This is a genomic window from Ralstonia sp. GX3-BWBA, assembly GCF_003290055.1.
Lineage (GTDB): Bacteria > Pseudomonadota > Gammaproteobacteria > Burkholderiales > Burkholderiaceae > Ralstonia > Ralstonia holmesii.
On the sequence record NZ_QMKS01000024.1, the window covers coordinates 110,607 to 341,292 of the forward strand.

198 protein-coding genes, 2 pseudogenes and 1 riboswitch (2 of these 201 only partly in view) are annotated in these 230,686 nt (G+C 64.6%); of the genes and pseudogenes, 93 read left to right on the forward strand and 107 right to left on the reverse strand.

The genetic code is table 11. From position 1 onward, the window contains the following. Positions 1–124: the end of a HEAT repeat domain-containing protein gene (locus DOD19_RS23135; RefSeq protein ID WP_112188381.1), read on the forward strand. Its footprint begins 836 nt before the window's first position; only the last 124 of its 960 coding nucleotides appear in the window; its start codon lies off the left edge, out of view; its stop codon occupies positions 122–124. After that, positions 111–404, forward strand: a complete 294-nt coding sequence (locus DOD19_RS23140) for a DUF971 domain-containing protein (protein WP_024978454.1) — start codon at positions 111–113, stop codon at positions 402–404. The genes DOD19_RS23135 and DOD19_RS23140 overlap by 14 nt, the downstream gene beginning before the upstream one ends. A 20-nt stretch (positions 405–424) precedes the next feature. On the opposite strand, the gene DOD19_RS23145 is transcribed toward DOD19_RS23140, so the two are convergent. Further along, positions 425–988 (reverse strand): YbhB/YbcL family Raf kinase inhibitor-like protein, encoded by a 564-nt coding sequence (locus DOD19_RS23145; protein ID WP_112188382.1) that lies wholly within the window; start codon positions 986–988, stop codon positions 425–427. 176 nt (positions 989–1,164) lie between these two features. On the opposite strand from DOD19_RS23145, the gene DOD19_RS23150 reads away from it, so the two are divergent. Both DOD19_RS23150 and DOD19_RS23155 read left to right on the forward strand, forming a co-directional pair. Continuing rightward, positions 1,165–1,725: a YggT family protein gene (locus DOD19_RS23150; RefSeq protein WP_024978452.1), complete on the forward strand. Its 561-nt coding sequence runs from the start codon at positions 1,165–1,167 to the stop codon at positions 1,723–1,725. A gap of 72 nt (positions 1,726–1,797) precedes the next feature. Further along, on the forward strand, positions 1,798–1,980 hold the full coding sequence (locus tag DOD19_RS23155) for a glycine zipper 2TM domain-containing protein (protein ID WP_112188384.1): 183 nt from the start codon (positions 1,798–1,800) through the stop codon (positions 1,978–1,980). A 47-nt stretch (positions 1,981–2,027) separates the two neighbouring features. Here DOD19_RS23155 and DOD19_RS23160 read toward each other — a convergent pair whose 3' ends face one another. Continuing rightward, a complete protein-coding gene (locus DOD19_RS23160) occupies positions 2,028–3,014 on the reverse strand; it encodes a helix-turn-helix domain-containing protein (RefSeq protein ID WP_112188386.1) in 987 nt (328 codons plus the stop codon). Positions 3,015–3,149: 135 nt separating this feature from the next. Between DOD19_RS23160 and DOD19_RS23165 the strand changes: the two genes are divergently transcribed. Beyond that, complete coding sequence (locus DOD19_RS23165; RefSeq protein ID WP_024978449.1) at positions 3,150–3,809, forward strand: cysteine hydrolase family protein; 660 nt, start codon at positions 3,150–3,152, stop codon at positions 3,807–3,809. Positions 3,810–3,813: 4 nt separating this feature from the next. Here DOD19_RS23165 and DOD19_RS23170 read toward each other — a convergent pair whose 3' ends face one another. Continuing rightward, positions 3,814–4,362 carry a hypothetical protein gene (locus DOD19_RS23170; RefSeq protein ID WP_024978448.1) on the reverse strand — a complete coding sequence of 183 codons (549 nt, stop codon included), beginning with the start codon at positions 4,360–4,362 and terminating at the stop codon, positions 3,814–3,816. A gap of 353 nt (positions 4,363–4,715) precedes the next feature. On the opposite strand from DOD19_RS23170, the gene DOD19_RS23175 reads away from it, so the two are divergent. Continuing rightward, entirely contained in the window at positions 4,716–6,500 is a 1,785-nt protein-coding gene (locus DOD19_RS23175) for an IlvD/Edd family dehydratase (protein WP_112188388.1), read from the forward strand. 30 nt (positions 6,501–6,530) lie between these two features. Here the strand turns inward: DOD19_RS23175 and DOD19_RS23180 are convergent, their stop codons facing one another. Both DOD19_RS23180 and DOD19_RS23185 read right to left on the reverse strand, forming a co-directional pair. Next, the gene (locus tag DOD19_RS23180) at positions 6,531–7,547 is read right to left on the reverse strand and encodes a LacI family DNA-binding transcriptional regulator (protein ID WP_024978446.1); all 1,017 of its coding nucleotides are present in this window, start codon (positions 7,545–7,547) and stop codon (positions 6,531–6,533) included. 78 nt (positions 7,548–7,625) lie between these two features. Then, positions 7,626–8,381, reverse strand: coding sequence for an IclR family transcriptional regulator (locus DOD19_RS23185; protein WP_112188390.1), 756 nt, complete (start codon positions 8,379–8,381; stop codon positions 7,626–7,628). Between the two features lie 139 nt (positions 8,382–8,520). Between DOD19_RS23185 and DOD19_RS23190 the strand changes: the two genes are divergently transcribed. Next, positions 8,521–9,705, forward strand: a complete 1,185-nt coding sequence (locus DOD19_RS23190) for a fumarylacetoacetate hydrolase family protein (RefSeq protein ID WP_112188392.1) — start codon at positions 8,521–8,523, stop codon at positions 9,703–9,705. On the opposite strand, the gene DOD19_RS23195 is transcribed toward DOD19_RS23190, so the two are convergent. From DOD19_RS23195 to xylF, 5 genes are all read right to left on the reverse strand, one after another. After that, positions 9,696–10,613, reverse strand: a complete 918-nt coding sequence (locus DOD19_RS23195) for an SMP-30/gluconolactonase/LRE family protein (RefSeq protein WP_024978443.1) — start codon at positions 10,611–10,613, stop codon at positions 9,696–9,698. The two genes, DOD19_RS23190 and DOD19_RS23195, sit on opposite strands and share 10 nt — an antisense overlap. Then, positions 10,610–11,377, reverse strand: a complete 768-nt coding sequence (locus tag DOD19_RS23200) for an SDR family oxidoreductase (protein ID WP_112188394.1) — start codon at positions 11,375–11,377, stop codon at positions 10,610–10,612. The genes DOD19_RS23195 and DOD19_RS23200 overlap by 4 nt, the downstream gene beginning before the upstream one ends. Positions 11,378–11,423: 46 nt before the next feature. Next, positions 11,424–12,626, reverse strand: a complete 1,203-nt coding sequence (locus DOD19_RS23205) for a sugar ABC transporter permease (protein ID WP_112188396.1) — start codon at positions 12,624–12,626, stop codon at positions 11,424–11,426. Next, positions 12,623–14,182, reverse strand: a complete 1,560-nt coding sequence (xylG, locus tag DOD19_RS23210; RefSeq protein WP_112188398.1) for a D-xylose ABC transporter ATP-binding protein — start codon at positions 14,180–14,182, stop codon at positions 12,623–12,625. Before xylG ends, DOD19_RS23205 begins: the two co-directional genes overlap by 4 nt. An 81-nt stretch (positions 14,183–14,263) precedes the next feature. Continuing rightward, positions 14,264–15,292, reverse strand: coding sequence for a D-xylose ABC transporter substrate-binding protein (xylF, locus tag DOD19_RS23215; protein WP_024978439.1), 1,029 nt, complete (start codon positions 15,290–15,292; stop codon positions 14,264–14,266). A 279-nt stretch (positions 15,293–15,571) separates the two neighbouring features. On the opposite strand from xylF, the gene DOD19_RS23220 reads away from it, so the two are divergent. Further along, positions 15,572–16,795 (forward strand): DNA-binding transcriptional regulator, encoded by a 1,224-nt coding sequence (locus DOD19_RS23220; protein WP_112188401.1) that lies wholly within the window; start codon positions 15,572–15,574, stop codon positions 16,793–16,795. Continuing rightward, the gene (locus DOD19_RS23225; protein ID WP_112188403.1) at positions 16,792–17,874 is read left to right on the forward strand and encodes an aldose epimerase family protein; all 1,083 of its coding nucleotides are present in this window, start codon (positions 16,792–16,794) and stop codon (positions 17,872–17,874) included. The genes DOD19_RS23220 and DOD19_RS23225 overlap by 4 nt, the downstream gene beginning before the upstream one ends. A 42-nt stretch (positions 17,875–17,916) precedes the next feature. Here the strand turns inward: DOD19_RS23225 and DOD19_RS23230 are convergent, their stop codons facing one another. The 7 genes from DOD19_RS23230 to DOD19_RS23260 all read right to left on the reverse strand — a co-directional run bounded on the left by DOD19_RS23230 (position 17,917) and on the right by DOD19_RS23260 (position 27,839). Next, complete coding sequence (locus tag DOD19_RS23230) at positions 17,917–19,344, reverse strand: nucleobase:cation symporter-2 family protein (protein ID WP_112188405.1); 1,428 nt, start codon at positions 19,342–19,344, stop codon at positions 17,917–17,919. Between the two features lie 376 nt (positions 19,345–19,720). Beyond that, positions 19,721–20,482 carry an RNA polymerase sigma factor FliA gene (locus DOD19_RS23235; RefSeq protein WP_037032131.1) on the reverse strand — a complete coding sequence of 254 codons (762 nt, stop codon included), beginning with the start codon at positions 20,480–20,482 and terminating at the stop codon, positions 19,721–19,723. An 8-nt stretch (positions 20,483–20,490) separates the two neighbouring features. Continuing rightward, positions 20,491–21,270, reverse strand: coding sequence for a MinD/ParA family protein (locus DOD19_RS23240; RefSeq protein WP_112188407.1), 780 nt, complete (start codon positions 21,268–21,270; stop codon positions 20,491–20,493). 13 nt (positions 21,271–21,283) lie between these two features. Next, positions 21,284–23,182, reverse strand: coding sequence for a flagellar biosynthesis protein FlhF (flhF, locus tag DOD19_RS23245; protein WP_112188409.1), 1,899 nt, complete (start codon positions 23,180–23,182; stop codon positions 21,284–21,286). After that, positions 23,179–25,296 carry a flagellar biosynthesis protein FlhA gene (flhA, locus tag DOD19_RS23250; protein ID WP_112188411.1) on the reverse strand — a complete coding sequence of 706 codons (2,118 nt, stop codon included), beginning with the start codon at positions 25,294–25,296 and terminating at the stop codon, positions 23,179–23,181. Before flhA ends, flhF begins: the two co-directional genes overlap by 4 nt. A gap of 291 nt (positions 25,297–25,587) precedes the next feature. Then, a complete protein-coding gene (gene flhB, locus DOD19_RS23255) occupies positions 25,588–26,751 on the reverse strand; it encodes a flagellar biosynthesis protein FlhB (RefSeq protein WP_024978431.1) in 1,164 nt (387 codons plus the stop codon). A 257-nt stretch (positions 26,752–27,008) separates the two neighbouring features. Beyond that, a complete protein-coding gene (locus DOD19_RS23260) occupies positions 27,009–27,839 on the reverse strand; it encodes a nitrous oxide reductase accessory protein NosL (RefSeq protein WP_239498088.1) in 831 nt (276 codons plus the stop codon). Between the two features lie 257 nt (positions 27,840–28,096). Here DOD19_RS23260 and DOD19_RS23265 point away from each other — a divergent pair, with 257 nt between their 5' ends. From DOD19_RS23265 to DOD19_RS23305, 9 genes are all read left to right on the forward strand, one after another. Continuing rightward, a complete protein-coding gene (locus tag DOD19_RS23265; protein ID WP_162634451.1) occupies positions 28,097–29,182 on the forward strand; it encodes an FAD:protein FMN transferase in 1,086 nt (361 codons plus the stop codon). A gap of 220 nt (positions 29,183–29,402) precedes the next feature. Continuing rightward, complete coding sequence (gene nosZ / locus DOD19_RS23270; RefSeq protein WP_024978428.1) at positions 29,403–31,358, forward strand: TAT-dependent nitrous-oxide reductase; 1,956 nt, start codon at positions 29,403–29,405, stop codon at positions 31,356–31,358. 64 nt (positions 31,359–31,422) lie between these two features. After that, positions 31,423–33,993, forward strand: a complete 2,571-nt coding sequence (locus DOD19_RS23275; protein WP_343226210.1) for a 4Fe-4S binding protein — start codon at positions 31,423–31,425, stop codon at positions 33,991–33,993. Continuing rightward, a complete protein-coding gene (locus tag DOD19_RS23280; RefSeq protein WP_112188419.1) occupies positions 33,981–35,243 on the forward strand; it encodes a nitrous oxide reductase family maturation protein NosD in 1,263 nt (420 codons plus the stop codon). The genes DOD19_RS23275 and DOD19_RS23280 overlap by 13 nt, the downstream gene beginning before the upstream one ends. Continuing rightward, complete coding sequence (locus DOD19_RS23285; protein WP_045201930.1) at positions 35,236–36,144, forward strand: ABC transporter ATP-binding protein; 909 nt, start codon at positions 35,236–35,238, stop codon at positions 36,142–36,144. The genes DOD19_RS23280 and DOD19_RS23285 overlap by 8 nt, the downstream gene beginning before the upstream one ends. An 8-nt stretch (positions 36,145–36,152) precedes the next feature. Next, positions 36,153–36,980, forward strand: a complete 828-nt coding sequence (locus DOD19_RS23290) for an ABC transporter permease subunit (protein WP_024978424.1) — start codon at positions 36,153–36,155, stop codon at positions 36,978–36,980. Continuing rightward, complete coding sequence (locus DOD19_RS23295; RefSeq protein ID WP_112188421.1) at positions 36,977–37,516, forward strand: nitrous oxide reductase accessory protein NosL; 540 nt, start codon at positions 36,977–36,979, stop codon at positions 37,514–37,516. The genes DOD19_RS23290 and DOD19_RS23295 overlap by 4 nt, the downstream gene beginning before the upstream one ends. A gap of 19 nt (positions 37,517–37,535) precedes the next feature. Continuing rightward, positions 37,536–37,805: a hypothetical protein gene (locus tag DOD19_RS23300; RefSeq protein ID WP_024978422.1), complete on the forward strand. Its 270-nt coding sequence runs from the start codon at positions 37,536–37,538 to the stop codon at positions 37,803–37,805. Positions 37,806–37,807: 2 nt separating this feature from the next. After that, positions 37,808–38,158, forward strand: coding sequence for a DUF6516 family protein (locus tag DOD19_RS23305; protein ID WP_112188423.1), 351 nt, complete (start codon positions 37,808–37,810; stop codon positions 38,156–38,158). Positions 38,159–38,208: 50 nt separating this feature from the next. Here the strand turns inward: DOD19_RS23305 and DOD19_RS23310 are convergent, their stop codons facing one another. Then, a complete protein-coding gene (locus tag DOD19_RS23310) occupies positions 38,209–38,628 on the reverse strand; it encodes a c-type cytochrome (RefSeq protein WP_024978420.1) in 420 nt (139 codons plus the stop codon). Between the two features lie 423 nt (positions 38,629–39,051). Between DOD19_RS23310 and DOD19_RS28205 the strand changes: the two genes are divergently transcribed. Beyond that, positions 39,052–39,177, forward strand: a complete 126-nt coding sequence (locus DOD19_RS28205) for a hypothetical protein (protein ID WP_275426895.1) — start codon at positions 39,052–39,054, stop codon at positions 39,175–39,177. A gap of 91 nt (positions 39,178–39,268) precedes the next feature. Here the strand turns inward: DOD19_RS28205 and cheZ are convergent, their stop codons facing one another. From cheZ to DOD19_RS23415, 21 genes are all read right to left on the reverse strand, one after another. After that, a complete protein-coding gene (gene cheZ, locus DOD19_RS23315; protein ID WP_024978419.1) occupies positions 39,269–39,937 on the reverse strand; it encodes a protein phosphatase CheZ in 669 nt (222 codons plus the stop codon). Beyond that, on the reverse strand, positions 39,937–40,338 hold the full coding sequence (gene cheY, locus DOD19_RS23320) for a chemotaxis response regulator CheY (protein WP_024978418.1): 402 nt from the start codon (positions 40,336–40,338) through the stop codon (positions 39,937–39,939). The genes cheZ and cheY overlap by 1 nt, the downstream gene beginning before the upstream one ends. Before the next feature lie 149 nt (positions 40,339–40,487). After that, entirely contained in the window at positions 40,488–41,624 is a 1,137-nt protein-coding gene (locus DOD19_RS23325) for a chemotaxis response regulator protein-glutamate methylesterase (RefSeq protein WP_112188425.1), read from the reverse strand. 140 nt (positions 41,625–41,764) lie between these two features. Then, entirely contained in the window at positions 41,765–42,382 is a 618-nt protein-coding gene (cheD, locus tag DOD19_RS23330; protein ID WP_037032225.1) for a chemoreceptor glutamine deamidase CheD, read from the reverse strand. Positions 42,383–42,471: 89 nt separating this feature from the next. Then, a complete protein-coding gene (locus DOD19_RS23335) occupies positions 42,472–43,353 on the reverse strand; it encodes a CheR family methyltransferase (protein WP_024978415.1) in 882 nt (293 codons plus the stop codon). A 103-nt stretch (positions 43,354–43,456) separates the two neighbouring features. Beyond that, a complete protein-coding gene (locus tag DOD19_RS23340) occupies positions 43,457–45,355 on the reverse strand; it encodes a methyl-accepting chemotaxis protein (protein WP_112188944.1) in 1,899 nt (632 codons plus the stop codon). 225 nt (positions 45,356–45,580) lie between these two features. Beyond that, complete coding sequence (locus DOD19_RS23345; protein WP_112188427.1) at positions 45,581–47,425, reverse strand: methyl-accepting chemotaxis protein; 1,845 nt, start codon at positions 47,423–47,425, stop codon at positions 45,581–45,583. 123 nt (positions 47,426–47,548) lie between these two features. After that, on the reverse strand, positions 47,549–48,040 hold the full coding sequence (locus DOD19_RS23350) for a chemotaxis protein CheW (RefSeq protein ID WP_024978412.1): 492 nt from the start codon (positions 48,038–48,040) through the stop codon (positions 47,549–47,551). A gap of 79 nt (positions 48,041–48,119) precedes the next feature. Beyond that, positions 48,120–50,297, reverse strand: coding sequence for a chemotaxis protein CheA (gene cheA / locus DOD19_RS23355; RefSeq protein ID WP_112188429.1), 2,178 nt, complete (start codon positions 50,295–50,297; stop codon positions 48,120–48,122). Positions 50,298–50,315: 18 nt separating this feature from the next. Beyond that, on the reverse strand, positions 50,316–50,729 hold the full coding sequence (locus DOD19_RS23360) for a response regulator (RefSeq protein WP_024978410.1): 414 nt from the start codon (positions 50,727–50,729) through the stop codon (positions 50,316–50,318). Between the two features lie 25 nt (positions 50,730–50,754). Continuing rightward, positions 50,755–51,702 carry a flagellar motor protein MotB gene (gene motB, locus DOD19_RS23365; protein WP_024978409.1) on the reverse strand — a complete coding sequence of 316 codons (948 nt, stop codon included), beginning with the start codon at positions 51,700–51,702 and terminating at the stop codon, positions 50,755–50,757. 79 nt (positions 51,703–51,781) lie between these two features. Continuing rightward, positions 51,782–52,642 (reverse strand): flagellar motor stator protein MotA, encoded by an 861-nt coding sequence (gene motA / locus DOD19_RS23370; RefSeq protein ID WP_012430145.1) that lies wholly within the window; start codon positions 52,640–52,642, stop codon positions 51,782–51,784. Between the two features lie 520 nt (positions 52,643–53,162). Next, positions 53,163–53,723 carry a flagellar transcriptional regulator FlhC gene (gene flhC, locus DOD19_RS23375; protein ID WP_092972206.1) on the reverse strand — a complete coding sequence of 187 codons (561 nt, stop codon included), beginning with the start codon at positions 53,721–53,723 and terminating at the stop codon, positions 53,163–53,165. A gap of 76 nt (positions 53,724–53,799) precedes the next feature. Then, positions 53,800–54,117, reverse strand: coding sequence for a flagellar transcriptional regulator FlhD (gene flhD, locus DOD19_RS23380; RefSeq protein WP_004627783.1), 318 nt, complete (start codon positions 54,115–54,117; stop codon positions 53,800–53,802). An 860-nt stretch (positions 54,118–54,977) separates the two neighbouring features. Next, the gene (locus DOD19_RS23385) at positions 54,978–55,874 is read right to left on the reverse strand and encodes an SMP-30/gluconolactonase/LRE family protein (protein ID WP_112188431.1); all 897 of its coding nucleotides are present in this window, start codon (positions 55,872–55,874) and stop codon (positions 54,978–54,980) included. Continuing rightward, entirely contained in the window at positions 55,871–56,737 is an 867-nt protein-coding gene (locus DOD19_RS23390) for a citryl-CoA lyase (RefSeq protein ID WP_112188433.1), read from the reverse strand. The genes DOD19_RS23385 and DOD19_RS23390 overlap by 4 nt, the downstream gene beginning before the upstream one ends. Positions 56,738–56,739: 2 nt before the next feature. Continuing rightward, on the reverse strand, positions 56,740–57,927 hold the full coding sequence (locus DOD19_RS23395; RefSeq protein ID WP_112188435.1) for a CoA transferase: 1,188 nt from the start codon (positions 57,925–57,927) through the stop codon (positions 56,740–56,742). Positions 57,928–57,998: 71 nt separating this feature from the next. Further along, the gene (locus tag DOD19_RS23400; protein ID WP_024978404.1) at positions 57,999–58,790 is read right to left on the reverse strand and encodes an IclR family transcriptional regulator; all 792 of its coding nucleotides are present in this window, start codon (positions 58,788–58,790) and stop codon (positions 57,999–58,001) included. 20 nt (positions 58,791–58,810) lie between these two features. Further along, complete coding sequence (locus DOD19_RS23405; RefSeq protein ID WP_112188437.1) at positions 58,811–59,815, reverse strand: ABC transporter substrate-binding protein; 1,005 nt, start codon at positions 59,813–59,815, stop codon at positions 58,811–58,813. A 35-nt stretch (positions 59,816–59,850) separates the two neighbouring features. Then, the gene (locus DOD19_RS23410) at positions 59,851–60,681 is read right to left on the reverse strand and encodes an ABC transporter permease (RefSeq protein ID WP_112188439.1); all 831 of its coding nucleotides are present in this window, start codon (positions 60,679–60,681) and stop codon (positions 59,851–59,853) included. Further along, a complete protein-coding gene (locus tag DOD19_RS23415) occupies positions 60,665–61,486 on the reverse strand; it encodes an ABC transporter ATP-binding protein (RefSeq protein ID WP_024978401.1) in 822 nt (273 codons plus the stop codon). The genes DOD19_RS23410 and DOD19_RS23415 overlap by 17 nt, the downstream gene beginning before the upstream one ends. Positions 61,487–61,745: 259 nt before the next feature. On the opposite strand from DOD19_RS23415, the gene DOD19_RS23420 reads away from it, so the two are divergent. Next, entirely contained in the window at positions 61,746–62,258 is a 513-nt protein-coding gene (locus DOD19_RS23420) for a FlxA-like family protein (protein WP_024978400.1), read from the forward strand. A gap of 153 nt (positions 62,259–62,411) precedes the next feature. Further along, positions 62,412–64,025 (forward strand): hypothetical protein, encoded by a 1,614-nt coding sequence (locus tag DOD19_RS23425; RefSeq protein WP_112188441.1) that lies wholly within the window; start codon positions 62,412–62,414, stop codon positions 64,023–64,025. Between the two features lie 9 nt (positions 64,026–64,034). On the opposite strand, the gene DOD19_RS23430 is transcribed toward DOD19_RS23425, so the two are convergent. Next, on the reverse strand, positions 64,035–64,742 hold the full coding sequence (locus DOD19_RS23430; protein WP_112188946.1) for a GNAT family protein: 708 nt from the start codon (positions 64,740–64,742) through the stop codon (positions 64,035–64,037). 288 nt (positions 64,743–65,030) lie between these two features. Between DOD19_RS23430 and DOD19_RS23435 the strand changes: the two genes are divergently transcribed. Further along, positions 65,031–65,714 (forward strand): hypothetical protein, encoded by a 684-nt coding sequence (locus DOD19_RS23435; RefSeq protein WP_024978397.1) that lies wholly within the window; start codon positions 65,031–65,033, stop codon positions 65,712–65,714. Between the two features lie 412 nt (positions 65,715–66,126). Here DOD19_RS23435 and DOD19_RS23440 read toward each other — a convergent pair whose 3' ends face one another. Next, complete coding sequence (locus DOD19_RS23440; RefSeq protein ID WP_024978396.1) at positions 66,127–66,681, reverse strand: NADPH-dependent FMN reductase; 555 nt, start codon at positions 66,679–66,681, stop codon at positions 66,127–66,129. Between the two features lie 43 nt (positions 66,682–66,724). Beyond that, positions 66,725–67,942 carry a cation:proton antiporter gene (locus DOD19_RS23445; RefSeq protein WP_112188443.1) on the reverse strand — a complete coding sequence of 406 codons (1,218 nt, stop codon included), beginning with the start codon at positions 67,940–67,942 and terminating at the stop codon, positions 66,725–66,727. A gap of 242 nt (positions 67,943–68,184) precedes the next feature. Between DOD19_RS23445 and DOD19_RS23450 the strand changes: the two genes are divergently transcribed. The 11 genes from DOD19_RS23450 (at position 68,185) to DOD19_RS23500 (ending at position 78,084) form a co-directional block, all read left to right on the forward strand. Further along, entirely contained in the window at positions 68,185–68,949 is a 765-nt protein-coding gene (locus DOD19_RS23450; protein ID WP_112188445.1) for a CoA-transferase, read from the forward strand. A gap of 29 nt (positions 68,950–68,978) precedes the next feature. Continuing rightward, a complete protein-coding gene (locus tag DOD19_RS23455; RefSeq protein WP_024978393.1) occupies positions 68,979–69,653 on the forward strand; it encodes a 3-oxoacid CoA-transferase subunit B in 675 nt (224 codons plus the stop codon). Positions 69,654–69,669: 16 nt separating this feature from the next. Next, on the forward strand, positions 69,670–70,305 hold the full coding sequence (locus DOD19_RS23460) for a 2-hydroxychromene-2-carboxylate isomerase (RefSeq protein ID WP_112188447.1): 636 nt from the start codon (positions 69,670–69,672) through the stop codon (positions 70,303–70,305). Next, positions 70,298–71,002, forward strand: a complete 705-nt coding sequence (locus DOD19_RS23465) for a Crp/Fnr family transcriptional regulator (protein WP_112188449.1) — start codon at positions 70,298–70,300, stop codon at positions 71,000–71,002. The genes DOD19_RS23460 and DOD19_RS23465 overlap by 8 nt, the downstream gene beginning before the upstream one ends. A gap of 147 nt (positions 71,003–71,149) precedes the next feature. After that, a complete protein-coding gene (locus tag DOD19_RS23470; protein ID WP_343226205.1) occupies positions 71,150–72,148 on the forward strand; it encodes a 3-oxoacyl-[acyl-carrier-protein] synthase III C-terminal domain-containing protein in 999 nt (332 codons plus the stop codon). Continuing rightward, the gene (locus DOD19_RS23475; protein WP_112188453.1) at positions 72,145–73,161 is read left to right on the forward strand and encodes an NAD(P)-dependent oxidoreductase; all 1,017 of its coding nucleotides are present in this window, start codon (positions 72,145–72,147) and stop codon (positions 73,159–73,161) included. Before DOD19_RS23470 ends, DOD19_RS23475 begins: the two co-directional genes overlap by 4 nt. Beyond that, the gene (locus DOD19_RS23480; protein ID WP_112188455.1) at positions 73,149–73,955 is read left to right on the forward strand and encodes an MBL fold metallo-hydrolase; all 807 of its coding nucleotides are present in this window, start codon (positions 73,149–73,151) and stop codon (positions 73,953–73,955) included. Before DOD19_RS23475 ends, DOD19_RS23480 begins: the two co-directional genes overlap by 13 nt. Further along, positions 73,952–75,262 (forward strand): F390 synthetase-related protein, encoded by a 1,311-nt coding sequence (locus tag DOD19_RS23485; protein WP_112188457.1) that lies wholly within the window; start codon positions 73,952–73,954, stop codon positions 75,260–75,262. The genes DOD19_RS23480 and DOD19_RS23485 overlap by 4 nt, the downstream gene beginning before the upstream one ends. Further along, positions 75,259–75,882, forward strand: a complete 624-nt coding sequence (locus tag DOD19_RS23490) for a phosphatase PAP2 family protein (protein ID WP_239498089.1) — start codon at positions 75,259–75,261, stop codon at positions 75,880–75,882. Before DOD19_RS23485 ends, DOD19_RS23490 begins: the two co-directional genes overlap by 4 nt. Next, complete coding sequence (locus DOD19_RS23495) at positions 75,879–77,009, forward strand: sterol desaturase family protein (RefSeq protein WP_112188459.1); 1,131 nt, start codon at positions 75,879–75,881, stop codon at positions 77,007–77,009. The genes DOD19_RS23490 and DOD19_RS23495 overlap by 4 nt, the downstream gene beginning before the upstream one ends. Further along, the gene (locus DOD19_RS23500) at positions 76,993–78,084 is read left to right on the forward strand and encodes an acyl-CoA desaturase (RefSeq protein WP_112188461.1); all 1,092 of its coding nucleotides are present in this window, start codon (positions 76,993–76,995) and stop codon (positions 78,082–78,084) included. The genes DOD19_RS23495 and DOD19_RS23500 overlap by 17 nt, the downstream gene beginning before the upstream one ends. 22 nt (positions 78,085–78,106) lie before the next feature. On the opposite strand, the gene DOD19_RS23505 is transcribed toward DOD19_RS23500, so the two are convergent. Continuing rightward, positions 78,107–78,889: an alpha/beta hydrolase gene (locus tag DOD19_RS23505; RefSeq protein ID WP_112188463.1), complete on the reverse strand. Its 783-nt coding sequence runs from the start codon at positions 78,887–78,889 to the stop codon at positions 78,107–78,109. A 60-nt stretch (positions 78,890–78,949) separates the two neighbouring features. Next, positions 78,950–79,201 (reverse strand): hypothetical protein, encoded by a 252-nt coding sequence (locus DOD19_RS23510; protein ID WP_024978382.1) that lies wholly within the window; start codon positions 79,199–79,201, stop codon positions 78,950–78,952. A 328-nt stretch (positions 79,202–79,529) separates the two neighbouring features. Here DOD19_RS23510 and DOD19_RS23515 point away from each other — a divergent pair, with 328 nt between their 5' ends. Together DOD19_RS23515 and DOD19_RS23520 are read left to right on the forward strand one after the other, a co-directional pair. Next, complete coding sequence (locus tag DOD19_RS23515; protein WP_112188465.1) at positions 79,530–79,928, forward strand: cupin domain-containing protein; 399 nt, start codon at positions 79,530–79,532, stop codon at positions 79,926–79,928. Positions 79,929–79,963: 35 nt separating this feature from the next. Further along, positions 79,964–81,010: an alpha/beta hydrolase gene (locus DOD19_RS23520; protein WP_112188467.1), complete on the forward strand. Its 1,047-nt coding sequence runs from the start codon at positions 79,964–79,966 to the stop codon at positions 81,008–81,010. A gap of 27 nt (positions 81,011–81,037) precedes the next feature. On the opposite strand, the gene DOD19_RS23525 is transcribed toward DOD19_RS23520, so the two are convergent. The 6 genes from DOD19_RS23525 to DOD19_RS23550 form a co-directional block, all read right to left on the reverse strand. Next, positions 81,038–81,991 carry an AEC family transporter gene (locus tag DOD19_RS23525; protein WP_024978379.1) on the reverse strand — a complete coding sequence of 318 codons (954 nt, stop codon included), beginning with the start codon at positions 81,989–81,991 and terminating at the stop codon, positions 81,038–81,040. Positions 81,992–82,137: 146 nt separating this feature from the next. Beyond that, positions 82,138–83,022, reverse strand: coding sequence for a LysR family transcriptional regulator (locus tag DOD19_RS23530; RefSeq protein ID WP_024978378.1), 885 nt, complete (start codon positions 83,020–83,022; stop codon positions 82,138–82,140). A gap of 108 nt (positions 83,023–83,130) precedes the next feature. Continuing rightward, positions 83,131–83,868 (reverse strand): aspartate/glutamate racemase family protein, encoded by a 738-nt coding sequence (locus tag DOD19_RS23535; protein WP_112188469.1) that lies wholly within the window; start codon positions 83,866–83,868, stop codon positions 83,131–83,133. 30 nt (positions 83,869–83,898) lie between these two features. Continuing rightward, positions 83,899–85,314, reverse strand: coding sequence for a dihydropyrimidinase (gene hydA / locus DOD19_RS23540; RefSeq protein ID WP_112188471.1), 1,416 nt, complete (start codon positions 85,312–85,314; stop codon positions 83,899–83,901). 21 nt (positions 85,315–85,335) lie between these two features. Further along, complete coding sequence (locus tag DOD19_RS23545; RefSeq protein WP_024978375.1) at positions 85,336–86,064, reverse strand: aspartate/glutamate racemase family protein; 729 nt, start codon at positions 86,062–86,064, stop codon at positions 85,336–85,338. Positions 86,065–86,230: 166 nt separating this feature from the next. Then, positions 86,231–87,538: an MFS transporter gene (locus DOD19_RS23550; protein ID WP_024978374.1), complete on the reverse strand. Its 1,308-nt coding sequence runs from the start codon at positions 87,536–87,538 to the stop codon at positions 86,231–86,233. Positions 87,539–87,753: 215 nt separating this feature from the next. Here DOD19_RS23550 and DOD19_RS23555 point away from each other — a divergent pair, with 215 nt between their 5' ends. Continuing rightward, entirely contained in the window at positions 87,754–88,536 is a 783-nt protein-coding gene (locus DOD19_RS23555) for a GntR family transcriptional regulator (RefSeq protein ID WP_037032125.1), read from the forward strand. Beyond that, on the forward strand, positions 88,533–89,381 hold the full coding sequence (locus DOD19_RS23560) for a fumarylacetoacetate hydrolase family protein (protein WP_112188473.1): 849 nt from the start codon (positions 88,533–88,535) through the stop codon (positions 89,379–89,381). Before DOD19_RS23555 ends, DOD19_RS23560 begins: the two co-directional genes overlap by 4 nt. Positions 89,382–89,399: 18 nt before the next feature. On the opposite strand, the gene DOD19_RS23565 is transcribed toward DOD19_RS23560, so the two are convergent. The 3 genes from DOD19_RS23565 to nirK are packed head-to-tail and all read right to left on the reverse strand — an operon-like array spanning position 89,400 to position 92,288. Then, positions 89,400–89,984: an SCO family protein gene (locus tag DOD19_RS23565; RefSeq protein ID WP_024978371.1), complete on the reverse strand. Its 585-nt coding sequence runs from the start codon at positions 89,982–89,984 to the stop codon at positions 89,400–89,402. Then, entirely contained in the window at positions 89,981–90,772 is a 792-nt protein-coding gene (locus DOD19_RS23570) for a formylglycine-generating enzyme family protein (protein ID WP_024978370.1), read from the reverse strand. Before DOD19_RS23570 ends, DOD19_RS23565 begins: the two co-directional genes overlap by 4 nt. Before the next feature lie 16 nt (positions 90,773–90,788). Beyond that, positions 90,789–92,288, reverse strand: a complete 1,500-nt coding sequence (gene nirK, locus DOD19_RS23575) for a copper-containing nitrite reductase (RefSeq protein ID WP_024978369.1) — start codon at positions 92,286–92,288, stop codon at positions 90,789–90,791. 272 nt (positions 92,289–92,560) lie between these two features. Here nirK and DOD19_RS23580 point away from each other — a divergent pair, with 272 nt between their 5' ends. The 9 genes from DOD19_RS23580 to DOD19_RS23625 all read left to right on the forward strand — a co-directional run bounded on the left by DOD19_RS23580 (position 92,561) and on the right by DOD19_RS23625 (position 100,468). Beyond that, positions 92,561–92,851 (forward strand): DUF2249 domain-containing protein, encoded by a 291-nt coding sequence (locus DOD19_RS23580; RefSeq protein WP_024978368.1) that lies wholly within the window; start codon positions 92,561–92,563, stop codon positions 92,849–92,851. Positions 92,852–92,883: 32 nt separating this feature from the next. Beyond that, entirely contained in the window at positions 92,884–95,160 is a 2,277-nt protein-coding gene (locus tag DOD19_RS23585; RefSeq protein WP_112188475.1) for a nitric-oxide reductase large subunit, read from the forward strand. 156 nt (positions 95,161–95,316) lie between these two features. Then, entirely contained in the window at positions 95,317–96,039 is a 723-nt protein-coding gene (locus DOD19_RS23590; protein ID WP_024978366.1) for a GntR family transcriptional regulator, read from the forward strand. A gap of 54 nt (positions 96,040–96,093) precedes the next feature. Next, positions 96,094–96,888 carry an ABC transporter ATP-binding protein gene (locus DOD19_RS23595; protein WP_024978365.1) on the forward strand — a complete coding sequence of 265 codons (795 nt, stop codon included), beginning with the start codon at positions 96,094–96,096 and terminating at the stop codon, positions 96,886–96,888. Beyond that, positions 96,878–97,774, forward strand: coding sequence for an ABC transporter permease (locus DOD19_RS23600; RefSeq protein WP_112188477.1), 897 nt, complete (start codon positions 96,878–96,880; stop codon positions 97,772–97,774). Before DOD19_RS23595 ends, DOD19_RS23600 begins: the two co-directional genes overlap by 11 nt. Positions 97,775–98,070: 296 nt before the next feature. After that, positions 98,071–99,099 carry an ABC transporter substrate-binding protein gene (locus DOD19_RS23610; RefSeq protein WP_112188479.1) on the forward strand — a complete coding sequence of 343 codons (1,029 nt, stop codon included), beginning with the start codon at positions 98,071–98,073 and terminating at the stop codon, positions 99,097–99,099. A 54-nt stretch (positions 99,100–99,153) separates the two neighbouring features. Continuing rightward, positions 99,154–99,552, forward strand: coding sequence for a DUF488 family protein (locus tag DOD19_RS23615; RefSeq protein WP_024978362.1), 399 nt, complete (start codon positions 99,154–99,156; stop codon positions 99,550–99,552). Between the two features lie 113 nt (positions 99,553–99,665). Next, positions 99,666–100,112 carry a DUF3455 domain-containing protein gene (locus tag DOD19_RS23620; protein ID WP_239498090.1) on the forward strand — a complete coding sequence of 149 codons (447 nt, stop codon included), beginning with the start codon at positions 99,666–99,668 and terminating at the stop codon, positions 100,110–100,112. Positions 100,113–100,249: 137 nt separating this feature from the next. Further along, on the forward strand, positions 100,250–100,468 hold the full coding sequence (locus DOD19_RS23625) for a DUF1059 domain-containing protein (RefSeq protein WP_024978360.1): 219 nt from the start codon (positions 100,250–100,252) through the stop codon (positions 100,466–100,468). A gap of 17 nt (positions 100,469–100,485) precedes the next feature. Here the strand turns inward: DOD19_RS23625 and DOD19_RS23630 are convergent, their stop codons facing one another. Both DOD19_RS23630 and DOD19_RS23635 read right to left on the reverse strand, forming a co-directional pair. Further along, positions 100,486–101,127 carry a helix-turn-helix transcriptional regulator gene (locus DOD19_RS23630; RefSeq protein ID WP_112188483.1) on the reverse strand — a complete coding sequence of 214 codons (642 nt, stop codon included), beginning with the start codon at positions 101,125–101,127 and terminating at the stop codon, positions 100,486–100,488. A 114-nt stretch (positions 101,128–101,241) separates the two neighbouring features. Continuing rightward, the gene (locus tag DOD19_RS23635) at positions 101,242–101,679 is read right to left on the reverse strand and encodes a multidrug/biocide efflux PACE transporter (protein ID WP_024978358.1); all 438 of its coding nucleotides are present in this window, start codon (positions 101,677–101,679) and stop codon (positions 101,242–101,244) included. Between the two features lie 113 nt (positions 101,680–101,792). Here DOD19_RS23635 and DOD19_RS23640 point away from each other — a divergent pair, with 113 nt between their 5' ends. Further along, positions 101,793–102,677 carry a LysR family transcriptional regulator gene (locus DOD19_RS23640; protein WP_112188485.1) on the forward strand — a complete coding sequence of 295 codons (885 nt, stop codon included), beginning with the start codon at positions 101,793–101,795 and terminating at the stop codon, positions 102,675–102,677. A gap of 4 nt (positions 102,678–102,681) precedes the next feature. Here DOD19_RS23640 and DOD19_RS23645 read toward each other — a convergent pair whose 3' ends face one another. The 7 genes and pseudogenes from DOD19_RS23645 to DOD19_RS23675 form a co-directional block, all read right to left on the reverse strand. Further along, positions 102,682–103,563, reverse strand: a complete 882-nt coding sequence (locus DOD19_RS23645) for a flagellar brake protein (RefSeq protein ID WP_024978356.1) — start codon at positions 103,561–103,563, stop codon at positions 102,682–102,684. 150 nt (positions 103,564–103,713) lie between these two features. Next, on the reverse strand, positions 103,714–104,127 hold the full coding sequence (locus DOD19_RS23650; RefSeq protein ID WP_024978355.1) for a RidA family protein: 414 nt from the start codon (positions 104,125–104,127) through the stop codon (positions 103,714–103,716). After that, a complete protein-coding gene (locus tag DOD19_RS23655; RefSeq protein ID WP_112188487.1) occupies positions 104,124–105,092 on the reverse strand; it encodes a threo-3-hydroxy-L-aspartate ammonia-lyase in 969 nt (322 codons plus the stop codon). The genes DOD19_RS23650 and DOD19_RS23655 overlap by 4 nt, the downstream gene beginning before the upstream one ends. Further along, positions 105,089–105,730 carry a PAS domain-containing protein gene (locus DOD19_RS23660; RefSeq protein WP_024978353.1) on the reverse strand — a complete coding sequence of 214 codons (642 nt, stop codon included), beginning with the start codon at positions 105,728–105,730 and terminating at the stop codon, positions 105,089–105,091. The genes DOD19_RS23655 and DOD19_RS23660 overlap by 4 nt, the downstream gene beginning before the upstream one ends. Before the next feature lie 332 nt (positions 105,731–106,062). After that, positions 106,063–108,312: pseudogene (locus tag DOD19_RS23665) on the reverse strand (efflux RND transporter permease subunit); the annotation flags it as partial. Continuing rightward, the gene (locus tag DOD19_RS23670) at positions 108,309–109,424 is read right to left on the reverse strand and encodes an efflux RND transporter periplasmic adaptor subunit (protein WP_112188489.1); all 1,116 of its coding nucleotides are present in this window, start codon (positions 109,422–109,424) and stop codon (positions 108,309–108,311) included. The pseudogene DOD19_RS23665 and the gene DOD19_RS23670, both read right to left, overlap by 4 nt. 87 nt (positions 109,425–109,511) lie before the next feature. Continuing rightward, positions 109,512–110,126, reverse strand: a complete 615-nt coding sequence (locus tag DOD19_RS23675) for a TetR/AcrR family transcriptional regulator (protein WP_024978350.1) — start codon at positions 110,124–110,126, stop codon at positions 109,512–109,514. 86 nt (positions 110,127–110,212) lie between these two features. Between DOD19_RS23675 and DOD19_RS23680 the strand changes: the two genes are divergently transcribed. The 3 genes from DOD19_RS23680 to DOD19_RS23690 all read left to right on the forward strand — a co-directional run bounded on the left by DOD19_RS23680 (position 110,213) and on the right by DOD19_RS23690 (position 115,313). Next, positions 110,213–111,673 carry a TolC family protein gene (locus tag DOD19_RS23680; protein ID WP_112188950.1) on the forward strand — a complete coding sequence of 487 codons (1,461 nt, stop codon included), beginning with the start codon at positions 110,213–110,215 and terminating at the stop codon, positions 111,671–111,673. 60 nt (positions 111,674–111,733) lie between these two features. Further along, positions 111,734–112,540 carry an oxidoreductase gene (locus tag DOD19_RS23685; protein ID WP_112188491.1) on the forward strand — a complete coding sequence of 269 codons (807 nt, stop codon included), beginning with the start codon at positions 111,734–111,736 and terminating at the stop codon, positions 112,538–112,540. A gap of 448 nt (positions 112,541–112,988) precedes the next feature. Beyond that, the gene (locus DOD19_RS23690) at positions 112,989–115,313 is read left to right on the forward strand and encodes a TonB-dependent receptor (RefSeq protein ID WP_112188952.1); all 2,325 of its coding nucleotides are present in this window, start codon (positions 112,989–112,991) and stop codon (positions 115,311–115,313) included. A gap of 89 nt (positions 115,314–115,402) precedes the next feature. Here DOD19_RS23690 and DOD19_RS23695 read toward each other — a convergent pair whose 3' ends face one another. Then, a complete protein-coding gene (locus DOD19_RS23695; protein WP_112188493.1) occupies positions 115,403–116,152 on the reverse strand; it encodes an SDR family oxidoreductase in 750 nt (249 codons plus the stop codon). A 112-nt stretch (positions 116,153–116,264) separates the two neighbouring features. Here DOD19_RS23695 and DOD19_RS23700 point away from each other — a divergent pair, with 112 nt between their 5' ends. The 3 genes from DOD19_RS23700 to DOD19_RS23710 all read left to right on the forward strand — a co-directional run bounded on the left by DOD19_RS23700 (position 116,265) and on the right by DOD19_RS23710 (position 119,756). After that, the gene (locus tag DOD19_RS23700; protein WP_112188495.1) at positions 116,265–117,191 is read left to right on the forward strand and encodes a LysR family transcriptional regulator; all 927 of its coding nucleotides are present in this window, start codon (positions 116,265–116,267) and stop codon (positions 117,189–117,191) included. Between the two features lie 209 nt (positions 117,192–117,400). Next, complete coding sequence (locus tag DOD19_RS23705; protein WP_024978344.1) at positions 117,401–117,955, forward strand: hypothetical protein; 555 nt, start codon at positions 117,401–117,403, stop codon at positions 117,953–117,955. A gap of 79 nt (positions 117,956–118,034) precedes the next feature. Beyond that, the gene (locus tag DOD19_RS23710; protein WP_112188497.1) at positions 118,035–119,756 is read left to right on the forward strand and encodes a SulP family inorganic anion transporter; all 1,722 of its coding nucleotides are present in this window, start codon (positions 118,035–118,037) and stop codon (positions 119,754–119,756) included. A gap of 49 nt (positions 119,757–119,805) precedes the next feature. Here the strand turns inward: DOD19_RS23710 and DOD19_RS23715 are convergent, their stop codons facing one another. The 3 genes from DOD19_RS23715 to DOD19_RS23725 form a co-directional block, all read right to left on the reverse strand. Then, positions 119,806–121,566: an AcvB/VirJ family lysyl-phosphatidylglycerol hydrolase gene (locus tag DOD19_RS23715; RefSeq protein WP_112188499.1), complete on the reverse strand. Its 1,761-nt coding sequence runs from the start codon at positions 121,564–121,566 to the stop codon at positions 119,806–119,808. Then, on the reverse strand, positions 121,563–124,196 hold the full coding sequence (gene mprF / locus DOD19_RS23720) for a bifunctional lysylphosphatidylglycerol flippase/synthetase MprF (RefSeq protein WP_112188501.1): 2,634 nt from the start codon (positions 124,194–124,196) through the stop codon (positions 121,563–121,565). Before mprF ends, DOD19_RS23715 begins: the two co-directional genes overlap by 4 nt. A 283-nt stretch (positions 124,197–124,479) precedes the next feature. Further along, positions 124,480–124,674: a hypothetical protein gene (locus tag DOD19_RS23725; RefSeq protein ID WP_024978340.1), complete on the reverse strand. Its 195-nt coding sequence runs from the start codon at positions 124,672–124,674 to the stop codon at positions 124,480–124,482. Between the two features lie 292 nt (positions 124,675–124,966). On the opposite strand from DOD19_RS23725, the gene DOD19_RS23730 reads away from it, so the two are divergent. The 4 genes from DOD19_RS23730 (at position 124,967) to DOD19_RS23745 (ending at position 130,330) form a co-directional block, all read left to right on the forward strand. Then, positions 124,967–126,484 (forward strand): sensor domain-containing diguanylate cyclase, encoded by a 1,518-nt coding sequence (locus DOD19_RS23730; RefSeq protein WP_112188503.1) that lies wholly within the window; start codon positions 124,967–124,969, stop codon positions 126,482–126,484. 87 nt (positions 126,485–126,571) lie between these two features. Next, positions 126,572–127,588: a helix-turn-helix domain-containing protein gene (locus tag DOD19_RS23735; protein WP_024978338.1), complete on the forward strand. Its 1,017-nt coding sequence runs from the start codon at positions 126,572–126,574 to the stop codon at positions 127,586–127,588. 293 nt (positions 127,589–127,881) lie between these two features. Continuing rightward, positions 127,882–129,822: a S8 family serine peptidase gene (locus DOD19_RS23740; protein ID WP_112188505.1), complete on the forward strand. Its 1,941-nt coding sequence runs from the start codon at positions 127,882–127,884 to the stop codon at positions 129,820–129,822. A gap of 22 nt (positions 129,823–129,844) precedes the next feature. Beyond that, the gene (locus tag DOD19_RS23745) at positions 129,845–130,330 is read left to right on the forward strand and encodes a hypothetical protein (RefSeq protein ID WP_112188507.1); all 486 of its coding nucleotides are present in this window, start codon (positions 129,845–129,847) and stop codon (positions 130,328–130,330) included. 98 nt (positions 130,331–130,428) lie between these two features. Here the strand turns inward: DOD19_RS23745 and DOD19_RS23750 are convergent, their stop codons facing one another. Together DOD19_RS23750 and DOD19_RS23755 are read right to left on the reverse strand one after the other, a co-directional pair. Next, complete coding sequence (locus DOD19_RS23750; RefSeq protein WP_112188509.1) at positions 130,429–131,628, reverse strand: M20 aminoacylase family protein; 1,200 nt, start codon at positions 131,626–131,628, stop codon at positions 130,429–130,431. 53 nt (positions 131,629–131,681) lie between these two features. After that, entirely contained in the window at positions 131,682–132,977 is a 1,296-nt protein-coding gene (locus DOD19_RS23755; protein WP_024978334.1) for an MFS transporter, read from the reverse strand. Positions 132,978–133,232: 255 nt separating this feature from the next. Between DOD19_RS23755 and DOD19_RS23760 the strand changes: the two genes are divergently transcribed. Beyond that, entirely contained in the window at positions 133,233–134,150 is a 918-nt protein-coding gene (locus DOD19_RS23760) for a LysR family transcriptional regulator (RefSeq protein ID WP_024978333.1), read from the forward strand. Positions 134,151–134,172: 22 nt separating this feature from the next. On the opposite strand, the gene DOD19_RS23765 is transcribed toward DOD19_RS23760, so the two are convergent. Further along, a complete protein-coding gene (locus DOD19_RS23765; RefSeq protein WP_024978332.1) occupies positions 134,173–135,477 on the reverse strand; it encodes an aminotransferase class I/II-fold pyridoxal phosphate-dependent enzyme in 1,305 nt (434 codons plus the stop codon). Between the two features lie 212 nt (positions 135,478–135,689). Between DOD19_RS23765 and DOD19_RS23770 the strand changes: the two genes are divergently transcribed. The 4 genes from DOD19_RS23770 (at position 135,690) to aspA (ending at position 140,995) form a co-directional block, all read left to right on the forward strand. Beyond that, positions 135,690–136,589: a LysR substrate-binding domain-containing protein gene (locus DOD19_RS23770; protein WP_024978331.1), complete on the forward strand. Its 900-nt coding sequence runs from the start codon at positions 135,690–135,692 to the stop codon at positions 136,587–136,589. Positions 136,590–136,797: 208 nt separating this feature from the next. Further along, a complete protein-coding gene (locus DOD19_RS23775) occupies positions 136,798–138,105 on the forward strand; it encodes a dicarboxylate/amino acid:cation symporter (RefSeq protein WP_024978330.1) in 1,308 nt (435 codons plus the stop codon). Beyond that, positions 138,102–139,583 (forward strand): amino acid racemase, encoded by a 1,482-nt coding sequence (locus DOD19_RS23780; protein ID WP_112188511.1) that lies wholly within the window; start codon positions 138,102–138,104, stop codon positions 139,581–139,583. The genes DOD19_RS23775 and DOD19_RS23780 overlap by 4 nt, the downstream gene beginning before the upstream one ends. After that, on the forward strand, positions 139,580–140,995 hold the full coding sequence (aspA, locus tag DOD19_RS23785; protein WP_112188513.1) for an aspartate ammonia-lyase: 1,416 nt from the start codon (positions 139,580–139,582) through the stop codon (positions 140,993–140,995). The genes DOD19_RS23780 and aspA overlap by 4 nt, the downstream gene beginning before the upstream one ends. Positions 140,996–141,029: 34 nt before the next feature. On the opposite strand, the gene DOD19_RS23790 is transcribed toward aspA, so the two are convergent. From DOD19_RS23790 to DOD19_RS23815, 6 genes are all read right to left on the reverse strand, one after another. Further along, the gene (locus DOD19_RS23790; protein WP_112188516.1) at positions 141,030–141,965 is read right to left on the reverse strand and encodes an amidohydrolase family protein; all 936 of its coding nucleotides are present in this window, start codon (positions 141,963–141,965) and stop codon (positions 141,030–141,032) included. A 2-nt stretch (positions 141,966–141,967) separates the two neighbouring features. Beyond that, positions 141,968–143,293 carry an MFS transporter gene (locus DOD19_RS23795; RefSeq protein WP_112188518.1) on the reverse strand — a complete coding sequence of 442 codons (1,326 nt, stop codon included), beginning with the start codon at positions 143,291–143,293 and terminating at the stop codon, positions 141,968–141,970. Positions 143,294–143,369: 76 nt separating this feature from the next. After that, entirely contained in the window at positions 143,370–144,734 is a 1,365-nt protein-coding gene (locus DOD19_RS23800; protein ID WP_112188520.1) for an MFS transporter, read from the reverse strand. A gap of 56 nt (positions 144,735–144,790) precedes the next feature. After that, the gene (locus DOD19_RS23805; RefSeq protein WP_112188954.1) at positions 144,791–145,735 is read right to left on the reverse strand and encodes an SMP-30/gluconolactonase/LRE family protein; all 945 of its coding nucleotides are present in this window, start codon (positions 145,733–145,735) and stop codon (positions 144,791–144,793) included. A 5-nt stretch (positions 145,736–145,740) separates the two neighbouring features. Continuing rightward, a complete protein-coding gene (locus DOD19_RS23810) occupies positions 145,741–146,688 on the reverse strand; it encodes a hydroxyacid dehydrogenase (RefSeq protein WP_112188521.1) in 948 nt (315 codons plus the stop codon). Further along, entirely contained in the window at positions 146,688–147,386 is a 699-nt protein-coding gene (locus tag DOD19_RS23815; protein ID WP_024978322.1) for a diguanylate cyclase, read from the reverse strand. Before DOD19_RS23815 ends, DOD19_RS23810 begins: the two co-directional genes overlap by 1 nt. 170 nt (positions 147,387–147,556) lie before the next feature. Here DOD19_RS23815 and DOD19_RS23820 point away from each other — a divergent pair, with 170 nt between their 5' ends. Further along, positions 147,557–148,267 carry a helix-turn-helix domain-containing protein gene (locus DOD19_RS23820; RefSeq protein WP_112188523.1) on the forward strand — a complete coding sequence of 237 codons (711 nt, stop codon included), beginning with the start codon at positions 147,557–147,559 and terminating at the stop codon, positions 148,265–148,267. Between the two features lie 39 nt (positions 148,268–148,306). Here DOD19_RS23820 and DOD19_RS23825 read toward each other — a convergent pair whose 3' ends face one another. The 3 genes from DOD19_RS23825 to DOD19_RS23835 all read right to left on the reverse strand — a co-directional run bounded on the left by DOD19_RS23825 (position 148,307) and on the right by DOD19_RS23835 (position 151,761). Next, positions 148,307–149,587, reverse strand: a complete 1,281-nt coding sequence (locus DOD19_RS23825) for a voltage-gated chloride channel family protein (protein ID WP_112188525.1) — start codon at positions 149,585–149,587, stop codon at positions 148,307–148,309. Positions 149,588–149,664: 77 nt separating this feature from the next. Further along, a riboswitch (Fluoride riboswitch) is annotated at positions 149,665–149,742 on the reverse strand. A 70-nt stretch (positions 149,743–149,812) separates the two neighbouring features. Further along, the gene (locus DOD19_RS23830) at positions 149,813–150,547 is read right to left on the reverse strand and encodes a DsbA family protein (protein ID WP_112188528.1); all 735 of its coding nucleotides are present in this window, start codon (positions 150,545–150,547) and stop codon (positions 149,813–149,815) included. A gap of 38 nt (positions 150,548–150,585) precedes the next feature. Beyond that, the gene (locus DOD19_RS23835; protein WP_162634453.1) at positions 150,586–151,761 is read right to left on the reverse strand and encodes a hypothetical protein; all 1,176 of its coding nucleotides are present in this window, start codon (positions 151,759–151,761) and stop codon (positions 150,586–150,588) included. Positions 151,762–152,609: 848 nt separating this feature from the next. On the opposite strand from DOD19_RS23835, the gene DOD19_RS23840 reads away from it, so the two are divergent. Beyond that, positions 152,610–154,103 carry an acyl-CoA synthetase gene (locus DOD19_RS23840; RefSeq protein WP_112188532.1) on the forward strand — a complete coding sequence of 498 codons (1,494 nt, stop codon included), beginning with the start codon at positions 152,610–152,612 and terminating at the stop codon, positions 154,101–154,103. A 27-nt stretch (positions 154,104–154,130) separates the two neighbouring features. On the opposite strand, the gene DOD19_RS23845 is transcribed toward DOD19_RS23840, so the two are convergent. The 7 genes from DOD19_RS23845 to DOD19_RS23875 all read right to left on the reverse strand — a co-directional run bounded on the left by DOD19_RS23845 (position 154,131) and on the right by DOD19_RS23875 (position 163,464). Beyond that, a complete protein-coding gene (locus tag DOD19_RS23845; protein WP_112188534.1) occupies positions 154,131–155,900 on the reverse strand; it encodes a phospholipase D-like domain-containing protein in 1,770 nt (589 codons plus the stop codon). 196 nt (positions 155,901–156,096) lie between these two features. Then, positions 156,097–157,260, reverse strand: coding sequence for an enoyl-CoA hydratase/isomerase family protein (locus DOD19_RS23850; RefSeq protein WP_112188536.1), 1,164 nt, complete (start codon positions 157,258–157,260; stop codon positions 156,097–156,099). Further along, a complete protein-coding gene (locus DOD19_RS23855; protein ID WP_045202126.1) occupies positions 157,257–158,054 on the reverse strand; it encodes an enoyl-CoA hydratase in 798 nt (265 codons plus the stop codon). Before DOD19_RS23855 ends, DOD19_RS23850 begins: the two co-directional genes overlap by 4 nt. Beyond that, positions 158,054–158,947, reverse strand: a complete 894-nt coding sequence (mmsB, locus tag DOD19_RS23860; protein ID WP_024978313.1) for a 3-hydroxyisobutyrate dehydrogenase — start codon at positions 158,945–158,947, stop codon at positions 158,054–158,056. Before mmsB ends, DOD19_RS23855 begins: the two co-directional genes overlap by 1 nt. Positions 158,948–158,966: 19 nt before the next feature. Beyond that, entirely contained in the window at positions 158,967–160,514 is a 1,548-nt protein-coding gene (locus tag DOD19_RS23865) for a CoA-acylating methylmalonate-semialdehyde dehydrogenase (RefSeq protein ID WP_112188538.1), read from the reverse strand. A gap of 60 nt (positions 160,515–160,574) precedes the next feature. Next, positions 160,575–162,269 carry an AMP-binding protein gene (locus DOD19_RS23870; protein ID WP_112188540.1) on the reverse strand — a complete coding sequence of 565 codons (1,695 nt, stop codon included), beginning with the start codon at positions 162,267–162,269 and terminating at the stop codon, positions 160,575–160,577. A gap of 61 nt (positions 162,270–162,330) precedes the next feature. Beyond that, the gene (locus tag DOD19_RS23875; RefSeq protein ID WP_024978310.1) at positions 162,331–163,464 is read right to left on the reverse strand and encodes an acyl-CoA dehydrogenase; all 1,134 of its coding nucleotides are present in this window, start codon (positions 163,462–163,464) and stop codon (positions 162,331–162,333) included. A gap of 171 nt (positions 163,465–163,635) precedes the next feature. Here DOD19_RS23875 and DOD19_RS23880 point away from each other — a divergent pair, with 171 nt between their 5' ends. Beyond that, entirely contained in the window at positions 163,636–164,652 is a 1,017-nt protein-coding gene (locus tag DOD19_RS23880) for an AraC family transcriptional regulator (protein ID WP_204360098.1), read from the forward strand. Here DOD19_RS23880 and DOD19_RS27585 read toward each other — a convergent pair. The 5 genes from DOD19_RS27585 to cphA (DOD19_RS23905) all read right to left on the reverse strand — a co-directional run bounded on the left by DOD19_RS27585 (position 164,628) and on the right by cphA (DOD19_RS23905) (position 171,838). Then, complete coding sequence (locus DOD19_RS27585; protein ID WP_162634447.1) at positions 164,628–164,870, reverse strand: hypothetical protein; 243 nt, start codon at positions 164,868–164,870, stop codon at positions 164,628–164,630. The two genes, DOD19_RS23880 and DOD19_RS27585, sit on opposite strands and share 25 nt — an antisense overlap. Beyond that, positions 164,815–165,327: a GNAT family protein gene (locus DOD19_RS23885; RefSeq protein WP_112188542.1), complete on the reverse strand. Its 513-nt coding sequence runs from the start codon at positions 165,325–165,327 to the stop codon at positions 164,815–164,817. Before DOD19_RS23885 ends, DOD19_RS27585 begins: the two co-directional genes overlap by 56 nt. Further along, complete coding sequence (locus DOD19_RS23890; RefSeq protein ID WP_024978307.1) at positions 165,324–165,938, reverse strand: flavin reductase family protein; 615 nt, start codon at positions 165,936–165,938, stop codon at positions 165,324–165,326. Before DOD19_RS23890 ends, DOD19_RS23885 begins: the two co-directional genes overlap by 4 nt. Before the next feature lie 606 nt (positions 165,939–166,544). Beyond that, on the reverse strand, positions 166,545–169,112 hold the full coding sequence (cphA, locus tag DOD19_RS23900) for a cyanophycin synthetase (protein WP_112188544.1): 2,568 nt from the start codon (positions 169,110–169,112) through the stop codon (positions 166,545–166,547). 53 nt (positions 169,113–169,165) lie between these two features. Then, a complete protein-coding gene (cphA, locus tag DOD19_RS23905; RefSeq protein ID WP_112188546.1) occupies positions 169,166–171,838 on the reverse strand; it encodes a cyanophycin synthetase in 2,673 nt (890 codons plus the stop codon). Between the two features lie 291 nt (positions 171,839–172,129). On the opposite strand from cphA (DOD19_RS23905), the gene DOD19_RS23910 reads away from it, so the two are divergent. Then, positions 172,130–174,436 (forward strand): ABC transporter ATP-binding protein, encoded by a 2,307-nt coding sequence (locus DOD19_RS23910; protein WP_239498091.1) that lies wholly within the window; start codon positions 172,130–172,132, stop codon positions 174,434–174,436. Between the two features lie 22 nt (positions 174,437–174,458). Beyond that, a complete protein-coding gene (locus DOD19_RS23915) occupies positions 174,459–174,929 on the forward strand; it encodes a DUF1854 domain-containing protein (RefSeq protein ID WP_204360105.1) in 471 nt (156 codons plus the stop codon). A gap of 32 nt (positions 174,930–174,961) precedes the next feature. Here the strand turns inward: DOD19_RS23915 and DOD19_RS23920 are convergent, their stop codons facing one another. Then, complete coding sequence (locus tag DOD19_RS23920; RefSeq protein WP_112188552.1) at positions 174,962–176,104, reverse strand: serine hydrolase; 1,143 nt, start codon at positions 176,102–176,104, stop codon at positions 174,962–174,964. A 195-nt stretch (positions 176,105–176,299) separates the two neighbouring features. Here DOD19_RS23920 and DOD19_RS23925 point away from each other — a divergent pair, with 195 nt between their 5' ends. Beyond that, entirely contained in the window at positions 176,300–177,913 is a 1,614-nt protein-coding gene (locus tag DOD19_RS23925; RefSeq protein WP_112188554.1) for a glucan biosynthesis protein D, read from the forward strand. 52 nt (positions 177,914–177,965) lie between these two features. Here DOD19_RS23925 and DOD19_RS23930 read toward each other — a convergent pair whose 3' ends face one another. Together DOD19_RS23930 and blaOXA are read right to left on the reverse strand one after the other, a co-directional pair. Further along, entirely contained in the window at positions 177,966–178,409 is a 444-nt protein-coding gene (locus tag DOD19_RS23930) for a hypothetical protein (RefSeq protein WP_112188556.1), read from the reverse strand. 149 nt (positions 178,410–178,558) lie between these two features. Further along, the gene (blaOXA, locus tag DOD19_RS23935) at positions 178,559–179,374 is read right to left on the reverse strand and encodes an OXA-60 family carbapenem-hydrolyzing class D beta-lactamase (protein ID WP_112188558.1); all 816 of its coding nucleotides are present in this window, start codon (positions 179,372–179,374) and stop codon (positions 178,559–178,561) included. 196 nt (positions 179,375–179,570) lie between these two features. Between blaOXA and DOD19_RS23940 the strand changes: the two genes are divergently transcribed. The 3 genes from DOD19_RS23940 (at position 179,571) to pcp (ending at position 182,389) form a co-directional block, all read left to right on the forward strand. Continuing rightward, on the forward strand, positions 179,571–181,169 hold the full coding sequence (locus tag DOD19_RS23940) for a hypothetical protein (protein WP_112188957.1): 1,599 nt from the start codon (positions 179,571–179,573) through the stop codon (positions 181,167–181,169). 73 nt (positions 181,170–181,242) lie between these two features. Next, positions 181,243–181,662 carry a MarR family winged helix-turn-helix transcriptional regulator gene (locus DOD19_RS23945; protein WP_112188560.1) on the forward strand — a complete coding sequence of 140 codons (420 nt, stop codon included), beginning with the start codon at positions 181,243–181,245 and terminating at the stop codon, positions 181,660–181,662. 79 nt (positions 181,663–181,741) lie between these two features. Continuing rightward, positions 181,742–182,389, forward strand: coding sequence for a pyroglutamyl-peptidase I (gene pcp, locus DOD19_RS23950; protein ID WP_112188562.1), 648 nt, complete (start codon positions 181,742–181,744; stop codon positions 182,387–182,389). A gap of 70 nt (positions 182,390–182,459) precedes the next feature. Here the strand turns inward: pcp and DOD19_RS28025 are convergent, their stop codons facing one another. The 4 genes and pseudogenes from DOD19_RS28025 to DOD19_RS23965 form a co-directional block, all read right to left on the reverse strand. Then, positions 182,460–182,603, reverse strand: coding sequence for a hypothetical protein (locus DOD19_RS28025; RefSeq protein WP_239498108.1), 144 nt, complete (start codon positions 182,601–182,603; stop codon positions 182,460–182,462). 58 nt (positions 182,604–182,661) lie between these two features. Next, positions 182,662–183,078 (reverse strand): annotated as a pseudogene (locus DOD19_RS23955) (NAD(P)H-dependent oxidoreductase); the annotation flags it as partial. Next, positions 183,075–183,524 carry a GNAT family N-acetyltransferase gene (locus DOD19_RS23960; RefSeq protein ID WP_112188565.1) on the reverse strand — a complete coding sequence of 150 codons (450 nt, stop codon included), beginning with the start codon at positions 183,522–183,524 and terminating at the stop codon, positions 183,075–183,077. The gene DOD19_RS23960 and the pseudogene DOD19_RS23955, both read right to left, overlap by 4 nt. Further along, positions 183,521–184,018, reverse strand: coding sequence for a carboxymuconolactone decarboxylase family protein (locus DOD19_RS23965; RefSeq protein WP_024978295.1), 498 nt, complete (start codon positions 184,016–184,018; stop codon positions 183,521–183,523). Before DOD19_RS23965 ends, DOD19_RS23960 begins: the two co-directional genes overlap by 4 nt. 78 nt (positions 184,019–184,096) lie before the next feature. Here DOD19_RS23965 and DOD19_RS23970 point away from each other — a divergent pair, with 78 nt between their 5' ends. From DOD19_RS23970 to DOD19_RS23980, 3 genes are all read left to right on the forward strand, one after another. Next, on the forward strand, positions 184,097–184,615 hold the full coding sequence (locus DOD19_RS23970) for a MarR family transcriptional regulator (RefSeq protein WP_112188567.1): 519 nt from the start codon (positions 184,097–184,099) through the stop codon (positions 184,613–184,615). A 103-nt stretch (positions 184,616–184,718) separates the two neighbouring features. After that, the gene (locus tag DOD19_RS23975; RefSeq protein WP_112188569.1) at positions 184,719–185,387 is read left to right on the forward strand and encodes a PadR family transcriptional regulator; all 669 of its coding nucleotides are present in this window, start codon (positions 184,719–184,721) and stop codon (positions 185,385–185,387) included. Positions 185,388–185,487: 100 nt separating this feature from the next. After that, positions 185,488–186,309 carry a siderophore-interacting protein gene (locus tag DOD19_RS23980; protein WP_112188570.1) on the forward strand — a complete coding sequence of 274 codons (822 nt, stop codon included), beginning with the start codon at positions 185,488–185,490 and terminating at the stop codon, positions 186,307–186,309. A gap of 13 nt (positions 186,310–186,322) precedes the next feature. On the opposite strand, the gene DOD19_RS23985 is transcribed toward DOD19_RS23980, so the two are convergent. After that, on the reverse strand, positions 186,323–186,574 hold the full coding sequence (locus tag DOD19_RS23985) for a hypothetical protein (RefSeq protein ID WP_024978291.1): 252 nt from the start codon (positions 186,572–186,574) through the stop codon (positions 186,323–186,325). Positions 186,575–186,787: 213 nt separating this feature from the next. Between DOD19_RS23985 and DOD19_RS23990 the strand changes: the two genes are divergently transcribed. Beyond that, positions 186,788–188,377 carry a PAS domain-containing methyl-accepting chemotaxis protein gene (locus DOD19_RS23990; protein WP_112188572.1) on the forward strand — a complete coding sequence of 530 codons (1,590 nt, stop codon included), beginning with the start codon at positions 186,788–186,790 and terminating at the stop codon, positions 188,375–188,377. 21 nt (positions 188,378–188,398) lie between these two features. Here DOD19_RS23990 and DOD19_RS23995 read toward each other — a convergent pair whose 3' ends face one another. Further along, positions 188,399–191,950, reverse strand: a complete 3,552-nt coding sequence (locus DOD19_RS23995; protein WP_112188574.1) for an EAL domain-containing protein — start codon at positions 191,948–191,950, stop codon at positions 188,399–188,401. A gap of 689 nt (positions 191,951–192,639) precedes the next feature. Here DOD19_RS23995 and DOD19_RS24000 point away from each other — a divergent pair. The 4 genes from DOD19_RS24000 (at position 192,640) to DOD19_RS24015 (ending at position 195,589) form a co-directional block, all read left to right on the forward strand. Next, positions 192,640–192,948 carry a ferrous iron transport protein A gene (locus DOD19_RS24000; RefSeq protein ID WP_024978288.1) on the forward strand — a complete coding sequence of 103 codons (309 nt, stop codon included), beginning with the start codon at positions 192,640–192,642 and terminating at the stop codon, positions 192,946–192,948. Positions 192,949–192,994: 46 nt separating this feature from the next. Next, positions 192,995–194,860 (forward strand): ferrous iron transport protein B, encoded by a 1,866-nt coding sequence (gene feoB, locus DOD19_RS24005; protein ID WP_024978287.1) that lies wholly within the window; start codon positions 192,995–192,997, stop codon positions 194,858–194,860. After that, on the forward strand, positions 194,857–195,177 hold the full coding sequence (locus DOD19_RS24010) for a DUF6587 family protein (RefSeq protein ID WP_024978286.1): 321 nt from the start codon (positions 194,857–194,859) through the stop codon (positions 195,175–195,177). The genes feoB and DOD19_RS24010 overlap by 4 nt, the downstream gene beginning before the upstream one ends. A 106-nt stretch (positions 195,178–195,283) precedes the next feature. Next, positions 195,284–195,589: a hypothetical protein gene (locus tag DOD19_RS24015; RefSeq protein ID WP_024978285.1), complete on the forward strand. Its 306-nt coding sequence runs from the start codon at positions 195,284–195,286 to the stop codon at positions 195,587–195,589. A 10-nt stretch (positions 195,590–195,599) separates the two neighbouring features. Here the strand turns inward: DOD19_RS24015 and DOD19_RS24020 are convergent, their stop codons facing one another. The 3 genes from DOD19_RS24020 to DOD19_RS24030 all read right to left on the reverse strand — a co-directional run bounded on the left by DOD19_RS24020 (position 195,600) and on the right by DOD19_RS24030 (position 198,018). Next, complete coding sequence (locus DOD19_RS24020; RefSeq protein WP_024978284.1) at positions 195,600–195,851, reverse strand: hypothetical protein; 252 nt, start codon at positions 195,849–195,851, stop codon at positions 195,600–195,602. Positions 195,852–195,947: 96 nt separating this feature from the next. After that, on the reverse strand, positions 195,948–196,403 hold the full coding sequence (gene fur, locus DOD19_RS24025; RefSeq protein WP_112188576.1) for a ferric iron uptake transcriptional regulator: 456 nt from the start codon (positions 196,401–196,403) through the stop codon (positions 195,948–195,950). Positions 196,404–197,154: 751 nt separating this feature from the next. After that, positions 197,155–198,018, reverse strand: a complete 864-nt coding sequence (locus DOD19_RS24030; protein WP_112188578.1) for an alpha/beta hydrolase — start codon at positions 198,016–198,018, stop codon at positions 197,155–197,157. 123 nt (positions 198,019–198,141) lie between these two features. Between DOD19_RS24030 and DOD19_RS24035 the strand changes: the two genes are divergently transcribed. Beyond that, on the forward strand, positions 198,142–198,993 hold the full coding sequence (locus DOD19_RS24035) for a LysR substrate-binding domain-containing protein (RefSeq protein ID WP_024978281.1): 852 nt from the start codon (positions 198,142–198,144) through the stop codon (positions 198,991–198,993). A 77-nt stretch (positions 198,994–199,070) separates the two neighbouring features. On the opposite strand, the gene DOD19_RS24040 is transcribed toward DOD19_RS24035, so the two are convergent. After that, the gene (locus DOD19_RS24040) at positions 199,071–199,544 is read right to left on the reverse strand and encodes a nucleoside deaminase (protein WP_112188580.1); all 474 of its coding nucleotides are present in this window, start codon (positions 199,542–199,544) and stop codon (positions 199,071–199,073) included. A gap of 94 nt (positions 199,545–199,638) precedes the next feature. Between DOD19_RS24040 and DOD19_RS24045 the strand changes: the two genes are divergently transcribed. After that, positions 199,639–200,526 (forward strand): LysR substrate-binding domain-containing protein, encoded by an 888-nt coding sequence (locus tag DOD19_RS24045; protein WP_112188582.1) that lies wholly within the window; start codon positions 199,639–199,641, stop codon positions 200,524–200,526. Positions 200,527–200,609: 83 nt separating this feature from the next. On the opposite strand, the gene ahpF is transcribed toward DOD19_RS24045, so the two are convergent. Together ahpF and ahpC are read right to left on the reverse strand one after the other, a co-directional pair. Beyond that, on the reverse strand, positions 200,610–202,184 hold the full coding sequence (ahpF, locus tag DOD19_RS24050) for an alkyl hydroperoxide reductase subunit F (RefSeq protein WP_112188584.1): 1,575 nt from the start codon (positions 202,182–202,184) through the stop codon (positions 200,610–200,612). 136 nt (positions 202,185–202,320) lie between these two features. Next, entirely contained in the window at positions 202,321–202,884 is a 564-nt protein-coding gene (gene ahpC, locus DOD19_RS24055; protein ID WP_024978277.1) for an alkyl hydroperoxide reductase subunit C, read from the reverse strand. Between the two features lie 402 nt (positions 202,885–203,286). Here ahpC and glgA point away from each other — a divergent pair, with 402 nt between their 5' ends. The 12 genes from glgA (at position 203,287) to DOD19_RS24125 (ending at position 229,006) form a co-directional block, all read left to right on the forward strand. Next, entirely contained in the window at positions 203,287–204,918 is a 1,632-nt protein-coding gene (gene glgA, locus DOD19_RS24060; RefSeq protein WP_112188586.1) for a glycogen synthase GlgA, read from the forward strand. Positions 204,919–204,949: 31 nt separating this feature from the next. Next, on the forward strand, positions 204,950–208,549 hold the full coding sequence (locus DOD19_RS24065) for a maltotransferase domain-containing protein (protein ID WP_112188588.1): 3,600 nt from the start codon (positions 204,950–204,952) through the stop codon (positions 208,547–208,549). Next, positions 208,546–212,040 carry a maltose alpha-D-glucosyltransferase gene (gene treS, locus DOD19_RS24070; RefSeq protein ID WP_112188590.1) on the forward strand — a complete coding sequence of 1,165 codons (3,495 nt, stop codon included), beginning with the start codon at positions 208,546–208,548 and terminating at the stop codon, positions 212,038–212,040. Before DOD19_RS24065 ends, treS begins: the two co-directional genes overlap by 4 nt. After that, positions 212,037–214,343, forward strand: a complete 2,307-nt coding sequence (gene glgB / locus DOD19_RS24075; RefSeq protein WP_112188592.1) for a 1,4-alpha-glucan branching protein GlgB — start codon at positions 212,037–212,039, stop codon at positions 214,341–214,343. The genes treS and glgB overlap by 4 nt, the downstream gene beginning before the upstream one ends. 575 nt (positions 214,344–214,918) lie before the next feature. Beyond that, the gene (gene glgX / locus DOD19_RS24090) at positions 214,919–217,207 is read left to right on the forward strand and encodes a glycogen debranching protein GlgX (protein WP_112188594.1); all 2,289 of its coding nucleotides are present in this window, start codon (positions 214,919–214,921) and stop codon (positions 217,205–217,207) included. Continuing rightward, complete coding sequence (gene treZ, locus DOD19_RS24095) at positions 217,204–219,045, forward strand: malto-oligosyltrehalose trehalohydrolase (protein ID WP_112188596.1); 1,842 nt, start codon at positions 217,204–217,206, stop codon at positions 219,043–219,045. Before glgX ends, treZ begins: the two co-directional genes overlap by 4 nt. 22 nt (positions 219,046–219,067) lie before the next feature. Beyond that, positions 219,068–221,350 (forward strand): 4-alpha-glucanotransferase, encoded by a 2,283-nt coding sequence (gene malQ / locus DOD19_RS24100; protein ID WP_112188599.1) that lies wholly within the window; start codon positions 219,068–219,070, stop codon positions 221,348–221,350. Continuing rightward, positions 221,347–224,166 (forward strand): malto-oligosyltrehalose synthase, encoded by a 2,820-nt coding sequence (treY, locus tag DOD19_RS24105; protein WP_112188601.1) that lies wholly within the window; start codon positions 221,347–221,349, stop codon positions 224,164–224,166. The genes malQ and treY overlap by 4 nt, the downstream gene beginning before the upstream one ends. 98 nt (positions 224,167–224,264) lie before the next feature. Beyond that, positions 224,265–225,548, forward strand: coding sequence for an MFS transporter (locus DOD19_RS24110; RefSeq protein ID WP_112188603.1), 1,284 nt, complete (start codon positions 224,265–224,267; stop codon positions 225,546–225,548). A gap of 55 nt (positions 225,549–225,603) precedes the next feature. After that, positions 225,604–226,524 carry an amidohydrolase family protein gene (locus tag DOD19_RS24115; protein ID WP_112188605.1) on the forward strand — a complete coding sequence of 307 codons (921 nt, stop codon included), beginning with the start codon at positions 225,604–225,606 and terminating at the stop codon, positions 226,522–226,524. Positions 226,525–226,643: 119 nt separating this feature from the next. After that, complete coding sequence (locus DOD19_RS24120; protein WP_024978267.1) at positions 226,644–227,396, forward strand: class I SAM-dependent methyltransferase; 753 nt, start codon at positions 226,644–226,646, stop codon at positions 227,394–227,396. Positions 227,397–227,620: 224 nt separating this feature from the next. Next, entirely contained in the window at positions 227,621–229,006 is a 1,386-nt protein-coding gene (locus DOD19_RS24125; protein ID WP_024978266.1) for a sensor histidine kinase, read from the forward strand. A 19-nt stretch (positions 229,007–229,025) separates the two neighbouring features. On the opposite strand, the gene DOD19_RS24130 is transcribed toward DOD19_RS24125, so the two are convergent. Further along, entirely contained in the window at positions 229,026–229,532 is a 507-nt protein-coding gene (locus tag DOD19_RS24130; RefSeq protein WP_024978265.1) for an acyl-CoA thioesterase, read from the reverse strand. Positions 229,533–229,664: 132 nt separating this feature from the next. Next, positions 229,665–230,686: the 3' portion of a diguanylate cyclase gene (locus DOD19_RS24135; protein ID WP_024978264.1), read on the reverse strand. The gene runs 628 nt beyond the window's last position; the window shows 1,022 of its 1,650 coding nt (coding positions 629–1,650); the start codon falls outside the window, past its right edge; the stop codon is at positions 229,665–229,667.

The following is a 230,686-nucleotide window of genomic DNA, read 5'->3' on the forward strand; positions in this document are numbered from 1 at the left end:
CGAGACCGGCGATGCCTCTGCCCTGCCCGCGTTGCGCACAGCAGAAGGCGATAGCGACCCGGAAGTCGTCAAGGCCGTGCGGATCGCATTGGCACAGATCGAGGGCGCCCGTGCAGCCGCCTGAGCACATCGACAACGACATCGCACAAGGCCGGTTGCGCCTGCACTGGGCGGACGCCATTGTGGCGCTAAGCCACGTGATGTTGCGCAAGGCATGCCGCTGTGCGGAGTGCCAGTTCAAGCGCCATCACGGCACGCCCATCAACGTGCCGGCCAACGTGCGCGTCACCACCGTCGAGCCCGCTGGTTACGGTATGCAACTGGTGTTCAGCGATGGGCATGCGCGCGGCATTTATCCGTGGGCGTATCTGGCCGAGTTAGCCGCAACTGCCGCGGCCGGCTGAACGTGGCGGGCTCGCATCCATCAGAAGTTGCCGAACCGGCCAACCCAGGCGGCGGCGCCTTTGCTATGGCCCTTGATTGCGGCGTCCAGTTCAGCGCGCGTGAGCCCATTGGGCAGCGCGTCCGGCGCCAGATCCGTGGCGATTAGCACAAAGACGTAGTGGTGCATGCCGGTGCCCTTGGGCGGACACGGCCCGAGGTAGGCCGGCTTGCCGATGGCGTTCTGGCCCATGCGCAAAGCACCGCCGGTGCCAGCGCCTTCGGGCAGGCTCGTCTGCGCAGCCGGGATGCCGTAGGCCATCCAGTGGTTCACGCCCAGGCCGCCCGCGCCCTGCGGGTCGGTGGCGATCAGCACGAGGCTGTTGGTACCGGCGGGCACGTTGGACCAGTGCACCGGCGGCGAGACGTTGTCTCCCGTGCAGTTGGCGTTGGCGGGGTTCTTGCCGGCGTATTTGCGGTCCATGACGCCGTTGTCGGCAAACGCGGGGGACTCGACGGTGAACGTGCCATCGGCCTGCGCATGCACATGCGGCACAGCAGACAGGCACGCCAGCGACAACAACGCGCGAAACAGGGTTGGCTTCAAGGCAGGTCTCCTGGCAGGAAAAGCGGCAAACGGGCACAACAATACGCGAATGCGCAGCCCGTGCGCAGAGGCATCAACGCACAGATGGACGTCAGATTGCCGTGCGACAATACCGCGCCCCAGCGCAGCGTTTGCCGCGCGCTCTTGCCTGACCTGACCATAGGAGAACCGGACGCATGTTCGGCGATATCACGCGTTTTCTGCTCGACACGATCTTCTCGCTCTTTGGCGCGGCACTGCTGCTGCGCGCCTGGACGCAAGCGGTGCGGCTGTCACCGCGCAATCCGCTGTCGCAGGCCATCTTCCAGTTGACCGGCTGGCTGGTGCATCCGCTGCGCCGCGTGATTCCGGCCACGGGCTATATCGATTGGTCGTCGCTGGTGGCGGCCTATGCCACGGCGCTTGTGTATCTGTTCCTGCTGCTGGCATCGGTGGGCGTGAGCCCGATGGCGCTCGTGCCGATGGGCTTTGTGGCGGCGCTCTTTACGGTGCTCAAGTGGGCGTTCAACGTTCTGGTGTGGGTGACCATTGCGTCGGCCGTGCTGTCATGGATGGGGCCGGCATCGCCCATGGGCGCGGTATTGAACACGCTGGTCGATCCGCTGTTGCGCCCGATCCGCCGCGTGGTGCCGCCGCTGGGCGGCCGGCTCGATCTGTCTCCGCTGATCCTGCTGGTGATTGCGCAGGTGATCGTGATCGCGCTGTCGCATCTGTCGCTCTCGCCGTTGTTCATGTGAGGGCGGCACGCGCCTTGCTCGACTGAGGGATATGCCGGCCGCTGCATCTGGCCGGCACCTCAGGAGGACATCATGAACGCATGGAAAACAGCGCTGGTCTGCGCGATTGTCGTGCTGGCTCCCACGCTCACGGCGTGTACGGCAGGCGGCGCAGTGGCAGGCGGTGTGGCCGGCCACGAGATCACGCATAGCACAGCCGGGACGATCGGGGGTGCCGCAGCCGGCGCCGTCATCGGGCACGAGCTGAGCAAGTAACCAAGTAATCAAGTAATCAATACAGCGGCCGACCAGCCGCTTTTTTTTCAGGCTTGCGCAAACAACGCCCGGTAGGCGCTGGGTGACGTGTGATACGTCCGGCTGAAATGCTGCCGCAGCGATACCGCGCTGCCGAACCCCGCCAGTTGCGCAATCGCTTCGACCGGCTGGCGTGTGGTCTCCAGCATGCGCTGCGCATAGGCCAGACGCTGCCCGAGCAACCATTGGCCGACGGTGGTTCCCGTCAACTCACGAAAGCGCCGCGTGAAATTGCGGCGGCTCATGGCCGCGCGCTCGGCCAGCGAGTCGAGCGAATGTGGCTCCGCCAGGTTGGCCACCGTCCAGTTCAACAGGTCCGACAGGCGATCGCCGCCTGGCGCATCGTGCAGCGGTTGCTCGATGTATTGCGCCTGGCCGCCCTGCCGGTGAGGCGCCACCACCAGCCGCCGTGCAATCCGGTTGGCCACCTCCGCGCCATGCCAGCGGCGCACCAGGTGCAGGCAGCAATCCAGCCCGGCGGCCGTGCCTGCGGATGTCACCAGCCGGCCGTCGGCGGCGTCCAGATACAGCACATCCGGTACAAGCTTCACACGCGGGTAGCGCTGCGAGAACGCATCGGCGGCGCTCCAGTGCGTGGTTGCCTCATGGCCGTCGAGCACACCTGCCTCCGCCAGCACAAAGGCGCCCAGGCACAGGCCGACCACCGTAGCGCCGCGCGCGTAGGCGTCGCGTACCACGTTCACCATGGCCGCCGGCGGCCGCTCCTTCGTATCGCGCCATGACGGCACGATCAGCACGTCGGCGCGGGCAGCGTCTTCAAGTGTGAAGTCGGTCTGCACGGCAAACCCGGCAGTGGTGCGCAGGCCGCCCTTCCTGGCCGGCTCCCCCGCACAGATGCGCAGGTTGTAGGACGGCAGCCCCGCCCAGATGCGGTCTTCAAACACGAGACACGGCACGGACAGGTGAAACGGGCTGATGTCGTTGAATGCCAGAACGGCGATTTCCTGAGGATGCTGAGTTTGCTGAGGTGGCATACGGGGCTCCGCGCTTTGGCCCGATTCTTTCGATAAACGTCTTCCGGGCCACTGTCGGGAAGGATAGACATTCGCGAAGATGCTGTCCACGGGCTCACGCAACTGCCCGCTCCAACCGACCTTGAGGAGTCAGCCATGACCACGAACAACACCCCGAAGCGCGCCCTGATCGTCATTGATGTGCAGAACGAATACTTCACGGGCGGCTTGCCGATCGAGTATCCGGACCCGCAACAGACTGTGGCCAACGTTGGTGCTGCCATGGATGCGGCGCGCGAAGCCGGCATTCCGGTGATCGTCGTGCAGCAGACCTCGCCGGCCAGCTCGCCGCTGTTTGCCATCGACACCGATGGCTGGCAACTGCACCCGGTGGTGGCATCGCGCCCGCATGACCACTATCTGCGCAAGCTGCTGCCCAGCGCCTATCCGGAGACGGACCTGGCGCAATGGCTGGAAGCACGCGGCATCGATACGCTCGCCGTGGTCGGCTACATGACGCACAACTGCGACGCATCGACCATCAACCACGCCCTGCACAACGGCACGGCGGTGGAGTTCCTGCACGATGCATCAGGCGCGGTGCCGTATCAGAACCAAGCCGGCTTTGCGAGTGCGGAAGAGATCCACCGCGTGTTCAGCGTGGTGCTGCAATCGCGCTTCGCGGCGGTGATGTCGACCCAGGAATGGGTGCACAGCGTGAAGACCGGCGCGGTGCCGGTGCGCGACAACATCTACAAGTCGAATCAGCGGGCGCGCGGGCTGCTCAAGGATGAAGTGGCGCAACAGGCAGCCTGACCGTTCAGCCGGCCGCCCCTTCTTCGGCCGGCAGAAACCCGCGGAACGACACCTCCACCTGCTCCACCATCGACGCCGATGTGGCTTCGCGCAGGGCCGCCAGCAACGCATCGAACGCGCTTTCCACGGAGGCGCGGTCGGTGGCCTCGACCAGGCGCTGGCGGATCGGATGCTCGGCCGAGCTGAATGTGCGTGCCGCAATGTCCATGAGGTACATGCGCGCCGCCGCCAGCGAACGCTTGCGCGCCGGTGCTGCGGAGGCACCCGCCTTGGGTGCTTCGGGTGCCTCGGGCTGCGGCTCGGCCACCTGAACGAAGACGGCGTCGCCGGCAACATCGGTTGCGCTCTGAATGAACCCGGCCTGCATCAGCTCGAACACGGCCTGCGCCTCCAGGCCGAGCTGACCGGCACGCACGGCAAGGTCCTCGCCCGTGACGTGGCCATCCACCATGATCAGCAGTGCTCGGCTTGTGCGGCTGAGCGCGCCGTTGCGCGTGGCAATTTCACGGCGCCCCGCGTCGGTTTTTTCGAATCGTGCAGATAACCCCTGCATGGCAGCCTCCTATCCTCCCCCGAAGATCGGCACAACATAGGGTGGCTTGTTTGCAGAATCGTGAAACCAGGACGCCTCCCTCTCAGGCGGCACCGGGCAAACGCTTGCACTCAGGTGGATGTCGGCAAATCCAGACACCCTCCCCCGGAGGGGGGCTGACAACGCGCACGTATCGTTGATGCGGCCGCCGCCGGCATGGCCTGACGCCGCATCGCCGGCCCGCTATTGCCTGCGCGTTCTTCCAGCTCTACTATTTGTTGTTACCGGTACCAAAATCGCATCACAAGCCTCCGGAAACCTCCACGCCGATTCCCCGCAGAGGGAACCCAGTTCCACATCACGACCGAGACACCATGCCCACCCAACCCCCACGCAGACTACGCAGCCAGCTTTGGTTCGACGATCCGAGCCACGCAGACATGACTGCCCTCTATGTCGAACGCTTCATGAACTACGGCCTGACGCGCGAAGAGCTGCAGTCGGGCCGGCCGATCATCGGCATTGCACAAACGGGTAACGATTTGGCGCCGTGCAATCGGCACCACCTGGAACTGGCGCAGCGTGTGAAGGCCGGCATACGGGACGCGGGCGGCATTCCGATGGAGTTTCCGGTTCACCCGCTTGCCGAACAAAGCCGCCGCCCGACCGCTGCGCTCGACCGCAATCTCGCCTATCTCGGCCTGGTGGAGATCTTGCACGGGTTCCCGCTTGACGGTGTTGTGCTGACGACCGGTTGCGACAAGACCACGCCCGCCTGCCTGATGGCCGCCGCCACGGTCGACCTGCCGGCAATCGTGCTGTCTGGCGGGCCGATGCTGGACGGCTGGCACGATGGCAGACGGGTCGGCTCCGGCACCGTCATCTGGCATGCGCGCAACCGGCTGGCTGCCGGCGACATCGACTACGAAGGCTTCATGGAGTTGACCACCGCGTCGTCACCGTCGATCGGCCACTGCAACACGATGGGCACCGCGCTTTCGATGAACAGCCTGGCCGAAGCGCTGGGCATGTCGCTGCCTGGGTGTGCCAGCATTCCGGCGGCGTATCGGGAGCGCGGACAAATGGCCTATGCCACCGGCAAGCGCATCGTCGACCTGGTGCACGAAGACATTCGCCCCTCGAAAATCATGACGCGCGCGGCGTTCGAGAACGCCATCATGGTGGCCTCGGCGCTGGGCGCGTCGACCAACTGCCCTCCTCACCTCATCGCCATCGCGCGCCACATGGGCGTGGAACTGAGCCTCGAAGACTGGCAGCGCCACGGAGAATCGGTTCCGCTTCTGGTGAACTGCATGCCGGCAGGCGAATACCTGGGTGAGAGCTTCCACCGCTCGGGCGGCGTGCCGGCCGTATTGCGCCAGCTCGACGCGGGCGGCTTGCTGCGGCGCGATTGCCCCACCGTGTCGGGCCGCATGATCGGCGCGATTGCCGATGCCGCCCCTGCCGCCGACAGCGACGTGATTTTTCCTGTGGATGCACCGCTGAAGCACCGCGCGGGGTTCATCGTGCTGTCGGGCAACTTCTTCGACAGCGCCATCATGAAGATGTCGGTGGTGGGCGAGGCGTTCCGGCAAACCTACCTGAGCGAACCCGGCGCGGAAAACGTCTTCGAGACGCGAGCGATCGTCTTCGATGGCCCCGAGGACTATCACGCCCGCATCAACGATCCGGCCCTCGCCATTGACGAGCGCTGCATCCTGGTCATCCGTGGCTGCGGAACGGTCGGCTATCCGGGCAGTGCCGAGGTCGTCAACATGGCACCGCCGGCGGCGCTCGTTAAGCAAGGGATCGAATCGCTGCCGTGCATGGGCGATGGCCGGCAGAGCGGCACCTCCGCAAGCCCGTCCATCTTGAACATGTCTCCGGAGGCGGCAGCGGGTGGCGGCCTCGCGCTATTGCGCACGGGCGACCGCATCCGCGTGGACCTCAATGCGCGCAAGGTTGATGTATTGATCGACGCGGACGAGCTTGAACGCCGCCGTGAAAGCGCAACGTTCAGCGTGCCGCAGTCACAAACGCCTTGGCAGGAAATCTATCGAAAGTTCGTCGGGCAGCTTTCAACAGGCGGATGCCTGGAGCCGGCAACGCTGTATCTGAATGTCATCGAGACGCGCGGCAATCCACGGCACTCGCATTGACGCAGGAAGCAGCCGGCGGCGCGCTGCCGGCTACGCACTCTCGCGCTCGACAACGCTGAATTCGATGTGCGAGAGCTTGCGCGCGCCCGTGGCCTCGCTAACGCCCAGCGCATCGAGCAATACCTCGCCCGTGCGCAGCCCGATGCCATAGGCATCGACGGAGATCGTCGTGATGGTCGGGTGGCAACACCACGCGACTTCAAAATTGCCGAACCCTGCAACAGCGATGTCGCCGGGCACGGACAGGCCGCGCCGATGGCATTCCATGATGGCGCCGAATGCGGACATGTCGCTCACGCACATCACGGCATCGGTATCGGGCCACGCTTCCAGCAAGGCGGCCATGGCAGGCCCGCCGTGGCTCATGGTGATGGGCGAGTCGCCCAGGCGGATCACGCGCGGCTCGCCAAGGCCAAGCGCCTTGATTCCGCTTACGTATCCGCGCAGGCGGTCCGTACCGCGCCGGTCCAGCTCGCTTGCGCCGCACAGGAAACCGATGCGCCGGTAGCCCCGCGCGTACAGGTGACGCAGCATCGCGAGCGACGCCTTGGCGTTCGAGAACCCGACCGCCTTATCGATCGGGCGCTCAGGCAGATCCCACATCTCGACGATCGGGATGCCGGCGCGCTCCAGTAGCGCGCGCGTGCCTGCACTGTGGTGGCGCCCTGTCAATGCGATGCCACGCGGCTGATGGCGCAGAAGCGACTTCACCAGCGCCTCTTCCTGGTCGAGGTGGTAATCGGTGTCACCCAGCAGCAATTGCAGGCCATGCGGCGCAAGCGCATCCGTCAGCCCGCGCACGGTATCGGCAAAGTTGGAACTGGCCAGCGACGGCACCAAGGCAGCGACGAATTCCGACCGGCCGCTGGACAGCATCCCGGCAGCGGCCGTTGCAACGTAACCGAGCGCATCGATGGCCTGTTGCACACGGGCACGGGTTGCGGGCGACACGCTGCCGCCTGCCAGCACCCGCGATACCGTCATCTTCGACACGCCGGCAATGCGCGCCACATCGGACATGCGAGGAGGTGTGGGGCCGGTGGTCATTGAGAAACGTCTATGCGCAAGGGGAAAGAGGAAAGGGAGTGGCGATCATAGCGGAACCGGCGATGATGCAGCCGGGCGCTAGGCCTGCGCCAGCGCGCGGCCGATGCGGTCCGCCATGCCGGCAACACCAACAACGAGGCGCTTCTCCCTGCGGGCATCCAGTCGGCCGATGGGCACGCTGGAACTCACGGCAACGTGCTTTCCCAGCGGCGTGACACCGACGAACGCAGCAAAGCAGGCCAGCCCCGCTACCACCTCCTCACGCTCCGTCGCCAGCCCCCGCACGCGAATGCTTTCAAGCTCGTGGAGGAGATCGGCCCGGCGCGTGGTGGTGCGCTCCGTCATGGCGGCAAGACGGGCAGGCAGCAGCGCGCACACCGCTTCGTCATCAAAGCTGGCGAGAAGCGCCTTGCCCAGCGCGCAGCAATGCGCCGGCAGGCGCAGGCCGACATCCGACACAAGGCGGACCGGCCGCGGCGCATCCTCTCGCGCGATGTACACGACTTCCGTGCCGTCGAGCACGGCAAGCTGGACGACCTCGTTGTGTGTGGCCACGAAGGCGGCGGACTCACGCCGGAACGCGGCCAACAAGCTGTCGTGGCGGAAATAGGCGTTGCCCAGCTCAAACAGGGTCAGGCCGATCAGATAGCCGTCGGCCCGCTTTTCGATCCAGCGGCGCTTTTCCAGAGACTCCAGCAGCAGGTACAGCGTGCTTCGGGACATGCCCGTCGCCTGCGCCAATGCGGCCGGACGGACGGGAGACGTTGCCGCGCAAAGTATTTCCAGCACGTCATGAATACGCTTGAGTGCTGGCACCTCGTAGTCTGTCTTCACAGAAAACCTGCTCCGCTCATGATTGGCTCGATTGTCCAACAGGTTGGAAATTGCGTCACCGTGTTGGACACCCCGCATCGCCGTCTCTACGATCACGCGGGTTCCCTGCCAACACGGGTGTCCAATTTATGGAGCGCACATGACCGCCATCGCCAACTATTTGCCGCACGATCTGGAGCAATCAACGCTCGTTGGTCGGGTCTGGCGTACGACTGCCAACGGCGAGGGGCCTTCTGTCGTGGTGGTGCGCAATGGTGTCGTGTTCGACATCACGGAAGCCGTGCCAACGGTGGCAGATCTGTTCGAGCATCCTGACGCACTGGCCGTGGCCCGGCAGGCATCGGGCGAAAACCTGGGCCGCGTCGAACCGCTTGTCGAACGCTCCCTGGCCGTCGATCGCACGGGCAGCGCGCCAACCCTGCTTGCGCCGAACGACCTCCAGGCGATCAAGGCGTGCGGGGTGACGTTCGCGGTCAGCCTGATCGAGCGGGTGATCGAAGAACAGGCCGGCGGCGACCCGGCCAAGGCCCGCGACGTGCGCGAGTCGATTGTCGGCGTGGTGGGCTCGGACCTCTCCAAGATCGAGCCCGGCTCCGATGCTGCCATGCGGCTCAAGGAGGAACTGCAGCGCCGGGGCGCATGGTCGCAGTACATGGAAGTCGGTATCGGCCCAGATGCGGAAGTGTTCTCCAAATCGCAGCCGATGTCGGCGGTCGGGTTCGGCGCCGACGTGGGCCTGCATCCGGCCTCGCGCTGGAACAACCCGGAGCCGGAGATCGTGCTGGCGGTCAGCAGCGCCGGCCATGTCCTCGGGGCAGCGCTCGGCAACGACGTGAACTTGCGCGACATCGAAGGGCGTTCGGCATTGCTGCTGGGCAAATGCAAGGACAACAACGGCTCCTGCGCGATCGGCCCGTTTGTGCGCCTGTTTGACGAGCACTTCACGATCGACACGATTCGCGCGACGCAGGTGTCGCTGCGTGTTGAAGGCACGGACGACGACTTCACGCTCGACGGCGTAAGCCACATGAGCGAGATCAGCCGCGACCCGCTCGACCTCGTCGCCCAGACCTGCGGGCCGCATCACCAGTACCCAGACGGCTTCATGCTGTTTCTCGGCACGATGTTCTCGCCGATCAAGGACCGTGACGCACCGGGTGCCGGCTTCACACACCACCTCGGCGACCGCGTAACGATCAGCGCCCCTGCGCTCGGCGCGCTCGTCAACACGGTACGCCTGTCGACAGAGATCGCGCCGTGGACGTTCGGTGTCCGCGCCCTGTATCGCAACCTGGCGGCACGCGGGCTCGTCCGTCAGGGCTGACCTATCGTCGCTACCGAAACCGCCTCAGAAAACGCCACCGCACAGTCCGTGGAAGGCAGCCCCTTGACCGGCGCGCGGAACGTGAACAATCCGCCGGCAAGCGGCTGCTCCCGCAACGCCTCGTCCGTCAGGCCCTTTCGGGCGGTGGTTGCATAGACCGTCTGCAAGTCATCGCCGCCAAATGCGAGCTTGGTGATGTTGGAACACGGGAAGTCGACGCGCCCGATGCACCGGCCGTCGGGCGAGAACCGCTCGATCCGTCCTCCGCCAAACAGCGCGACCCACACGCACCCTTCTTCGTCGACCGCCATCCCGTCCGGGTAGCCGGTACCCTCGATCGCAGTGAAGACGCGCTTGCGTTGCAGGCTGCCGTCGTCGGCGAGGTCAAAGGCATAGACCACACGCTGCAAGGTATCTGTGTGATACAGCGTGCGGCCGTCGGGGCTCGCGGTCGGGCCATTCGTAATCACGTAGCCTGAATCGCGCACGCTCAGCCCGCCATCCAGACCGACGCGGTAGAGCTGCCCGCTCGGCTCGCGCTCCCCATCGTCCATCGAGCCAAACCACAGTGCCCCGGTGCGATCGACAAAGCCGTCGTTCAGACGGTTTCCCGGCCGATCGGTCTCGACCGGCAACACGCGACTGAAGCTGCCCGTTGCAAACGCGAACCGGTAAAGGCCGCCCTGCACGCCGCAGATCCAGTTGCCATCAACGCAAGGCAGCGCAAAGCCGATCTGGCCGGGCGCGACCCAGCTACGGCACACAGCGGTATCGGAGTCATATCGGTAGAGCCGTCTGCCTTTGATATCGACAAAGACCACGCAGCGCGATGCGGCGTGCCACACCGCGCCTTCGCCCAGCGTTGCCGCTACGCGCCAGACGCATTCCGGAATGATTTGCGCCTTCATCCGCCGTACCACCCAGCATCGACAAAGTACTCACGCGCCGTGCAACGCGCGGCATCGTCTGACGCAAGAAACAAGGCCATCCGCGCCACGTGTTCCGGCTCGACACGCTCATGCAGGCATTGCTCGGCCAGCAGCTTGGCTTCGCTCTCTGGCGATTGCCAAAGTGCCATCTGCCGCGGCGTGCGGACAGCGCCGGGCACGATGCAATTGACGCGGATACCGAATCCGCCAAGGTCGCGCGCAAGCCCACGCGTCAGGCCTTCAATGCCGGCCTTGGCCGTCATGTAGATGGCGAGGTCCGGCTGGGCAAGATGCCACGAGATGGACCCGAGGTTCAGGACCACGCCGCGCCCCAGCTTCTTCATGCCGGGCAGCACGGCTTGCGCGCAGAAGAACTGATGGCGCAGGTTCACCTCGATGCGGTTGTCCCAATAGGCCTGCGACACCGTTCCAATTTGATGGCGGTCATCATTCGCGGCGTTGTTGATCAGCACTTCGATGGGGCCCGTTTCGGCTTCAATGTCCGAGAACGTGGTGTTCAGCGCGTCGATATCGCGCAGGTCGCAGTAGCGGAAGACCGGCGGATGCACGCACTCGCCCAGCGACGCCGCCAGCGCCTCTGAGTCCGCACCCGCAATATCCAGAAACGTAACGCGCGCGCCCTGTTTGGCAAAGCCTTCGACGATGGCAGCACCAATGCCGCTACCGCCGCCGGTAATCAAAACGTTCTTGCTAACAAGGCTCGGATAAATTGCATAAGACATAGGAGATTCCAGTTACAGCAAAAGGGATAAAGCCCGAAGCGCAAATTCAGCGGCGGCCGGAGCGCGAGATGACATCCACCCAGACGGCCAGTACGAGGATGCCGCCCTTGACGATCATCTGCCAGTACGCATCCACGTCGAGCATGGACATGCCGTTGTCGAGACTGGCCATGACGAGCGCGCCGACCAGCGCGCCGTAGACCGTGCCCGCGCCGCCGCGCATTGACGTGCCCCCGATAAAGCAGGCCGCGATGGCATCCAGCTCGCCCATGGTTCCGGCGGACGGTGAGCCCGCAGCGAGACGCGCCGTATTGACGATGCCGGCGAACGCACACATCAGGCCCATGAGCCCGAAGATGGCCAGCTTCACGCGATCGGTGTTGATGCCCGACAGGCGCGTGGCCTCCAGGTTCGAACCCACGGAGTAGATACGGCGCCCGAACACGGTCTGGCTGGCAATCCACGAAAAAATGCCCAGTAGCGCCAGAACGAGCAAAACGGGCACCGGGATACCGCCATAACTGTTGAGCGTGGCGACAAATGCAACGATGACCGCGCCCGCAACAATCAACTTGGCGACGTCTTGCCATAGCGGGGCGACGTCAAGTTCATAGCGGCGGTGCTCACGCCGCTGCCTGATCACCACGAACACCAACAGGCAGAAGATCAGCACCGCCATCAGGTCACCCACCCGGCGGGGCAGATAGCCCTGGCCGATCAGCACGAAGCTGTCCGACACCGGCGCAATCGTCGAGCCATGTGTGAGGCCGAGCAGGATGCCGCGATACGCGAGCATGCCGCCCAGGCCAACGATGAAGGACGGAACGCCCCGGTAGGTTGACCACCATCCGTTGAACAGACCCATGGCCACCCCAAGCAGAAGCACCACAGGCACCGTCGCGACAATTGGCCAACCCAGTCCTTGATCGAGGATGGCAGCCACGCCGCCAAGCAAGCCCAACAGCGAACCGACGGAGAGATCGATCTCGCCCGCGATGATGACGAACACCATCCCGCAGGCCAGCATCCCCGTAATGGACATCTGCCGCAGCAGATTGGAGAGATTGCGAGGCGACGTAAATGCACCGTCGGTCAGCATCGAAAAGAACAGCCAGATCGCGGCCACGGCAATCAGCAACGCCAGGATCTTGTAGCGTGCGAAGAGTTGCCTCAGGCGCTGGGTTGCCTTGAGCGTGCTACGCGAAGGGTCCACCCCGCCGGCGGCTTGTGGGCTCGTCTGAGAAGTCATGCGTGGCCTACCTGATGAAAAGTGGATGCGTGCCGCACCGGTTGAATGGCTGCGGTCAGAATGTGTTCCTGCGTCAGCCCGTCGTTCACGAAGTCGCCACGCAGCTCACCCTCGCCGATCACCAGCACGCGATCCGAAATGCCGAGCACTTCCGGCAGCTCCGATGAAATGACGATGATGGCCATGCCGCGTTTGACCAAGTCGCCGATCAGCTTGTAGATCTCGTACTTGGCGCCGACATCCACACCGCGGGTCGGCTCATCCAGAATCAGGACGCGCGGCTCGGTAAGCAGCATGCGAGTGAGGACGGCCTTTTGCTGATTGCCGCCCGACAGGCTGGCAATCGGCAGCATCGGATGCGCGGCACGCACGGCAAGCCGCCGCATCTCCTTGCGAATCGTGTCGAGTTCGGCCGCGCCGTCAATGCGCCCGAGACGCGAAAAACGCTGGAGGACTGCGAGCGTGATGTTGTGGCCGACACTCATCAGCGAGACGATGCCGTGACGTTTGCGGTCTTCCGGCACCATCGCAATGCCCGCACGAATGGCGTCAAGCGGCGCCCGGACTTTCAACGGTTTTCCGTCCAGTTCGAGCTCCACCTCACTGGCGCCTTCATACGCGCCAAAAACCGCCTGCATCAGCTCGGTGCGCCCTGCGCCGACCAGCCCCGCCACGCCAAGAATTTCACCCCGCCGCACCGAGAAAGACACATCGTTGACCCGCTTGCGAGCCGGGTTGTTCGCGTCGTAGCACGTCACATTGCGCGCCTCGAAAACAACCTCCCCGATGGGATGGGGTTCGCGCGGGAACAGTTGCGTAATCTCCCGCCCGACCATCTGCGCGATGATGCGGTCGGTGGTCAGGTCCGGCATCGGCGCGGTGGACACATGGCGGCCGTCGCGGATGACGGTGACCGTGTCGCACACTGCTTCCACCTCGTCGAGCTTGTGCGAGATGTAGACACACGCAATGCCGCGCGCCTTCAGGTCGCGGACGATATCGAGCAGGATGCGCGTTTCAGCCGCCGTAAGCGACGACGATGGCTCGTCCAGAATCAGCAGCTTGGCGCGCTTGTTGAGCGCCTTGGCGATTTCAATCAGTTGCTGATGGCCGCCACCGTAGTGCATCACAGGCAACGCGACGTTGATGCCCTGAATGTTCAGGTCACGCAGCAACTTGTCCGCACCCTGGTACATGGCCGAGTAGTTCATCCGGCCGCCGGGCAGCGTAATCTCGTTGCCGAGATAGATGTTCTCCGCCACCGACAATTCCGGCACCAGCATCAGTTCCTGATGGATGATGACGATGCCCGCACGCTCCGTGTCTCGAATGCCGCCGGCTTGGAGCGGTCGGCCTTCCCAGAGAATTTCGCCATCCCAGGTGCCGCTCGGGTACACACCGGAAAGCACCTTCATGAGCGTTGATTTTCCGGCGCCGTTCTCGCCGCACAGGCCAACACACTCGCCCGGCCTCACGGCCAGGTTGATACCGTCGAGCGCCTTCACACCGTCAAACGTCTTGACGATGCCGCGCATCTGCAACAGAGGTTCAGACATGCCTCGTCCTTGGGGTACGAACGCGGCCGGCGACAAAGCGTTGGCTCGCCGCCGGCACAAAGTGGGCCTGACTGCGCGACCTCACTGGCCGCCGATCTGAGCCTGCGTGTAGAAGCCGTCTTTCACCACCAGGTTGACGTTGTCCTTCGTGAGTTGGGTGGGCTGCAGCAACACCGTGTCGACCTTCTTCTTGCCGTTGTCGTACTGCGCGTTGTATTTGGGCTTGTCACCCTTGGCGAGTGCCACCGAAAGCTGCGCGGCTTCCGTCGCAATCAGCTTGAGCGGCTTGTAAACCGTCATTGTCTGCGTGCCGGCAATCACGCGCTTGACGGCAGCAAGGTCCGCATCCTGCCCCGACACCGGCACTTTCCCGGCGAGCTTCTGCGCAGCCAGTGCCTGGATCGCGCCACCGGCCGTGCCGTCGTTGGATGCAACCACGGCATCGATCTTGTTGTTGTTCGCCGTCAGCGCGTTTTCGACAATACCCAGCGCCGCAGACGCGCTCCACTCGGGCACCCATTGCGAGCCGACGACCTTGATGTCACCGCGGTCGATGGCCGGCTGCAGCACCTTCAACTGGCCCTGCCGCAGCATCTTCGCGTTGTTGTCGGTGGGGGCGCCACCCAGCAGGAAGTAGTTACCCTTGGGCCGGACGTTGTAGACGCCCTGCGCTTGCAGCTCGCCCACCTTCTCGTTGTCGAAGGAGATATAGGCATCGACGTCGGCATCGAGAATCAGGCGGTCATACGACACCACCTTGATGCCTGCCTTCTTGGCTTCCGCCACCACATTGGTCAGCGCCTTGGAGTTGAACGGCACGATGACGATCACGTCGACACCGCGCGAGATCAGGTTCTCGATCTGGGAGATCTGACGTTGCTCGCTGGCATCCGCCGATTGCACCGACACTTTCGCGCCCAGCTTTTCTGCGGCAGCGACAAAGTAATCGCGGTCGCGCGACCAGCGCTCCACGCGCAGGTCATCAATACAGAAGCCGATTTCCGGATGCGCCTTGCTGGCATGCGCCAGGGGCGCTGCAATCGACAGGCTGGCGAGCATTGCACCGCAAAAGGCGGCCCTCAGAACACTACGGCGTTGGTTCGATTTCATGTCTCACTCCATCTTCTATTGTTGGTGGATACCCCTAGGCCGACGGTGCGCGTGGTGCGCCGCAATAGTGATCTCGCCCGGCTCGACGGCCATCGCATGGTGATGCGACCGCTCAGCACGGGCAATTACGAAATTGCCCAACCGCCCTAACATTTCTTGCCACCCCGCTGCGATCGTCTGACAGCGCCCCACGTAGCCAATAGAATGTGCAAGCGCGCAGCACGCCCCAGCGCTGCAGCCGTTTGGCAACCCCTGCCACCGCGAGCGGCCCGAGCCACCATGCACCGTCAACCGTCCGATCCATCGCAGCACGCGCGCATTCATCGCATTGCGCTGCTGTTCAATGCCAACAAGGTGTACGACCGCGAGATCATTGCGGGCATTGGCGACTACATGCGCTCCACGCGCGTGACGTGGGACCTGTTTCTCGAAGAGGATTTCCGCTGCCGGCTGCCTGGCATCGAGCGCTTTGATGGCGACGGCATCATTGCGGATTTCGACGACCCGGCAGTCGCTGAGGCGCTGCGCGGTTGCCCGCTGCCGGTGGTGGCCGTCGGCTCGTCATATGAAGATGCAGCGCAATACCCGTCCAAGGAGCCCTATGTCGCAACGGACAACGGCAAGCTCGTCTCGCTTGCATACCGGCACCTGATCGAAGCCGGCCTGCAGCACTTTGCGTTGTACAGCCTGCCCCAGGCACCGGAGAACCGCTGGGCACAGCAGCGCGAACTGGCCTTTACCCGCTTGCGCCGGCAGGACAATCCCACCGCCCCGATTGACCAGGAGATTTACCGGGGCCTCTCGACCAGCGCGCCGACCTGGCATCAGGCGATCGGTCAGTTGATTGAATGGCTGCGGGGCTTGCCCAAACCCATCGGCATCATTGCGGTCACCGACGCGCGGGCCCGGCACCTGCTGCAGGCTTGCATGACGGCAGGGTTGGCTGTGCCAGAGGAAGTCGCCATCATCGGCATCGACAACGATCCGCTCACACGCACCTTGAGCCGCATCCCGTTGTCATCGGTCATTCAGGGCACGGTGGAGATGGGGCGCACCGCTGCGCATCTGCTACATCAGATGCTGGGCGGTGCCCGCCTGGCAGGCCGGCAGATTCTCGTGCCGCCGGTTGGCATCAATGTGCTGGCGTCGTCCAGGCACCAGCCGCTTTCCAGCCCATATGTCATGCGCGCGCGCCACTTCATCCGGCAGTACGCCTGCCAGGGAATCAAGACCGAGCAGGTCGCGGACTACGTCGGTATCTCGCGGTCATCGCTCGAAGAACACTTTCGTCGTGAATTGAATTGCACCGTGCACCAGGAAATCCTTCGCCATAAGCTCGACGCCGCCAAGCACATGCTGGCCAGCCGTGATGTCGCAACCGCCGAGGTGGCGGTGCGCTGCGGCTTTACCTCACCCCAATACATGCACGCCGTATTCCGCCGTGAGCTGGATTGCACGCCACGCGAATACCAGGAACGCGCCATCACGGAGGGCCAATCATGAGCATCGCGCCAGCGCTGTCCGCACACGCGCCGCTCGACGGCGCCCTCTCGTCAGCAACATGGGGGCAATTGCCGGACGGTGAACCCGTTCGGTTGTTCACGCTGCGCAATGCCTCGGGCATGCGCGTTTCGATCAGCGATCTGGGGGCGACGCTCGTCTCCTGGCAAGCACCGGACCGCAGCGGGCGCCTGGGGGAGATTCTTCTGAACCACGCGACGCCTGCCGCCTACCTTGAATCGCCGGGCTATCTGGGGGGCTTGATCGGACGCTGGGCCAACCGGATTGCGGGCGCGCGCTTCACGCTCGACGGCATCGACTACGCGCTCGACCGCAATGAGGGGGGCAACCTGCTCCATGGCGGGGCGAGCGGGTTTCATCGGGCGCTATGGGAGGCCGAGGATCAGGACAGCGCATTGGTCCTGCGGCTCACCTCCCCGGAAGGCGATGCGGGATTCCCGGGCAATGTCGCTGTTCAGGTTCGCTATGCGCTTGACGACGATGGCACGCTGTCGATCGACTATGAAGCGCGGACCGATGCGCCCACGCCGATCAACCTGACAAGCCACGGGTATTTCAACCTGAGCGGCAAGCCCGGCACCGACATCAAAGGCCACATCCTGTCGATCGATGCCGACGCCTTTCTGGAAGTCGATGCAAAGCTGATTCCGACGCGAACAGCCAGTGTCGCTGGCACGGCATTCGATTTTCGTCAGGGGGCGCCCATCGGGGTACGGTTGGACTGGCCTAACGCGCAACTCGCGCAGGCCGGCGGGTTCGACCACTGCTTCGTGCTGCGCAATACGGCGCCGGAGGGTCGCCCGCATGTGCGCCCAGTCGCCCGGCTGTATGACCCGGGCAGCGGGCGCGAATTGACAGTACTCACCGATCAGCGCGGGCTTCAGTTCTACTCGGGGCACAAGCTGGGGGGCACGCACGCGCTACGCAGCGGCTTATGCCTGGAAGCGAGCGCGTTCCCGAACCAGGTCAACATGCCCGATGCGGAAGCGGTCATGTTCCGCCCGGGCCAGGTCTACCGGCAGCGCACCGCATACCGCGTGTCGGTTGCTGAAGAGACCTGAGCCGCGAGACCTGATCTGCATTCAGGCACGCGGCTTGGATGTTCAATGCGCCGCTGCGGCCGCGCCGTGCATGACTTCGTGCGCGCCGCGGATGCCGTTGAACCATGCGTTGAGCACCACGGCCACCAGCGTGCCCATCACGATGCCGCTGTGGGTGATGGGGTGCGTCCAGTCCGGAAAGTGGTGGAAGAACGCCGGCGCCAGCGTCGGCATCATGCCAAAGCCGACCGACACCGCGATGATCAGCAGGTTGTGGCGCTGCTGCTGGAAATCGACCATGCCCAGCATGCGGATGCCGGCAGCGGCCACCATGCCGAACATCACGATGCCCGCACCGCCCAGCACGTATTGCGGCACAGACGCCACCACGTAAGACAGCTTCGGAAACAGACCCAGCACGATCAGCAGCACCCCGCCGGCGGCCGCCACATAGCGCGAACGCACGCCCGTGATCGACACCAGCCCGATGTTCTGCGAGAACGACGTATGCGGGAACGTGTTGAACACACCCGCCACGACCGTCGCCAGGCCATCGGCACGCAGGCCGTTGGTCAACTCGTTGCGCGAGATCGGCTTGCCCACCACGTGCGACAGCGCGAGGAACATGCCGGTCGATTCCACCAGCGTGATCACGATCACGATGCACATCGAGATGATGGCCGACAGCTCGAACTTCGGCATACCGAAGTGGAACGGCGTCACCAGCGTCATCAGCGGCGCGGCGCTCGCATCAGCCAGCGACACTTTGCCAAATGCCGCCGCCACCAGCGTGCCCGTCACGATGCCAAGCAGCACCGCGATATTGCACAGCAGTGCGTTACCGAATTTGGTCAGCAGCAGAATCGTCACCAGCACCAGCGCTGCAATGGCCAGACCGAACGGATCGCCAAACGCCGGGTTCGGCACCATGTGGCGCGCGCCGTCGACCACCTGCGGAATCATCTGCTGACCGCCCGCGGCCCAGTTGATCCCCACGCTCAACAGCGAAAAACCGATCAGCATGATGACCGTGCCCGTTACCACGCGCGGGAACAGGCCCAGCAGCCGGCCCATGAGCGGCGCAATGGCAATGCCGAACACACCAGAAACGATGGACGCCCCGAAAATGCCGGGCAGCCCCATGCCGGGCTCCACGCCAATGGCAATCATGGGTGCAACCGCGGCAAACGTGACGCCCATCATCACCGGCAGGCGGATCCCGAAGATCAGGAAACCGAGCGATTGGATGAGCGTGCCGATCCCAGCCGCAAACAGATCGCAGTTGACCAGATACGACAGATCGCTCTTCGACAGGCCGAGCGCATTGCCGACAATCAGCGGCACGGCAATCGCACCGGCGTACATCACCAACAGGTGTTGCAAGCCCAGTGCGAACAGGCGGGGCAGCGGCAGACGCTCGTTGACGGGATCGGCAACGGCGTGAGCGATTGTCGACGAAGAAGGCGAGGGTTCGCCGGGGGATTGGCGCATTGTCTGTCTCCTGGGGCCGCCCCCGTGTCAATGCCGGGAGCGTGCTTTAGGCGGGTGCGGCGGATTCCATCCGCCTGCATTCATGCGGCGTGATGCCGCGTATTTGCCGGCATCTTGGAGGGGCGCCATTTTTCTGTCAACAATTACAACCGTTTTTTGTGTACATATTTTGCGTTCTGAAACGCGTGTGCGCCGTGATCAACCTGCCTCAAGCCTCCAAGCGCGCCTCGTGACCGGGGCCAAAGAAAAAGCGCGGCCGCGACATGAGTCGCTGGCCGCGCAGTAGAAATACCTGGCAGGTAAAGCTGGAACCAAGAGCCGCCATCAAACCCCGTGAAGCACAGGGTTGTGTCAGTGGCTCTCAGCCGACCTCAGATCAGGTCGGCGTCGGCAGCCATGCGCGATCGCGCAGGCGCGAGCGGATGCGGGCGATGGCCTGGCTGTGGATCTGGCACACGCGCGATTCCGACACGCCCATCACGGCGCCGATCTCGCGCAGGTTCAGATCCTGCTCGTAGTAGAGGCTCATCATGAGCTTTTCGCGCTCGGGCAGAGCCTCGATGGCAGCGACAACCGATTCGCGCAGGTCGTGGTCCAGCAGTTGGTCCAGCGGTGTGGCGTCGTTCTCGGGCGCGCGGTTCTCGATGAAGGCGTCGGCGTCTTCGCGGTCGAAATCTTCGTAATACAGCAGCTGGCTGCCCTGCAGGTCGACCAGTTGCTTCTGGTATTCGGCCAGCGACATGCCCAGCGCTACGGCAATCTCGGTTTCGGTGGGCGCGCGGCCCTTCTGCTGCTGCAGCTTCTGGATCGCCTGCTCGATCGTGCGCGCGTTGCGGCGCAGCCCGCGCGGCAGCCAGTCCGAGCCGCGCAGTTCGTCCAGGATCGCGCCGCGAATACGCTGGGCCGCGTAGAACTCGAACTGCACGCCCTGCGTTTCCTCATAGCGCGACAGCGCATCGAGCAAGCCCATCATGCCGGCCTGGATCAGGTCATCCAGCTCAACGCTGGCCGGCAGCTTGACCATCATCTGGTTGGCAATGCGACGTACCAGTGGTGCATACGTGGCCATCTCGTCGGACTTGGTCTTGCGACCGGTTGCGGTGTACATATCCATGCCTGCCTTTGACGCTTCGTTCATGCTGCGCCTCAATAAACCAATTCGGCCGCGCGTGCGGTGGCGCGGATCGTCGCAGTCGATGTGGACATTGACGTTGCTTGCGCCGATTCATCTGCCGGCTGTGCCGGAGCCCGCGCCGACATGACCACCCGCGACGGCGCACTGCCATCACCGGCTTGGGCCTCGGCGCTGGCCCAGCTCAACATTTCTTCGGCAAGCTGGCGGAAGGCCATGGCCGAAGGCGATGCGGGAAACGCGCTCGCCACGGGCTTGCCGAGCGAGAGCGCAAGTTCTACGTGCCGGTCCTCAGGGAGGTAGCCAGCGAAATCGATACGGGTGTTCAGGTACTGGCCCACGGTGTTGGCCAGGTTGCCGAACACGCGCACGGCGGAATCCACCGAATGCGCGCCGCACACCACGGTGCGGATGCCAGCGCTGCCTTGCAGCACGGCGGTTTTCTTGAGCAGCGTGTACGCGCTCTTGATGCCTTCCGGACCATCGGAGAAGGTCAGCAGCACGTCGTCGCAGGCTTCAGCAACGGTGCACAGCGCCCGGGTGCCGAAATGCGCGGCCACCAGCGTCACATCCGCCGTCTCGTCGTGCTGCTCGAGCACGCCGGCCATGGCCAGCATGGTCTGGGCGTTCACCACGGCCGTGTCGCGGCCCATGGCGGACAGCGCGATGCGCAGGTTGTCGACAAAATCATCGACCTGCTCTTCCGCACCGATCACCAGCACACGGCGGGAAGCGGCATGACCGAGCATGCGCCGCAGCCCTGCGGCTTGATCCTTGGCGAATGGCGTCGTCATGGTCGCCCCCTTGTCAGGCGAAATCGAAAGCGGCCAGGCCAGGTTCGCGGTTGCGCGCAGCGCCTTGCGCCACGAGCAACGATTCGTCCGAATCCAGCGTGAACGACGACTGCTCCGCACCGGCCCGGAACGAGCGGTGGATCAGCAGCTTCTTGTTCGGCACCGCAATGTCTTCCGGCACACGCTGGCCGTACGACACGTAGTGCAGCGGCAGGCGGCGGCGGATCATCACGTCCATCGCGTGGCCAACAGACGCAGCCTCGTCGATCTTGGTCAGGATGCAGCCGGCCAGGTTGGCGTCGCGGTAGGCACCCACCACTTCATCGAGCGTCTTGCCGTTGCTTGCGGCGTTCAGCAGCAGCAGGCGCTTGATCGACGGGCCCACGGCATGCAGCATCGCCATCTGTTCGGACACGGCGCGGTCGCGCTGGCTCATGCCGATGGTGTCGATCAGCACCACGTGCTTCTCGCGCAGATCGTTCAGGGCGAGGCTCAGGTCTTGCGCGTCTTTCACGGCATGCACCGAAACGCCCAGGATCTTGCCGTAGATGCGCAGTTGTTCATGGCCGCCGATCCGGTAGCTGTCGGTCGAGAGCAGTGCCACGCGCGATGCGCCATGGCGCAGCACGAAGCGCGCGGCCAGCTTGGCGGTCGTGGTGGTCTTGCCCACGCCGGTCGGGCCCATCAGGGCAAACACGCCGCCCTGGTCGAGCAGGCTGTTTTCATCCGACACGGTGGTCAGGTTCTTTTCAATCGCGCGCTGCACGAAATCCAGCGCGCCTTCATACGAGTCGTGCTGCGGCATGTTCTCGAGCACGTAGCGCGTGAGCTGTGCCGAGAACCCCGCGTTGAGCATGGTCTGGAACAGGCGCGTACGCACCGGGTCGCCCAGCTTCACACCCAGCGAGGCCAGGCTCGACATGGCGTCGGTCAGCGTGCTCTTGAGCGTTTCGATCTCGCCGACCATGCGGCGGGTCATCATGTCGGTCTCGGCGCGGATGCTTTCCTTCACGTCGGCCTGGATGGCCGAACGCTGCAGGCTCACGTCGTCACGCGGGGCTTCGGGCTTGGCCATCGTGTCCTCCACGCGGACGAAAATGTCGGACGCCTTGCCTGCGTCGGCTTGCGCGTCGCCGCGCGGCTTCACAGGCGCGTCGGCCTTCTGTTGTTCGGCGCGAAGGGTACGGGCCTGGGCTTCCACGCGCTCGGCAAAGCTGCGCAGCGAAACCGGGCGGTCATCCTGCTCGCGTGCCTGTTCACGCGCTTGTTCGCGACGTGCGGCAAAGCGGGCAGTCGATTCCATCTCCGGCTCGTCGTCTTCCACCGTGGTGCGGCGGGCGATGAACTGTGCGGTGCTGGCCAGGGCCTGCGCCGCAGACTGGGCAACCTCTGCATTGGCACGGTCCAGCGACAGGCCAGCCAGCATGCGGGTGGATGCTGCCAGCGCATCTTCTTCGCCGAAGGCCACGTCGTCATCCACGCGCGTTTGCAGCGTGCGGCCGGCCGGCTTGGCCACCGGAGCAACCGGGGCTGCCGGTGCCTCTTCCTGTGCTGGGGCGCGGCGCGAGGCAATGAAGCGGTTACGCAGACGGGCCAGCGCGTTGGGCGCCGGGGCCTCGGCCTGCGGGGCTTCTTCAGCAGGTGCCTGGGCGGCAACCACGGCTGCGGTTGCAGCGGCAATCGGGGCGGGCTCGGGGATCGGCGCCGGTGCCATCGGACGGCGCTGTGCCGTCTTGGGCGCCGACGACTGCGTGTCGACCAGCGCATCCACGTGCGAGTCGGATGCCGCGATGATCTCGATGCCGCCAGGAATGGCGCGGTTCGACAGGATCAGAGCGCCATCGCCCAGTTGGTCGCGGACCTTGCGCAAGACGTCACGCGACGTCAGTCCGGTGAATCGATGCATTTTCATGCGCGGCCTCCAAGCATGGCGACAACCTTAATCGTTCGGTGATCTGGAATTTCTGCGTGCGACAGCACGCGCAGGCTCGGTGCGGCACGCTTGAACAGGCGGGCAAGCATCGGGCGCAGTACGGGCGGTACGAGCAGGACGCCCGTCTGACCCATCTGTTCGTGCTGCCGCGACGAGTCCGCAGCCGCTTGCATGAGCGAGTCGGCCAGTTGCGGTTCGATCGGGCCGGCGTTAGAGCCAACGACGCTTTGCAGCAAGATGTTCTCCAGATTCGGGTCAAGCGTGACGACCTGCATTTCGGTCTTGTTCGGGAAGAGCTGCTGGGCAATCGCCCGGCCCAGCGCCACACGCACGGCAGCGGTGAGTTCGGCGGGGTCTTGCGTCCTGCCTCCGTGTTCCGCCAGCGTCTCGACGATGGTGCGGATGTCGCGGATATGCAGGCCTTCGTCCAGCAGGTTCTGCAGCACCTTCTGCACCGTCGCGACGGGCAACAGCTTCGGTACAACGTCTTCGACCAGCTTCGGTGCTTCCTTGCCCAAATGATCGAGCAATTGCTGGACTTCCAAACGGCCGAGAAGCTCGGTGCTATGGGTGTAAATCAACTGATTGACGTGGGTGGCGATGACCGTGCTGCAATCGACCACGGTATAGCCCTCGGCCTGCGCGCGATCGCGCACATCAGCGTTGATCCACATGGCCGGCAGGCCAAAGGTCGGGTCTACGGTGGGCGTGCCGGGCAGCTGCGTGCCCAGGCGACCACCCAGGCCGCCATGACCGCCCAGGCCATCCTGGCCACCCGGATTGATGGCGAGGAACTTGCCCTGCTGCACTTCGCCCTGGCCGATTTCCACGCCCTTGAGCGTGATGCGGTACGACGACGGGCCCAGCTCCAGGTTGTCGCGGATATGCACAACCGGCGCCAGGAAACCCATGTCCTGCGTGAACTTCTTGCGGATGCCCTTGATCCGGCGCAGCAGCTCGCCGTCCTGGCTCTTGTCCACCAGCGGAATCAGGCGATAGCCGATTTCCAGGCCCAGCACGTCGACCCACGACACATCGTCCCAGCTCGCCTCGGGCGTATCCACCGGGGCAATGGCCTGCAGCACGGGTTCGACCTCAGGCACCTCGCGCTTCTTCTTGAGGTACCAGCCCAGATAGCCCAGACCGCCGCCAAACAGGATGAACGGGAAGTGCGGCATGCCCGGCACCATGCCCAGCACGCCCAGCACACCGGCGGTGGTCATCAGCACCGTCGGCATGGCAAACAGCTCGCTCGACAGTTGCTGACCGACGTCCTTGTCGGTGGAGACACGGCTGACCATGATGCCCGCCGCGGTGGAGATCACCAGCGCGGGAATCTGCGCGACCAGGCCGTCGCCGATGGTCAGCAGCGTGTAGTTGGTGGCTGCGTGGCCGACGTCCATGCCGTGCTGGAGCACGCCCACGGCCAGGCCGCCGATGATGTTGATCAGCAGAATGGCGATACCCGCCACCGAATCCCCGCGCACGAACTTGCTGGCACCGTCCATGGAGCCGAAGAATTCAGCTTCCTGGGCGATCTCCGTGCGGCGCCTGCGGGCTTCGTCTTCACGGATGAGGCCGGCGTTCAGGTCGGCGTCGATCGCCATCTGCTTGCCGGGCATCGCGTCCAGGGTGAAGCGCGCGCTGACCTCGGCAATGCGGCCCGCACCCTTGCTGATCACCATGAAGTTGATGATCACCAGGATGACGAACAGCACGATGCCGACCGTGTAGTTGCCGCCCACCAGGAAGTGGCCGAAGGCTTCGATCACCTTGCCGGCGGCGTCCGGGCCGGTGTGGCCTTCCATCAGCACCACGCGCGTGGAGGCCACGTTCAGCGACAGCCGCATCAGCGTGGTGATCAGCAGGATGCTCGGGAACGACGAGAAATCCAGCGGCTTGAGCGTGTGCATGCTGATCAGCAGCACGATGATCGACAGCGCGATGTTGAACGTGAACAGCAGATCGAGGATGAACGGCGGCAATGGCAGCACCATCATCGCCAGGATCAGGATGATGAGCACCGGGCCCGCGGCGGAGCGGTAGTCGCCCTTGCGCAGGATGTCGGTGACTCGGAGCAGTGCGGCGTTCATTGGCGGGCGTGCAGCGGGGGGCTTTTCGATGGATGCCATCTTGCCGGGGGAACCGCCAAATCGAAGACGTGAGAAAGCCGCCCAAAAGGCGGCTTTTCTTTGAAATACCCTCCCACCGGGGGGTGCGGAAGCGGGCGGTGGCGCCGTTTGGCCGTCGTTGCACGCCAAGCGCCCCATGCGCGGACATCAAACCGCTACTCGCCGGGCAAAAAGCGTCGTGCTCGGCGCTTTTTGTCTGGCGATTCGAGTTCGGAACTCGGCGCGTGGGGTGTTTGCTCGATGGGCGACGTTTTAGGCGTCTTCGGGCTCGTCGTCCGGGCCGGGTTGCGGCCCCGGGTCCATATCGGCAGGCACCGGCAGGTCGGTCGGGCGCACCGGCACACGGCCGCCCACCTGATGCAGGCGGCGTAGCTGGTAGACATAGGCAAGCACTTCGGCCACGGCGGCGTAGAGCGCCTCCGGAATCTGGTGGCCGATCTCGGTATGGCGGTACAGCGCACGGGCCAGCGGGGGCGCTTCCAGGATGGGAATCTTGTGCTCCGTCCCCAGCTCGCGGATCTTGGCGGCCACCATGTCGGCGCCCTTGGCCAGCACACGCGGCGCGCCGCCTTCCTTTTCGGAATAGCGCAGCGCCACGGCATAGTGCGTCGGGTTAGTGACGATCACGTCGGCCTTGGGCACATCGGCCATCATGCGGCGCTGGGCCGCCTGGCGCTGCAAGTTGCGGATGCGGCCCTTGACGTGCGGATCGCCTTCGGACTCGCGGTGCTCCTTGCGCACTTCTTCCTTGGTCATGCGGTGTTTGCGCGCGTATTGCCACAACGACAGCGGCACATCCACGGCCGCCACCAGCATCATCACCGCCGCCATGCAGAGGAAGGCCACGCCAGCCACGTGCAGGGTGTCGCGCATGGCCACGCCCAGGTCCTGCTGCGGGAGTTCGATCAGGTCACCCCGGTAGTACCGGACCAGCAACCAGCCCACACCGGCAATCAGAAACAGCTTGATCAACAAGCGTGGCAGCTCGATCAGCCCCTCCAGCGAGAACATGCGCGTCAGCCCCTGCAGCTTGAACAGGCGCGAGATATCAGGTGCCAGCGGCTTGAACGAGATGGCCCCACGCGTGAGCGCCAGCGGCGACAGCGCGGCAATCACCAGCATCAGCATCAGCCCGCCCAGCGCCATGGCCAGCGGCATGAACTGGCCCGTCACGTAGTTCCACTGGTCCTGCCCGCTGGTGTAGTTGTAGCGGTGGAACTCCAGGCAGCGCGCCAGGAAAGACGACGCAGCCCGCACAATCGAGTCGCCCATCACCCACAAACCGCCCGCGGACACCGCCGTGAGGGCGAACGAAGCCAGTTCCCGTGATCTGGGAACGTCGCCTTCCTCGCGCGCCTGCTCGAGGCGCCTCGGAGAGGCGGCTTCAGTTTTCTCAAGATCGCTTTCTTCGGACATGCCGGGCGTGCGAGGGGTGAATGGACGCTCGCATTATCCCGCCCCGGTCTGGCCATCGAAGCGCAAAGAAGACGCCTTGAAAGCACGCTTATCGGCAAAAAGCCGTCCCGCAATGCCCCCCTGACGCATGTGCACGTCGTCCGACATTGCCTGCGAGCCGCGCGGTGGCGATGACCCCTCCCGAACCCGATCCGCTCGCATGAGCGAGCCGCCCGGTTTGCGGTCGTGCCCCCTGGCTGCGCAAATACACCGCCCCCTTATATGGGGTCTGCCGCGCGAGGCATGCGGTGCGGCTCGACATCCTGCAACCGGTCCGCCGTGATATCCGCCGGATGCACCACCACGCCACCATTTCGCGCGATGAACCGTTGCGCATCCGCCAGATTCCGGAATGCGGGAAGGTTGCCGCGCCGCATCGGTCCCAAAGCGGTCGACCCCGACACATAAACGGCCTGCAGTGCCGGAAGCCATCCACCGTCTCCCGTGGCATGCACGTAGCTGGCGGCAACTTCCGCGGCCTGTCGCCCGGGTGCGTAGCGCTGCAGGTTTCGCAGGTAGATGAACAGGGTCAGCGGTGAATCAAAGAAGTACGCATCGCCGTTGGCAAAAATGAGCTGCGCCGCCCACTCGGGAACGCGAGATGGAAACGCCCCACAGACGGGGCAACGCGCATTGGCCGGAACCGGACGAGGGGCATGTGGCTGCAATCCGGATCGCGGATCGTACGGCACGGCCGGCGCGACAAAGCAGATCTCGTCGGGCACCTTCGGCTCGGCCCGAAGGGATGCACGTCCAACAAACCACCAAAGAGACCAGAGTGTCGCAAGCAATGCAGCCAGTGCGGACAGCCGACGGCGTGTCGTCATGACCCGCTCCATCCACCGGCGCTGATGCCACAGATAAAGACAGTTCTGGGCAGAAGATGACAGTGGCAAATCACAAGTGAAAGCTCCACGGGAGACAAGCAAGCGTTGCCTCCCCGGCCACAAGAAATGGAACGACGACACCACGGGCGTGACATGAACGAATCCATCGGCAATCGCATCGCCAGCCAAGACCAACATGGCGAGCATATCGGTGCGGCTCATCCTCTGAATTGATCAATGGCAGGAATTGATGCTGGATATTTTAATTAGACCTTTCTGCTGGCAATTGCATTGCCTATTCCTGCTTAGCAAAAACATTCGAAAAAAAATACCCGACATTGCGTTGTGGATAAAAAAAGCATCTGAAATGCTTGATTTGCATCAATTCTAGCCACGGCATTTCTGTCAATTGATACGCATCAATCTGTGCCGCAGGCGTACCGCTACCATCGGCCGCTTCTGACACATGCGGTGAAATCTTGAACCGTTGCACTCTGCCCAACCGTGGAATCCTGCCGAGTATCGGGCTCGCCGGACTGGCGCACACGCTGCGCTGGACGGCCAGTCCGGCCGCGAGCACGCCGCCGGCCCGGTACCGATATGCCTTCGAGGGCGACACGATGGGCACGACATATCACGTCCGGCTCGCGCTTCCCTCGATGGATGACACGGCGTTGCTCGATGCGGCACGCGCAGCCGTAGATGCGGCTGTACAGGCAGTCGATCAACGCATGTCGACGTATCGGGCGGACTCCGAACTGTCGCAACTGAACCGGCATGCGGGCGGGCACCCCTTCACGTTGTCCGCAGACACGATCAGCGTATTGCAGATCGCGCGATCTGTGAGCCTCGCAACGGATGGCGCGTTCGATGTCACAGCCGGGAGCTTCGTCAACCTGTGGGGCTTCGGGCCGGAAAAGGCGCAGCGGGTGGTAACGCCGCGCGAGCTGGCGATGCTCAAGAGCGCAGTCGGCACCGGCGCACTGGAAATCGATCCGCGCACGCGTACCGCCACGAAGGCCGACCCTCGCGTGTATACCGATCTATCGGCCATCGCAAAGGGTTTTGGTGTCGACCAGGCGGCCATCGCGCTCGACGCGCTGGGCATCGCCGATTACATGGTCGAAGTGGGTGGAGAGGTGCGCGCCAAGGGCCGGCGCCATGACGGGCGTGCGTGGCAAATCGGTATTGAAGAGCCTCAGCGGAAGCTACCGCGCCGTGCACGATTCGTCGTGCCATTGCGCGATATGGCAATGGCAACGTCGGGCGATTACCGCATCTGCTTTGAGCATGACGGGCAGCATTACTCACACGAGATCGATCCACGCACAGGCCGCCCGATTGCAAATGGCCTGACTTCCGTCACCGTGGCCGCGTCGCAGTGTGCGATTGCCGACGCATACGCTACGGCGCTGATTGTGTTGGGCCCCGAGCGCGGCGTCGAGGTTGCCGAGCAACTCGGGCTGGCCGCCTATTTCGTCCTGCGCGATGCCGAAGGCCGCCATCAAGACCGGATGACAACCGCGTTTGCTGCGCTGGGCGGTCGCCCTGCCACATCCACCTGATCCGCACCGCAACCCGCACAAAGCGCAACGGCATCGTCACATTCATTCAATTCCGAATAGCCTTATAAAGAATAGGTTATTCAAATTTCCAATGGTCAATCAAATAAGGCTCATTGCAATTCAATTCGAATTGATGGGTTTTCTCTGACCTTTGATGGCTGTCAATAGCAAATTCTTGCGGTTTGTTAATGTGGTTTCCAATTCTGAGGGAGCGTAAGAGATGAGCCAATCCAACAATGATTTTGAGAATCCGATTCCTGTGAGCCCGACACGACGCAGCTTTCTGAACCGGACGGCAGCGGGGCTGGTCGGCGTGGGCCTGTCCGCCGGCCTGGCAGCCTGCAACAAAGGCACAGACAAGGATGCACCCGCGGCGGCGGCTCCGGCCGATGGCAAAGCGGGCGCAGCCGGCGGCGTCGACTACAGCAAGTACGAAGTTCCGCCCGGCCAGCTGGATACCTACTACGCGTTCTCCAGCGGCGGCCACTCGGGTGAAGTTCGCATCTACGGTCTGCCTTCGGGACGCTGCTTCAAGCGCATCCCCGTCTTCAACATCGATTGTCTGGTGGGCTGGGGCATCACCAACGAATCGAAGAAGATCATGGGCACCAATCCGGACGGCACGCTCAAGTACTGGACCGGCGATACCCACCACGTGCATCCCTCCTATACCGACGGCACGTACGACGGGAAATACATCTTCGTCAACGACAAGATCCACAGCCGGCTCGCCCGTGTGCGCATGGACACGATGGAATGCGACAAGATCGTCGAATTGCCGAACGTGCAGGGCTTCCACGGCGTCTTCCCGGACAAGCGGGACCCGGTGGATGACAAGATCAACCACACCACCCGCGTGTTCTGCGGCAACGAGTTCCATATTCCGCAGCCCAATGACGGCCGCGACCTGAACGACCCGAAGAAGTATTTCTGCCTGTTCACGTGCGTGGACGCGGAGACGCTCGAGCCCCGCTGGCAGGTCAAGGTCGACGGCAACATGGACTTGGTGGCAACGTCGTATGACGGCAAGCTCGCCGCTTCCAACCAGTACAACACCGAAGGCGGCGTGCATTACGAAGAGATGATGTCCGCCGAGCGCGACGCGTGCGTCTTCTTCAACATTGCCCGGATCGAAGCCGCCGTCAAAGCCGGCAAGTCCTTCACCATCGGCACCTCGAAAGTCCCTGTCGTCGACGGCACCAAAGCCGCCAACACCGACCCGAAGACCGCGCTCACATGCTATGTGCCCGTGCCAAAGAACCCGCACGGCGTGAATGCCAGCCCAGACGGCAAGTACTACGCCTGTTCCGGCAAGCTGTCACCGACGGCGACGCTGATCGAGCACGACCTGGTCTTGAAGTGGTTCAACGGCGAGGTCAAGGAACCGCGCGACTGCGTCGTCGCCGAACCCGAGATCGGCCTCGGCCCGCTGCACACCGGTTTTGACAACCGCGGCAATGCCTATACCACGCTGTTCCTCGACAGCCAGATCGTCAAATGGAACCTCGAAGCAGCGATCAAGGCGTTCAAGGGCGACAAGACCGCCGTGCCGGTGGTCGACCGCATCGACGTCAATTACCAGCCGGGCCACGGTTTCACCTCGATGGGCGAAACCAAGGAGCCGGATGGCAAGTTCTTCATCTCGGACAACAAGTTCTCGAAAGACCGGTTCCTGCCGGTGGGCCCGCTCCACCCGGAAACGGCTCAGCTCATCGACATCTCGGGCGACAAGATGAAGCTCGTGGCAGACCATGCGGTCTATTCCGAGCCGCATGACTCGATCGTCATCCGGCGCGACATCATCAAGACGCGTCAGGTCTACAACATCGATGAGTTCCCGAACGCGGTGAAAGACCCGAAGGAGTGCCGCGTCGAGCGCAAGGGCAAGCAGGTGACGGTCTACCTGACCTCGCAGGCACCTGCCTTTGGCTTGCGCGAGTTCACCGTGAAGAAGGGCGACGAAGTGACGATCATCCTCACCAACCTGGACAAGGTGGAGGATTTGACCCACGGCTTTGCCATCCCGAAGTACAACATCAACTTCATCGTGAACCCGCAGGAAACCAAGTCGGTCACCTTCAAGGCCGACAAGCCCGGTGTCTACTGGTGCTACTGCACCAACTTCTGCCACGCGCTGCACCTGGAAATGCGCTCGCGCATGCTTGTTGAGGCATAAGGGAGAAGGCGGACGTATGAAACAACTGTTCTCACGATTGGCGGTGATTGCCGCCACTTGTGCGATGGACACGTCCGCACTGGCGGGCATCAGCGGCATGGCTTATGAGGCGCCGCTGCCCGCCGGTTTATCGACCGACCCGAACCTCTGCGCAATGGTGCCCTGCACGGACGTGCTGCCTGGCGCCAGCAGCTTCTCCCCGCGCAAGGGGCACCCTCCCTATGTGGAGGGCTATCTCGACGTTGCCGGCAAGCGCCAGCTGGTCGGCTACGCGTTCCTGTCTACCGACATCGTGGACATGCCCGGCTATTCAGGCAAACCCATCATTACCCTGATGGGCATGGATGCGCACGGCGTGATCACGGGCGTCAAGGTCCTGCGACATTCCGAGCCGATCCTTCTGCTGGGCATTCCAGAAACCCAACTGACGCACTTCACCTCGCAATACGTCGGCAAGTTCGTCGGGGGGAGCATCGAGATCGGCAAATCCCACGCGGTGAGCGAGGGCGCCGTCGAACTCGACGCGATCAGCGGTGCGACCGTGACGGTGATGTCCGAGAATCAGGTCATCCTGCGCAGTGGCAAGGCCGTGGCCGAGCAGGCCGGAATCATCACGCCCAAGCGCCGCGCCCAGGCGAAATTCACGCCGGTCAATCAGCCGCTGAGCTGGAAGGCACTGCTCGACCAAGGCGCCGTGCAGCGGCTGACCGTGCACCCTGAAGACGTTGGACTCCAAGCCAGCGGCCAGCCTTACGTGGATATGGTGTTCGGCGACGTCAGTGCGCCGGCCGTAGGACGCAGCATTCTGGGCGATGCGAATTACGCATCGCTCATGTCGAGCCTGAAACCCGGCGAACACGCGATCTTCATCGCGTCGAACGGCACCGAGAGTTTCAAAGGCTCGGGCTTCGTGCGCGGAGGCATCTTCGACCGCATCCAGGTCGCCCAGGATACCGACACCTTCACCTTCCGGGACCTCGATTACCAGAACCTCTACGGCATCCGCGCAACCAGTGCGCCGGATTATCGCGAATCCGGCATCTTCATCATCCGCAGCCCGGGATTTTCGTCGGCGTATCCGTGGAAGCTGGTGTTCCTGGCCAACAAGTTGGATGCAGAAACCGGCGCAAAGACGTTCACGAGCTTCGAACAGGAATACTGGCTTCCGGCGGATGAGCTTGTGGGCGGGCGGCCGCAGTACGACCGCCCCGCACCGCCCTGGCTGCAGATCTGGAAGGCGCGTGCCGTCGAGATCGGTCTGTTCGTCCTCCTGTTGATCAGCGCAGGCGTGGTGTATGCGTCGCGAGACACGCTGGTCCGCCGCTCCAAGCGCAAGGACAAGCGCTGGGTCTCCTGGCCCAAGTACGCACTGTGGACCACGAGCATCGGCTTCGCTGGATTCCATCTCATGGCGCAGCCGTCCATCACGCAGGTGCTGACATGGTTCCACGCCATTCTCTTCAAGTGGCGGTGGGATCTGTTCCTGTCGGATCCCTTCATCTTCCTGTTCTGGTGGTTCATCATCATCAGCGTGTTCTTCTGGGGCCGCGGCATGTTCTGCGGTTGGCTGTGTCCCTACGGCTCGATGAGTGAGATCCTCTACAAGGTGGGGGGCAAACTTGGCCTTGCGCGCTTCCAGTTCCAGTTGCCCAAGGCGCTGCACGACAAGCTCAAGTGGATCAAGTACGGTGTGTTTGCCGGTCTGCTCGGGATGTCGTTCTACTCGATGGGCACCGCCGAGAAGCTGGCGGAGATCGAGCCTTTCAAGACCACGTTCCTGGTCGGCGTCTGGAACCGGACGTGGCCCTTCGTCACGTTCTGGAGCGTGCTGGCTGTCGCCGCCCTGTTCATCGAGCGGCCATTCTGCAAATACCTGTGCCCGCTGGGTGCCTCGCTCGCAATCCCGTCCACGTTCCGGTGGTGGGGTCTGAAACGCAAGCAGGAATGCGGCCCATGCCGCGCCTGCGAGGCGGGCTGCGGATCGCAGGCGATCGGACGCGATGGCAAGATCGATCAGCGCGAATGCCTGTTGTGCCTGGATTGCATGGTCATGTATTACGACGATCATGCGTGCCCTCCGCTGGTCAAGGAGCGCAAGCACCGCACGAGCGCCGGCTTGAAACTGACACCGATCGGCGCCGACGGCTACTACATCCCGATCCAGCCAGTGCCAAGCGCGCCGCACAAACCCGCTGCACCGGCGCCCGCTTCGCTGCCGCTGCCACCGGTGGGCATCGTCGCCCGGTTGCGTCGCGAGCTGACTGACCACCTCTTCCCCTGGAACCAGCAGTTCCTTCACCATCCGTTGTTCTTCCGTGCCGCCGGCATTGGCCTGGCCGTGCTGGTCACCTGGGCGTGGCTGCTCGGTGCGGGCGGCAGGCTTGGCGCCGGCATCGTGCTCGGCTGGTGGCTGGCGTGGTCCGCCTACGAATGGGTCATGCGCATGGCGTGCAAGCCCTATGTGAAGGAAGGCGCCTGGTGGGGTTACAAGCTGCGTACAGCCTCCTGGGCCGACATGGCTGCCTATGTCGGCATGAAGAACCTGCTGATTGGCGCAGGACTCTTCCTTGCCATGAAGGGCGTGGGCGTGCTTCCGGCGCTGCAATCCTTGCCCCAACTGAAATGGCTGTACTGAACCGGCTCCTCTGCGCGATCTCGGCACTGCTGGTCTGCACTGCGGCCTGCGGTGCAGAGATTCGCGTGCATGCCGGCAGTTCGATTTCGCAGGCGGTCACGCTCGCGCATGCAGGGGACACCCTCATCATCGAGCGCGGTCGGTATCAAGGCCCGGTCCGGATCGACAAACCCCTGACCCTTGTGGGCATCGACCGCCCCACCATCAGCGGCGGCCTTGTCGGAGATGTGATCCGCGTCACGTCGCCGGACGTCACGATAGATGGCCTGATTGTCAGCGACAGCGGCGACGACCTCGGTGCACAGAACGCCGGCATCTACATCCAGCCCGGCGCGGATCGCGTCACGGTCAGACACTGCGAGCTCACTTACAACCTGTTCGGCCTGTGGATTGAAGGCGTGAAGGATGTACGCATCGTGGGCAACGTGATTGCCGGCAAGCGCGATTACCCTTCCGCCCAGCGCGGCAACGGCATCCAGCTCTACAACACGACGGGTGCGCAGCTCGAAGGCAATGAGATCAGCTTTTCGCGTGACGGCATCTATGTCGATGTGTCGCACCACGCGCTGTTTCGTGCCAATCGCATCCACAACGTGCGCTATGGCACGCACTACATGAACTCCAACGACAACGTGTGGGAGGGCAACGAGTCCTACCACAACCGCGGCGGACTGGCACTCATGATGACGCGCCGCCAGATCGTGCGTGGCAACCGCGCCTGGGGCAACTCGGACCACGGCATCATGCTGCGCACCATCCAGGATTCGGTCATTGAAGACAACGTCGTGTCCGGAAACCTGCGCGGTTTCTTCGTCTACGACGCCGAATACAACGTGCTGAGCAACAACCTCGTCATCGGCAACACGGTCGGCATGCACGTATGGGCCGGGTCCATTCACAACAAAGTGGACGGTAACGATTTCATCGATAACCAGGAACAGGTGCGCTACGTTGCCGCACACGACGAGCCCTGGGGCGGGCGTAACGGCAACTATTGGAGCAACTATGCCGGGTGGGACCGCAACGGCGACGGCCGTGGCGACGTGCCCTATCGCGCGAGCGATCTGATGGACCGGCTGTTGTGGCGCTTTCCAAGCGCCAAGCTGCTGCTCAATAGCCCTGCGGTACAGACGTTGAGGCTGATCTCGGAGCAATTCCCGCTGCTGCGCTCACCCAGTGTGGTCGATGCCAGCCCCCGCATGCGTCCACGGGGCAATGATTGGCGCGCGTGGGTGAACAAGCATGATTGAAGCGCGGCAACTGGTGAAGCGCTACGGCGAGATCGAAGCCGTGGCGGACGTGAGCCTGACGGTGCATCCCGGCGAGCTATTCGGCCTGATCGGCCACAACGGCGCGGGCAAGAGCACGCTGTTCAAGATGCTCCTTGGCCTGGAGGCGCCCACCGCAGGTGAAGTGCGCATTGGAGGCCAGCCCATGAGCAGTGGGGCCTTCCGGTCGGTGCGGCGCAACCTTGGCTATCTGCCGGAAAACGTGGTGTTCTATGACAACCTGACTGGCCAGGAAACACTGGAATTCTTCGCTGCGCTCAAGCGCGCGCCGCGAACGGATTGCGCGCGCGTGCTGGAACGGGTGGGGTTGTCCCATGCCGCAGACCGCCGCGTGCGCGGATACTCCAAGGGCATGCGCCAGCGCCTCGGTTTTGCCCAGGCCCTGCTCGGCCAGCCCACACTCCTGTTTCTCGACGAGCCCACAAACGGCCTGGACCCGCAGGGGATTCGCGACTTTTATCGCACCCTGGGCGAACTGCAGGCGCAGGGCGTGACCATTGTGCTGACCTCGCACATCCTCTCGGAAATCCAGGAGCGCGTGGGTCGCCTGGCGATCATGAAGAACGGACGCGTGCATGCACAGGGGACGGTGCAATCGTTACGCGAATCGATGGCCTTGCCGCTTTGGTTCGACCTACGGCTGACGGGCGGCCCAGAGCATGCCGAGCCCGCACTGCGGCGCGCGCTCGCGGCCGCGCCAGGATGCGAACTGCACATGGATGGATCGCGCGCCACCGTGCTGTGCCCGCGGCCGGCGAAGATGCCATTGCTGCAATCGCTATCCACGCTCGGTGCAACACTTGCCGACCTGCAACTGCGCGAACCTTCGCTCGAAGACGTGCTCCTTGGCCAACCTGCTTGAGGCCAGACATGCAATTGACACTCGAACCCCGGCAGATCGGCATCGTCATCGCCAAGGAATTCCACGACCGCATCCGCAACCGGTGGGTGCTGGCGGTGACCACTGTATTGACAGCGTTTGCGCTGGTGATCGCCTACTTCGGCGCGGCACAGCAGGGCGAAGTCGGGCTGCGCGGCATGGAGGTCACGATTGCCAGCCTGGTGAGCCTCGTGATCTATCTCGTACCGCTGATTGCGTTGATTCTCGGCTTTGATGCGATCGTGGGCGAGCGTGAACGCGGCTCGCTGGACCTGCTGCTTTCCATGCCGATCACCCGAGTCGAGCTGCTGCTCGGCAAATACCTCGGCTTAGCGGCCGCGCTTGCGTGCTCCACGGTCGTCGGCTTCGGGGTGGTCGGGATACTGTTGGCCGTCAAGCTGCCGCTCGCGGCCATGTATCACTACGCCGGCTTCATGCTCAGTTCGGTGCTGCTTGGCATGGCCTTCCTGAGCCTGGCCCTGTTGGTGTCCGTCATCGCCGCCGACCGCACGCGCGCAAGCGGTGTCGCCATCGCGCTGTGGTTCTTCTTCGTGCTGGTATTCGATCTGCTGCTTCTGGGCGCACTGATCGCCACGGGTGGAAAGCTGGGATCGGACGCCCTGCCCTACCTGATGCTGCTCAACCCGGCAGACATCTTCCGCATCCTCAATATCTTCAGCTTTGACGAAGTCCGCACGCTCTACGGTCTGGCGACCGTATTCCCCGAGCACATGGCCGACCCGCTCGTGCTCGGCGCTCTGATGGCCGCCTGGATCGTCGCTCCGCTCGCTGTGGCCGCATGGAAATTCCGCAAATGAAACGCACACTGCAACCTCCGCTATCCGCCCTGCGCCGCAGCGCGCGCACGGCCCTGTTCGCTACCGCAATCGTCCTGGCCGGCTGCCAAGGCGCCGCGTCCACGCCCGGTCCGATCGAACTGACCCGCGACACGCCTTGCAGCCTCGATGGCATGACGGTGACTGACTTCCCCGGCCCGAAAGCGCAGATTCTGTATGACAAAGGCACCCCCGACGTCTTCTGCGACACCATCGAGCTATTCTCGATCGTGCTGCGCCCCGAACAACAGCGGCACATGCTCGCCATGTACGTGCAAGACATGGCCAAGACAGACTGGAACACCCCGCGGGGCCACTGGATCGACGCCCGCACCGCGTTCTACGTCGTGGGATCGAAGGCGCGCGGATCGATGGGCGCCACGTTTGCGTCCTTCGCCACGCAGGCCGATGCCAACGCCTTCGCCACACATCAAGGCGGCAAGGTTTACAAGTTCAACGAAATTACGCCCCAAATGGCACAGCTCGACGGTGGCGTATTGAAAGATCCCCAGATGTAACCGCCCCAGAGAAGACGAAATGATCGATTACTTTGCCAATCTACCGCCCGATGATGCCGTTCAGATGGAGCAGCTCAGTCGCTTGTCCTACGAGCTGCGGGAAAGCCGGCGCAAGCTGCTCGAACCCTATGGGGTGAACGACGAGGGGGATCTGCTGGCGCGCATCGCGGCGGCGGACTTGCCGGAGCATCCAGCCTATGAGCACTACCTCGGGTCACTCGCGCTTGCAACCGCCAAGCAAGACGTCACCGCTGAACTGAAGGCGCTACTGGCGCGCATGGGAGGCTGATCATGCAGCACCTCGATCTCAAAGAGGCACTGGAGGCGCACTACGGTGCGGTGTTGGCGGAACCTCCTACGCTGTGCCAGGACGCCTTGATGGTCTCGCTCGACAACGGCGTTCTGCTCGAACTGCGTTACCCCGCTCGGTCGGAATATGCGATCGCGTGGCGGTGGGGCGATGCGCAATTACGCATCGACACCGCACCGCTGCATCGCACGCTCACCACCTTCCCTAACCATCTGCACGATGCTTCGGAGGTGCTGCGCGAAGATCCCTTGACCAACCCGAACGCGGAACCCTGGGCCAACGTACGCGCCGTGATTGATGCCGTGCTGGTCGACCCGCTGCTACAGGCATAAACAAACGGCGCTCACCAGGAGCGCCGCCATGCCTGCCCGATCGCAAGTCCTTACGTTGCCTTCGACGTCATGTAATCCACCCCAGCCTTCACGTCTTCATCGCCGAGCGATGCGTTGCCGCCTTTTGCGGGCATCGTACCCTTGCTGCCCGAGAAGCCGTGCAGCGCATGGTCGTAGAGGGTGTCCTTGCCCTGCGCGATACGAGGGGCCCAATCGTCCTTCGATTTGAACATCGGTGCGCCGCCGGCACCGGTGCTGTGACACATGGCGCAAGTGGACTTGTAGACCTTCTCCCCTTTCTCGACATCGCCTGCGCTGGCCTGGGTTGCCTGCGGCGCAGCGGGCGCTGCAGCCACAGTTGCGGGAGCCGCAGTGGCGGAGGCAGCGGAAGCAGCCTCCTCATTCTTGCTGCATGCCGTCAGCAAGGTGAACCCCACCAGGGCAGCAATGGTTATAGGTCGAATGAGCACGTCGATACCTCGAATCAAAAGGAGTGAGAACAGTGGCCCAAATAGGCCATGACCATGATAAGAATGAATACCGACTCAGGCCTTGACGCCAATCAGCGCAAGGCTTTGTGGGGCGTTGTAACGTGTCAACTCCCCTACGGCGGTCATGGAAATACCGGCGGGATATTGCTGCACCTGGCACCTTCCTGACGCGCACGGGATCCGGTCTGGGCATGCCATCGCCACAGACGGTCACGGCGCCGCGCACGTCGTCATCATTGGCGTATCGCGAGCCGTGGGGCAAGGCAGCGTGTTTGGCGCAGAGGCTTCGATGCATCGTGTTCTCTGATGCAGGCCAAGGCTTCGTTCCTACGTCTGCACGACACGCTCGGGCCGGGCCGGTGATGGTGCACGTGCGGGACTGCCGATCCCGGCAGGCTCTGCGTGGGCGACTACACCGCCGATGCGGCATTCCGCAGCGAATTTCATCGCTGGCCTGCACAGCTTTGGGAAGAGAAGGACGCGCAGATCGACGCCATGCTGGCGCGCGTGCCGCAGAAGATCCAATGAGGCGATTTGCTCCGTCGCAGTTGTCAACCTGTGGCTGACCGCACGGAGAGACGCCGCCCCCCGCATCCTGCGAGGGGCTGGCAATGCAGGGTCAGAACCCGAGGCTTTCCAGCAGGTCGTCGACCTGTTCCTGGTTCGCGACCACGTCCGGATGGTCCGGATTGATCTGCGGGCCGTTGAGCAGCGTCGTCGCAACTTGCGCGGCTTCCACGCGCAGGTGTTCCGGCGCGTTGTCGAGCAGGATGCCCACGAGCTGGCTTTCGATGAGCTGAACGACGTCCAGCACCTTCTTGATCACCTGGCCGGTCAAGTCCTGGAAGTCCTGCGCCATCAGGATCTCCATGAGCTGCTGGTTCGTGTCGCGCGTCTTTTCCGGAACGCTGCGCAGGAAGCCGTTGGTCTGCCCGACCAGCTCGCGGATCTCGTCGTCGCCCAGTTGGCGATCCATCCACGACTGCCAGCGGTTGACCAGCGCCTCGGCGTCGGACTCCAGCGCATCTTGCACGGGGCGCGCCGCGTCAATGGCGTTGAGCACGCGGGTGGCCGCCTGCTCGGTCATGTTGGCGATGTAGTTCAGGCGGTCGCGCGCGTCGGGAATAGCCGAAGCGGCCTTCTCCACGCCCTTGTCCAGACCCAGCTCACGCATGCTCTCACGCAGCATGCGCGTGAGGTGGCCGATGCGTTGGAGCATTTCCGGCATATCACCGTGGTCCACGCCTTCTACGGCAGGCGCCTGGGCGCCATCATGCATCTCGCTCATCACGCCCCCTTTTCGAGCTTCTCGAAAATCTTGCCCAGCTTTTCGTCCAGCGTGGCAGCCGTAAAGGGCTTGACCACGTAGCCGTTGGCACCTGCCTGGGCAGCGGCGATGATGTTTTCCTTCTTGGCTTCGGCCGTCACCATCAGCACCGGCATCTTGCTGATGACAGGGTTGGCGTCGCCACGGATGCTCTGCAGCATCTGCAGACCATCCATGTTGGGCATGTTCCAGTCCGAGATCACGAAATCGAACCGGCCTTCCTTGACCTTGGCCAGGCCGGCGGCGCCGTCTTCGGCCTCGTCGACGTTGGCATAACCGAGTTCCTTGAGCAGGTTACGCACGATCCGGCGCATCGTCGGGAAATCGTCGACGACGAGGAATCGGTACTGGCTCTTGTCCATGGACACAATCTCCGCAAACTTACTGAATTGGGGGGTTTCGGGCTTCCTTGGCAATCTTATCGGCGCCTGGGGCCGATTCTTGAGCGCTGGAATAGTTTGGGGCGCCTGACTGCTGCGCCCCGCAACCAATGTACCCACAAAGTGCAGCGTTACACCCGCGTCACACGGCCATGGGCCGACAGCTTGGCCAGCACGTGCGGGCCGATCTGCGACAGCGGCAGGACTTCGTGCACACCGCCGTGGGCCACGGCCTCTTTGGGCATGCCGTAGACCACACAGGACGCCTCGTCCTGGGCAACGTTATAGGCACCCGCGTTGCGCATTTCCAGCATGCCGACCGCCCCGTCCTTGCCCATGCCGGTGAGGATGACGCCCAGGGCGTTGGCCCCTGCGTTGCGCGCGGCGGAGCGGAACAGCACATCCACCGCCGGGCGATGGCGGTTGACCGGCGGCCCCTGATCCAGCTCGGTGACGTAATTGGCGCCGCTGCGGCCGAGCGACAGGTGCATGTCGCCCGGGGCAATGTAGGCGTGGCCGGGCAGCACACGCTCGCCGTGCATGGCTTCTTTCACGCGGATGCGGCACAGGCCGTCCAGCCGCTTGGCGAACGACGTGGTGAAACCCGCCGGCATGTGCTGCACGATCAGGATGCCGGGGCAATCGGGCGGCATTTCCAGCAGGAAATCCTTGATGGCCTCGGTGCCGCCGGTGGAAGCGCCCACGATGATGAGCTTTTCCGTCGACGAGAAATGGGTACGCGCAGGTGCAGAGGTTGCCGGTGCGTGCTCCGCGCGAACGGGTGCGCCGGGCGCCGATGCGGTTGCTGACCCGGGGGTCGCGGCCACCGCAACCGGTGCAGCAGCGCGCGGACGCAGCTTTGCCCGGGCCGCAGTGCGGATCTTGTCGGCAATCTGGTCGGCGTATTCGTTCATGCCGTCGCGCATGCCCAGCTTGGGCTTGGCGACAAAATCCACCGCGCCCAGCTCCAGCGCGCGCAGCGTGGCTTCAGAGCCGCGCTCCGTCAGCGAAGAGATCATGACCACCGGCGTCGGGCGCAGGCGCATGAGTTTTTCCAGGAAGTCGAGGCCGTCCATCTTCGGCATTTCGACGTCCAGCGTGAGCACGTCCGGATTGGTCTGCTTGATGAGGTCGCGCGCGATGATCGGATCGGGCGCCACACCCACCACTTCCATGTCCGGCTGGCTGTTGATGATCTCCTTCAGGATGCTGCGGATCAGTGCGGAATCGTCGATGCACAGCACCTGAATCTTGCGTTTGTCGTTCATGTTCGGGAAGCAAGTCTTCTGAATGTTGAGACCGTTGTAAAACGAAGCGAAGCGGTTCTGATGGGTCAGCGCCGACGCAGACAGTACAAGTCGTACGGCAAGGCGGTGCTGGGTCGTCAGAATCGTTTTTCAGCGGTCTCCTAGGTAAACAGTTGCAGGCGCGAGGCTGGCTTCGTCGTGATGGACTTCGACAGCTTGCTGGCGTATTGCGCCTCGCTGTCCAGCTCGGCCACCGAGTTTTGCGAGCGCAGCTTGCGCACCATGATCTGACCGGTGGACGGTACGAAATACACCTTGCGCGGGTGCACGTCAAAGAGATCTTTGGCGGCCACCGTCAGGCCTTCGTTGCGCAGGAATTCGAGCACGAACTTGCCGTTGCGCTCACCCACATCAAGCGTGCTCATGCCAGCCAGCACGGCGGCGCCGCCAAATACCTTGATCTCCAGGCGCTCACGCTTGGCGCCCGCCTTGTAGAGCTGGTTGAGCAGGACTTCCATGGCGTGCGTGCCATAGCGCATGGAGGGCGACAGGATCGATTCCCCCTCGTTGCGCGAGGGCAGCATGAAGTGGTTCATGCCGCCAATGCCGAGGGTCTTGTCGCGCACGCAGGCGGACACGCACGAGCCGAGCACCGTGACCAGCATCAGGTCTTCGGTGGTGACGGAATACTCGCCGGGCAGCACTTTCATGGCGCGACGGCCAAAGGTGGTGTCGTAATAAGCGTGGGTGCTGGCCGCCGATTGCGCGAGCGTGGCCATGGCGCCAGCGCTCATGCCGCTGTTCATGCCGCTATCGCTGCGCACGGCGTCCGTGGCCGACTGCGGCGTCGCGCGTTTGCCGAATTCGATCATCGTGCCCCCATCTTGGCCCGCAGTTCGGGCGCGATTTCGTACACGGTCTTGCCGCGCAGCGACCACGCCTTGGTGACCTGCAGGAAGCTCTCCGAATGGCCGGCAAACAGCAGGCCATCGGGTTTCATCACGTCGATGAAATGCTCAAGAATCTTGGCCTGCGTGGGCTTGTCGAAATAGATCATCACGTTGCGGCAGAAGATCACGTCGAACTTCTGCTGCAGCGGCCAATCGCGGTCGAGCAGGTTGATCTGGCGGAAATCGATCATGGCCTGCAGCTCGGGCCGCACGCGGGCATAGCCCTCCTGCTTGCCGGTGCCGCGCAGGAAATACTTCTTCAGGCGCTCGGGCGACAGGGCCGCGACACGCTCCATCGGATAGATGCCGGCACGGGCACGCGCCAGCGCGTTGGTGTCCACATCCGAGGCAACTACGCTCACCTGGCTGGGCGACATCGAGCCGAAGGCTTCAGCCAGCGTGATGGCGATCGAGTACGGCTCTTCGCCCGTCGACGACGCCGAGCACCACACGGTGAACGGCGTGCGCTTGGCCTTGGCGTGCTCGTGCAGGATCGGGAAGTGATGCTGCTCGCGGAAGAACGCGGTCAGGTTGGTGGTCAGTGCGTTGGTAAAGGCTTCCCACTCGTCAGGCAGGTGGCCTTTTTCCAGCGCATCCAGATAATCGCGGAACGAGCCGAGGTTGACCACGCGCAGGCGGCGGGCCAGGCGGCTGTAGACCATTTCACTCTTGCGATCGGACAGCGAAATACCGACGCGGCGGTAGATCAAGTCGCGGATGCGGCCGAAATCTTCGGCGGTGAATGAAAACTCGCGCGACGCGAGCGTCGGCGAAACGGGCGCCAAATTTTGTGCTGCCATGGATAACTAACCCCGTGTTTGGCGAGTCTTGATGCCCGCTTTCAGTCGTTGGCGGGCACCGTTACCGCGGGCCGCGCCAAATTTGCTGTTGGCGAGGCTGGCGTCAGAAGGTGCTCCAGTCATCTTCATCGGCAGAACCCGAGGCCAGCTTGAGGGTCGGGGCGACGACGGCCTCAGAAACGGCGGCCGAAACCGCAGCCGCAGCCACCGGTGCAACCGGCGCATGTGCTCCCTGGGGCGCTTTTTCTGCTTGCGCGGCGGCGGGAACCTGTTCCGGTGCAGCCTCCGGCATCGCTACCGGCTTGGTCGCCTTGCGCGAAGCCAAGGCGCGCGCTACGGAAGGCACCACTTCGGTCTTTTCGGGGCGGACCTCGCTGCGGACGGCCGGCGCCGGAACGGCAGCCTGCGCCACTACGGCCAGTTCGGCCGAGGCATCGGTGCGGAACGTCGCCACGGCATTGCGCAGCAGTTGCGCCTGTTCTTCCAGCGACAAAGCGGCAGCGGCGGCTTGCTCCACCAGCGCGGCGTTCTGCTGCGTGACCTCGTCCATCTGGTTCACGGCCTGGTTGACCTGTTCGATACCGGAGCTTTGCTCGTCCGACGCGGCGGAAATCTCGCCCATGATGTCGGTCACGCGGCGCACGGCCACCACCACTTCTTCGATCACCGTGCCGGCTTCGGCCACCAGGGCCGACCCGTTGCGCACACGGCCCACCGAATCGCCGATCAGCTCCTTGATCTCCTTGGCCGCCGTGGCCGAGCGTTGCGCAAGGCTGCGCACCTCGCCCGCCACCACGGCAAAGCCGCGGCCCTGCTCGCCCGCGCGCGCGGCTTCCACCGCTGCATTCAGGGCGAGGATATTGGTCTGGAAGGCAATGCCCTCGATTACGCCGATGATGTCGGCGATCTTCTTGCTGCTGGCGTTGATGCCAGCCATGGTTTCGACCACGCGGCCAACCACTTCACCGCCCTTGACGGCGATGTCCGACGCGCTGCCCGCCAGTTGGCTGGCCTGGCGCGCGTTGTCGGCGTTCTGCTTCACGATGCTGGTGAGTTCTTCCATGCTGGAGGCAGTTTCCTCCAGCGACGAAGCCTGCTCTTCCGTGCGCTGAGACAGGTCGGCATTGCCGGCGGCGATCTGCTTGGTAGCGCTGGCGATAGAGTCAGCCGAACTCTTGATATTCGTGATCGTGCCGGTCAGTTGCTGCTGCATCTGCGCCATGGCGAAGAGCATGCTGTCACGGTCGCCGGGGCGGGTCTGCACGTGCACGGCCAGGTCGCCGGCGGCAATGCGGCGAGCAATATCGGCCGCGTACGATGGCTCGCCGCCCAACTGGCGCGACAGCCGGCGTGCAATGACCAGACCGAGCACGATGCCGAGCAGCGCACCCGCGCAGGCCATCACGATCATCACCAGGCGCGAGCGGTGTGCGTCGTCGCGGGCCTTGACGGTCGATGAGGCAGAGACCTCCTCCACACGCTTGACCATCTTGTCGAGCGTCTTTTCAAACGCAGCGGTATCGTCCAGCAGGCCGACGTTTTCGGCCGTGACGCGGCTGTCGAACTGGGTCGGGTCCAAACCCTGTTTGTCCATCAGCGCCACGAAGTCGGTCATGCGCTTGCCCCAGACGGGGTAGATCGCATCGACTTCGCGGATCATCTTCTTGCCTTCGTCCGACGTGAACAGCGGGCGCACGTTCTCCACACCGTCTTTCAGGTGCTGCATGCTGTCGGCAATCTGCGTGCTGAGTGTCTTGCGCTCAGTGAGCGTGGTGGCAATCAGCAGCGCCGTCTGCGCACGGCTGGCATGCGCCAGGCTGTTGGCCGCGCTGCCCATCTGCGTGATGGCGCGCATCTGCTTTTGCGCCAGCTCTTCGCTCGCTTTGGTCAGCTGCGTAATCGTATAGATGCCCAGACCGCCGATGGCAGCACCCATGGCCGCCACAATCAGGAATCCGCCCGTCAGCACCGTGGACACCGGCAAGCGCTTGATCCAACCCATCATCTGTCTACCCCTCATTTTTTATATGCCCCTCTAACCGCTATCGGTTGCAAGGGGACGGCTCTTTAGAACCGCCGTGGGGTCATGCCACTTCAGTGGGGGGTCACCCCGGCTTCAGCAGGCACTAGCCCAGGCAAAAAAAAACCTGCCCCGGAGGGCAGGCTGCACACCACAAACACACACGAGAGAGCTTTCGCGAGCAGCGAAGATCCCGTGCATACATGGTCAAAAGGTCTCCCAGTCGCTATCGTCGCCGCCTGCGGCAACGAGCTTGGGTACGGGCAACTTGGGCGCTGACGCAGCCGCTTTGCTCACGGCAGCGGCGGCGGTGCGCTCGCGTTGTTGTTCTTTGGCGGAGGCCGGGGCTGCAGTTGCAGCGGCGGTCTTCGCGGTGGGTTCAGCGGTGGTGCGTGCTGCAGCCGTCGGCTGGGCTGCACGGCGCGGCACGGCCTTGGCTTTGTGCGCCGGCTTGGCAGCCGCGCTCGCGGCCACCGGCACCGTCGACATTGCGTTTGCCTGTGTGCCAGCCAGCGTCCGGAACGCCGCCACAGCTTGGCGCAGCCCGCTCGCCTGTTCCTGCAGGGACATGGCAGCGGCAGCGGCTTGCTCCACCAGCGCAGCGTTCTGCTGCGTGCCTTCGTCCATCTGCGTGACGGCCTGGTTGATCTGCTCGATGCCCGCGCTTTGTTCGTCCGATGCGGAGCTGATCTCGCCCATGATGTCGGTCACGCGTTTCACGGCCACCACCACTTCATCGATAACGCTGCCCGCTTCGGCCACCAGCGTGGTGCCGTTTTCAACGCGGCCAACCGAATCGCTGATCAGCTCTTTGATTTCCTTGGCTGCCGTGGCCGAGCGCTGCGCCAGGCTGCGCACCTCGCCCGCCACCACTGCAAAACCGCGGCCCTGCTCGCCTGCGCGCGCGGCTTCCACCGCAGCATTCAGCGCCAGGATGTTCGTCTGGAAGGCAATGCCTTCGATCACGCCGATGATGTCGGCGATCTTCTTGCTGCTGTCGTTGATGCCGGCCATGGTGTCCACCACCCGGCCAACCACTTCGCCACCCTTGACGGCAATGTCCGAGGCGTTGCCCGCCAGCGTGCTCGCCTGGCGCGCGTTGTCGGCGTTCTGGCGCACGATGCTCGTCAGCTCTTCCATGCTCGACGCGGTTTCTTCCAGCGCCGAAGCCTGCTGCTCGGTGCGCTGCGACAGATCGGCATTGCCGGCAGCAATCTGCTGCGTGGCACTGGCAATCGAGTCGGAACCCGAGCGCACCTGCCCCACCATCTTCTGCAGGCTTTCCTGCATGCGTTGCAGTGCGTGCAGCAGGCGCCCGGTTTCATCGGCGCGGTCCACCTGAATGGTGTGCGTGAGGTCGCCCTGCGTGATGTGCTCGGCCTGTTCAATGGCGCGCATCAGCGGCAGCGTGATCGAACGGCGCAGCGCCCACGTCAGCAGCCCGCCCACCAGAATGCCGCCCAGCAGCAGGCCGGTGGTGAGGGCGCTCAGATTGCGATGTTCGGCCTGGCTGGCTTCGTAGCCGGCTTTAGCCGCGTCCATCTGCAGGCGGTTGAGCGCAGTGACCTTGTCGCCAAGGGGGCGGTACAGCGCAGGCATGACGTCCATGACCGTCTTGTTGATGCGCGCTTCATCGTGCGCCTGCACGGCTTGCATCAGCACCTGTGCGCCGTCACGCAGGAAAACGTCGCGCAGGCCCTGAGCCTCGTCGGCCAGCTTGCGTTCGTCTGCCGTGGTGGGCAGCGCGCGGTAGCGCTTCCAGGCGGCGTCGGACTTGTCGAGGAACATCTTGGCGCGCTCGACCGTCTTTTCCGTGCCGGGCGCGTTGGGCGCCATGGCGGCACGGTCGAGCACGATGCGGAAGCTCAGCAGGTTGGAATCGGATTCAGCCAATGCCACGGTGCCCGCAAGCTGCACGGCATAGCCGTCCTGCACGCGGGTGTTGGCGTGTCGCATGCCGATCAGGCCCGTCACGCCCACGATGACGGCGAGCACACCAATGCCCGCCATCATCAGCCCCAAACGGAGCCGGATGGTCATTTTGCTGAACATGCTTCCCTCCCCTAACGGCGCCGCACCTGTTGTTACGGTGTCTTGTCGCCCGGCGGGCCCCTTCGGCCCCGCCTCAATCGCTATGGGCACGTACGCCGCGCCCCAGCCGGATTCATGTCGTGATCAGGCTGCTTCGGCTTCGTCGCACAGTGCCATGTCGGCCGACATCAGCAGGCGCTCGATGTCCACCAGGATCAGCATGCGCTCGTCGATCGAGCCCAGGCCACGGATGTATTCCGTGTCCAGCGCGCCCGAGAACTCCGGCGCCGGCTTGATCTGCTGGCTCTGCAGCGTCAGCACGTCCGACACACCATCCACGACGATGCCGACCACGCGGTCCATCAGGTTCAGGATGATGACGACGGTGTACTGGTTGTACTCGACGCGATCGAGCTGGAACTTGATGCGCAGATCAACGATCGGCACGATGATGCCGCGCAGGTTGATCACACCCTTGATGAAATCGGGTGCATTGGCAATGCGCGTGACGGTCTCGTAGCCGCGGATCTCCTGCACCTTCAGGATGTCGATGCCGTACTCTTCTTGACCCAGCGTGAAGGCCAGGTACTCCTCCCCGCCGGTGTCTTCGCCGATCGCGTGTTTCTTGACTTCCATTGCGGCTCCCCTCGGCCCCGTCGGGCCACTAGATTGAATTCGTTGTGGTGGTTGATAGCACCCTGTCAGGCGTGAACGCTTATGCCGCAGCCATCGCCTCGGTCGAAAAACGACCGCCCTGTGCTTCGCCCATCTCGTGCTTTTCGGCAGTAACGGCACGCGCCGCGTTTTCTGAATGGCCCGAGCGCGTCTCGCGCATCAGGGCCGACACGTCGACGATCAGCGCCACGCTGCCATCGCCCAGGATGGTCGCGCCCGAAATGCCGGGCACGCGGCGGTAGTTGGTCTCCAGGTTCTTGACCACCACCTGCTGCTGACCGACCAGCTCGTCGATCTGCAGCGCAATCTTCTTGCCTTCCGAATCCAGGATCACGACGATGCCTTCCGACGGATCGGGCAGCGACGGCGTGATGCGGAAGCGTTCGTACATCGGCACCAGCGTCAGGTATTCGTTGCGCACCTTGAGCAGGCGACCGCCGCCCGGCACGGCCTTGATGTCTTCCGGACGCGGTTGCAGCGATTCGGCCACGCACGACAGCGGGAGAATGAACACCTCTTCCCCGGTCTTGACCGACATGCCGTCCAGAATCGCCAGCGTGAGCGGCAACACGATACGGATCGTCGTGCCCTTGCCCTTCTGCGACTGGATCTCGACGTAGCCGCCCATCGACTGGATGTTCTGCTTGACCACGTCCATGCCCACGCCGCGGCCCGACACGTCCGTCACCTGGTCGGCCGTAGAGAAGCCCGGCGCGAAGATGAGCTGGTTGATCTCGTCGTCGGTCATGTTGTCCGACACGGGCAGGCCGCGCTCGCGCGCCTTCTTGAGGATCTTGTCGCGGTTCAGGCCCTGGCCGTCGTCGCTCACTTCGATAACGATGTTGCCGCCCTGGTGGGCAGCGGAAAGCAGCAGTTGGCCGGTGGCGTCCTTGCCGGCGGCCACGCGGGCTTCGGGCAGTTCGATGCCGTGGTCCAGGCTGTTGCGCACCAGGTGCGTGAGCGGATCGATGATGCGCTCGATCAGGCCCTTGTCCAGTTCGGTCGACTTGCCGAACGTCGACAGCTCGACCTGCTTGCCCAGCTTGTGCGCCAGGTCGCGCACCAGGCGCGGGAAGCGGTTGAACACGTAATCCATCGGCATCATGCGGATGGACATGGCGGCCTCTTGCAGGTCGCGCGCATTGCGCGTGAGCTGCGACAGGCCGGCAAACAGGCGCTCGTTGAGGACCGGGTCGAAGGCCTGCGCAGTTTGCGCCAGCATGGCCTGCGTGATGACGAGTTCGCCCACCAGATTGATAAGCTGGTCGACCTTTTCCACGCCAACGCGGATCGACGTTTCAGCAGCCACGACCGGCTTGTGGTCGGCAGCGGCCGGGCGTGCCGGCGCCGGGGCGGCCGCAGCGGCAGCCGCCTGAGCCGGCGCAGCTTCGTTGGCAGCCGGGGCGTGCACTTCCGTCTGTGCGGCAGCGGGCGTCGGTGCGGCGACAACCGTCGCGCTGGCTTCGGCCACGGCCGGTGCCGCGCCACCCACGTGCGGCGTGATGACGATCTGGTCGGCATCGATGATGAAGCAGCTCACCGCGATGATGTCGTCGGCGGTGCAGGTGGTCTGCAGCACGATGTCGCTGTTGCGGCCGGTGCGCGCGTGGCGCAGCACGGTGCCCAGATGCTTGAGTTCGGTGACGATCAGCTCGCAGTCTTCATTCGAGACGTTGATCAGCTTGATGTCCAGGCCGCCGTCGATGTCGCCCACCGCTTCGGCCGCAGGCGCTTGGACCACCACCGGCTCGGGTTCGGGCGCGACCACCGGTTCGGGCGTCGCCACCACGGGCGCCGCAGCCACCGGCGCGGCGGCAACAGGGGCGCCTTCCTCGGCGGTCAGGCTGTTGAGCTTGGCCACCATGTATTCGAGCGTGGCCGTATCGATTGGGTGCTCTTGCCGGTAGGCATCAAGTTGGCTTTTCAACACGTCTTTCGTTTCCAGGAAGGCATCCACCATGTTTTCGCGCAGCTGCAGGGTACCGGTGCGAGCGCGGTCCAGAATCGACTCCGCCACATGCGTGAGTTCCGTCATGTGAGTGAAACCGAAGGTCGCAGCACCACCCTTGATGGAGTGCGCGCAGCGGAAGATGGCGTTCAGATCATCAGAAGAAGGGTTGGCGACATCGAGGTTGAGCAGCAGCCGCTCCATGTCGACGAGCAGCTCTTCCGCCTCTTCGAAGAAGGCGCCGAAAAACTGGCTAAGGTCGAGGTTCATATCTGTCTTCTCGGTCGTTTAATGCGTCGATGCAGACCCATGGGTCTGCGCATGCCATTCGAGCAACTGCATCACCGAATCCGTCAGCCCATCCGGGTCGAACGGCTTGGGCAGAAAGCCCGTCGCGCCGGCAGCGCGTGCCTGGTCGCGGATGGTGCTGTCAGCCTCGGTGGTCAGCATGAGGATCGGGGTGTCGGCGTAGGCCGGCAGTGTGCGCAGCGCGCGAATGAGGGTCAGGCCGTCCATCGACGGCATCACCTGATCGGTAATCACAAGGTGGTGGCTGCCCTGGGCGAGCGTGCGTGCGGCTTCCAGCGCAGCGGTGCCGTCGCCGGCTTCCGTCACGACAAAGCCGCACTCGCGCAGGCACGTGGCAATCATGCGGCGGATCGACGTGGAATCGTCCACCACCAGGATGTGTTTCTCGCTCATCGACTGTTTCTCCCCTCGGCGCTCTTTATGGCTTGGCCGCGCTCACCGCATCCGCCACACCCGTGGCACGTGCGGCGGCGTCGGTCAACGTGTCTTTGCCGTCATTGCGCAGGTCGGCCACCGGCTCGACCCCACCCGAGCGCACGGCTTCAGCGGCGCGTGCGTTGAGCACAACGATGCTGATGCGGCGGTTGATCGGGTTGTAGATATTCGTCTTGTCCAGCGGCACCGATGCCTCCAGGCCCACCACGCGGCTGACCTTCTCGGGCTTCATGCCGCCCGCCACCAGCTCGCGTCGCGATGCGTTTGCGCGGTCGGCCGACAGTTCCCAGTTGCTGTAGCCGTGCTGTGTGGCGTACTGCGTGGCGTCGGTGTGGCCCGACAGGCTGATCGGGTTGGGCACGTCGTTCAGCGCCGAGCCCAGCTCGCGCAGAATGGTGCGCATGTACGGCTGCACCTCGGCACTGGCGTTGGCGAACATCGGGCGATTCTGCTGATCGACGATCTGGATGCGCAGGCCTTCGGTGGTCATGTCGATCAGCAACTGGTGCTTGAACTGGCTCATCACCGGGTTCGTCTCGACCATCTCGGCAATCTTCTGCTTGAGCTTGTTCAGCGCCGCATCGTCCGACTCATCGCGGATGTTGCGCTGGCGCTGCACGGTCGGGCTCGGGCTCGGATTCGGCTGCGGCACGTTCTGCTTGAGGGAAGGGCTACCCTGCAGGATGCTCGACTGGTCGCCCGAACCGGCGCCGCCAAACAGCGCCACCTTCAGCGGCGTGCGGAAATACGTTTCGACCGACGACAGTTCTGCCTTGGTCACCGAGCTGAGCAGCCACATCAGCAGGAAGAACGCCATCATGGCGGTCACGAAATCGGCGTAGGCGATCTTCCACGCGCCACCGTGGTGGCCGTGTCCGCTTTTCTTGTTGCGCCGAATGACAATGAAGGTCGGCGTGCTGGACTTGCTCATGGTCCGTTCCCGTCGGTTTGTGCTGCGTTGTTAGTGGCTTGGCTCGTTGGCCACGCTCTGTGTCATATGGGGTTCAGCGCTACGCTGTCTTGGCGCCACGGACGTGGTCTTCCAGCTCGGCAAAAGACGGGCGCTCGGTTGAGAACAGCACCTTGCGGCCGAATTCCACGGCAATGGCCGGGGCGTAGCCGTTCATGCTGGCCAGCAGCGTCACCTTGATGCACTGGAACAACTTGGTCGATTCTTCGGCGCGCTGCTCCAGCAGCGACCCCAGCGGCCCGATGAAACCGTACGCCAGCAAGATGCCGAGGAACGTACCGACCAGCGCCGAGGCGATCAGCTTGCCCAGCTCTGCCGGCGGCAGGCCGACCGAGCCCATGGTGTGCACCACGCCCATCACGGCGGCCACGATGCCGAAGGCCGGCATGGCGTCGCCCACTTTGGTGATGATGCGGGCCGGTTGTTCGGCTTCGTGGTGGTGGGTGTCGATTTCCTGATCCATCAGCGCTTCGATCTGGAACGGATTCAGGTTGCCGCCCACCATCAGGCGCAGGTAATCGCAGATGAAATCCAGCGCGTGGTGATCTGCCTGGATAGCGGGGTAATTGGCGAACAGCGTGCTTTCGTGCGGGTTCTCGATGTCGGCTTCGATCGACATCATCCCTTCGCGGCGGATCTTGGACAGCACCACATACAGCAGCGCCATCACTTCCATATAGAGGGCCTTGGTGTATTTCGAGCCCTTGAACAGGCCAGGCAGGGCCTTGACGGTGGCGTTGATGGCCTTTTTGTCGTTGCCGACCACGAAGGCGCCAATGCCGGCGCCGAAGATGATCAGCAGTTCGGTCGGCTGGAACAAGGGCCCAAGGTGTCCTCCGGCCAGCATGTAGCCGCCGAACACCGAGGCGAGAATCACGATGTAACCGATGGCAACTAACACGGGGCGAACTCCTGAATGGGCGATCCTTCGATCAATACAAGGAGGAATATCGGCATCCCCCCGGTTAACTGAAGGCTTGAGCGCCGAGTTTTGCTGCTGCGCGGTGCTTGGAAAACCCTGCCGCCGCGCCCTTCTTCACAAAGAACGGCAACAAAACGGGCGGCTTGAGCACCACCCGGCCCAAAGTAGGCTTCCCCCTAGGCCGATCCAAAGAAAAAGGGACGGAAATCGCTTTCCGTCCCCACTTTTCGCCTGTCTTTCTGCGCGCGGCGGCAAAAAAAATGCCGGTCCGCAGTTGCCTGCGACCGGCCTACCCCCTTCCCCTTTTGTCCTGCCTGAGCCCCTGTGCTTTTCCTGCTCTGTGTTCCTTGCTCTTTTGTTCTTTGTATTGTTATTTGCCGATCTGGCCGGCTATTCCCGTATTTCCCGTACTGCTACCCGTATTTCCCGTCCGCCCTTTTTTGCCCATCCCCCGGCGGTTCTGCAAGTCCCGTATTCCCGTTTTCCTGCAATGCCGTTATCAGGCGTCGACCGTCTTTTCTGCGATCGCATCAACCGGAGCAGCGACGCGCTTTTTCTTTCCTGCGCGTGACGGCGGCTGGCATACACCGCACACGAAATCATGGTGCAGGTCGTCTGCGTGGGCCACGAAATGGCCGGTGCAGCGCTTGCACTTCACGGTGTGCAGCATTTTCCCCTCGAAGAACTTCAGCATCATCCACGCACGGGTGATCGAGAGCACCTCTTCCTGTTCGTGAACGTGAATATGTTCCTGGTACAGCTTGTAGGCCGAGATCAGGCGGCGCACACCAGTGCTGCGGCTGTTCTCACCCAGAAAACGGTAGATGTTCAGGAAGATCGACGAATGGATGTTCGGCGACCACGTCAGGAACCAGTCTGCCGAGAAGGGCAGCATGCCCTTGGGCGGCGATTCCCCACGGATTTCCTTGTACAGCTTGACCAGACGCTCACGGCTGAGCGTGGTTTCCTGTTCCAGCAGTTGCAGGCGCGCACCGAGCGAAATCAATTCCGCTGCGAGGTGGATCTGCTGAACTTCGTTCATGACGCTGGTGTGACGCATGGCACTGCTCCCGCTACGCTTGCTACTCATCCAAAGTGCAATCTCTGAACCCGGCGAAAAGGCCGCCGCAAATGGCTCAGCTGATCTGCTCAACCGCCTGACGTGCCAGCAGGATCGACATTTGCGATTGCTGCAGACCCTTGTCACGGTGCGGCTGGGTCACCAGACCCAGGATGGCGTGATCGTCGAAGCGGAAGCGGCACAGCATCATGTTCGTGCTGGCCAGCTTGACGATCTGCGCGGGCGACATCGTCAGCAGGATGTCAGCCAGTTCTTCAGAGATGCCGAGGCGAAACAGTGCGGCATCCCGATCCTTGGCCAGCATCTGCTGGGCAAGCATCAAGTAGGTGAGATTCAGTTCGCTGATCTCGGAAACAATGTCTTGCGTGTCCATGTATGTCCCGTCGTGTGCAGTAAAAGTACAACTTGCATCCGATCTCGCATGGTGATGTCCGGTGGCGTTATTTTCTTGCGCCTACCCTCGCCGGGCTGTTCACCAATCCCCACGGATCGGATGTTCCTGCAGTCGGCGCCGTTGCCGGCACCTCCTGCTCCTTCTTACTCACGTCGCTAAAGACATGGCGAAGTTGTTTTCTGTTGAACACATTGTGGGTTTACGTCCGGGGTAAGTAAAGAAGGGGGGACCCCTACGTCGGAGGGGTGAGGTAGTCCGTTTTCTTGTAGGCGAATTTCCTACAAATCTGTTAATAAACGTTGCAAATGAAGCCTTTGCCGACGCAACGGCCCTGGGTGGACGATGCGCTAAAGCGGGTGTTTGACACGTATTTACCCCAATGAACGGCGAAAGATAGCAATTAAATTGCCTAAAGTTGTCAGAAATCGACAAAGAAGGCGTCGCACTTCTGCGACTGTGAGCATCGGATGCCGGGTTAACCGCTTGTAGGACACTTCTGACCCGCTCCTACACGCCGTGTAGGACAGTTCCGACCGACTTTCGGCCGACTTTGTAGGATCGCTCCTACAGTCGAAAGGCGATTTTGTAGGACAGCTCCTACTTGTTTGTTTATCTAAAACAGACGCGTATCTCTAATCGATACAAAATTCGGCCAGGAAACATACTTGCCAGGGTGGGAAAGGACGGACCACGCACTTCCTTTTTTGCAGCGCGGCGGGAAGTGGCGCATGGTCGTCTGCGGAAGGAAAAAACGCGTGAATTTTGATGGTCTGCCAGCCGCCCCTCGTGTAGGACAGCTGTAGGACAACGTGAGCTGCGCCAACAGCCCACGTGCGTCGTCAGTCGTGGTGCGGCGCGGACCAGGGGGCACGCAATACAGTGCCAGTGGCGGATTCGGTGATGACGAGCGATCGCCCGTCTGGCGTGAGTGCAACGTTGGTGGTGGTGCGCCCCTTGCACGACGTGATGCGCGCCAGCGGTTCACCATGCGGCGAAACGACAAACACCGCGCCCAGCGAGGCATGCGCGACGAACAGGTGGCCGGCCGCGTCCATCGCCATGCCGTCGGGCCCGCTGGTGCCGTAGAACTGCGCGAAGCGGCCCACCTTGCTCGTGCTGCCGTCAGCAAGCAGCGGCAAGCGCCAAACGGCGTTGTCGCGCGTCATGGCAACGAAGAGCGCGGATTCGTCTGGCGTCAGCACCAAACCGTTCGGGCTCGGGCCATTCGCCAGCAGGCAATCGAGCCGGCCATCCGCGCGCAGCCGATACACACGGCCGGTCGGGTCATGCAGGCCCGTCTGGCCTTGGTCGGTGAAATACACATCGCCGTTGCGGGCGACGATCAGATCATTGGGGCCTTTGAAGCGCTCGCTGTTGCGGCGAGTCAGGAACGGCGTGACTGCGCCCGTCGCAGGGTCCAGCGACAGCAACCCGTTCTTGTAGTCCGCAATCAGCAGCGTGCCGTCGTGGCGCAGCGCCAGGCCGTTCGGTTCGCCGTCGTATTCCGCCACCACATCCCAGTCGCCCTGCGCAGAAACACGCAGGATGCGGCCATGCGGAATATCCACCAGCCACAGATTGCCGTGCGCATCCCAGCACGGCCCTTCCAGAAAGCAGTCGACCGGCGCCCCGCCTTTGTTGGCGCGGGACCATTCGGTCGGCACCGGGCGACGCAGCCTGGCCGGCATCTCCGCAAAGATGGTGGTTTCGATGATGGGCCAGTTGAAATACGTCATGGCGCGGTGCCCGGTTCGGCTTGCGCCAGATGCCGCGTGACGTTGCCGGTATAGCGATACGGCAGTTGGCGCGGCATCGGACCTTTGTTGCGCTCGCCGCGACCGCTTTGCTCCCAGGCGTGCGCCAAGATGCCGACGGCCCGCGAGAGACAGAACACGCCGCGCGCCAGTGGCGCCGCAAAACCCAGTTCCGCATAGATAACAGCCGTGGCGCCGTCGATGTTCATCGGGATCGGCTTGCCCTTGCGGCCGGAAAGCAACGCTTCGATGGCGCGGCCGATGGCGGCATAGCGCCCGCCGACCACGCCGTCCTGCGCAGCCTCGTCCACCAGCGCGAGCAGGCGCCCCGCGCGGGGGTCGACCGGGTGGAAGCGATGCCCGAAGCCCGGCAGGTATTTGCCATGCGCGGCGATGAACGCATCCACACCCGCCGCCGTAGCCGCCTCCAGCAAGGCGCCGTCACACATGCGCGCCTCGATATCGTGAAACAGCTCGACCGCCTGCTGCCCTGCCCCGCCGTGTACGTCGTCCAGCGCGTTCAACGCAGACGCCATCGCACCGTTGAGCGGCAGGCCACAGCTCGTCGCCATCTTGGCAATCGCAATGGATGGCGCATGCGGGCCATGATCGACGGACGCCACCAGCGCCGCTTCCAGCAGAGCAGCCTGACGCTTGGCAGGCAGCTCACCGCGCAGCATCAGCCAGATCATTTCGGCAAAACCAATCTGGCCGATCAGCTCCTGGATGGGGTAGCCGCGCACATGGATGCGGCCCGGTTCGATATCGATGATGTCGGTGCGCCAGTAATCGGCAGCGAGGCCGGCGGCAGAATCGATTGCGTTGGGGACAGATGCGGTCGTCATGATCAGATGGCGCCTTCAGCGCGCAAGGCTTCGATTTGGTCGTGGCGGTAGCCCAGCTTGGCAAGCCAGTCGTCGGTATGGGCGGAGAGCGACGGTGCGGGAGTCTTCGGGCAAGGGTCTTCACCAGACAGGCGAAAACCCGCGCGCGTCACGTGCTGCCCCGCCTCCGGGAAGGAGGTGACGAAGCTGCGGCCCGTCACCTGTTCATGCGCGAGCACGCCAGGCACGTCGAGCACCAGCCCGGCCGGCACGCCGGCTTCGATCAGCAGCGGTTCCCATTCGGCAGCCGAGCGCGCGGCCAGCGCAGCTTCCAGTGCATCGTTGAGCTGCTGGCGATGTTCCTTGCGTGCATGGCGTTCGGCAAAGCGCGCATCGGTTGCAAGGCCCGGATGACCGACCACGCAACACAGCGCGGCAAACTGCTTGTCTTCGTTGGCCGCGATATTGATCAGCCCATCGCCCGTGCGGAACGTGCCCGACGGCGCCGCCGTGAAGTTCTGGTTGCCCATCGGGTGCGGCGTCACGCCGGCATTCAGGTAATTGGAGACGACCCAACCCATGGTGGCGAGCGTCGATTCCAGCATCGACACATCCACCATGCAGCCCTGCCCCGTGCGTTGCGCGCCGAGCAGGCAGGCGGTCACGGCCAGCGCCGCCGTGATGCCGCCCACCGTATCGCTGATCGGGTAACCCACGCGCAGCGGCGCGGATTCGTCATCGCCCGTGACGCTCATCACGCCGGAAATGCCCTGGATGATCTGGTCGTATGCGGGTCGGCCGCTAAGCGGGCCATCCTTGCCGAAGCCGGAGATGGCGCAGTAGACCAGGCGCGGGTTGACCTCGCGCAGCACGTCGTAGCCGAGCTCCAGGCGATCCATGACGCCGGGGCGGTAGTTTTCGATCAGGGCATCGGCCTGCGCTACCAGCTTGAGCAGGATCGCCCGCCCTTCCGGATGCTTCAGATTGACGGTGACGGACTGCTTGCCTGCATTGACGGCGACAAACGAGGCGCCCATCTTGCGGCGCGCCTGCTCCGGATCAGCGCCTAGACGGCGCGCGAGATCGCCATTGCCGGGCACCTCCACCTTGATGACTTCAGCGCCGAGCAAACCCAGCTGATAGCCGCAGAACGGCCCGGCCAGCACGTTCGACAAGTCGAGCACGCGCAAACCCGCGAGAGGCAAAGCCATGAAAACAACTCCTGCTACACAATCGGCTCCGCCCCTCGCCCCGTTCAGGAAGTTGGGCGTCTTGGCGGAGCCTAGGTTTTCTGGATGAGCTGAGCGGCGAGACGCAGCGGCGCCGGGTCGCCACCCAGCGTGGAAGTGATTTGCGCGGCGTGCTCCAGCACCGGCACGCGCCACGATTGCAGCAGCGCTCCGTCGATGCGCGAAGCCGGGCCGGCAAGGCACAGCGCACCCCGCAGCGCCTGCTGCGCACCAAACACCGGCACCGACAGGCCCACCGTTTCCCGATCGCGTTCGCCAATCGACACGTAATAGTGATCGCGCCGGATGGCGTCGTACGTGGCGCCTTGCATGCCCGAGAACGCACACAGCACGCGCCCGCCCGAACCGCGCTCCAGCGGCAGCACATCGCCTTCGCGCACGTGATCGCGGATCGAATGGTTCGAATCCACGCGGTGCAGGCACACACGTACATCGCGCTCGCGGATGTAGAGCGACACCGCCTCGCCCGTCGCCTCAGCCAGCGCCCGCATGTGCGGCAGCACCACGTCGCCCAGGCGCATGCTGCGCTGATAGAGCGCGCCGAGCATCAAGGGCGCGGCCCCGATCTGGTAGCGGCCGTCTTCCAAGCGAAACAGCATGCGATGCTGGATGAGCGAGCCTGCCAGCCGCAGGATCGTGCTCTTGTAGAGCCCGGTGCGCGCGGCCAGCTCGGCCAGCGTCAGCGCGTAGTCGCCGGGGCGAAACGCAAACAGGATCGAGAACGCGCGGTCCAGCGCGGCCACCCCCGACTGCCCCGGCGTGGCGGCATCGCCCTCATTGGCGGCGGTGGTCTCGTTCTGGGTGGTTTGGCGCTCTGCGGTCATGGCGGGTTGGGCGAGACGGTTCACTTGACCATCTTCAAGGCTTGGTCGACGAAGCGGTTAGTGTACGTTTTACTCAGGTCGATCTTGGCGTTGCGGATCTTTTCGTCGTAGCTGGAGAGCACCGTCAGGGCCACCTTGGCATCGGCATCGGTCATCAGGCCGTCCTTCGAGAAGATCGGCTTGGAGTGACGCAGCGCATCGACAAACACGTCGCGCCCGCCCACCTGCTGCTCCTTGGGCATCTTGTCGGCAATGGCCTCGGGCGTGCTGGCGTCGATCCACTTGAGCGTGCGGATGAAGGCGTTCACCAGGCGCTGCACCGTCTCCGGGTTCTTCGTCATGAAGTCGCGCGTGACGTACAGCGTGGCCGTCGGGTAGCGGCCGCCGAACACAGCGTTTGAGCCGGCATCGGTGCGCGTATCCACCAGGAACTTGGCGGCGCGGCGCTTCTCCAGCAGGCTCGCCACGGGGTCGAAATTGACGAGCGCGTCGATCTCCTTGCGATCGAGCGCCACCATGCCCGGCGCGCCCGATCCCACGGCGATGTACGACACGTCGTTGACCTGCAGACCGTTCTTGATGGCGTAGTAACGCGCAAACAGGTCAGTGGACGAACCGGGTGCGGTAATGCCGATCTTCTTGCCCTTCAGATCCTTGCCGCTCTTGATATCGAGGTCGGGCCGCACCGCCAGCACAATGCCGGGCGTGGTGTTGAGCAGCGCCACCGACACGATGTCCTTGCCCTGCGCCTGGATGTGGATGGTGTGGTCATAGAAGCCCACCACCGCATCGGTCGAACCGGCAATCAGGGCCTGCAGCGCCTTGCTGCCGCCGGCCTGGAAGTTCTCTACCTTGACGTTAAGCCCTTCCTTCTGGAAGTTGCCCAGCGACTGCGTGAGCGGCACCGGCATGTAGTTCAGGATCATCGAGCCGACCGACAGGCTCACGTCCTTCTTTTCCGGCTCGGCGGCATTGGCTACCGTACAGACGGCCGCACACAACAGGGCCGAAATCCATCGTTTCATGGTTGTCTCCGTGATGTTCTTTGCGGAAATGCGGATCAGGCGCCCGTTTCCGGATCGGCCTTCGGACGCCACACCAGCAACTTGCCTTCGAGCGCATCGACGCTGCGGTCCAGCGCAATCACAAACGCCGACAGCACAACGATCCCCGAAAACACACCGGTGGCATCGAACACGCCCTCGGCCTGTGCAATCAGGTGGCCCAGGCCAGCGGACGAACCGAGGTACTCGGCCACGATCGCGCCCATGACCGCCATGCCGACGGAGGCGCGCAGGCTGGAGAGAATCCAACTCGTGGCGGACGGCACATACACGTGGCGCAGCAGGCTGATGCGGCTGGCCTTGAGCAGGCGAGCGTTGGCCAGGATGACGGGGTTGACCTCGCGCACGCCCTGGTACGTATTGAAGAAGGTGATGAACAGCACCATCGTTGCGCCCAGCGCCACCTTGGAGGTCAGCCCCAGCCCGAACCACATCACGAAAATAGGTGCGAGCAGGATGCGTGGAATCGCGTTGAAGACCTTGATGAACGGGTCGAGCACCTCGGCCGCGAGCCTGGACAAGCCGAGCCACAACCCCAGGCTGATGCCAAGCAGCGTGCCGATGCCGAACGAGAGGATCGTCTCGGCCAGAGTAATGGCCAGGTGCGTGTAGATATCGCCGCCCGTGAACCACTCCCAGATGCGCGCGACGATGGACGACGGCATCGAGAAATAGAACGGGTCCACCACGCCCGCGCGGCCCAGGCCTTCCCATGCGCCGAACATCAACACCACCACGGCCAACTGAAACAGGCGGATCTTGGTCTTGTGCGCGAGACCGGCGCGTGGCGCGCCCACGGCAGGCATCGTATTAGTGCTGGACGGCATGGCTCTTCTCCACTTCGGTGCCGAGGATCGACCAGATCTCGCGATACAGGCGGATGAACGCGTCGGACATGTTGATTTCAGATACGTTGCGCGGGCGCGGCAGCGTGATTTCCACATCCCCAACCGGGCGGCTGGCCGGCCCGGCGGACATGACGACCACGCGGTCGGCCAGAGCAATGGCTTCTTCCAGGTCGTGCGTGATGAACAGCAGCGATTTGCGGTCTTCCTGCCAGAGGCGCAGCAACTCGCTCTGCATGAGGTGGCGCGTGTGCACGTCCAGCGCCGAGAACGGCTCGTCCATCAGCACGATCCTGGGCGAGAGGATCAGCGTCTGCGCCATGCTGATGCGCTTCTTCTGCCCGCCCGAGAGCTGATGCGGATAGCGCGCCTCGAAGCCGGCCAGCCCGACCTTCTTCATCCACGGACGGGCGCGCTCGCGGGCCTCATCCACCGGCATGCCCTGGAACACAAGGCCCAGCGCGACGTTGTCCAGCGCCGTCTTCCAGGGCAGCAGCGAGTCCTGCTGCATCATGAAACCGGCATTGCCATTGAGCCCGGTCAGCGGCTCACCAAACACAGTGACGCTGCCGCCGGCCGGCTTGAGCAGCCCGGTCACGGCATTGAGCAACGTGCTCTTGCCGCAGCCAGTCGGCCCCACCACCGCCACGAATTCGCCTTCACCAATCGACAGGTCAACGCCCTGCACCGCCGTGAAGCTGCCGAACCGCACCGAAACCTGATTGAGCTGAACCGCCGGCAACCCGGCGCGGAGTCGGCCGCTGGCGGCCTGGGGGGAAGAAAGCATGGGCGTCTCCGTGAACGCGCCTGATTCGATGCGTTCTGTTTGATGGAATATAGTTCTATTTTATATGTCATATCTAGCGAGGTTAACGCGCGTAAACCCGAAAACAGCACAGGCATCAGCGGTTTTCGCAACTTCTTCCTAGGGCAACACCATAGTTTGTTCTTTCTGAAGAAACTTAATTCTTACAGACAGAACACTGCGTGCTGTAAATTTGCGAGAATTGTTCGCGTGAACGCTAAAGTTTTCCGCCCACCTTCCGATGAAGGGCGTACTGATCAGCGAGATGGCCATGCAACTTTCTTCCCCTTCCGTATCTACTGCGACCGCCGGCGCATCGGGCAGCGGGAGCAGTTCGGCCGGCGACATTGAGCGCCTGCAGCGCCAGCTCAAGAACCTGCAGAAGTCGATGCAGGATCTGCCCGCGCAGAATCTGCCGCCGGATCAGGCCCGCGAGCAGGCACAGTTGCTCAGTCAGCAGATTCAGATCGTGCAAGCGCAGATCGCCCGCCTTCAGGCGCAGAACGGTCTGGAGCAAGCGCAAACCCGGTTGGAAAACCGACACAACGCATCTAAAAGCGCTTCCGGCACAGGCAATACCGACGCAGCGGCCAAGGCCCGCACGACGGACAAGGTGACCGGCTCGTCCACGGCGAGCGATACCCGCCTGCACACCCGCGAAGCAACGCAGGCACAGTCCGCGCAGTCAGCCCACCCCGCCAGCGCAGAGGCCATCACGCCGGCCAAGCCGCCGCTGGTTTCCGTCAGGGCCTGACGGCGGCAACGCGGCGGCCTGTCCTTGATGGCGCCCGTTGCCGATGCCTGACCACCTCCTTTCCTACCCCCTCCCATCGGGGGGACGCCAGCCCGCGGTGCCGACAGCGACAATCGCCGCGCCGCCATCCTGTGTGCGGCATCGAGAACACGCATGACCTCCGCCGCCAGCGACGCCCTGCCCCCGACCGCCCCCGCCGATCCGCATCCGGAACGCACGCCCTCGCGCAATTTCTTTGCACGCCACTGGCGCGGTGATTACAGCCTCGCCCGCTCGTATTGGTTGCATACCGCGCTGATGCAATTTGGCGTGGTGGCGCTCAGCGCGGGTGTTACGCATGCGCTGGCGCATAACGCACCGGCGCGCGCAGCCTCGTCGGCGCTGCTCGTGATTTACGTGATGGGTTTGGCCCTGTGGATCTGGGCGGTGGTGGGCACCTGGCGCTCCGCCGATCGCGAGCAAGCGCGCAACCGGCTTGCCGGCATGTCAAACCTGTGGCCGCTGATCGCCAAGGTGATGATCGTGCTGGGCGCTGTGGGCACCAGCTCGCGCCTCATCAACGATGGGCCGCGTCTGGGCGCGCATCTGCGCACCGCGCTGGGTGAGCAAGCGGCGTCGCCGTTTACGGTGATGCCGCAACGCGATGGGCGCGCCATCCTCTTCAATGGCGGCATCAACGATGGCGCCGCCGATGCACTGGAGGCCGCGCTGCGCAAGGCGCCAAACACCGTGGCCGTCGTGCTGCGCTCCGAAGGCGGCTGGCTGCGCGAAGGGACGCTGGTGGCAGATGTCATCCGCCGCCACCATCTGCGCACGTATGTTGAACGCACCTGCGCCTCGGCGTGCACGATCGCCTTCCTGGCAGGCGTTGACCGCGCCGCCGCACCGGGCGCACGCATCGGCTTCCACCGCCCGCGTGCGGTTGGCGCCGATCACGACCAGACCCCAGGCGCCACCGACAGCGAACTCTGGCGTGCATATGCAGACGCGGGCCTGCCCGATGCTTTCGTGCGCCGCGTGCAGGACACACCGTTCGACCAGATGTGGTTTCCCACCGCGCAGGAGCTGCTGGCCGACCACGTCGTCACGCGCGCATCGCCCGGTGGCGAATATGCAACCATGGCCACGCAGCTGAATACCCGCGAAGCCCTGGCGGCAGAACTGCGCAGCGCCCCGCTGTATGCAACCCTGGAGCGCAAGTACCCCGCGCACTTCAGCCGCTTGATCGACAAGCTGTGGCCAGAACTGCAGCGCAACGTTACCGATGCGCGGGCGGTAACACTGCTGCGCGAGCAGACGGGCAAGCTGTACCGCGCGCTGATCCCGACTGCACCCAACGCGCTGCTCTTTGCCAACGCGCAACTCACACTTGAACAGGCCCAGGCCCTGCAGCGCGTGAGCCCGGAAGCCTGCGTGGCTTATCTGGACGGCACGTCCGGGGCAAGCGCCGCTGCCGCACGATTGCCGCGCGCGCTGGTCACCCGCGAGCAGGCCTTGTTCTCCGACCTGATGCAGGCCGCCGACCCCGACCACGCGCCGGTAGTCACGCGCGCACAAACCCTGCCGGTGCTGCAACTGGCCGTGGCCGCGCTTCCCCTCAATGAACAACGCGTGCTGACCGTGCCCGCGCTGCGCCACTCCGCACCACCGGCCGAACGCTGCGAGGCGCTGATCGGTTTTTCGCGCTCCATCCTGGCCCTGCCGGAAACCGAACGTGCGCTGGCGCTGCGCGGCATGTTTGCCGATACGTCAGCGCCTGATTCGTAGCAAGACCCTTCAGGCCGAACGCAACGCGGCCAGCGACGCCCGCTGGCGCCCCTCTTCGTCAAAGTTGTCCGGTGACAGCCATTGCTCGAATGCGGCTCGCACCTGCGGCCAGTCCGCATCGATGATGGAGAACCACGCAGTATCACGGCTGCGGCCCTTGTAGACCACCGCCTGGCGGAAGATGCCTTCGAACTGGAAGCCCAGCCGTTGCGCAGTCTGCCGCGATGGTGCGTTCAGGCTGTCGCACTTCCATTCGTAGCGCCGATAGCCGAGATCTTCAAAGACGTGCTTCATCAGCAGGAACTGCGCTTCGGTCGATGCCGGCGTGCGTTGCAGCAACGGCGAGAACGTCACCGCCCCCACTTCCACCACGCCGTGATCAGGCGTGATGCGCATCAGCGCCAACGTGCCGACCGGGCGATCGGTGCGCGCGTCGATCACCGCGTATTGCAGCGGATCGCGCTTCGCCGCAATGCGCTCGATATAGGCGCGGTGTGCCGCCATATCGGCGAACGGGCCTTCCACCATGTACGTCCAGACGCGTTCGTCCTGCGCCTGGCTGAACGCATCGAACAGCGCGTCGGCGTGGCGGGCAGCATCCAGCGGCTCCAGCCGGCAGTAGCGCCCGGCGAGCGGCGCGTGCGGCGGCAGCGGCCGGGCCGTCCAGCCGGACAGCGGCGCACCAATGGGTTGCTGATAAGCGTTGAGCGTGGGCATGCGGGAAACCTGGATCGAGAACAACAAGGAGCCTTCACCCTACCGAACGTCCTGGCTCCATGAAAAGAGCCATGGAAGCACACGTGGATAGAGCCACATCAACACCCTACGCCCGGATTAAACCGTTCGATGCCCCGCCACACGCCGATAGCGCAGGTGCGTGCAAATCGATATGTTGGCAGCGGGGGGAGACGGCGCCACGAATAGGCGCGGGCATAGGCATTGCTGTGCAGGGGTATGCACGCGCCCTCGGAATCGTCCGCCATCTTTTCTGCCAGGAGCCCGCGAGTGGCGCCGTTCATTACAGAGTGGTATTGCCGCTGGGGCCGCTGCGTCCAATACGCATGCGCGGCCGCATGGATCGCCTTTGTCGGCATGGCGCCCTGGAGCCCTGCCCGGGCGGCGCCCAGGTTTGCCTATCCCATCACGCAGCGCATTGACGCCGGCGCGAGCCTTGCCCTTCCGCGCACGTGGGGCCCATTGCGGCTGAACACAGAAACGCCCATTCCTTCCGTTGCGGCGACCATCAACTCGCCCTTTGGCCCATCGCGGCTGGTGTTTGCGCAGCAGACCGTAGCGCCGGAGAGCTTCGCGCTGGTAACGGTGCGTAAATCCGATTTCGACAAAGGCACACCCGATTACCTGGAAACCCTGCGCTCGCGCGATCTGGCGATTCTGCTCAGCCACATGGAATCGCGCGTGCATGGCGATCGCCCGGCCTGGGCTGCCCGCCTCGTCCGTGGCAAGGCCCCGACGCAGCAGGTGCTTGCGGGGCACCGGTTGATCTACTGGGAGGGCGAATGGAGCACCTCCACGGCACGGACGGTCGTGGTGCGCGGGTATGCGTTCTTCGGCAACGGCGCGGTCTACTTGCTCCGCGTATTCGGCACCGCCGGGCACGGCAACCCCGCCGAGTTTGCCGAAGAGGCACGTTTTGCCGATTTGGTGGCCGCGACCTTCCGCACGAAGTAGCCGTCCGACTGCCGCTTTGTTGCGGCGCAACAACAAGCGTAGCCCGCGCGGTGGCCCCGCCCCTCAAGCGCTGGCCGGGCCACGCAAGCGCTGAAATCTGTTGTTACTCTTGGAACAGTCTGTTCACCCGCCGCTGTATTGTTCTTCCGCATCGCAACACCTACACTTCGTGACAGTTGTTCAGACATCGATTGCCTGAACAAGCAATGCAAGTGTTGTAAGGAGAACAATGATGAAATGGTTGGATATTGGCGCCGTCATGGCCGCCTGGATTGCGAGCTGCGTTGCAGCAGGCTGGCTCATCAGCGCCGCCGCCTTCCTGGCTTAACGCCCTCAAATGCCCTAAAAGGCAAAACGGCCGAGCGGGAACCCCTTCCCCGCCCGGCCCTGAACACCCCCGTTGATCGATTCGTCAGGCTGGCTTTTGGCCTGCCCACTGAACGAATCGGTCGACAAACCCCTGCAAGAACTGGCGCGTACGCGCATCTGTCACCCCGCCCTGGGCATCAAAGGGCTCCCCCGCAAAGTGGAAGAACACCTCCGGCAAGGGTAAGACCTTCACCCCGACCGCCGCGAGCACGTTGCGCAATTGCGCCTGCGACAGCGCCGTCCCGACGGCGCCCGGCGAAGCGCCCGCAATGCCTGCCGGTTTGCTGCCCCACACGCTCTGGCCGTATGGCCGCGAACCCCAGTCGATCGCATTCTTCAGCACGCCCGGTATGCCGCGGTTGTATTCCGGTGTGACGAACAGAATGGCATCAACGCCCGCCACTGCTGCCTTGAAGCGCTGCACTGGCTCGGGCAAATCGGCATCCAGATCCTGGTTGTAGAGCGGAAGCTCGCCAATCTCAATGAACTGCGCCGTCGCGCCAGACGGCAGTAAGCCCACCAGCGCCTGCGCCAACTGGCGGTTGAACGACGCCTTGCGCAGGCTGCCGACGATCACTCCGATAGTCAGATTGCTCATGAACGCTCCTTGCGTGCAAAACAGTTCAAAACGGCCTTGATACTTAATCGGCCGTTGCCGGCTCTGGGGCCACCTCGCGCTTGAGGCGGTTGATGAGGGCAAACATCAGCGGGTTCAGCAGAATCGACAGGATTGCTGCCGACAACAGCAGCCCACGCGCGCGGTCGGGCAGGATTTCCAGGCTGATCCCCAGCCCGATCAGGATGAACGAAAACTCGCCGATCTGTGCGAGGCTGGCAGAAATCGTGAGCGCCGTGCGGTTGCCGTGACCAAACGCGCGCACCACCGCAAACGCTGCCAATGACTTGCCTACCACCACGATCAGCACCGTGCCGAGCACCGCCCAGGGGTCTTCAATCAGCACGCTTGGGTCGAACAACATGCCCACCGACACAAAGAACAGCACCGCAAATGCGTCGCGCAAGGGCAGCGATTCTTCCGCCGCGCGCTGGCTGAATTCGGACTCGGCCAGCACCATGCCCGCAAAGAACGCGCCGAGCGCGAACGACACGCCAAACAGCACCGTCGCGCCATAAGCAACGCCCAGCGCCGTCGCCAGTACGCCCAGGCGGAACAGCTCGCGGCTGCCCGTCATGACAATGCGTTCCAGCATCCACGGGATCACGCGGCGGCCCACCACCAGCATCAGCGCGGCAAACGCCACCACCTTCGAGAGCGTGACGGCCAGCACCTTGACGATGTCCCACGTACTGACCGCCGTGCTGCCCGCGCCGCCCAGCGCTCCGGCCAAGGCTGGCAGCAGCACGAGCGTTACCACCATCACGAGGTCTTCCACGATCAGCCAGCCGACGGCGATATGGCCCTCGTGCGAGTTGTCGATGCCGCGATCCTCCAGCGCCTTGAGCAGCACCACCGTGCTCGCCACCGACAGCGCCAGTCCGAACACCAGCCCCGGGCCCCAATCCAACCCGAGCAGCCAGGCCAGGCCCATGCCCATGAGCGTGGCCAGCGCAATCTGCCCGATGGCACCCGGAATGGCGATGGCCTTGACCGCCAGCAACTCCTTCATCGAGAAGTGCAGCCCCACGCCAAACATCAGGAGGATCACGCCCAGCTCGGCCAGTTGCGGTGCGAGGCTTTGATCAGCCACGAAACCGGGCGTGAACGGCCCGGCCACCACGCCCGCCACCAGATAGCCGACCAGCGGCGGCAGCCGCAGGCGCTGCGCAATGGTGCCGAAGATGAAGGCCAGCACAATGCCGCCGATGATGGTGGAGATGAGCGGGGTGTCTACGTGCATGCGGTCCTGGATTGGAATGGGGCGGGTTCAAAGACGAGAGGGGCGGAAACGCCGGGAAAGGGCCGGCCGGCCCTTGTGCGACAACCACGGCGCGGATTTGTTCAGCCTGCGTCACAACTATAAGGATTGCCCTTTGCGAAACCTTACGAAGCAAATGTCATGCAGAAGACATCGTGCCGAAAACACCGCTCCTACACTGCGCCGCAGACCGCTCGCTCAGGGCGGCCCCAAGGAGACGACACATGCGCTACGCCAACAAAGTCCTTTCCGTGGACGAAGCCATCGCCCACGTCCGCAGCGGCTGCCGCCTGATGCTGGGCGAATTCGTGGGCGCCGGTGAGCCGGCCTGCTGCATCGAGGCGCTGCTCGCCAGCGGCATCGGGCAACTCACGCTCATCACCAACACGCCGGGGCTGCGCGGTGGTTTTCTTAAAGCGAGGCTGTTCACCTCGGGCCAGTTGACCGAGTTCATCGGCACGCACGTGGGCACGACGGATGAATCGACGCAGGCTTACCTGACCGACTCTGTGCGCGTAGCCGAGTTCTTTCCGATGGGCACCTGGGCCGAGAAAGTGCGCGCGGGTGCGCTGGGCCTGGGCGGCGCACTCGTGCCGGTGGGCGTGGGCATCCTCGACCAGCCCGGGATGTTTCCCAAGCGCGGTGGGCCCAAGCCGACGCTCACCGTCGACGGCATGACCTGCTTCGTCGAGCCGCCCCTGCGCGCCGACGTGTCGATCATCAAAGGCTGGCGCGCCGATACGTTCGGCAACGTGGAGTTTCGCGGCACGGCGCTGCAGAACCAGCGCGATATCGCCATGGCGGGCGACTACACCATCGTCGAGGTGAATGAAATCGTGGAGGTGGGCACGATCCCGCCCGAGCGCGTCGGCTGCCCGGGCGTGTTCATCAACGCGGTGGTGCAAGGGCTGTCATTGGACGAGCAGCACGCGCTCTACAAACACCACTGGACCAAGCTCGGCCGCCTGCCCGCTGCCGCCGAAGCCTGATCGTCGATCGACACAACCAGGAGACCGCCATGCAATCTCTGCCCGAAACGCCCAAGCAACGCATCGCCGCCCGCTGCGCGCAAGAACTACGCGCGGGCGAAGTCGTCAACCTTGGCCTGGGTATCCCCACGCTCACGGCCAACTACCTGGAGGCCGATGCGGGCGTCATCTTCCATACCGAAAACGGGGCCTTCGGGTTTGGCGGACGCCCCGCGCTGGACGCCATCGACAGCGACTTCACCAACGCCGGGTGCGAGCCCATCACCCTGCTGCCCGGCGCGGCGCTCATGGACCTCGCCACGTCGCTGGGCGCAATGCGCAACGGCTACATCGACGTGACCATCCTCGGCGCGTTGCAGGTGGACGCGCAGGGCAACCTCGCCAACTGGGCGTGCGATCGCAACGGCAAATGGTGGCCTGGCATTGGCGGGGCAATGGACCTCTGCTATGGCACACGCAAGGTGATTGCCGCGCTGGCGCACACCGACAAGCACGGCAACTCCAAGATCCTGCCGCGCTGCACGCTGCCGCTCACGGGCCAAGGTTGCGTGAAGGTCATCGTCACCGAACACGCCGTGTTTGACGTGACCGATGCGGGGCTTGTGCTGCGTGAAATCCTCTCGCATGCGACACTCGACGACATTCGCGCCATGACGGCAGCGCCCTTTACGCTGGCCCCGCTGCTGCAGATGCGTGCCGCTTGAACACCAAGGAACGCTCATGCCCACCGCTGTCGATTGGTTCTTCGATGTCATCTCGCCGTTTGCCTACCTGCAGCTTGAGCAGTTCGATGCGCTGCAGGAAGCCAACGACATCGTCATCCGCCCCCGTCCGCTCGTGCTGGGCGCGATCCTGCACCACTGGGGGCAGAAGGGCCCGGCCGAGATCAGCACCAAGCGCGTGTTCACGTACCGGCATGCGCTGTTTCGTGCGCAGCAGCTCGGCATTCCGTTTCGCATGCCGCCCGCCCACCCGTTCAACCCGATCAAGGCGCTGCGGCTGACGATCGCGATGGGCGGCTCGCTCGATGCCGTGCGTGCGGTGTTCCGGCATATCTGGCGCGACGGCAACGATGTGGCCTCGCCGGAAGGTTTTGCCGCGCTGTGCGAAGCGGTGGGCTTTGCGCAAGGCGCAACCGCTGTCGAACAATCCGCCGTGAAAGACGCGCTGCGCACCCACACCGATGCGGCCATCGCGCTCGGCGTGTTTGGGGTGCCGACGCTCGTGCAAAACGGCGAGCTGTTCTGGGGTGAAGACGCCACCGATATGTTTCTGCAAAGCCTGCATTCCGACTGGCTCTCCACGCCCGAAGTGCGGCGTGTGAGTACGTTGCCGGTGGGCATTCAACGTGGCTGAACACGACACAAACTCGCGCCCCGGCATCAGCCGCGCACGGCTGGCCCATATTGCGGCGTGGTCGATTGAGCTGCCCCCGGAAGAAGCAGACCGTGCCTGCGCCGGCATCGTTGAGAAAACCTATGCGCGCGGCGCCTGCATCTGCCCTAAGAACACATTGCTGGAAAGCTGGACAGGCGTGGTTACGGGCCTCATCAAGATCGGCACGGTGTCGCCCGAGGGGCGCAGCGTCACGTTTACGGGCGTGCCTGCCGGCGGCTGGTTTGGCGAGGGCACGGTGCTCAAGAACGAGCCGCGCCGCTACGACATCGTTGCGCTGCGCGACACGCGCATGGCCTTCATGGACCGCGCCACCTTCATGTGGCTCGTGGAAAACAGCGTGGCGTTCAACCGCTTCCTGGTGCAGCAGCTCAACGAGCGGCTCGGGCATTTCATGGCGCTGCTGGAATACGACCGGCTGCTGGATGTCACGCCGCGCCTGGCGCGTTGCATTGCGTCGCTGTTCAACCCGGTGCTCTACCCTGGCGCGGGCGACCACCTTGAGATCACGCAGGAAGAACTTGGCTTGCTCTCGGGCATGACACGGCAGGTGGCCAACCAATCGCTCAAGGCCCTGGAGAAAGACGGCGTGGTGCGGTTGGAATATGGCGGGGTGACGGTCGTCGACCTCGAACGGCTGCGCAGCTACGGCACCTGAAGACGCCGTCTTTATTAACGAATCTTCATCCGGCGCAGCGGGCCGCACCCGCTAGAATCGCGGCACAACAAGACAAGATCGTTACGCTGCGGCATGCGCCCCACGCGGCCGCAGCCGGAAGAGGGAACAGGGCAACGCACACCGTGCGTGCCTGCATCTATGCTGCCGATTCATCTGCTTTCCACCGGCAAGGCATTGCCGGAACACCAAGTCACGTCCGCTGAGCTGGATGCCCGCCTGGGCCATCGGGCGGGGTACGTGCGCAAGAAGTCCGGTATCGACATTCGCCACCATGCCACGCTTGCGGAGCACCAATCGGAGCTTGCCGGCGCTGCCGTGCGCGATGCGCTGCGCCGCGCCGATGTTCCTGCCGCCGCCATCGACCTGTTGATTTCCGCCTCGGGCGTGCAGGAACAGGCGCTGCCCAACACGGCCACGCGCATCCTGGAGCCCGCCGGACTGCCTGCCGGCACGCCCGCGTTTGACGTCAACGCCAGTTGCTTGAGCTTCCTGACCGCGCTGCATGTGGCAAGCAGCCTGCTGACCACTGGCGCCTACAAACGCATTGCCGTGGTGGCGTCCGACCTGGCCTCGCGCGGCATCGACTGGGACGATGCCGAGACCGCGTTGATCTTCGGCGATGGGGCAGCGGCAGTCATCGTTGAAGCGGCACCTGCGGAGTCCAGCAAAGGCATTCACGCTTACCGCATGGAGACCTACCCCGCCGGCAAGGCCTATTGCGAAATCCCTGCAGGCGGCACGCGCCGCAACCCGCGCACCGGCGCGCAACCCACCGATTACCTGTTCCACATGGACGGCAAGCGCGTGTTCAAGCTCGCCTCGCAACTGATGGACGGCTTCCTCGATCGTCTGTTTGCGGGCAGCAATTACACGCTGCGCGACATGCACGTCGTCGTGCCGCACCAGGCGAGCCACCTTGGCATGCAGCATTTGCGCAAGCGGCTGGGCGTGCCGGAAACCAGCGTGATCGACATCTACGCGCAGCACGGCAACCAGGTGGCCGCGTCGATTCCCACCGCGCTGCATGAGGCGGTGACGAACCGGCGCATTGAGCCTGGCAAGCCGGTTCTGCTGGTTGGCACGGCCGCCGGCCTGACGCTGGGCGGCATGGTGCTGACGCTATGACCACGCTTGTAACGGGTGCCACGGGCGGGCTCGGCCGCAACGCGGTCGATGCACTGCTGACACAAGGCGCAGGTGTACGCGCGACGGGGCGCGATGCCGCACAGCGCGAGGCCTTTATCGCACGCGGTGCGGACTATGTACCGGCCGACCTTGCACGCCTGACGCCGACCACGCTCGATGCGCTGCTCGATGGTGTCGACACGGTTTGGCATTGCGCGGCGCTGTCATCCCCTTGGGGCGCGTACGACGACTTCTACGCGGCCAATGTGCGCGCAACGGCCGCTCTGGCCGAAGGCGCCGTCAAGCGTGGTGTCCGCCGCTTCGTGCATATCTCCACGCCGTCGATCTACTTCGACTACCAGCATCACGCCGATCTGCCCGAGAGCTATCGCCCTGCCCGCTTCGCCAATCATTACGCGGCCACCAAGATGCTGGCAGAAGCAGCCATCCAACAGCAGGTGTCCACGCAGAACCGCACGCACTTCGTCATCCTGCGGCCGCGCGGGTTGTTCGGTCCGCATGATCGCGTGGTGCTACCGCGCATCCTGCATCTGCTGAAACTGCGCGGAGGCGTGCTACCGCTGCCCCGTGGCGGTGCCGCGCGCATGGACCTGACGTATCTGGAAAACGTGGTGCACGCCATGCGGTGCGCCACGACAGCGGAGGTGCCTTCCGGCGCCGCCTACAACATCACCAACCACGCACCGGCCACGCTGCGCGATCTGCTCGATCAACTGCTGGGGCAACAGCTCGGCCTGCGCTACCGCATCCGCGCCGTGCCTTATCCGGCCATGGCATTGGCCGCACGCGCCATGGAATCGGCCGGTGCCATCACGCGCCGCGAGCCGCTGCTCACACGCTACAGCGCCGCTGCCCTGCACTACGACATGACGCTCGCCAACGACCTCGCGCGCATCGAACTCGGCTACGTGCCGCCCATCGACATGGCCGAAGGCATCCGCCGCACGGCCCACTGGTTACGCGAACAGGGCAACCGGTCATGGCAACGTTAACGGTCTTTGAAGCCGGGTACTGCACGCACACCGCGTGTGTGGCACTGCGCGGCGCGGGCTTGCGTACCTGCGCCTTCCCCGCACGCGCATGGCTGATCGAAGCCGCCGGGCGACGCTGGCTGTGGGACACGGGCTATGCCTCGCATTTTCATGACCACACGCGCAGCGGCCTGTTTGCCATCTATCGCAAGGTCACACCGGTGTATTTCGATACATCGGAATCCATGGCAGCACAGCTCGCACAACAGGGCATGCGCCCCGCTGACCTGGATGGATTGATCGTCTCGCACTTCCACGGCGACCACGTTGCCGGCCTGCGGGACTTTCCGGGCGTGCCGGTCATCTGCTCCGGCGAGGGATGGACGCACTTGCGTGCGCTGCGAGGTGTTTCCGCGTTACGGCGCGCTTTCGTGCCCGGGCTGATCCCCGAAGATTTTGAAACGCGCACGCGCTTTGTCAAACAGTTCGAGCACGTTGCGCTGCCCCCGGAGCTGGCGCCATTCACATCCGCCTGGGCCCTGCCCGGGAGCAACGGCGACGTACTCCTTGTGCCGCTACCCGGCCACGCTGCCGGGCACCTCGGCGCGTTCGTGCGCACGGATGAAGGCTGGGCGTTGCTTGCCGCCGACGCGGCCTGGTCACCGTTGAGCTATCGCGAGCTGCGCGGGCCATCGGTGCTGGCGTATTCCATCATGGAAGACCGCCACGCCTACTTCGATACGCTGCGCAAGCTGCACGCGCTCGATGCCGGCGGCCACGTGCGCATTCTCCTCACACACGAGGGTGCATTGTGACGGCGTTGCATCGCCTGCTGTGGTCTTACTGGCAAACGCGCCGGTTGCGGTTGCCTGATCGCGCAGCCCTGCAAGCGCATCAGCAGCGTCAGATCGCACACTTCACGCAACGGGTGCTGGTTCGCAGCCCGTACTTCCGCCCGTTTGCATCGAAGCCTATGCACGAATGGCCATTGATGGACAAGGCCACGATGATGGCCAATTTCGACGCCATGAACACGGCCGGCCTGCGTCTGGCCGACGTGCTCGCCTGCGCGCAACAGGCCGAGCAGTCGCGTGATTTCCGGCCGACGGTCGGGGCCTATTCGGTGGGCTTGTCGTCCGGCACGTCCGGCGGACGCGGCGTCTTCGTCGTCAGCCCGATCGAGCGCGCGCAGTGGGCCGGCATCCTGCTCGCCAAGCTGTTGCCGCGCGGCCTGTTGCATGGCGAACGCGTCGCGCTGTTCCTGCGCGCCAACAGCAATCTGTACACGGCCGTGCGCAATCCGTGGCTGACGTTCTCGTTCTTCGATCTGTTTGCACCGTTCGACTCGCACCGCGCGCCGCTGGAGGCATTGCAGCCGACCATCATCGTGGGGCCGGCGCAGGTGCTGCGTGCGCTTGCCATGGAGAAACTGGCCGGCCGGCTCGACATTGCACCGGTGCAGGTGCTGTCCGGCGCCGAAGTGCTGGAGCCGATGGACCGCGCGCTGCTTGCGCAGGCCTTCGGCAACGTCGGCGAGGTCTATCAGGCCACCGAAGGTTTCCTGGGTGCGACCTGCCCGCACGGCACGCTGCATCTGAACGAAGCGCACGTGCACATCGAGCCGCAATGGCTGGACGCGCGCCGCTTCGTTCCCGTCATTACGGATTTCACACGCAGCACGCAACCCATCGTGCGCTACCGGCTGGATGACATCCTCATCCGCCGCGACCCCGCGCTGGGGGCCTGCCTCTGCGGCAATCCGGCCATGGCCATCGAGCGCATCGAAGGCCGCTGCGACGATACGCTTGTCCTGCCCGCCCTTGGCGGCGGAGCCGTCACGCTGTTTGCGGACGTGTGTTCGCGGGCGCTGGCCCAGGCGCTGCCGCTGCATGCCGACTACCGCCTGGTGCAAACCGATGCGTGCACGCTGGCGTTGTCCATCCACCCTGCTGACGCCGACATTGCCCGCGCGTGCCAGGCGCATCTGGCGGATCTCTTCGCCTGCCAGGGCGTCGACACATCGCGCGTGACATGGCACGCAAGGCCCGAGCGCATCGCCACCGACTTCACCACCAAGCGCCGCCGCATCGTTCGGCTCGCGGCGTCGGGGGCGGCGCGATGAGCCCGTTTATCGCACGCCTGCGTCATATGGCCCTGGGCTGGTGTTCGGTGGGCCTCGTCTATGGTCTGTGCGGTGTGCTGCAAGGCGTGGGCACGGTTGTGCCGGAAACCGCGTTGGACCGCGCGATTCCGTTCAGCGCGTCGGGCATCTGGCTGTACGTGTCGTTCTTCGCGCTGATTCCGTTGGCGTATCTGCTGGCCGACATGTCTCGCCTGCCCTGGCTGGAACGCGCCATGCAGATGAGCGCGCTGATGAGCGGCGCGGTGTTTCTGCTGTGGCCGACCACGCTGCACTACCCGCCGCTGGCGGATGCATCGCTGCCGGCCAGCGTGCAACGCATGCTGATCGCCGTGGATTCGAGCCAGAACTGCCTGCCCTCGCTGCACGGGGCGCTCACGCTGCTCTCAGTGTGGGCGCTGGCGGACGCGCGCAAGCCGATTCGCACGGTGCTTGCAGCGGCCTGGGGGCTCGGCATCCTGTACGCCACGATCCAGACGCGCCGGCACGTCGCACTGGATCTATCGGCGGGCGTGGCCGTAGGCGTGCTGTGCGGCGCGGCTGTCCGTCTATGGTTGGCGCGGCGCGCGTCAACGCTTTCAATCGAACCGGTGTCGACATGAATGCCTTTGCTCTGCCGCTTGCATTGATGCTCGGCTGCGTGCTCTTGGAACTGGCTGCGCTCAAATGGTGGCGCGGCCAGCCCCTGCCGTGGCGCGACGTCATCCTCAACCTGAACTCTGGGCACGTTCTGATGTGGCTGTGCCGCGGCGTGGAGGTGGCCGGCTTCACGTGGCTGTATGCCCATGCCAGCCTGCATTGGGTGGATGGCTGGCATCCGATTGCGGGCTGGGCCTTCGCCTTTGTCGCATGGGATCTGGGCTTCTACTGGCTGCACCGCATGCACCACAAGCTGGGCTTTCTGTGGGCGATCCACGCGGTGCACCACGAGGGCGAGCATTTCAACCTGTCGCTGGGCGTACGTAACGCGTGGCTGTCGTCGCTGACATCGCTGCCGTTTTTCGTGCCGCTGGCGCTCCTGGGTGTCACGCCGGAAATGTTCGTGGCGGTGTCCGGCCTGCATTACTCGGTGCAGTTCTACAACCACTGCGGCTTGGTGGGCCGTTCGGGCGTGCTGGACCGCTTCATGGTCACGCCTGCCAACCATCGCGTACATCACGGCTGCAACCCGGAATACATCGACCGCAACTTTGGCGGCACGCTGCTCCTCTGGGACAAGCTGTTCGGCACGTATCAGCGCGCGCTGCCCGACGTGCCGATCCGCTACGGCGTGCACAAGCCCACCCACAGCGACAACCCATTCTGGGCCAACGTGGTGCCCGCATTGCAATGGATGGGGTTGCGCACACCACTGCTGCAACGCGATACGCGCGCCACGCCCGCCGGCTGGATCGCCACCGGCGGTGTGCTGCTGTTTGGCGTGGTGATCGACTACGTGCGCACCGATGGCCTGTGGCCCGGGCATTGGCAAGCGGTTTGGTTCGCGCTCATCCTGCTGCTCACGATTGCGCTGGGCGGCTTGTCGGATGGACGGGTCTGGGGCCGCTGGCTGTGGCCGCTGCTGGCGCTTGCACTGCCCGTGCTGATGATCGGCATATGCGGTGCGGGCGATGCATTGTCCGACACGTTGACCGTTGCACTGGGGCTACATGGCCTTGCCTGCGGGCTGTGGCACGCACTGCGTGCCGAATCACCGCTTTCTTCGTCGCCGCATGCCGAATCTCGTTAAGCTTCGCTACGCCTCACCGCGCTCGTCATCGCTGGCGGAGGATTTGCGCCAGGCCGCGCACGATCATCTGCAAGCAAACGGCGACCATCGCTTTGCCGATGCGAGGCTCATTGCCAAGGGCGCCTTCCTTGTCGTGATTTCCGCACTGCTGTATGGGGCGATGGTGACAGCCAAGAGCACGATGATTTTCGTGCTCGCCTATGTGGCCTTTCCGTTCATCGCGATGCTGCTGGCGATGAACGTGCTGCACGACGGCGCACACCGGGCGCTGTCTCCCTGGCTATGGTTGGACCGCCTCATGACACGCGTGACCGCCATCCCGCTCGGCATCGAACCGGCCTATTGGACGGTGCGCCATGTGCACTATCACCACGCGCATGCCAACGTGGAACACTACGACCTGGACACCGCCGCAAACCGCTTCCTGCGGCAGACGCCTTTTCAGCCGTGGTATCCGCAGTTCCGCTACCAGCATCGCTACTGGCCGCTGATTGCCGCGCTGTCGTTGCCGTACATCAACTGGATCTACGACTGGTCGGACCGGCTCGGCCTCACGGCGCTGACCACAGACCGCGTGTTACCTGGCCTGCGCGGCTGGGCGACGTTCCTGTCTGCCAAGACCTTGCACTTGCTCATTGCCGTGGCGGTACCGGCCTGGGTGGCACATCAACTTGGCCTCGGCTGGGGCTGGGTGGCGTTCAGCTACTTCGCGGGGCAGATGCTGGCCTCGTGTGTGCTGGTGGCACTGATTCTGGGCACGCACTGGGCGGACGTGACGTTCTATCTGCCGCCCGAATCAGGCCAGTTGCCGCACACGTGGCACGAGCATGCATTCCACACCGCCTGCGACTGGCAACCGCAACCGGCGTGGATCGACTACTGGCTCGGCGGCTTGAACTGGCACCTGACGCATCACCTCTTCCCGACGTACAGCCACCGGCACTATCCGGCATTGGCTGCACGCGTGGCCGAGGTAGCGCGCGCCCACGCACTCGACTACCGCGCGCTCACCTACCGGGAGTTGCTGACCGCGCAGCAGACATTCCTGCGCGCCATGGGCAAATGCCCCGACTGACGCGCAAGCAACACGCCTCGCCTCAGTTGCGCACCTCGACCGCGTGTACGGCATCAAGAATCACCTTGGCCACATCCTGCGGCCGCGACTGCTGCGGCACGTGGCTCGTCGGGAGCGTCGTCACCTTGGCGCCGATCTTCCTTGCCATGGCGCGCTCCAGGTCCGGCTGGATCATCCTGTCGTGCGCGCTGACGATGAACCACGACGGCTTGCTCTGCCACGCCGCCACCATGGTGCGCTCGCTAAATGCCGTCGCCTTGATGGGCCCTTGCGTGGCGGCCATCACGCGCGCCTGGGCAGCGGCCACATCCTGGGCAAAGTCGCTCGCCAGCGCCGCTGGGGGCAGTGACAGATAGCCGTTGGCATCGGCCACCAGCTTGCCGATGCCCGGCGCGGGCGCGTAGTCCTTGCCCACTTCTTCCGTCGACTGCCCGGCGTCCGGCGCAAACGCGGCCACGTACACCAGCCCGGCAACCTTGCTGTCGGCGCCGGCTTCCGTGATGACCGTGCCACCCCACGAGTGCCCGACCAGCACGACCTTGCCGACCTGGTTGTCAATCGCTCTGCGCGTTGCAGCCACATCGTCAGCCAGCGAGTTCAGTCCGTTCTGCACCGCCTGCACCTTCACGCCTTTGGCCTGCAGGAGCGGGATCACCTTGGCCCAGTCGGACCCATCGGCAAAGGCGCCGTGCACGATCACGACGGAAGGTTGATTGGCGTCGGCTGCCGTGGCGGCAAAGAGTGGCGCACTGGCGGCCGTGCCAAGTGCCAGCGCTGCGATGGAGACGGCTTTGCGGTTGAACATGTCGGGTCCTTGTTATCTGTTCGGTTCTCGGTGGGATGGGGTGTGCGCGAGGCTGCCGCTTCAGGCGTGTGCACCGTCGTAGTACGGATTCGCGCTGCGGGCGCCATCGGTGTAGATATCGGTGGCACGCGCGCCGTCCGTATAGACATCAGACGAACGCGCGCCCTCGGTGTAGGCATCCACCGCGCTTTGCACGGCGCGGGCGCCTTCGGTGTACGGGTCGCGTGCACCGATGGACGAAGCGGCTTGGGCCCCTGCAGCGGCCACAGCGAGAGCAACAACAGCGAGGGTCTTGGTGAGATTGCGGGTCATGATCGTTTTCCTTTGAACGGTTGGTTTGGGATTGCGCGGCCTGCCGGTGCTTTGCTTTGCGTTGGCCCGGCGTCTTGGCCACGGAATGCATTGAAGGCGCCTGACGTATCCGGCACGTAGCGATGTGCTGCCCGTTTTGTCTGGGCATGTACTAGAGCTGCCGCCCGATACAAACGCATACAAAACCCCGCCTATCGATGCCCGTTGCTACAAAGCAATACAAATCGGCGGCATCGTGAAACCGACCGGATACATCGCAGGCGCCCAATGCTGGAAACGAGGTGAACAAGACCCGCCCCGTCATCCATCCTTGATCACTGGAGCCCTCATGCAACCGAATCGATTGACCGCAACGTTGCTCGTACTGGCAGGCGCCCTGTGCGCACACAACGCATTTGCGCAAGCCGCTGGCGTGCATCGGACGGATCTCGTCCATCACGACCTGAGCGTGCCCGGCCGCGAAACCCTGCAAGTGCGCGTGGATTTTGATGAGCGTGCATTCGCCCCCCCGCATATCCACCCCGGCGAGGAAATCGCCCACGTCCTGCAAGGCACGATCGAATACCGGTTGGATGGCCGGCCCCCCGTGACGCTGCAGACCGGGGATTCGCTGTTCATTCCGGCCGGCGTTGCGCACTCGGCAAGAAACGTCGGCAGCGGCAAGGCATCGGAACTGGCCACGTATGTCGTGAAGTCCGGTGAGCCGCTGGTCAAGCTCGTTCACTAATCCCCTGCCCCATCCACCCCAAAGAGAGAACCCCCATGTCGAACCCCGTCAACCTCCGCCGTCGCCGCCTTCTGGGCACCACCATCGCCAGCATTGGCGTGCTGGATCTCGGCCTGGCCGAACTTGCGCATGCGCAACCGGCACCGTCCGCCAATGGAGGCACGCTGCTGGCCGGCCAAGCCAACCCGTTCGGCACGCTGCAGCAGATCGATGCAGGCGTGCTCAACATCGGCTACGCAGACCTGGGGCCGAAGAACGGCCCCGTGATGATCCTGCTGCACGGCTGGCCGTATGACATCTACAGCTATGCAGAGGTGGCGCCCGCGCTGGCGGCGGCGGGCTATCGCGTGCTGGTGCCGTACCTGCGCGGCTATGGCACGACGCGCATCCGCTCGGCGGACACGCCGCGCAACGGACAGCAAGCGGCGCTGGCCGCTGACATCATCGCCTTCATGGACGCGTTGAAGATCAAGCAGGCGCACTTTGGCGGATACGACTGGGGCGCGCGCACGGCGGACATCATCGCGGCGCTGTGGCCGGAACGCTGCAAGACGCTGGTATCTGTCAGCGGCTACCTGATCGGCAGCCAGGAGGCGAACCGCAAGCCGCTGCCGCCGGCCGCGGAATTTGCGTGGTGGTACCAGTTCTATTTCACGACGGAACGTGGCGCGCAGGGCTACGCCGCCAACTGCAAGGAGTTCAACCGTCTGATCTGGAAGCTCGCTTCGCCCACGTGGAAGTTTGACGACGCCACGTACGACCGCAGCGCCGCCGCGTTCGACAACCCCGATCACGTTGCCGTCGTCATCCACAATTACCGCTGGCGCCTGGGGCTGGCGCAGGGCGAATCGAAGTACGACGCGCTGGAACAGCGCCTGGCCACCGCGCCGGGCATCACGGTACCCACCATCACCATGGAAGGCGATGCCAACGGCGCACCGCACCCGGAGCCGTCAGCCTATGCGAAGAAGTTCACGGGCAAGTACCAGCACCGGAACATCGGTGGCGGCATCGGCCACAACCTGCCCCAAGAGGCGCCCAAGGCGTTTGTGCAGGCCATGCTGGATGTGGTGCACCTTTGAACCGGCGAGCCCTTTGACGCTTCTGGCTCACAGCGCCGCGAGCAACCCTTCGGGTAATCCGCGTGTGAGGGCCAGCAGCGTCATCACGGCCGGCATGGCTGCAGCGGCCATCACCGTCTGCGCGGCAGTGATGCCGGCCATGAGCGGCGCGTCACCGCCCAGTTGACGCGCCATGATGTACGACGAGGATGCCGTGGGCAGCGCCTGGAACAGCAGCGCCACGATCAATGCAGCATCGGTCAGACCCAATGCGTGGCCAACGGCCAGCGTCAGCACGGGCATGGCCAGAAATTTGATGCTTGACGACACGACCACCGGCCGCGCCCACGAACGCACGCCGCTGAAGTTGAGCGCAGCCCCCACGCACAACAGGCCCAGCGGCATGGACGCCACCCCGAGCGCACGCACCGCCGGCTCGATCGCCACAGGTATCTGCAGCCCCAGCGCCTGCATGGCAATGCCCAGCGTGCAGGCCACCACCGGCGGATTCGTCACGATCTGACGCACCAGCGCACGCCCACTGAGGCGCACCGAGCCATAGCGGGCGAAGACCAGCACGCACAGCAGATTGACCGTCGGCACAATCGCAGCGTTGCATACAGCCGCCAGCGCAATGCCCTTGGCACCGAAGATGCCCGTGGCCAGCGACACGCCTACGTAGTTGTTGAACCGCACGGCCCCTTGAAACACCGAGGTAAACGCCGCGCCGTCCACTTGCATCCACGGTCGGGCGATCATCAACGCCGCAGCCACCAGCAATGTCGCGCCAATCAACGTCAGCACGAGCGGCAGGACGGGGAGCGACTGCATGTGCGCCGTGGCCAGCCCGTGCATGAACAACGCCGGTAACAGGACGTAGTAGCAGAGCCGCTCGGCCTGCGGCCAGAAGGTTTCGGCGAGGAAGGCGGAGCGCTTGAGCCAATGGCCGAGCGCCACCAGAAGCGCAACCGGCGCCAGAGCGAGCAGGATTGCAGCGGTCATGGCCGTGCGCCTGTACCGTGGCGTGCTTGCAATGAGGGGGAGGAACGGAGGAGCGTGCGGAACGGCATGAGGTGCTCGGCGAAAAACAGGAACACCGCCAAGCTATCACGCAGTCATAGCAGTAATAATTGTTATTTATCTGGTAATCAATGAGAAATTCTCATTGCAGAAGCGACCACCGCATCGGCCAATGCCTGGGTAAAGCGCTGTGCGGTCCGCGATTGGTGTTCAAGCAGCACCACCGCGCGGTGCAATTGCGGTTGGCCGAACGCCAAACGGGCAATGGGCGGCAATTGCGTCAGCTCGGAGTCGGAGAGCGCCACCACGGCGGCGCCCAATCCGCTTGCCACCATGCGCACGATCGTGTCCTTGTTGTCGAGCACCATCTCTTCGCGCACGCGCACGCCAAGGCGCCGCAGTTCCGAAGCGATCATGCGGCCGGCCCAGGCCTGTGCATCAAAGCGGATAAACGGCAGCTCGGTCAGCAGCGCGCGCGCATCGTGCTCGGCGTATTGCGCGGGGGCGAGCAGCCAGAAGCGGTCTTCATAGAGCGTTGTCCAGACCAATTCCGCCGGATGCGGCCGCACAGGGTGAGACGTGATTGCGGCGTCCAATTCGCCGTCGGCCACGCGCTGCGCAAGCTCGGCCGACATGCCGGCCGCAACGTGTACGCGCAGGCCGGGATGCGCCGTCCGCAGGGCCAGCAGCGCGTTGGGCAGCGGCCCCGATAGCGCGGTCTGGATAGCGCCGATGCGCAACCGCCCGACCAGCGCCCTCTCATCGCTCAGCGCATCGGGAATGCGGTCATACAGCGCGAGGATCTGTTCTGCCTGGGCGAGCACGATGCGGCCTGCTTCTGTCAGCGCGGGCTCGCGGCGTGAGCGGTCGAACAGACGGACGTTGAACTCCTCTTCCAGCGATTTGACCTGCAGGCTGACGGCCGACTGCGTGAGCCCGATGGCCTCGCCTGCACGCGCAAACGTGCGGTGTCGGGCGATGGCAACGAGCGTTCTCAAGGCGCGGAGAGACATGGCGGATACGAAGTTCGATCGGGTGCGGATAGCGCATCGTACCTCTCACCACATCGCCGGGCGCCTGGGCCACACCGGCCCGCCCTTCGGAACAGTCAGACAAACCGCTTACGCCAGCATCGCAGCCAGCGCAGGAGGCAAGCCGCGGTTTGGCTTGTGCGGCGGCCGCGCAAAGCTGCCTTCCGCTGCGCCGTTCGGGGCAAGCGCGATCAGGCTCTCGCAATGGCGGATGGCGCTGGAGACGCCGTCCACCACCAGCACGGGAATGCGGTCCGTGAGTGTCCGGGCCAGACCGGCAAGCGGTGCGCCAGCCACGATGATCACGTCGGCGCCGTCTTCACGCACCGCCTGCAGGCTGAGCTCCTCGAGCCTTGCCGCATGGTCTTCCTGCACGCTGCCGATGTCGCGTAGCGGCTGCTGCAAAGAGCGCACGCTCGCCAGCCGCGACGACAGCCCATTGGCAGCTACGCACTCGCGGTACCACGCCTGGATACGGTTCGAAATGGCGATGATCGAAAAGCGCTGGCCGAGCAGGCAGGCGCTGGTCAGCGCCGCTTCGGTCATGCCGACCACCGGCACATTGCACAGCTCCTTGATGCCGGCGAGGCCCGGGTCCCCAAACGCCGCGACAACCACGCCGTCGAATTGACCGGCATGTTCGGCGACGACGCACGCAGTGGCGTAGCCGCCCACCAGTGCTTCGAAGCGCGTTTCGATGTAAGCCACGCCAAATGGCGCCGTCGCCATCGTGAGCGTGGTGCCGGGTGAAGCGGAGCGACGCGCCTCGGCATGGATCAACTCCGTCACGCTCTCGGAGATATTGGGATTGACGACCAGAATACGCATGATGAAATTTTGAGAACCCAACCAGAAACGTCAAACCAGCGACGGCGCGCCCGCCGGCAGGAACTGCCCGCGCCCCGGTGCCGGTTCGAGGTACTTGCCGTTTTCGACCAGCATCTCGCCGCGCGAGAAGCAATGCACCGGCCAGCCGGTCACTTCAATGCCTTCATAGGGCGTGTAGTCGACCGCGTGATGCAGCGCAGCGTTGGTGATGCGCACGCGACGCTCCGGATCCCACAGCGTGATGTCGGCATCGGCGCCCACGGCGATCGTGCCCTTGCGTGGGTACAACCCGTACAGCCGTGCCGGGCGATACGACGTCAGCTCCACAAACTGATGCAGCGACAGCTTGCCGCGCGCAATGCCATCAAACAGCAGCGGCAACCGTGTCTCGATACCGGGCACGCCGTTGGGAATATGGTCGAACGGTTGCGCCTGACCGCCAAGTTTCTTGCCTTCCGGGTCGTCATAGTTGAACGGCGCATGGTCGGAAGAGAACACGCTGAACACGCCCCCTGCAAGCGCGCGCCATACGGCTGCCTGGTTCTCCGGATCGCGCGGTGGCGGGCTGCAGACGCACTTGGCACCTTCGTAGCCGTCGTCACCTTGCAGGCCCATGTCTTCGGCGGTCAGGTAGAGGTACTGCGGACAGGTCTCGGCCAGGATCTGCAAGCCGCGGCTTTGTGCCCAGCGAATCTGCTCGATGGCTTCCTTGCCGGAGACATGCACGATCAGGATCGGCACGTCCACCAACTCGGCAAAGGTGATGGCCCGGTGCGTGGCTTCACGCTCCACGGCAGCCGGGCGCGACAGGCCATGGAAGCGCGGCGAAATGCGGCCCTCGCCGACCAGCTTCTCGGTCAGCCAGGAAATGCAGTCGGCGTTTTCCGCATGCACCATCACCAGGGCGTTGTTCTGCTTGGCCACGTCCAGCACATCCAGCATTTCGCGGTCGGACAGCTTCAGGTCGTCATAGGTCATGTAGACCTTGAACGAGGTGTAGCCCTGGCGAATCAGCTCCGGCAGTTCGTGCTTCAGCACCTCGGGCGTGGGGTCGGCCACGATCAGATGGAAGCCATAGTCGGCCACCGCGCGGCCCTCGGCACGCCGGTGGTAATCGGCCACCGCCGCCTTGAGCGAGCCGCCCTTCTCTTGCGCTGCAAACGGGATCACCGTTGTCGTGCCGCCGCAGATGGCCGCGCGCGTGCCGGTGAAGAAGTCGTCGGCCATGCGCATACCGTCGGGCATGGGCTGGTCGAGATGACAATGACCATCAACGCCGCCGGGCAGCGCCAGCAGGCCGCTGGCATCGATCTCTCGCGCGCCGCGCGGCAAGCCGTGGCCGAGCACGGCGATGCGGCCATCGCGCACACCGATGTCGCAGCTAAAGCGGTCGGATGCGGTGACCACATCCGCATTGCGGATCACCAGGTCGAGTTCCGTGGACATGCTTAGCGCTCCCTCATTCCGTTAAGCAACGTCCGAGAACAGGCGGCCCCAGCCGCGCAGCTCGCGCGTGTCGACACCAGCCAGACGCAGCGATTTCCACACGACGGTCGAGATGGTGTCGTACACGGGGATGCCCGTTTCGGCTTCCAGCGCTTCAACCAGGTGAGCCGCGCGCAGGTTCGTGCAGAACGTGGTGATGGCGGCAGGCTTCTGCTGCGCCACGTCGCGCACCAGGGTGCGGATGGTGTCTTCTTCCACGTCGGCAAAACTGTGGTTGACGTGCAAGTCCAGATGGCGCTCGGCCACGCACTTGAAACCGTGGCGCGCGTAGTTCTGCACGATGCGCTGCTGCACGTCATCCAGATACGGCGTAACGAGTGCGAAATCGCGTGCGCCGGTTTTGGCCAGGATTTCGTTGAGCGCCAGCACTGACGTGGTGGCCGGAATGCCGGTGGCTTCCGTGATCTGGCGGCACAGCGCCTCGTCTTTCTCAAAGCCGAGCCAGCCGGACGACGTGCCGTTCCAGGCAATCACGTCCACGTGCGCGTCGGCCAGCAACTTGGCGGCGTTCAGGATCTTCTCCAGATCGAACTGCCCCAGCGCCTGGTCGCGCAGCGAAATTTCCGTCACGGTAAAGCGCGAGAAATGCGCGCTCACGTTGGGCAGGCCGCTCACCATGGCGCTGGTAATGGGTTCCAGCGCCGTGTTGGACGATGGCGTGAGCATGCCGAGCTTGATGCGTTTTGTCATGGGAGTCTTCTTCGTGGTTTGCGCGCCCCGGCGCACGCGAGTGTGGGCATCGGGGCCTGCTTGTTATGTTGATGAGTGCGGTTACAGCTTGTCGTCAGAAGTCGGAAGCAAACGCCGCGCCGCAGTGCGCTGCAGATGGCGTTGGCTGACGTTAGTTCATCGCGCCTCAGACCGGCAGCTTCTTGCTGTAGTCGATCAGCAGCGTCGAGCAGATGAAGAGGCCCGCGCCGGCGGCGGCAAACAGCATCAGCGCCATGTCGTACGAACCGGTCGCCTGCACGATCAGGCCGACGATGATCGGCATGCCGACCCCCGCGAAGTTGCCGCCCAGATTCATCGTGCCGCCCAGGAAACCCACACGCTTGCGCGTTCCCAGGATCGACGGAATGCACCAGAACAGGCCGCACCAGCGCAGGAAGAACAGCGTGGTCGACAACAATGCCACCACGACGACCGGCTCCTTGAAGCGCGCCACCGTGTAGATAGCGATCGTGGCCAGTACCGAGGCGACGCCGAACAGCGTGCGCAGCACCCGGGCTCGCGATGCCCCGGTGGCCATCCATTTGTCCGCAATCCATCCGCCCACCATCTCGCCCACAAAACCGGAGAAGAACATGGTGAACACGGCGCCGCCCATCTCCTTGATGTCCAGCCCATGCACCTTCGACAGATAGGTCGGCATCCAGGTCAGGAGCCCGTAGAACAGTGCGTTGAAGCACATCCAACCGAAGAACATGCCCCACACCGAGCGGTACTTGAAAAAGTCCAGCACGTTGCCGCTGACAGCGGCGGGTTCGGCGGCCTGGTCGGCGGCATGTGCCTCCTCGATGTAGGAGGCTTCAGCATCATTGACGGACGGATGCTCGCGCGGGTGGTTGCGGATGTACCACCACGAGAAGAGGCCCGCCACCATCGTCCCGATACCGGCCACCACGAACGACGTGCGCCACGAACCGAATTCGGCGATCAGCCCAGCGATGATGAGTGCGCCCAGTGCCGCGCCCAGCGGCGCGCCACCGTCGAGCAGCGTTGCACCGCGACCGCGTTCGTTCTGCGTCATCCAGATGGCGTTGAGCTTGCCCCCGGCGGGGTAGATGGGCGCCTCGGCTGCACCCAGGCCAAGACGCGTGATGAGCAACGGCACCCAACCGGTACACAGCGCCGCAATGGATTGGAAGAAGCCCCAGCCCAGCGTGGCACCGGCAATCACCACACGCGGCCCGAAGCGGTCGGCCAGCATACCGCCTGGGATCTGCATGAGCGCGTACGTCAGAAAGAACGAACTCAGCAGTAAGCCTTGCGCCGCCGGGCCGATGTCGAATTCCTTAGCGATCAACGGCATGGCGACTGACAACGATGCGCGGTCGACGTAGTTGATGGAAATCAGCATCAACATCATCAAGAAAATCTTCCAGCGCACAGAGCTCTTCGTCTCCGTTAGCGCCATGGCCGGGGCCGGGCTTGTGGTTTCCATTACGCGTGTCTCCTGGTAGCTCCGAAGTCGTTTCGGAAAACGGGCTTGGGGGTCGGTCTTGACGCCGATCCGCCCCAACTCCGCCCACCGAAACGACCTCCTGAGTCGATTTGATTGGTTTGTGTTGCGCAACGTGGCCGAGTATAGGATACGTAATCTGTAATTACAACATATGTAAGTTGTTGATTTTATTGAATGCAAAAAGCACAATATCGGTGTGTGATAGCCTTTTGTGGTGCATCTTCCCCATTCTGGTGACGTCTGTGACCCAACCATTGCTCCAATCCTCTCGCCTGCGCACGCTCGGCATGTCAGCCGAAATCGCCTCGCGCCTGCGCACCCTCATCGAAGAAGGCGAGTTGCCGCCCGGCGCCCGCATCGACGAGCGTGCTTTCTGTGAAATGTTCGATGTCTCCAAGACGCCGCTGCGTGAAGCCCTCAAGGTGCTGGTAGCCGAGGGGCTGGTGCTGCATCGGCAGTACATCGGCTACCGAGTCGCCCCGCTCGATCTGGATGAACTGCGCGCAACCTTCGAAACGCTGCATGGGCTGGAATTCACGGCTGGAGAACTGGCAGCGGCGCGGTTGTCCGAGGTGGCTCTGGCCCGCCTGGAACGCAAGCACCAGGCAATGCTTGAGGCGCATGCGGCGGGCAGACGCACCGAGTACTTCCGCATCAACCAGGAAATTCACCAGCTCATCATCGATGGCACGGCCAACCCCGTGCTGGCCGGCATCTATGCGACCTTGATGAGCAAGGTGCACCGCGCGCGCGGCGCAGCCAACGCCGACACGCTGCGCTGGCAGGAATCGCACGAAGAACACGAAGCCATCATGGCCGCCCTTCGCGAGCCAGGGCGCCCGCGCCTGGCACAGGTGCTGCGCCTACACTCGGAGAACACGGCCAAGGAAGTGCTGAGTGTCGTGGCAAGCAGCCTGGCCGAGGCCGGACGCCCTACCCGATCAACCGAGGAAGCCCCCAAGAAAGGCGCGCAATGAAACTCGTACGTGTGGGTGCACCCGGCGCAGAACGCCCAGGCCTGATCGATACGCAAGGCCGCGTGCGCGACCTCTCAGGCGTGGTTGGCGACCTAGGCCCGCAAGAGTTGTCCGATGCCGCCCTCGTGCAACTCGCAGGCGTAGACATCGCCGCCTTACCCGTGGTGCCGGACACCCGATTTGGTGTGCCATGGACGGGCATCGGCAAGATCATCGCGATCGGCCTGAACTATGCCGACCACGCAGCCGAGGCCGGTTTGCCGCCTCCCGCAGAACCCATCCTCTTTCTCAAGGCCAACAGCGCTTTGAACGGTCCCAACGATGCCGTCATGCTGCCGCGCGGCTCGGAAAAGACCGACTGGGAGGTTGAACTCGGTGTGGTGATCGGCAAGACGGCGAGCGATGTTTCCCGCGAAGAAGCGCTCTCGCATGTTGCCGGCTATTGCGTGGTGAACGATGTGTCGGAGCGCGAGTTCCAGCTTGAGCGCGGCGGCACGTGGGACAAAGGCAAGGGCTGCGACACCTTCTGCCCCGTCGGCCCGTGGCTGGTGACGCGTGACGAAGTGCCCGACCCGCAAGCGCTTGACCTGTGGCTCGACGTCAATGGTGAGCGCGCGCAGCGGGGCAACACAGCGACCATGGTGTTTGGCGTGGCCCATCTGGTGAGCTACGTCAGCCGCTTCATGACGCTGCATCCGGGCGACCTGATTTGCACCGGCACGCCACCCGGCGTGGGCATGGGCGCCAAGCCCCCGCGCTATCTCAGCGCCGGCGACACCATGCGCCTGGGCATCGACGGCCTTGGCGTGCAGACGCAGACGGTCGCCGCCTACACCAAAGCCTAGACAGGCGGCGCGGCCCGCTTAGCGTTGCACCGCCACCAGCTTGCGCATGGCATCGACCAGCTTCGGATCGACCGCGCCCAGCGTATTGGTGCGTGCGTTGATGCGCCCTTCTGCGTCCAGCAGCAGGATCGTGCTCGAATGGTTGAAATCGCCATCGGCCAAGCGCCGATACTGCACGCCCAGCAATGCCGCCACCTCGCGCGTGCCGCTGGCGTTTGCGCGGGCGACTTGCCAGCGGTCGTCGGCGCCATGCGCGCTGGCCGTCTTCTTGAGCGCCGCAACGGAATCGCGCTCGGGGTCGACCGTCACCATCAGGACACGCACGCCGTCGTGCGCGGGCTTACCGCCCTTGGCCAGCGTGGCGCGAATAGTCTCGAAGATCATCGGGCAGACCATCTGGCACGACGAATAGAACATGCTCACGAGTACCGGCTCGCCGCGCAGGTCTGCCAGGTGGAAGACGCGGCCGTTCTGGTCGGTCAACGCCACGTCAGATTGATACAGCGAACCCGAAGCGACGGGCCCGGCGGCAAGCGCGCCTGCGGCGGCACCCGCTAGCAGGAGTGCCACGAAGGCACGGCAAAGTTGCTTAAGAAGCGTCATGGACGTTCTCCATTGATGGATCGGGCGCAGCGAAAGCCAAGACTTCCCGTGGCATCGGCGCCCTCAAGTGATGACAGCAACGCCACGCGCATCAGCACGGCGTAGCTGTCGCGGCGCACGATGCTGATGGCACCGGCGCCGCAAAACTTCTGCTTGTCGGGGTCGCCCTGCGTGCGGCTGTCCCCGGCAATGAACAGTGCGTTGAAATCGTCAACCCATTCCCAGATCAGGCCGTGCAGATCGCGCACGCCATGGACATCCGCTGGGCCGCCAACGGGTGGCAACACACGCGTGGCGGGCCGTTCGTACCAGCCGAGAATGCGTTGCGCCCATTGCGGGTCGTCGCGGGCGTCTGCGCGTGTGGCGTCGGCGGCAGCGGCGGATTCCCACTCAAGCCACGTCGGCAGGCGCGCGCCTTCGCTTTCGCAATAGGCACGGGCAGCAAACCAGCTCACGCCGGTCACCGGCGCTTGCGACGAGACTTGCGCATCGGCGCGCGTCGCATCGGCCCAGTCGGCAAGGTAGGCCTTGCCGGCAAAGACTTGCGGCACCCGGCCGCGCTGCCAGGCCTCGTGACGTTGCACGAAGGCCTGGAACTCGCCGATGGTGACCGGGGTGGTGCGCAACTCAAACGGCTCGATGCGCACCCGCTGCGGCTGCCCCGGTGCGTTCTGGGGCAGCACGCTGTCGAAGTCGCCGCCCGGCAACCGCACATAGGCGGCGCCCTGTGCGGCAGCGCTAGCCAGCGCCATCAACATGGCAGCAAGGTGCAAGGTCAGGCGGCCCATGGTCGTGCAGATCCGGTCAATGTTCGGCCACGGCCTTGGCAGGCGCCGGCTGGGCACGCACCTTCTTGACGTCGTCCGCGCTCACGCGGCCGCCGGGGTTGTCCCAGCTGTTGAGCACGTAGGTCAGGATGTTGGCGACCTCGTCGTCATTGAGCTGCGTCATCGGCGGCATGACGGAGTCGTATTCCTGCCCGTTGACCTTGATCTTGCCGTTCAGGCCGTGCAGCACGATGTTCATGGCACGCTTCGGATCTGCCGCCAGGAAATCCGACTTGGCAAGCGGCGGAAACACGCCCGGCAACCCGGCGCCATTGCCCTGGTGGCACACCGAGCAAGTACCCGCAAACAGCGCGCGGCCGGCCTGCACCTGATCCTGCACGGTCAGGGTACCGCTCACCGAAGCCTCGGTCGCCTTGGTGACGGCGCTCATGTTCGGTGCGGCACGATCGCCCAAGTACACCGAATCCAGTTCCTTGCCGGAATAGACGAGCTTGTTCTCCGGGCCATCCACCTTGAGGATCGCCATGGCGCCCTTGTTGAAGGCACGGAAGATCGAGTGGTCGACCAGCACATAGCTGCCAGGCACGCGCGCGGTGAACTTCACAACCGCCGCGCCACCCGCCGGGATCAACGTGGTCTGCACGTTCTTCTGCACGTTGGTGCCGCCCTCGTAGCGCACCTGGTCGAAGATGGCGCCAATTACGTGGAAGCTTGAGACCAGATTGGGCCCGCCGTTGCCAACGAAGATGCGCACCGTTTCACCTACCTTGGCGTGCAGCGCCTTGTCACCGGTGAGCGCACCTTCGGCACCGTTGAACAGCACGTAGCTCGGGCGTTCGTCGATGGCCTTTTCCATGTCGAACGGCTGCAGGCCCTTCTCGCGGTACTTGCCGGCCGTGTAGAAATCGCCCTGCATGACGTAGTACTCGTGATCAACCTTGGGCAGGCCTTCGGGCGGCTCGACCAGGATCAGGCCGTACATGCCATTGGCGATATGCATGCCCACCGGCGCCGTGGCGCAGTGGTAGACGTAGATGCCCTCGTTGAGCGCCTTGAAGGTGAATTGCGATTCATGGCCCGGTGCGGTAAAGCTCGATGCTGCGCCGCCGCCCGGCCCGGTCACGCCGTGCAGGTCAATGTTGTGCGGCATCTTGCTGCTCGGGTGGTTCTTGAGGTGGAACTCCACCGTGTCGCCCTGCCGCACGCGGATGAAGCTGCCGGGAACGGTGCCGCCGAACGTCCAGAAGGTGTAGCTGACGCCTTCGGAGATCTGCATTTCCTTCTCGACCACTTCCAGCTCCACGATGACCTTGGCTGGATAGTTCCGGTGGACCGCCGGTGGCACAAGCGGCGGACTCGTAAGGACGGCGTGGATCGGCTCGCCGCGCGGCGGCCCGAAGTCACCCGGCAACTTGGTGCTGGCGGCGCGGGCCGCGGTGCCCGCAAGCAGTGCGCCCAGCACCACAGAAATCAAGCCCGCGCGCATCAGGCTGCGGACGGTGTGAAGACGGCTCATTTTTTCCCCCGTGTATCGGTCTGGTGTCGTCCGCTCCACGTTAGGCCCCGGCGGCCATTAGGGCTTTGATACAGCGCAAACGAAAACCGACCCCGTCCGGCACATCCACCCCACCGCGTGGCACGCAAGCCCAGTCGTGGCGTGATTTGCCACATCAAGATACCCATAAAACAAGCATCTGATATACATCAATAACGCCGGAGATTCCGCTCACTAATATAGTTGCATCCTTAATGCATCTTTTTGATGCGACACCCACAGAGGGAATCCCCATGACACAGTCCGCCTCCACCATCCAGCTCGACCTCCGTGTGCTGGCGCCGCGCGAGCGCCATCCGCTGATCTTCTCCGCCTTCGGGGAACTCGGCATCGGCCAGAGCCTGGAGCTGATCAACGATCACGATCCGCGCCCGCTGCAGTCGCAGTTTCAAGTCGAGCGCCCGGGCCAGTTTTCCTGGGACTACCTTGAGCGCGGCCCCGCTACGTGGCGCGTTGCCATCACCAAGGTGGCATCTGCCGCCAGCGCCGGCCACTGCTGTGGTGGCTGCGGTGGTGGCGCCTGAATTTCCGATCGCATCCTGCAAGGAACCTTGTCATGAAAAACAACCAAAGGCTGTGGCGGTGGCTAGGCCTGATCTTCATCCTGTCGTTCGGAGCATTGGGCTATCTGGGCCGGCAGATCTATCTGGCAGCGCCGCCGATTCCGCATGCTGTTGTCACCTCTGTGGGCGAGGTGCTCTTTACCGGCGAACAAATCCAGCGCGGCCAAGAAGCCTGGCTGGCAGCCGGCGGCCAGCAGCTTGGCACCGTCTGGGGCCACGGCAGCTACGTTGCGCCTGACTGGTCTGCCGATTGGCTTCACCGTGAAGCCACGGCGCTGCAAGCCATCCGCGCGCATCAGCAGTTCGATACCGATGCGCCGTTGACGACCGTGCAGCAAGCCGCCGTCGACGCCAGCGTGAAGGAAGAAATGCGCCGCAATACGTACGACGCAAATCACGACATCCTGACCGTGTCGCGCGAGCGCGCAGAGGCAATCCGCGGTGTGGCGCAACACTTCGAGGCCCTGTTCGGCACCGATCCGTCGCTGGCAACGTTGCGTGATCAATACGCCATGGCCACCGGTGTGCTGCCGGAGGCGGCCGATCGCGAAGCCCTGGCGGCGTTCTTCTTCTGGACGTCGTGGGCCGCCGCTGCCGACCGCCCGGGCGAGACCGACATCTCGTACACGAGCAACTGGCCGCATGAACCGCTCGTGGGCAACACCATGACCGGCGGTGCCGCCATGTGGTCGATGGTCAGCATCGTGCTGCTGCTGGGCGGTATTGCCGCCATGCTGTGGCTGCACGGCAGCAGCAAGCACGAAGAGGAAGCTGCGCCGCTGCCGGCCGATCCGTTCCTCAACGTGGTCGCCACGCCCTCGATGAAGGCCACGCGCAAGTACTTCTTTGCCGTGATCGGCCTGATGCTGGTGCAGATCGGCATGGGCGCCATCACCGCGCACTATGCGGTGGAAGGTGAATCGTTCTTCGGGATTCCCCTGGCGCAGGTGCTGCCGTACGTGATCAGCCGCACGGTGCACACGCAACTGGGCGTGCTGTGGATTGCCACGGCGTGGCTGGCCACGGGCCTGTACATTGCGCCGCTGCTGTCGGGGCGTGAACCGAAGTTCCAGAAGCTGGGCGTTGATGTGCTGTTCTGGGCGCTGATCTTTATCGTGGTGGGCTCCATCGCCACCGGCTGGCTTGGCACGCTGCAACATCGCGGTGCGGACTTCGGCTTCTGGGTCGGCAACCAGGGGCTGGAATACACCAGCATGGGCCGCGTGTGGCAGATCCTGTTGTTCATCGGCCTGCTGTTCTGGGTGGTGCTGCTCGGCCGCGCGCTGTGGCCGGCATTGAAGACGCCGTCGGAATCGCGCGGGCTGATCGCCATGGTGTTCCTGTCGGCCACGTGTATCGGCGGCTTCTATTCGACGTCGCTGGTGTGGGGTCAACACACGCACTATTCGATGATCGAGTACTGGCGCTGGTGGCTCGTCCACCTGTGGGTCGAGGGCTTCTTTGAAGTGTTCGCCACCGCCGTCATCGCGCTCATCTTCACGCGCCTGGGCCTGATTCGCGCCAGCAGCGCCAACCGCGCCATCGTGGCTGAAACGATCGTGTTCCTGTTCGGCGGCATTCTGGGCACGCTGCATCACTTGTACTTCACGGGGACGCCGACCTCGATCATCTCGGTGGGCGCAGTGTTCTCTGCGCTGGAAGTGGTGCCGCTTTCGCTGATCGGGCTCGAAGCGCTGCAGAACTATCGCCGCACGCAAGGCACGCCGTGGCTCAACGCCTACAAGTGGCCCGTGCTGTGCTTCGTGGCCGTGGGCTTCTGGAACACCGTCGGTGCCGGCCTGCTCGGCTTCGCCATCAACCCGCCCGCTTCGCTGTACTACGTGCAGGGTCTGAACATGACGGCCGCCCACGGGCACGCTGCGCTGTTCGGGGTGTACGGCATGCTCGGTATCGGCCTGATGCTGTTCTGCCTGCGCGGCCTGTATGCGCGCAGCCTGCATGCCGATCGCCTGCTCAAGCCCGCGTTCTGGGGCCTGAACATCGGCCTGGCAATGATGGTGTTCATGTCGCTGTTGCCGGCCGGTATCTACCAGGCCTGGGCCAGCGTCACCAAGGGCATGTGGTACGCCCGCTCGCCGGAAGTGGTCCACTCGAAAGTGATGGAAACGCTGGTCTGGCTGCGTGTGCCGGGTGACATCGTGTTCGCCATCGGTGCGCTTGTGCTGGCTTGGTATGCGCTGCGGCTGCTGCGCCGTCCGAAGGCACAACAGACCGAACCGCTGCCGGCTTCGGCTCGCGCGACGCGTTAATCGCGTGAATCCATAACCCAGCAGTCCTCCCAAAACCCGCAGGGCCCGTGTCGATCATCCGACCGGGCCCTGCGGGTTTTCCTGTAATGCCCCCCGCCTTCAAGCTCCCTACAATGACGAGTCATATAGATGAATAGTTGACCACTTTCGATATCCATGCCCGCCGATCTCCGCCTACCCCGCTATCAGCAATTGCGCGACGATCTGGCCGCGCAGATCGCCCAACAGCACTGGCGCCCGGGCGACGCCATCCCGACCGAAGCCGAGCTTGCCAAGACGTACAACGTGGCGGTCGGCACAGTCCGTAAAGCCGTAGACGTATTGGTGGCCGAAGGGCTGCTCGAACGCTTCCAGGGCCGCGGCACCTTCGTGCGGCGCGCCAGTTTTGCCAGCTCCTTGTTCCGCTTCTTCCGCTTCCAGAGTGAAAGCGGCGAGCGACGCATTCCCGAAAGCCGCATTCTCAAGCGCGACGTGCTCGATGCGCCTTCTGCACCGGCTGCGGGTCTGCAGATTGAGACCGGCTCCCCCGTCATTCGCCTGACCCGGCTGCGCCTGCTGGATGGCGCGCCAATGCTCGCCGAAGAAATCTGGTTGCCGTACGACCGTTTTGCGCCGCTCGCCACGCTGGAACTCGACGCGTTTGGCGACCTGCTGTATCCGCTGTACGAATCCCACTGCGGCCAGATCATCGCCAGCGCCGAAGAAACGCTCACCGCCGAGGCCGTCAATGCAACGTATGCGCGGCTCCTGCGCATCCAGCCCGGCGATCCGGTGATGGTCATCGAACGCGTTGCGCGCGGCTACGACCGGGTGCCGCTTGAATGGCGGCGCTCGCGCGGCGCGGCGGCGCACTTCCGGTACCACGTGGATATCCGGTAGCGCCCGAGACGCTGCAATCCATACCGAAAAAAAACACACACAGGAGACAACATCATGCAGGCCAACTCATCGACGGCCCCACCGCTGCTGGATGTGCGCGGCGTCACGCTGCAGTACAAGACACGCCAGCATCTGGTGACGGCCACCTACCGCGTCGACTTTCAGGTCTATCCCGGCGAGCGCTACATCCTGCTGGGCCCGTCGGGCTGCGGTAAATCGACATTGCTCAAGGCTATCGGCGGCTACCTCACGCCCACCGAAGGCGAGATCCGCCTGAAGGGCCAGCCAGTGACCAAGCCTGGCCCGGATCGCATGATGGTGTTCCAGGAGTTCGACCAGCTTCTGCCATGGAAGACGGTGAAAGAGAACGTGCTGTTCCCGCTGCTCTCCACGGGCAAGCTGGGCCCGCGTGAAGCCGAAGAACGCGCCCTGCACTACATCAACAAGGTCAATCTCACCAAGTTTGCCGACCACCACCCGCACATGCTGTCGGGCGGGATGAAGCAACGCGTAGCCATCGCGCGCGGCATGGCGATGGAACCCGACGTGCTGCTGATGGACGAGCCCTTCGCCGCGCTCGATGCGCTCACGCGCCGCAAGATGCAGGACGAGCTGTTGCAGCTGTGGGATGAAACGCGCTTCACCGTGCTGTTCGTCACGCACTCGATTCCAGAGGCGATCCGCTGCGGCAGCCGCATCCTGATTCTCTCGCCGCATCCCGGCCAGGTGCGTGCCGAACTGCCGAGCCTGGCGCGCGACGATGACGATCCTGAGCGCTTCAAAGCGCTAGAAGCCGAGATTCACGACATGCTGTTCGCCCGCACGGTAGAGGAAACCCATGCAGACTGAAACCCTTTCCATGCCGGCCACCACCGACATCAGCAATCGCGCCCCCGTCTACAGCACGCCCGTGGCGTTCGAGCGCATCGGCGTGGTGGAAAAACCGCTCTCCATTGCTGAGCGCCTGTACGAGCAGGCGTGGCTGCGCAAGCTCGTGATCCTCGTCGTGCTGGCACTCGTGTGGGAAGGCGGTGCACGCTGGCTCGACAACCCGCTGCTGATGCCGACCTTCTCCGACACCGTGCAGGCGCTGTGGGCAGGGCTGGCCAGCGGCACGCTGTTTGCTCGCATCGGCACGTCGATGCAAACGCTGCTGTCGGGCTATGCGCTGGGCCTGGCGCTGTCGTGTGCATTGGTGGTTCTGGGTATCAGCAACCGGCTCGGGCAAGACTTTCTGGAAACGCTCACCGCCATGTTCAACCCGCTGCCGGCCATCGCCCTGCTGCCAATCGCGCTCGTGTGGTTTGGCCTGGGCAACGGCAGCCTGATCTTCGTGATCGTGCATTCCGTGGTGTGGGCGGTATCGCTCAACACGCATGCCGGCTTCCTGTCGGTATCGAACACGCTGCGCATGGTGGGCCGCAACTACGGGCTCTCGGGCATGGGGTATCTGACCAAGATCCTGATCCCGGCCGCGTTCCCGTCCATCCTCACGGGCCTGAAGATCGGCTGGGCCTTCGCATGGCGCACGTTGATAGCATCGGAACTCGTGTTTGGCGTGAGTTCCGGCCAAGGCGGCCTCGGCTGGTACATCTACGAGAACAAGAACCAACTGCAGATTCCCGAAGTGTTCGCCGGCCTGCTGACCGTCATCATCATCGGCCTGCTCGTGGAGAACCTGGTGTTCCGCACGCTGGAAGCCCGCACCGTCAAACGCTGGGGCATGCAGAACTAAGCGAGACAAACTCACGCCGACCCAAGCACACCAACGGTTTGGCCGTACCCTGCCCTAGATGGCGCCTTGAATTTCTGTTGCAGGGAGGAAAAAGAAGGGAGGCCTGTCTGAGCGCAGCGAGTTTGCCTCCCTTCCCTCCCTGCGACATAAATTCAAGGGGAAGTCGCCATCTCGGGCGCGCCTTTCTTTGCTTACCTTTCTTTGGCAAGACAAAGAAAGTAAGTCGGCCCCGGCAGGGGACGAAACCCCAGATGCACCACCAACACCCAGCCATACAAACAACAAGGAGACAACAAATGCAGCAGCCCCGCCGCAACATCCTCCGTTTCACCATGGCCGCCACGCTGGCCGCATCGCTCCTAGGCGGCACCATCAGCACCGCACATGCCGAAGCCAACGAAGTCCGCATCTCCCACGGCTACGGCATCCTCTACCTGCCCATCATGGTGATGGCCAGCGAACACCTGCTGGAGAAGCAGGCCAAGGCCGCCGGCCTGGGTGACGTGAAGGTCAACTACCGCATCCTTGATGGTGGCAACGTCATCAACGACGCCATGCTCTCGGGCGCGCTCGACATCGCCTCGCTGGGTGTGCCGGGCTTCCTCACGCTGTGGGACAAGACGCGCGGCAGCGCGATGGAAGTGCGCGGGCTGTCGTCGCTCAGTTCGTCATCGATGTATCTGATGACGCGCAACCCGAACGTGAAGACGCTGGCAGATTTCTCCGACAAGGACCGCATTGCCGTGCCCGGCATCAAGACCTCGCTGCCGGCCGTGGTGCTGCAAATGGCTGCTGCCAAGACCTTCGGCGACAAGCAGTTCAACAAGCTTGACCCGATCACCGTGCCGCTGCCGCACCCCGACGCCACCGCTGTCATGCTGGCCGGCGGCAGCCAGATCAACAGCCACATGGCTTCGCCGCCGTTCTCGTACACCGAGGCCGCGGCGCCCGGCCTGCACCGCGTGTTCAACACGGTCGACGTACTGGGCAACATCACGCTGGACATGACTTACACCAGCAAGAAGTTTTACGAGGCCAACCCGAAGCTATCGGCGGCATTCGTGGCCGCGCTGGATGAAGCCAACGCCCTCATCGCCAAAGACAAGACCAAAGCCGCGCAGATCTACATTGCGCAGTCGAAAGTGAAGAGTTCGCCGGAAGAAGTGAAGAAGATTCTGGACGATCCGGATTCGCGCTTCACGACCACGCCGGTGGGCGTCGCCCACTATGCTGAGTTCATGCAGCGCGTGGGCACGCTCAAGAACAAGCCCGCGTCGTGGAAGGATGTCTTCTTCCCGACGGTGCAGAACCGGCAGGGTTCGTAACGCGAAACGCCTGAGCACAACGAGCAGCACGCAGCATCCGCACGGAGGCATTCCATGGCACTACGCATCGTCCGGCTCGGCGAGCCGCGTCACCCCGATGAAGGCTTGCGCATCGGCACCGTGCGGCGCCCGCCGCGCGGCGTGCCCAAGGAAGAATTCGCCAGCCGAGATTTCTACGACGTGTGGATGCCGCTGCTCTCGCCCACGCCCGAACTCGTCAAGCAGGCACAGGCCGCACAGAGTGCGCACGATGAGAAGGGCTGGCAAACCTTCGTGCGCCACTTCCGCACCGAAATGCGCGACGGTGATGCGGCACGATTGCTCGACATGCTGGCTGCGCTCTCGCACCAGACCCATCTGTCGATCGGCTGCTATTGCGAGGATGAAGCGCATTGCCACCGCTCGGTACTGCGCGAGTTGTTGAAGGAACGTGGGGCGAAGCTGGCTCCGTGAACAAGCACACCACTTATACAAGGAAGACCATGACCAGCCTGCCTCGAACGTTTCGCCACTGCACCGCAGCTGCCCTTCTGCTCGCACTGGCAATGAGCAGCGCGCAGACAGTCATGGCGCAAAGTGCGCCCGCCGCGCTCCAGCCAGCCGATGCACACCACGTCGTCGCCACGCTATCGGCCACGGGGGTGCAGATCTACGTTTGCAAGCGGGACGGCGACAAGCCTCTGGCGTGGGCCTTCAAGGCACCGCTGGCGGAGCTCTACGATGCCAGCGGCAAGCTCGTCGTCAAACACGGAGCAGGCCCCAGCTGGGAAGCCTCCGACGGCAGCAAGATCACAGGGAAAGTCTTGCAGCAGGTGTCCAACACCTCAGAAGCCGGTGCCATTCCGCTGCTGCTGTTGCAAGCTACCAAGGTGGGCGGCGTGGGCCTGTTGAGCAGTGTGCGCTACGTGCAGCGGCTGCAGACCCACGGCGGCATCGCACCCGCACAGCCCTGCACGGAAGAAGGCCAGGAAGGCCGCAGCCCGTACCTGGCGCAATACGTCTTCCTCGACTGACGCACCGCTCTCAGAGGTCGGTGCCGCTACCCCATACGGGGGACGACGGGCTTCCTTGGCAACCCTATAACGAAGAGACGCACGACCGGTGGTTCACCGCGTCGCGCCGTCGTCATTTGTCATTCGAGGAGCACGCCATGGGCCGCCGCTACATCGATTGCCGCGCCTTCCCCAGCGAGACCAACTGCTCGGTCGCCATCAGCGCCGACAGCGATGCCGAATTGCTGGAGGCGGCTGTGCAGCATGCCGTTTCCGTGCACAAGCACACCGATTCGCCCGAGTTGCGGGCGCAACTGCAAACCCTTTTCCAGGACGGCACCCCAGCCGTGGCGCCACCAAAGATGGCCGCTGCCTGATCAAAACGCGACCGCCGCTACCGACGCGCCGACAGCGCCAGCATCAGCCGCACCACATCGCACTGGCTGTGCGTGTTGGTCTTGCGATAGACGTGCTTGAGGTGCGTGCGCACCGTGTCGAGTGAAATACCCAGCGTACGCGCAATACAGGCAGGGTCGGAGCCGCTTGCCAGCAAATCTGCCACATCGGCTTCGCGGCGCGTCAGGTGGAATGCATCGGTCAGCCACAGGCTGGCCGGCTGCGCAGGCGAGATACCGGTGCGTGCCGCAACGCGTTGCCAGCACAACGGCAGGGCTTGCGCAAAGTGCGGCAGCAGGGCTTGTGGCGCCGCGCCCTGCTGCATGGGTTGCGGCACGCCTGCCTTGCGGTAATCGAGCCACACCGCGCCGCGCACTTCGGCATCGGCTACCTGCCAGGCGTGAACGCGATCACCACGCACAGCATGCAGCAGCACATCGGCCGAGCATGCGCCACGCGATGCCGCCCAATGCCACCTTCCATCGACGCGCCACCGGATCATGGCCGCAGCATGGTCTGCGCCGCACGCATCGCGCAGCACGTTCATCACGCCCACGGCATCGCCACCGCAGGCTGCTACGTAGCACTGGCGCAGCACGGTTGCCAAGGCATGAGGTGACGAGACAGAAAGACGCAGCATGAAGGAATACGGGCGCCGCGGCTTGCGACCGCGGCGCCCGTCTTGAAGGGGACTTCATTATAGGAAGCGCATGACCTCCCGCACTGCCCCTTTTGCCCTAGACCCGTCTTTGCATCAGGCCAGCACACGGCGCGACATCCAGCGTGCACGCAGATGGTCGTACGCGAAGTTGAAGAAGAACGTGTACGGCAGGAACAGCAGCATGATGCCGACGTCGAGCACAAAGGCTTCCCACAGGCCCACGTCCAGCCACCAGGCGGCCAGCGGCACCAGCATCAAAACCAGCCCGCCTTCGAACAGACAGGCATGCACCACCCGCAGGATCACGGTGCGCGAAAGCCGGTAGCGACGCTCCACGCGTTCGAAGATGGCGTTGAATACCATGTTCCAAACCATCGCCACCGCGGCAAACATGAGGGTCATGACACCCATTTCAGCCAACGGCAAATCCATCAGCCAACTAAACAGGGGCGCACAGATGAGCATGGCAATCAGTTCGAACGACAGCGCATGTACGAGACGCTCGGCTGGCGTTTTGTATGAGACTTGCATTGCGATTACCTCCAAAAGCAGACGTCATTTTCATCGGTGCAAGCCGCTTTAGCCAGTTTCCTACTATCGGTTTTTCCGATACATTGATAGGAACTCCCCACTCTTAGGTTCCGATGCGCCACTCCCCGGAAGCCCTGCTCGCCTTTGCCGAAGCCGCCACGCTGGGTTCGTTCTCGGCGGCGGCCCGCAAACTGGGCAAGCGGCAATCCACCATCAGCGAGGCAATCGCCAACCTGGAGATCGATCTTGGCCTGACGCTATTCGACCGCAGCACGCGTCAGCCGACGCTGACCGAGGCGGGCAGTGCCATGTTCACGCAAGTGCGTCGCGTGCTTGACGCCAGCGCGCAGATGGACCGCCTGGCCGCGCAGATGGCTGGCGGTCTGGAAGCGCGCCTGACGCTCGTGGTGTCAGACACTTACCAGTCCGACCGCTATGAACAAACGCTCGCCACGCTTGAGCAGCGCTACCCCGACCTCGAACTCGAATGCCTGATCGCCGAACACGAAGACGTGGTCGACATCATCCAGTTGGGCCGCGCCCAGATCGGGCTGGTGGCCGCGCAGGCGGCCTATCCGGCCGACGTCGGGTGGGCAACCATTGCAGAGCAATCGGAGATCGGACTGTTCGTCGGGCTGCAGCACCCGCTCGCCCGATATGGCGACGAGGAAGTGCCGCACGCAATCCTGCGCGAGGCACGCGAACTGCGGCTGAACACCTTCGTCGACAGGGCTGGGCCGCGTGCCGACGCAGTGCCCGTGCGCAGCGCTCGCCGATGGTCTGCGCCGAGCTATCTGATGCTGCTTGAAATGGCGGTGCTGGGCTTCGGCTGGACGGAGTTGCCGCGCTGGCTGGTGGATCACTTAGCGGCAGACCGGTTGCATGAAGTGCGTGCCCGCGGCTGGCCCCGCCTCGTGCCAGTCGACGCGGTATGGTCACGCAATCGCACGCTTGGGCAGGCAGGCGCGTGGCTGCTGGAGACGATGCTGGCGGGCTAGGCGCTCACGCGTTTTCGTCCAGCCGATCGATGATCAGATGCGACAGTTGCGCTGTCTGCTCCTTCGACAGCGAAAACTCCATGCCAAATGACGGAAACGCAGAAGCAGGCGCCCCCAGGGCAGGCGACCCGCTCGCCACGCGGCCCGTCAGCGAAAACGACTCCAACTGCCCATCGACGTAAGCACTGAAATCGAGAATCAGCCGGTCGCCGGCCTGAAACGCCGCGCTGGCGCTTTGCACAAGCGCGCCATTCAGGCAGATATCGCGGATCACCGCCACGCGATCTGCCGCTGACGCCGCCTGCCCTTCGGGGCGCAAGCGGGCACCGATCCGTACCTGCACACGCTTGGCACGGCGCAGCGGCATCTTCTGCATCTTGATCGGCGCAGACAGCACCAGATACGGCGAGGGGAACTGCCCCACCGATACCACGCTGCACATCATCGTGACGACCGCGCGGCCCGAGAACCCGCGCAGCAAGAGGATGTCCCGTACCTCCGGGCGCAGCGTGCGCTTACCGTCAGCCGGCTGCGTGACGAACACCGCCTCGCCTTCGATGTAGCCGATCAGGCGACACGGCAGCAGCCCGCGCAACGGAGCAGATTTTTCCTGCACTTGCAGGACGTTGCCCACGCTTAGGCCCGTCGACCCGAGGCGGGGCTTCGTTTCGGCCGGTGCTGCGGCTGCGGAGGGTGCAATGTCACTGCTTTCGTCCAACGCCAGCACAGGACCATGATGAAACAGCAGGCGCACGTCTTCGGCATCCGGCACCACGGCACCAGCGGGCAGCAGCAAGTGGCCTACGCTATCGGCCAGCGGAAACGGCAGCGGCTGGCCGACCGGCACGTCTTCCTGGGTAAGCTGGCGCGTTTTTGGTTGGGTCATGAGGGACGATGGATCTGTGCGTCTGGGCCGGGCATAGGCATATGCCCCGGCAGGCATACCGGCCATTCTGCAACAATGGCGGGCAAACGGGCGGAGATCAACTCGCGCGAACCCTGCCTGCCTGACGCACATCAACGACAAGCGTTTGCATCACACCGCCAGTGCCGTCGCCTCGATTTCAACTGCCAGACCGTAATGCAGCGTGGGCACGGGCACCACGGCGCGTGCGGGCCGCAGTTCGCCGATCCACGCGCGATACAGCGCATCGAACGCCGGCCAATGCGTTTCCATGTCGGTCACGTACACGCGCACCTGCACCAGGCGCGAGCGGTCGGTGCCGGCCGCGGCAAGCACGGCGTCAAGGTTGGACAGCACTTGGCGCACCTGCGTCTCGAATGGTGCATCGACGAGCTTTTCGCCCGCCGGCGTAACCGGAATCTGCCCAGCCACAAACACGAAGCCATTGGCGCAGACTGCGTGCGAATAGTGCCCCGCCGGCGGACGCAAATCCGGCGCGTTGACGTAGCGAGCGCCGCTGGGGGCGGCTTGGCCGTGGCTGCTCATGCCGCCTCCAGCACCAGCTTGGCGAAGTGCTGCAAATCGACATTGCCGCCCGAGAGAATCACGCCGACACGCTTGCCACGCACATCGACCTTGCCGGTGAGTGCGGCTGCGGCGGCGAGGCAGCCGGTGGGCTCAACCACCGCCTTCATGCGCGACGCGAAGAATTGCATGGCGCTCACCAGTTCCGCATCGCTTACGGTCACGATGTCGTCGACCAGTTCGCGAATCACGGCAAACGTGTAGTTACCCAGGTGCTGCGTCTGCGCGCCATCGGCCAACGTCTTGGGCGTATCGATATGGACGATCTCGCCCTTGCGAAAGCTCTGCTGGCCGTCGTTGCCGGCTTCCGGTTCCACACCGAAGATCTTGCACGCGGGGTTCAGCGTGCGCGCCGCCGTGGCACAGCCGGAGAGCAGGCCGCCACCGCCCAGCGGGGCCAGCAGCACATCCAGCGGGCCGACCTCTTCGATCAGTTCCTTGGCCGCGGTGCCCTGCCCGGCCATCACGTGCGGATGGTCGTACGGAGGGATCAGCGTGAGACCGTGCTCTTCCGCCAGCTTGCGGCCGATGGCTTCACGGTCTTCGGTGTAGCGGTCGAAGAAGACCACCTCACCGCCGTAGCCGCGCGTGGCTTCCACCTTCACGACAGGCGCGTCCTTGGGCATGACGATGACAGCGCGCATGCCCAGCAGCCTGGCCGACAGTGCAATCGCCTGCGCGTGGTTGCCAGACGAAAACGTGATGACGCCCGCCTTGCGCTGCTCCGGCGTGAATTGCGACAGCGCGTTGTACGCGCCGCGAAACTTGAACGCACCCATGCGCTGGAAGCTCTCGGCCTTGAAGAACAGCTCGGCGCCGGTCATGGCATTGGCGGTTGCTGACGTCAGCACGGGCGTCTTGTGGGCAACGCCTTGCAAGCGCGCGTGGGCGGCAACAACGTCGTCGTAGGAAATGGGCAGGCTCATGCGAGGTTCTCGGGAAGGTAGGTGTAGACGGTGGAGCGCGCCACGCCGAGCGTCTGGGCGACTTCGGTCAGTGCGCGGCGCAAGTTCAGCAGGCCGCTGGCAGCGAGTTCACGCATGGCTTCGCGGCGCTGGTCGAGCGTCATGGCCATGGGCGTGGTGTTGCGCGCAGCGGCAAAGCGTTCGAGTGCGCCACGCACTTCTTCAACGCGGCGCGGTGCCAGAGACTCGGGCACCGGCGGCGCAGCCACGTCAACGCGCATCAGTTGCGTGAGGCCGGTTGTCACCGCGTTCAGCATGGAGACGTCCATGTTCAGGCAGATGGCGGCCACGTAGTCGCCACGGCTGTTCTTCAACCCGATCGATGTGCTCTTCGCCGGGCGCCCGTCGGGAAACCGGTTGGCGTAGTTCTCGATGACTTCCGGGAAGTCCGGATCGGCCAGGCGCGCGAGTCCCAGCTCGGTCACGGCGTCGCCCACCTGGCGGCCGGACAAGTTGTTGGCGATGGCGACGACGGAATGATCGGGATCGGTCAGGTCGTGCAGGACGACTTCCACCAGCGGCGCCAGCGTCTTGCCCAGCGCCTCGACGATCTTGCGGCCTTCGCGCAGCAAAAGGCGGTTTTCTTCAACGGACTTCATGGGTATTGACGATACGTCAATTACTGACATTTCGTCAATACCACAGGAGCCGCCCTGACAGCGCGCGGTGGGAACGGACAAAAGTTATGTTCCCTGCGACAAAGTTCGTTTCCCTGGCGTGGAACGCCAAAGTTAGGGTGTCTGACGGCCTCGGCAGAAGGCACTTCGCCGACAAAGTTACCTTCCCCTGCCCCCGCAAACCCGTGCCAACCTTGCGCGAGCGGGCGAAGCTGCCTACGGCGCTAACCTTGCGTTGGCTAGAGCTTTGCTCTCGTTTTCCCATTAGCTGCTGAGCCCCTCCAAAGGCTCAGCACGAACCATTCAGTGATGTTGTCCTCGCGCACCGCCGTCACCGGAACGCCGTTGAGCAGGAATTGCAGTTGCTGCGCGACGGCACTGGACGTCAGGCCCACGGCCTGGAGACGGTCTTGCTGCAGGGTGAAGTGCAGCGTAGGTACACGCATGCCCCAGTCCGTATTGACCGTGCGCATCATCGGGCTGGCGTCCATGACCTGCCGCACATCGGCCGCGATGCGGCGCAGTGTCTCCGCATCCGGACCGGTCACGCGGTAGGCCACCGGGAACGGTGAATACGGACCGAACACGAGCTGCGTCACACGCACGCGCGCCTCGGGAGCGAGGCCATCCGCAACGGCCTGACGCAGACGCTGCTTCAGCGTGTCACGCTCTTCCTGGCTATCGGTGCGGATCACAATTTTTGCGAACGACGGATCCGGCAATTCCGGCCCCATTGCCAGATAGAAGCGCGGCGCCCCCTGGCCGATGTAGGCGGTCACGATCTTGGCTTCCTTCTGTTTGGCTAGCCAGCTTTCGATTTTTGCGGTCGCCGCGTCGGTCTGGTTGATCGATGTGCCATAGGGCATCTGCACCTCGACCAGCACTTCAGGCCGATCCGAAATCGGGAAGAACTGCTTCTTGACCACCGCCATGCCCGCAATGGCCAGCGCGAAAAGGCCCACCACCGCACCCGCCACCAGCCATTTGCGTGCAATCACGCGCCCGAGCAGCGCACGGAAGCGGTTGTAGCGCGGCGTGTCGTAAATCGCAGCATGGCCACCTTCGACCTTCTTGAAGTCGGGCAGCATCTTTACACCCAGGTAAGGCGTGAACACGACCGCAACCACCCAGGATGCAATCAACGCAATGCCGACGATCCAGAACATGTTGCTCGTGTATTCACCTGCGGTGGATCGTGCAAAGCCGTTAGGCATGAAGCCGACGGCCGTGACCAGCGTGCCCGACAGCATGGGCGCGGCGGTGTGGCTCCACGCATAGGCCGAAGCGGCCACGCGGCTGTAGCCCTCCTCCATTTTCACCACCATCATTTCAATGGCGATGATGGCGTCGTCCACCAACAAGCCCAGCGCCAGAATCAAAGACCCAAGGGTGATGCGATCGAAGTTCTTGCCTGTCGCGGCCATCACCACAAACACCACGGCGAGTGTCAGCGGCACGGCTGCGGCCACGACGAGGCCGGCGCGCCAGCCCATGCTGATAAAACTCACCAGCATCACGACCAGCAATGCCGCAAAGAACTTCAGCATGAACTCGTCAACGGCCGCGGCGATGTTCACCGCCTGGTCCGTCACCTTGGTCAGGCTCATGCCGACTGGCATGTCCGCATTGATGGCGCCGACTTCCTTGTCGAGTGCCTTGCCCAGATCGAGCCCGTTCCATCCGTCGCGCATGACGATGCCCAGCAGCAAGGCGGGCTGCCCACCATTGCGCACCATGAACGTGGCGGGGTCTTCATAACCGCGCTTGACGGTGGCGATGTCCGAGAGCTTTAACGTGCGGCCCTGCGACACCACCGGCGTATCGCGAATCTTCTGCAGTTCATCGAACGCGCCATCCAGGCGGATGAACACCTGCGGCCCTTTCGTTTCCACCGAGCCGGCGGCCGTCAACGCATTCTGGCTGTTGAGCGCGGCAAACACGTCTTGCGGGCTCACACCCAGCGTCGCCAGCCGGTCATGTGAAAACTCGACGTAGATGCGCTCGGACTGTTCGCCGATGATGTTGACCTTCTTCACGCCGGGCACGTGCAGCAAACGCTGGCGCAGCGTCTCGGCATCGCGCACGAGCGCACGTTGCGGCTCGCCTTGTGCCTTGAGTGCAAACAGCGCGAAGGTCACGTCCGAATATTCGTCATTGACGATCGGCCCGATCACGCCAGACGGCAGGTTGCCCACCTCGTCGCCAACCTTTTTTCGTGCTTGATAAAACTCTTCCTGCACCTCCGACGGCGGCGTGGTGTCGAGCAAGGTCAACGTGGTGAACGCCAGGCCCGGGCGCGTGTACGTTTCGGTGCGGTCGTACCAGCGCAGCTCCTGCATGCGCTTTTCGATCTTCTCCGCCACTTGGTCCTGCATTTCCTGCGCAGTGGCGCCCGGCCACACGGTGACGATATTCATCACCTTGACCGTAAACGCCGGGTCTTCCGCGCGGCCCAGCTTGAAGAAGGAAATGAGCCCTGCCAGCGAGATCAGGCAGATGAGGAACAGCGTGACCGCACGCTCGCGCACAGCAAGCGCCGATAGGTTGAAGCGGCCCGGGCTCACAGTCGCACTCCCGCGATGGCGGTGCCGGTGCCCTGCCCGGCCACGCGGACTTGCTGGCCCTCACGCAGCAGTTGTGCGCCTAACGCGACGATCCGCTCGCCTTGTTTGATCTGGCCGGCAATGCTTGCCCCTTCGTCACCAAGACGCACGATGGTGATGGAGCGCCACGACACCTTGGCAGGGTCGCCCTGGATGACCCACACGCCGGGGCCCTTGCCGGCATCGAACACAGCGCCCAGCGGCACCTGCAGATCGCCTTGCGCGGTGGCCAATCGATCGGGAATCTGGATCGTGACGGTCGCGCCAAGCGGCGCATTGGCCAGTTCGCCATCCAACACATAGCGCGCTTCATACGTGCGGGTGAGCCGATCGGCAGCATCCGACAACAGTCGGAGCTTGGCGGGTGTTCCATCGCTTTCCTTGCCGAACAACGTGGCCTGTGCGACCGAGCCGATTGCCGGCCGCAACGTTTCCGGCAACTGGACCACCGCTTCACGGCGCCCGGCATGCGCCAAGCGCACAACCACCTGCCCGGCATTCACCACTTGGCCGGGCTCGGCCAGCGTTTCCATGACCACGCCGTCGCCATCGGCAACGAGTTCTGCATAGCGGCTGGCGTTGCGGGCTACATCGGCCTGAGCTTCAGCCGCGCTCAATTGCGCTTTTGCAGCATCCGCGGCGGCCTTGGCCTGGTCGTAAGCGGAGGCGGAAATTGCGCCCGTGCCGCGCAAGTCGCGGTAGCGCGCTTCGTCTTCCGCCGTCTGTTGCGCGCGTGCCCGGGCGGCGGTCACGGCTTCTTGCTGCGCATGGGCGGCGAGCTTCAGATCCGCAGGATCGATGCGCATGAGCGGCTGCCCGCGCTTGACGGTTTGCCCTGCGTCCACCAGCCGCTCCAGCACCTTGCCGGGCACGCGGAACCCGAGGTCGCTCTGCACCCTGGCAGCCACGACGCCTGTGAAGGAGCGCGATGCAGACGCCACAGGCCGAACAAACGCGGCGCGCACCAGAGGCGCCTGGGTGCGTGGGTCAGCGGGGGCTTTTTCGCCGCAAGCGCTCAGCGCAAGCGGCAACGCAAGAACAACGGAAGACGTAATAAAGCGACGCGAAAGCATGAAAGCCCCATCGACAGGATGATCTAGGCTTTCATTCTTGTTCTTGTGACCAATTTAGTCAATGGTCACAACGAAAAAATCTGCGCATCAGGGGGAAAGACTTCGGAGTACGAGGCTGGAAAGCAGTCCGGGCGCCGTGTCCGTGTAGTCAAAGCTGTATTGCAGAAGCAACGGATTCATGTACGGGCGCATGACCAGGTAGATGGCCGCGGTGGCCTCGTCCAATGGTGTCTTGCGCTCGAAGTCTCCGGTCTCCCGGCCCTCCAGCAGCACATCGCGCAGCAACTTCTGGATACGGCCTTCATAGGCGATCACCGCTTGCCAGCGTTCAGTCGCTGCCGAGGCGGCGATCTCGTAGAGCTTGCGATCGTGGGAAAACAACCGGAGGCTGGCCTCCGTCAAGGCTTTGAACATGCGGCGCAGCTTTTCCGGCGGGGAGTCCGCCTCCGCCAGGGCGGCATTCACATCGGCCTCGATTTCGCGCAGGCAGTTGGCGCAGATCATCTCGCCAATGGCCTGCTTGGACTCGAAGAACTTGTAGATGTAGGCCTTGGAAAAACCAATGGCCTTGGCCAGATCGGACACGGCGGTCTTCTCATAGCCGTAGCGGCTGAAGTGCTCGGTGGCGGCGGCGACGATCTGGTCTCGCACGTCGTGGTCCGCCGGGCCGCGGGCGGAGACGGGATAGGAAGGGGTCTTCATGGGCTCCAGCTTACGTGACTCGCGATAGTTGAACAACTTGTGACCAATTTGTACTATAGTCACTAAAAATTTCGATGGACCCCGTCATGTTGCCAAAACACGCCTCTGCGGCCCTCCTCCTCGCAAGCCTGAGCGCCGGATGCGCGGTCGGCCCGGACTATGTGAAGCCTGATGCACCGTTTCCCGACCGGTTCCTTGGTCAGACAGCCGTGGAGCAGCGCACCGCCAACGCGGCGCCCGATCTACCGACGTGGTGGGCAGCTTTTGGCGATCCGCAACTCACCAAATGGGTGCGGCTTGCACTGGAACAGAACCTCGACCTCGCCCAGGCGTTCGCACGGGTCACGCAGGCCCGTGCCGGCTTAGGGGCCGCCAATGCAGCACTGCTGCCGTCCGGCAATGTCACGGGCCAGGCTGCGCGTGCATACCAGTCTGTCGAAACCCCGTTAGGCCGCGTGTTGAACTCGAGGCCCGGCTTTGACCGCTACGGCAACGCGTTCGAGGCTGACGTGAACGCCAGTTGGGAGCTGGACGTATTTGGCGGCCTGCGCCGTGGCCGCGAGGCTGCGCTGGCGGACTACCAAGCCTCCCAAGCTGGCGCCGTCGCCACACGGCTGGCCGTGGCTGCGCAGACTGCCGATATCTACATCACCATCCGCGGGTTGCAAGCGCGCCTGAACGTGGCGCGCCACCAAGTGCAAACGCAAGCGGAATTGCTCGCCACCATCAACCTGCTTTACGGCAAGGGGCTGGCGGCGGAGCTTCAAGTCAGGCAGGCGGAAGGCGCACTGGCGCAGGTTCGCGCCTCCATTCCGCAGCTTGAAGCAGGTCTGGATGCAGCGATGAACGCGCTGGACGTGATGCTCGGCTCGTTACCGGGCACGCACCGGGACGAGCTTGCACAAGACGGTGACATCCCCGCCGCACCGCAGATTGCCATCAGCGGATCGCCCGGCGATTTGCTCAGGCGCCGCCCCGACCTCATCGTCGCCGAGCGCCGCCTGGCGGCTTCCAACGCGCGCATCGGCGTCGCCATCGCGGAGTACTACCCGAAGTTCTCGCTCAGCGGCCTGCTGGGCAGTGCCACATCGGTGGGTGCTGGAAGCCTGTTCGGCAGCGGCGCCAGCCAATTTTCCGGCGTGCTGGGCTTGCGCTGGCGCCTGTTCGACTTCGGCCGCATCAACGCGCAGATCGATCAAGCCAAGGGGCAGGAGGCGGAGATGCTCGCTGCGTACCGGCTCGCCGTGCTGCGCGCCACGGAAGATGTGGAGGACGCGTTCTCCGCTCTGGTCAAGCGCGAGGAGCAAGCCACGGTGCTCGCGCAAGGTGTGGATTCGCTGAGCCGCGCACGGAATGCTTCATTTGCGGCGTACCAAAAAGGCGTCGTCAGCCTGATCGAAGTGCTGCAGGCAGACGAGAGCCTGTTGCGTGCATCGGACGCACGCGCCCAGGCCCAAACGGAATCCGCGCGTGCCGCTGTGGCGGCATTCAAAGCGCTGGGCGGCGGCTGGCAGCCCGATATCCCGACCGCCGTCGCCAGCAAATAAACCGCTGACAAAAACCCGATTTACCGCAGATCCCATTTACCCATACAGAAAGAAATTGCCATGTCGAATTCCAAAGTCGTTGTGATTACCGGCGTGTCCTCAGGCATCGGCCGTGCCACCGCCGCGAAGTTTGCTCTGCGCGGGTGCCGCGTATTCGGCACCGTGCGCAACATCGCTCGCACTCAACCGATCGCGGGTGTTGAACTGGTCCAGATGGATATCCGTGATGAAACCTCTGTCCAGCGCGGAATCGAGACGATCATCGCGCAGACCAAGCGTATTGATGTGCTGGTCAACAGCGCCGGCGTGGCCCTGCTCGGCGCGACAGAAGAAACGTCGGTGGCCGAAGCCCAGACGCTGTTCGACACCAACGTGTTCGGCATCTTGCGCACCACGCAAGCCGTACTGCCGCACATGCGCGCGCAACGCTCGGGGCGCATCGTCAACATCAGCTCGGTGCTCGGCTTTCTGCCAGCGCCTTACATGGGCCTGTATTCGGCATCCAAGCACGCGGTGGAAGGAATGTCCGAGACCTTGGATCATGAGGTGCGCAAGTTCGGAATCCGTGTGGTGCTTGTCGAGCCGTCATTCACCAGAACCAGCCTGGATGCCAACGCACCTCAAGCGGTTTCCAAGGTCTCCGCCTACGACGCGGAGCGCGGCATCGCTTCCCAAGCGATTCAAAAGAGTGTCCAGAAGGCGCCGGACCCCGATGGGGTGGCAAGCACCATCGTCGATGCTGCACTGGGAGCATGGAAGATGCGCCGCACGCCCAAAGGCGAGGCATCTCTTCTGAGCAAGCTGCGCCGGTTCATGCCGGCAGGCCCCGTTGACTCGAGCCTGAGGAAAACATTCGGCCTCTCCTGAGCGCGCTCACTCCCCACCAGAAAGCTCAACAATGTTCACCGCAAGTCCAGAACCTCGGACGTACAGCCAGAAAACATCTTGAAAAAACCTCATCAAACCTGCCCCTCCATGGAAGCTTGACGACGCATCCTGTCAGGCGTGGCGGCAAAGCGCGTCCTTGCCCACCAAAGCTCCACATGGCATGGTTCCTGCACGCCGTCATGCGCCGTACCACCAAAAAAAAGTCGGGGGGACTTGCGTGATGAAGGGGCAGCACAAAAGGGGAATTCGCCTAACAAGAGAGATGTGCGCAGGGGCTCACGCTACGCTGCACTGTAAGCGGCGGCGCTGTGTTTTCCGGACCCGCTATGGAGACGGAGCCCCGCACGCCAGGGTGACCGCAGACCCCGCCGCCTGATCGCTCGTCAGGATGTGCTCGAAGTGCCGCTGCGCCGCGTGCATCACCACCATGCGGTCGTCTAATGCCATTGCATGCGCTGCGGCGCAGGCTTGCCTGCCGCGCACGGGCCCCACATTGCACCGGGTACGACTGTTTGGTCTTGCAGCGCTGTTCGCTGCGCAGTACGCCCACGCTGCCCCGCTGGGCACATGGGATTTTTCTATCGAGCGGGCGCCCTTGGAGCGCGTGTTGATGGAAATCGCCCAAGTGAGCGGACAGCCCATGTCGTTCCCCTCCGGTCTTGCCAAAGACCTGTTGGCCGGTCCGGTTCGCGGCGCCATGTCGGCCCAGCAGGCGGCGGAGCAGGCCCTCAAAGACAGCGGTCTGCAACTGACCACACTGCCCGACAACACGTTGACCATCGTGCGCGCGCCTGACGAGCCGCGCGACATCGGGACCCTGCCCCCGGCCGAAGTACGCGCGCGGACAGGCAGCGACTTTGCCGTCTTCACAACAGGCTCCGTCACGCATGTCGAGACGCCCATCACGAGCGTGCCTCACGCCGTCAGCACCCTCACAAGAGACTTGCTTACCAGCCAGAATGCCCCGTCGATGGCGGATGCCCTGGCGCTTGCTGGTGTCTCGTCGGTGTCGCTCGACCCCTCGGCCCCCCCACGGTACGCCACGCGGGGTTTCATGACAGGGCAGATATTCGTCGATGGCCAGCCCGACAAGATGGCTGCGGTGCGACCCATCGAGGCGGTAGAGGATGTTTCGGTGATCAAGGGAACGCATGCTGACATCGGGGGCGCCCCGACCGCCGTGGGCGGCATCAATGCCAATCTCAGGGCACCCACGGTAGCGCCACAACGAACGGTGGCAGTGGAAATCGGCTCGCACGCCGAGCGCAAAGCCGTGGTGGATCTGGCCGGCCCGATCGGATCGACCGACCTGTCTTACCGGGCGGTGGCGTTGCAGGACACGACGGCCAACAGTGATTCGGGATATGCCGGTCGGCACAAGAGCTACGGGCTTGCAGCGCTCGGCTGGCACGATGCTGCTACGGAAGTCACAGTCGGACTGGAATCCGTCACCAGCCGCCAGCCCATGCCGCCCGCTACGTTTGCATTGAATGGCGCGCCTGTTCGACTGGCCATGCAAAGCCCGCTAGGTAATGCCGACGACAACGTGCAGTCCCGCGCGAGCCGCGCCTATTACAAGGTCTCGCGCAACCTCACGGACGATTGGTCCTTGCACTCACGTGGCACGTACGAAGCGCTCACCGAACAATCTGCGCTTTGGCATACGGCGCTCGTGGTCAACAACACGGCGCCTACGTCAACGCTGAACTTTGGCGATCGCAGCAACGACACCTCGTGGGCCATCTCGAACGAGCTCACGGGCAGGTTCGCACATGGGCCATTCCAGCACGTGCTCACATTCGGCTGGGATGAGTTTCAGGAGCGGCAGGACATGGTCTTTGCGGCGACGCCTTTTCTGATGCCGCAGAATCCGTTTGCACCTGTTCAACTGCCGCCGGCCACGTTCGTGCCGGGCATTCAGGTCTCGCAATCGGTGCGGCAGTCGGTGTTTCGCGCGCGCGACCAGATTGCCATTGGCGCGCGTTGGGAGCTGTCCGGCGCCCTGTACGTGAATGACTACATCGCCAAACTGCCGCGCGCGCAACTTCAGGGCTCGGCCTGGACACCGTCGCTGGGCGTGCTCTACAAGCTGACGCCGCATACCGCATGGTTTGCCGATTACTCGCGCGGTTTCCGTCTCAACACCGGCTACTTCGACCCGTGCGAAGCCTTGTTGCCTGAGCGGAGTCGCCAGCTGGAAACCGGCCTGCGCTGGGCAGATGCCAACCGCGCGCTGACGATGCAGGCGGCGCTGTATCGCATCGATGCGCACCACGTAAGGCTGGTGGATGTGGCGCCCGCCGGCTACGACACACAAATCGCGCACCAGAGCAGCGAAGGGCTGGAAGTCTCGATGCAAGGGGCAGTAACGAAGGGCTTGGACACTTCGCTGTGGGTGGCACTGTCTCGCGTATCCGGCGCGCTGACCACGGGGTTCCTGCCGCAGGCGCCATTCCTGAGCGGGGCGCTTTGGACGACGTACACCATGCAGGCGGGTCAATTGAAAGGCGCAGGCGCCGGGATTGGCATCACGGGGCAACGCGGCGCCCCATGCTACGGCGACACTCCGTTTCGCATGCCCGGCTTTGTGCGCGTCGACACCAGTCTCTTCTGGCACCAGAAATCCTGGAGCGTCGACCTCTTCGCCCGCAATCTCTTCAATATCCGGGCGTACGGCAACGCACAGTCCGGGAACTTCATCCCGGTTCAGCCGGGCCGCACCCTGACACTGCGCGTGACCCGCAGCTTCTGACGTTGGCCGGCCAGGCGGCAAGGCGCAGCGCTTAAAGAAAGCCGCCTTGCGCTCGCCACCAAGTCGGGGATACCGGCCACCGGGTGGGCTTAAAGCTGGCTCATGCCGCCGTCGGCAATGATCTCCGTGCCAACAATAAAGGCCGATTCCGGCGCCGACAGATGCAGCACGGTCGAAGCAATCTCTTCCGGCTGGCCGAAGCGGCCCAGCGGCACCTGGCCCTGGATCTGCGCAGCGGTGGCGGCCCGCGTGTCAGCGTCCAGGCCGAGCTTGCCGTACAGCGGTGTCGTCACCGGGCCGGGGCTGACCACATTCACGCGGATGCCCGAGCCGATCAGCTCACCCGACAGCGTCTTCGCCAGCGAGATCAGCGCAGCCTTGCTCGCTGCATACACCGACGAATTCGGCATGCCGATGTGCGCGTTGATGGAGCCGTTCAGCACGATCGACGTGCCCTTGTTGAGGATGGGCAACAGTGCCTGGATCTGAAAGAACGCGCCCTTCACGTTGGCGTTGAAGGTGGCATCCCAAAGGGCCTCGTCCACGTCCGGTACGGCGGCAAACCTGGCCATGCCGGCGTTGATGAACACGGCATCCAGACGCACGCCGGCCTCCTGCAGCTGACGGGTCAGCTCGCGTGCGGCCGCCACGCTGCCGGTTTCATTGCGGATGGCGATGGCGTTGTTGCCGAGTGCGGCGCGCGCCGTTTCCAGCGCTGCGGCGTCACGGCCGGTAATGACCACGCGGGCGCCTTCGCGCACAAATGCCTGGGCGGCTGCCAGGCCAATACCGCTGTTGCCGCCAGTGACCAGAACGGTCTTGCCTTCGAAGCGATTCATGATGTCCTCCAGTAGGAAAATTGAACTTGAACAATCGCGTGACTGCAGTGTGGACGCGGGCAAGCGGTTTGCCATACGATCCGAACGATGAATATGTTCGAAGGAATTGCACATGTTGACGGATGAAGAATTGGCCCTGCTGGAGGCCATCCGGCAGACGGGCAGCCTGTCGCGCGCGGCGGCGCAACTGGGCAAAGCGCCGTCGACCGTGTCGTATGCCGCGCGACAGTTGGAGCAGCGCTTCGACGCCCTACTGTTTGATCGGCGCGGCTACCGGCTGCAGCTCACGCGCGCCGGGCAGTTGTTGACGGAAGAAGCCGCGCGGCTGGCGCAGGACGTATCGCGCGTGACGCAGCGCGTGCGGCAGGTAGCCAACGGCTGGGAAGACCGCTTGTGGATCGTGACGGACGAGCTGCTGGAGTTCGAATCGCTCATGCCCGTGATGCACGCGTTCGATGCGCTGCAATCGGGCGTGGTGCTGCGCGTGACGCACGAGGTGCTGGCCGGCACATGGGAGGCGCTGCGCGATGGCCGCGCCGACCTCGTCATCGGGGCGACGAACGAGCCGCCGTCCATCCCGAACCTCGGGTGGTTCGAACTGGGCGTGGTGGAATGGGTGTTTGCCGTGTCGCCACGGCATCCGCTGGCAGCCATCGAGGCGCCGCTCACGCGCGAGGAAATTGCCCGGCATCGGGCCGTGGTGGTGGCCGATTCAGCGCGAACCACCGCCGGCCGCGCCTACGGCATGCTCAGCGGGCAACCTACGCTGGCCGTGCCCAGCATGCGTGCCAAAACGCTTGCGCAGCGCAACGGCCTGGGCGTCGGCTGGCTGCCGAGGCACCGCGTGGCATCGCTGCTCGCGCGCGGGGAGCTGATTGAAAAGCGCACCACCGATCCGCGCGAACCGAACCTGCTCTACGTCGGCTGGCGCAGCGGCGATGGCGACGGTGAAGGCCGTGCACTCCAATGGTGGCTCGAACAACTACGGCAGCCCCGTCTGGCAAAGCGGCTGGTCCAGGGCGTCGACGCATTCGCCTGAAACCTCGCCGGGCCACGTGATCTTGCCTATGCTGGGATGGCGCCGACGCCGCATCGCCCGTTGGCGCAACACAAGCGACGCCGACTGTTGCGGAATGATCAACATTGCAGCGTTTGTCTTCTGACAAACCCTCGGGTGGGTCAACGCGCGCCGTCGGCCAGCGTTAATCGGTCACGCACGTATCTCCGTGCCTCGTTGAGGGTCTCGTTATGAAACTGTCTGCGTTGATGTTTTCGATGGGTGCGCTGGTGATGGGCTCGGCGTTTGCGCAGGGCACCGCCGCGCCCGCCACCGCACCGGCAGCGGCCCCAGCGGCCGTCCACGCGGTCTGCAAGGACGGCACGCCTTACAGCGGCGCGACGCTCAAGGGCGCTTGCCGCGGCCATGGTGGTGTCGACAAGAAAGCCAGCGCAGGCGGTGCACCTGCTGCCGCGCCGGCCGCGCCTGCAGCAGCACCTGCCGCACCGGCTCCGGCCAAACCTGCCGCAGCCGCTCCCGCTGCACCTGCCGCCGCTCCGGCTCCCGCCCCCGCGCCAGCAGCCAAACCTGCAGCCGCAGCGCCTGCCAAACCTGCTGCGGCCGCTGCGGGCACCGTTGCCCCCGGCGGCGGCCCCGACAAGGTGTGGGCCAATGCCAGCACCAAGGTCTACCACTGCCCGGGCGATCGCTACTACGGCAAGACCAAACAGGGCGAATACATGACTGAAGCCGACGCCAAGGCCGCCGGCATGCGCCCCAGCCGCAACAAGGCCTGTACCAAGTAAGACACGCCCGAAGCAAACCCGCACGCCGCGGCCCACCCGGACCGCGGCGTCGTCCATTTCAGCCTGATCACCGCATCGCATGCCCCCCAGCAACGAACATCTCGCCGTCGCCCTGCAACACCCAGAGGGCTTCGCCCCGCTGGATGCGCCACCACAGCCGCCACAGAAGCGCGTGGTGCGCGATGTCATCGCCGGGTTCTCGATTGCGGGCCTGTTGCTGCCCGAAGCCGTTGCCTACGCAGGCATCGCTAGCCTGCCGCCGCAAGCCGGGCTGATCGCGTTGCTGTGCGGCCTGGTGGTCTATTCATTGGTCGGCACGAGCCGCTTTGCCATTGTCTCGGCCACGTCGTCGTCGGCCGCCGTGCTGTTTGCGACGGTGCTATCGGAACCTAGCGGTAACGGCGCGACGGCGCTCACGATGGCAGCGGCGCTCATCATCGCGACGGGGGTGCTGTTCATCGTGGCGGGCGCGGCACGCCTGGGCGGCATGTCGGATTTCATCGCGCGGCCGGTGCTGCGCGGTTTCACGTTCGGGCTGGCGCTGACGATTGCCGTCAAGCAGTTGCCCAAGATCCTCGACGTGGCGGTGCGCCACAGTGACACGCCACGCATCGCGCTTGATCTCATCACCAGTGCGGCCAGTGCCAACCGGTACAGCACGACATTGGGAGCCGTCGCACTCGCCCTACTCTTCGGCCTTGGGCGCTGGGGGCGCATTCCGGCCACGCTGGTCGTCATCGTGCTGGCCATCGCGGCCGGCTACTGGATCGACTGGCACAGCTACGGCATTGCCGTGGTCGGCCATATCGACCTGCAGAACATCAGCTTCGGCGTGCCTGCGCTGAACCGGGTGCAATGGATGGAAAGCGCTGAACTCGGTTTTGCGCTCATGCTGATCCTCTATGCTGAGTCCTATGGCTCCATCCGCAACTTCGCGCTCAAGCACGGAGATGGCATCTCCGCCAACCGTGACCTCGTCGCACTGGGCTGCGCGAATCTGCTCTCGGGCCTGCTGCACGGCATGCCCGTCGGCGCGGGGTATTCAGCCACGTCTGCCAACGAAGCCGCAGGCGCGCAATCACGTCTGGCCGGGCTGTGCGCGGCAGCGGTGGTGGCGCTGATCGTGTGGTTGTTTCTGCCGCAGCTCGCGCGCATTCCCGAACCGGTGCTGGCGGCCATCGTGATCTTTGCGGTGAGCCATTCGTTGCATCCGGCTGTGTTCAAGCCCTACTGGGCCTGGCGCCGCGATCGGCTGGTGGTGATTGCCGCGTTGCTGGCCGTGCTGATTTTGGGCGTGCTGCATGGGCTGCTGGCCGCGATTGGCGTGAGCCTGCTGCTCACTCTGCGCCAGCTCTCCGAGCCCAACGTAAGCGTGCTCGGCCGCCTGCGCGAGAGCCACGATTTTGTCGACGTGTCTCTGCACCCGGAAGCCAAGGCCGTGCCTGGCGTGCTGATCGTCCGGCCGGAAGTACCGCTGTTTTTCGCCAACACCGAACGCGTGCTCGGCACGGTGCGCGCGATGCTGCAACAGCCGCACGAACCCGCGCTGCGCACCGTCATGATCAGCCTGGAAGAAACACCGGACGTCGACGGCTCGGCCATCGAGGCGCTGCGCATCTTTGCCGCCGAATGTGCAGCGCGCGGCCTGCAACTGATGCTGGTGCGGCTCAAGCCGCGAGCGCTGACGGTCCTGCAGCGAGCCACCGATAACACGCTGCGCACCGAGATGCTGCATGAGCTGAGCGTGGATGAGTGCGTGCAGTCGCTGGCCTCAACAGCCGGCACACCGGCGCCGGCCTAGCTCGACAACGCCACCGCACTCCGGACACGCCAGCCCCGGCGTTGGCGGATTAGCGCGGTGCGTTGCCCGCTGCGCGCGCGCCTTCAAGAATGATGCGGGCCAACTTGGCGTAATCGCCATCAAAGTGATGGCCGCCGGGCAGCTTCACCAGTTGCACCTGCTTCGGGTCCAGGCCCGGGCAATTGGTGTCTTTCTCTTCCTTGCCGTAGATGCACATGCCAAGGCCCGCCGGCAGCTTCTGCACCTCGGGCAGGATCGGCAGGCCAGACGCGCTGCTCGACACCCAGTTGGTCATGTGGAACTCAAAATCGGCGCGCTTGCCCAGGCCCATCATCACGGCCAGCGCGACATGCTCGCGCGACGCCGCCGGCAACCGGTTGACGATGAAGGGCAGCACGTCTGCGCCCTGCGAATAGCCGATCAGCAAAGCCTTCTGTTTCTTCCAGCGCGCGGCGTAAAAGCGCACGAGGCGATCCATGTCGGCGGCGGCGGAGGCCGGCGTACGCGGCGTCCAGAAGTAGCGCAGCGAATCGATGCCGACCACGGGCACGCCCGACTTGGACAGCGCAGCGGCCACCTCCTTGTCGAGCCCGGCCCAACCACCGTCACCCGAGAGCAGGACCGCGAACAGCTCGGATGATGTACCGGGCTGCGCGGGCACTTCGATGATCGGCAAGTCGGACACCGCTGCGGGCGGCGGCGGGGGCGGCGGTTTGCGTTGGGCGACAAGCTTGGCGAAAGCCACCTTGAATGGCTCGCTGGCTGTCACGGGCGGTGCATTGGCGGCCGACGCCGTGGCCGGCAACGCCACCGATTGCGCCCCCGAAATCGTATCGATGAAGGCTTGCGTGGCACGCGCTTCGCACAGCGGACCGGAGCGGCGCGCAAACGACGTCGGCGTGGCTGATTGCAGCGCCACCCATGGCGCAGACAATTTCGTGGCGGGCAGCAGGACCACACCGGCGTTCTCGGGCGGCTTGACGCGCTTGGCCGTGGTACGGCTCTCGCTCATGCGGCGGCTGAAGTGCACGCCCTCGCCCTTGCACAGCGGCTTGCGCAGCTCCAGCACCGGGCAGAATTCCATCGACATGGCCGCGGCGAAGATGTTCGGGCGCGCCTGGGCAATCATGGCGTAGGCCAGCGCACCGCCTTCGTTGTCGCCAACGAGGATGGGCGGGTAGTAGCCCGGCACTTTCTCGTAAGCCTGCAGGAAGCGGCTGAAGTTTTCGAGGTCACCATCGGGGAAGGCGCAATCACCCAGGTCGGCCTCCAGGCTGGCGAACAGCGCAGGCGTTGACAGACCTGCCACCAGTGCGCCCTGCTGCGCGAGGCTCTCGGCCATGCGCGATGCGGCGGGCGTCCAGCCCAGGTCGCCCGAGAGCATCAGCACGACGGAGCGGATTTCGCCCTTCGGCTTGTAGACCGGCACATCGCGAAAGCGCCCGTGCGTGACGAACTCGACGGCACCGGGCGCCGCCGCGGCCGCGGCGGGCGCCACCACGGGCAGCGACAGCACGCCGCCGTTGGCGGCCTTGTTGGCGGTGACGGCCGCAGCGCTCATCTGCAGGCGAGGCGGCATGTCGCCGCGTGGCGGCGCAGCCACAACGCCGCTGGCGCCCGTCATGCCCACGGGCGGCACCAGCACCGGACCCTGCGCAGGCGTGGGCTTGGCCGCAGGAGCATCGGCTGCGATGGCCCAGGACGTTGCCAGCACCATGCCGACCGCACTCAAATGCCCAGCCCAACGCAAGCCTTTGCGTAGCACTCCCCGATGCCGCGCCTCTTGCGTGCGCGGTGCTTGCCAACTCATTTGGAGATCACTCCCTTCAAGCCGCCGCCGATCAGCGCGGCGACGTCTGTCAATGTGAATAGCGGCGCAATACCGCCACGTGCGAGCAGGTAGCGGGCTTCCCACACCGGCTCGAACTTGTCTTTGAAATTGCGCAGCCCTCTGAAATTGTAGAAGCGCGCGCCGTGTCGGAACATCATCCGTCCGAAGCGGTGCCAGCGCGGCGCAAGCTGATGCTCAACCATGCCCGACATCGGTGCCATCCCCAGCCCGAAACGCTGATACCCCTGCGCCTGGAAGTAGAGGATGACCTTGCCGAACAGGAAATCCATCGTGCCCGGCGGCACGTCGCTGCGATAGCGCATGAGGTCGACACTCGCCTCGATGCGCAGCACATCTGGGCACATCAGCGTGGCAAACGCCAGGATGACGCCCTCACGGCGCACCACGGCCACGGGCTGGCTGCAGATGTAGCGGTCGTCAAATGCGCCCAGCGAGAAGCCCTTCTCGCGCGCATTCTGGTTGCGCAGCCATTCATCGGAGATGGCGCGCAATTCGTCCAGCACGGTGGGCACATCTTCCGTCGGCACGATCTCGAACGACAGGCCTTCGCGCTCGCCGCGCGTGACGCCATGGCGCAGGTTGGCGCGGCGCGAGCCCTTCAGGCTGAACTCGGGCAGCGACACATACGCCTCTTCGCCCAGCTTGTAGGCGCGCAAGCCCGCATCGAGATACAGCGACAGCGTCTGCGGGCGTGTCTTGTAGAACGCGGCGCGGCCGCCATGCGCATCGGCCATTTCGATAAAGCGCCAGATCAGCTCGGGCCATTCCTGCTGCGCGCCCACGGGGTCGGACAGCGCCACCCACGAGCGCCCCTGCTTGGCGTACATGATGAACGCGTTGCCCGACGGCGAAAACAGCAGGCTCTTGTCACCCATCAACGCGAGCGTGGCATCGGCGGCGGGCTGCTTGCGGACGATCTCGGCGGCGCGGGCAAGTTCTTCGTCGCTCGGGAACGTGGTGACACCGGGCTCCTTGCGAAAGAGCTGGCGCATGCCAAACCCGAGCCCGGTCACCGCCACCGCCATCAGCGCGCGTATGGAGCGTGGCGCATCGCCGTCGAACGTGAATTGCCACCAGAGCTGATTGGCGTAGGCCACCTCTCGGTAGGCGAAGAAGAGAATCCACACGCACGCCGCAAACACGCAGAGCATGGCAACCAGCCACCCCGCCTCCAGCCGCTGCGAAAACAGCGACGACGGCCGGTCAAACTGCCGACGCGAGATGACGAGCAGCACCGCCAGCGTCACCAGCACCGCCATCTCAGACACGGCAATGCCCTTGGGCAACGCCAGCACGCCGGTGAGCAGCGACAGCACCAGCGCCGCCCACCACGCGGCGTCCAGCCGGTGCAGCAGCCCGCGCGCGACAAACAGCATGATGAGCCCCGCCACACTGCCGATCATGTGCGAGGCTTCCACCACGAACAGCGGCACATGCATGCGCAGAAGGTCTTCGGCTTCGTCCGTGGCGGGGGTGACGCCCGAGACGAGCAGCATCACGCCTGCCACCATCGTCAGCGCGGCCAGCAGCCCCGGCGACAGCTTGACCGCAGCGCGGCCGAACGGCGCCCCCGCGCCGGAACGCAACTCGAACACGCCGAGCATGGCGGCGGCCACGACCAGCGGCAGCAGGAAATAGATGACGCGGTAGAACAACAGCGCAGCAAGCACCTCGGCCGGCGGCGCCTGGCCGCTGCAGCCCAGCAGGATCACGGCCTCGAACACGCCTAGACCGCCCGGGCTCTGGCTCAGCACGCCCAGCGTGACCGCCAACGCGTAAAACGCCACAAACGTCGGCAGATCGACTGCGCCTGCCGGCATCAGCACCCATAGGGCCGCCGCCGCCGCAATCATGTCGGCCGCTGAAATCGCGAACTGACGCGCGGCCAACCCCGGCGGCGGCAGGCGGATCTCCCACCGGCCGAACAGCATCACGTGGCGCTGCCGCATGCAGAGCGCCAACAACGCCACGACGCCGGCCAGCACCAGCAATGCCACGACTTCAAGCAACGCGGCCGGCAAATGCGCAATGGCCGCGATGTGCGGGGCGCCCCACAACAGCCCGACCGCCCCAAAGGCCGTGGTGGACACGCCCAGCGCGCCCGCATCAAAGGCCACCGCCTCTGTCACGCGTGCAGGATCAAGCCCGGCCGCTGTGTACAAGCGCGTGCGCACCGCCCCGGCCGTCAGCGAACCGAGGCCGACGGTGTTGCCCAGCGCATAGGCAATGAACGAAGTGGTGGCCACCGTAGCGGGCGCCACATGCGCGCCCGCATAGCGCAGGCCGGACGCGTCGTAACCGGTCAGGGCGACATAACTGAGCGCCGTGGCCAGCATGGCCAGCATCAGGTGCGAGCGCGGCGTGGCCTGCAGCGCGGCGACCATGTCGGCGTAGTGCACATGGTCGAGCAGCGCATACAGGCTGTCGAACACCAGCGCGCCAAGCACCAGCACCACACCGATCACGATCCAGCTGGCAAGGCCAAAGCCGGAGTCAGAGGGCGCAGGCGTGGCGGGCGCGTCAGGCGCGGTGCGGGCCGAGGATCGGCGTGATGTTGGACTGGCGTCGTTGGACGCGGCGTCAGGCATGGTGAAAAACGAAATCCTGCTGGCTTGGTGGAGTGCCGGTCAAAGCGATACACGAATCCGGACACGCAGAGACGGGAGAGCGCGGCAAGCCAAACCGCCGAAGCCCATGCTCCGCACGGTATCGACGTCTTGATTGGACCCCGACCTACCGGCACGGGCTTGTCGCGCGCGCCGGCTTTCTCTCGCCCCGCGCTTCAGACGGCGCGTGTGCTGGATTCGCACGTTGTTTGCGGCCTACGTAAGACGGCTAAAACCGCCGATGCGTTGACACGCAGCCCGCATTTTACGGTTTGGGCGCGCTCGCCGGCGCCTTGGGGGGCACATCGGGCTTGCCGGCATCGACGGAAACCGGGTCACTGGCAGGAAAGGTTTCCTCGATGCCCTCGTCGAGGAGGGCTTCCTCGTGCGTATCGGCCACGGGCGGATGCGGGTTGGCGGGCGCCGGAGTGGGTGAGGCGCGATCGTCTGGCTCTGGCATGGCGTTCTCCAAGGATGCTTACCCCAGAATAGGCAAAGCTGGCCTGACACGATGGCATGGGGTGCGGAATGCACATCTGTCGGGCGGGCAGGATGCCCAGCGCTGCGGGTGCGGCACTCAGCCGAGGATCAGCAAGCTGCACACCCGCGGCCACAAACGTTGCATGGACAGGATGAAATCAATGGCCGCAAACGTTTTCATTGCAGAAAACGTCTTAGATAGTATTGCGTAGGAAGGTGGAGTCCGGTACACAATTGAGGCTACCGTTTTCAATATTTTCACAATTCTGCGCATGCCTTTACAGCGCGCCACCAGTGCATTCCTGCGGCGGCCTTCCCTGCTGATCATCGGCGCGTCGATGCTGTCGGTGGTGCTGGCCGCGCTCACCGCGTTCTCGCTCTGGGAAATGCGCACGGACGCGCTGGCCCGCGCACGCGACGCCGCCGACAACCTGTCGCTGATCCTGCAACGCGACATCGCCCGCAACATCGAGGTGTACGACCTGTCGCTGCAGGCCGTGATCGACGGCGTGCGCGATCCTGCCATGCTGGCGTTGCCGCCCGCCGTGCGCCAGTTCGTGCTGTTCGACCGGTCGACCAATGCGCAGGACCTGGGCTCCCTGCTGGTGACCAACAAGGTCGGTGATGTTGTTCTCGATTCACGTTCGGTGCCGCCGCGGCGTATTTACATCGGCGACCGCGATTACTTCCAGGTGCATCGGGGCTCCGCGAACGTCGGGCTGTATATCAGCGAGCCGTTTGCGCCGCGCGTGACCGGCCTGGACACGTCGCTGGGCCTCAGCCGGCGGCTGAACGGCCCGCATGGCGAATTCAACGGCATCGTGGTCGGCACGCTGCGCCTGAACTACTTCCGTCGCCTGTTCGATGGCATCAACCTCGGCCCCCACGCGACCGTCACGCTGATACGCACGGACGGCACGCTGCTCATGCGGCGCCCTTACAGCGAAAAGCTCATCGGCCGAAGCCTGGCCGAGGACGTTGCCTTCCAGAAGCGCCTGCTTGCGCCCGAAGGCTCCTATGTTGACGTTGCCAGCGTTGACGGTATCGAGCGCCTGTTCAGCTTCCGCCATATCGGCGACCACCCGCTGATTGTCACAGTCGGGCTGGCCACCGAAGACATCTACGCGGAGTGGCGGCAGCGCGCATGGGTGATCAGCGGCATCGTGCTGATGCTCGACGCGGTATTCATGGTGCTGTCGTTCCTCCTTGCGCAACAACTGCGCAAGCGGCTCGAGATGGAGCAGCAATTGCACCTGCTGGCCAATACCGACAGCCTGACGGGGCTCGGCACGCGCCGCGCGCTGGACTCGGCACTGGACGTTGAATGGCGCCGCGCCAATCGCCATCACACCCCGATGTCGGTGCTGATGATCGACGTGGACAACTTCAAACCCTACAACGACAAGTACGGCCATGCCGCCGGCGATACCGCGCTGCGCACGGTGGCACGCTGCATCAACGACCGCATCAAGCGCCCGGGAGATTTTGCCGGCCGCTATGGCGGCGAAGAGTTCTGCGCCGTGCTGCCCAATACGGACTTGAGCGGCGCCGTGCGCGTGGCCGAGAGCATCCGCACCGCCGTGCTGGCCGCCAACGAGCCCAACGCGGGAAGCGCGTACGGCAAGCTGACGGTCAGCGTCGGGGTGGCTTCCCACTCGGGCATCGCCGCGGCCGACGATACCGTTCAAGACCTGATCCACCTCGCCGACGGGCGGCTGTATGAAGCCAAGGCCGCCGGGCGCAACGTGGTCATGCCCAGACAGGAGCGGCCAAAGCTGGCGGTCGTTTAGGCCAGCGCCCGTCGACACCCCACTTTGGGGGCATCCCATCATCGGCCACCGCTTCTGCACAATGCCGGGGGCTTTCAGGAAACCGCCGTGAGCAAACCTCCGCATTCCCACTTCGATACGTCTGCGCTGCCGCGCGAGCATCAATTTGCGGCGTGGCGGGATGCCATCAACGTGCTGTTCGACACGCGCTCTGCCGCGCCGCAATCGCATGGCTTTCAGGCCAGCGTCGATGCGTATCTGTGCGGCGAGACGGGTGTGGGCATGATCAGCGCGCAGGCACAGCACTATGATCGTTCCCGCTCCAAGCTGGGGCGCGACGGCATGGATGTCTACGTGCTCCAGTATTACCTGGAAGGCAGTTGCGGAGAGCGCGACGGCGCCAGCGGCACCGCCACGCGCCCCGGCGATCTGTTCATCGTCGACGCTGCGCAGCCGCTCGCCACCAGCACGAACGACAGTCGATTCCTGAGCCTGGCCGTGCCACGGCGCCTGCTGGCACCGCTGCTGCGCGCACCGGATGAACTCAGCATGCGGGTGCTGCGCGGCGATGCCCCAATGGTCGGGCTGCTGCGTGATCACCTGTGCTCGCTCTATCAATCGGTCGGGAAGTTGAGCGATGCCGAGGCACAGGCCGTCATCCCGGGCACGCTGCAACTGGCGGCGGCCGCCATCAACTGCCAGGTGACCGAAGCCAGTGCGCCAGCCGTCAGGGAAAGCCTGTTTGCTTCGATCTGCCGGCACGTGCAGCACAACCTGTCCGATCTCGCGCTTTCGCCCGAAGGCGTGGCCGTGCAGTTCGGCATCTCGCGCGCCACGCTGTACCGGCTGTTCGAGCGCGAGGGCGGCTTCTTCAACTACCTGCGCACGCAGCGCCTGCGACAGTGCCACGCGATCCTGGCCGACCGATCGCAGACGCACCGTTCGGTGGCCGAGATCGCGCAGACCTACGGTTTTTCCGACGCATCGAACTTTACGCGCGCGTACCGCCGCGCCTCTGGCATGTCGCCGCGTGAAACGCGCATGCTGGCCGTGGAAGGCCGGGCCGCTGCCATGCCTTTCGTGCAGCACAAGGACTGGCGCACCTGGGTCATGCAGATGCGCTGAAGCGTGCGCGGCACCCCCTCGCGCACTCCCTCTTTCCTCCCACCTCCGGCGCCCTGCCGTTCCCAAGACTGAGACGCACTGACAGGTTCGCGCGACGGCCGAACCGGTTAGCGCGCGCAGCCGCATTCTTCGTTGAATCCCAACTGGCGTGCATGCGAGCATCCGGCCCGACCTGATGAGCGCCCATGCGCTCGCGGCGGGCACGAGCGACGTGCCCTCTCTTCGTCGAACAGGTCAAAGCGGTGCGGACATCCCGCGCTTTGCACAACACACAACGACAAAACGGGGGTCTCGTGAAAGACATTACGGGAAAATCGCTTGCCTTGACGCTGTTCGCCACCGTGGCCCTGGCCGCGTGCGGCGGTGGGGACTCGGGAAGCAACACCGCCAGCAACGGCGGCAACACTGGCGGCAACACGCCGCCCGCATCCACCTGCGCGGAAACCGGCGTCGATGCCAAGTACGCCTGCCAGACCGGCAGCACCGAGCCGCTGTACGCCTACCAATGGGCGCTCAAGCAGGCAACCAGCTTCTTCGCGGCGTTCGGCCTGGTGGCCAACGGCACGACCGACATCGACGTGGAAGACGCGCACAAGGCCGGCGTCAAGGGCCAGGGCGTGAACGTGCTCGTGCTGGACGACGGCATCGACGTGCACAACGAAGATCTGTTCGCCAATGCCAACTCGGACATGACGCACAACTTCGACGATGGTTCGAACGATCCGACACCGGCAGACATTCCCGCGAACATCAAAGACGCGCATGGCACCAACGTGGCCGGCATCATCGCCGCGGCGCAGAACGGCAAGGGCGTCATGGGGATCGCTCCGCGCGCGACACTGGGCGGGGCGCGCTTCATCGGCGCGGCGAACCCCGACATCACCGCAGCCTACGGCGGCGCAGACTGGTCGAAGAACGGCCACATCATCAATGCCTCGTACGGCGCAAACCCGCAGGCACCGCTGGAGTACGACACGTCTACCTCGACACAGGCAGCGGTGCGCGCCTTCCCGAACCTGCGTGGCGGCCGCGGGCTGGTCATGCTCAAGGCGTCGGGCAATGAATACGAATACATCAACGACGGCGTCAGCGTTCCGCCCCGCACATGCCCGACCGTGGGCAGCACCGCCGGCATGATCGGCTGCGAGAATCCCGCCAATGATCCGGAAGCGCTGGAGCCTGGCGTGATCGTGGTCGGCGCGGCAAACGCGCAGGGCATCAAGTCGAGCTACTCCAACGCCGGATCGGTCAACTGGATCACAGGCTTGGGCGGCGAATACGGCAACGGCGGCAAATATGGTGAAACGGGCAGCGGCCCAAAGATTTTCTCCACCGACCTCAGCGGTTGCGCACGCGGCTACAGCCGAGCCAATCCGGACGATACCTATGACTTTGCGATTGCAGGCACCGACACCAACCTGAAAGACAACGCGAAGTGCGACTACTCGAGCATGAACGGCACATCGGCGGCCACGCCCACGCTGTCCGGCGTGGTCGCGCTGATGCTGGCGGCCAACCCGAATCTGACGTGGCGCGATGTTCGCGAAATCCTGCGCGCCACCGCACGCAAGATCGACACCGACTATGGCAGCCGTGACGGCCGCAACGCGCGAATCGACTTGCTTACGGGCGCCGCCACTGGCGACACCAGTGCTGCGCTGACTGATGGCGCGACCACCGCACGCCTGGACTATGGCTGGCAGACCAACGCCGCCGGCTATGTGTACTCCACTTGGTACGGCTTCGGGCTGGTCGATGCATCAGCGGCGGTGAAGATGGCCAAGGCCACTGTCACCTACAAGCCGGCCGCTCTGTCAGTGCCGGACTTCGCGGCGGCCTTTGCCAACGTGAACCAACTCAACTACGGCGCAGTGCAGAAGCTCGGCCAGTTCAACGTGTCGGGCACCGACAAGGTCGACGCCCTGCAACTGCGCGTATCGGGCTCGGTGTGCGTGGGCAGTGTCGGCTTCTTTGTGAAGTCGCCCTCGGGCACGGTGTCGGCGTTGTCCCTGCCGTACAACGGCTATTACAACAACGGCGTCGATACCGTGAACAAGTACGGCCTGGGCAGCTACGCCTTCTATGGCGAGAACGCAGCCGGCACGTGGGAGGTCTATGCCGTAAGCGGCGTGCCGACCAACGCCTGCTCGACATACCAGCCCCAGGGCGGTACCCACACCGTGACCCTCGCCACGCCGCTGGCCGTGGAGTACCGCGTGATTGCTGCCAAGTGAGCCCGTTCGGAGACCATTCAACATGATCAATACAACCCAGATGAAGACCGTGGCGCTGACGGCGCTCCTCTCGATGGCTTCGGCGTGCCAGGCGGCCGACCTGACGGTGGGCAAACACCTGAGCACGCAGGAGCTGACGCAATACGCAAGCGCACCGACGGTGCAGATCGAATCGCAGTCGTTCAAGGTGCTCTCCAGCGGCACGCGCACCAAGGCAGCGGGCGCGGCATCCTCAGCCGTCACGCAGGTGGTCAATGAGCGTGGCGTGGTGGGCGAGAGCCGCAACGAGGTGGTCGTCTCGCAGGTGTCGGTCGACAGCGTGCGCCAGGCCGTGAGCGGCCTGCCGGCAACGCCCGTGTCGGCGGAGTATTACGGGCACCTGAACATCAGCACCCTGCGCTTTGCTTCGTTCCAGGATGCTGTGAACGCGCGCGCGCAACTCAAGAAGACGCTGCCGCAGGCGCGGGTGGACGTTCCGATCCAGTACGCCAAGCCCGTGGCGCGCTGATCGTCATCGCCCGGTAGCACAGGACGCCCCGCCTCCACGCGGGGCGTTTTGCATCGATCAGCACGGAAGTCACGGCGGTGCCGTCGCACCCCCGCGCGTCAGCCCTCTGCGCGCAACTGATCCTCCACCAGCGCCACCCAGCACGCCGCCCCGATCGGGATCAGCTTGTCGTTGAAATCGTAGCCGTCGTTGTGCAACGAGCAGCCGACCCACTGGCCGCCCAAACCGTTGCCCAGCGCGAAGTAGCAGCCAGGGCGCTTCTCCAGCATCCAGGCAAAATCTTCACTGCCCATCTGCGAGGACGGCGGCACCTGGATGACACGCTCATCGCCCAGCACGCTCGCCACGGCACGGCGTGCGATGGCGGTCTGCTCGGGTGTATTGCAGATGGCCGGCACCAACCGCTCGTAGACGATCTCCGCGCGCACGCCATAAGATGCGGCCTGGTGCGTAATGACCTCGCGGATGCGCGTCTCCAGCAGCTCACGCACCTCCGGCTTGGTGGCGCGCACGCTCAACTTGAGCATGGCCGTTTCGGGGATGATGTTGTGAGTCGTCCCAGCCTGCATCTGCCCAACGCTGATGACGGCCGCATCCACGGGCGCCACGTTGCGCGAGACGATGCCCTGCAGCGCCACCACCGTCGCCGCCAAAGCCAGCGTCGGGTCGACGGCCAGGTTAGGCATAGCACCATGGCCGCCGCGCCCGCTGAAAGTCACGGTCACGCGATCTGACGAACCGCCCAGCGGGCCGCTCTGCACCACGGCCGCGCCCAGCGGCAAGCCAGGCGCGTTGTGGAAAGCGTAGATGCCATCGCAGGGGAAGCGCTCGAACAGGCCATCCTCCATCATGGCGACGGCACCAGTCAGGCCCTCTTCATCGGGCTGGAAAATGAGGTTCAGGGTACCGTTGAAGTTGCGCGTGGCTGCCAGGTGCTCGGCGGCGGCAAGCAACGTGGCGGTATGGCCATCGTGGCCACACGCGTGCATGCGACCGGCCACCTGGCTGGCGTAGGGCAAGCCTGTGCGCTCCTGCATGGGCAACGCATCCATGTCGGCGCGCAGGCCGATCGTGCGCGTACCGTTGCCCACCTTCAATTGCCCCACCAGGCCGTGGCCGCCGACGCTGTGTACGTCATAGCCCCATTCACGCAGCAGGCCGGCGACGAGCTGGGAGGTGTGCGGCACATCGGCACCCAATTCCGGATTGGCATGGATGCGATGACGCAGTTCGGCAAAGCGGTCAGCGCCCACGTGCAGGGCCTGGGGAATGCTGGGCGAATTCGGATCGAGGTACATGGTGCGATGTCAGAGGCGAACTGGGTGGGGGCAACGATGGCGCGACGTCAATCTCAATCGCGGCCGGGATACGTCGGGAACAGCGTGAGCGCGGCCAGGCTGATTGCGCTGCTGGCCAGCAGATACCAGGCCGGTGCCATCGGGTTGCCGGTCACGCCCAGCAACCACGTAACGATCAGCGGCGCAAAACCGCCGAACAGGGTCACCCCCAAGCTGTACATCACCGACATGCCGGTCGCGCGATGCTGGCGCGGGAAGGCTTCCATCAGCAGCGCCGCGCCCGCGCCATTGCTGACCGCCATGATCGTCACGCCCAACGCGATCAACCCCATGGTGAGAGCCAACCCCGCGCCGGAAGACAGCAGCACGAAGCCCGGGTACGTGCACGACAGGCTGACCGCAGACGCGACATACAGCATCGGCTTGCGTGTCGGCAGGCGGTCGGCAATCAGACCAAACAGCGGCGACATGACCAGCATGGTTGCCCCCGCCACGCAGGCCGTGAGAAATGCCGTGACCGGCGGCATGTGCAACGAGTGGATCAGATACGTGGGCATGTAGAAGATCAGGATGTACATGGACGCAGTGGCCCCCGTCATCAGCAGCATGCCCAGCACCAGCGTGCGCGCATGCTGGCGAAGCACGTCGACCACACTGCCGTGCGGGGCGGCCTCGTGCGTCTCTTTCAGATGCCGGCGGATATACATGCCAACCGGCGCGATCAGCAAGCCCAGCAAGAACGGCAGCCGCCATCCCCAGCTCTGCAGTGCCTCGGGGCTGAGCACGGCGCTCACACCGGCCGCACTCAACGCGCCGAGCAGTGCCGCCGCACCCTGCGTGGCAGCCTGCCAGCTCACCAGGAAGCAACGCCGGCCCTTGCTGGCCGATTCCAGCAGCAGTGCCGACGCCGCGCCGATTTCCCCACCGGCCGACAGCCCCTGCAGCAAGCGCCCGAGCACCACCAGCACCGTTGCCGTCACGCCGATCGTCGCGTGGCTGGGCGTGAAGGCGATCAGCGCGGTGCCGGCCGTCATCAATGCAATCGTCAATGTGAGTGCTGCCTTGCGGCCACGCCGATCGGCCATGTTGCCAATCAGCACGGCGCCCAGCGGGCGCATGACAAAGCCCGCACCAAACGTGGCGAATGACAACAGCAACGATGCCAGCGGGCTGCTCGACGGAAAGAACAATCGCCCGATGGTGGCGGCAAAGAAGCTATAGACCGTGAAGTCGTACATTTCGAGCCCGTTGCCGATGGCGGCGGCAACGACAGCGCGGCTCGAATGCGGGGTGGCGGTGGTGGTGCCTTGGCGCGGGGCGCCAGCGGGCACGGCAATCTGGGCATCCATCTTGATGTCTCCTCCAGTCGGGCGGGCTTCTATGAGCGTCCCGCAGTGCGCTGGATTGAAGGGCAATAGTAGGAGCTGTCGGGCCGATTCCGCCTCTCGCTTTTTTTCATGGCTATAGCTGTTGGCTATGGCGGGAGCGCGCATCCGAGCCTGCCCCGCTAGCCCAACGGCCGCCCCAGCAAGATTCCGCAGTACAGTTGCTGGCTGGCGGTGCGGCATGCCAACTCTTCGCTGCGCCGTGTATCAAGGACACCTATGAAGCTCAACCAGCTACGTGCACTGGTTACCGTCGCCGAGACGGGCAGCATCCAGGAGGCTTCGCGCCTGCTTCACATCACGCAGCCCGCGCTCAGCAAGGCCATCAAGGAGCTGGAAACCAGTGTGGGCGCAACGCTGTTCGTACGCTCCAGCAAGGGCATCCGGCTTACGCCGTATGGCCAGCGCCTGGTCGGGCATGCACGCTTGATCAACGAAAGCGTCAAGCGCGCACGAGAAGACCTGGAAGACATGAAAGGGGCGGTGACGAGCGAATTGACGGTGGGCGTCACCCCCGTCACCGCGCTCATCGGGCCGGTGGCTGACTGCCTCGTGACATTCCGGCGCGAATTTCCCAAAGCGCGGTTGCGCATCCTGGAGGCACGTCCGGGCCAATTGCTGGAACTGCTGCGCGAGGGCGCCATCGACTTTGCGCTGACGTCTCAGTTGCAGACGGGCGAACGCGGGTTCGACCACACCGTGGTCTGCCGTGCGCAGACGCTGATCGGCGTACGCAAGGGCCACCCGTTGCGCGGCCACCAGCCTCTGCATGCCTTGCAGCAAGAAGAGTGGCTGGCCCCTGATTCGCTTGCTGACGAGCACTCGCCGCTGTACCGACTGTTTGCCGATGCCGGTCTCGCACCGCCCGAACGCGTGGTCGAGTGCAATTCCATGACGCTGCTGCTCGAGCTGTGCTGGAAATCGGACGCACTGCTCCTGCTGTCGAGCGAATCGACGCGCTCGCCCATCATCCGTCAGACGATCGACTTTATCGAGACCGATCAGCCGATGCCCGAGCGCGTCATCTCGCTGCTCACGCGGGACCGCCACGTTCTGACAGCGCTCGGCGCGCGCTTGCATGACGCGCTGGCGCAGGCGCTGCGGCAGGCGTATCCGGAGCGGCCGGCGCAGCCGTGAACCAGCGCGGTTCTGCGCCCGATCAGGCCAACGCCAGCGCCTGATCCAGATCGGCGAGCAGGTCGTCGATATGTTCGATGCCGATCGACAACCGGATCGTCTCCTGCCGCACGCCCGCCTTGGCCAGCTCGGCTTCCGAGAGCTGCCGATGCGTGGTCGACGCCGGGTGCGTAGCCAACGACTTCGCGTCGCCAATGTTCACCAGCCGCGTAAACAACTGCAGCGCATCCTGAAAGCGCGCACCGGCGGCAAAACCGCCCTTCACGCCAAACGTGAGCAACCCCGGTGCCTTGCCCGAGAGGTACTTGCGCACGAGCGCGTGGTCGGGATGATCCTCCAGGCTGGCATGGTTGACCCACTCCACCTTGGCGTGGCCGCGCAGATGCCGTGCGATGTGCGCGGCGTTCTGCGTGATGCGGTCGATGCGCAGGCCCAGCGTTTCGATGCCCTGCAGGATCAGGAACGCGTTGAACGGCGACAGCGCTGCGCCGGTATTGCGCAGCGGCACCACGCGGGCGCGGCCAATGTACGCCGCGTCGCCCAGGGCTTCCGTATAGACGACGCCGTGGTAGCTCACGTCCGGTTCGTTCAGGCGCTTGAAGCGCGCCTTGTGCTTGGCCCACGGAAACTTGCCGGAATCGACGATCGCGCCGCCCAGGCTTGTGCCGTGGCCACCCAGATACTTCGTCAGCGAATGCACAACGATGTCGGCGCCGTGCTCGAAGGGCCGCGTCAGATACGGTGTCGGCACGGTGTTGTCGACGATGAGCGGCACGCCGTGGCGGTGTGCGATCTCGGCCAGCGCGGCAATGTCGGTGATGTTGCCCAGTGGGTTACCGACCGTCTCGGCAAAGATGGCCTTGGTGCGGTCGTCGATCAGCGCTTCGAACGATGCAGGGTCACGCGGATCGGCAAACCGCGTGGTGATGCCCGACTGCGGCAGCGTGTGCGCAAACAGGTTGTAGGTGCCGCCGTACAGCGTGCTGGCCGAGACGATGTTGTCGCCCGCTTCCGCAATCGTCTGGATCGCATACGTGACGGCCGCCTGCCCCGACGCCAGCGCCAGCGCCCCGATGCCGCCTTCGAGCGCGGCAATGCGCTTCTCCAGCACATCGTTGGTCGGGTTCATGATGCGCGAGTAGATGTTGCCCGGCACCTTCAGGTCGAACAGATCGGCGCCATGCTGTGTATCGTCAAACGCAAACGCAACGGTCTGGTAGATCGGTACCGCCACCGCGCGGGTGGTCGGGTCTGCGCTGTAGCCGCCATGGACAGCCACGGTGTCGAGTTTCCAGGCGGGGGCGGTGCTCAAGGACGGGTGCGTCATGGTGCGTCTCCGGAAGGTGGGTCCGGCGAGCATATGGCCAGCCCTGCGGTTGGAGGAACGACCGTTTTTGCCTTTGGTTATGCGTGAAACGGCACGATGCGGACGCCGCATATGGTCATGCGGATATCGCATACCTAGGGTAAACACGTGCCATCTGGCGTGAGCCGAACGGATAGCCTCCACAGCATTGAACGCACCGCGCTGGAGGGGACATGGAAGTCAAATGGATCGAGGACTTTATTGCCCTCACGCAGCACCAGAGCTTTTCGCGGGCGGCGGAAATCCGCAATGTCACCCAATCCGGCTTCAGCCGGCGTATCCAGGCGCTTGAGCAGTGGGTGGGCGCCGAGCTGGTGGATCGCAGCACCTATCCGCCCACATTGACGGCAGCGGGCCGCCTGTTTGAAGAGGCAGCGGATGACGTGCTGAGCAAGCTGATCGACACACGCGCCATCATTCGCTCCGAGCACCGCATGCCCGGGCCGGGGCTGCAGATTGCAGCGGGTCACACCATCTCATTGAACTGCCTGCCCGCCTGGCTGGCGACGGTCGGCAAGCACATCGGCAACCTGCGCGCGCGCATCATTCCGGGCAATGTGCACGACTCGGTGCTCATGCTGGTCAACGGCACCTGCGATCTGATGTTCGCGTACGACCACCCCAGCCTGCCGCTGCATCTTGACCCGATCAAGTACCCCAGCTTGACAGTCGGGCGCGACACCTTCATGCCGGTCAGCAAGCCCAACGCGCGGCTAGGGCCGATGCACCGCCTGCCCGGCACGGCCAACCGGCCCCTGCCGCTCATCTCTTACACCCCCACGAGCTACTTTGGCCGTTGCCTGGCGTTGCTGTTGAGCCAGGCGGATGCGCAACCGTTCCTCCGGCTCGACTATGAATCCGACATGGCCGAAATGCTCAAGAAGATGCTGCTTGCCGGTGAAGGCATTGCGTGGCTGCCAAAAAGTTCGATCGAGGCGGAACTTGCCGCCGGCGTATTGGTGCCGGCCGGCGGCCCGACGTGGTCGCTCGATTTGGACCTGCGTGTGTATCGCAACCAGTACACGCGCAACGAGCTGCTGGAAAAACTCTGGCGCCACCTCAGCCTGCCCTGAACCTGCCTTGGCGGGCCGTTTGCTCGTTTACCCGAACTATGCGGCGCTCGCATGAGCCCTTGCGGGAGCCGCATCACAACGCACGCTGCCGTTCCTACACTCCGTCCACGCAATGAAAGCCGAGCCGAATAACCGGCCGGCGTCGTGCGAAAGGCCACGGATTCGGTGTTCTCCGATTCCGGCAAGAGACCTCACTGGACGGAGCACCATGAAAAAGAATCGCCTTACCGCAACCATCCTGGCAGGCATGCTGCTGGGCATCGCCGTGGGTTATGCGTGCCACAAGCTCGCACCCGACGCCAATGCCGCCAAAGCCATCGCCGGCTATTTCTCCATCATCACGGACATCTTCCTGCGGCTGATCAAGATGATCATCGCGCCGCTGGTATTCGCCACGCTGGTGTCGGGCCTGGCCGGCATGGACGGCACGCAGGCCGTACGCCGCATCGGTTTGCGGTCGGTCGCGTGGTTTCTTTGCGCGTCGCTCATCTCGTTGGCGCTCGGGCTGGTGCTGGCCAACGTGCTGCAGCCGGGGGCGGGTCTGAACATGACGCCAAACGCGGCGGACGTTGCCACCGGTCTGAACACCGCCGGCCTGAACTTCAAGGATTTCATCACCCACGCGTTCCCCACCAGCGTGCTGGATGCCATGGCACGCAACGACATCCTGCAGATCCTGGTGTTCTCGGTGTTCTTTGGCGTGGTGCTGGGCGTGCTCAAGGGCGACGAACGTGTCGCGCCGCTGTCGCGCGCCATCGATGCCCTCGTGCCGGCCATGCTCAAGCTGACCGACTACGTCATGGCGCTGGCGCCCATCGGTGTGTTCGGCGCCATTGCCTCGGCCATTACGCTGCATGGGCTGGATGTGCTGGCGACTTACGGCAAGCTGGTCGGCAGCTTCTACCTGGGGCTGGCGCTGCTGCTGACCATCCTGATCGGCATCGGCCGCATCTTCCTGGGGCGCCAGACGTGGGCACTGCTCAAGGCGATTCGCGAGCCGGCCATGCTGGCGTTCTCCACCGCCAGCAGCGAAGCCGCCTACCCGCGCCTGACCGAAAAGCTCGAGGCCTTTGGCGTCGACAAGAAGGTCGTCGGTTTCACGCTGCCGCTGGGCTACGCGTTCAACCTTGATGGCTCGATGATGTATCAGACGTTTGCTGCCCTCTTCATCGCACAGGCGTTTGGCGTAGAGATGCCGCTGTCGCAGCAGATCCTCATGCTGTTGGTGCTGATGCTCAGCAGCAAGGGCATGGCAGGCGTGGCACGCGGCTCGGTGGTGGTGGTGGCAGCGGTGGCGCCGATGTTCCATCTGCCGCCCTCGGGCGTGGTGCTGATCCTGGCCATCGATCAGATCCTGGACATGGGCCGCACCGCCACCAACGTGGTCGGCAACAGCATCGCCACCACGGCCATCGCCAAGTGGGAAGCACGCCGGGCCGCGCGTGAGCAAACGCCAGGTTTCGACGGCCTCTCCAACATTCCGGGCGTTTCGGGCATTTCGGGCGAAGTGAAATGACAACACCGCACGCGCGTCGCTCGCTGGGCGTGATCGGTGGGCTGGGGGCGCTGGCCAGCGCAGACGTGTTCTTCAAGCTGATCCAGTCCACCCCGGCCAGCACCGATGCGGAGCACCTCGACATCGTGTTCGAGCAGCATCCGTTTTCTCAGGCAGGCCACACGACGGCAGCCACCACGGAGCGCAAGCTCTACATCTTCGACCTGATCCGCGACTTCCAGCGGCGCGGCATCGGGGCGGTGGTGCTGCCCTGCTTTTTGAGCCACACCTTCATTGACGAACTGACCGCCAATTCGCCGTTGCCGATCATCGACATGATGGCGGGGCTGCGTAGCCACGTGCGGCGCAAGTTTCCGGCCGCGCGCCGCATCGGGGTACTCGCTTCGGACACCACGCGCAGCAAGCGTTTGTTCGAGCACTACTTCAATGCGCCGGAGTTCGACGTCGTCCACCCGCGCGTTGACGGCATCGATCGCGTGACCGAAGCGGTGTACGCCCCTGACGGAATCAAGAGCGGCAACCTGCGGGGGCGCCCCATCGGGCTGTTGGGCGACGCCTGCGCGGATCTTGTTGACCAGCGTGTCGACCTGATCCTGCCCGGGCTGACCGAGATCGCCCTGGTGCTCGGCGAGCTTGGGCCCCTTGGCGTGCCCATCGTCGATTCGAACCTAGCCTACGCGCAGTACGTGGTGTCGGGGCAACACGATGCGCCCGGCAAGCTGTTCAAGGTGGGTGTGGTGGGCGGCGTGGGGCCCGCCGCTACGGTCGACTTCATGCAGAAGATCGTGCGCAACACGCCGGCCACGCGCGATCAGGACCACATCAAGCTGCTGGTCGAGCAAAACCCGCAGATTCCCGACCGCACCGAAAACCTCATCGGTGAAGGGCCGGACCCGACCATCTCGCTGTACGCCACGTGCCGCAAGCTGGAGGCGGGTGACGCCGACATCATCGCCATTCCGTGCAACACGGCACATGCGTACGTTGAACGCGTACAGCCGTATCTCGGCATCCCGATCGTCAACATGCTGACCGTGACGGCCGAGCATATCCGCAGCACGCTTCCGGCCTTGCGAAAGGTCGGCCTGCTGGCGACCTCTGGCACCGTGGCCAGCGGCGTATACCGCAAGGCGCTGGAGGCGGCGGGCCTTGAACAAGTGGTGCCCAGCTCCGAGCGGCAAGCCCGTGTGATGAACGCCATCTATGGCCCGCAGGGCGTGAAAGCAGGATTCACCACAGGCGCCTGCGTTGACGACCTGATGGCCACCATCGATGAGCTGGCTGCGAGCGGCGTCGAGGTGGTGATCCTCGGCTGCACGGAACTGCCGCTGCTGTTGCCGCACGCCAGCGTCAACACGTCGCCAGGCCGGCTCGTCACGCTGATCGACCCGACCGATGTCCTGGCGCGGCACTGCGTTGCGCGCGCCCTCGCCCACTCTTCTCCATCGCATTCCAACGCTTCATTGCAAACGACATGACCCACCGTATCGAACACGACCTGCTCGGCGACCGCGAAATCCCCGACAATGCCTACTACGGCGTCCACACGCTGCGCGCGCTGGAAAACTTTCCGATTACCGGCACCCCCATTTCTGTCTATCCGCAATTGCTCAATGCACTGGCCAGCGTGAAGGCTGCCGCGGCGCTGGCCAATCACGAGCTGGGGCTGCTCGACAGCCTGCATGCCAACGCAATCGTCCACGCATGCGAGCGTGTGCGGGCGGGCGAGGCCCACGCACATTTCGTCGTCGATGTCATCCAGGGTGGCGCAGGCACGTCCACCAACATGAACGCCAACGAGGTCATTGCCAACCTGGCGCTGGAGTCTCTTGGCCACGCGCGCGGCGACTACCAGCACCTGCACCCGAACGAACACGTCAACCTGAGCCAGAGCACGAACGACGTCTACCCGACCGCGCTGCGGATTGCCGCGCACGAGGGCGTCCTGGCCCTGATCGATGCCATGGGCGTGTTGCGGCAAGCGTTCGAGCGCAAAGCCGAGGCATTCCGCGGTGTGCTCAAGATGGGCCGCACGCAGCTCCAGGACGCCGTACCGATGACACTCGGCCAGGAGTTCAGCGCCTATGCCGTCATGCTGGGTGAAGACCAGGAACGGCTGGCCGAAGCCGCCGCACTGATGCGCGAGATCAACCTGGGCGCCACGGCCATCGGCACGGGCATCAATACGCATCCGGACTATGCGGCCGCTGTCTGCCGGCATCTGGCACGAATCACGGGCATTCCGCTGGTGACGTCGCACAACCTGGTGGAGGCCACGCAGGATGTGGGCGCGTTCGTTCAGCTCTCGGGCGTGCTCAAGCGGACGGCGGTCAAGCTGTCGAAGACCTGCAATGATCTGCGGCTGCTCTCCAGCGGCCCGCGCGCGGGGCTGGGCGAGATCAACCTGCCGCCCATGCAAGCGGGGTCGAGCATCATGCCCGGCAAGGTGAACCCGGTGATTCCGGAAGTCGTCAATCAGATTGCCTTCGAGGTGATCGGCAATGACCTGACCGTCACCTTTGCCGCTGAGGCCGGGCAGCTTCAGCTCAACGCCTTCGAGCCCATCATTGCGCACAGCCTGTTCAAGAGCGTCTCGCACCTGCGCAACGGCTGCCTGACGCTGGCGGAAAAGTGCGTCGACGGCATTACCGCCAACGAAGCGCACCTGCGTGCCAACGTGGAACACTCGATCGGCATCGTCACCGCGCTCAATCCGCACATTGGATATGCGAATGCGACAGCGATTGCGCAGGAGGCGCTTGTCAGCGGCACCAGCGTGTATCAGCTCGTGCTGGACAAGCGCCTGCTCAGCCGCGAGGCGCTGGACGAGATTCTGCAACCGGACATGCTGGCCCAGCCGCGTGCGGTGACGGCGGCCCGGGCGATTTGACCGAACGGAGGCTGCTGAGCCGAACAGGGATCAGTCAACCGAAGCCGTAAAGCTTCACCGGATTGGCGACAAAGATCATCTGTTGCCAATCCGCACGTCCGATCCACGCGGCAATCGTGTCGAGCAGCGCGGCATCGTCGGGCTTGTGCGCCTTCTCGGTCGGATGCGGCCAGTCAGTGCCCCAGAGCATCCGCTCGGGCGCCATGTTGATGAATGCCTTGGCAACGGGCTCTACGTCGGCATAGGCCGGTGCACCGGTCTTGGTATCGACGTACGGACCGGACAGCGTGATCCACGTGTTTCCCTTGTCGACCAGGCGTTGCGCTGTGCGCATGGCGTCGGACTGCATGCCGCCTGGTTGCGGGACATGCGCAATGTGATCGATCACGAGCGGACATGGCAGCGCAAGCAGATGCGACTCCAGCGCGGGTAGCTTCGCGCCTTGCACGACAAGCTCGATATGCCACCCAAGTGCGCCGATGCGAGACGCCAGCGGCGCCAGCATCTCGACGGTAGTGGCGCCCGGATAGCTCAGATTGAAGCGGATGGCCCGCACACCTGCTGCGTGCATCTCCGCAAGCTGGGCATCCGTCACGGAGGTATCGATCACCGCGACACCGCGCGCATTCGGCCCGAAACGCTTCAGCGCATCCAACGTGCAGCGGTTGTCCGTTCCGTATGTCGACGGCGTGACGACCACGTTGCGCTGCACGCCCAAACGTGCCTGCACCTTGCGGTACTGCTCGATGCTCGCGTTGGGCGGCCGTAGCGTGGTGCCTGGGGCACTGGGGAATCGGTCATCGTAGATGTGCATGTGGCAATCCACCGCACCGGCCGGCAAGTTGAACGTCGGCGGCTTGCTGCCGCTGGACCACGACTCTTCCGCCGCCCCAGAGCGCGCGGGAACGGCCGCCGCCACGGCACCGGCACCTGCCATCTGCAGGAACTGCCTTCTGCTGAGTGCGCGCATCGTCAGGCGGTCTCCGTCTTGTTCAGTACCGGCGCTTCCGGCGTCGAGCGGCTCAACAGCAGCAGCGTCGTCACGCTCACCAGCGTCAGCAGCGCCAACGGCATCAGCGCCAACGCGTAGCTGCCGGTGGCCTGCTTGACCCAGCCGTACACGTTCACCATCAGGCCGCCGCCAATGAGGTTGGCAATCGCGTTGATGGTGGCCAGCCCCGCAGCAGCCGCACTGTTCGAGAGCATGCCGGAGGCCAGCGCCCAGAAAGGTCCCTTGAACGAATAGGCCCCCACCAGCACCGCGCACAGCATCACCATGGTGGGCACGAGAGACCCGCTCAGCGATGTGCCAAACAGGCCGAGGCCGATCAGCAGCATCGGAATGGCGGTGTGCCAGCGGCGCTCCTTCAGACGATCCGAGCGGCGTCCCCAGAACACCATCAGCACCGAAGCCACGGCATACGGCACCGAGTTGAGCAGCCCCGTCTGCATGACGGTCAACCCGAAAGATTTGAGGAGCTGCGGCTGCCACACCGACAGCGTGCTGCCGGCAGCCGACGCACACACGTCCACCAGCGCGAGGCACAGCACATAGCGATTGCAGAACAGCTTCGCCAGCGGCATCTGCGCAACCTTCTTGGGCCCGCGCGCTTCGCCAGCCAGCGTATTCGTGAGCCACTGGCGCTCCTCACTCGACAGCCACTTGGCTTCTTCCGGCCGATTGGTCAGCAGGCGCAGGCAGGCGATGCCAAGCAGCACCGTCGGAATGCCTTCGAGGATGAACAGCCAATGCCAGCCGCGCAGGCCGGCAAACCCATCCATCTGCAGCAGCGCAGCCGAGATGGGCGAGCCGATGAAGCTTGCCGCCGGAATCGCCACCATGAACGTCGCCACAATGCGGGCGCGGTGCGTTGCCGGAATCCAGTACGACAGATACAGCAGCACGCCGGGAAAGAACCCGGCCTCCGCCGCACCCAGCAGGAAGCGCAGCGCATAGAACGATGCCGGGCCTTGCACCAGTGCCGTCGCGGCAGAGATCAGCCCCCACGTGATCATGATCCGCGCAATCCAGATGCGCGCGCCGTAGCGTTGCAGCGCCAGGTTGCTCGGTACCTCGAAGAAGAAGTACGACACAAAGAACAGGCTGCTGCCAAACCCGAACACACGGGCTGACAGTCCGAGGTCATGATTCATCTGCAGCGAGGCCATGCCTACGTTGCCGCGGTCGATGAAGGCCAGCAGGTAGCAGAGCATGAGAAATGGCACGAGCCGCCAGACCACCTTGCGTAGGGTCCGCTGCTCGATCTCGGTGACACCGGTACTGCCCGTCACTTGCATGTGTGTCTCCTGGCGCCGTCGTGTGTTGCGCGGCGCTGTTTGAATGTCTAGGAAGAAAGGTACTGCGATCGCTCGATCAGCGGGTTATGGCTTCACCGGCATCGGCGCCGGGGTCGCCCAGCCAAGCGATGGACAACGCACCGATGAGCAGCACGGCCGACACCGCCAGCAGCGGCGCAGTAAAGCCATGCGAGAACTGCTTGATGGCACCGATCATCGACGGGCCGACAAAGCCGCCAAGATTGCCCACGGAAACGATCAGCGCCAGGCCGCCCGCGGCCGCGCGGCCCGTGAGGAAGCTGGAGGGAATCGCCCAGTACGTAGCCTGGAACGCCAGGATGCCGCTTACCGTCAAGCACAGCGCCGTCAGCTTGAGTGCCGGTACATCAACGGCGGTGCTGGCCGCCAGCGCGACCGCTGCAACCACCAGCGCACCGGCCACATAGGGGATGCGGTTCTGCGCGCGGTTCGCCACGCGGGCCCACCACAGCATGACCCCCGCCCCGATCGCGTACGGAATGGCCGTCAGCCAGCCGACCACCGCGTGCTCGACACCAAACTGCTTGATGATCTGCGGCATCCAGAGCCCCACGCCGATGGAGCCGACGATGCCGCAGAAGTTGATGAACGCCAGCACGAAGACACGCCAGTTGGTCATTGCATCGCGCAGGGTCGTGCCGTGTTTGCTGGCGATGTCGCGTTGCTCCATGGCGAGGCGGCGCGCGACCGCGGCCTTTTCATCGTCGCTGAGCCAGGTGGCCTTTTCCGGCCGGTCTGCCAGAACGAACAGGCACGCGATACCAAGCAGCACCGCCGGCAGCCCTTCGATCAGCAACAGCCATTGCCAGCTGCGCAGCCCATGCAGGCCACCGAGCTCCAGCAACGCACCCGATATCGGCGAGCCGATCATGTTCGCCACCGGAATCCCCACCAGGAATGCCGCCGTCACCTTGGCGCGCCATTTGCCTGGAAACCAGTGCGTGAAGTACAGGTAGATGCCTGGCGTGAAGCCCGCTTCGGCAAGACCCAGCAGAAAGCGCGCTGCCGCAAAGCTTTTGGGCCCGACCACAAATGCCGTGGCCATCGAGAACAGGCCCCACGTGATCATGATCCGCGCGATCCAGATGCGCGCGCCCACCTTCTGCATGATGAGGTTGCTGGGGATCTCGAACAGGAAATAGCCGATGAAGAACAGCCCCGCCCCGAACCCGAACTGCTCGGCCGTCAGGCCAATGTCCTTGTTCATGGTGAGCGCGGCAAACCCTACGTTGGTGCGATCGAGATAGCTGATCACATAGCAGGCAAAGATGAACGGCAGGATGCGGCGGAATGCCTTGGCCAGCGTGCGTTCGCTCGCGTGGTAGTCGGCATCGGGCAGCGTGGCGGCGGCGCGCACATCCGCGCCGTGCGGTGGCGTGGTGGCACTCAAGGTCTGGGACATTTGCATGGTCTCCTCCATCGCGCTTCTATGAGCGCTAGGGGTTGCGTATCGATGAGCTAGGGCGTGGGCTTTGTCTGTTTTGCCCGATGCGGCAGCGGGCCGGCGATGTCCATCTCGGTTTTGAGCACCGTGCCGGACACCGATTCGGTCATGAAAAGCGTCTTCATTTCGGGGCCGCCGAAGCACAAGTTCGTGAGCGATGCACCTTCGGGGCTGGTCACAATCACCTCGGGCTCGGCACGGTGGTTGAGCACCCATGCGCGGCCGAGTCCGGGGTTGGCCACGAACAGCCGCCCCGCCGTATCGATCGTCAAACCATCGGGGCCGCTCGGGCCGTGCGATGTGAAGAACTGTCCGACCTTGCTGACCGAGCCATCCGCCTGCAACGGCACACGCCATACGCAGTTGCCGCGCGTCATGGCGACGTACAGCACCTTCTCGTCGGGCGACAGCACAAGCCCGTTCGGGCTGGGGCAATTGCCGAGGAGCATGTCGAGCTTGCCCTCCACCGACAGGCGATAGACGCGCCCGGTCGGGTCATGCAGCCCGGTCTGCCCCTGATCAGTGAAGTACAGGTTGCCGCGCGAATCGAACGTCAGATCATTCACGCCCTTGAAGCGTTCCGAGTTGCGGCGCTCCAGATAGGGCGTGACTTCGCCGCGCTGGATGTCGAGCAGCATCAGCCCGTTGCGATAGTCGGTGATGAGCAGGTGCGCATCGTCGACGAACTTCATGCCGTTGGGCTCGCCGTCGTACTCGGTCACCAACTCCCACTCACCTGCGGGCGAAATACGGAAGACGCGGCCATGCGGGATGTCGGTCACGTACAGATGGCCTTGGCCGCCCGGGCTCCACACCGGCCCTTCGAGAAAGGAATCGGTAGCTTGCCCGCCGCGATTGGCGCGCGCCCATTCCGTCTGCACATCGGGCTTGCGGAACCTGGCTGGCATGCGTGTGAAGACTTCAGCTTCACGCACCGCCGGTGGCGAGAGCTGGAACATGGACATCACGCCGCCGTGCGCGAGCGTTCCTCGATCACCGCGAGCACATTGGCCGCCGCGCCCTTGCCCATGTTCACGTAGGCCGCATCGCTCACGCCGCCGATATGCGGCGACAGGATGATGTTCGCAACGCCCTGGAACGGGTGTGGCGTGGTCATCGGCTCCACGTCGAAGCTATCGAGCCCGGCCGCACGGAGCCGGCCACTGGCCAGCGCTTCCACCAGCGCCGGTTCGTCGATCAAGCCGCCACGCGCCGTGTTGACCAGAATCGCACCGGGCTTGAAGCAGTCGAACGCGTCGCGGTTCAGCATCTTGCGGTTCTCCGGGGTCAACGGGCAGTGCAGCGAGACCACGTCGGACTGCACGTACAACTCACCAAGGCTCGTCAGCTTCACGCCGGCCGGCGCCTCCTTGGCGTACGGATCGAAGGCGAGAACATTCATACCGAACGCCAGCCCGATGGCAGCCGCCCGGCGGCCGATCGCACCCAGGCCGACCAGGCCGAGCGTGCGGCCGTCCAGTTCGATCGACTTGTGCGTCGCCTTGTCCCAGTGTCCGGCGCGCATGCGCGCGTCGAGCTGCGGGACGGACTTTGCACACGCCAGGATCAGCGCCCACGCATGCTCGGCCACGGCGGCGGCGTTGGCACCCGCCGCGGCACGCACCGCAATGCCACGCGCCGCAGCGGCGTCCTGATCGATGACATCGATGCCGCTGCCGTGCTTGGAAAGCACCTGCAGGTTGCCGGCCGCGTCCATGATGCGCGCGTTGACCTTGCCATAGCGCACGATGATTGCCACCGGCTTGTACCGCGCGCACAAGGCAACGATGTCGTCTTCGGTGGGCTGCTTGCCGGCAAACACGACTTCGAAATCGCCCAGCATGTCCAACGCCTGGGGTGCCAGATCAGCCGCCGTGACGAGCAAGACCGGCTTGGTTGCAGTCGTGCTCATTACAGTGCCTCGCCTTCAGCCAGCATGCCCGCAGCGCGCAGTTCTTTCTCAAGCCAACCCGGGCGCGTGTCGCCCTTCTGGATGGCAGCAATGCGGGCAGCTTCCGCCTCGACCTTCTTTTGCGCGAGCACGAGAATGCGCTCGACCTCCGCACGCGGGATGACGACCACACCATCCGCATCGCCCACCACCAGGTCACCCGGATGCACCGTCGCCCCGGCGGCTGAGACCGGCAGGTTCACGCGGCCGGCCACGCTCTTGGTCGGCCCGCATGGGTTCAGGCCCGCAGAAAAAATCGGGAACGTGCCGTTGGCCAGTTCGTGCGAATCGCGCACCGCGCCATCGATGACAAACCCGGCAATACCCGTGGCGTGCGCCTGCGTGGCCATGATCTCGCCGATCAGCGCGCAGCTCTGGTCACCCTTGCCGTCCACCACGATCACATCGCCGGGCTTGGCGACGGCCATGGCGGCGTGGATGGCAAGGTTGTCGCCCGGGCGAACTTCAACCGTCACGGCGGGGCCGACCACTTTCATCGTCGGCGCGAGCGGTTTGACGCGGCCGTTGAGGGTGCCGCGGCGCCCGGCAACGTCGGCCAGGATGGCTGCCTGAAAGCGGGCAGCAGCGTCGACCAGCGCGGGCGAAACGCGCTCGATATCGCGAACGATGGCGGAAGGGGTGTGCGAAGGGGTACTCATGAAAAACCTACCTCAGACTGTGATGTTTTACTCTGTACAACAATGGTGTACTCAGTGAAATCACTATAGCCAGGGCGAGCGGAGCGATCCAGTAGCGTTTACCCTTCCGCCAGATACAACAGTGTTGTACATAGTACAATCCTGCCGTACATGCGTTCGGGGAGTTGGGAATGGGGAATGACGGCGTTGCCGCAGTAGAAAAGGCGCTGGCCTTGCTGGATTGCTTCAAGCCAGGGGCGGAAGCCCTGTCACTCGCGGCCCTGGCGCAGGCGTCGGGCATGCACAAGACCACGGTGTATCGGCTGATGAACTCGCTGGAGCGCATGAGCTATGTCATTCGCTCCGAGTCTGGTGCGTACTCGCTCGGGCCGCGCCTGCTGTATCTCGGCAAGCTCTATGAGCAGTCGTTCCACTTGTCTTCCGTGGTGGAACCGGTGCTGCACGCGCTGGCGGCAGCCACGCAAGAGAGCGCATCGTACTACGTCATCGATCACGGCCGGCGGCTATGCCTGTTCCGCGCTGAACCGTCGGAAGGCCTGCGCGAGACACGCCTGCCCGGCACGTCTCTTCCGCTGGACGATACGGCCATCAGCCACGTGCTGCGCTACTGGGGGCTGGGTGAAGCGTTGTATGACGAAGCACCGGCGTTGCCGCTGTTCACCTCCGGCGCGCGCGACCAACACACGGCGGCATTTGCCACGCCCGTCTTCGGCTCCGGCGACAAGTTCATGGCCGCGCTGACGCTATCGGGCGCAGCCTCTCGGCTCGAAGCTGCGCGCACCACTGGCGATTTCGTCACGAAGCAATTGCAGGCCGCGTCCGACCTGTCGCGCAAGCTTGGTGCAAGTGCGGCATTGTGCGAACGCGTCTACGGTGTTTGACGTGAAGGCGCTGCCTGAAGCTAAGCTCGCCCCTCCGGGCTAAGGGCGCCCCGCAGATTCAACCGAGGTTTGCTCTGCCGTCGCCGCTCCGGCGGGGCGCTTCGCATGGCCGATGCGCTGCGCGTGATAGATGCCGGTGTGGCCTGAGAAGAGATAGCTCACCACGCACGCGATGCCGGCAAACGTGCCGACTTCGGGGCCAAAAAGCTCCATCGCCATGAGGGTCGACGCGATGGGCGTATTGGCGGCGCCCGCAAACACCGCAACGAACCCAAGGCCGGCCAGCAACGGGAACGGCAGCGGCAACACATAACCGAGCGCATTGCCCAACGTGGCACCGATGTAAAACAGGGGCGTGACTTCGCCCCCTTTGAAACCCGAGGCCAGCGTCACGATGGTGAAAGCCGCCTTGCCGGCAAAGTCGTAGGCCGGCAGCGGGTTGTGGAAAGCATCCACGATGACGGGAATGCCGAGGCCCAGGTACTTGTCGGTACCCAGCGCCATGGCCGCAGCCACGACCACGCTGCCGCCCAGCACGGGGCGCAGCGGGCCAAACGCAATGTGATGCTTCAACAGTCGGCTGAGCCGGTGCGTGAGCGCCGCAAACGTCATCCCTGCCACACCGAAGACGATGCCGGCCACAACCACCAGGCCGATCGCGACCGGCGTGAGATGCGGCACAAAAGGAATCGCGTACGGCGTGTGGTGCACGCCCAGCAGCGGCGGAACCAGGTCACCCACAATGGCCGCGATAAAGCACGGCAGGATGGCGTCATAACGCAGACGCCCGATCGCGAGCACCTCCAGCCCGAAGACGGCACCGGCGAGCGGCGTGCCGAACACCGATGCGAAACCGGCGCTGATGCCCGCCATCAGCAGAATGCGCCGGTCCGCCGGGGCCAGCGAAAACAACCGCGTCAGATAATCCGCAAAGCTGCCGCCCATCTGGACAGCCGTGCCCTCGCGCCCCGCTGAACCACCAAAGATGTGGGTAACAACGGTGCCCAGCAGGATGAGCGGCGCCATGCGCTTGGGCACGACACGCTTGGGGTCGTGGATCTCGTCGATCAGCAGGTTGTTGCCGCCTTCCACCGAGCGCCCCATGTAGTGGTAGAGCAAGCCGACGGCAAGCCCCGCCACGGGCAGAAACCACAGCAGCCAGGGGTGGGCGGTGCGCGTGTTGGTCGCCCAATCCAGCGCCAGCAGCAACACCGCAGAGCCCAGTCCAGCGAGCATGCCGACGAGCGATCCCAGCGAGAGCCAGCGCAGCAGATACCCGAACATGAGCAGCGGCTCGGAGCGTGTAAGGATTTTCTTCATGATGACCAGATTCGAAGAACTCAAACCTGAGCGACAGAACGTCGTTTGGGCGTGTGCCTACAACTTCCTTCGTTCAGGAACTTGTAGGCATCATCAGCCGGTTTCGTGATCCGCAGACCGGCGGTTAAGGGAGGCATGCCATCTCCACAAGGTTGGGCATTGTGCCTGAAGGCGGCCCAGGGGCACAAGCCGGCCTGGGCCTCGCTTGGCGCGCTGCCCGCCGCCTCACGGCTTGGCGAGCATCTCCTCGATCGCGTGCTCGAACACACTCAGACCTTGCGCGCCGACGATCAGCCGACCCTGCACCATGCCATCCACCACCCTGCCGACCACAAACGACGGGGTGCCGGAAATGCCCACGGAATGCGCGTACTGGTTATCCGCGTTGATCTCTGGAAGATACTTGTTGTCCGCCATGCACTTCTGATACTGGCCGGCGTCGAGCCCCAGGTCTTGGGCGTATGACGCCAGTGCAGCGGTGTCGATCCGGCTCTGGTTCTTGAACACCAGATCCTTCATTTCCCAATACTTGTTCTGATCACCCGCGCAGCGCACCGACTGCGCCGCGTTGATCGCGAAAGGATGGAAGTCGAGCGGGACGTCTCGCAAGACGTAGCGCATCTTGCCCGTATCGATGTACTTCTTCTTGAGCTCGGGAAACGTGGTGGCTTCAAAGCGCGCGCAGTACGGGCACTGGAAATCGGTAAAGGCGACCAACGTGATCGGCGCATTCGCCTTACCCAACACATGCGTTGCCGGCGCCTTGACGGACAGCGTGCGTGCCGGCGCGGCAGTGCCCGGGGCTGCGGGCGCGGCCTGGCGGGCCAACAGTTGGTGGATCTCTCGCAACTCCTTGAGGATGGCCTCGCCTTGTTGCTGGGTCATGGGCGCATCGGCATAGGCCGCGCACGAGAGCAGCGCGCTGGCGACGCAAACGGAGATGGCTGACCAGAACTTCATGTCTTTCCTTGCATGCAGGTAGATGGAGGACTCGCGGGTCAGTGGCAGAACCCGGCCGTGCACACGCCGGACTGGCAGTCGCTTGAAACCAGGCAGGTCTGGCCGGCGGCGCACTTTTGGCAGGATCCGCCTCCACCGCAATCCACGTCCGTTTCAACACCGTTCTTGACGCCATCGAAACACGTCGGCCCCTGGCAGGTGCCCGACGTGCACACGCCCGACCCACAATCGCCCGGCGCGGCGCAATGTTGGCCCACCGCACATGTTGTGCAGGTTCCGCCCCCGCAATCCACGTCGGTTTCCTGACCATCGCGCACGCCATCGGTGCAGGTGGGCGCCTGGCATGTGCCGCCCAGGCAGACATCCCCGCCTGTACAGTCGGCAGTCGTCGTGCAAGCTGCGGCAACGCAGCCGCCGGAACTGCAGGCGAAGTTGGCGGGGCAGACCACGCCGCAACCTCCGCAGTTGTTCGAATCCGTTGCGGTATCGACGCATGCACCACTGCAAGCGCTATACCCCGACGCGCACGAACAGGACACGGAGACGTTCGTCACGTTGCCGCTGACGGTTCCTGATCCATTCACCACCGGGCAGCTCAGATTGGCGGGCTGGCTCGATACGGTCACGACGTAGGGATTGCCGTAGGCCACCGCCGATGGAAACGTGAAGGCGCCGTTGACGCTGCGCGAGAGGCTGTCCCCGCCATTGTTCTTGAGCACGACCGTGCCGCTGCTCAAACCCGAGAGCGTTCCGCCCACGGTATAGGCGTTGGTCGTGCAGGTGACCGCAACGGTGCTGATGTCGCCCGCGCCCATGGAGCCGGCGCCGTTGGCAATGCTGCAGCTCTGCCCAGCCGGATTGGTCTGCACCGTGACTGAGAATCCACCGCCTTCTGCCACCGGCGTAGCAAAAGCGAAAGCGCCGTTGGCGGAACGGCTCAGGCTATCCGTGCCATTGTTCTGCAGGACGACGGTGCCGTTCAACCCTGAAACCGAACCGCCAACCTTGAATGCATTCGTTGCACAGACCACCGACACGTTGCCGACATTGGCGGCCGAAACCGTACCGGCGCCATTGGTCACCGTGCACGTCTGCGTGGCCGGCTGCGTCGATACGGTGACGTGATACGCCGCGCCGTTGGATACGCTGGTCGCAAAGGTGAACGTGCCGTTGGCGCCGATGGCGAGATCATCGCCCGCATTGTTCTGGAGCACCAAGGTTCCGGATAGGCCCGTCACCGAACCACCAATGGAGTAGCCCTGCGCCGCCGGTACTGCAGGCCCCGTAGACCCGACAGAGGCCGCACCGGTCGTGCTGCCTCCATCCCCTCCGCCGCAACCGGACAGACCCAGGACAACACAGCAAGCCAGGAGCCTGCTTGACAACTTTTTCGACACGCTCATTTGGAGCCTAGCGGGTGACCGCATTCAGAACGATGCCCGCGACGACATGCACGGCGCGCGGCAAGGCCACATCCCGCCTGCGGCTGTCCGCCGTTGGGGATGAACCACAAGGAAGCCATTGAAGTGGGGGCCCGGAATGGCTCGACACACTGCGCCAATTCGCCGCCGGAAGCAGCGTCCGGAAACACCTGACGCGTCAGCACTTGCGGCTGACGGCCGTTGTGCGGCAACGCGTCGAACTCGGTCTGGCGCATGCGTGAAGCACGCCCAGTGAGGGCTGCCCGGCCATCGGCCCTTACCTTCGGGTGATGCCCTTATTACGCCGGGCAATCGGATTGGCGTAGGTGAGAGGAGCGATCAGCCGGCCCGTCAACGCCCGCCTTCCCCCGTCTTCAATCGACTTCTTCTTATAGGAATGTGTAATTTTGTGGCATAGGCTACACATTCGACCCCACAGCTGCAAGGGATATGTGGAGGGGAGATCGCACCGAGCGAGGATGGCCACGCCGGCGCGGATCGACAAAAGACTCTTCGTTGTTCAATGGCATTCACCAGTGTGACGATTCCGAGGCGGATTGTTCACTGTGGATTCGTCCGGCATGCTCGGTGAAGAGCCGCAGCTCAATCGAGACACCCCGACCTTGCCCCAGGAGCCACGCATGACCGCCAGCCTGATCTTCGACGATCGCCCGACCGATGCCGATACGCTGCTCGCTCGGGGTTCCGCCCTTGCGGGTGGCCTGCGCCGCATGGGCGTGCAGGAGGGCGACGTGATCGGCGTGCTGCTGCGCAATGCGCCCGCCTACATCGACGTGATGCACGCCTGCCGCATCGCCGGGTGCTACTTCTGCCCCATCAACTGGCACTTCACGCCGGCCGAGGTGGAGTTTCTCGTGCGCGATTCCGGCGCCAAGGTGTTGATCGGCCATCGCGACCTCGTGGATGCGGTGGAACCGCTGCTGCCGGCCCACGTGCAACTGCTTCGCGTGGATGCCGAAGGCACCGACCGCGCTGACGGCTATGCCAACTGGCTCGCGCTGCAGACGCCGTACGACGGGCCACTGGTTTCTCCGCGGGGGCACATGGCCTATACGTCGGGCACCACCGGCCGGCCCAAGGGTGTCGTGCGCCAGTCCGTGCCGCTCGATCAGCTCGACGCGCATCTGCAGAAGGCACGGGCCGTGGTGGCCGCCACGTTCGGTATCGTGCCGGGCTGCCGTGCGCTGGTGCCCGCGCCGCTCTATCACAGCGCGCCGAGCCTCTTCGCTCAGCAAGCCGCGCAGATGGCGGAGCTGCTGGTGTTGAACGCGCGCTTTGACGCGCTGCGCGTGCTGGAGCAGATCGAGCGCTACCGCATCGACACCGTCTACCTCGTGCCCATCATGTATGTGCGCCTGCTCAAGTTGACGGACGAAGAACGCAGCCGGTACGACCTGTCTTCACTGCGCTTCGTGGCCTCCACCGGCGCCCCATGCGCGCCCGAGATCAAGCGCAAGATGATCGACTGGCTCGGCCCCGTCATCTACGAAACGTACGCATCGAGCGAGACCGGCATGATCACCGTGATGGACCCGCGCGACGCCGCCGCCCGCCCCGGCAGCGCTGGCCGCCCGGTGTGCGACGCGCGCGTGCGCATCCTGCGCGAAGACGGCACGCCCTGCCCCACCGGCGAGATCGGCCTGATCTACAGCCACCAACCCGCCTACCCCGATTTCACCTACCGCGGCAACGACGAAGCACGCGGCAAGATCGAGCGCGATGGCCTCGTTACGCTCGGCGACATGGGCTACCTCGACGCGGACGGCTATCTGTATGTGTGCGACCGCGCATCGGACATGGTCATCTCGGGCGGCGTGAACATCTACCCGGCCGAGATCGAACATGCGCTGCTGCGACACCCCGATGTGGTCGACTGCGCTGTCTTTGGCGTGCCCGACGACGAGTACGGCGAGCGCCTTGTCGCGGTGGTCCAGACCGAACGCCAAGACCTGCTGGCCGAGCCCGTGATCGAGTGGCTGCGCGGCCAGATTGCCGGCTTCAAGATCCCGCGCCAGATCGAGTTCACCACAGCGCTGCCGCGCGACGACAACGGCAAGATCGCCAAGCGCCGCCTGCGCGATGCCTGGTGGGGCGACCGGCAGCGGCGCGTATGACGGCGCACGAACCGCTGCCCGAACCGATCACGCGACAGCAGCCTCCTGGGCCGTGCCGGACTTGGCGAACAGCGTGCGCTCCGTGAACTTGATGTTCTGCGGATCGTAGTACGGGTCGGCCCATGCGCTGGTCGTCTTCAGCACCAGCGGCTTGTCGGCTGTGGCCTTGGATTCCCCTGCGCGGAACCGGTAATGGTCGAACAGGCGGATGGCCTCGATCGCATAGGCCGTGACGATGGCGGGGTCATAGATGGCGATCAGGCTGTCGCCGTTCTGTTCCTCGCCGCCCTTCGACAGGTTGGACGAGCCGCAGAACACGACCGGCTCGTCGCCATTGAAATCGCACACGACAAACTTGTGGTGGATGTGCTGGCCGGTGCCGGCATCCACCTCCTGCTTGAACGGCGCAGGCGCTTCGTCCTTCAAATACGCGAACGACACGGTTTGCGAAGGCACATCGCGGCCGGGGGCGAAGGCATCCACACCGCCCTGTTTGTCGATCACGCCCAGCGAGAGCAGCCCAGCCTTGTGCGGCACCACCTGTTCGAGCGTGGTCAGCATCTCGCCGCCGCCGTCGGTAGCCATCACCGCAAACAGCACGGAGGACAGCGCGCCCTTCACGCGGTCAGCCGCCTCCGTCAGCAACGCGTCGGTCTGATGCGGCGAGAAGCCGAAGCGCGCACGCGGCGTGCTGCCTTGGGGCACGGCCTTCCAGTTGGCAGCCAGCGCATCGGCACGGAAGGCAGCCGCCACCTTGCGGCTGCCGGCGGCGTCTTCACCATGCTGGCCGATCAACCCCCACAAATGCTCGAACACCTGCGCGTAGAGTTGCGCGGCGTCTTGCCCGAACACCAGCACGCTGTTGGCCTGCACGTACAACCCGCGCAGCGAGAAATTGGCCGAGCCCGCGAGCACGCGCACCGGCTTGCCGCCGGCATCGCGCAGCAGGATCGCCTTGTGGTGCTGGAAGCGTGCAAGGTGCGTGCGGCGGACCTCCGCGCCAGCCTGCGTGAAGTATTCAGCGGCCTGCGTCTCAAACGCGTTGTCGGTGCCGTGGCCCGTCGGGTTGGCGCCGGTGCTGACGTAGTTGTCCTGAATCACGCGGACCTTGCGGCCGTTCTGCGCAAGCCACGCAATGGCACGGATGATGTCCGGCTCGTCCAGGTCATAGGCCAGCACGTCGATGCCGTAGCCGTCGGATGCCTTGCACTGGTTCAGTAGATCGATGATGAGGCGGCGGCCCGTGGCGCCCAGGTAGGCGTACTTGTTCTGGTACGGCTGCGTGTCGTACAGCAGCGGCGATTTTGTCTGCGCGCGCTTCTCTGGCGCCAGCGCCGTGTTGCCGCCGTAGTGATCGATGAACGCCTGCGACGACACATAGCCACGCACCATGCCCACGGTGGCCCAATCGCTCATTGGCTGCTGCAGCGTTACAGCCACCGTGCGCGTGGCGCGCGTCTCCAGTTGGACGGGGTTCGCCGACGCGAAGTAGCGCGCGTGCACGGTGTAGCTGAGCTGCGCAGCTGCATGCGGCGGAAAGTGGACCCAGTGGAACGACTGAAACGGCGCGTCGATGGAATCGGCATACTTGCCGGCTTTCAGCGGCGCATCCGCATGAACTGGCGTGTCGAACGTCAGCCGGTTGGGCACCCAATAGGGCGCCCCGCCCTGCGGTGTGCACTGGATGGCAAAACCGGCCAGATCGGCGCGGTCTGCATCGGCCACATCAAAGGCGAACAGCACCGCGCTGTCGCCCTGATACACCTTCACCTGAAATGAATCGACGGATGTCGCCATGGAAGCCTCCTGGGGTGGCAAAGCATCCATCCAGTAAGCACGGCGATTGTGACAATCATCTGACGCACGGCACGAAAACCTAGCTGCCATGCGGGTTGGCAGGCAGAGATTTCAACCCGGCTTCAATCGGATCTGCGTACGCGCTTGCAACAAGCTGCGCCGTTTCCAGCACAGCGCATGTCACCCATACGCCCCTTCACTTGCCACGCTCAACCAAGCCCCCCAACGGATGCGCCTGCGTCCGCCAAGGCGACGTCAGAAAATGCCGCACCCGCTCCGGCCGCACCTGTGGCAGCGTTGCCGGCGCCCAGCCGGGGCGGTGATCCTTGTCTACCAGATGCGCACGCACGCCTTCACAAAAATCGCCGTCCTGGATTCCGCGCGCCACGATGCCCAACTCCATCTGGAAGCACTCGGCCAGTGATAGCTGCCGACCGCGCAGCAGCGCTTCGCGTGTGACGTGCAGCATCGTCGGCGAGTGTGACGTCATTGCATCAAGCGTGGCCTGCAGCCATTGGCGCGGCTCGCGGGCCTGCTCGCGCTCCAGGCTCTCGCGCAGCGTGGCGACAATGCGATCGACCGACGAACGGCGATCGAAATAGCGCAGCACCCACGGCGTTGCCTGTGCCAGCGGCGCGTGCGGCACGACGTTGCACGGCGGTTCGAACACGCGGCGCAGGGCCTGCATGAGGTCGCCATCGTGCGGCATGCGCTGCAGGCGCTCTTCGAAGGAGGCGAGCCATTCGGCCGGCACGCACACATCGGCCAAGTGGCAATGCAGCGCGTCAGCACCCGTCAGCGTCACGCCCGTCAGCCCGACATACAGCTCAAGCTCGGGCGACATCACGCTCAAAAAGCGCGTGGCGCCCACGTCGGGCAGAAAGCCGATGCGCGTCTCCGGCATCGCCATCTTCGTGCGCTCGGTCACGACACGCAGCCGTGCGGCCTGCCCCAGGCCCATGCCCCCGCCCATGGTGATGCCGTCCATCAGCGCCACGATGGGCTTCGGGAACTGATGCAGCGCGTAATCGAGGCGGTATTCGTCAACAAAGAACTGCAGCCAGCCGTCGTCGCCATCCATGCGGCCCTGTTGCGCAAGCTGATAGAGCGAGCGCACGTCGCCGCCCGCGCAGAAGCCTTTCTGGCCTGCACCGCGCAGCACCAGCGCCACGATGCCTTCATCGTGGCGGCATTGCTCCAGCAGCGTCGCCAACTGGCGCACCATGCCGTGCGACAGCGCATTCAGGGCTGCCGGCCGGTTCAAGGTGATGACGGCCACGCGGTTCACCACGCGCATCAACACCTCGGGTTCGGCAGCGCCAGTCTCGGGCAGCGTCGCCTGACGTTGGACGGCACTCATTGCAGCGTCTCCGATTCATGTGCGGAATGCCAGCGCGGCGCGCGTTTCTCAAGGAAGGCGTTCACGCCTTCGCGCTGGTCCGGATGGTCAAACAGATCGACAAAGCGCTCGCGCTCTACGGCCAGCGCCGCACCGCGCGGCACGCCATTGCGCGCCTGGTGGATGAGTTGCTTGCTGAAGGTGACGGCCTGCGGGCTCAACGTTGTTACACGCAGCGCCATGGCGATGGCCGCTTCGCGCGCAGCACCGGTTTCCACGACCTCCTCGACCAGGCCGATACGCAATGCGGTCTGCGCATCGACGCGCTCGCCGGTCAGGATCATGCGCTTGGCCCAGCCCTCACCCACGAGCCAGGGCAGCGTCTGGGTGCCGCAACCGCAGCACAGCAGACCGACAGCCGTCTCGGGCACGGCCAGCTTGGCGTGCGCTTCGGCAATGCGGATGTCGCATGCCAGCGCGCACTCCAGCCCGCCCCCCATTGCAAAGCCATTGATGGCGGCGATCACCACGGGCCGCGCATTCTGCAGCGCTTCGAACGCGGCGCCGAAGCGCGCTGCAGCCTCGCGTGCCACATCGCGGTCGCCATCGGCAAAGGTGTTGAGGTCGGCGCCCGCGCTGAAGAACTTCGGCCCGTCGCCGGTGATGACGATGGCGCGCACGCGTGCGTCGGCGTTCAATCGTTCGACGGTGGCTTGCAGTTGCAGCAGACCTTCCGGCGTGAAGGCGTTGGCCGGCGGACGCTTGAGCGTCAGCAGGGCAATGGTGCCCTGATGCAGCGTTTCCAGTTCGATCATCACGCCGCTCCGTCTTTCCGATAGAGCTTGATGACAGCGGAGAAATCCAGCTTGCCATCGCCCTTGCTGCTCACGGTCTGGTAAAGCTGCTGCGCGAGCGCCCCAAGGTAGACGGGCTGACGGACGGACTTTGCCGCGTCGCCGGCCAGGCCCAGGTCTTTGAGCATCAGGTCGGTGCCGAAGCCGCCCGTGTAGCCGCGCGAGGATGGCGCGGTCTCGATCACGCCCGGGAACGGGTTGTAGGTGTCGGAACTCCAGCAGCGCCCCGTCGATGTGTTGATGATGCCGCCGAGCACCTTCGGGTCGATGCCGAGCGCCTCGCCCAATGACATGGCTTCAGCCACGCCAGCCATGGTGATGCCGAGCACGAGGTTGTTGCAGATCTTCGCACCCTGCCCTGCACCCGTGTCACCGCAATGCACAAGGTTCTTACCCATGGCCGACAGCACGGGGCGCACCTGCTCGAATGCCGCCGCGCTGCCGCCTACCATGAAGGTCAGCGTGCCAGCGGCTGCACCGCCCGTTCCACCGGAAACTGGCGCATCGACGAAGGGGTTGCCATGCTCGGCTGCCAGCGCGGCAAGCGCCTTGGCGCTGGCAGGGTCGATGGTGCTGGAATCGATGATCGGCACGCCCTTGGCAATGCCGGCCAGCACGCCGTCTTCTGCCGTCAGTACATGGCGCACATGCGCCGCGGCAGGCAGCATGGTGATGACGGTTTCGGCACCCGCCGCTGCCTCCTTGGGCGATGCCGCTGCCGTGGCGCCGGCTTCCACCAGCGCGCCCACCGCTTGCGTGTTCAGATCAAACACGGTCAGCGCGTGGCCCGCCTTGAGCAGGTTGTGCGCCATCGGGGCGCCCATGTTGCCCAGGCCGATGAATGCGATTTTCATGACAACGCTCCTGGTGCGATCAGCGCAGGCTGATGGTGGTATTCACGCCGCCGGCGTCGACCGCGTCATCAAACCAGCGCGCCGTCACCGTCTTCGTTTGCGTGTAGAACTGCACGACTTGCTTGCCGTACGGGCCCAGGTCGCCCAGCTTGGAGCCGCGCGAGCCGGTAAAGCTGAAGTACGGCACGGGCACCGGAATGGGAATGTTGATACCGACCTGCCCGACGTCGATCTCGCTCTGGAACTTGCGTGCCGATGCGCCGCTCTGCGTGAACAGCCCCACGCCGTTGCCGAACGGGTTGGCGTTGACCAGCGCAATGGCGTCGTCCAGCGTGGGCACAGTCAGCACCAGCAGCACGGGGCCGAAGATTTCGTTGGTGTAGATGTCCATGTCGGTCTTCACGTCGGTGAAGATCGTCGGGCCGATGAAGTTGCCGTCTTCGTAACCGGCCACGCGCACGTTGCGGCCATCGAGCACCAGCGTGGCGCCCTGCTGCACGCCCGACTCGATCAGGCCGAGGATGCGCTGCTTGGCCGCGCGCGAGACCACCGGGCCGACGTCGGTACCCGGCTCCACACCGGCGTTCACCTTGAGCGCCTTGGCTTTCTGCACCAGGTCTGGCAGCCACTGCTGCGCTGCGCCAACCAGCACAACCACAGACGTCGCCATGCACCGCTGCCCAGCCGCGCCAAAGCCCGCGCCGACGAGCGCATTGATGGCCTGCTCGCGGTTCGCATCTGGCAGCACCACGGCGTGGTTCTTCGCGCCCATCATCGATTGCACGCGCTTGCCGTGCTCGCTGCCAAGTCGATACACATGCGTACCGACCGCCGTGGAACCCACAAACGAGATCGCCTTGACGTGTTCGTGTGTGCACAGTGCATCCACCACGTCCTTGCCGCCATGCACGACGTTCAGCACGCCGGGCGGCACGCCGGCTTCGAGTGCCAACTCCACCAGTTGCATGGTCGACAGCGGGTCCTGCTCCGAAGGCTTGAGCACGAACGTGTTACCGCACACGATCGCCATCGGGAACATCCACAGCGGGATCATGGCGGGGAAGTTGAACGGCGTAATGCCAGCGCACACGCCAATCGGCTGGCGCAGCGTGTAGGTATCGACCGCGCCGGCGACGTTCTCCAGAAACTCGCCCTGCTGCAGCGAGCCCACCGAGCAGGCGTGTTCCACCACTTCCAGCCCGCGGAAGATGTCGCCTTCTGCATCGGGCAGCGTCTTGCCCTGCTCGGCCGTGAGCGTGCGCGCGATGCGCGGCGAATGCTCACGAATCAGCGCCTGGAACTTCAGCATGATGCGCATGCGTGCGCCCACCGGCGTGTTCTTCCATTTGGCGAACGCGGCGTGCGCCGAGCGGATGGCCGCATCCACTTCATCCGCCGTGGCAAACGGCACACGGGCCAGCACTTCCTGCGTGGCGGGGTTGACGATATCGCGCCATTCCTTCGACTGCGATTCGACAAACTCGCCGCCAATCAGCAGCTTGACGGTGGGCGGGGTGTCCTGCTGTGCGGCAGGCTTGGCGGAAGCGAGAGAGGCAACGGCGCTCATGGGGGTCTCCTGACGAATCGGTATCGGTAGCGGTGGCGGGTTCAATGCGGGATGGGCAAATCAGGCGAAGTCTTCTTCCCAGTACTCGCCGGGCATGCGGGCGGGCTGGGGGGTGCGTTCAAGTTCCAGGCGGCGCAGTTCCACGCGCCGGATCTTTCCGGAAATGGTCTTGGGCAGCTCACTGAACTGCAGGCGGCGGATGCGCTTGTAGGGGGCCAGCTTTTCGCGCGAGAAGAGGAACACGGCGCGCGCCAGTTCAGGGCCGGCTTCGTAGCCCTGGCGCACCGTCACAAACGCCTTGGGCACGGACAGGCGCAGCGGGTCGGAACTTGGCACCACGGCCGCCTCGGCAATGGCTTCGTGCTCGATCAGCACGCTTTCCAGCTCGAACGGGCTCAGGCGGTAGTCGGATGACTTGAACACATCGTCGGTGCGGCCCACGTAGACAAAGTAGCCGTCGTCGCGGCGCATGGCGACGTCCGACGTGTGGTAATAGCCGTTGCGCATCGCCTCGGCGGTGGCCTTTGCATTGTTGGCGTAACCCTGCATCAGGCCGAGCGGGCGGTGCGAGAGCGGCAGCACGATCTCGCCCTCGCTAGCCGGCTGATCATCATGGTCGACGAGTTCGACGCGGTAGCCCGGCAGCGGGCGCCCAACCGAGCCCGGCACCACCGGCTGCCCGGGCGTGTTGCCGATCTGGCAGGTGGTTTCGGTCTGGCCAAAGCCGTCGCGGATGGTCACACCCCAGGCGCTGCGCACGCGCTCGATGATCTCGGGGTTCAGCGGCTCGCCAGCGCCGACAATCTCGCGCAGCTTGACGGCATACGACGCCAGCGGCTCCTGCACCAGCATGCGCCACACGGTGGGCGGCGCGCACAGCGTGGTCACGTTAAAGCGCACCAGCACATCCAGCGTATCCTTCGGCACAAAGCGCGCGTAGTTGTAGACGAACACGCAGGCCTGCGCATTCCACGGTGCGAAGAAGCAGCTCCACGCATGCTTGGCCCAGCCGGGCGAGCTGATGTTCCAGTGGATATCGCCGGGCTGCAGTCCGATCCAGTACATCGTCGACAGGTGCCCGACCGGATAGCTCTGGTGCGTGTGTTCAACCAGTTTCGGCTTGGACGTGGTGCCAGAGGTGAAGTACAGCAGCAGCGGGTCGGTCGCCTTGGTCGGGCCGTCGGGAACAAACTGCGCGGGCGCCTCGTAGGCTGCGCCCAGGTCGACCCAGCCATCACGCTGCGCGCCCACCGCGATGCGCTTGACGCTCGCATCAACACCGTCGAACTTGTGCAGCTCCGCCGCGTCGACGACAACGCAGTTCGCACCGCCAAGTTCCACGCGGTCGCGCACGTCATCCGGCGAGAGTTGCGTAGTAGCCGGCAGCACCACCGCGCCCAGCTTCATCGCCGCGAGCATCACATCCCACAGTTCGACGCGGTTGGGCAGCATCAGCAGCAGGCGGTCACCCCGCACGATGCCCAGCCCGCGCAGGAAGTTCGCCATGCGCGACGAGCGCTCCGACATCTGCGCAAACGAAAGCTTCAACCCGCCGCTTTGCGGGTCATCAACGATCCACAGCGCCGGGTTGTCGTTGCCGCGCGCCATCACATCGAAGTAATCGAGCGCCCAGTTGAACGTGTCCAGCGTCGGCCACGCGAACTCGCGATACGCGCGGTCGTAGTCGGTGCGATGGCGCAGCAGAAAATCGCGCGCTTCCACAAAACCCTGTGCTGCAGATACCGCTTGGTTCATCGTCGTCTCCTGGTCGGCGCGTCTGCGCTCTTTCGTATTCGGTCGATGTGCGCGGTGCGTGCTAGACGTGCCGCGCGATCACCATCCGCTGGACTTCGCTGGTGCCTTCGTAGATCTGGGTAATCCGTGCGTCGCGGTAATGGCGCTCGACGGCGTAGTCGGCCAGGTAGCCATAGCCGCCGTGGATCTGGATGGCGTTAGAGCAGATTTCCTCGGCCAACTCGGACGCATAGAGCTTGGCCTGCGAGGCCTCCGACAGGCACGGCTTGTCTGCGCTGCGCAGGCGCGCCGCGTGGTGAACGAGCAGGCGCGCCGCGTTCAGACGCGTGGCCATGTCGGCCAGCATGTTGGCGATGGTCTGGTGCTCGCGCAGCGCTTTGCCGAACTGGATGCGCTCATTGGCGTAGTTGCGCGCGGCATCGAATGCGGCGCGGGCAATGCCCACGGCCTGCGCGGCAATGCCGATGCGCCCGCCTTCCAGGTTCGACAGCGCGATCTTCAGGCCTTCGCCGCGCTCGCCCAGCAGGTTCTCTTCGGGCACGGCGCAGTCTTCGAGCGTGATCGGGCACGTATCCGACGCGCGAATGCCGAGCTTGTGTTCCGGCCGCCCAACATGGAAGCCCGGGGTATCGGTCGGCACGATGAAGGCGGAGATGCCGCGCTTGCCGGCTTCGGGGTCAGTCACGGCAAATACGATGGCGATGTCTGCCCGCGCACCGTTTGTCACGAACTGCTTGTTGCCGTTGAGCACCCACTTGCCATCGCGCAGCACGGCACGCGTGCGCAGGTTGTTGGCTTCGGAGCCGGCGTGCGGCTCGGTCAGGCAAAACGCGCCAATCGCGCGGCCCGTGGCCAGATCCGGCAGGTAACGCGCCTTCTGCGCCTCGGTGCCGAATTTCAGGATGGGGCCGCAGCCGACCGAGTTGTGCACGCTCATCATCGTCGCGCTGGCAGCGCACCCGGCGGCAACCTCTTCCAGCGCGAGCGCATAGGCTACGTAGTCGGTGTACGAACCGCCCCACTCCGCCGGCACGATCATGCCCAGCAGGCCCAGCTCGCCCATCTCGCGCACCACGTCATCCGGCAGTGCAGCATCGCGGTCCCACTGCGCAGCGTTGGGCGCCAGGCGCTCGGTGGCAAAGTCGCGCGCAGCGTCGTGGATCATCCGCTGCTCTTCGGTATAGAAGTCGTCCATCGCTTGGCTCTTGCTTGGTTGCTGACCGGCGCCGCGTGACGCTGCCTCTGCAGGCGCCTTACACTGTGCAGCCTGCGGCGCTTGGGTTCGATGGGGAAAAAGTGTAGGCACGCGGCTGGGCGGCTTCGATGCCCGTCACGATCAACTTGCGTGAGCGGATTTGCCATACCGATGAAAAACAACGAAAAGGGAACCGTCTCTGTCAGCCTCGTCAACGAGGCCGTGACACGTGCGCGCGCGCATGGTGTGGACATGCAGCCCATCATGGCGGCTGCGGGCATCACGCCGCAGATGCTGGCTCAGCCGCGCAGCCGCGTGTCGTCTGCACAGTACGGCGCGCTGTGGGCCGGCATTGCGCAGGCCATGGACGACGAGTTCTTCGGGCAGGATGCGCACCCCATGCGCTGGGGCAGCTTCGTGGCGATGACGCAAGCGGCGCTCACGGCGCGCGCCGGGCGGCAGGCGCTGGCGCGGGCCGTGGGTTTTCTGCGGCTGGTGCTTGACGACCTGCATGTGCAGATCGAAGAAAGCCCGGACCGCGTGCGCCTCGTCTTCGTGCACCGCAAGGGCGCGCGGGTGCCGCCCATGTTCACCTACGCCACGTGGCTCATCATGGTCTACGGCCTGGTGTGCTGGCTGGTGGGGCGGCGTATTCCGTTCATTGCCGCGCGCTTCCGTTGTGCGGCGCCGCAAGATGCGCAGGAATACCGCCTGATGTTCTGCGACGACATGGCGTTCAAGCAGGACGCCTCGTACGTCGATCTTTCGCCGGGCTTCCTGGAACTGCCTGTCATCCAGACGGCAGCGTCCATCAAGACCTTCCTGCGCGATGCGCCGGGCAACTTCATCGTCAAGTACCGCAACCCGGATTCATTTGCGGCGCGCGTGCGCAAAATGCTGCGCAACCTGCCGGTCGCGAGTTGGCCGGCGTCTGACGCAATGGCGCTCAAACTGAACGTGGCCGAAGCGACGATGCGCCGGCGCCTGAAGCTCGAAGGCCACACGTATCAGTCCATCAAGGATGACCTGCGGCGCGACATTGCCATCGGCCAGTTGCAGGACACGCGCCGCACGATCGCCGACATTGCCATCGCTGTGGGCTTTGCAGAACCGAGCGCCTTCCACCGCGCCTTCCGCAAGTGGACGGGCATGCGGCCGACGGACTATCGGCTGGCCAGCGCAGACTGAGGCTGCGCAGCGACGGCGTCTTCGCTCGTGCCGCTAACTTCGCGCAGCGTCTCCAGAAAGGCCTTCAGCACCGGCGAGTGATCGTCCACGCGATAGTGCACGTATAGCGGCACGGCCGGCAGCGCGAAGGTGTGGCGGACCTGATGGCGTGCGCCTGACGGTTCAGGCGTCGAGCCGCAGCGCCATGTGTTCTTCGTCGTAGAAGTGATAGCCGACACGCATGGCGCGGCGCTCGATGCCGAAGGTCTCGAAACCCGCGTTGCGATACAGCGCTTGCGCACGCGGGTTTTCAGCGTTGACGCAGAGATGGATCTGCAGCACCTGCGCAGCACGCGCATGCGCAATGGCGGCATTCAGCAGACGGCTGGCAATACCGCCCCGCCGATGCGCGGGGTCAACAAACACGCCCCACAGCACGGCCTTGTGTGCGACTTGCGCGAGCGCTTCACGCCGCAACCCGGCAATGCCAATCAGTTCGTGCCCCGCAAAGGCACCAAACACGATCTGATGCGCAGTCGCCCGGATGCGGTTGCAGGTTTCTTCCAGCGTGCGCCCCAACTCTTCATCGTGCGTCGGCCAGATGGCGGTGGGCGCGTCTTGAATGGCCTTCAGGCGCAGCGCCTTGAAGGCTTCGGCATCGTCGTCGGTCAACGGGCGGATGGCGATGTCGCTCATGGCTGTTTGGCCTCCACGGTGAACGCATCGCCGGTCTCAAAGAATGCACCGCCTGCAAGGTAGTGCACGGTCTTGCTGCTCGCATCGGTGAAGTGCCAGCGGCCGTTGCTGAACAGCGCTGGGTCCGCCCACGCGGCTGTCACTTCAGCGATGAACAGGTCGTAGCGCTTCTCATTGTGCGGCTCGGGAATGACGCGGCATTCCAGCCACCCTGCGCAACCGGCTACCAGCGGCACGTCGATCGTGCGGGCGGGCATGGTGGCAAGGCCGAGCGCATCGAACTTGTCGCCGTCGCGGCCCGAGAGCGTACCGACCGCGAGTGTGGTTTCGGCGATGGCGCGGGTGGGAATGTTCAGTGCGAAGACACCGGAAGCTTCGATCAGCTCGCGAGTGAGGGTGCGGCTGTCGACCACGACAAGCACCTTGGGCGGGTCAAAGTCGAGTGGCATCGCCCAGGCGGCTGCCATGACGTTGCGCACCCCGTTGTGGGCACTGGTGACCAGCGTGGTCGGGCCGTGGTTCAGGAGGCGGTAGGACTTTGCCAGTTCTACTGGGGCGAGTGTGGGGGGATTGGGCATGATGGCGCGGGGACTGAGGGGAGGCGTCATCATAGGTCAATGATGTTGAGGGTGGTTTTGTGTTGGTTTTTTTGTTGGTGCATCCCTTGTTTCATCCCCTGCCGGGGCTGACTCACTTTCTTTGGTCTTGCCCAAAGAAAGTAAGCAAAGAAATGCGCGCCCGAGATGGCGAAAGATTCCTTGAATTTATGTCGCAGGGAGGGAGGGGAGGCAAACTCGCTGCGCTCAAACAGGCCTCCCCTCTTTTTCCTCCCTGCAACAGAAATTCAAGGCGCCATCTAGGGCCGGTACGTCAAAGGCCCAAAACAACGACCACACCCTCGGGGCGCCAGCCCAAACGACAAAGGCCAACCGCACGATGGGTTGGCCTTTCTCTTTTGACGTTGAGCCCTTGATGGCGCCTTGAATTTGCGTAAGCGGGCGGAAAAAAGGCGGGGAACTGTCTGAGCGCAGCGAGTTTTCCCCGCCTCCGCCCGGTTACGCAAATTCAAGGAGGCTTTCGCCATCTCGGGCGCGCCTTTCTTTTGCTTACTTTTCTTTGGCAAGACAAAGAAAAGTAAGTCGTGCCCGGCAGGGTACGAAAAGCGGATGGACCAAAAGAACAAAAACCCCAGCGAACCCCATCAACCGGGCCAAAACTCACTCAGCAACCCGCTTAGCAATATGCCCCAGCGCCTCCTCCACCTGATCAATCAAAATCAGGCAGAGATCACCCGGCTGCAACCGCCCCAGCGCCGTGTCGATCGCCAGAAATTCACCACGGATTTCATCAACACGGCTCGTGCGTGCCGCACCCTGTAGCCCTTCACGCAGCAGCGCCAATACCTCGCCATCCTCACGCCCACGCTGGCACTGGTCTTCGTACAGCACAACGTCGTCAAACACGCCGCCCAGAATCTGCGTCTGGCGGCGGATATCCTCATCGCGGCGGTCGCCCGCCCCGCTGATCACCACCGAGCGGCGCTGGGCCGGCATGGTGGCCACGGCGTTGCATAGCGCCTGGATGGCGTCGGGATTGTGGCCGTAGTCGGCGATGAGCGTGGCGCCCTTGTAGTCGAATACATTGAAGCGGCCGGGCGCGGTGGCGGCGTCGTTCACAAAGGTGGCGAGGCCGCGGCGGATGATCGCCCAGTCGATGCCAAGCGCCCACGCAGCGGCAACCGACGACATCGCGTTTTCAACCTGGAAGCCGATGGTGCCGTTGCGCGTGAGCGGAATGTCGGCCAGTGCGATGCGCGTTTCGTTGGCGCCTTCGGTGGCCACAATCTCGGCGCCGTCGACAAACACCACCCGCTTGCCTTGCGCGCGGTGCAGGGCCATGGTCGGCAGGCTGGCATCGTGCGCGAAGAAGGTGACTGAACCCGGGCAGCCGTCAGCCATGCGCGCGACCATCGGGTCGGCGGCATTGAGCACCGCCATGCCGCGCGGTGCCACGTTCTGCACGATCACGCTCTTGAGCACGGCCAGGTCTTCCACCGTGCTGATGTAGTTCAGGCCCAGGTGGTCGCCCTCGCCCACGTTCGTCACGACTGCCACGTCGCAGTGGTCGAACGCGAGACCTTCGCGCAGCAGGCCGCCGCGCGCGGTCTCGAAGACGGCGGCGTCGACGTCCGGATGCAGCAGCACGTTACGCGCGCTGCGCGGGCCGCTGCAGTCGCCGGTGTCGATGCGCTGGCCCTGGATGTACACGCCGTCGGTGCCGGTCATGCCCATGCGCAGGCCGCTGGTGGCGAGCAGATGTGTGATCAGGCGCACCGTCGTCGTCTTGCCGTTGGTGCCGGACACCGCCACCACGGGGATACGGCCGTCGTCGCCGTCGGCAAACATCGTGGAGATGATCGCCTCGCCCACGGCGCGGCCCTTGCCGTACGACGGCTGCAGGTGCATGCGCAGGCCGGGCGCGGCGTTGACTTCCACAATGCCGCCGGCCTGGTCCTCGAACGGCTTGAGCATCGTTTCGCACACGGCGTCCACGCCGCAGATGTCGAGGCCGACCATCTGCGCTGCCGCCACGGCACGCGCCGCGATGGCGGGGTGCACGTCGTCGGTCACGTCGGTGGCGGTGCCGCCCGTGGAGAGGTTCGCGTTATTGCGCAACACCACGCGCGTGCCCTTGGGCGGCACGGCGTCGGCGCTCAGGCCCTGCTTGGCGAGCGTGGCCAGCGCAATGTCGTCAAAGCGGATTTTCGTGAGCGACGTGGCATGCCCTTCGCCGCGTCGCGGGTCGCGGTTTACCTCGTCGACCAGCTCACGCACAGTGTGCTTGCCGTCGCCGATGACTTGCGGCGGATCGCGGCGCGCAGCAGCCACCAGGTGCTTGCCCACCACCAGCAGACGGAAATCGTGGCCCGGAATGTAGCGCTCGACGATCACGTCCGACGAAATGTCGGCCGCCACTTCATAGGCGGTCATCACTTCTTCGCGCGTGCGGATGCGCACGGCCACGCCCTTGCCCTGGTTGCCGTCGCGCGGCTTGACCACGACCGGGCCGTGGATTTCCTGCGCGGCTTCCCAGGCTTCCTCGGCGCTGCGCACCGAACGGCCCAGCGGCACCGGCACGCCGGCCGCGTGCAGCAGGGTCTTGGTCAGATCCTTGTCCTGGGCGATGGATTCCGCCACGGCGCTGGTCATATCGGTTTCGGCGGCCTGGATGCGGCGCTGCTTGCTGCCCCAGCCGAACTGCACCATCGAGCCCTGCGTGAGACGGCGGTACGGAATCCCGCGCGCCACGGCAGCGTAGACGATGGAACCGGTGCTGGGCCCCAGGCGCACGTCTTCGTCCAGCTCGCGCAGGCGGTGCAGCGCGTCGTCCAGATCGAACGGCTGGTCGTCGCGTGCGGCCAGGCAAAGTTGGCCGGCCAGCTCAAATGCCAGTCGGCCCACTTCCTCTTCGCTGTATTCGACGACGACCTGGTACGTGCCGGGTTCGAGCGTGGGCTCGGTATGGCTGAACGTCACCGGGCAACCGGCGGCGGCTTGCAGGCCCAGCGCGGCGGCTTCCAGCGCGTGCGCAATCGACGGTGCATCGGCTTCGTCATCCGGGCGCAAGGGGCCAATCGCCGGAAAGCGCGCGCGCAGGCGGTCTTCAAAGCCCGGCAGTTCGGCCAGCAGTTGGGATTGATCCGAGCAGGCCACGATGGCTTCGATGGCCGTATGGCGGCACCAGAGATTTGGGCCGCGCAAGGCCCGGATACGAGAGACTTCCATGCAATCAGCTTTCCGTTGTGCTTTGGGCGTTCTTTTGGATTCAGGCCCGATCGTCAGTTCTGGGATTCGGCGCGGCCCATCCACTGGTGTACCTGCTCGACGGTGCCCTCGATGGCGCACTCGTCGCATTGCAGGACCAGCAGGTCGCCTGCCGTGAGCTGCGAGAGCGCCGCATCCACGACATCCCGGCGCTTGGCCCCTTCGACGACGACTTCAGCCACGCGACCGCCTGCCTGCAACCCTTGCTTGAGCAGCGCGCGTGCTTGGCGATCGAACTCGGCATCGGTGCGCTTGACGCTGGCGTCTTCGCATAGCAGCACGCGATCGAACGTCTGGCCGATGACGGTGCCTTGCGCCACCAGGTCTTCGTCGCGGCGTTGCAGGCCGGCACCGAATACGAGCGTGCGGCGCTCGGCCGGGAAGTTGTCCAGCGCAGCGGCCAGGGCGTGCAGCGCCGAGGCGTTGTGCGCGTCATCCACCACGATGGTGGCGCCGTGGTGCTGGAACAGCGTGAAGCGGCCCGGCACATCCACCTGGCCCACATCAAAGGTGACGATACCGGCGCGCATCAGGTCGTTGGAAATGCCCAGCGCCCAGCCGGTGGCTACAGCGGCCAGCACGTTCTCAAGCTGGAACGGCACGCGGCCAGCGTAGGTCAGCGGAATGGCCGCCACATCGGCCAGTGCCAGTTCGGTCGAGCCGGTGGCGAGCACCACCTTGCCGTCACGCACGAACACGGCCCGTTTGCCAGCGGCGCGGTGCGCGGCAATCGCCTCCAGATCGCCCGACAACGCGAAGAAGATCACATCGCCGTCGCACAGGTCGGCCATTTCAACGAGGCGCGCATCGGCGGCATTGAGCACGCCCACGCCTGACTTCAGCACAACGTCAATCTGCGTGCGCAGAACGCTGTACATCCGGTCTTCGTCTTCGACGTAGAAGTCGCCCAGGTGATCGGGCTTGCCGAAGTTGGTGACCACGCCGACCTGGCAACGGTCATACGGCAATCCTTGCGAGAGGATCATGCCGCTGTCGCTCTCGAACACGGCGGCTTCCACCGCGCGATTCATCAGGATGCGGTGGCAGGCGTCCCACGCAGCGCGGTCGCCGTGACCGCCGCGGTTGTTGCTCGCCTCGACTTGGCGGCGGTCCAGGAACAGGCCATCGCTGCAGCCCAGGCCCGTGTGCTTGCCCGAGAGCTGCAGCAACTGCGCAACCAGCTTCGCGACGACGGTCTTGCCGTTGGTACCCGTGATGCCGACGATGGGAATGCGGCCGTCGTCCTGCACGCCGTCCTTGTCGGAAAACAGGTGGTCCACAATCGCGCGGCCCACAGGGCGTGGTTCGCCCTGGGCCGGCCGAATGTGCATCAGCAAACCCGGCCCGGCGTTGACTTCCACAATGGCGCCGCGCTGCTCATCGAGCGGGCGCGAGATGTCGTCGGCCACCAGGTCCACGCCGGCAATGTCGAGCCCGACCACCCGCGCCGCCAGCGATGCGTGTGCGGCCACGCTCGGGTGCACGCGATCGGTCACGTCAAAGGCGACGTTGCCATTGCGCTGGATCAGCACGCTGCGGCCTGCGGGCGGCACAGCGCTGCCGTCGGCATAGCCCTGGCGCTTGAGTTCGAGGAGTGCGGCAGAGTCCAGGCGCACGCAGTTCAGCGGGTGCTCTTCGGTGCTGCCGCGGCGCGGGTCGGAGTTGATCTGCGATTCGATCAGTTCTTCGATGGTCGAGGTGCCATCGCCGATCACCGACGCGGTTTCGCCCATCGCCGCCGCCGCCACACGGCCGCCCACGACCAGCAGGCGGTGTTCGTTACCGGAGACGAAGCGCTCAACAATCACGCCGTTGCCTTCCTCGATGGCCACGGCGTAAGCGGTTTCCACCTCTTCGCGCGTCATCAGGTTCGTGAACACGCCGCGGCCGTGGTTGCCGTCGTACGGCTTGACCACCACCGGCACGCCGATGTCTTCGGCCGCGTCCCAGGCGTCTTCAGCGTTGTCGACCATGCGGCCTTCGGGCACGGGCACGCCGCACGACTGCAGCAAGCTCTTGGTCAGGTCCTTGTCGCGCGAGATCGATTCCGCAATGGCGCTGGTGCGGTCGGTCTCGGCCGTCCAGATGCGGCGCTGGCGTGCGCCGTAGCCGAGCTGCACGAGGTTGCCGTCCGACAGGCGGATGGACGGGATATTGCGATCATCGGCGGCATCGACGATGCAGGCGGTGCTGGGGCCGAGGCAGTGCTCATCGACCAAGTCGCGCAGCGTTTCGACGGCCGCGTCCACGTCGAACGGGCGGTCTTCAATGGCGGCCATGACCAGATCACGGGCGGCCAGCAGGGCAGCGCGGGTCACGTCTTCGTGCCAGGCACGCACGATCACCTTGTAGACGCCGCGCACCGGGGTCTCGCGAGCCTTGCCAAAGCCGCCGGGCATGCCGGCCAGGTTCTGCAGTTCCAGGGTGACGTGTTCCAGGATGTGGCCGGGCCAGGTGCCTTCCTTCAAGCGCATCAGGAAGCCGCCGCGCACGCCGGGGCTGCAGCGGTGCTCGATCAGCGTCGGGAGCCATGTCGACAGGCGCTCGTAGAAGCCCGGAATCGTGTTGGAGGGAAAATCCTCCAGTTCACCAATGTCGACCCATGCCTCCAGCACTGGCCGATATGTCCACATATTCGGGCCGCGCAGCGACATGACATCGAGAATCTCAATGTCCTTCTTCTTCATTGAATTTGCTTGGAAAGCAGGGGGGCGATGTACGCGTGAATTGGTCCGTGGAATCGAACCGTTACCTTTCAATAACGTTACAACGGCGTCGGCGTTGACGTCTTGAGCCCGAAGTGCGTTGTGCAACGCACCAAATGTCCGGCTCGCGTGGCTATGTATACTTGCGAGCAAAATTTGCAGGCCGCAACAATTGCGACGCCGCACTCTTGCCTCGATTTATGTTCGTCCTTTTCCCGTTTTGGGCTGTTTTTTGGCCATTTGGACGCGCTTTTTGAATTCTTTGCGCCACTGATGACCCAGTCCTCCCCAACGTCCGCCCCCACCCTCGCCCGCGCTCAGGAACCCTGGAGTGTCGTGCTGGCCCCGAGCCTCGCTCCAGAAGAAACCGTCCTGGCCGGGCTGCAGCTGGATTTGGACGCAAGGTTGCATTTTACCCAAGGGTGGCTGGTTGTTACGAACCAGCGCCTGATCGGCCAAGCCCCTGGCGAAAAGGATTTGCAAAGCTGGGACATCGGCCCTGGCATGACGCTTGCCCACAGCGACCACGCCGGCGTTGGCACGCTGGAGCTGGCGGACGGCCAGCGCAGGCTGGCAAGCTGGCGCTACACGCTGGGCCACAACACCAACGCCCTGCGGCTGGCCGACGCCTTCGATGCGCAGCGCAACGCCCTGGCCACTGGCGCCCAAGCCGCACAGCCCGCCGCGGACATCTGCCCAACCTGCAAGGCGCCCCTCCCGCCCGGTGAAGACAACTGCCCGCAATGCAGCCGCGAACAGGAGCAGCCGCCTTCGACCTGGGCGCTGCTGCGCCTGTGGCGCTTCGCCCAGCCGTATCGGTGGGAATTGCTGGCCGGTTTCGCCCTGCTGCTGATCGGCACGGCCGCCACCCTGGTGCCGCCGTACCTGACGATGCCCTTGATGGACAAGGTGCTGATCCCCTATCAGAACGGGCAACCGGTCGATTACCGCCTGGTCACGCTCTACCTTTCCGGCCTGTTTGGCGCCGCGCTGGTGGCCTGGGTGCTGGGCTGGGCGCGCACTTATCTGCTGGCGCGCGTGTCCGAGCGCATCAGTGCCGACCTGCGCACGACCACCTACGAGCACCTGCTCAAGCTGTCGCTCGAATACTTCGGCGGTAAGCGCACCGGCGACCTGATGGCGCGCATCGGCTCGGAAAGCGACCGGATCAGCGTGTTCCTGTCGTTGCACCTGCTCGATTTCGCGACCGACGTGCTGATGATTGCGATGACGGCCGTCATCCTGGTCTCGATCGACCCCTGGCTTGCGCTGGTCACGCTGGTGCCGCTGCCGTTCATCGCGTGGATGATCCACCTGGTGCGCGACCGCCTGCGCCATGGCTTCGAGAAGATCGACCGAATCTGGTCGGAAATCACCAACGTGCTGGCCGATACGATCCCGGGCATCCGCGTGGTCAAGGCCTTTGCCCAGGAAAAGCGCGAGGTGACACGCTTTGCCGAGGCCAACAAGCACAACCTCGCGATCAACGATCGCGTCAACGCTGTGTGGTCGCTGTTTACCCCAACCGTGACGCTGCTGACCGAAGTCGGCCTGCTGGTGGTATGGATTTTCGGGATCTGGCAGGTCAGCCATGACGCCATTACCGTCGGTGTGCTGGTGGCGTTCCTGACGTATATCAGCCGCTTCTACACGCGCCTGGATTCCATGAGCCGCATCGTGTCCGTCACGCAGAAGGCGGCGGCGGGCGCCAAGCGCATCTTCGACATTCTCGACCACGTGTCGAGCGTGCCGGAACCGGTCAAGCCTGTGCACATCGAGAAGGTGGACGGGGCAATCGAGTTGCGCGACCTGGGCTTCCGCTACGGCAACCGAGCGGTGATCCGCGGCTTGAACCTGTCGATCCAGCCGGGCGAGATGATCGGGCTGGTGGGGCATAGCGGCTCGGGCAAGAGCACGCTCGTGAACCTGATCTGCCGCTTCTACGATGTGTCGGAAGGCGCGATCCGCTTGGATGGCACTGATATCCGATCGCTGCCCGTCTCGGAATTCCGTCGCAACATCGGCCTGGTGCTGCAGGAGCCGTTCCTGTTCTTCGGCACGATCGCCGACAACATTGCCTACGGGAAACCCGGCGCCACGCGCGAAGAGATCATTGCCGCCGCGCGTGCCGCCCACGCCCACGAGTTCATCCTGCGCCTGCCGCACGGCTACGACTCGCTGGTGGGTGAACGCGGCCAGGCGCTGTCGGGCGGCGAACGCCAGCGTATTTCGATTGCGCGGGCGCTGCTCATCAACCCGCGCATCCTGATCATGGACGAGGCCACGTCTTCCGTGGATACGACCACCGAGAAGGAAATCCAGAAGGCCCTCGACAACCTCGTGCAGGGCCGCACAACCATTGCCATCGCGCACCGTCTGTCGACGCTGCGCAAGGCGGATCGCCTGGTCGTCATGGATCGCGGCCAGATCGTCGAAGTCGGCAACCACGATGAGCTGCTCGCGCGCGAAGGGGCGTACTACAAGCTTTATCAGGCGCAGGCCCGCAATGTCGATGCCGACACCGATCTGACCAGCGACGGCGAGCGCGTGGACGCCGCCGCGCCGGCTTACGCGCAGTGATCCCCTATTTGAAATGACTGCGATGCAAACGCCCGATTTCACCCTGAGCCGCAATGGCTTCGGCAAGCTTGTGATGACCCTGGCCGACGGCACCATGCATGAAGGCGTAGTGCCCGTGCGCGCGTTTCCGATCTCCGCCGCCAGCGAGGGCTTGAGCCTGATGAGCACCGACGGCCGCGAGCTGGCGTGGATCACGCAGCCCGATGCGCTACCCGCGCCAATGCGCGCACTGATCGAAGCTGAACTCGGTGCGCGTGAATTCATGCCCGAAATCCGCAAGATCGTCGGCGTATCGACCTACGCCACGCCCAGCACGTGGACGGTGCAGACCGACCGCGGCCAGACCGACCTCGTGCTGCGCGGCGAAGAAGACATCCGGCGCCTGACCGGCACCACGCTGCTCATTTCCGACAGCCACGGCATCCACTACCTGATCCGCGACCTGCTTGCGCTGGACAAGCACAGCCGCAAGATCCTCGACCGGTTCCTTTAAGCCCGCGCAGCCACGCAACCGCGCAGCCGTCGTTACCGGGGCGACGGCTGCACGGCCGCCATGACCTGGTCGAGCAGGTTTTCGGCCTGTTTCCAGGTTGCACGCTGGTTGTAGTCGCCCGCCGTGGTGACGATCACCATGTCGAGCCCGGGCACGATCCACAGACGCTGGCCACCGTTGCCGATGCCGCCGATCCACGCCTGTTCGGTGCCGCCGGCCACCACCTTGCCGAGCCACCACTGATAGCCGTACTGCAGGCCCATGCCGGTGTCGATGTGCGGGCGCGTTGATTCGGCGATCCACGCGGCTGGCACGACTTGCCGCCCATTCCATTGGCCGTGCTGCAGCACGAGCTGACCGATGCGCGCCAGGTCTCGGGGGCGCAGGCGCACGCCGGCAAACGCCAGGGGGCGGCCACGGTAGTCGTCTACCCATTCCCAATCGGTGATGCCCAGCGGTTCGAACAGTTGCGTGCGCGCGTACTCCGGCAACGACATGCCGACGCGCTCTGCCAACAGCAGCGCCAGTACCGCCGTGTTGCCGCCGTTGTAGTTGAACTGCGTGCCAGCCGGAGCCGCCATCGGGCGGTCGAACACGTAGTGCGCCTGAGAGGTGTGCCAGAACAGTCCGAACTCGTCGTTGTTGAACAAGCTCGTCGCGCGCCATTCGTTCCAGGCAAGGCCGCTCGACATCGACAGCATCTGCGAGAGCGTAATCGCCTCACGGCCGTCGCGATTCAGGTCGGCCAGCCCCGGAAACAGCGACAACGCCGGTGTTTCGAGCGGCGGCATCTTCCCCTGCCCTTGCGCAATGCCCCACAGCAGGCTTGTCACCGATTTGCTGATCGAGCGGATGTCGTGAAGCGTGCTGGCGTCGAACGTGCGCGTGGTGCGGAACAGATCCTTCACACGCTCATCCTTGCCGGCGTGATAGACCTCCGCCACCAGACGGCCATGACGCACCACGAGCAGGCTGTGGAAGTTGATATCGGCATCGGCAAAATTGCGCAGGACGGCGCAAAGGCGGCCGGCTTCGAAACCGGCTGCGGCAGGGTCGGCTTCGGTCTGCCAGCCATCATTCAACTGGGCGGGCGGCTCGCAAGGTGCCGCCCGGGCGCCGCATGCCGCGCAAACCAATGCCAAAGCGATGCCGATGCTGCGCAGTCGTAGCGTCATCCCAGCCCCCGTTGATATGTCACCAAGTATCGTAACCGGCACTTGCAGGTGCAAGCCCGCTGCGATGAACTGTCGATTTGGGCGTCCGAACGGCAGCGGATCGGCCATCCGGGGGAGCTTCCAGCCCGCGCCGGAACCTGGGCCCGCGTTACCATGTCGGACCCTTCTTATTCATCAGTCACATCACAGGCACCTATGGTCACACGTCGAACCCTTCTTGCCTCCGCATCCGTTACCGCCACGCTGGCGGCACTCGGCATCACGCCCGAGGCGCTGGCCGCAAATCGCGTCAAGCTGGGCGATGCCGCGCCGTTTTCTTTCGATGCGCTGATCGAACGCGCCCGCACAATGGCCGCCAAGCCGTACACGCCGCCCGCCACGGCGCCGGCCGACATCCTGGCCAAGATCGACTACGAAGCGCACGGCAAGATCAAGTTCGACACCGCCCACGCGCTCTTTGCCGACGGTCCGGGCCAATTTCCGGTGACGTTCTTCCACCTGGGCACGTTCTTCCGCGCGCCGGTACGCATGCATGTGGTGGAAAAAGGCGCCGCACGCGAGATCGTCTACGACGAGTCGTACTTCGACATGCCCGCCGACAGCCCGGCGCGCAAGCTGCCGCGCGGCAGCGGCTTTTCCGGCTTCCGCTTTCAGGAAAGCCGTCTGGGCGATCAGAAAAAACTCGACTGGAAAAAGAACGATTGGGTTGCCTTCCTGGGCGCATCGTACTTCCGCGCCATCGGTGAGCTGTATCAGTACGGGCTCTCCGCACGCGGGATCGCGCTCGACGTTGCGCAGGCCGGCAAGCCGGAAGAATTCCCCAATTTCACGCACGTGTGGTTCGACACGCCGGCAGACAACCGCGCAGATTCCGTGACGATCTACACGCTGCTCGACGGGCCGAGCATCACGGGTGCATACCGCTTCGTCATGCACCGCACGAAGGGCGTGGTGATGGACATCGATACAGCCATCTTCCTGCGCAAGGACGTGGACCGTTTCGGCATCGCGCCTGCCACGTCGATGTACTGGTTCTCGGATACCGCCAAGGGCACCGCCACCGACTGGCGCCCCGAAGTGCACGACTCCGACGGCCTGGCGCTCTGGACCGGCACAGGCGAGCGCATCTGGCGCCCGCTGAACGATCCGCCGCGCACGATGGCGTCTGCCTTTGGCGACAACAACCCGCGCGGCTTCGGCCTGCTGCAGCGCGATCGCGATTTCAACAACTACCAGGACGGCGTGCACTACGAGCGTCGCCCGAGTTTGTGGGTCGAGCCGCTGGAGGGCTGGGGCGAAGGCGCCGTGCAGCTCATCGAGATCCCGACCGACGACGAGATCCACGACAACATCGTCGCCATGTGGGTGCCGAAGGCACCGGCACGCGCGGGCAGCCAGTACCGGCTGCGCTATCGCCTGCACTGGCTGGCCGATGAGCCGTATCCGACGCAACTGGCGCGCTGCGTGGCCACGCGCATGGGCAACGGCGGCCAGCCGGGCCAGCCGCGCCCGCACGGCGTGCGCAAGTTCATGGTCGAGTTCAAGGGCGGCCCGCTGGAGAAGCTGCCCTTCGGCACCAAGCCGGAGGCAGTGCTCAGCACCTCGCGCGGCACGTTCTCGTACGTGTTTACCGAAGCCGTGCCGAACGGCGTGCCGGGCCACTGGCGTGCGCAATTCGATCTGACGGTCGATGGGAAGGAACCGGTGGACATGCGATTGTTTTTGCGTGTGGATGGCAAGCCGCTGTCTGAGACCTGGCTTTACCAATACCACCCGTTCCAATCGCCGGTGGGGCCGGTGGCGTCGTAAACGCCATCGCGGCGGCCAGCAAACAAAGGCGGGAGATTCCCGCCTTTTTTCATTACTGGTAGGCGAGTGTCACCACCGCAAGCGCTGATTCCACTCCCGGCGCGCGCGACAAGGTCAGCGTGCCGTTGTTTGCCGCGAGCAGGTTGGCCTTGAAGCCGGCGTACTTGACGAGGACGTCCGCCTTGCCCCGCGAATCACCCACCCGCAGAGGCCGGAGCGATGACGCCGCGCGTGCCTCCACCGACACATCAAGCGGCACCACGCGCACCGCAGACGAGCGAAAGTCCAACACCACCTGGTCGCCGGACGACGACGGGCTCGCCTTCAAGAGGTTCTCCGCACCGGTGCGCTGGGGCGCAGCCTGCACGTGGAACCCAGCCTCGACGATGGTGCCGCTGAAATGGATCACGCCGCTCTGGCTGCCGCCCGCCAGCGCACCACCTGCTCCGACGGCCGCTGCCACGGCGACGGCCATTGCCTTGTAGACCTTGAACATGAGGACCCCCGATGTGTTGCATCCGTCCGTTTCCGTACGGGCCGGCGCAATAGTTTTTAACGATTTGCATCGTCCTCAGGATCGATCTCATTGTGGATTGCTGGCATCCCTGATTGCGAATCAGACGGCTGAGCCTGCAGACGCAATTCTTACGGCGCCGGCCACACCTCCAGCGCCTGCATCAACTGCTTGCCCAACGGAATACGCTTGGCCATGTCGCCCTCACGCGGCATGTCGATGTTCAGTGCGAAGGCATAGACGCGCCCGGCACGTTCCACCCAGCCGACCCACCAGCCGATCTCCGGCTGATACTCCGTCGCAACGCCCGTCTTGGCATACAGCGCGGCGTCGCCCTGCTGCTCGATCAACAGCATGCGGTGGACCAAGTCCCAGGTGCGCGGCTTCACCGGCAACTGCTTGAGCGCCATGCGGCTGGTGAAGCGCGCTTCTTCGAATGCGGAAATCTCCAGCGGGCCGCGTAGCCAGAATTGATCGATCACACTGCCGAGTTGCCGGTTGCCGTAGTCGAACGCATCGACGTAGGCTTGCATGCGTTCAAAGCCCACGCGGCGCGCCACCTCCTGGTAGATCGGCACGGCCGACAGGCGGATCGCCTCGGGCAACGCCATGTCGTGCTCCCACTGCTTGTAAGGCTGCGGCTTGCCGCCGTAAGGCAGCACCTCTTGATCGTCGCGCACGGCTCCGGTGTCGAAGGCGATCAGGCTGTTCGGAATCTTGAACGTGGATGCCGGGTGGATGCGCCGCGCGGCCCGCGCCGGGTCAACGACGTACGTGCGATCAGCGCTGATGTCCATCAGCACAAAGGTGCCGGAGACGCCGGCGGCGTCGAACACGCGCTTGAGGTCATTGCGCACGACCAGCTCGGCATGGGCAGTGGCGGTGCTCATGGCAACGGTGCAGGCCGTGAGGGCAAACGCGAAGGTCTTCGACCAGCGAGAGAACATGAAACGCTCCTTGAAGTGGGTGGATGGCTGCCGGCCACCGTCGATGCGCAGATGAGCCGGCGCTGCGCATCGTAGGGAGCGCGCCGTGCCGCCGCCAGCGTGCAGGACACGCCGCACGTCACGCGCGTAACGCCTGTAACAAGGGGCTTGGCGCACAATGGCGCCACGTTTCGTTTCGCTTCGCCTGATTGCCTGCATGACGCCGCCTGCCCTGCCCGCCCTCCATGTCGAGCTGACCACCCCGCAAACCGTGGATGGCCGGCGCGCGCCGTTCCAGAGCCTGTGGTTGCTGGTGCGGCTGGCATACGCGCATCGTCTGTCGCCGGAGCAACCGCTGGTGCGCCTGGCCGACCTGCGCGGCGCCGTGTCGGACGCCAGCACGCAGCGCATGATGATCAGCCGCGCGTTTCGCGACTGGCAGAACTGGGGCGTGCAAGCTGGCTGGGGTGAACAGCGCGACCGCGAGCCGCGCTTCCTCAACGCAGATAAGCGCAGCCAAGGGCCCTTCTGGCTCGCACCCGAAGACGCGGCACGCGTGGTCTGCGTGGTTGAAGGACGGATTGCCGATGACGCCGATGTGCGCGCCTTCCTCGGGATTGCCGCCCCAGATGGCAGCACGGACAACAGCACCGATGCCAACGCCAGCGCGCTGTCCGGCCCGGCGCCTGGCACGCCCAACCCCGCGTTCTGGCACGCCTTTCTGACCGCGCGCCACGCCATGCGCGAAGGCCGCCTGTTGCATGCACTGGGCGCCAGCACAAGCGCGTCCGATACCGAGCGCGGCGGTGCCCTGCTCGCGCTGCGCCACGCCAGTGACGCCGCCGACAACGACTTCCAGCGCGCCCTCGTCACTCTGGGCGAGGCGATGGCCGCTCGCCGCCTGGGCGATTCCACACGCGCCAGCGCCCTGCTCTCGCAACTGCGCGCGCACCGCCGGCAACGCCACGTGCTCGGCAACGATTACCTCGCCGCCATGGAGCGCATCGTCACCGCATGGTGTGCGTATGACCGCCGCGACCTCGACCTCGCCGCCGGCCTGCTTGCACGCCTGGCCGATGCCGAGTCCGGCCGCAGCCTGCTGCGCTACCACCCGCAGATCCGCTTCGAGTGGAACAACCTCAACGCCCTCATCGAGCGTGCCCGCCTGCTCTATGCCGACTCAGACGGCACTGCTTTGGACGTACGCGCCCAGGCCGCACAGCGCATCGTCGCGCAATTCGAAACCGCGCTGGCTGCCGCATTGGAGAGCCAGGCGTCGGACGCTGTGCAGCAGGTTGCCGCCAATCTCGGCATGACTTGCTGGCTGCTGCGCGATGTGCTCGGCGACTCAACGCATGCCGACGGCACGGTCGACGCCGTCCGTTGGCTGGCCATGAGCGAATGGCAGGCGCTGCGTAACGGTGGGCCGCTGCAATCGGCGTGGAACGCCATCGCGCTGATGCGGATAGCACGCGCCGACACGCGCCGCGCGGCGCTCACGTTGACCGACATCCGCACGCAGGCCGGCCCATTTGCCGAAGCCTTTGACGCGCGCTACTGGCCGCAGCGTTGGACCGACGTGGCCGCACTGCGCCTGCGCGAACACGACAGCGGCCGGCATCGCTACGGCCACGTGCAAGTGAGCGGGTTACTGCTGGAGCTGGCATGGTTTGCCCACGCCGACGGCGATCACGTCACCGCCCGCACGACGATGGACCGCCTCTCGCAAACCATGCAGGACCTGGCGCCGCACGATCGCGCGTACTTCGTCCAGGCGCTGAAGCAGCTTACGCACACGGCAGAAGCGGCGCCTTAGGCTGCACCCAGAGCACATCGACGGGCGGAAAACTTCGTTGCATACCTAACGATTTATCGCTAGACTGCCGCACATGTTCGATCACTGCCTGTACTTCAATACCACCGCGCTGGCGCGCTCCGTCGAGCGCGAATGGACTGCCGCGTATGCGCCGTTCAGCCTGACGCCGCCCCAAGGATTTGTGCTGCGCGTGGTACTCAAGCAGCCCGGCGTACTCAACCGCGAATTGGCCGAGGTGCTGGGCATTGCGCGGCCCACCGCCACGCGTCTTGTCGACGGCTTGATCGCCAAAAGTCTGGTGGAGCGTCAGCCGTCTGCAGAGGACGGCCGCGAGTGGAACCTCTTCCCCACGGATGCGGCGCGCAAACTGGAAACCGCGTTGCAGGCCGCGAGCGCCAAGGTGGCGCGGCGCGTGCGCGAGCATGTCGGCGCCGGGGCGTTCGACGATACGGTGCAGGCCATCCGTGAGGTCCGCAGTGCACTGAACACGTAAAGCAATCGGGGGCGGCATGTGCCGCCTTTTTTATTGGCAAATAGTTGCATCACTACGCATCTAACCAAGGAGCGACCGTATGTCCGCCGTTCTCGTCACCGGCATCGAGCCATTTGAATCCGACCCGACCAACCCATCGTGGGACATCGCGCAGGCGCTCGACGGCATGCAGGTTGATGGCGCAGTCATCGTGGCGCGGCAGTTGCCGTGCGTGTTTGGTCTCGCCAACGAAAAATTGGTGGAAGCGATCGAGGACACATCGCCCACTCTCGTATTTGCGCTCGGCCTAGCCACGGGCCGAACGGAGATTTCGGTGGAGCGCGTGGCCATCAACGTGATAGATGCACGCATTCCGGACAACGCGGGCAACCAGCCGGTTGATACGCCGGTGGTAGCAGGTGGGCCGGCGGCGTATTTTTCCACGCTGCCGATCAAGGCCATCGTACAAACGTTGCGCGAGGCAGGCGTGCCGACGGGCGTGTCGCAGAGTGCTGGCACGTACAACTGCAATCACCTGTTCTATGGTTTGATGCACCACATTGCAACGCGCGCGCCGCACGTGCGCGGCGGCTTCATTCACGTGCCGACGACGCCCGAGTTGGCGGCCCGCCATGCGGGCCGGCCGAGCCTGTCGATCGATACCCAGATCAAAGGGATACTTCTGGCGGTGCGTACGGCGCTGGCCACGCAGGCGGATCTCAAGATGAGCGGCGGTGCGGTGCACTGACACGCATGATGGCAAGTGGCAGCCCAGGCGCCACAGGCGAGCCACGCTTTTTTCTTTCGCGCGACAACCCTCAAGCCACCAGCGGCATGAGCAACATCCGCGCAGCCAGTTCCTGTCGGAAGCCTTCCAACGCCCGCACGGCGGAATCGGCGCCGCGCGCAGTGTTCTGCAAGCGGATGCCTTCCACCTGATGGATGCCCACCGTGGCAAACACATAACGGCATCAGAAAATCGGTCTGCGCGTGGGCGCCATCAAAGTTGCCGCCGGAGGCAGACACCACCAGCACCGAACGATCGGTCAGCATGCCCACTTTGCCCGTCGGCGTGCGCCGGAACGTGCGTTCGGGCCGCACCACCAAGTCGATCCACGCCTTCAACGCCGAAGGCACTGTGTAGTTGTGCACCGGCGTGGAGATCAGCACGGCATCCGCCGCTTCCAGTTCGCCGATCAGCGTTTCCGACAACGCAAGCGCTGCGCGGTGCGCTGCAGTGCGGTCGGCATCGGGCATGAGGCTGGCCTCGACAAAGCCGGCGTCGGGATGCGGCAGCGGTGTCGCCGCCAGGTCGCGCTCGATGATGCGCAGGCCACCGACGGCTTCGGCCAATTGTGCAATCACCAATTTCGCGCCACGCCGGCTGTGCGAGCGATCGTCGCGCGGGCTCACGGTCACATGTAGCAGTGTCGTCATCGGGACGCTCCACGTTGCGTGTTCATGCCAAAGCGCAAGGCACCTGCGAGCAGCCCGTTGCGATAGTAGAAGCGATGGCCGAGCACGTTGGACAGCGGCGTGTCGAGCACGAGCCGTGCACAGCCCAGGCGCTCGGCTTCAACCTTGAGGTGGTCCATCAGCACGTTGCCGAGGCCGCTGCTGCGCAGGTTGGCATCGGTCACCAGATCGTCGACATACAGGAACGAACCGTAGACGAGATTCTCCTGCTGCCGATAACCCGCCAGCGCAACTGGCACGCCATCGCGCCAGACGGCGATGAGGCGATAGCCGTCTTCCACCTGCCGGCGCCAGCGCGCGGCCAGCTCGTCGGCGTCGGCAAGATGCGGCCGCAGTTGATGCATGACGGGAAAGCACGCACGCAACGCGGCTTCGTCTTCGATGGGGCGGATGGTGTCCATGGTCATGCTTCCTCTGCGGCCACGGCGGCGGGCACCTGCGGCGCAAAGCGCATCGCAACGGCAATACGGTTCCACGCCTGGATGTTAGCGACGGCGGCCGTGAGGAACGCGACTTCCGTCCTGGAGAAATGCTCAAGCACGGCGTCGTATTCGCCATCTTCCACGCCGTGGTCGGAGGCGCGGGCCAGCGTGGTCAGCGCTTCCGTCCACGCCAGCGCGGCACGCTCGCGCGGCGTAAACACCGCCGGCGTGTCGCGCCAGACCGCCACCAGATCGAGCTTGGCCGGCACCACGCGCAGCTTGCGCGCCAGGTTCAGATGGAATTGCACACAGAACGCGCAGCCGTTGATTTGCGAAGCGCGCAGCTTGACGAGTTCGGTCAGCGGCTTTTCCAGCCCTGAGGCATCGACTGCCTTGCCGAGCGCCTGCAACGCCGGCGCCACACCGACGACGGTATCGACAAATTCCGAGTAATCCATGCGAGGGGAGAGATCTTCCATGTCTGGCTCCTGTTGAGGGGTCCGGGTTGGAGGAATGGTAATATCAATGCTCGAACATCATATTCGAACTCTTACATCATGAGCAAGCGCACCCCTGCCGCCGGCAAGGAAAACGACACGCCACGCAACTTGCCCGCCATCCCCGAGCCCGGACAGGGCAAGCGCGGTGAAGAAGGCTATCTCGGCTACCTGTTGCGCCAGGCCAGCGCCGCCCACCGGCTACGCATGGAGCGCGCCATGGCCGATGTAGGCGTCACCCTCCCGCAATTCCTAGTGCTCACGATGCTCCGCGCCTACCCCGGCATCTCGAACGCCGACCTCGCCCGGCTGACCATGCTGACGCCCCAGACGGTGAGCGTGATCGTTACCAACCTGGAGCGCAGCGGCGCTATCACGCGCCGGCCCCACGCCGTGCACGGCCGTATCCAGCACATCGACGTCACACCGGAAGGATCGGCCCTGCTTGCCGCGTGCCGAGAACGCTCGGGCGGCATCGAGCAGGACTTGCTGGAAGGGTTCTCGCCCAAGGAAGAAGAGGTCGTGCGGCGTTGGCTCGTACACGTCGCAAGACTCGGTAGCGACAAACCCGCCCCCTGATCCGCACGTCTTTTTTCTCCGCTGTCCTTGACTTCTGGATCGCCGACACTATCATGCGATATATCTTAAGATATATCTGATGATGCTCTTCAGGAGAATGGCAATGCGCGGATGGTTTGGACATCACCACAAAATGTGGATTCAAAAACACTTCATGATGGGTCGCCATGGCCATGGCGGACACGGTTTCGGGCGAGGCATGGGCGGCTTTGGCGGCCCCGGGGGCTACGGCGAAGGCGATGACGAAGGCGGCAGCCCGTGGCGCGGCCGCCGGCTCAGCTCGGCCGACCTGCAGCTCGTGCTGCTGGCGATGCTCAAGGGCACGCCCCGCCACGGCTATGAATTGATCAAGGCGGTGGAAGAGCATTCGCTCGGCTTCTACACGCCAAGCCCGGGCATGGTGTACCCGGCGCTGTCGTATCTGGAAGACCACGGTTTTGCTTCCGTCACGGTCGAAGGCAACAAGAAGCGCTACGGCATCACGCCCGACGGCGAAACATGGCTGGCCGAACGCCAGCACAGCGCCGATGCCATCCTCGCGCAACTGCGCGCCATGGGCGAGCGTGTGAAGCGCATGAACGAAGCCATGGCTTTCGACCGCGAAACCGACAACGCCGCCGAATGGACGGACACAGGGCACGACCCGTTACGCACGGCGCGCTGGCGCCTGAAGTTCGCTCTCATGGAAAAACGCTTCGCCTCGCGCGAAGAACAGCAGCGCGTGGCAGACATCCTGCTACGCGCTTTGAAGGAAATTACCGGCGAGCGGTAAGCAGCAAGCAGCAGCCGTTCAGCCGCCCGGGGGACGTTTCGTCGTCCGGGCCACCGCCTCGGTCCCCCGGTCACAGCCTCGGGCCACTTCGCAGCCATCTATGTTTGCCTTCAATCGCACACAAGGTCTCATGTCGCAGCTGCTCAGTTCTGTCAAACCCGCCACACGCCGCATGCGTGTGCGCGCCATCCATACGCTGTCCCCGCGCATGCGCCGCGTCGTGTTTACCGGCGTAGCCGCTGCGGATCTCGCCGATCTGGCGGGTGCTGCACCGGGCGCAGCCATCAAGCTGATGTTTCCGCACGATGCCACAGGCACCGGGCGCACGCTGGGGCGCGCTTACACCATCCGCCGCTATCACGCGGCGCGCGATGAACTCGAAATCGATTTTGTCGTGCACGACGAAACGCCCGCCGCGCAGCACGGCCCTGCCGCACGCTGGCTCGAACGCGCCGCCCCCGGCGATGAAGTGGAATTTGCCGGCCCCAAGCGCGGCTTCCGTGCCGACCCTGCTGCACCGTGGACGCTGCTCATCGGCGATGAAACTGCGTTGCCCGCCATCTTCGCGATTCTGGAAACCTTACCCGCGCACGCGCAGGTGCTGACCTATATCGCCATTGGCGACGCCCGCGCCAGACTGCCCCTGGAAGGCGCCTTGGCCGGGCACCCGCGCAGCCGCAGCATCCATTGGGTGGAGAGCGATACGGCGCACGCCGGTGCCATGATGGTCGGCGCACTCAGTGCCCAATCCATGCCGACCGGCACGCCACAGGTGTTCCTGGCCGGCGAGGCGTCCTTGCTCAAGCAGGTCCGCACGCTGCTCGAAGGCGCCTGGGCGGTGCCCCGCGACGCCATCGACGCCAAGGGCTACTGGACGGCCGGGCTCTCGCGCGAAGAACGCAAGGCGGCCGAGGCGCGTTGATCTTCGCGTCGCCTCAGGTGGCAACTTCTGCACCGGGCGTGGCACCCCGCACCCAATCGCGCAGCAGGCGCTGCCCGTAAAGCAGCGCCGCGTCCATCGCTTCGCGCGGCGAGCCAAACGTGCATCCGGGCCGCACCGGTTGCGAGCCAGACAACGATTGCCCTTCCGCGCCGCGGAACACCACCTCGACACGCGCCTCCCAGCCCCGCCCGCCGGCGGGAACCACACGCGGGACGATCTCAACGTCTCCACAGATCTTGTGCACCTCGTTCCTCCGTCTGCAGCGCCTGAACGGCGCATTGCCAGCGACGTAGCAACGGCCATGCCCATCTAGGCAGGGCCTTGTGATTTGATCGAGATCAACTGCCGGCGCCCACATCACCTTTAGCCCGTCGCCGGTGTGCCGATGCAAAGGAGGACAGCGCGTCTCTCGCGCCCTTCCTTCCGTCCATCTGCGCCCACGAAGCGCGGCACAACCATGCGCAAGAATCTGCCGGTCACCCAAGCCGAAACCGCCCTCAACCCGACGGACTACCTCATCTCCCGCACCGATCTCAAAGGCCGCATCGTCTTCGCCAACCCGGCGTTCGTGCGCATCAGCGGCTATTTGCTGGAGGAGCTGGTGGGTGCGCCGCATAACCTCGTGCGCCACCCTGACATGCCCGAAGCCGCCTTCGCCGACTTGTGGGCCACGCTGCAAGCCGGCAAGCCGTGGCGCGGCTTCGTCAAGAACCGGCGCAAGGACGGCGGCTTCTACTGGGTGCTGGCCAACGTGACGCCGGTGTTTCAGAACAATGCGGTGGTCGGCTATACGTCCGTGCGTTCGATGGCCACGCCTGCGCAAATCGCGCGCGCGCAACGCGCCTATACCGCCATCAACGAAGGCGACACGTCGTACACCGTGCGCGCAGGCCGCATTCTGCGCACAGGCTGGCGGCGCGCAGCGAATCTGTTCCAGCGCGACAGCCTGCGCTTCAAGGTGATCGGCCTGCAGACGCTGATTGCGTCGGCCATCCTGATCGGTACGCTGTGGGCGCATATCGCGCTGGAAGCAGCCGATCTGCATGGCGCGGCGTGGCTCGTTTTCAGCCGCGACTGGCTATGGCTCACCGGCGTGGGTTGCGCCGGACTGGCGACGATGTCAGGTGTGTTGCTTGCGCGCACGCTCATCCGCCCGCTGGAAGAAGCCGCCATGCTGGCCACGCGCCTGGCAGCCGGCGATCTGACCACCGTGGTTGAAGCCCGCTCCAGCGACGAGTTGGGCGAAGTCATGCGCGCCATGGCCACCATGCGCGCGAGTCTGTCGTCCATCGTGCGCGACATCCAGGACGGTGCCGCCAGCGTCGCACACAGCACGCTGCAGATTTCGGCCGGCAACCATGACCTCTCTGCCCGCACCGAGCAGCAAGCCGCCGCGCTGGAAGAAACCGCATCGAGCATGGAAGAGCTGACGTCGATGGTCGCGCAGAATGCCGACCACGCCCGCGCCGCCAGCGCCCTTGCCGAGGAGGCCTCCACGATCGCGGCCGACGGCGGCCAGGTCGTGCAGCGCGTCGTACACACCATGGACGCCATCCGGGCCGACAGCCAGCGTGTAACCGAGATCATTGCCACCATCGAGAGCATCGCGTTCCAGACCAACATCCTTGCGCTCAACGCGGCTGTGGAAGCTGCCCGCGCGGGCGAAGAAGGCCGCGGCTTTGCGGTTGTGGCGGGCGAGGTGCGCAGCCTCGCGCAACGCAGCGCCCAGGCTGCAGCGCAGAGCAAGGAGATCATCCGCGCATCCGATCAATCCGTGCGCGACGGCGTGGATCTGGTTCACAAGGCCGGGGCGACCATGACGCAGATCGTGCAATCCGTGCAGACCGTCACGCAGCTCATGTCGGAAATCTCGGCCAGCTCGCGCGAGCAGAGTAGCGGCATTGCGCAGATCAACGCGTCGGTTTCGCAGCTCGATGGGGTGACGCAGCAGAACGCCACGCTGGTGGAAGAAGCTGCGGCGGCCACGTCGGTGCTGGCGCGCCAATCGGAAGATCTGAAGCACGCCATCGCGGTGTTCCGCGCGTAGCGCCGCCGCGGGTGCGGGGCCTTACAGCGTGAAGCGCGTGTCGCGTTCCAGGAGTGCCGTCACCGCCTCGGGCAACAGCGGCTCGCTGAAGTAATAACCCTGCAGCACGTCGCATTGGTGTGACGTCAGGAAGGCAGACTGCGCGGCATCTTCCACGCCTTCCGCGCACACCTTTACGCCCAGATTGTGCGCGAGCACCACGACCGTCGTGCAGATGGCGGCATCGTTGGAATCGCGGTCGATGTCCTTGACGAACGCGCGGTCGATCTTGATGAGGTCGATCGGTAAGCGCTTCAAATAGGCCAGGCTCGAATAGCCCGTGCCGAAGTCGTCGATGGCAATGCGCACGCCAAGCTGGCGAATGGCCGTGAGGTCTTCGATGGTGCGCTCGGTGCCCTCCATCAGCATCGACTCCGTCACTTCCAGTTCAAGGAAGCCCGAGCCGAGGCCGTATTGGCGCTGGAGCTTGAGCAGTGTCGGCAGCACGGTGCCGCGCTTGAACTGCAACGGCGACACGTTCACTGCCAGCGTCAGGTCATCGGCCAGGCCGCGTTTGTGCCACTCGGCGCGCTGCTGCGCAGCCTCGGTCAAGACCCAGTTGCCGATCTCGACAATCAGCCCGCTCTCTTCGGCCACCGGAATGAACGCCGCCGGCGGCAGCAACCCCCGCGTCGGATGAATCCAGCGGATCAACGCTTCCAGCCCGCACACGCGGCCCGTCTTGGTGTCGATCTGCGGCTGATACAGCAAGCGGAACTGGCCCTGCTCGAGTGCCGCCCGAATCTGGTGTTCCAGGTTCAGCCGGTACGACACGCCGATGTCCATCTCGGGCGCGAAGAACTCCAGGCGGTTACGGCCGTTCTGCTTGGCGTAATACATCGCCATCTCGGCGTGGCGGATGAGGCTATCGGCGTCTGCGCCGTGCGCCGGGTATTCGGCCACGCCAATACTTGCGGTCACGAACACCTCGTGCCCTTCCACGCGCACCGGCTCGGCAAACAGGTCAAAACCGAAATCGACACCGCGCGAACCCGCGTGCGAGATCACCAGTGCAAACACGTCGCCGCCAAAACGCGCCACGGTGTCCACCGTATCGGCGGCATCGCGCAGGCGCTCGGCCACACGGCGCAGCACCTCGTCGCCCAGCAGGTGGCCAAGGCTGTCGTTGACGACCTTGAAACGGTCAATGTTGACCAGCGCCACATAGAAGCGGCTTCGCTGGCGCGCGGCCATCTCCACCGACTGCTGCACGCGATCGGCCAGCAGCGTGCGGTTGGGCAGGCCCGTGAGCGAATCGATGGTGGCGTGCTGCGCCAGGCGCGTGCGCGTCATCTCTTGCTCCGTCACGTCGTCCTGAATGCCGACGTAATGCGTGACCGCACCTTTGGCATCGCGCACCGGCGAGAGCAGGAAGTTGTTCAGGAACGCGTGGCCGTCCTTGCGGAAATTACGCAGCAGCACGCGGATCTCGCTCTCGTCACGCAGGGCGGCACGCACTTCGTTGAGCGCAGGCTGCCCCGGCTCGGACGAGTGCAGGAAGCGTGCATTGCGGCCCAGCACTTCTTCTGCGCGATAGCCCGTCATGCGCTCGAAGCCCGGGTTCACGTACACGATCGGAAGGTCGGGCTGCTGCGCGTCGGCCACGGTAATGCCGGACGGCACCGATTCGACCACGCGGCGCAGCAGCCGCAGTTGCTCGTCGGAATCGCGCCGCTCGGTGATGTCCTGCATGGTGCCGAACAGGGCGACCACCTCATCGCGATCATTGCGCTCGATGTTGCCGCGCGAGAGCACCCAGCGGTGCTCGCCGTCGCGGCGGATCATCTCCAGGTCCAGCGAGTACGGTTCGCCTTCAGTCACGGCGCGGCTGGCGGCTTCACGCAGGCGGTTATAGCTGTCGGCGGTAAAGAACTGCGCCTGCTGCGCAAAGGCCGGGGGCGTGCCCAGCGGCATGCCAGTCAACACATACATGCCCGACGACCACGTGGTCGAGTCGCGCAGCACGTCCCAGCGCCAACTGCCCAGAAGCGCAATCTGCTCCGCCACGCGCAGGTTCGCTTCGCTGCTGCGCAGTTCCTGCTCAATTGCCGAGCGCTGCGAGATGTCGGTCACCCCGCCGACCATGCGCACGGCGCGGCCAGCCTGGTCTCGATACAGGCTCGCACGAATTTCCACCGTGCGCGTGGCGCGGTTGGCATCGATCACGCGGCAGACGTGCTGCCAGCTGTCGCGGTCTGAATTCAGCACGGCGCGCAGCTCGTGACCGAAGGCATCGACGTCGTCCGGGTGTACGAACTGGTGGAAGGTCAGCGTGCGCGAGGTACCTCCACCTGTGCCGTCGTCGTCGCCCCGGCTCAGCAGCGCGTCGCTGCCAAGCAGCCGATGCAGGCTGGCGTTGGCCCAGGACTCGCCCGTGGCGATATCCCAGTCGAAGATCCAGTCATTGGTGGCACGCGCCACGCGCTGGAAGCGTTCGGTCAGGCGGTGGACGGTGGCGTCGTGGCGCTGGATGGAGGCACGCATTTCGTTGAAGGTGCGCTCAAGCAGCGAGAGTTCATCGCGCGAGGTGCCGTGCTCGGGCACGCTGGCAGAAAAATCACCCGTTGCGTAGTGGCGCGCCGCATCCACGAGCGCATCGATGCGTGGCATGACCATCCGCCGCAGCGCCATCTGGATCAGCGCCAGCAGCATCACGACCATCAGCAGGATGGCGCCGCCGCCGGCCAGTGTCACGTCGCGCTGCTGGCGAACGATGTCGGTTGCGTCCACGCCGCGCACGATGCGCAAATGCCCGCCGGCCGCATGCGGCACCACCATGGCGGCGTAGGCGCGGCGCACGCCGTCCGTGTCGTCCACCAGCAGGGGTTCGCCCGGCTGTTGGGCCGCGGCAGCCACCAGCGGCCCGCGCATGATGGCCGGCACCTCGGCAGCCGCCAGGGCACCGTGGTTCGACAACACGTTGCCCTCGGCATCCACCAGATAGACGGGCGCTTCCGGCATGCCATCAACGGCCGCCGCAATCAGCGCACTCTGCCGCACCGCCGCGTACGCCACGCCGCGGATGGCGCCGTCGCTGCCTGCCATCGGCCGCGCCGAAATCAAGACGGCTTGGCTGGAGGCGCGTCCGGTCACGAACGTCGACAGAGACGGCCGGCCCGTCGCCATGATCTCGTTGATATACGGTCGGTCAGACAGATCGATGCCAAGCTTCGCCGTGTCGGGTGTGCATACCAGCTTGCGACGCGCATCGATGATGCCGAGGTTCGCGAGTTCGCTCTGGTTATGGAAGACGCGGTTGACGAAACTGCTGCACTCTTTCTGCTCCATGCGGAGCGCCGAATCGTCGGCCAGCAGCACCGACAGGAGCGTGTTGGCGTTGGACAGCACCATGCCGACGCGCGCAGCGGCGGCCTCGGTTTCGTGGGTCAGGTGCTGTGCGAGGTGATCATTGAGCCGGTCACGGTAAAGCGCCACACCGGCAATCGCCACGACGATGGCCGGCAAGGCGGCCACCGCAGCCAGGGCAAGCAAGCGGCCGCGCAGCGTGGTGGGAAAGAAAGCGTGCTTCGGCACTTGAATGACCGGTAGAGCCTATATGGAGAGCGAATGCACTCTGCGGTTGCACGATGCGCGGCTCAAGGACCATCCCTCCGGCGCACGATGCAGTTGCGGCATCGTGCCGGCTGACGGCTGACGCAGTGCGCGAGCATTTTGCTTGCAATTCCTATCGCACGCAACTTGTGGATAGTCTGTAGGTGACCCGGCCGCAAATCGGCATGGCAGGCGGCACGAAGCGTCATAACCGTGCGTGCGATGTGGCGCCCGGAGCACCGTTGCCGCTACCCTGGATCGGAGGCGTTGCGAGCCCGCTGTCATCGCGTCGGCAGTCTTTGGCGCAGATCGCCCAACTGGGGCAGATGCCAATAGAAAAAGCCACCGGATAGCGGTATCCGGTGGCTTCAAGAATACGCTTTGAACGGGGAAGTTCAGCGCAGTTGAAGGATAGGCAATGGTCCCCGTTCAGGCCAATACCCAGGATAGGGTAATTTAGGAAAAACCCTGCATGGGCAGCGGTTTTGGCCAGCGCACCCGTTGCGCGTGTGCCTTCTGCGCAACGCCCGACTCCGTAACAACCCGTCCTCCGAAATATCCATCCTGGCGACCGGGTGCCGCAGCCCGTGACGCGGGTTGTTGCGTTATAATGAAAACGATTCGCATTTAGCCTCATTGCATTTACCACGTTACGTTAGCGATCACGCACGATGCGCCTTTCCGAGCTTTCCCGCCGGGCGACGGCGGTGGTGGATCACGTTGAAGACCGTGAATCCGCCGATCCCATCAGCCAACGCCTGCGCGAACTCGGGTTCGTGACGGGCGAAGAGGTCCGCGTGGTGGCCGTCGGCCCGTTCGGCGGCGATCCGCTCGTCGTGCAGGTCGGCTTTACCCGCTTTGCGCTACGTCGTCAGGAGGCCGCCCGCGTGCGTGTGCGCGCCGAATCCGCCACGCAGCCCGCCGCCGCCATTGCCGCCCCCGAAACCGCGCCACCCGCAAAGGTGCGCGAGGCGGCATAGCCCGCCTCCCATTGCTGCCGCTTTCCGGCTCCGCTTATCCGGCTCCATGCAGATGCACGCTTCTTCCTCCTCCGCTTCCACACCCGCATTGCGCGTTGCCCTGGTCGGCAACCCCAACTGCGGCAAAACGGCGCTATTCAACCTGCTGACGGGCAGCCGTCAGAAGGTCGCCAACTATGCGGGCGTGACGGTCGAGCGCAAGGAAGGCCGCTTTACCTCGCCGTCGGGCCGGTATGTGCAGATCCTCGATCTGCCCGGCGCCTACAGCCTGATCGCCACCAGCCCGGACGAAGCCATTACGCGCGATATCTGCCTCGGCACGTTCCGTGGTGAGTCCCGCCCCGACCTGCTGATCTGCGTGGTCGACGCCACCAACCTGCGGCTGCACCTGCGCTTCGTTCTGGAGCTGCAACGCCTGGGCTTGCCCATGGTGCTAGCCCTGAACATGGTGGATGCGGCCGAGCGGCGTGGCATCCGCATCGACCGTGCCAAGCTGGAAGCCGCGCTGGGCGTGCCGGTGGTGCAAACCGTGGCCATCAAACGCAACGGCGCAGCCGACCTCGTCGCGCATATCGATCACGAACAACTGCCGGCCGTGCCGGTTGGGCTGCCGGCCGACGCCGATCCGCACGTCGAAGTGAAGCGCCTGCTCGATACCGCCGTCACCATGCCGCGCAGCACGGCCGAGCTGGACGACCGGCTCGACCGCATCGTGCTGCACCCGGTACTGGGCCTGGTGCTGCTGGCGGTGCTGATGTTCCTGATGTTCCAGGCGGTGTTCTCGTGGGCGCAGCCGCTCATGGACGGCATCCAGGGCGCTGTGGAAGCCGTTGGCGTGTGGGTCGGCAACGTCATGCCCGACGGCATGCTCAAGAGCCTGCTGGTGAACGGCATCATCGCCGGCACGGGCAGCGTGCTGGTGTTCCTGCCGCAGATCCTGATCCTGTTCCTCTTCATCCTCTCGCTGGAGGAATCGGGCTATCTGCCACGCGCGGCCTTCCTGCTCGACAGGTTGATGGCGGGCGCAGGGCTGTCGGGCCGCTCGTTCATTCCGCTGCTGTCGAGCTTTGCGTGCGCAATCCCGGGCGTGATGGCCACGCGCACGATTCAGGACCCGCGCGACCGGCTGGTGACGATTCTCGTTGCGCCGCTGATGACGTGCTCGGCGCGGCTGCCGGTGTATGCGCTGCTGATCGGTGCGTTCATCCCGGTACGGCAGGTGTGGGGCCTGTTCAATTTGCAGGGGCTGGTGCTGTTCGGGCTGTATATGGCGGGCATCGTATCGGCACTGGTCGTGGCCTACGTGCTCAAGTATCTGAAGCGCGATCGCAACGAGCACCCGCTCATTCTCGAACTGCCGTCGTACCGGCTGCCCAGCGCGCGCAACCTGATCGTCGGCCTGATCGAACGTGCACGCATTTTCTTGCGCCGCATCGGCACGGTCATCCTGAAGATGATGGTGGTGCTGTGGTTCCTCTCGACGTTCCCCTCGCCGCCGGCCAACGCCACGCTGCCAGCCATCGATTACAGCTTTGCGGGGATGATCGGCCGCGCGCTCGAAGTCGTGTTCGCGCCAATTGGCTTCACGTGGCAGATGTGTATTGCGCTGATTCCCGGCATGGCTGCACGTGAAGTGGCCGTGGGCGCATTGGCGACGGTGTACTCGCTCTCGGCCACGCATGAAGATGCGGCTGCGCAACTGGCGCCGATCATCTCCCAGCAATGGTCGCTGGCCACGGCGCTGGCCTTCCTGGCGTGGTACGTCTACGCGCCCCAGTGCATCTCGACGCTGGCCACCATCCGCCGCGAGACCAACTCGTGGAAGGTCATGGCGGGCACCGCCGGTTACCTCTTCGCGCTGGCCTACCTGGCCGCGTTTGCCACCTACCAGATCGCACGGGTGCTGACATGAGCATGTACCACGTTGTCGAAACCGGTGTTGTCGCCACGGTCGTGGCGCTGAGCGCCTTGTCGCTGACCGGCCGCTATGCGCCGGCAATGCGTGCCCGCACGGCCGCACGCGTGGCGGGCTGGTGTGATCGACCGTCGCGGCCGGGCTGGATGCGCGCCTTCGGGCAGCGGTTGCTCACGCCGGGCGAGTCGCCTTCGTGCCACTCCGATCCGCTTTCAGGCAGCGCATGCGGCAGCGGTTGCAGCGGTTGCGCATCGGGTGAATCGTCATCATCCGCGGCGGTTGAACAGCCGATCCACTTCGTGCGGCGCAAATAACGGCCGACGCAACGTCACAACACCGACGGGCTCGCATGACGCGGGCCCGTTTTGTTTTTGTCCAGCGCAGGCGTAGACTGGTCCAAACCTGAACGGGGGACGCGTCATGACCGAAGAGTTGCTGGTCCAGTTGATTGCGGAAGTCGAGAAGGAAGACCCAGTGGATTTCGCCAACCTGCCCTTTGACGAGCAGATGTTGCGCGACCTGGTCTGCAAGCTGGTGTCGCGCCAGCTGACGCAAATGGAAGATGCCCACTTCAGCCAGGACGAGGTGATCGTGTCGCTCACGGCGAGCATCGCCAAGCTGGTACTCGAAAATCTTGTGCTGAATGCGCGCCTGCTGGCACAGCAGGGGCACGGTGAAAGCGCACGCGCGCTGCTGGAGCGGATATCCCGCCAGGCGAAGGGATAAGCGACGCAGGTTACTGGGCCGGCACCACGTTGTACTGCGTGCGGGCGCGCGTCAGCAGGCGCTTGGCGACGGACAGACCGCGAATGGCGGCGTCATCGTCGTCGACCGGAAAATCAAACTCGGCGCTCCAGTTGCAGCCGGTGTGATCTGGGCGGTGAATGCACATCGCTCGTAGTTGGCACTGCGCGCATTCCGGATGTTGCTGGACGCAGCGGGCCAGCAAGGTCTTGAGTTCATGTTCGGACTTCAGACGGCGTTGCATCGGCATCTCCTGAATAACAGGGAGTTGGAACACCGAGCGCGCAGTGAGTTTCGCCATGATTCCGCCGATACTGTTTCAGCAAGTTACCGGATCACATCACGCGTTCAACCCAATCGCGCCGGACGCCCCCGCAACAGCCTGACACGCGGGGCATACGCCGTAGAGCGCCAGCGCGTGATCGCGCAGCACAAAGCCGCGCTCGTCGGCCACACGCTCCTGCCGCGACTCAATGGCGTCGTCGTGAAACTCCTCCACGCGGCCGCACGACAGGCAAATCAGGTGATCGTGATGCGCGCCCTCGTTCAGCTCATACACCGCATGGCCGGCCTCGAACGTATGGCGCAACAGCACGCCGGCGTCCACCAACTGATTGAGCACGCGATAGACCGTGGAGATGCCGACGTCGAGTTCCGACGTGAGCAACTGACGGTACACATCTTCTGCGCTCAGGTGGCGGCCGTGTTCCGTACCGGCGGTGAGGATTTCCAGAATCTTGACGCGTGGCGACGTGGCTTTGAGCCCCGCCCGGTGCAGGTCGGTCGAGTTTGGCATGGCGTTCGTTGGGGCGAGATTTGGGTACAGCAGGCGGGGCACTACAGCGGGCGAGAACCAGAAACGACCGGGCACCAAGCATGCAGGCCGGGTCGATGCGTTCCGAAAAAAAACGGCATGGCTGGCAGCCCGGAAAAGTCGCAGTCGGGAAAGCGGGGTCTGAGTGCTTTCCCGACTGTCGGGCGGCTTGCTACTGCCAAACGCTCTGTGTGTCAGAGCGGTCCCCACAAAAGATCGGTTGCCGGGCGCCGGCCCATGAAGCAGCGAGCACACGCAGCGAAATTCAGTTCGATGTGCTGTGCCTTGGGGGATGTGCCCTGGGGGCAGATCCATCGGCTGCAGCGCCGTCGATGGACACACTATAAATGCGAATGATTCGCATTACAAGGGTTTTCTTTGCGAACTGTTGAAGACCCCGATCCGAGTGCGGCTACCCGGCAGCGCAAGTGGCATCACAGGGGCCCGATAGCGCGGGCGTAGCCGCCTACTCCCTCAATGCTGACGGTCTGGTGTATCAAGCGTTTGCTGACTGCAGGCGTACGGCATCGACCTGACTGCCATTCAGCAGATGGGCGTGCTGCTGGTCATGTTGGTTGCAAGCAAAGGGCTGCGTGGACGTTGAGAGATGCCCTCCCCGGCAACAATTCACCTGCGCCTCCGCAAGTCAGCGCGCGGCCTCCAAGAAGAACAATGAGGCCAGATTGATTGTCGGTCTGTCCTTCGAACTGTAGATGGCTAACGTACGGGACGACTAGGCGGCCAATTGACTAAGCGCCCGGTTGAACGCGCCCGGGTTGGCGATGTTCATGCCATGCGACGCCCCGGCGATGGTTTGACGCTCAGCCTGTGGAATCCACGCATGGAGTTTGTCGACGGTGTTCCGGAACATGCGCGGGCTCTTTTGCCCGTCGATCAGCAACGTACGGCACTGGATTTCGCTGGCCGCCTCAGGCGTATAGGCGGGTAGTGGATCACGCAGCTGCTTGGGCAGCGTGAGCGCATTGTCCAGCGCCATCCTGCGGAAGCTCTGCGTGCTCTTGCCCCAGAAGCCGGGCATGGTGACCGAGTCCACAAACAGGTTCAGGCCTGCGTCAAATTCACCCTGTTCGATCAGGTCGGCAGCTTGTGCTCTCAATGCCTGGACCGCGGGCGGCAAGGCGCCAGTGGCTGCTTGCGGCGCTGCCTGCAACGGGCCACCCGGATCGGCCAGCGTGAGCGTCTTCACCAGGTGCGGGTACTGCCGCGCCAGATGGAACGCAACGCACCCGCCGCGCGAATGGCCAACCAGGTGCACCGGGCCCAGCCCGAGCGCTTCGATGAACTCTGCCATCTCAACGACGTGCGCTTCCCAGCTGAAATCGCCGTGCCCGAATGCGTGGGTTTCCGGCCAATAGTGGCCCAGGCTCGGCGCGAAGCAGCGGAACTGCTTCGACAGCGTGGCGAGCTGCGGATCCCAATAGCGGTAATCGCACAACGACCCGTGAACAAAGACCATCGGCTCGCCGCTTCCGGCTTCCACGTAGGGCACCGAGGTGCCCGAGGCGGTGGCAGCAAAAGTGGGTTGTGGCCAGACACCGGCAAGAGCCAGCGTCGTCAGGGGCGTTCGCGCATTCATTGTTGAAACTCCGTTTTCCCGAGACTTTGCTGCACCGCAATTGAAAAGAAAATCGCATAATATTGATGGAATCTTTCAGTTTTTCTGATACATCCTCGCAAGCGAGCGCGCATGAGTACCGAGATGAAAGCCCTGGACGTCGACGTTCTCACCATGATCGTCGCCGTTGCCGACACAGGCACGATCAGCCGGGCGGCAGATCTCGTGCACCGCTCGCAATCAGCCGTAAGCATGCAGATCAAGACGCTGGAATCGGCGCTCGGAAAGGCGCTGTTCGTGCGCAAGCCGCGTAGCGTGATACCAACACAAGACGGCGAGGTGCTGCTGGCGTATGCGCGCCGGATCATTGCGCTGCGTGATGAAGCCTGGGCAGCGGTCGTGCGGCCGGACGTGACGGGCCGGGTGGTGATCGGTGTGCCGGACGACTACGCGTCGTCGCTGTTCCCGCCGATTCTCAAGAAATTCTCGGCCAGCTATCCGAAGGTCGAGATCCAGGTGATCGGCTTGCCCAGCGTGGCGTTGGCGCCGATGTTGCGTGATGGCACGGTGGACCTCGTCTGCGCCACACGCGTCAAAGGGCTGACCGGCGAATTTTTGCGGCACGAGCCGATGGTGTGGGCAGCGGGTCCGGGGGCGACGGAAATCTGGCGTGAGCGGCCATTGCCCATTGCGGTGTTTCTGCCGGGAAGCGTCGCGCGGGAAAAAGCGATTCGCAGTCTCGAGCGCGCGAAGATCGCCTACCGGACTTCGTACGAAAGCCCGAGCCTGCTGGGCTTGCTGACGATGGCCCGCGCGGGCCTCGCCATCACCCCACTGGCGCGATGTGCCGTGCCCTCCGACTTTACGTTGCTCGGATCCACTCACGGCCTGCCGGAGATCGGTACGTTGGAGATCGTCTTGGCGCGTAGCGTCACTTCCAACCGTCAACCCTGCGATTTCCTGGCCGAGCGGATTGTGGCTGAGCTAACTGCGTGAGCCGGCTTCGATAACCTTCGCGTGACTGATCGGGAAATCGCTCGCTTTTGAAACAACGGCGGCTAGTTCGGTGAATCTCAGGGCGCAAGTTCAGCCCGAGCGCGACGGGCCTGCCAAGCTTCGTAAAGGCCCCGCTCGCCCGTTGGCCTGGACGGATGCAGTTGCAGTTCACCGTCCGCCGGCGCGCGACGCATTTCGGCATACAAGGCGGCGGTCGACATACCGAAAGGCTCGCCATCTTCGTTGGAATACGCAAAGTACGCCGTGCGAATGCCGCAGCGGCGCATGGCGGCAAAACACATCGGGCACGGATGGCCGCTGGCGTACATCACCGCACCGCGCAAGTCGGGCGTGGCCAGCGCCTGGCTTGCCTGGCGGATGGCCTGCATTTCGGCATGCGCTGTGGGGTCATTGGTGGCGAGCACCTCGTTCACGGCACGGGCCACGATCTTGCCGTCGCGCACCAACACAGCCCCAAACGGCAGCCCGCCGGCGCTGACGTTATCGCACGCAAGCTCCACTGCCTCACGCATGTATGGCTCATCGGACATCGGGTTCTCCGCAGACGAAATTGCGGGTCGATTATGGTTGCGCCCCTAAACATGTTGAAATTAAATAATGGAATGAGATTCAGTGGGTTTTCAAATGATTGATCTTGTGTTGCTGCGCAGCTTTGTCACGGTGGTCGATACAGGCAACTTCACGCGTGCGGCCGAGCATTTGCACTTGACGCAATCGACTGTCAGCCAGCAGATCCTGCGGCTCGAGCAGCAGTTGGACTGCCGCCTGCTTGACCGCAGCCAACGCCAGGTGTTGCCGACGGAAGAAGGCGACCGCCTGCTTGGCTACGCACGCCGTCTGCTGCGCCTGGCCAACGAAGCGAGCGAGGCGCTCAGCCCCGAACACACCGGCGGCGTGCTGCGCCTGGGCGTGCCGGAAGACCTCGGCAGCGGCGCGCTGATGCCGCTCATTGCCAGCTTTGCGCGCGAGCGCCCGCGCCTGCGTCTGGAAGTAGAAAGCGGCCTCTCCCACCACCTGCTGCGCCTGTACCGCAATGGCGATCTCGACATGCTGCTCGTCAAGCAATGGGGCACCGATAGCGATTGCCATGCGCGCTGGGCTGAACCAGTTTGCTGGATCGACAGCGCCGAGCGGCCGCACACGCTGCCGCTCGGGCCGTCGCAACCTGCGTTGCCGCTGGTGGTGTTTCCGGTGGGCGCGCTGTATCGGCAGGAGATGCTGCACGCGCTGGAATCGATCGGCCAGCCGTGGCGTATCACGTATTCAAGCCCGAGCCTGGCGAGCCTGTGTGCGGCTGTCAGCGCGGGGCTGGGCGTGAGCCTGCTGCCGGCCAGCACCGTGCAGGCCCGACATCGCGTGCTCGGCGCTGCCGATGGTTTTCCGGAGATCGGCGGGCTGGAGCTGGCGCTTTTTGCGCGACCCGACCTCGACAGCGCGGGGCGCGCGTTGCGCGATCGCCTTGTCGACATGTGCTCCGCGCGCGCGCAGGTGCTGCAGTCCGCGGCCGGCTGAGCGCCAAAGCGCCCAAGAAAAAAGCCGGACCCGCTGATCGCGAAGTCCGGCTTTGTACAGCGTGGTTCAGCCTGGATCAGGCCTCAAGCAGCTTCGGCCAGCGGCACGCGGATCAGATGATCGAACGCCGACAGTGCGGCCTTCGCGCCATCGCCGGTGGCGATGATGATCTGCTTGTACGGTGTCGTGGTCGCATCGCCTGCGGCAAACACACCTTCCGCACTGGTCTGGCCACGCGCATCGACGACGATCTCGCCAAAGCGGTTGCGCTCGAGCGCGCCATCCAGCCATTCGGTGTTGGGCACCAGGCCGATCTGCACGAACACGCCTTCGAGCGCGACCGTGTGCTCGACGCCATCCACGCGGCTCTTGTAGCGCAGGCCGTTGACCTTCTGGCCGTCACCGGTGATCTCGGTGGTCTGCGCGTTGGTCACGATGGTCGCGTTCGGCAGGCTTTGCAGCTTGCGCACCAGCACCGCATCGGCCTTCAGCTCGCTGGCGAATTCCAGCAGCGTGACGTGGCTCACGAGGCCGGCCAGGTCGATGGCCGCTTCCACACCCGAGTTGCCACCGCCGATCACGGCCACGCGCTTGCCCTTGAACAGCGGGCCATCGCAGTGCGGGCAATAGGCCACGCCCTTGTTCTTGTATTCCTGCTCGCCCGGCACGTTCACGTTGCGCCAGCGGGCGCCGGTCGACAGGATGACCGAGCGGCCCTTGAGCACCGCGCCGTTGGCCAGCGTCACCTCGGCAAAGCCGCCCGGCTCGTCCGCCGGCGTGAGCTTGACCGCGCGCTGCGTGTTCATGATGTCGACCTCGTACTGGCGCACGTGCTGCTCCAGCGCGGCGGCAAACTTCGGCCCTTCGGTCTCCTGCACGGAGATGAAGTTTTCAATGCCCAGCGTGTCGAGCACCTGACCGCCAAAACGCTCAGCCACCACGCCGGTGCGAACGCCCTTGCGCGCCGCGTACACGGCAGCCGCCGCACCTGCCGGGCCACCGCCGACGATCAGCACGTCAAACGCTTCCTTGGCGGCAAGCTTTTCAGCGTCCCGTGCGGCAGCGCCGGTGTCGATCTTGGCGAGGATTTCTTCCACGCCCATGCGGCCCGTGCCGAAGGTCTCGCCGTTCAGGAACACGGTCGGCACGGCCATGATCTGGCGCGCCTCGATTTCGCCCTGATACAGCGCGCCGTCAATGGCGACGTGCTGGATGCGCGGGTTGATCACGGACATCACGTTCAGCGCCTGGACCACATCCGGGCAGTTCTGGCACGTGAGCGACATGTAGGTCTCGAAGCGGAAATCCCCTTCGATATTGCGAATCTGTTCGATGACGTCGGCTTCGAGCTTGGGCGCATAGCCGCCCACTTGCAGCAGCGCCAGCACGAGAGAGGTGAACTCGTGACCGGTCGGGATGGCGGCAAAACGCACGCTCACATCGGCGCCGGTGCGACGGATCAGGAACGACGGCGCACGCTCGGCGGCGTCACGTTGTTCGGTCAGCACGATCATGCTGGACTGCTCGGCCACGTCGCGCAGCAGGTCGATCATGTCGCGGGAGCCCTCGCTGTCATCGACGTTGGCAATCAGCTCAATGGGCTGCACGAGGCGTTCGAGGTAGGCCTTCAGTTGGGCCTTGACATCAGCATCCAGCATGACGACTTCCTTTGTATTCGTTGAATCCGTGTCCGGACAAATCAGTGGGCGCGGCACATGCCTGCGCCCTTAAGCAAACGGCCGGCAGAGCCGGCCGTTTTTTCCGCTGCATTTCTGCAGCAACAGCCTTTACAACTTAGATCTTGCCGACCAGGTCGAGCGACGGCTTGATCGTCTTGGCGCCTTCGTTCCACTTGGCCGGGCACACGTTGCCCGGGTTGTTGGCGACGAACTGGGCAGCCTTGAGCTTGCGCAGGGTTTCCTTCACGTCACGGGCAATGGCGTTGTCGTGCACTTCCATCGTCTTGATCACGCCTTGCGGGTCGATCACGAACGTGCCGCGCAGTGCCAGGCCTTCTTCCGGAATGTGCACGCCGAAGGCGTTGGTCAGTTGGTGCGTCGGGTCACCCACCAGCGGGAACTGGGCCTTGCCCACGGCCGGCGACGTTTCGTGCCACACCTTGTGCGAGAAGTGCGTGTCGGTCGTGACGATGTAGACCTCGGCGCCAGCCTTCTGGAATTCTGCGTAGTTGTCCGCTGCGTCTTCCACTTCGGTCGGGCAGTTGAAGGTGAATGCGGCCGGCATGAAGATCAGCACGGACCACTTGCCCTTGAGCGACTCATCCGTGACTTCGATGAACTTGCCGTTGTGGAACGCTTGGGCCTTGAACGGTTGGACTTGAGTATTGATCAGCGACATAGTGGTTTTCGGTTGGGTTGCTTGGTTGACAACGGAGTGGATCGTATCGTCGATCGATGCATTGCACAAGTTGATTGATATGATTTTATCGATTGTTTTTTTCTATCACATGGGCAGCCGAGCGCCTACGGCCTGAGGCGCCATCCGTCCTAAGCGGGCACCTGCGTGCATAGACGAAATTACATAGCGCACCCGCAGGTTGCACACCCCGCACGTGCTCTCGCAACGCGCACATCACGTACAGCCAAGGCGGGGCGGGCCAAGACTACAGCCTTGTCAGCGTCTGTCTGACTGGCATAGGTCTTGCGCGAAGAGGTCGATCGAAAACCTCCGCCGCGCATCGGCGCCGTCCACTGCTCATGCAGCTGGCTCACGGCCCGGCAGGCAAATTCCTCCGGGAGCATGACCTTGTCGCTGAACGTTCTCTTTGTCGCTTCTGAAGCTGTGCCGCTGGCCAAGACCGGCGGGCTTGGAGATATGGTCGGGGCCTGCGCAAACGCATTGCGGCGCGCCGGCATGAAAGTGACGGTGATGCTGCCGGGCTATCCCGACGCCATCACGCAGTTGCAGCACACGCGCACCGTGTGCGAATGGACCGACCTGCCGGGCGGCCGCGCCCGCCTGCTGAGTGGCCGCATGGGCGTCCAGGGCATCCCCGTGCTCCTGTTCGACGCGCCGGCGCTGTTCGCACGGCCCGGCAACCCTTACCTCGATGACCACGGCGAGCCCTACGAAGACAACGCGCTGCGCTTTGCGGCGTTCAGCCAGGCCGCAGCACGCGTTTCCGGCGGTGTGCCCGGGGTGCATCGCTTTGACATCGTGCAGGCGCATGACTGGCATGCGGGGCTGGTGCCGCTGTTCGTCAAGCGTGCGCAAGTGCCGGTGAAGACCGTCTTCACGATCCATAACCTCGCGTTCCAGGGCAATTTCCCGATGCACGTGGTGCCGGACATTGGCGTGCCGCCCGATGCGGCGCACGAAGCCGAATTCTGGGGCCAGTTCAGCTTCCTGAAGGCCGGCCTGCTGTGGGCCGATCGCATCACCACTGTAAGCCACGCGTATGCGCGCGAAATCCTGACCGACACCGCGGGTTGCGGCATGCAGGACCTGCTGCGCGCACGTCAGCAAGACCTCGTCGCCATCCTCAACGGCATCGACAACGACGTGTGGAACCCGTCGAAAGACCCGCTGCTTCCGCAGCCGTTTGTTGCGGCCAACCTGAGCGGCAAGCACACCGCCAAGCGCGTACTGCAGCAGCGCTTCGGGCTGCCGGAAGACGCCAAGGCGCCACTGCTGGCCGTGGGCAGCCGCCTGACGCATCAGAAGATGGCCGACGTGACGTTGCAGGCGCTGCCCCAGTTGCTGGAATCCAACCCGCAATTGCAGGTTGCCGTGCTCGGCTGCGGTGAACACGCCTACGAGACCGGCATGGCCGAACTGGCAGCACGCTATCCGCGCCAGGTGGCCACGAAGATCGGCTACACCGAGGCCTATGCCCACCTGCTGCACGCCGGCGCCGACATCCTGCTGCATGGCAGCCGCTTCGAGCCGTGCGGCCTGACGCCGCTCTATTCGATGCGTTACGGCACGGTGCCGGTCGCGTCGCGCGTGGGGGGGCTGATGGACACGATCACCGACCACGGTTCGCCCGAAGCTGCGTTGCACGGCGCGACGGGCTTCCTGTTCGACGGCGACACCGCCGACGCCATGGTGGCCGCGGTGGAGCGTGCGCTGCGCGTCTTCGCCCAGCCGCAGGCGTGGCGCATCCTGCAATACAACGGCATGACGACCGACTTCGGCTGGTCGCAGGCCTCACGCGAATACATCGCGCTGTACCGCAACCTCGTGCCGGCCGCCACGCCCATGCCTGCCGTGGCGCTTGCACAGACGCCCGTCGCACCCGACGCGCTGCATACGCCCCGACCCGACCAACCTGTGCGTACGCCGGCGCGGCGACGCTCGACGGCACTGTCCGACGAGATCCGAGCGCACGCGGTGGCGCGCGCCGCCAGTGCCGAGAAGATCCGTGCCTGACCGCGCCTGACGCCCTGCCCCGCTTTCACGCATGCCCGAGACCAAGTCGCCCAAGCCCGCCACTCCACGTAAAACCACGGCCGCACTCAACGCGGCCAAGCCACCCGGCAGCACAGCCAAATCGGTGACCAGGCCGGCTGAAATGCCGAGCGCGGCACCGCCCACCAAGGCAGCGTCCCCATACGCCCCGGCCATCTGCTACGTGCATCCGCTGCAACTGGGCAGGCTCGACCGATGGGACGGCGTGCTCGATCGCATCGCCTCGTTGGGTTTCGATCATGTGTTGATGGCGCCGCCATTTGCGGTGGGTGCCGCCGGCAACGTCTTCGTCACCCGCGACCATGCGCAATTGCATACGGCGCTGGGCGGCGGGCAGGCTGACGCAGCCCTCGCCAGGCTTGCCGAAGGCTGCCGCTCGCGCGGGCTTACGTTGCTGCTCGATCTGGTGATCGACCGCGTGGCGGTGGATGCGCCCCTGCGCGCCGACCATCCCGACTGGTTCGCCAGCCACGCCGAAGACGGCGACGCGCTGGACCCACGCCTGCCGCCCTCGCACCTTGAAGTGGCGTCCTTCCGGCACGACGACCCGCGCAGCGCAGATGCCATCCTCACGTGGTGGGCTCAGCAACTGCGCGCCTGGGCCGCGTTGGGCATCGGCGGGTTCCGCTGTGAAGCGCCCGCCCGCCTTCCTGCAGACCGCTGGCGCGCGTTGATTGCCGACGTGCGCAAAGACGCCGGCGCCGTGCGATTCCTGGCGTGGACGCCCGGCATGGACGGCGCTGCGGTCGATGCGCTGGCAGGTGCCGGCTTTGACGCGACATTCTCATCGCTGCGCTGGTGGGATTTCCGCGCCGGCTGGATGGTGGAAGAGCACGCACGCTTGGCGGCTGTGGCCCCGCCCATCGCCACGGTGGAAGCGCCGTTCGGCACGCGCTACGGCCAGGCCTTTGGCGACGCGATGGTCCGTGAGCGCGCCTATCGCCGTCTCCTGCACGTGGCAGACACGCTCGATGCCGGCTGGCTGATGCCGCTGGGCTTCGAACGCGGCGCGCTGCTGCCGATGCTGGCTGAGCGCGGAGACCCATCCGACCAGCAATGGATCGATGCCCATGCCGCGTTCGACCTGAGCGACGCCGTGCGCGATGTGAACGCCACCATCCGCGCCGCGCGCGAGACGAACACCGTAGCGCCGCACGCCGAACTGCGCGTGCTGACCGGCCCCGACGCACCCGCCACCGCCCTGCTGCGCGCCGATGGCCCTGACCTGCGGGCCGGCGATGCCGCCACGCTGACCGTCATCAACCCCGATCTGCACATGGGCGTATCGGTGCATGCCGATCACTTCCTGCCCGGCGTGGCCGGCGGCTTTACGCGCGGTGTGGCGCTCGACCTGCTGACCGAACCCGTTGGCAGTTGCGACGACACGCTGCGTGCCAATGCACGGCCCTTGGCCGAGATCGACCTGCTGCCCGGCGACGTGCAGGTCTGGCGCGTGTTCCGCAATGCCCCGGTGCGCACTCCCGCAGCGGGCAAACCCGCCAAGAGCCACCGCGCCAAGGCCGGCGAAGCGAAAGAACCAGTGAACGCCGCCATTGCGTCGCCGCGCATCGGCATCGAGCAGGTGCAGCCCTCCGTTGAAGACGGCCGCTTTGCCGTGAAGCGCCTGGTGGGCGACGACATCATCATCGAGGCCGATGTGCTGATGGACGGGCACGACAAGTTGGCCGTGCACCTGCTGTGGCGCGCGCAAGATGAAGACGCCTGGCAGCACGTACCGATGGTGCCCCTGGGCAACGACCGCTGGCGCGGAGCATTCCGGCCCGAACGGTTGGGGCGGCACGCCTATGCCGTGGCCGCGTGGCGCGATGCGTTCGGCACCTACCGGTCTGAACTGGAGAAGAAGCACACCGCCGGCGTGGACGTGACGCTGGAGCTGGAAGAAGGCGCGCGGCTCGTTGCACAGGCTGCCGAACATGCGCCCAAGGACGCACCGGTCGACGCGTTGCACAAGCTTGCCCACCTGTTGGCCGAGGCCGACCACGCGCACCGTCTCAAGCTGCTGCTGGACCCTGTAACCGCCCACGTGATGGCGCAGGCCTCGCACTACCGGCCGTTCTACGTGGAAAGCGTGGCGTATCCGCTGGACGTGGAACGCGGTGGCGCGGCGTTCGCGAGCTGGTACGAGCTGTTCCCCCGCTCGGCATCGGATGACGAACAGCGGCACGGCACGTTTGACGATGTGATCCGCCGCCTGGGCGCCATTCGCGGCATGGGCTTCGACGTGCTGTACTTCCCGCCCATCCACCCGATCGGGCGCACCAACCGCAAGGGCCGCAACAACAGCCTGCACGCAGAGGCCGACGACCCAGGCAGCCCATACGCCATTGGCGCTGCCGAAGGCGGGCACGACGCTATCCACCCGCAGCTCGGCACGCTGGAAGATTTCCGCCGACTGGTGCGCGCCGCGCGTGAGAAAGGCCTGGAACTGGCGCTCGACTTTGCCATTCAATGCTCGCCCGACCACCCCTGGCTGCGCGAGCACCCCGGCTGGTTTGCATGGCGCCCCGACGGCAGCATCAAATACGCCGAGAACCCGCCCAAGAAGTACGAAGACATCGTCAACGTCGACTTCTACGCCGACGACGCCAAACCCGGCCTGTGGACCGCACTGCGCGATGTGGTGATGTTCTGGGCCGACGAGGGTGTGCGCCTGTTCCGCGTCGACAATCCGCACACCAAGCCGCTGCCGTTCTGGGAATGGATGATCGGCGAGGTGCGTGCGCGCTATCCGGATACGGTGTTCCTGTCGGAAGCCTTCACGCGCCCCAAGGTGATGTACCGGCTGGCGAAGGTAGGGTTCTCGCAGTCGTACACATACTTCACGTGGCGGCATACCAAGCAGGAATTCATCGATTACCTGACCGAGCTGACGCGCACGCCGGTGCGTGAATATTTCCGCCCGCACTTCTTCGTCAACACGCCGGACATCAACCCGGTGTTCCTGCAGACCTCGGGCCGGCCGGGCTTTTTGATTCGTGCGGCGCTGGCGGCCACGCTGTCTGGCCTGTGGGGCGTCTATAACGGGTTCGAGCTGTGCGAAGGCGCGCCGGTGCCGGGCAAGGAGGAGTACCTCGACTCAGAGAAGTACCAACTGCGCGCGTGGGACCACAACCGCCCCGGCAACATTGTCAAAGAGATTGCGCTGCTCAACCGCATCCGCCGGGCCAATCCGGCGCTGCACTCGCACCTGGGCGTGACGTTCCAGCCGGCCTCGGGCGAGCACATCCTGTTCTTCAGCAAATCGACGCCGCCCGTGGTGCCGGCGCAGGTGGGAACCTCGCCGGCCGAATTGGCCAACGCCCTGCCGTCAGACCGCTTTGGCGACAACACGGTGTTCGTGGCCATCAACCTCGACCCGCACCACGCGCACGAATCCGATATCGAACTGCCATTGTGGCAATGGGGCCTGCCTGACCACGGCGCGCTGATGGCCGAGAACCTGGCGAGTGATGGGGCGGCACAGCGCACCGTGTGGCGCGGCAAGTGGCAGCACATCCGTCTTGAACCCGAGCAGCCGTTTGCCATCTGGCGCGTGCGCCCGGCCCTGCCATCGGAGGAACAACCGTCATGACGCGCAATCCGACCACGCTGCTGGTAGACGACGCGCTCTGGTACAAGGACGCCGTCATCTATCAGCTGCATGTCAAATCGTTCTGCGATTCCGACAACGACGGCGTCGGGGATTTCCCCGGGTTGATCTCCAAACTCGACTACATCGCCGAGCTTGGGGTGGACGTCATCTGGCTGCTACCGTTCTATCCGTCGCCGCGCCGTGACGACGGCTACGATATCGCCGAATACCGCGGCGTGCACCCCGATTACGGCAGCATGGCCGACGCGCGCCGCTTCATTGCCGAAGCGCATGCGCGGGGCCTGCGCGTGATCACGGAACTCGTCATCAACCACACGTCGGATCAGCACCCGTGGTTTCAGCGTGCGCGACGCGCCAAGCCGGGTTCTGCGCTGCGCGACTTCTATGTGTGGTCCGACAACGACAAGAAGTACGCCGGCACGCGCATCATCTTCATCGATACCGAGCCGTCCAACTGGACGTGGGACCCGGTGGCCAAGGCGTATTACTGGCACCGTTTCTATTCGCACCAGCCCGATCTCAACTTCGACAACCCGCGCGTGCTCAAAGCTGTGATCGGCGTGATGAAGTTCTGGCTGAACCTGGGCGTGGACGGCCTGCGCCTTGACGCCGTGCCTTACCTCGTCGAGCGCGAAGGCACCTCGAACGAGAACCTGCCCGAGACACACGAAGTGCTGCGCAAGATTCGCGCGGCCATGGATGGGGAATTCAAGAACCGCCTGCTGCTGGCAGAAGCCAACCAGTGGCCCGAAGACACGCAGGAATATTTCGGCGCCGGCGACGAATGCCACATGGCGTTCCACTTCCCGCTGATGCCGCGCATGTACATGGCGATTGCGCGCGAAGACCGCTTCCCGATCACCGACATCATGCGTCAGACGCCGGAGGTGCCCAGCGGCTGCCAATGGGCCATCTTCCTGCGTAATCACGACGAACTGACGCTCGAAATGGTGACCGACGCCGAGCGCGATTACCTCTGGGAGGTCTACGCCAGTGACCGCCGCGCGCGCCTGAACCTCGGCATCCGCCGCCGCTTGGCACCGCTGCTGGAACGCGATCGCCGCCGTGTCGAGTTGATGAACAGCCTGCTGTTTTCGATGCCCGGCACGCCCGTCATGTATTACGGCGACGAAATCGGCATGGGCGACAACATCCACCTGGGCGACCGCGACGGCGTACGCACACCGATGCAGTGGTCACCCGACCGCAACGGCGGGTTCTCCCGTGCCGACCCTGAACAGCTCGTGCTGCCCGCCATCATGGGCTCGCTGTACGGCTATGAATCGGTGAACGTGGAAGCGCAGAGCCGCGACGCGCATTCGCTGCTGAACTGGACGCGCCGGCTGCTTGCCACACGCAAGCGGCATCGCGTGTTTGGGCGTGGTTCCATCCAGTTTCTGCAGCCGTCCAACCGCAAGGTGCTGGCGTATATCCGCGCGCTGGAAGGCGAAGCGCCCATCCTGTGCGTGGCCAATCTCTCCCGTGCCTCGCAGGCCGTGGAGCTGGACCTGTCCGCCTTTGCGCAGCGCGTGCCGGTGGAGCTGATTGGCGGGACGGCGTTTCCGCCGATCGGCCAGTTGTCGTATCTGCTCACGCTGCCGCCCTACGCGTTCTATTGGCTGGAGCTGCGCGAGAACGAGCCGGGCCCGAGCTGGTCGCAACCTGCCGCCGAGCAGTTGCCGGAGTTCACGACGCTGGTGCTGCGCGCGGGGCTGGATGCGCTGGCCGACACACGCCAGCGCGAGGCGCATCGCCAGTTGATCGAACGCGAAATCCTGCCGACCTATCTGCCCAAGCGCCGCTGGTTTGCCGCCAAGGACAGCGTGCTGCGTAGCGCGAAGTTTGCCTGGGGCGCGACCGTGCCGGTGGATGCCGCATCCACCAACCGCCCGCTGGCCGGGGCGACGCGGCCAGAGGTGTTCTTCAACGAAGTGGCCGTCACGCTGGGCAGCCCCGACGGCAGCGAGCGCGTCGAACGCTACCTGCTGCCGCTTTCCATCGCGTGGGAATCGGCCACGCTACCGGCACTGCCGATTCAGCTCGCCCTGGCTCGCGTGCGGCGCGGCCGCCATGTCGGCTACCTGACCGACGCCTTCACCACCGAGACCTTCGCCCGCGCGCTGCTCACCAACCTCGTGCGCGGCGCCACGCTGGAAGCCAATGACGGCACCGTGCGGTTCGAGCCCGAACCGAACATCGCGGAGCTGGCGGAACCTGCCGTGCCGCCTGAAGCCGGCAGCACACGGCCTGCACCGCTACCGCTGGCGCCCGACACACCCGTCCAATGGCTGGCTGCCGAGCAGTCGAACAGCTCGCTGGTGATTGGCGAGTCGGTCATCGTCAAACTCATCCGTCGTATCGCAGCGGGCATCCACCCCGAGGTGGAGATGACGCGCCACCTCACGCGCGTCGGCTATGCCAACACGGCGGCGCTGATTGGTGAGATCTCTCACCACGCTGCCGACGGCGAACGTGCCACGCTGGCCGTCATGCAGAGCTTCGTTCCCAACCAGGGCGATGCCTGGACATGGGCGCTGGACTACCTGCGACGCACCATCGACGAACTGGCTGTGCAGATGGAAGGCGTGACCTCGGGCGATGGTGAATCGTCCCCCGTGGCCGTCTCGGAAGCGCGCATGGATACCGACGAGGCATTGGCCGGCTACGTCAACTTTATCGGCGTGATTGGCACACGGCTGGGCGAACTGCATGCCGCGCTGGCCGCGCCCACCGAAGACCCGAACTTCGGCGTGCGCATTGCTGATACCGACGATGCCGCCTACTGGACCACCCGCGTGAGCGAACAGCTCAATCGGGCGCACGACTACCTGACGGCATGGCAACGGCAAAACCCCGACAGCCCACGGCAACCCGACGTGCAATGGCTGCTGTCGCAACACCAGGCGTTGCTCGACGCCGCGCGCATGCATGCCGAAGACGGCCTGGGCGCCACGCTCTCGCGCATCCATGGCGATTTCCACCTCGGCCAGGTGCTGGTGGCGCAGGGCGATGCCTACTTGATCGATTTTGAAGGCGAGCCCTCGCGCTCCGTGGAAGAGCGCCGACGCAAGACGAGCCCACTGCGCGACGTGGCCGGACTGATGCGCTCGCTCGACTACGTGGTGGGCGCCATGCGCCAAGGCCCCGAACACGTGGCCGGCCCCGCGCAGGAGCGCCGCAACGTCCTGCTAGAGCGGTTCCGCGCGGCGTCCACCGAACGCTTCCTGGAGGCGTATGCCGCTGCGATTCGCGGGCCCGATCTGAACGCGCTGGATCAGCCCGTGGTCGACTTTCACCTGCTCGATCTTTTCCTGCTGGAAAAGGCCGCGTACGAGGTCAACTACGAAGCGTCCAACCGCCCGACCTGGCTACCGATTCCACTGGAAGGCTTCACGCGCGTGGCACGCCGCCTGCTGCAGGCAGAGCCACCATCACCTGCTGCAGAAGACTCGACGGGAGGCCCACCGTGACCGCACTCGACTTTGCCTCTCCAACCAAAACCACCGCCGCCCCCGAGGCGCCGATCGTGCTACCAGCCGGTGTGGACCAGATGCGCCTCGATGCGCTCACGCATGGCCGCCTGGGCGATCCGTTTGCCGTGCTGGGGCCGCATCGCGTGGACACTGACGACGGCGCACGCTGGGTGGTGCGCGCGTTCTATCCCGGTGCGCGCCGTGTGCAGGCCATCGATGCACGCGGCCAGATCATTGCCGAGATGACGCCGGTAGGCCGCACTGGACTGTTCCACGGCCCACTGCGCGCCGATGCGCAAGACGTGTACGGCCACCCGGACCTTTATCGCCTGCGCATCATCTGGCCCGCGGGCACCGGTCATGAAGCCGTGCAGGAAACCGAAGACCCGTACGCCTTCGGCCTGCTGCTGGGGGATCTGGACCTGCACCTGCTCAACGAAGGCACGCATTGGGCGCTGGCAAACTGCCTGGGCGCGCAGGCCATGCGCATCGACGGCATCAGCGGCGTGCGCTTTGCGGTGTGGGCACCGAATGCGCAGCGCGTGTCGGTTGTGGGCGACTTCAACCAATGGGACGGCCGCCGACAACCCATGCGCCTGCGCCACCAGGCCGGTGTGTGGGAACTGTTCCTGCCCAGTGGCTTGGGCGTCGGCCCCGGCACGCGCTACAAGTTCGAGCTGATCGGCGCTGACGGACACCTGATGGTCAAGGCCGACCCCGCCGCCCGCCAGACTGAACCGCCGCCCGCCACCGCATCGGTGGTGGCCGACCCGGCGCCGCTGCGCTGGAGCGATGACGACTGGATGCAAACGCGCGCCGAACGCCAGAAGCCCGACGCGCCCATCAGCATCTATGAAGTGCATGCCGGCTCGTGGTTGCGCGATCTGGAAGACGGCGGCCGCAACCTGCATTGGGATGAGCTGGCTGACCGGCTGATTCCTTACGTTACGGCACTCGGCTTCACGCACATCGAACTGCTACCCGTAGCGGAACATCCGTTCGGCGGCAGTTGGGGATATCAACCACTCGGGCTGTTCGCGCCGTCCGCGCGCTTTGGCTCGCCCGAGGCGTTTGCGCGCTTTGTTGATCGCTGTCATCAGGCAGGCCTGGGCGTCATCGTCGACTGGGTGCCCGCGCACTTCCCAACCGACGCACACGGGCTGGCGCAGTTTGACGGCACCGCGCTGTACGAACACCAGGACCCGCGCGAAGGCTTCCATCAGGACTGGAACACGCTCATCTACAACTTTGGCCGCAACGAAGTGCGCGGCTTCCTCATCGCCAGCGCGCTGGAATGGCTGGAGCGCTTTCACATCGACGGCCTGCGCGTGGATGCCGTGGCGTCGATGCTCTATCGTGACTACTCGCGCCGTGCCGGCGAATGGGTGCCAAACCACTATGGCGGCCGCGAAAACCTTGAAGCCGTGGCGTTCCTGCAGCAGATGAACACCGTGGTGCACGAGCGATGCCCCGGCGCCATCACCATCGCCGAAGAATCGACTGCGTGGCCCGGCGTGACCGCCCCCGTGGAATTCAACGGCCTGGGCTTCGACTACAAGTGGAACATGGGCTGGATGCACGACACGCTGCACTACATGCAGCGCGACCCGGTGTACCGGCAGCACCATCACGACGGCATGACGTTCGGGCTGGTGTACGCGTTCTCCGAGCATTTCATCCTCCCGATCTCGCACGACGAGGTCGTGCACGGCAAGGGTTCGCTGCTGGGCAAGATGCCCGGCGATGAATGGCAGCGGCTGGCGAACCTGCGCGCCTATCTGGCGTTCATGTGGACGCATCCGGGCAAGAAGCTGCTGTTCATGGGCTGCGAGTTTGGACAAGTAGGCGAATGGAACCACGATGCATCGCCCGAATGGCACCTGCTCGATGACCCGCGGCACCGGGGCGTGCAGCGGCTCGTGCATGACCTGAATGCGCTGTACCGGAGTGAGCGCTCATTGCATGCGCGCGACACCGCACCCGAGGGATTCAACTGGGTGATCGGCGACGACCGCACCAACAGCGTGTTTGCGTTCCTGCGGCTGGATGGCGACGGGCGGCCGATGCTGGTGGTGGCAAACATGACGCCGGTGCCGCGCGAGGGATATCGCATTGGTGTGCCGCCCGCCGATGGCGCCACGCACTGGCAAGAGGTGCTGAACACAGACGCCGCCGTGTATGGCGGCAGCGATCTCGGGAACGGTGGCGCGGTGGATGTGGACCACGTGGCTGCACATGGGCAGGGGCAGTCGTTGGTGTTGAGGCTGCCGCCGTTGGGGGTTGTGGTTTTGAAGGTTTGAGTTTTTTGCTGGTGGTGCATCCCTTGTTTCATCCCCTGCCGGGGCTGACTCACTTTCTTTGTCTTGCCAAAGAAAGTAAGCAAAGAAAGGCGCACCCAAGATGGCGACCCATTCCTTGAATTTTCATAACCGGACGGAGACGGGGAAAACTCGCTTCGCTCAGACAGTTCCCCGTCTTTTTTCCGCCCGCTTACGAAAATTCAAGGCGCCATCTAGGGCAAAAACGGCCAACGCGGCGGAGCACTAAGGTAAGCGACAAAGCCGGGGCGCTGCTCGGCGAACTGATGGATAGAGAACGTATTGCGCCTGCAATCGATGGTTTGCTTTTTCTGCCCTTGATGGCGCCTTGGATTTTTGTTGCGGGGAGGATCAAGAAGGGAGGCCTGTCTGAGCGCAGCGAGTTTGCCTCCCTTCCCTCCCCGCGACACAAATCCAAGGAGTGGGTCGCCATCTCGGGCGCGCCTTTCTTTTGCTTACTTTTCTTTGGCAAGACAAAGAAAAGTGAGTCGGCCCCGGCAGGGGGCGAAAGGGAGGCAAACCACCAACGCAAAGACAACTCTGAAACCAACGAACTGATGCTCCGCTTCCCCAAGACCCTTGCCCCCGGCAAACCCTTCCCCCTAGGCGCCCAATGGGACGGCCTGGGCATCAACTTCGCTGTCTTCTCCGCCAACGCCAGCAAGATCGAACTCTGCATCTTCGATCCGGCCGGCCGCAAGGAACTGACCCGCTTCGCACTGCCCGAATGCACCGATGAGGTCTGGCATGGCTACCTGCCCGGCGTGGAAGCCGGCCTCGTCTACGGCTACCGCGCCTACGGCCCGTGGGAGCCGCAGCATGGCCATCGCTTCAACCCCCACAAGCTGCTGCTCGACCCCTACGCCCGCCGGCTGGCAGGCGCGCTGCGCTGGTCCGATGCGCTGTTCGGCTATCGGCTGAACTCCAATCGTGGCGACCTCTCATTCGACCGCCGCGACAGCGCCCCCGCCATGCCCAAGGCCGTTGTCACCGACGAGTCGTTCAACTGGGGCAACGACATACGCCCCAACACGCCGTGGTCGCGCACGGTCATCTATGAAGGACATGTGCGTGGGATGTCGATGCTGCGCGAAGACTTGCTGCCGCCTGAGCGCGGCACCTTCAGCGCGCTGGGCGACAGCGTCTTCATCGAGCGCCTGCAGCGGCTGGGCATCACCGCCATCGAGCTGCTGCCCATTCACGCCTTCCTGCAAGACCAGTTCCTGGTAGAGCGCGGCCTGCGCAACTACTGGGGCTACAACACACTGTGCTTCTTTGCGCCGGAGCCGTCGTACCTGTCGGCGCCATCGCTGCATGAGCTGAAGGTGGCGATCCGGCGGCTGCATGCGGCTGGCATCGAGGTGCTGCTCGATGTGGTCTACAACCACACGTGTGAAGGCAGCGAACTGGGGCCGACGCTATCGTTCCGCGGGCTGGACAACGCGAGCTACTACCGTCTCGTGCCGGGCCAGGAGCGCTACTACATCAACGACACCGGCTGCGGCAACACACTCAACCTGTCGCACCCGCGCGTGCTGCAGATGGTGATGGATTCGCTGCGCTACTGGGTCAACGCCTTCCATGTGGATGGCTTCCGTTTTGACCTGGGCGTCACGCTCGGGCGCGAGGGCAACGGCTTCGATCCGGGCTCCGGCTTCTTCGATGCCATACGCCAGGACCCGGTGCTCTCCACCGTCAAGCTCATCGCAGAGCCCTGGGACGTGGGCCCCGATGGATATCAGGTCGGCAACCATCCGCCCGGCTTTGCCGAATGGAACGACCGATTTCGCGATGGCATCCGCCGCTTCTGGCGTGGCGATTCCGGACAGCGCCCAGACCTTGCCGCGCGCCTGACCGGCAGTGGCGACCTCTTCGACCGCCGCCACCGCCGGCCCTGGGCGTCGGTCAACTACGTGGCCTCGCACGACGGCTTCACGCTGCACGACCTCGTGAGCTACGCCGACAAGCACAACGAGGCCAACGGCGAAGACAACCGCGACGGCCACAACGACAACTGCAGCGCCAACTGGGGCACGGAAGGCCCCACCGACGACACCGCCATCCAAGCCCTGCGTGAACGCGTGACACGCGCGCTGCTGGCCACGGTGTTCTTCTCCAACGGCACGCCGATGCTGCTGGCGGGCGACGAGTTCGGCCGCACGCAAGACGGCAACAACAATGCCTACTGCCAAGACAACGCGCTGTCCTGGCTCGATTGGTCGTTGCTGGAGAAAGACCCGGGGCAGGCGCTCGCGCGCTATACGGCACGGCTGATCGCGTTGCGCAAGGAAAGCCCCGCGCTGCGCTGGCCGCATTACGTGCACGGCAACACCGAGATCCTGCCCGGCGTGCCGGACATCGCCTGGTTTGATGAGCGCGGTCAGGTGCTCTCGCCCGACGCGTGGAACGACAGCGAGGCACGTGCGTTGGCGCTGCGTCGCGCATGTGTCGAGACCATCGACGGCGAAGCGCGTCCGCATGTGGCACTGCTGCTCATCAACGGCGCCGCCACGGACCTGACCTTCACGCTGCCCGAGCCGGCCATGGATTGGCAAATCGCCATCGATAGCGCAGCACCAGAGCAGGACACCCGCCCGCACGGCAGCGGCACGCTGAAAGTGGCGGGGCGCAGCGTCGTGCTGTTGCTCGCCACGCAGCTCGCCACGATCGCCCATATTGCCGGGCAGCCCGATGCAGACGTCAGTGGCGAAACCCTCGGGCACGTTCCCGAAACGCATAACGCCCCGCCACACGAAACACCCGTACAGCCCATCCCCGACGAGGAGCGCACTGCCCCAACCGCCGGCCCCGCAGCCAACGACGACAATGGAGACGCCACGCGATGACCGCACCCGCCCCCCGGTTCGCGCACGACATGCCGTTTGGCGCCACCGTCCTGGCTGACGGCAACACCCGCTTCCGCCTGTGGGCACCTGACGCGACCGCCGCCTGGGTCGACCTAGACGAGGCGCGCGGCAACGAGGCCATCCGCATGGACGCCGAACCCGACGGTTGGTATGCAGCGGTGGCACCCGTGGGCGCCGGCACGTGCTATCGGTATCGCATCACCAATCGGGACGGCGTGACGCTGTCCGTACCCGACCCAGCCGCACGCGCACAGTGGCAGGACATCCCCGGCCCAAGCCTCGTCGTCGATCCGCAGCGCTACCGCTGGCAGCACGCCAACTGGCAGGGCCGGCCCTGGCACGAGACGGTGTTGTACGAACTGCACGTCGGCACGCTGGGCGGCTTCAAGGGTGTGCGCGGGCGGCTGCCCGAACTGGCACGGCTGGGCATCACGGCCGTCGAGTTGATGCCGGTGGCGGAATTTCCGGGCGCGCGCAACTGGGGCTACGACGGCGTATTGCCCTTTGCCCCCGACGCCAGCTATGGCACCCCGGACGATCTCAAGGCGTTGATCGACACCGCGCACGGGCTGGGCATGATGGTGTTTCTCGATGTCGTCTACAACCACTTCGGGCCCGACGGCAATTACCTGCACCACTACGCGCGCCGCTTCTTCCGCGACGATGTGCATACGCCCTGGGGCGCAGCGATCGATTTCCGCATGCCGCAGGTGCGTGAGTTCTTCATCCAGAACGCGTTGATGTGGCTGATGGAATACCGCTTTGACGGCTTGCGGCTCGACGCCGTGCATGCCATCACCGAGCGCGACTGGCTGGGCGAACTCGCCGCTCGCGTGCGGTTGTCGGTCGAACCCGGCAGGCATGTGCACCTCGTGCTGGAGAACGAGCACAACGCCGCATCGCTGCTGCGCGATGGCAGCACCCATGGCGACTTCGAAGCGCAGTGGAACGACGACGGCCACAACGTGCTGCACGTGCTGCTGACCGGCGAGCGCGAAGCCTATTACGCGGCCTACGCCGATGCCCCAGCAGAGCGCCTCGCGCGCGTACTGCAGGACGGTTTCTGCTACCAGGGCGAGCCGTCACCCATCCACGAAAACGCACCGCGTGGCGAACCTAGCGCACACCTGCCGCCCAGCGCGTTCGTGCTGTTCCTACAGAACCACGATCAGATCGGCAACCGCGCCTTTGGCGAACGGCTGACGCAGCTTGCGCACCCCGATGCGTTGCACGCCGCGCAAGTGCTGTTGCTGCTGAGCCCGCAGATTCCGATGCTCTTCATGGGTGAAGAATGGGGCAGCACGTGCCCGTTCCAGTACTTCACCAGCCACCACGGCATGCTGGCCGAAGCCGTGCGGGAAGGCCGGCGTCGGGAGTTTGCGAAGTTCGAGGCGTTTGCCGATCCGCACCAGCGCGAGCGCATCCCCGACCCGAACGACGAGCGCACCTACCTCGCCTCCTGTCCCGGCGAGGCGAACCTGACCCAACCCGGGCCACTCAACACGCTGAACCGCATGCACCGCCTGCTGGCGGTGCGTCACGCGCAAATCATCCCGCGGCTGCCCAATGCGCGCGCACTCGACGCGGTGGCGCTGGGCCACGCCGGCGCCATTGCCCGCTGGCGCATGGGCGATGGCAGCGTCCTTACGCTGATGCTCAATCTGGCCGATCAACCCGTGGCGGTGCCCACGGTCCTGGCAGGCAGCCCTGCCGATCTGCTGCACGAATCGCGTGAAGGTGCGGCCGCAGCGCTCATCGCGCACCGCCTGCCGGAGCGCGCGTGCGTGGCATTGCTGCACACGCCGTCGCCTACCTGACGGCTGACAACCACAACGCACCATGGACCGCACGAACCACTCCTCAGGCACGCAGCGCACGCCGCTCCAGCAACTGGCCACCGATGCCGGTCTACTGGTCGACTGGGAAGACGCCGCCAGCCGCCCCATGCGCGTGGCCGACGAAGTGCTGCGCGCCGTGCTCTTCACACTGAGCCTGCCGGCCGGCTCGCCCGCCCAGGTGTCGGAAAGCCAGGCGCGCCTGCGCGCAGAAGCCGAAGCGGTCGCCATACCGCCGCTTGTGACCGGCGTGGCCGGACAGCCGATCGTGCTGCAGACCTCGGCGCCCCAAGCTGCGTTGCTGGGCGGACAAACCTATCGCGTCGACTTTGAGTCCGACGGCAGCACCGAGGGCAAGATCAGCGTCAGCGCAAGCGAGCACCACGCAACGCTGCGCCTGGCGCCGGTGCAGGCCGTGGGCTACCACCGCCTGACCATCGACGCCGGGCCTGGCACCGTGATCGAAGCCACGCTCGCCATTGCCCCAGCGCGTTGCTATGGCGTTGCCGATGCCCTGCGACAGCACGATCGTCCCACCGACACCCGCCTGTGGGGAGCATCCGCGCAGCTCTACGGCTTGCGATGCGATGCCGAACGCGCCGCCAGCAGCGCCGGCCTGGGCGACTACACCGCTGCGGGCACGCTGGCGCGGCACCTTGCGCAGCGCGGTGCGGATGCATTGGCGCTGAGCCCCGTGCATGCCATGTTCACGGCCGACGCGCGCCGCTATTCGCCGTACTCGCCATCGAGCCGCCTGTTCCTGAACGCGTGGATGATCGACCCCGCCGCGCTCTTTGGGGACGAAGCCGTGCGGCAAGCCGTGGTCGACTGCAACCTCGTGGCTGACTATGCCCGCCTGGAAGCCGCGCAACTCATCGACTGGCCCGCCAGCGGCAACGCCCGCATGACGGTACTGCGCGCGCTGCATCGCCGCTTACTGCAGGCGCCGCTTGGGGACACTGTCGCCCAGATGCTGCTGGATGATTTTCGCGCGTACTGTATTGATGGCGGCACGAGCCTGCGCGATCACGCGCACTTCGAGGCACTGAATGCGCACCTTGGACCCGCGCATTGGAAGCAGTGGCCCGAGCAGTATCAACATCCGAGCTATCTGGGCGTGCAGGCCTTCGCACGCGAGCATGAAGATGCGGTGAATTTCCACCTCTTCCTGCAATGGGCTGCGACACGCCAGTGGGCCCTCGCGCAGCGCACTGCGGAAAACGCCGGCATGGCCATCGGCCTCATCGCCGATCTGGCTGTGGGCACCGACAGCGCGGGCAGCCACGCGTGGGCGCGGCAGCGCGACTTGCTGATCGGCGTGACGGTGGGGGCGCCGCCCGACGTGTTCAACGCGCAGGGCCAAGGCTGGGGCCTGACCACCTTCAGCCCGCGCGCCATGCGCACGCAGGGCTTTTCGGCCTTTATCGAGATGCTGCGCGCGGTGATGGCCGTGCCCGGCGGCGTGCGCATCGACCACGTGCTCGGGCTGATGCGGCTGTGGGTGATTCCCGATGGCGCCCCGCCGCTCGACGGCGTGTACCTGCGCTACCCGATGCAGGATCTGCTGCGGCTGGTGGCGCTGGAATCGTGGCGCAACCGCTGCATCGTCATTGGCGAAGACCTTGGCACCGTGCCACCGGGCCTGCGCGACAGGCTTGCCGACGAGGGCCTGCTCGGCATGCGCATCCTCTGGTTCGAGCGCGAGTACACGCGCGACGAAGCCCCCTTCAAGGCGCCGCGCACATGGGCGCCGGCGTCGGTGGCGATGACGAGCACGCACGATCTGCCCACGCTCGTCGGCTGGTGGATCGGCAACGATCTGCGCTGGCAAGCCCAGCTCGGCCTGCTGCCCGCCGGCATGACCGAGGGCGAAGCGCACGCACGCCGCATGGACGATCGCGCCACGCTGGTGGCGGCCTTTGCAGAACATAACCGCCTGGTGCTGGCCGATGGCGGTGTGCCGATGATCGGCGTAGCGCCCCTGCTGGCTGCGGTGGAACAGGCGCGCGTGGCCACCGCGGCGCAAGCCGAAGTCATCCTGCAAGCCAGCGCGCAGGACTTTGCCACGGCGGCCACCGCGTTCACCGGCGCTGCCAATACGCCGCTTGCACTGGTGCCGCTGGAAGACCTGCTGGGCCTTGTCGAGCAGCCGAACCTGCCAAGCACGATCGACACCCACCCGAACTGGCGGCGTCGCCTGCCTGGGCCGTCCGACACGCTGCTCGACGCGCCCACGGTGCAGGTGCGCCTGTCCGCGCTGGCCAACGCGCGCATCAACACGCCATGAGCGAATCGACCACACACCTCCCGCCTGTCGCCCTCCAGCGTGTGCCGCGCGCTACGGTGCGGCTGCAATTGCACCGCGACTTTACGTTCGACCATGCGCGCGCGTTGGTGGATGACTTCGCCGCGCTCGGCATCTCGCATCTGTACACATCGCCCATCACCACGGCGCAACCGGGCTCGACGCATGGCTATGACGTGGTCGACCACACACACGTGAACCCCGAGCTGGGCGGCGAACGCGCGCTCGAACAGTTGGTGGATGCGCTGCATGCGCGCGGCATGGGGCTCATCGTCGATATCGTGCCGAACCACATGGGCGTGGGCGGCGCGCACAACGGGTGGTGGCTGGACGTGCTCGAATCCGGTCCAGACAGCGCCTACGCCAACTTTTTTGATATCGACTGGCAGCCGCCCAACCCAGCGCTGCGCAACAAGGTGCTCGCGCCCTTCCTGGGCGAAAACTACGCTGACGCACTCGCCACCGGCCGACTGCAGCTGACCTACAACGACACGGCCGCGCAGCTGGCGATTGCGTATTACGACCACCGTTTCCCGATCGCGTTGGCCGACTATGCCGCGCTGCTCCGCACGGGCAACACAGACACCGCCATCCACGCGGTGGCCGACCGTTTTGTCGCGCTCGGCACGATCCGCTCGCTGCGCACGCGCCGCGAACGCACCGACGAAGCACGCGACGCGCTGCGCAACCTCGCCACCACGGAAGCCGGTGCCGCACACATCGCCGAGGCTGTGCGCTTGCTCAACGCGCAACCCGATCAGCTTGACGCGTTGATGGCACGGCAGCATTGGCGCCTTGCCCACTGGCGCACCGCCAACGATGAGATCAACTGGCGCCGCTTCTTCGATATCGGCTCGCTGGCTGGCCTGCGCATGGAGCGTGCCGAGGTGTTCGAAGCCACGCATGCGCTGCTGTTCCGGCTCTATCGCCTGGGTTGGATTGACGGTGTGCGCATCGACCACGTTGATGGCCTGGCCGACCCGGCCGCCTACTGCCGCCAGCTACGCCGCCGCCTGCAAGCCGAACACGCTGCACGCCCCGCCGACAGGCTCACGAGTCGCCCCTGGATCGTCGTCGAAAAGATCCTCGCCAGCGATGAACCCATGCGCACCGACTGGGGCGTCGACGGCACCAGCGGCTACGATTTCATGAACCAGGTAGGCGCGCTGTTGCACGATGCGCACGGCGAGACCGCGCTCACCCAGGGCTGGCTTGAGTGGATTGGTGCACCGGCGGCTGAAGCGCCGTTCTCAGCCACGGCTGTACCCGCACGTCGTCAGGTCCTGCATGCGCACTTTTCTGCAGAACTCGATGCAGCCACGTCGGCGCTGCACGCGGTGGCACAGCAGAACCGCAACAGCCACGACGTGACGTGGCACGCCATCCGCCGCGCGCTGGCCGAGGTGATCGTCCACTTCCCGGTGTATCGAACCTATGCGAATGCGCAACAACGCGATGCGCAGGATTCGGCGATCTTGCAAACCGCCATGTCCGGCGCGGCGACCTGCCTGCGGCGCGTCGACCAGCCTGTGCTCGGCTGGCTTGATGCATGGCTGGGCGGGCAACCGGCAGGGCAAGACAAGCTGGGCCAACTGGCGTTGCGCCGGTGCCAACAATTGTCGTCGCCGGTGGCGGCCAAGGCGGTGGAAGACACCGCGTGTTATCGCTACGGCCGGCTGCTGTCGCGCAACGAGGTCGGCGCGGATCCGGGTGCGTTTTCCATGAGCGCCAACGCGTTCCATCACGCCATGCAAGCGCGCGCCCACACCTGGCCGCACGCGATGCTCACCACCGCCACGCACGATCACAAGCGCGGCGAAGACGTGCGAGCGCGGTTGGCCGTGCTGTCGGAGCGGCCCACGCAATGGTTGGCCGCCGCACACCAATGGCGCACAGAACACGCTGCTTGGGTGCGCCCACTGCCTACAGGGCCTGCCCCTTCGCCCGCTGCGCAGTGGATGCTGTATCAAACGCTGGTGGGCATCTGGCCGGCGGATCTGGACTGGCATGACGCCGATGCCGTGCGCGAGCTGGCCGAGCGCGTCGCGCAGTGGCAGGAAAAAGCGCAGCGCGAAGCCAAGCTGCGCACTGACTGGTTCGCACCCGATGCGGACTACGAAGCGGCCAGCCGCGATTTCGTCTTTACGCTGCTGACGGGCGAGGCGGCCTCGACCTTCCTGCCCTCGCTCTCCGCCTTCGTGCAAAGCGTGGCGCCGGCCGCCGCCATCAACGGCCTCGCCCAGACCTTGCTGCGCACCACGCTGCCCGGCGTGCCCGACCTCTACCAGGGCGCCGACTTCTGGGACACCAGCCTCGTTGATCCCGACAACCGCCGGCCCGTCGACTATGCCGCGCGGCATCGCGCATTGCGGGCATTGCACATGCATGCTGGGCACAGCCTCGCGTCGCTGCTCGCGCATTGGACCGACGGGCGCATCAAGCAAGCCGTACTGGCGCGTGCACTGGCCCTGCGTGCCGCGCTGCCAGCCGTGTTTGAATCCGGGGACTACCAACCGCTGGCCGTGACCGGTAGCGGCGCACAGCACGTGCTAGCGTTTGCGCGTGCGCATGGCGCCCAGGCGGTCGTCACGATCGTGCCGCTGCATGCCTCGGCCCTGCTCCATGCCGCCACACCAACGTTTGCGGAGGGTGCATGGCGGGACACCACGGTCTGTCTGCCGTCCGCGCTGTCGCACGCTCCGCTGCAGAGCGCTTTTGACGGCCAGACGCTGCACAGCCCCCGCCTGGCGTTGGGCCAAGTGCTGGCGCATCTGCCAGTCGCCCTGCTGCACACCTGATCACCCCGTCACGCATTCGCACGGGTTAACACCGGCTGCGCCACTCCCTTGCTCGCCCTAGAATTCCTCTATTCATATAGATGACTAGAGCAATCGTGATGAACACGTCGCTCACGTCACCCGGAGGAGACCGCATGTTCGGCTGGTTCAAAGAGATTTCGAAAGGGGAAAAGCGCACGTTCTGGGCCTGCTTTGGCGGCTGGGCACTCGACGCGCTGGACGTGCAGATGTTCAGCCTCGTCATCCCGACCATCATCGCGGCCTGGCACATCGGCAAAACCGAGGCCGGGCTTGTGTCGGGCGTCACGCTGGTGGCGTCGGCCCTGGGCGGCTGGATTGCCGGCGCGCTGACCGACCGCTTCGGCCGTGTGCGCACCCTGCAGTTCACGGTGCTGTGGTTTTCGCTGGCCACGTTCGCCTCGGCCTTCGCGCAGAACTTCGAGCAGTTCCTAGTGCTCAAGGCCATTCAAGGCTTCGGCTTTGGCGGTGAATGGGCGGCGGGCGCCGTACTGATGGCCGAGAGCATCCGCGCCAGCCACCGCGGCAAGGCCATGGGCACTGTGCAAAGCGCCTGGGCGGTGGGCTGGGGCGCGGCGGTGTTGCTGTATGCGCTCACGTATTCCTTTATCGAGCCGGACCTCGCCTGGCGCGTGATGTTTGCTGCGGGGTTGCTGCCGGCGCTCCTGATCATCTACATCCGCCGTGGCGTGCAGGAACCCGTACCGGCCGCCAAGCCGGATGCGAACGCCAATGCGATGCCGATCTCGCGCTTCCCCCTGCTCGATATCTTCCGCCCGCAGGTGCTGCGCATGACGCTGATCGGCGGGCTGCTGGGGGTGGGCGCGCACGGCGGCTACTACGCGCTGATGACGTGGCTGCCGACGTATCTCAAGACGGAGCGCCATCTGTCGGTGCTCGGCACAGGCGGCTACCTGGCGGTGATCATCTTCGCCTTCTGGTGCGGCTGCGTGGCCAGCGCGTGGCTGCTGGACGTGCTTGGCCGTCGCGGAAACATTATGCTGTTCTCGTGCTGCTGCGTGGTGACGGTGCTGGTGTATCTGCTGGTGCCGCTGTCGGATGGTGCGATGCTGGTGCTGGGCTTTCCGCTGGGCTTCTTTGCGGCGGGCATTCCGGCCAGCATGGGCGCACTGTTCAACGAGCTGTATCCACAGGGCGTGCGCGGCACGGGTGTGGGTTTTTGCTACAACTTCGGCCGCGTGGTGTCTGCCGCCTTCCCGGTGCTGGTGGGCAAGATGAGCGCATCGATGTCGCTGGGCACAGCCATCGGCATTGACGCAGCCATCGCGTATTCAATCGTCGCGGTGGCGGTGCTGATGCTGCCCGAGACGAAGGGGCGCGACCTCGCTGCCGTCACCGTCTGAACCCCCAACACAACACCATGACGACGCACTTGATCCGTCGCCGCCAGGAGACCCCATGCCCACCCGCCGCGCCTTCAACACAGGGTTGCTTGCCATGCTAGGTTCCACCGCCCTTGCCGGCTGCGCCGCCACCGGTAGCAGCGACGTCTCGCGCGGGGGCCCCGCGCGCATCACCGCCATCGACACGCATGCGCATGTGTTCGAACGCGGCCTGCCGCTGGCCAATGCCCGCCGCTATGCGCCCACGTATGACGCACCGCTGTCGGCCTACCTTGCGCAGCTCGACGCGCATGGCGTGTCGCACGGGGTGCTGATCCAGCCGAGCTTCCTCGGGGTCGACAACAGCTACCTGCTGGCCGCGCTCAAGCAAGCGCCCCAGCGCCTGCGCGGTGTGGCCGTGATCGACCCGGCTGCGCCCGAGACCTTGCTCACGCAGATGAACGCCGAGGGCATCGTCGGCATCCGTCTGAACCTGATCGGTGCGGCAGACCCGCAATTGAAATCGCCCGTGTGGCAAGCCGCACTGGCGCGCCTGCATGCGCTCGGCTGGCATGTGGAATTGCATGTCGAGGCACGCCGCCTTCCCACGCTGCTGCAGCCGCTGCTGGAAGCGCAGGTGAACGTGGTGGTCGACCATTTCGGCCGCCCCGATCCTGCACTCGGCGTGGACGACCCGGGCTTTGCCGCATTGCTCGCCGCCGGCCGCGCGCGTCGCGTGTGGGTAAAGATTTCCGGCGCATACCGGAACGGCGCGAACGGACGCGGCGAAGCCATCGCACAGGCCGCCATGCCGCGCCTGAAAGATGCCCTCGGCCTGGACCGCCTCGTCTGGGGCAGCGACTGGCCGCACACGCAGTTCGAATCGCAAATCAACTACGACAAGATGTGGGCCTTCGCCGGCGTGCTGCTGCCCAACGCAGCGGATCGCAAGCAGGTGCTGGTCGACACGCCCGCGCAGTTGTTCCGCTTCGTCTGAACGCACAACTGCTGCAGCGCCCCCGCGCGATACCCCATTTCGCGAATCACGAATTTCGCCGCGCGGGCCGCGCTCCTACACTGGCCGCTCCTCATCCCCACACGCCGTAAGGAGCAGCCATGCAGCAGCATCGACTCGTCGACCAGCAATTCGGCCAGGTCGCCCAGGCCTACCTGACCAGTGCAGTGCACGCGCAGGGCGCCGATCTGGATGCGCTGGCCACGCTGGCGCAATCGGTGCCGCACGCCAAGGTGCTTGATCTCGGCTGCGGCGGCGGGCATGTGAGCTTTGCCATGGCGCCGCACGTGGCCGCCATGGTGGCGTACGACCTGTCGGAAGACATGCTGAGCGTGGTGGCCGCCGAAGCCGCGCGCCGTGGGCTTGCGCAATTGCACACGCAAGCCGGCCGCGCGGAGAGCCTGCCCTTTGACGACGCCGCGTTCGACATCGTTGCCACGCGATTTTCTGCCCACCACTGGTACGACGTGCGCAAGGGCTTGGCTGAAGCGCGCCGTGTGCTCAAACCCGGTGGCAAGCTCGTCATCGTGGATATCTTCGCGCCGGAAGCACCGCTGCTCGACACGCTGCTGCAAACCGCCGAGGTGCTGCGCGACGCGTCGCACGTTCGTGACTACCGCGTGTCCGAATGGCAAGCCATGCTGGCCGAGGCCGGTTTCCAGCCCGGCACCCCTCTCACGTGGAAGCTGACGATGGCCTTCGACAGCTGGATCGCCCGCATCCGCACCCCGCAGGTGCGCGCAGATGCCATCCGCGACCTGTTCGACCGCGCGGCCGATGAAGCGCGCACGTACTTTGCCGTGGCGCCCGACCATTCATTTGCCATCGACGCGATGCTGATCGAGGCCACCTGAGCCATGTGAGCGGCTTGGGCGCCTTCATCCCTCTCATCCTTTTTGTCACACCCGTTGGAGGGGTGGCGTGATGCGGCGCCATTTTCGCGGTTTCGCTTAATCCAGAATGAAAAAAATGTGATATCGGAACACGTGTACGAACGCGGCGTTGCCGGTAGCCTTCCGGGTTACCGCCGACTCCGGTCGGCCTTGGCGCGCGGCCACTGCGCCGACTTCCGATTTCCATGTACGCCCTGTTCCCCGCCTTCGTCTCGTCGCTCTTCCTGTTCTACGGCGTCTACGTCGTGACCACGCGCGGCCGCACGCGCGCGAGCCTGGCGTTTCTCGGCATGACAACGCTCACGTGCCTATGGCAAGGCATCTGGGCGTTTCTGTTCCAGACCCAAGACGTTGGCACCGCCCAGGTGCTCGCCAAACTCGGTTGGCTCGCCATCCTCATCATGCCGACCATGCTCTACCACTTTGCCGTGGAGGTGGCCGAGGCTCCGGGTGAGCGGCGCTGGCTCATGGCTGCCTATACGTTGGACGCCGTGCTGATTGCATTGCTGCTGACCACCAATCTCGTCATCGACGGCGTGTATCAGTTCCACTTCGGGTTCTATCCGAAGGCGGGCATGCTGGAAGCCGTGCATATCGCCCAGACTGCCGCGCTGGTCACGCGAGGCATGTGGGTGCTCTACCGCGAGCAGCGGCATGCCACGGCAGAGAAGCGAAAACGGCTGCTGACCTGCCTGTTCGGCGTGGGGCTGATTTCGTTGGCGGCGGCTGACTACGCCGTCAACTACGGCATGGCGTTCTACCCGCCTGGCGTGCTGCCCCTGGCCATTGCGCTCGGCATTATCGCCGTGGGCGTGGTCAAGTTTGACTTGATGCGCCCCTACGCACTGGCAGCCACCGTTGCACACGAAGTGCGCACGCCGCTGACCACCATCCGCTTGCAGGCAGCCGAAATCGCCCGCGCCTGGCCAGACGTCTATCGCGGCTATCAGCTCGCCATCGACAACGGCCTGTGCCAACCGCCGCAGCATCCGGCCATGCTGGATCGCCTGTCCAAACTGGCGGGAGCCATCACGTCGGAAGTCGCGTCCGCACACAGCGTGATCGAGATGGCCTTGGCCTCCGTCACGCTGGAGCGCCTGGACAGACGCACCTTCGCAGCCCATTCACTGCACGAATGCGTAGAGACGGCCGTGGCGCAGTATCCGTTCCAGGCCGGTGAGCGCGAACGCGTGCACGTGCAGCCGTTCAACGCCGACTGGCGCTTCGTGGGCTCCGATACGCTGCTCGTCTACGTGTTGTTCAATCTGCTGAAGAATGCGCTGCACGCCATCCAGATCGCGCGCAAGGGGCACATCGAAATCTCCGCCCGCCAGGATGGAGACAGCTATGTGCTCGTGGTGCGCGACAGCGCCACCGGCATTCCGCCCAGCGTGCAGCGCCGGATGTTCGACCCGTTTTTCTCCACCAAGCATGTCGGCAAGGGCTCGGGCGTGGGGCTGACGTTCTGCCGCCGCGTCATGCAGGCATTTGGCGGGCGCATCCAGTGCGAATCCGTAGTTGGGGAATACACGCTGTTCTCCATGCGGTTTCCCCAACCTCCTTCTATCTGACGTTCACGTCTTCAAAACGTCAGGACACGTGCGCCAATTCCGGCAGCGTGTCCAGCTCGTACGCCTTCACACGCAGGCGCACGTGTTCCGGCAGACGCTGAATCACGCGCTCGGCGTTGGCGCACACTACCTGCTGATACCCCAGCGACACCAGCCGCCCGCCCGAAACAAACCGGAACACCATGTAGAACGAGCATGGCTGTACCCGGAATGTATTCAGGTGGCATTCCACGCGCTGAAACGGGAATGTCTCTTCAACGAATTCCTGATGCGCCAGCTTGGTCACGAAGATCACGCGACCGCTCATGAGCAGGTCTGCGTCGATGCATTCGTGAAACCACCGCTCGCGCACCACGCCCTGCCACTCGAAATACCGGGCGAAATACGTGTTGGCGTAGGCGTTGGAATCCTTCAGATAGACATCGAAGGCGTGCTGGAACGTCTGCTGCGCGGAAATGGCTTCGGGCAGCTCGGCATTGCGCAGATAGTGGTTGACGACTGTGGCAATGGATTGGCCTGTCGGCATCGCATACTCCAAGAATGGAATTGGCTGCTGGCGGCAGCCGCGCATGCGCGGTGGTCCCGCGCATGTGTCCATTCTTCCGATGCACTTGCCGTTGCGTAACAAGGCAATAGCGTAGCCCTACGAACGGGCGGCCTACTCCCCGCCCGCAACACTCCGCAGCCCCGGCGGGCTCTGATGAAAGCGGAACGTATTGCGCCCGCTGCGCTTGGCATCGTAGAGCGCCGCATCGGCCCATTCCAACAGTACGTCTAGGGGTTCGTCGGCGGGCGTGAGGGTGACGGCGCCCGCTGACAGCGTGACGTACGGCACGGCAACGGACGCCGCGTGCGGTTCGGCCCGTTCGGCCACCATGGCCACGGCACGCGCCACGGCCAGTCGGGCCTCGTCGCGATCCAGGTCAAACAGCATGGCGACGAATTCTTCGCCGCCCACGCGCGCAATGAAGTCATCGGGGTGGCGGCACGCCGTGCCCAGCGTGTCGGCCACCATGCGCAGGCAATCGTCGCCGCGCAGGTGGCCGTAGGTGTCGTTGTATTGCTTGAAGCAATCGATGTCGAACAGCGCCAGCGTGACTGGGCGATTGTCGCGGCGGGCGTGGTCGAACAATCGCGGGGCCTGCGTTTCAAAAAAGCGGCGATTGAACAGCTGCGTGAGTGCGTCGCGGTTGACGTCGTTCTCCAGCACGCTGAGCAAGGCCCGCGTTCGCTGCAGCTCGCCGCGCAGCGCATCCTGGGCGCTGGCCATGCCGGCACGCTGCAACTGCTCGACCGTCACGTCGCGCAGCAGCAGGAAAACGCCGGCATGCCGGCCGCGCGCGTCACTTAAGCCTTCGAGGGTGACTTCCAGCGTGCGGCCCGTGTCGGGCAGCCAGACCTGATGGCGGTTGGGCAGGCGCGTACGCTCAAACTCGCGCAGGATGCCGGCCACGTTCAGCACGGCGGGCGGCATTGCATGCACCTTGGCAGTCGGCAACAGGTGGCGCGCGGCGGCGTTGATGCTGGCGATGGAGCCATCGCGGGCGAGCACGATGCAACCATCACGCATGGATTCGATGATCTTGCCGCGAGCATAAGCGGCCGTATCGCGCAAGCGCGGCCGCAAGACGATCCAGCCGAGCAATGCTGTGCTGACGGCAAACGTGGCGGGTGTGAGAT

Coding starts and splice junctions, on each gene's coding strand:
- DOD19_RS23515 (WP_112188465.1), top strand. CDS start 79,530: ATGCAACCGAATCGATTGACCGCAACGTTGCTCGTACTGGCAGGCGCC.
- DOD19_RS23925 (WP_112188554.1), top strand. CDS start 176,300: ATGGTCACACGTCGAACCCTTCTTGCCTCCGCATCCGTTACCGCCACG.
- malQ (WP_112188599.1), top strand. CDS start 219,068: ATGGACCGCACGAACCACTCCTCAGGCACGCAGCGCACGCCGCTCCAG.
- blaOXA (WP_112188558.1), bottom strand. CDS start 179,374: ATGTTCTCTCGCTGGTCGAAGACCTTCGCGTTTGCCCTCACGGCCTGC.
- DOD19_RS23975 (WP_112188569.1), top strand. CDS start 184,719: ATGCGCGGATGGTTTGGACATCACCACAAAATGTGGATTCAAAAACAC.
- DOD19_RS23690 (WP_112188952.1), top strand. CDS start 112,989: ATGCGGTCGTCTAATGCCATTGCATGCGCTGCGGCGCAGGCTTGCCTG.
- DOD19_RS23915 (WP_204360105.1), top strand. CDS start 174,459: ATGCAAACGCCCGATTTCACCCTGAGCCGCAATGGCTTCGGCAAGCTT.
- DOD19_RS23510 (WP_024978382.1), bottom strand. CDS start 79,201: ATGACCCGCAATCTCACCAAGACCCTCGCTGTTGTTGCTCTCGCTGTG.
- DOD19_RS23840 (WP_112188532.1), top strand. CDS start 152,610: ATGACCGCCAGCCTGATCTTCGACGATCGCCCGACCGATGCCGATACG.
- DOD19_RS23480 (WP_112188455.1), top strand. CDS start 73,149: ATGGCAACGTTAACGGTCTTTGAAGCCGGGTACTGCACGCACACCGCG.
- DOD19_RS23500 (WP_112188461.1), top strand. CDS start 76,993: ATGCCGAATCTCGTTAAGCTTCGCTACGCCTCACCGCGCTCGTCATCG.
- cphA (WP_112188544.1), bottom strand. CDS start 169,112: ATGGAAGTCTCTCGTATCCGGGCCTTGCGCGGCCCAAATCTCTGGTGC.
- DOD19_RS23770 (WP_024978331.1), top strand. CDS start 135,690: ATGGAAGTCAAATGGATCGAGGACTTTATTGCCCTCACGCAGCACCAG.
- DOD19_RS24120 (WP_024978267.1), top strand. CDS start 226,644: ATGCAGCAGCATCGACTCGTCGACCAGCAATTCGGCCAGGTCGCCCAG.
- DOD19_RS23260 (WP_239498088.1), bottom strand. CDS start 27,839: ATGAGCCGCACCGATATGCTCGCCATGTTGGTCTTGGCTGGCGATGCG.
- DOD19_RS23750 (WP_112188509.1), bottom strand. CDS start 131,628: ATGTACCTCGATCCGAATTCGCCCAGCATTCCCCAGGCCCTGCACGTG.
- DOD19_RS24040 (WP_112188580.1), bottom strand. CDS start 199,544: ATGTCCGATGAGCCATACATGCGTGAGGCAGTGGAGCTTGCGTGCGAT.
- DOD19_RS24045 (WP_112188582.1), top strand. CDS start 199,639: ATGATTGATCTTGTGTTGCTGCGCAGCTTTGTCACGGTGGTCGATACA.
- DOD19_RS23220 (WP_112188401.1), top strand. CDS start 15,572: ATGCACCGTCAACCGTCCGATCCATCGCAGCACGCGCGCATTCATCGC.
- DOD19_RS23400 (WP_024978404.1), bottom strand. CDS start 58,790: ATGACCGCAGAGCGCCAAACCACCCAGAACGAGACCACCGCCGCCAAT.
- cheD (WP_037032225.1), bottom strand. CDS start 42,382: ATGGCCACGCTCGCGCAATCGGCGGCCAGCACCCACGCTTATTACGAC.
- DOD19_RS23195 (WP_024978443.1), bottom strand. CDS start 10,613: ATGAAGGCGCAAATCATTCCGGAATGCGTCTGGCGCGTAGCGGCAACG.
- mmsB (WP_024978313.1), bottom strand. CDS start 158,947: ATGAAAATCGCATTCATCGGCCTGGGCAACATGGGCGCCCCGATGGCG.
- DOD19_RS23755 (WP_024978334.1), bottom strand. CDS start 132,977: ATGGATGCCCAGATTGCCGTGCCCGCTGGCGCCCCGCGCCAAGGCACC.
- DOD19_RS23880 (WP_204360098.1), top strand. CDS start 163,636: ATGAAAAACAACGAAAAGGGAACCGTCTCTGTCAGCCTCGTCAACGAG.
- DOD19_RS23460 (WP_112188447.1), top strand. CDS start 69,670: ATGCCCACCGCTGTCGATTGGTTCTTCGATGTCATCTCGCCGTTTGCC.
- DOD19_RS23550 (WP_024978374.1), bottom strand. CDS start 87,538: ATGGAAACCACAAGCCCGGCCCCGGCCATGGCGCTAACGGAGACGAAG.
- DOD19_RS23425 (WP_112188441.1), top strand. CDS start 62,412: ATGACCTCCGCCGCCAGCGACGCCCTGCCCCCGACCGCCCCCGCCGAT.
- DOD19_RS23405 (WP_112188437.1), bottom strand. CDS start 59,815: ATGAAACGATGGATTTCGGCCCTGTTGTGTGCGGCCGTCTGTACGGTA.
- DOD19_RS23635 (WP_024978358.1), bottom strand. CDS start 101,679: ATGCAAGTCTCATACAAAACGCCAGCCGAGCGTCTCGTACATGCGCTG.
- DOD19_RS23530 (WP_024978378.1), bottom strand. CDS start 83,022: ATGTCTCTCCGCGCCTTGAGAACGCTCGTTGCCATCGCCCGACACCGC.
- DOD19_RS23930 (WP_112188556.1), bottom strand. CDS start 178,409: ATGTTCAAGGTCTACAAGGCAATGGCCGTCGCCGTGGCAGCGGCCGTC.
- DOD19_RS23800 (WP_112188520.1), bottom strand. CDS start 144,734: ATGTCCCAGACCTTGAGTGCCACCACGCCACCGCACGGCGCGGATGTG.
- DOD19_RS23700 (WP_112188495.1), top strand. CDS start 116,265: ATGTTGACGGATGAAGAATTGGCCCTGCTGGAGGCCATCCGGCAGACG.
- DOD19_RS23660 (WP_024978353.1), bottom strand. CDS start 105,730: ATGAAGTCCGTTGAAGAAAACCGCCTTTTGCTGCGCGAAGGCCGCAAG.
- DOD19_RS23410 (WP_112188439.1), bottom strand. CDS start 60,681: ATGCCGTCCAGCACTAATACGATGCCTGCCGTGGGCGCGCCACGCGCC.
- DOD19_RS23600 (WP_112188477.1), top strand. CDS start 96,878: ATGCAGACTGAAACCCTTTCCATGCCGGCCACCACCGACATCAGCAAT.
- cheZ (WP_024978419.1), bottom strand. CDS start 39,937: ATGAGCGAGATGCATGATGGCGCCCAGGCGCCTGCCGTAGAAGGCGTG.
- DOD19_RS23190 (WP_112188392.1), top strand. CDS start 8,521: ATGACCGCCATCGCCAACTATTTGCCGCACGATCTGGAGCAATCAACG.
- DOD19_RS23990 (WP_112188572.1), top strand. CDS start 186,788: ATGCGCAAGAATCTGCCGGTCACCCAAGCCGAAACCGCCCTCAACCCG.
- DOD19_RS23430 (WP_112188946.1), bottom strand. CDS start 64,742: ATGCCCACGCTCAACGCTTATCAGCAACCCATTGGTGCGCCGCTGTCC.
- DOD19_RS23620 (WP_239498090.1), top strand. CDS start 99,666: ATGGCGCAAAGTGCGCCCGCCGCGCTCCAGCCAGCCGATGCACACCAC.
- DOD19_RS23340 (WP_112188944.1), bottom strand. CDS start 45,355: ATGGGTTGGATCAAGCGCTTGCCGGTGTCCACGGTGCTGACGGGCGGA.
- DOD19_RS23965 (WP_024978295.1), bottom strand. CDS start 184,018: ATGGAAGATCTCTCCCCTCGCATGGATTACTCGGAATTTGTCGATACC.
- DOD19_RS23780 (WP_112188511.1), top strand. CDS start 138,102: ATGACAACACCGCACGCGCGTCGCTCGCTGGGCGTGATCGGTGGGCTG.
- DOD19_RS23655 (WP_112188487.1), bottom strand. CDS start 105,092: ATGAGCCTGCCCATTTCCTACGACGACGTTGTTGCCGCCCACGCGCGC.
- DOD19_RS23175 (WP_112188388.1), top strand. CDS start 4,716: ATGCCCACCCAACCCCCACGCAGACTACGCAGCCAGCTTTGGTTCGAC.
- DOD19_RS23695 (WP_112188493.1), bottom strand. CDS start 116,152: ATGAATCGCTTCGAAGGCAAGACCGTTCTGGTCACTGGCGGCAACAGC.
- DOD19_RS23300 (WP_024978422.1), top strand. CDS start 37,536: ATGATCGATTACTTTGCCAATCTACCGCCCGATGATGCCGTTCAGATG.
- DOD19_RS23170 (WP_024978448.1), bottom strand. CDS start 4,362: ATGCAGGGGTTATCTGCACGATTCGAAAAAACCGACGCGGGGCGCCGT.
- DOD19_RS23630 (WP_112188483.1), bottom strand. CDS start 101,127: ATGCTGCGTCTTTCTGTCTCGTCACCTCATGCCTTGGCAACCGTGCTG.
- DOD19_RS23455 (WP_024978393.1), top strand. CDS start 68,979: ATGCAATCTCTGCCCGAAACGCCCAAGCAACGCATCGCCGCCCGCTGC.
- motB (WP_024978409.1), bottom strand. CDS start 51,702: ATGAGCAAGTCCAGCACGCCGACCTTCATTGTCATTCGGCGCAACAAG.
- flhF (WP_112188409.1), bottom strand. CDS start 23,182: ATGAAAATGCATCGATTCACCGGACTGACGTCGCGTGACGTCTTGCGC.
- ahpF (WP_112188584.1), bottom strand. CDS start 202,184: ATGCTGGATGCTGATGTCAAGGCCCAACTGAAGGCCTACCTCGAACGC.
- DOD19_RS23525 (WP_024978379.1), bottom strand. CDS start 81,991: ATGACCGCTGCAATCCTGCTCGCTCTGGCGCCGGTTGCGCTTCTGGTG.
- DOD19_RS23715 (WP_112188499.1), bottom strand. CDS start 121,566: ATGAGTTGGCAAGCACCGCGCACGCAAGAGGCGCGGCATCGGGGAGTG.
- nosZ (WP_024978428.1), top strand. CDS start 29,403: ATGAGCCAATCCAACAATGATTTTGAGAATCCGATTCCTGTGAGCCCG.
- DOD19_RS24000 (WP_024978288.1), top strand. CDS start 192,640: ATGCGCCTTTCCGAGCTTTCCCGCCGGGCGACGGCGGTGGTGGATCAC.
- pcp (WP_112188562.1), top strand. CDS start 181,742: ATGTCCGCCGTTCTCGTCACCGGCATCGAGCCATTTGAATCCGACCCG.
- flhB (WP_024978431.1), bottom strand. CDS start 26,751: ATGTCCGAAGAAAGCGATCTTGAGAAAACTGAAGCCGCCTCTCCGAGG.
- DOD19_RS23845 (WP_112188534.1), bottom strand. CDS start 155,900: ATGGCGACATCCGTCGATTCATTTCAGGTGAAGGTGTATCAGGGCGAC.
- DOD19_RS23570 (WP_024978370.1), bottom strand. CDS start 90,772: ATGGGCCGCCTGACCTTGCACCTTGCTGCCATGTTGATGGCGCTGGCT.
- DOD19_RS23520 (WP_112188467.1), top strand. CDS start 79,964: ATGTCGAACCCCGTCAACCTCCGCCGTCGCCGCCTTCTGGGCACCACC.
- DOD19_RS23275 (WP_343226210.1), top strand. CDS start 31,423: ATGGACACGTCCGCACTGGCGGGCATCAGCGGCATGGCTTATGAGGCG.
- DOD19_RS23360 (WP_024978410.1), bottom strand. CDS start 50,729: ATGAGCGAGAAACACATCCTGGTGGTGGACGATTCCACGTCGATCCGC.
- DOD19_RS23345 (WP_112188427.1), bottom strand. CDS start 47,425: ATGTTCAGCAAAATGACCATCCGGCTCCGTTTGGGGCTGATGATGGCG.
- DOD19_RS23415 (WP_024978401.1), bottom strand. CDS start 61,486: ATGCTTTCTTCCCCCCAGGCCGCCAGCGGCCGACTCCGCGCCGGGTTG.
- DOD19_RS23545 (WP_024978375.1), bottom strand. CDS start 86,064: ATGACAAAACGCATCAAGCTCGGCATGCTCACGCCATCGTCCAACACG.
- DOD19_RS23580 (WP_024978368.1), top strand. CDS start 92,561: ATGACACAGTCCGCCTCCACCATCCAGCTCGACCTCCGTGTGCTGGCG.
- DOD19_RS23830 (WP_112188528.1), bottom strand. CDS start 150,547: ATGAAGTTCTGGTCAGCCATCTCCGTTTGCGTCGCCAGCGCGCTGCTC.
- DOD19_RS23960 (WP_112188565.1), bottom strand. CDS start 183,524: ATGACCATGGACACCATCCGCCCCATCGAAGACGAAGCCGCGTTGCGT.
- DOD19_RS23395 (WP_112188435.1), bottom strand. CDS start 57,927: ATGGCTTTGCCTCTCGCGGGTTTGCGCGTGCTCGACTTGTCGAACGTG.
- DOD19_RS23235 (WP_037032131.1), bottom strand. CDS start 20,482: ATGAACGAAGCGTCAAAGGCAGGCATGGATATGTACACCGCAACCGGT.
- DOD19_RS23980 (WP_112188570.1), top strand. CDS start 185,488: ATGTTTGCCTTCAATCGCACACAAGGTCTCATGTCGCAGCTGCTCAGT.
- DOD19_RS23165 (WP_024978449.1), top strand. CDS start 3,150: ATGACCACGAACAACACCCCGAAGCGCGCCCTGATCGTCATTGATGTG.
- DOD19_RS23150 (WP_024978452.1), top strand. CDS start 1,165: ATGTTCGGCGATATCACGCGTTTTCTGCTCGACACGATCTTCTCGCTC.
- flhD (WP_004627783.1), bottom strand. CDS start 54,117: ATGGACACGCAAGACATTGTTTCCGAGATCAGCGAACTGAATCTCACC.
- DOD19_RS23585 (WP_112188475.1), top strand. CDS start 92,884: ATGAAAAACAACCAAAGGCTGTGGCGGTGGCTAGGCCTGATCTTCATC.
- DOD19_RS23200 (WP_112188394.1), bottom strand. CDS start 11,377: ATGTCTTATGCAATTTATCCGAGCCTTGTTAGCAAGAACGTTTTGATT.
- DOD19_RS23285 (WP_045201930.1), top strand. CDS start 35,236: ATGATTGAAGCGCGGCAACTGGTGAAGCGCTACGGCGAGATCGAAGCC.
- cphA (WP_112188546.1), bottom strand. CDS start 171,838: ATGAAGAAGAAGGACATTGAGATTCTCGATGTCATGTCGCTGCGCGGC.
- DOD19_RS23810 (WP_112188521.1), bottom strand. CDS start 146,688: ATGAGCACGACTGCAACCAAGCCGGTCTTGCTCGTCACGGCGGCTGAT.
- DOD19_RS23875 (WP_024978310.1), bottom strand. CDS start 163,464: ATGGACGACTTCTATACCGAAGAGCAGCGGATGATCCACGACGCTGCG.
- DOD19_RS23445 (WP_112188443.1), bottom strand. CDS start 67,942: ATGCACGTAGACACCCCGCTCATCTCCACCATCATCGGCGGCATTGTG.
- flhA (WP_112188411.1), bottom strand. CDS start 25,296: ATGAACGCCGCACTGCTCCGAGTCACCGACATCCTGCGCAAGGGCGAC.
- fur (WP_112188576.1), bottom strand. CDS start 196,403: ATGCCAAACTCGACCGACCTGCACCGGGCGGGGCTCAAAGCCACGTCG.
- feoB (WP_024978287.1), top strand. CDS start 192,995: ATGCAGATGCACGCTTCTTCCTCCTCCGCTTCCACACCCGCATTGCGC.
- DOD19_RS23910 (WP_239498091.1), top strand. CDS start 172,130: ATGACCCAGTCCTCCCCAACGTCCGCCCCCACCCTCGCCCGCGCTCAG.
- DOD19_RS23775 (WP_024978330.1), top strand. CDS start 136,798: ATGAAAAAGAATCGCCTTACCGCAACCATCCTGGCAGGCATGCTGCTG.
- DOD19_RS23940 (WP_112188957.1), top strand. CDS start 179,571: ATGACGCCGCCTGCCCTGCCCGCCCTCCATGTCGAGCTGACCACCCCG.
- DOD19_RS23685 (WP_112188491.1), top strand. CDS start 111,734: ATGTCGAATTCCAAAGTCGTTGTGATTACCGGCGTGTCCTCAGGCATC.
- cheY (WP_024978418.1), bottom strand. CDS start 40,338: ATGGACAAGAGCCAGTACCGATTCCTCGTCGTCGACGATTTCCCGACG.
- DOD19_RS23420 (WP_024978400.1), top strand. CDS start 61,746: ATGAAGGGCGTACTGATCAGCGAGATGGCCATGCAACTTTCTTCCCCT.
- DOD19_RS23495 (WP_112188459.1), top strand. CDS start 75,879: ATGAATGCCTTTGCTCTGCCGCTTGCATTGATGCTCGGCTGCGTGCTC.
- DOD19_RS23745 (WP_112188507.1), top strand. CDS start 129,845: ATGATCAATACAACCCAGATGAAGACCGTGGCGCTGACGGCGCTCCTC.
- DOD19_RS23390 (WP_112188433.1), bottom strand. CDS start 56,737: ATGACGACCGCATCTGTCCCCAACGCAATCGATTCTGCCGCCGGCCTC.
- DOD19_RS23230 (WP_112188405.1), bottom strand. CDS start 19,344: ATGCGCCAATCCCCCGGCGAACCCTCGCCTTCTTCGTCGACAATCGCT.
- DOD19_RS23710 (WP_112188497.1), top strand. CDS start 118,035: ATGCCCCCCAGCAACGAACATCTCGCCGTCGCCCTGCAACACCCAGAG.
- DOD19_RS24115 (WP_112188605.1), top strand. CDS start 225,604: ATGCCCACCCGCCGCGCCTTCAACACAGGGTTGCTTGCCATGCTAGGT.
- nirK (WP_024978369.1), bottom strand. CDS start 92,288: ATGAGCCGTCTTCACACCGTCCGCAGCCTGATGCGCGCGGGCTTGATT.
- DOD19_RS23335 (WP_024978415.1), bottom strand. CDS start 43,353: ATGGCAGCACAAAATTTGGCGCCCGTTTCGCCGACGCTCGCGTCGCGC.
- treS (WP_112188590.1), top strand. CDS start 208,546: ATGACGCGCAATCCGACCACGCTGCTGGTAGACGACGCGCTCTGGTAC.
- DOD19_RS23795 (WP_112188518.1), bottom strand. CDS start 143,293: ATGCAAGTGACGGGCAGTACCGGTGTCACCGAGATCGAGCAGCGGACC.
- DOD19_RS23870 (WP_112188540.1), bottom strand. CDS start 162,269: ATGAACCAAGCGGTATCTGCAGCACAGGGTTTTGTGGAAGCGCGCGAT.
- DOD19_RS23815 (WP_024978322.1), bottom strand. CDS start 147,386: ATGAGTACCCCTTCGCACACCCCTTCCGCCATCGTTCGCGATATCGAG.
- DOD19_RS23825 (WP_112188525.1), bottom strand. CDS start 149,587: ATGAAGAAAATCCTTACACGCTCCGAGCCGCTGCTCATGTTCGGGTAT.
- flhC (WP_092972206.1), bottom strand. CDS start 53,723: ATGCGTCACACCAGCGTCATGAACGAAGTTCAGCAGATCCACCTCGCA.
- DOD19_RS23280 (WP_112188419.1), top strand. CDS start 33,981: ATGGCTGTACTGAACCGGCTCCTCTGCGCGATCTCGGCACTGCTGGTC.
- DOD19_RS23625 (WP_024978360.1), top strand. CDS start 100,250: ATGGGCCGCCGCTACATCGATTGCCGCGCCTTCCCCAGCGAGACCAAC.
- DOD19_RS23350 (WP_024978412.1), bottom strand. CDS start 48,040: ATGGAAGTCAAGAAACACGCGATCGGCGAAGACACCGGCGGGGAGGAG.
- DOD19_RS23650 (WP_024978355.1), bottom strand. CDS start 104,127: ATGAGCAGCCACGGCCAAGCCGCCCCCAGCGGCGCTCGCTACGTCAAC.
- DOD19_RS23610 (WP_112188479.1), top strand. CDS start 98,071: ATGCAGCAGCCCCGCCGCAACATCCTCCGTTTCACCATGGCCGCCACG.
- DOD19_RS23205 (WP_112188396.1), bottom strand. CDS start 12,626: ATGACTTCTCAGACGAGCCCACAAGCCGCCGGCGGGGTGGACCCTTCG.
- glgX (WP_112188594.1), top strand. CDS start 214,919: ATGCTCCGCTTCCCCAAGACCCTTGCCCCCGGCAAACCCTTCCCCCTA.
- DOD19_RS23565 (WP_024978371.1), bottom strand. CDS start 89,984: ATGACGCTTCTTAAGCAACTTTGCCGTGCCTTCGTGGCACTCCTGCTA.
- DOD19_RS23240 (WP_112188407.1), bottom strand. CDS start 21,270: ATGACGACGCCATTCGCCAAGGATCAAGCCGCAGGGCTGCGGCGCATG.
- DOD19_RS23505 (WP_112188463.1), bottom strand. CDS start 78,889: ATGTTCAACCGCAAAGCCGTCTCCATCGCAGCGCTGGCACTTGGCACG.
- DOD19_RS23475 (WP_112188453.1), top strand. CDS start 72,145: ATGACCACGCTTGTAACGGGTGCCACGGGCGGGCTCGGCCGCAACGCG.
- DOD19_RS23305 (WP_112188423.1), top strand. CDS start 37,808: ATGCAGCACCTCGATCTCAAAGAGGCACTGGAGGCGCACTACGGTGCG.
- DOD19_RS24015 (WP_024978285.1), top strand. CDS start 195,284: ATGACCGAAGAGTTGCTGGTCCAGTTGATTGCGGAAGTCGAGAAGGAA.
- DOD19_RS23490 (WP_239498089.1), top strand. CDS start 75,259: ATGAGCCCGTTTATCGCACGCCTGCGTCATATGGCCCTGGGCTGGTGT.
- DOD19_RS23290 (WP_024978424.1), top strand. CDS start 36,153: ATGCAATTGACACTCGAACCCCGGCAGATCGGCATCGTCATCGCCAAG.
- DOD19_RS23535 (WP_112188469.1), bottom strand. CDS start 83,868: ATGCGTATTCTGGTCGTCAATCCCAATATCTCCGAGAGCGTGACGGAG.
- DOD19_RS24020 (WP_024978284.1), bottom strand. CDS start 195,851: ATGCAACGCCGTCTGAAGTCCGAACATGAACTCAAGACCTTGCTGGCC.
- DOD19_RS23680 (WP_112188950.1), top strand. CDS start 110,213: ATGTTGCCAAAACACGCCTCTGCGGCCCTCCTCCTCGCAAGCCTGAGC.
- DOD19_RS23805 (WP_112188954.1), bottom strand. CDS start 145,735: ATGTTCCAGCTCTCGCCACCGGCGGTGCGTGAAGCTGAAGTCTTCACA.
- DOD19_RS24065 (WP_112188588.1), top strand. CDS start 204,950: ATGCCCGAGACCAAGTCGCCCAAGCCCGCCACTCCACGTAAAACCACG.
- DOD19_RS24130 (WP_024978265.1), bottom strand. CDS start 229,532: ATGCCGACAGGCCAATCCATTGCCACAGTCGTCAACCACTATCTGCGC.
- DOD19_RS23705 (WP_024978344.1), top strand. CDS start 117,401: ATGAAACTGTCTGCGTTGATGTTTTCGATGGGTGCGCTGGTGATGGGC.
- DOD19_RS23885 (WP_112188542.1), bottom strand. CDS start 165,327: ATGAGCGACATCGCCATCCGCCCGTTGACCGACGACGATGCCGAAGCC.
- DOD19_RS23675 (WP_024978350.1), bottom strand. CDS start 110,126: ATGAAGACCCCTTCCTATCCCGTCTCCGCCCGCGGCCCGGCGGACCAC.
- DOD19_RS23180 (WP_024978446.1), bottom strand. CDS start 7,547: ATGACCACCGGCCCCACACCTCCTCGCATGTCCGATGTGGCGCGCATT.
- DOD19_RS24030 (WP_112188578.1), bottom strand. CDS start 198,018: ATGAATGCGCGAACGCCCCTGACGACGCTGGCTCTTGCCGGTGTCTGG.
- cheA (WP_112188429.1), bottom strand. CDS start 50,297: ATGAACCTCGACCTTAGCCAGTTTTTCGGCGCCTTCTTCGAAGAGGCG.
- DOD19_RS23945 (WP_112188560.1), top strand. CDS start 181,243: ATGTTCGATCACTGCCTGTACTTCAATACCACCGCGCTGGCGCGCTCC.
- DOD19_RS24110 (WP_112188603.1), top strand. CDS start 224,265: ATGAACACGTCGCTCACGTCACCCGGAGGAGACCGCATGTTCGGCTGG.
- DOD19_RS23730 (WP_112188503.1), top strand. CDS start 124,967: ATGCCTTTACAGCGCGCCACCAGTGCATTCCTGCGGCGGCCTTCCCTG.
- DOD19_RS23225 (WP_112188403.1), top strand. CDS start 16,792: ATGAGCATCGCGCCAGCGCTGTCCGCACACGCGCCGCTCGACGGCGCC.
- DOD19_RS23155 (WP_112188384.1), top strand. CDS start 1,798: ATGAACGCATGGAAAACAGCGCTGGTCTGCGCGATTGTCGTGCTGGCT.
- DOD19_RS24010 (WP_024978286.1), top strand. CDS start 194,857: ATGAGCATGTACCACGTTGTCGAAACCGGTGTTGTCGCCACGGTCGTG.
- DOD19_RS23790 (WP_112188516.1), bottom strand. CDS start 141,965: ATGCGCGCACTCAGCAGAAGGCAGTTCCTGCAGATGGCAGGTGCCGGT.
- treZ (WP_112188596.1), top strand. CDS start 217,204: ATGACCGCACCCGCCCCCCGGTTCGCGCACGACATGCCGTTTGGCGCC.
- mprF (WP_112188501.1), bottom strand. CDS start 124,196: ATGCCTGACGCCGCGTCCAACGACGCCAGTCCAACATCACGCCGATCC.
- DOD19_RS24035 (WP_024978281.1), top strand. CDS start 198,142: ATGAAAGCCCTGGACGTCGACGTTCTCACCATGATCGTCGCCGTTGCC.
- DOD19_RS23560 (WP_112188473.1), top strand. CDS start 88,533: ATGAAACTCGTACGTGTGGGTGCACCCGGCGCAGAACGCCCAGGCCTG.
- DOD19_RS23760 (WP_024978333.1), top strand. CDS start 133,233: ATGAAGCTCAACCAGCTACGTGCACTGGTTACCGTCGCCGAGACGGGC.
- DOD19_RS23590 (WP_024978366.1), top strand. CDS start 95,317: ATGCCCGCCGATCTCCGCCTACCCCGCTATCAGCAATTGCGCGACGAT.
- DOD19_RS23970 (WP_112188567.1), top strand. CDS start 184,097: ATGAGCAAGCGCACCCCTGCCGCCGGCAAGGAAAACGACACGCCACGC.
- DOD19_RS23865 (WP_112188538.1), bottom strand. CDS start 160,514: ATGAGCGCCGTTGCCTCTCTCGCTTCCGCCAAGCCTGCCGCACAGCAG.
- DOD19_RS23850 (WP_112188536.1), bottom strand. CDS start 157,260: ATGAGTGCCGTCCAACGTCAGGCGACGCTGCCCGAGACTGGCGCTGCC.
- ahpC (WP_024978277.1), bottom strand. CDS start 202,884: ATGTCGCTGATCAATACTCAAGTCCAACCGTTCAAGGCCCAAGCGTTC.
- DOD19_RS23890 (WP_024978307.1), bottom strand. CDS start 165,938: ATGATGACGCCTCCCCTCAGTCCCCGCGCCATCATGCCCAATCCCCCC.
- DOD19_RS23640 (WP_112188485.1), top strand. CDS start 101,793: ATGCGCCACTCCCCGGAAGCCCTGCTCGCCTTTGCCGAAGCCGCCACG.
- DOD19_RS23295 (WP_112188421.1), top strand. CDS start 36,977: ATGAAACGCACACTGCAACCTCCGCTATCCGCCCTGCGCCGCAGCGCG.
- DOD19_RS23385 (WP_112188431.1), bottom strand. CDS start 55,874: ATGACGTATTTCAACTGGCCCATCATCGAAACCACCATCTTTGCGGAG.
- xylG (WP_112188398.1), bottom strand. CDS start 14,182: ATGTCTGAACCTCTGTTGCAGATGCGCGGCATCGTCAAGACGTTTGAC.
- DOD19_RS23725 (WP_024978340.1), bottom strand. CDS start 124,674: ATGCCAGAGCCAGACGATCGCGCCTCACCCACTCCGGCGCCCGCCAAC.
- xylF (WP_024978439.1), bottom strand. CDS start 15,292: ATGAAATCGAACCAACGCCGTAGTGTTCTGAGGGCCGCCTTTTGCGGT.
- DOD19_RS23765 (WP_024978332.1), bottom strand. CDS start 135,477: ATGACGCACCCGTCCTTGAGCACCGCCCCCGCCTGGAAACTCGACACC.
- DOD19_RS23450 (WP_112188445.1), top strand. CDS start 68,185: ATGCGCTACGCCAACAAAGTCCTTTCCGTGGACGAAGCCATCGCCCAC.
- aspA (WP_112188513.1), top strand. CDS start 139,580: ATGACCCACCGTATCGAACACGACCTGCTCGGCGACCGCGAAATCCCC.
- glgA (WP_112188586.1), top strand. CDS start 203,287: ATGACCTTGTCGCTGAACGTTCTCTTTGTCGCTTCTGAAGCTGTGCCG.
- treY (WP_112188601.1), top strand. CDS start 221,347: ATGAGCGAATCGACCACACACCTCCCGCCTGTCGCCCTCCAGCGTGTG.
- DOD19_RS23615 (WP_024978362.1), top strand. CDS start 99,154: ATGGCACTACGCATCGTCCGGCTCGGCGAGCCGCGTCACCCCGATGAA.
- DOD19_RS23160 (WP_112188386.1), bottom strand. CDS start 3,014: ATGCCACCTCAGCAAACTCAGCATCCTCAGGAAATCGCCGTTCTGGCA.
- DOD19_RS23440 (WP_024978396.1), bottom strand. CDS start 66,681: ATGAGCAATCTGACTATCGGAGTGATCGTCGGCAGCCTGCGCAAGGCG.
- DOD19_RS24125 (WP_024978266.1), top strand. CDS start 227,621: ATGTACGCCCTGTTCCCCGCCTTCGTCTCGTCGCTCTTCCTGTTCTAC.
- DOD19_RS23595 (WP_024978365.1), top strand. CDS start 96,094: ATGCAGGCCAACTCATCGACGGCCCCACCGCTGCTGGATGTGCGCGGC.
- DOD19_RS23325 (WP_112188425.1), bottom strand. CDS start 41,624: ATGAACGACAAACGCAAGATTCAGGTGCTGTGCATCGACGATTCCGCA.
- DOD19_RS23855 (WP_045202126.1), bottom strand. CDS start 158,054: ATGATCGAACTGGAAACGCTGCATCAGGGCACCATTGCCCTGCTGACG.
- DOD19_RS23820 (WP_112188523.1), top strand. CDS start 147,557: ATGGGGAATGACGGCGTTGCCGCAGTAGAAAAGGCGCTGGCCTTGCTG.
- DOD19_RS23645 (WP_024978356.1), bottom strand. CDS start 103,563: ATGACCCAACCAAAAACGCGCCAGCTTACCCAGGAAGACGTGCCGGTC.
- DOD19_RS23670 (WP_112188489.1), bottom strand. CDS start 109,424: ATGCTTTCGCGTCGCTTTATTACGTCTTCCGTTGTTCTTGCGTTGCCG.
- hydA (WP_112188471.1), bottom strand. CDS start 85,314: ATGTCCACGGAACTCGACCTGGTGATCCGCAATGCGGATGTGGTCACC.
- DOD19_RS23920 (WP_112188552.1), bottom strand. CDS start 176,104: ATGACGCTACGACTGCGCAGCATCGGCATCGCTTTGGCATTGGTTTGC.